Genomic DNA, 230,686 nt, shown 5'->3' on the forward strand with positions numbered 1-230,686 from the left:
CATATCGCGTGTTGAGGCATGTCAACCACGACACGGCACGCGGGTTGCCATAGCCTTGGCCAACTACACCGATACCTCGAGCGGCCAGAAAACGGAAACCAGAACCATCAGCAAAACCAACGACATCACGGTCAACGGCAAGCCGGCGCGCGGGAAATCCCTGAAACTGTACTGACCGGGACCATAGACCCATTCGGGATTTAATCTTTCTTTGACCGGTTAGCATATTTTGCGGGCGTTCGGCCAGCGAGGCTTGTGTGTGGGGGGGGGCGGTGGTGGTTGAGGGCTTGCGCCACGCTGTGACCAGAATGCGGGCATGACGCAGGCGGTAGGACAGGTTCTCATTCAGATACACATCCCGCATACTCCCGTTGAAGCTTTACACAAAACCGTTCTGCATCGATCTGCCGGATGCAATATAATGCGAGTCGATCTTGCGTATTGTTGCCACTTCAAGATCGCATTTGAGGTCAATTCGGCCCCGTTGTCCAAAAACACCAGGCAAGGGTGCCCTTGCATTTCGGCGATGCGATCCAGTTCGCGGGCCACGCGTTCGCCTGACAGGGATGTGTCGACCACGGAGGCCAAGCATTCCCGGATGAAGTCGTCGATGACGTTCAGGATCCGGAACCGGCGACTGCAGGATAAGCTGTCAGACACAAAGTCCAAGATTCAGCCTTGGTTCGGCTCCAGTGGGATCGCTATTGGTACTCTTTATCTAATGCGCGCTTGCGTTCGCCCCGTTTACGAACGGTTAAACACCGGACATTTCAGCGGAGTAGGTCATGCTGCACCTCGCTCAGAGGTTGAAGTGCCTCTGACAGGGATCACGCCGTGATTCGATGAAGAAATTCGTGTCACCGAACCAACAAAAATGATGGCGCTACAAATGCAGATCTTAGCTGACGTTAGTCATAACGCCAAATGCTACACTGGGGATTCTCAAAAGCGGACGTTTGTGAACAGATTGCACTGGAAACCTGCTAGCTTTTGCAACGCAAGCCGGTGTCAATATCAAACAAATGTGATTTGGCGGGTTGGATCGAAAACCGCATGGCAGAGTCCGCGCCATTCAAGACATGAACACCCGGTAGGCTGGCTGTGAAACCTTCGTTTGTATCGATAAGTTCACAGTGAAGCAGCGTATTTGCGCCAAGTGGTTCGGCCAATTTGGCATTAACGCGAATGGCTCCGGCTTCTTCGGCTATTAAATGTTCGGGGCGGATCCCAAATTTGACAGGGCCATCAGACCCACCGACCTCGACGATGCGTTGCTCACCCAACATCACCCAGCCATCCTTTATCTGCGCATCCAGAATGTTCATCGCAGGACTGCCGATGAACTGCGCGGCAAAAAGCGTGCGTGGTGTCTCATACACTTCAAGTGGGGTGCCAATCTGTTCGGCAACGCCACCGTTCATCACGATCATTCGGTCGGCCATTGTCATCGCCTCAACCTGGTCATGTGTCACGTAAAGCGCCGTGATGCCCAGCTTTGACTGAAGCTCTTTGATCTCAAGCCGCATCTGGACGCGCAGTTTTGCGTCAAGGTTCGATAGCGGCTCATCGAACAGAAACACAGCCGGTTCACGGACAATGGCACGTCCCATGGCAACGCGCTGGCGCTGCCCGCCTGACAGTTCTCTTGGCTTTCGATCAAGCAGCGGTTCGAGTTGCAACAACTTGGCCGCGTCCAGAACTTTGGAGTTGATTTGGTCTTTGGGTAGCCCAGCGATCTTCAGTCCATATCCCATGTTCTGACGAACTGACATGTGCGGATAAAGCGCGTAGTTCTGGAACACCATGGCGATATCCCGGTCCATGGGTTCCTTGTCGTTTGCGCGATCTCCGCCAATCAGAACGTCACCGGCCGTCACCGTTTCCAACCCTGCGACCATACGCAGCAATGTTGACTTTCCACAGCCGGACGGCCCGACAATCACGATGAATTCGCCATCGGCTATATCGGTCGTGATGCCATGGATCACATCAGTGGTGCCAAAGCTTTTCTTTATGTCTTGCAGGGAAACCGTTGCCATTTCTATTTCTCGCTATCCACAAGGCCGCGTATGAACAACCGTTGCATTCCGACGACGACAATCACAGGCGGGATCATCGCAAGGATTGAGGTCGCCATGATTGTGGGCCAGTGGGCAAAGTCATCGCCACTTGGGAACATCTGTTTGATACCCATCACGATGGTGTTCATTTCAGGGTCAGTGGTGATCAAAAGCGGCCAGAGGTATTGGTTCCAGCCGTAAATGAACAGGATCACAAAAAGGGCCGCTATGTTGGTGCGGCTCATGGGAACGACAATGTCCCAAAAGAAGCGCATAGGACGCGCGCCATCCACACGGGCGGCCTCGGCCAGTTCGTCGGGGATCGTCAGAAAGAACTGGCGGAACAGGAAGGTTGCTGTGGCCGAGGCAATCAGCGGAAAGATCAGGCCCGAGTAGGAATTCAACATCCCAAAGCCTGCCACGACTTCATAGGTTGGCACGATGCGCACCTCGACCGGCAGCATGAGCGTCAGGAATATCAGCCAGAAGAACAGGCTTCGACCGGGGAACTTGAAATAGACGATTGCGAAGGCTGACAGCAATGAGATGATGATCTTGCCCACTGCAATCCCGATAGCCATGACAAGGCTATTAAAGAGCATTGTCCCGACAGGCACGTTAATGCCTGAAAACAGCGCGTTCTTGTAATTGGTCCAAAGCTGGTCACCGGGCCACACCGGCATGGGCGGGCGGATGATTTCTGCTTGGGTCACGGTCGAGGCGACAAAGGCCAACCAGATCGGAAAGAAGATAACCAGCACGCCCAGGATCATAAATACATGTGACAGCCACAGGCCTGATCCGCGCTTTTCAACCATGCCGTGAACTTGACGCGCCATCAGTAATGCACCCGCTTTTCGATGAACTTGAACTGCAGTACGGTCAACAGCCCGACCACGATCAGCAAGATCACCGATTGCGCTGAGGATGAGCCAAGGTCTTGGCTGACAAAACCATCGGAATAGACCTTATAGACAAGGATCGTAGTCGTTTGTTGCGGACCACCGGCGGTGATCGTGTGGATCACACCGAAGGTTTCAAAGAAGGAATAGACGATATTGACGACCAGCAAGAAGAAGGTCGTCGGCGACAAGAGCGGCAGCACAATTGTCCAAAAACGCCGCCAGAAATGCGCGCCGTCAATTGCGGCTGCTTCGATCACGGATTTCGGGACGGCTTGAAGAGCCGCGAAGAAGAACAAGAAATTATAGCTGATCCGCCCCCACGCGGATGCAACGACGACCAAACCCATCGCCTCGCCCCCGTTCAGCACGTGGTTCCAATCGTATCCCAACTGCCCCAGATACCACGATACGACGCCAACGCGGGTATTGAACATAAAAAGCCAGAGCACGCCTGCGACCGCGGGCGCCACAGCATAGGGCCAGATCAGCAAGGTGCGATAAACGCCAGAACCTTTGATCAACCGGTCGGCGATGACCGCCAGAAAGAGTGCTGGGATCATTGAGCACAGTGTGACGAGTATCGAAAAGATTGCTGTTGTCACAAATGATGCGCGATAGAAACTGTCCGAAAGCAGGAACTCGAAATTTCCTAAACCCACGTATTGCATCGAAAGGCCGAAAGGATCGGGGATGAACAGCGATTGCCAGATCGCTTGTCCGGCCGGATAGAAAAAGAAGACAGCCGAGATTACGACTTGCGGCGCAATCAGCAAAGCCGGCAATAGCCACCCGCGAAATTTGACCCGTTTTTCCATCTGAACCCTAGGCAATAAAGGCGGGCCAGTTGGCCCGCCTCCACTTTGCTTTAGCCGTTCGCGGCTTCGAACCGACGCAAGAGCGCATCACCGCGTTCTTTTGCGCTGTCCATCGCTTCCTGCGCGGTCTTGTCGCCTGCCCAGATCGATTCCAGTTCTTCGTCGATGATTCCGCGGATCTGATCAAATGACCCAAGACGCAGGCCTTTGGAATTCGCCGTTGGCTCATTCGCGGTCATCTGAATGACGGCCACATCGGTGCCTGGATTTTCTTCATAGAAACCGGCGGCACGTGTTGCCTCACCCGCCTCTGAAGTGATGGGCAGATAGCCTGTGTCCTGATGCCATTGAGCCTGCACATCACTGGACGACAGGAAGGCCAGGAATTCGCCAACACCGGCGTATTCTGCTTCTTCATGGCCTTCCATGACCCAAAGCGATGCGCCACCGATGATGGTATTCTGCGGGCCGTTTCCCACGCCTTCCCAATAGGGTAATGGGCGCACGTCAAAGTCGAATTCGGCTTCGGCCTTGATCCCTGCATATCCAGCAGAGCTTTCGGTGAACAATGCACATTCACCAGACCGGAAGTTTGCACCACCTTCGTTGCGACGACCGGTATAGATGAATTTCCCGTCTCGCGCCCATTCGCCCATGGCCGTGAGGTGTGCCACCTGCGCCTCGCCATTCAGCATAAGCTCTGTGTCAAGACCGGCAAAGCCGTTGTCCTGACTGGCAAATGGCACGTCATGATAGGCAGAAAAGTTTTCAAGGTGAATCCAGCTTTGCCAGGCGGTCACCAGCGGGCATTCGGATCCTCCTGCCTTCAACGCTTCAAGGGTTTCGCCAACGTTCTGCCATGTTGACAGGTCTGTGTCTGGATCAACGCCAGCCGCTTCAAATGCGTCCCGGTTCACCCACAAAACAGGCGTCGAGGAATTAAACGGCAATGACAGCATTTCGCCGTCGGTCGTGGTGTAGTAGCCTTTGACCGAACCAATATAGGCATCGGGATCAAACGTCGCACCGCTTTGGGCCATCACCTCATACACGGGGCGGGTCGCACCTTGTGCCGACATCATCGTGGCTGTTCCGACCTCAAACACCATCAGGATGTGGGGGTGTTCGCCTGCCCGAAAGGCTGCGATGCCGGAGTTCAACGTTTCGGAGTAGTTGCCCTTGTGGCTCTGCACGACAACATAATCGCTTTGGCTGGCGTTGAATTCCTCGACCTGTGCTGCGACCAGTTCGCCCAGTCGACCGGTAAAGGCATGCCAGAATTGCACTTCGGTTTGTGCTATTGCTGAAACTGGCGACAGCAATGTGGATACGGCAAGAGCGCCGAGAATCGATCTGTTCATAAGTCCTCCCTTTGCACCGCAGCGGTGCTTCGTCCCTACACGCAGTGATCTAAGTCCTGCGTGAATTGTCTGACCAAAGGACGATACACTTGATCAGGGATTTATCAAGAAGGCAGCATCACGCTTTATGAGCTATGACTTCTTTGCGGCTAAATGATGCCTATAAATCGGTATATGGATATTGACTCGAACGGCACCGTGGGCGTCGAAATCCATCGTTACACTCTCAAACATTGACGAGCACTCATTTTGGCAATGCACATGGTGCGGTCGTTCTGCTTTGGCCATAGCTAATTCTCTATGCGCGACCAAACCCTCAAAAAAGTGCTGGCTTTGCAAAGATACCGATGGCAAGTCTGTCCCTCTTAAGCGATCCAGATGTTCTAATGATACGGAGAAGCGCGTCGCCGCCACACCGACAACCATCTGCGGCGCCTCGAGGACGGAGGGCTGGGCCACCATTAATCTCTTGCAAACCGAGAGCGAGCACTGTCGAGGGGGAACGAACAGGCCGAGACCGATGGTGACTGAGAATAAACTCTCAATCGCGGCCCAAACAACGCCAATCCCATGGCAACGACGAGGAGCATAAGGACAAAGGACAAAGTCTTCTCCTCCCCTGTCCAGTCGGTTAGAGCCTCACCACTTACCGCAACGACAAAAAAACTCAGTGCAATTCCGGCAAAGGTGTGCGTGAATTCCGTCGGCGAAAGGACATTAGTTTTGGTGAATACCAAGGGTCCGGGAAGCTAAAGGTCAGTCTCGAGCGGCCCAAGCGCGATCAGGAACCGAAGGAGAGTTGCTATTTTCCAAACACTGGCTTTCGGTTTACTCATTTCGAGATATCCCGACCCCAGACAAGAAAGTGCATCGCATCTTGTGAAAGCTTTTCCACGCGATCGGTCACATCATCGGAAGTAAAGGCGACTTTAGGCAAGTCCGCCTACAACAGCAGAGATTTTGGCTTAATTGCATCGGCATGCCTGTCAGTGTCATGCGCCTCGACACCACGTGGAATGGAAACTAGTCTGTTATTGTCGCCGAAACTGCGGTCCACCTTCGACAGGGCCTTGTAGGCGGCATCAAATGCTTCTGGTTCATCGACAATGGCTTTGCGGAACAGCTTCAAGGCCTTTGGCGCGAGGTTGTGCCAGCCGGTTCCGGCCAAGCCCTCCCTTCGCGTCCATATGAAAGTTGAGAACGCCACCGCTTTTGTGCTTCTTCCTAGAAGACGTCAGGACAGCCGCAATCGTGGTCTTGTTGGGCAACTTGTCTCAGCTGAACCGCACATCGGCCCGCAAAACTCATGGGAAGTCTTTGAGCCAGCAAATCAGAAGTGGGTGCCTATTACAGGCCTGCTAATCACACACATGAGTTGCTCGAGAACAACTCAAAACATTGATTTAATGGGTTAATTGGCTCCGACGGTAGGGATCGAACCTACGACCAATTGATTAACAGTCAACTGCTCTACCGCTGAGCTACGTCGGAACACTCGGGGCCATATAGCAATGCGTTTTGGCCGCGTCCAGTGGGTTTCGACAGGTTTTTGGATTAAGTCTGGTCATTAGCTGCGGCGTCCGAGATCGTGAATTCGGCGGCCACGCCAAGCGCGGGCCGCGCCACGACAATACCGCGCCCTGCGAAGTCGATGAGATGTGCAAAAACATTACGTTCGGCTGCGGGCAGCAACCCCTGCGCCACATCGGTATAAACTACTTTTGTCAAAGCGCTGACGGTCGCAGATCCGTCAGCAAGCGCCTTGATAATCTGGGCCTCGCGGTTGCGCCGATGTGCAATCAGCCACGCCAGCCGCGCCTTTGGATCGGTCACCGGCGCCCCGTGACCCGGGTAATAGATTCTCGCGGGCATGTTTTGCAGGCGATCACAGGAGCGCATGAAATCCGTCAGATCACCGTCTGGTGGGGACACGAGCGATGTGGACCAGCCCATGATATGATCGCCGGTAAAGATCACATCCCCCCAGCAAAAACACAGATGATTGCCGATATGGCCCGGTGTATGCAGTGCCGTGATCGGCTTTTGCGGAAAATCAATCATGTCACCGTTCCGCAGGATGGCATCTGGTTCAAAGGTGGGGTCGATGCCTTCGCCCCCGCCGGTCAGGCCTTCGGCGGCAAGCTGGCTCATGATCTCGCTGCGCCCTGCCCGGCTGTTGCCGAACGCATAAACCGGTGCGCCGACAGCGTCGCTCAACGGGCGGGCCAGCGGTGAATGATCAAGATGGGTGTGGGTGACCAATATGTGGCTCACCGGGCGACCCGCGATGGCAGCCAGCAGCGCCGCCAGATGATCCGAATTATCAGGCCCCGGATCAATGATGGCCAGCTTGTCCTTGCCCAGAATATAGCTGTTCGTGCCCAGATAGGTCATCGGTGACGGGTTCGGGGCCAGAACGAGCGCCAGATCCGGTGCAAGCCGGAAAGACACACCCGCCCTAGGCGCAAAGGATGCCGCTGCGTCTTTCATCCGTGCTTTCCGTTCGCGCATTCTGCCGATAGGTTCCGGCCATGTTGTTTCGCTGGATCAAGAATTACATGCCTCGCGGCCTTTATGGCCGGGCCGCGCTGATTCTGGTCTTGCCGGTTCTGCTGCTGCAATTGCTTGTCTCTGTGGTTTTCATTCAGCGCCACTTTGACGGGGTAACTCGCCTGATGACAAGTGCCGTCAATATTGAACTGCGCTTCCTGATTGACAGCGTCAATGACGCCCCTGATCTGCAAAGCGCGCGCGAAGCCATTTCCAGGCTGGACGCACCCCTTGAAATCCTGACGCTACTGCCTGCCACACCGGGTGATGCCGATATCAAGCCGCGGATCGATCTGACCGGGCAGATGGTAATTGAATCGATCCGTCAGGGCGTGGCCAATGTGATCGCTATTTCGCTGGAGGATCGGCGCCGCGTGCGGATGTGGGTCGAGACCCGCCATGGCATTCTGCAAATGGAGTTTAGCCGCAGGCGGGTGTCCGCATCCAATCCGCATCAGCTTTTGGTGATCATGGCGGTGATGGGCGCGGTGATGACGGCAATTGCCTATGTGTTCCTGCGCAATCAACTGCGCCCGATCAAACGGATGGCCGCAGCGGCGGCGGATTACGGCAAGGGCCGGGTCGTCCCGTTCAACCCCACCGGTGCCGTTGAGGTGCGTGAAGCTGGCATGGCGTTTCTGGACATGCGCAACAGGCTGGAACGCCAGACCCAAAGCCGCACGCTCATGTTGTCAGGGGTGAGCCATGATCTGCGCACCCCGCTGACCCGGTTGCGACTGGGATTATCGATGCTCGATGACAAGGATGTCGAGCCGCTCTTGCGTGATGTGGACGACATGCAAGGGCTGGTCAGCGCCTTTCTGGATTTTGCCCGTAGCGATGCAGGTGACAGTATGGAGCCTACCGTTCCGCAGGTGTTGGTCGAAGACGTGCTGGAGAACGCCAAGCGGATGGGGCAAAACGCAAGCGCCGGCGTGATCGAAGGGCCACGAGAAGAGGTTGGCCTGCGACCGCTGGCCATTCGCCGTGCTTTGGAAAACCTTGTCAGCAACGCCCTGCGTTATGGCTCACATGCTGAGGTCGGGGTCAGCGTCACGGAAAGGGCTGTTCGCTTTTACGTCGAAGACGACGGGCCCGGCATCCCGGCGGACAAGCGCGATGAGGCGATCAACCCCTTTGTGCGGCTGGACCCGGCCCGCAATCAGGACAAGGGCAGCGGCGTAGGCCTTGGCCTTTCTATCGTCTCGGACATCGCGCGCACCCACGGGGGCGTGCTGCGGCTCAGCGATAGTGAAAAACTGGGAGGGCTGAAGGCTGAACTGGTGCTGGGCCGTTAGTGGCTCATCAGGACCGGGATCCGGGTCTTGATGGCGATGTCTTGCGTCACACCGCCGATCAGCCCTTCACGGAGTGGCGAGTGATCATAGGCCCCCATGACCAGCAGGTTTGCGGCAACGGCCTCACAATGGTTGATCAATATCTCGGCCACTGAATCGCGGCCGCGTGGTAGTTCTGTCAGGGTCACAGAAAACCCGTGACGCTCCAACACTTTACACACGTCAAACCCCGGCAGTGACCGGGCCAGTGGCGCCCGTCCTACAGAAACGATTTCAATCATATCATCCGCCGCCAGAATACCCATTGCATCGGCCAATGCGCGGGCCGCCGCGCGCCCGCCATCCCATGCCACCACAACGCGGCGACCAGACACCTTGCTGTCATTGCCCGATGGGAAGATGATCACCGGCCGGCCGCTATCAAGCGCGATCCGGTCAGGATAGATTTCGATGTGAGATTGCCGGTATTCCGGGGTCGTTTCGTGTATGCCCAAGGCAATGATATCGTAAAGCCTCGCATAGGCTGCGATGGTGCGCTGAACCGGCCCCTCGCTTTCGATCCAGTGTCTCTTGTCTGCGGGCACCGGGGCGCTGGCCTCGTCGAACTTTTCCTTGATGTTCTGGTTTGACTGCTCCTCGACCTCCATGATCGCGTCTTTGACCTTTTGCGGCATCCAGGGCTGGATCTGTTGCGACAGTTTTGACCCGCCATGGGCAAACAGCCCGGTCAGATGGGCATCGTAATGGGCCTGCATCTGGACAGCCCCCGACAGCGCGGCTTCGGAGCCGGGAAAGCCGTTATATGCAACAAGAATGTTTTTGATGGCCACAACTTTGCCCCTTCCGTTCACTCAACGTCCGTAAAGACCTGCCGATTTGCCGCGCAACTGGATCAGCGCAAGAACAGTGTCGATTGTCGGTGTTGGTGTATTGGTCACGCGCCCCAGTTCCTGAACCGATCCGACAAGCGCGTCGATTTCCATGGGTCGCCCGGCATCCAGATCCTGCAGCATCGATGTCCGGTGCGCCCCCACAGCGGCCCCGCCATCAATCCGGCGGTCCACATCAATGGGGAATTTCACGCCCAGTTTCTCGGCAATCTCTTGCGCCTCGACCATCATGCCGCGCGCAACGGCGCGTGTGCCAGGGTCCGTACAAAGCACATCAAGGGTTGCATGCGTCAGCGCCGAGATCGGGTTAAACGACAGGTTCCCCCAAAGCTTGACCCAAATCTCGTCACGTAAACGCGGACGCACCGGCGCTTTCAGACCTGCGGCGGACAGCACTTTTGACAAGGCCATCGCCCTGTCTGATTTACTGCCATCGGGTTCGCCAAGCGAAAACCGGTTGCCTTCGATATGTTTGATGGTGCCGGGTTCTGAAACCTCGGCGGCCGGGTATACCACACAGCCAAGCACGCGATCCGGCCCAAAACCGTCCCATTGGGCGTTACCGGGATCAACCGTTTCCAGTCGCGTGCCTTCCAGATCTGTGCCGATCTTGTGGAAATACCACCACGGTACGCCATTCACACCGCTGACGATTGCTGTGTTATCGCCGATCAGCGGCTGCATCTTGTCCACAACGGGCGGAACCGAATGCGCCTTGAGCGTGACGATCACGTAATCCTGCGGGCCAAGATCGGCGGGGTTTTCGCTGGCCGTGACCGGGACGGTCACCGGATCCTTGTCTTCCTCGATCAGGGTCAGGCCCTTTTCTTTCATTGCCGCCAGATGCGGGCCTCGTGCCACAAGGCTGACATCAGCCCCAGCCTGCGCGAGCTTGACACCCATATAGCCGCCAATGGCCCCTGCCCCGAAAATGCAGATTTTCATAACTTACGCTTTCTCGATCAGGCCCAGCTTTTCAGCCAGGCCGATCCGTTGCATCTTGCCGGTGGCACCTTTGGGGATTTCATCCATGATGATCACCTTGCGTGGCACTTTGAAATCCGCCATGCGGTCCGCCGCAAAGGCACGAATGTCCTTATCGGTCGTCTCCGACCCTTCTTTCAGAACCACCGCCGCCGCGACCTCTTCCCCCAGCTTCGGATGCGGCAACGCAAAGGTGACGACCTGAGCAATATCGGGATGGTCAAGCAATACGCCATCCACCTCCAACGGGCTGATCTTTTCGCCGCCACGGTTGATGATCTCTTTCAACCGGCCGGTCAGATGCAGATATCCTTCGTCATCAAACGCCCCCTGATCACCAGTGCGGAACCAGCGTGCGCCATCCGCGTCAAAGAAATTCTTGGCATTGGCCTCTGGGTTACCTTCGTATCCGGGCGTGACATTGGGGCCGGAAATCACAACCTCGCCCGTCCCCTCGATCAGCTTGTTTTCGGTTTCATGGGCGATCCGCATCGCCGGACCCGCCGGGATGCCAACCGCGCCAGGTTTCTGGGTGCCGGATGCCAGCGGGTTGCAGGCCATCTGATGCGCTGCCTCCGTCATGCCGTAAGCCTCAACCACGGGCGCATTGAAGGTTTCGTTCAGGGCCACCATCACCTGCGCGGGCAACGAGGCGGAGGATGAGCGAAGGAAGCGGAGCGGCGTTTCCGCAATCACATCGGCATTGCGCCCTGCCCGGCTCAGGATAGCCTGATGCATGGTCGGCACAGCTGTATACCAGGTCGGCTGCGCCTCTTTCATCCAGGTGAAAAACTGCAGGGCGTTGAACCCCGGCGCGCACCAGATCGACGCACCAGCAGCCAGCGATGCGGTGACCGCCGCAATCAGTCCATGAATATGGAACAGCGGCATGACATTCATGCAGCGATCAGCAGCCGTCAGTTCAAGGGAGGTGCGGATATGTTCGGCAGAAGCCGCGATGTTTGATTGCAAAAGCGGCACGATCTTCGGGCGCGATGTTGTGCCGGATGTGTGCAGGATCAGGGCAACGTCATCAGAGGCCGGTTCCCCGCCATCCGCAGCACCCGTCACATCAGAGGAAAGCGTGAAGTACCCTGCCGTTGCACCCTCCGGCACAGACAGCCGCACAATCGCCATGCCTGCCTTTTGCGCGGCGGCCACCGCCGGGCCATCATCATCCGCCATGACGACAAGCGCTTTGGCTTTCAGATCAGAGAGGTAGAAATCATATTCCTCCTCGCGATAGGCCGGATTCAGGGGCGCTGTCGTGGCGACCTGCGCGATGGTCACAAAGGCCGTGGCCATTTCGGGTCCGTTGGGCAGAACGATTGCCACCCTATCCCCCTTGCCCACGCCCATCCCATTAAGCGACGCAGCCACCTCATCGGTCAGCCCCCGTAAGGCGTCGTAGCTCAACCATGTTTTGCCCGGTGCGCCGATCGCCGGTGCATCGCCCGGGTGACCCGACAAGAGTTCTTTCATCGTTGTGTACATGGGTTCGTCCTTGGTTATTCGATATTCAACTTGTGGTCAGACTTCGGCCCGCTTGCCCCGAAACAAGCGGCGCACATGTTTCAGAAGCGGTAACAGGAAGAAAACGACGCTCAGCGCGATGAAGCTAGCAGAGAGCGGGCGTTCGATAAATGCCAGCACATTGCCCTGCTCGGAAATCAGCGTCTGGCGAAAGCTTTTCTCCATCAGCGGTCCCAGCACAACGGCGAGCACCAATGGGGCCATCGGATAATCGGCCTTGCGCAGGAGGTATCCGGCAGCGCCAAAGCCAACGATCAGCCAGACATCATGCATTTTCTGGCTGGGGGCATAGCCGCCCACGATGCACAGGATCAGCACCATCGAACAGAGCACCGTAAATGGCATCCGCAGCGCCCAAACAAAGACCGGGATCAGCGCCAGATTCACCAGCACGGCGGCAAGGTTGGCCGTATAAAGCGATGAGATCAGGCCCCAGACAAAAACGGGTTGTTCGATAAACAGCATCGGCCCTGGCACCAGCCCCCACATCACCATGCCGCCCAACAAAAGCGCTGTTGTAGGCGACCCTGGAATGCCCAAGGTCAGCATCGGCAAAAGCGACCCGGTCGAGGCGGCGTTGTTGGCCGTTTCCGGGGCGGCCACCCCTTCGATATTGCCTTTGCCGAAGGTCTCGGGCTTTTTCGACATCAGCTTGGACAAGCCATAGGCCATCAGCGCGGCCGGTGTGGCGCCCGCTGCTGGCAACATGCCAACAAAGAACCCCATGATCGACCCAAAGCTCATCGTGCGCCACAGCTTGTTCATTTGCTGGATGCCCAGCTTGAGCTCTTTGAAGGTCAGTTTGGCCGGTGTGACACTTGGGGCCGATTTAGACGTCTCAATGGTGTAAAGGATCTCACCCACCCCGTAGATCCCGATAGCAAGCACCAGAAAACTCACGCCTGAATAAAATCCAGGCTGGTCGAAAAAGATCAGGCGCGGCTGACCGGAAATCAGGTCAAGACCCACGGTCGACAGGATCAGCCCAAGGCAGATCATGATGATAGTTTTCAGAACGTCATCGCCGCCCAGACCAACGAAGGTCGTAAAGGCCAGCAGCACAAGCGCGAATTCCTCCGGCGGTCCAAAGGCGAGCGCCACATCGGCCAGTGGCGCGGCAAACAGCGTAAACAGGACCACCGATACGGTCCCACCGACAAAAGACGCAACTGCGGCGGCAATCAGGGCCAGCCCGGCTTTGCCCTGTTGCGCCATCGGTCGCCCGTCAAACGTGGTCGCGACCGATGTTGACGCACCCGGTATGCCCAAAAGAATCGAACTGATCGCGCCCCCGTACATCGCCCCATAATAAATCGCGGCAAGCAGGATAATCGCCGAGGACGGCGGCACAATGAATGTCAGCGGTAGCACAATGGCCACGCCATTGACCGATCCAAGGCCCGGCATTGCCCCGATGAATAGCCCGGCGGTGACGCCAAGGATCACGATCATCAGGTTCAGCGGCGACAGCGATGTGGCAAAGCCGTCCGCAAGATGTCCTAACAGTTCCATGATCGGCGGCCCCTAAAAGAACATCGCATAAAGCGGCACAAATAGCGGCTCGGTCAGCCCCTTTGGCAGCAATATCTTGAGGGTCACCTCAAAGAAGAAAAACAGGAAAATCGGGGTGGACAATGTCAATGAAAGCGTCAGCACCCAACCATGCTTGCCAAAGATTTTCAGATACCAGATCAAAAAAAGCGGCAATGCAATATAGGCCCCGCCCCACGGGATCAGCGCAACGGTGGCGGTTAGCGCGATAATCACGCCGATGACAGAGCGCAGTGTTTCGGGGTCAAAAAAGTCGCCGGAATAGGCCGAGTTGCCGCGAAGCGATCTGATCAGAATGCCGCCCGCGGCCAGAAACATGATCGCTGACAGCCAGAACGGAAACGCGCCGCCTCCGGGACCGCCTGTCATGCCGTTCCAACCAATCGGCAATTCAATGGCATGCCACATAAAGTACAGGGACAACAGCATCAGGGCCGCTGCGATCATTCGATCAGCCGTCAACATGATCTCGTCTCGTTTTTATTGGATAGTGGTGAGTGTTGGGGCGCAGCGAAATCACCGCGCCCCACTGGATAAGTTCAGGAAAAGGCTTAGGAGCCTTCGCCCATCGTATTCAGCAACTCAGCATGTTTTTCACGCTCTTCCAGGAAGTAGGCCTGCAGTTCATCACCTGTCAGGAATTCCGCCATCAGTGCCTTTTCCTGGGTGTATGTCTGCCACTCTTCCGACTGGCTGAGTTGTTCAAACATGTTGGTGTAGTAGGCCACAGCCTCTGGCGCCATGTCCTTTGGCGCAACAAACGACCGCTGCATCCAGTAAACCAGATCGTGGCCGAGTTCACCCATCGTCGGGGTGTCCGGGAAGGCCCCAATGCGTTCAGGCGTGAACGCTGCAATCGGGCGCAGGTTACCGGCCTGATAGAAACCCAGCGCTTCAGACGGGTTGTTCACGGATGAATCGATATGGCCACCCACCAGGTTACGTGCCACATCACCACCGCCCGAGAACGGAACATATGTGACTGAAATGCCAAACTCGTTTTCAAGCATGGCTGTCACGAGGCTGTCTTCCTGGCCCGTACCAGTACCGCCCATCTTCCAGCTTCCACCAGCAGCGCGGACAGCTTCGACATAGTCATCAAGCGTTTCGATATCGCTGTCGGCATTGACCCACAGCACAAACGTATCAAGCGCCATACGTGCAATTGGTGTGAACTCTTCAATGTCGACACCAATGTCATTGCGCAGTGGCGTTGTGTAGTAGCTGTTCAGGGTCGCCATGATCAAATGGTTTTCACCCTCGTTGTCAGCCAGATAGCGCAATGCTTCCGCACCAGAGCCGCCACCCTTGTTCACGGGCAGGATCGGCATCGTGGACAGGTTTTCTTTCTGGATGATCGACTGGAACAGGCGCGCCAGACGGTCAGCACCGCCCCCTTGCCCGGCCATGATGACCATTTCGACAGGGCGATCGGGTGCCCAGTCTTGTGCTGAACTTGTCGTCGCGGTGAAAAACGCAGCGGATGCTGCAACTGCAAAACCAAGACCACGGATAAAACTATAAGTCATGTATTGTTCTCCCTATGACATAGAGGCGAGCATTTCTTCACTAGTCAATTTGTCACGGGGCTAACTCCGCGCCTCTTGCAACCAAGCTTAGGCCAGTTCAACGAAACTACAACTACAAAAATGAAATGTGTGGTTGTGACTCTGCTTGTAAGGAAGGCATGCCGCCGCATACCGCATTTTCATGGGACGAAAGATTATTTTATGAGCAGTTTGTCTTTAAGTTACTGAATTAAATTGACTTTTAGACATGACGCTAACCGTCACCTGACGCGAGGGAACGTGCCTTAAAAGAGCGTAACAAGACCTGTTTATGCGCTAACACCGTACTACCTAGGGCCGTCTCGATATGTCAATAATTTCTGCAGACAATCCCCGGGTGAAACCACCCCAGGGAGACGGGGGTTTGCATCATATATTCCTTAGGTTGATATCGAATGACGCTTGAGATGACTGTCGTCAGTAAATCAATGACCAAACGGATCACCTTACAGTTGCACCATCAGAACGAAAAATCGGGCGGCCGGATTAAACCGACCGCCCGCATTTTGGTACTCCGATCTGCACACGCGCTTAGTGGATGGCGCGTGCGTGACGGTTCGTCGTTTACATCAGGCTTTGGATATTGATGCCAAAGGTGATGGCCCCGATCGGCTCGTTCGTAGCAGGGTCGACGATTGGAAGCGATGCCTGGGTCTGATAGAACCCTGTGCTGTCGTCAAACTCCACATCGCTGATGTGCAACCCGCCATCTTCACGACCATAGGTCTCCTGCCACTTGGCTTCGTCACCCTGCCAATAATCCGATGTCTCGACACTTTGCGCGACATTCAGGCCTTTGTTGTCCATGACGAATACCTCCGTCACCAGGCCTGCCGTGGCGTTTTGCTGATCGAGCAACCAGGCAGAAACCGGCCCTGACAACAGCTCGGTGATCAGTGGACCCCCGCCCGCATCAGCCTCGGCCCGCCATGTCTGGTCAAGCGCAATGATATCGGCCTCGGACAGGTCTGCATGTTCGACGTTTTGCGCCTTGATCGCGTCAATCAGGTCAGGATCAATGATCCACTGCGACAGAACGTTTTCAGCATAGGCCTGTAGCGGAACCCGATACACCCCTTCCTGACCCGGAACGGCAATCAGATAGAGCGTGATCGCGTTATTGACGTCAACTTCCAGCTTCTGGGTCAGCTCGTTGGACGCAGCGACCATATCCGGGGTGATGGTGTCACCCGCAAGGGCGGCATCAAAAACACCCTTCTCGGCGCTCCACAGATCATAGGTCGCGCTCAGGCTGTTCTTGACCGCGTCGTTGGGCGGCGGGTTGATCCCGGCATCCGGGAAACCGTCACGCAGGGCGACCAGCGATCGGTCAAACAGGTCGACCGTTTCGCGCAGTTCTTCAACCGTCCCAAGCTCCGGGGCGCTGACCGCAAGGCCGCACATCGCACGGGTCATACGGTTGACGAACGTTTTCTGGCGGCTGGCAAAGTTCAGCACAGTCGCGTCGCTTTGCAGCAATTCCTGCGGGTCAGAGTAAACGCCGGAAATGTCAGAAGCCAGAACGACGGTCAGTTCAAACAAATCCCGATAGTTCTGGCGCACAGTCCGCGCGTCGTTTTCCGTGGCTGATCCCGCCAACATGTTTTCGGTGGCTGCGCGGATAGGCAACCACGCATCCGTCACCCGCTGAAGCACCTGCAGGTTCCGGTTGTCGCTTTCCGCTGTAGGGATACCAAGTGCGGTATCACCGTCACGCAGCCCCATCAGAATCGCGTTGAAGTCCGAGCGGATACTTTCCAGATCGGATTTTGCGGCATCCTCCTGAATGCCTGCATTCAGCCGGCAGCTAGTCGCGGTGACAGCCTCGCTGAGGGATCGCAGATTGGAAGACAGATAGACACGTGCCTTACCACCTTCGTAAAGATCCGGGTCGAAAACTTGCGCTGTTGCCTGACCGGGCAGCGCAGTGAAGGCTCCAAGCAATGCCGCCATCGCGAGCGCGCTTGCATGTTGAGTTACCTTTAACATCTTTTGGTTCCTGTTTGTCGTCTGCCTGACACAAGTATTGCATCACGGCAGAGATTCATTCCGAGGCCAATTTTCACAGCCCGCATAGGGCTCACCAATTTGCGATTCATTTCACCTTATGCGTGCAATGCACGCGTCAGGTCAAATGATGACTGTGAGAGGTTTCCTTGGGACACACGTTGCCCCAAGACACCTCCAAGGCCAGATAAGACGGCCGTCAGTTTCCTGACAGCCAAATCAGCCATTGGCCGTCTGGATCCAGACTTCCACGCGACGATTGATCTGTCGACCACTGTCAGAGACGTTGCACGCAGCAGGCGCAACTTCGCCAAAGCCGGCAACACCCATGGTGATGTTGGACAACCGATTACCGGCGAATTCTTCCAGATTGGCCCTTACCCGTTCGGCACGCGACACAGACAGCTGCTGGTTGTTTTCGAACGCGCCGACATCATCGGTAAATCCAACAAACAGAACATTTGTCCCGGCAGGCTGCTTCTCCAGATAATCGGCCAGTCGCGCCAGATTCAGCATTCCGCGCTGTCCAAGGTTCTGCGAACCGGTCTGGAACCGGAATGTGGTCGACAGCCGGTCATAATCGACCATTTGCGACAGCATTTCGCGCATCAGCAGGCCTTCAAAGGGATCGACATTTGGATCCAGCAACTGTCGGGCACGATCGCCGTCCAGTGGCTGCGCCCGCCGATCAACGCCGAGGCTGATAAAGCCAGCCTTTGAAACGACCTCTTCAGCGGGTTCGGAAAGCGCGTATTCGATAAAGTCGGTGACCGACTCATCGCTCGTATCGCTGCGATTATAGAGATACAGGAAACGCTGCAGCGCGTATTCTTCGGTCCGGGCCGAAAAGCTGTCGGGTGTCATGCTCAACCCACATTCGTTGATCAGCGTAACCGGCTGTGCGCCGCGTTGGAACGCAAACCCTGAATAACCGATCGCATTCACGTCCGAATTGACGATCAAAGCCATTTCGTTGCTGTCGCGCGCAATGACAACAGAGCCGGGGTCGCGGGGGACGTCGTCGCCGAAAACCACGTTTTTGAACACATCGCGCGTATCGGAGTCCTCAGCACGGGAAACAAGCGTAATCGGCGCGTTAGCACCGCCCACTTCGGACCAATTGGTGATGCGGCCGCTATAGATGTCGCGCAACTGATCCATCGTCAGTTCGCTCACCGAATTGTTCGGGTTAACGATCACGACCAGTGTATCAAGTGCCAGGATATGTTCCTGGCTGGGGTCGATCATGTTGCCGGCCCCATCGCCGCGCAGCGCGCGTGCTTCCTGCGGCAAGATGCGGCGCGTCGCCATACCGACGGAGGCCGTCTGTTCCAGCAACGCTTCAAACGCATCGTTCGAACTTGTGGATGAAACGAGATATTCGCCCAAAACGTCGCCAAATCCCTGATCCCCGACGATTTCGGCAACCGCTCCGTTGCCGTCACCGGTCGACGTGATCGTCGCTTGCGCGCCCTTGGACGCGGCATAGCCAGACAACAGCAAAGGCATCACGCCAACACCGATAGTGTCAGAGCCAACAATCGTAACGTCAGCCTCGACCGTCCCGAAGGTGGGGCAGGATTCGCCGATACAACTGACCCGTGATGCGGAAACACGCAGGTCCCCCAGCGCCGTTTTGACAACATAGCTGTTGTCGTCGAAATCGACGAACTCACCAACGATGTTCACCGTTCCATCGGCGGATCGGAGGGTGACTTCACCGGCCAAACTGGCCGTTGGAAGCAGCATCGCGCAGGATAGCGCGAGCGCGGACTTCAGACTAAGCTTTCTTGAGACGTCACTACTCGACATATCTCTCTCCTGAAAATTGATCCTTTCCAAAATACTGGCTAACTAAATTTACTCGGTGGAATGGTCGGACTTAGATTACTGTTTTTCGCGGAGGTCAACTCCGCAACACAACGTCAACCTCCATCCGCATTAAGTAAAAACTTAGGCGGAATTTGGCCAATTTGGTGCTAGCTGCCTTGCTTATGTCCGCCGGGCACCATCCAGCACCAGTCGTTCGGTGGACGAAACGGATGCCTAGCACGTGTCTAGTCGAACGCACGCACGACCGATGCAGATCAGGACGGTGTCGATCCTTGATACTGATAACATTGTGAAAAACTCTCCTTTGGGTTCAAAGTTGGAGTAAGCACAAGCGGTTAATATTTACTAAAGACGTACATTCACCAAACTTGCCACGCAGTATTGCATGAGCCTCAGCCAAAAAAGAAAAGTCGCGTGCAAGGCGCGGCGAAACCAGATCAGCGTCGCACATTGTCCACCCTAGAATATTATTCTATCACGGCCTCCAGAACCCGACAAGGAGACGACGGATGCCCAACTTCTGCCCGATTGGTATCTCAGGGTTGCGTCGGAGCCGAACAATACCCCTGATTGTAACTGACTGCTGAGAGATTCTATGCGCCGCCTTCCCGTCTACATTTTGCTTGATACCAGCGGCTCCATGCGGGGCGAACCGATTCACGCAGTCAACAACTCCATGCAGGTCTTGCTTTCGACTTTGCGACAGGATCCACATGCGTTGGACACCGTCCATATCGGCCTGATCACCTTCGATCTTGAGGCGCGCGTGATGCAGGAACTCACGCCGCTCGACGCCTTTCCGCAAGTGACGCTCGAAACACCGAACAGTGGCCCCACATTCCTGGGCGAAGCGCTGAAACTGGTGCAGCAGAAAGTCAAATCAGAGGTCCGCGTCGGCTCTGACGAAGGCAAGGGTGATTGGGCCCCCCTTCTTTTCGTCATGACCGATGGCAAGCCCTCTGACACGATGGTCTTTAACGAACAGGTCGAGGCGATCAAATCCGCAGGATTCGCTGCCATGGTAGGATGCGGCGCAGGCCCGTCAGCGGACGTTACCGCGCTCAAACGTTTCTGCACCTCAGTCGCCATGTTGGATACGCTCGACGGTCCAGGGTTTGAGCAGTTTTTCAAATGGGTCAGTGATGTCATTGCCGATGGCAGCCGGTCCCAGAACGCGGGTGCGGCCGATGTCACCGAACTGCCCCCGCCACCGCGCGAAATCAATATCGTTATCTAAGGAGGCTGTCCCATGCGGATGCTCCCCGTCTATTTCCTAATCGATGTCTCCGAATCGATGATTGGCGACACGATGCGCCAGCTTGATGAAGGTCTGGCCAAGCTGTCGGACACGCTGAAGACTATCCCGGAAGCGTTGGAGACGGCGCAGGTGTCCGTCATCGCTTTTGCCGGAAAGGCCAAGGTTATCACGCCCATGGTCGAGGTGGCCAACCTTTACCCCCCGCGTCTACCCATCGGCGGCGGGACCAGCCTGGGTGCCGCGCTTGAGCTGCTGATGGAACGGATTGATCACGACGTGACCCCCACAACGCCCGATCGCAAAGGCGACTGGAAACCCATCGTGTTCCTGCTGACGGATGGCGTGCCCACTGATAATCCGGGGTCTGCCATGACAAGGTGGAAATCAGACTACGCGCGCAAGGCCAGCCTGGTGTCGATCTCTGTCGGGGGGCGCGCGGACCTCAAGGGCCTGCGAGAGATTTCGGACAAGACGATGATCCTGAACGATATCAGCGACAATGCATTCGCCAACCTGATTACATGGGTCACCCAATCCATCACCATTCAAAGCCAAAGCGTTGGCATCGGCGCTGCGGGGGACGGCGTGAATCTGTCCAAGAATATGCCCGACGAGTTGGCCGAAGATGACGGGATCAGTGCCGGGCTGCCCGATGATCGATATGCCGTCGTGATCGGCAAATGCGAAACCAACGAACTGCCCTTTCTGCTGAAATATGAGAAGTCGCGTCATCAGGATGGCGTCTATGAGTTCCGGGCCGCGCAGGGGGTCAGCAATCAGTATTTCGAGCTTTGCGCAGATGGCGGTGCCATGCAGGAGATGAATGTGCAGAACCTGATGGGCGGGTCATCCTGCCCGCACTGCCCGAACGAAATCACAATGGCCCATTGCGGCAAATGCGGCGGCATCCATTGCCTTGATGTGCGCACCAAACAGGCGGTCTGCCCTTGGTGCGGCGGGGCTGGCACATATGGCGCCTCCGCCCCCGGCGAAGGCTTCAACGTCAATCGCGGTCTTGGATAGATGCCGCCGCGATATCTTGAAGGGCGGCTCAGCCGGGCCGCGACGGTGGGCGAATACTTTGCCGCCGAGTTGCTGGAACCCGCAGGGCTGACACGCATCGAAGTGGATTGGCCGGACGATGCCGATCTGACCTTTGAACAGGACAAGAAATCCGGCAAATGGATCATCAGCGGCACGGTTCATAGCGCCAAGATGTATGAATTTATCTTTCGAGGCACGATCAATAACAAGGATGTAGCGGTCAACCTGCGCCTGCCCGCCAGCCCCGACCCGTGGACGATATGGAAAGACCTGCCCGTCGATTGGAACACCCTGCCCTATCCCAAACCCGATACCGCCAGTTTCCGGGTCGAGGGCGATGGGCTGATGATTGCGGCCAGCCGCCGGGGTCGGTCTCACGCGCACAAGGCGCTGCCACGCGACGATGATACGCGCATCTATTTCGATAAAGATACTGGCTGGCATATCATGGCAGTGGCCGACGGTGCAGGCAGTGCCGAGTACTCCCGCCTTGGCTCTCAAACGGCGGTTGAATTTGCTGCCACATCATTGCCCGGCTTACTTTCCGCCCACTTGCCCGATCCAGACACTGCTGACCTGACAGCCGCACTCGATGCCACTCTAGGCGCGGCAATTCGCCAGACCGCCGATATGCTGGATGCGTTGGCACGAGAAACAGGCCAGCGCCTGCAGTCATTCAGCACGACACTGCTAATCGGAATCGCTCGCGAAACAGATGATGGTTGGTTCTTCGCGAGCATATCGGTTGGCGACGGCCTTGTCGGTCTCATCGCTGACAACAACCCTTTGATGATGTCCGCCGATAATGGCGAATTCGCAGGCCAGACGACGTTCCTGCGCAGCGACCTTTTTGCTGACAAAGCCAACATCGCTACCCGCATCCACCATCGCACCGTGCCGGATTTCACCGCCTTCATGCTGATGACAGATGGCGTATCCGACCCGATGTTTGCGTCAGAAGCGGCGACACAAGACCCCGCCGCATGGACCTCCCTTTACGATCAAATCGCAGACCTTGATGAAACCGCCCTGCTTGAGTGGTTGAACTTCAAAGTCAAAGGCGAACATGACGACCGCACCATCGCTATCCTGACCCCGCCCGAGACCCAGAAATGATCCGCACCAAGACGACAGACCGCACCGATATCGCCTTTGAACCCAAGCATTTCGCCCAAGGGGGGATGAAAAACGTCCATTGGATAGAAGGCCGGCGTGCGGTGATCGGCTTTTATCGCAAGAAGCCCGACCAGCAGGGGATGGAGCGGCTGCAGGCCATCGTCGGCGCTCATCGCAAATCCATCCTCGAAGGGGCCGGTGGCGATACGCTGGGTAAACTGTTCCGCTGGCCCGAGGCATTGGTGGAATGGAACGGGACCGTGGGCGTTGTTGTCCCTGTTTTTGAAAGTCAGTTCTTTTTCCAGAACGGATCGTTCGACAATGACCGGCTGCGGATCAAGGGCAAGGAGAAAGAGGGCAAATGGTTCGCCTCTGCCCATAACCGCAACACGTTCCTTGATCCGCGCGAGGCGGGCGATTGGCTGGGCTACCTCAAAATATGTATCCGGCTGGCGCGTGCCGTGCGGCGCCTGCACGCCTCCGGCCTCGCCCATTCGGACCTCAGCTACAAAAACGTCCTCGTCGACCCACTGACGGGTGATGCTTGCATCATCGATATCGACGGGCTTGTCGTGCCTGACAAATTCCCGCCAGAGGTGGTGGGCACACCCGATTTCGTGGCCCCCGAGGTGGTCGCGACCCAGCATCTGGAGATCACAGACCCGCGCCGCAAACTGCCCAGCATGCAGACCGATCTGCACGCGCTGGCAGTCCTGACCTACATGTATCTGACGCTGCGCCACCCGCTGAAGGGCCGCAAGATCCATGATGTGAACGACAGCGCCCGCGACGATATGCTGTCGATGGGCAAACACGCGCTCTTTGTCGAACATCCCGATGATCCATCCAACCGGATCAATATCGAGCATGTCCGCGAAAGCGAAATGCCATGGGCGGATACCGACAAGATGCCGATGTCACTCTGCGGACCACTGATCACGGACCTGTTCAAGCGGGCCTTTATCGACGGGTTGCATGACCCCGCCCAACGCCCCCGCGCGGATGATTGGGAACGCGCGCTGGTCTATACTGCCGACATGCTGTTGCCCTGCGCCAATACCGGCTGCACCGGCAAATGGTTTGTGTTCGACAACACGACCACGCCGACCTGCCCGTTCTGTGCGACGCCATACGGGAAGGACGTGCCGATCCTGAATCTTTATTCCGCCCGGTCCGGCGAAAGCTTCCGGCCCGACAATTACCGGGTGACGGTTTATGACGGGATCGGGCTTTATGCCTGGCACGCCAACCGGTTCAAGTCACCCAATGAACGGCTTGCCCCCGCCGACCGGGCGCGGCTGGCCTATTTCCAGAAACACAACGGTCAGTGGCACATGGTCAACGAAGGATTGCCGCATATGAAAGATATCGGCACCGATACCGCGATCCCCATTGGCGGCAGCACCATTTTGGGTGACGATGCCCGCATTCTGCTGGATACGCAAAACGGCGGGCGGCTGATCCAGGTGCAACTGGCAGGCACAGCCACAGAACCGTCGTGATTATGTCGCGATTACCCGCTTAAACGCTTGTCAAGTCATCCAGACAGCACTTTAAACCAGAACGTCACGTCCTAAATATCCTCCAAGCAATCATAAAAGGGAGACATCAATGGCCATTTCTCTGTCAAAGGGACAATCCATCAGCCTGAAAAAAGAATCTGCAGGCCTCAAGCGCGTGCATATGGGGCTGGGCTGGGACCCGGTTGCGCCCAAAGGGTTCTTTGCCAAGCTGACCGGTCCAAAAGATATTGACCTTGATGCCTCTGTGATCACTTTTGACGCTTCCAAACAGCCGACCGGCATAGTGTTTTTTGGTCAGTTGCAGTCAGCCGACGGATCGATCCTGCATACCGGCGACAACCTGACCGGTGAAGGTGACGGCGATGATGAGGTGATCAAGATCGACCTCGACCGCTTGGACAGCAACGTTGAAACGCTTGTTTTCTTTGTGAATTCCTATCGTGGGCAGACCTTCAACGAAGTCGACAACGCCTTCTGCCGCATCATGGACGATGACACCCAGAAGGAACTGTGCCGCTTCACCCTGACCGATCAGGGCGCACATACCGGCGTGGTGATGGCCGTGCTGTCACGCAGCGGTGGTGACTGGCAGCTTAAGGCCGTCGGCGCACCCGGCGTGGGCCGCAAAGCCGATGAGCTTGTCCCTGACGCCCTGCAGCATATCTGAACCCCAACAATCACAGCACTTGCACGCACAAGTCTGATAGGGAATTGATATGGTGAATTTGACAAAGGGCGGTAATGCCCCGCTTTCTTCGACCACGCTGCAGGTGACTGTGGCGTGGAAAGACCGCAACCCCAATGCCGAAGAACTGGACGTCTCCTGTTTTCTGCTGACCGACGCCAAGAAGGTCCGCAGTGACGACGACATGATCTTTTACGGACAGCGCCAATCAAAAGACGGATCTGTCCAGTTAAAAGATCTTGCTGTTGGTGACGGTGCCGGACGCAAAACCAGCTTTGCCGTTGATCTGTCAAAGCTGGCCAGCGATGTCACATCTGTCGCTATTGTCGGCACAACGGCCGCTGGACCGGTCAGCGCGCTTGAAACGCTCAGCGTGACAGCGGCCCCCAATGGCAGAGAGGCTGTCGTCTTTGATATCGCAACGGACGACGCATCAGAGGCCGCACTGATCCTGGGTGAGCTTTATCTGCGTAATGGGCAGTGGAAATTCCGCGCCGTGGCGCAAGGGTTCAATGGCGGTCTGGCCCCGCTGGCCACCAATTACGGCGTGGTGATCGATGCCGCACCCGCCGCCGCACCAACGCCGCCCCCTGCCCCGACACCGCCGCCGGCACCGCGCCCTGCAGCGTCGGTGAACCTGTCAAAGGTCACACTGACCAAGGACAAGCCATCAGTCAGCCTCGCCAAGAAAAGCGAGGGGTTTGGCCAGATCGAGATCAACCTCAACTGGACCCAGACCGGGGCCAAGAAGAAAGGCATCTTTGGATCGCGCGGCAAGGCGATTGATCTGGACCTTGGTTGTTTCTTTGAGATGTCGGATGGCGCTGTCGGGGCCGTACAGGCGCTGGGCAACACGTTCGGGCGGTATGAACAGGCACCCTTCATCGAACTGGCGGGCGATGACCGCACCGGAGAGGTCGCGGGTGGCGAATGGATGCGGATCAACGGCAGCCAGTGGCCGCATCTGCGCCGGGTGCTGGTCTATGCGTTCATCTATGAAGGTGTGCCGAACTGGGCCTCTGCCGACGGGGTGATCACGATCTATATTCCGGGCAGTGGCCCGGTCGAGGTTAAGCTGGACGAGGCCAGCAATCTTGGTATGTGCGCCATAGCCGAGATCACGAACGACAATGGTGGGATCAAATTTTCAAGGGAAGTCAGATACTTCCAGGCCCATCCACAAATGAGTGAACACTACCGGTATCCGCTGCAATGGCGCGCCGGACGTAAATAAGAAGGGGATTAAGACAATGCTGAACTGGCTGAAAACAAATGCTGCCGCCGCTCGGGACAAGATGAAGACCGAAGTGGCGAAATACAAGAACAACGATTTCATGGAAGCGGTTGTTGCAGGTTGCGCCCTTGTGGCCGCAGCGGATGGCAACATCAGCTCCGAAGAAAAGCAGAAGATGGCGGCGTTCATCAACCGCTCTGAAGAGCTGAGCGTGTTTGACATGTCCAAGGTCATCGCCAGCTTCAACAAGATCGTCGAAGGGTTCGAATTCGACGCGGCCATCGGCAAGATCGAGGCGATGAAAAAGATCACCCGCCTGCGCGGCAATGACGAAGCGGCCCGTACAATGGTACGGGTCTGCTGTGTGATCGGGGCCGCCGATGGCGATTTCGACGCGGACGAACGCAAGGTAGTATCTGAAATCTGCACCGAACTGGGCCTGTCCCCGTCCGAATTTGACCTCTGATCAGGATTAAATCTGTTGGATCTCTCAAACTACGAACTCTTCGTATTGTCGGCGGGTGCCGTCCTGTTTGGCTTGTATTTGCTGATCAAGGGTGGCGATTGGACGATTGACGCGGCCGTTTTTGTGGCCGAACGTACTGGGCTGTCCCCTTTGTTCATCGGGGCCACCATCATTTCTTTCGGCACGTCGGTGCCGGAACTCTTCACATCCGTAAACGCCAACCTGCAGGGCTTTCCCGGCATATCACTTGGCAACGTGCTGGGCTCGAATATCGCCAATATCCTGCTGGTGCTGGGGGCGACCGCGATTGTCCTGCAGATCGAAGGCAAGGCCAAGGATCTAATGAAGGACTTGGTCATGATGCTGCTGGCGACCGGCATTCTGATCTACGGTATGATGGCGGGCGTCTTTTCGCTGGTGCTCGGGCTGATCATGTTCGGTATTCTGGTTGCTTTCGTCGGCTACCAATATGCCACGAACAGCCTCGAGCTTGAGGAAGATGACGACGATGATGAAGGTGGCAGCATCCAGACCATGGGTGTCGCGGTTGCCTTTCTGATCGGCGGGCTCGTCTCACTGGCTGTTGGATCGGAAATGCTGGTCAAGGGCGCGGTTGTCACCGGTACGATCATCGGGGTTCCCGAAGCAATCATTGGTCTGACGGTCGTCGCCTTCGGTACATCACTGCCCGAATTGTCGACCTGTATCGCTGCAGCCCGCAAGCGGTCGCTGGGGTTGATCCTGGGCAATATCATCGGATCCAACACGTTCAATATCCTGTCCATCATCGGTCTGACCGCGATCATCAAACCGCTTGACGTTGTGCCGGTCCTGACCGGAATACAGATGTGGGCGACGGTCGGGGTGTCAGTTGGCTTTGCCATCTGGATGCTGACCATTGGCAAGATCACCAAGACGATGGGCTACATCATGGTCGCGGCCTATGCCGCATTCGTCGCGGCGCAATATCTTGTGCCGCAAATGACAGCATAAAAAAGGAGGATTACATGGGACTTTCACTTCAAAAAGGCGGCAACCTCAGCCTGACCAAAACAGACCCGAGCATGCAGCGGATGGTCGTCGGCCTGGGCTGGGACGAACGGGGCACGGACGGGGCAGACTTTGACCTCGATGCTTCTGCATTTCTGCTCAATGCCACAGGCAAGGTGCGCGGCGATCACGATTTCATCTTCTACAATCAGATGGAAAGCGCCGAAAAGTCGGTGACCCATACCGGCGACAACCGAACCGGCGAAGGTGACGGCGACGACGAGCAGATCAAGGTAGATCTGTCCAAGATGGCCGCTGATGTGGAAAAAATCGCCATCACAGTCACGATCCACGACGCCGACAGTCGCGGCCAGAACTTTGGTCAGGTGGTCAATGCCTTCATTCGGATCGTCAACGAAGATACCGGTGCGGAGGTGGTGCGTTTCGACCTGTCCGAGGATTATTCGACCGAGACCGCGATGGTCTTTGGTGAGCTTTACCGCAACGCCGGCGAATGGAAATTCAAGGCGGTCGGGCAAGGCTATGCCGGGGGCCTTGGGGCCATGTGTAACCAGTTTGGTGTGAATATCGGATAGTCATATCTGACGACAATCCGAAATTCTTCCCCCTAAAAACCGCAGGATATGACCATACATCATATCCTGTAACTTCAACGGCTTAATGCCAATCATTCAAAAAAGAAGGAATTGAACATGGGTGTATCCCTCTCCAAAGGCGGCAACGTTTCTCTCTCAAAGGAGGCTCCGGGTCTGACCTCTGCCATGGTCGGTCTGGGCTGGGACACGCGCGCCACGGATGGTGCGGATTTTGATCTCGACGCGGTGATGTTCATCACCGGTGAAGACGGCAAGGTGCGGTCCGACGCGGACTTTATCTTCTACAACAACAAGACCGGCGCCGGCGTTGAACATCTCGGCGACAACCGTACGGGAGAAGGCGAAGGCGACGACGAACAGATCAAGGTCGAACTGCCCAGCATTCCTGCAGATGTGAAAAAGCTAGTGATTGGTGTCACGATCCACGATGCCGACAGCCGTGGCCAGAACTTTGGTCAGGTATCCAACGCGTTCGTGCGCGTGGTCAACAATTCCGGCAACGCCGAAATCGTGCGTTTCGACCTGTCCGAGGATTATTCGACCGAGACCGCCATGATTTTTGGTGAGCTTTATCGCCATGGTGACGAGTGGAAATTCAAGGCCGTGGGCCAGGGCTTCTCCGGCGGTCTGGGCGCGCTTGCCTCTCAGCATGGTGTGAATATCGGCTAAACGCCTTACGGGGCGGGATGTCCTGCCCTGACAATCGCGCGATCCGTTTCAAATCGGGTCGCGCAAATATTTTAACACAACACTTTCAGGAGGATGCAGATGAAACTGACGGCCGACATGACAACTGGAAGTGCGGCGGTTGAGGTGTTTAATAGCCTCCTGCCCCCAGAAGATCTGTTCGGATTTGCCGAACGGCGCAACCCCAAACGCGCCTTCATCTTTGTCAGCAAGGTGCTAGGTCGCTATGTCACTGTTTGCCCGCTGGTGATGCGCCAGACATATGTTGATCTGGCCGCACAGATGCCCGCCGACCTGCCCGGCCCGATCCTTGTCGTGGGCATGGCCGAAACCGCCATCGGCATGGGCGCGGGTGTGCATGATGCGCTGGGGCGCGATGATGCGCTGTACCTGCCGACAACGCGTCACCCGCTCAGCGACAACATGCTTGCCCATTTCAAGGAAGAACACAGCCACGCCACCCATCAACTGATGCACATGCCGTCCGATCCGACCCATCGTGACATGCTGATGAATGCCAAAACGCTTATTCTGGTCGATGATGAGGCGACAACTGGCAAGACGCTGCACAACCTCGCCCGCGCGCTGAATGAACGCGGTATCGTGCCCAGCCACATCATCTGTACCTTCCTGACAGACTGGTCTGCAGGCAAGGCCGCCGCCGCCGTGGCATCGGTGTTCCCCGGTGCCCGCGTCACCAGCACCGCGCTGGCCAATGGCCGCTATAGCTGGACGCCCAGCAACAACGTTGCCTTGTCGCGACTCCCTGACGATGTGGCCGAACAGGGTGCCTATGATCTGACCCGCAATCCCGACTGGGGGCGGCAGGGCATTGTTGAAAACCACCGGATGCTGGACAGTGACGCACGGCCCGGGCGCCGGACGCTGGTCCTTGGCACGTCTGAATTTGTTTGGCAGCCCTTCCTGTTGGCCGAACATCTGGCCCATGCGGGCGAGGATGTGAAATTTGCCGCCGTCGGACGATCACCCATTTTCAAGGGGCTGATGATCACCGACCTGATCCGGTGCCGGGACAATTACGGGCTGGGCCTGCCCAATTACCTTTATAACGTCGATCCTGACGCCTATGACCGCATCATTCTGTGTATCGAAACCCCGCCCGGCAGCGTTGATCCGGTGTTGCTGGATGCGTTGAACCCTGAGGTTCTGAGCCTTTATGCCTGACCTCAAACCACTCGTCTTTGCCGATCTTGACGACACGCTGTTCCAGACCCGGCGCAAGATGAACGGGGCTGATCCGCACCGGCATGCTGCGGTGGCTGCCAATGGCGATCCGCGCAAGTCATCGTTCATGACCGCCCGGCAGTCGGCCTTGTTCGAATGGCTGAACGCCACCACGGAGCTGATCCCGGTCACCGCCCGATCCGGCGATGCGTTCGCCCGCGTTGATCTGCCATTCCGGTCCTGGGCGATTATTTCCAACGGGGCGGTGATCCTTGAACCCGATGGCACACCGCACGCCCCGTGGAAGGCGCAGATGGAACGCCATCTTGCGCCGCTCGCCGACACGATGGACCAGATCCTGACCGAAGGCCGCGCTGCAGCACAGGCTGCAGGTATCGACGTGCGATCATGGATCGTGGAAGAGGATGGACTTGCCACCTATGTGGTTTTCAAACTGAACGACGTCACGCCAGACAGCCTGCAAGCCCTGAAGGCCCTTCCCGTGCCTATCACCAACTGGACCCGCCATTTCAATTCCGAAACGCTCGCGCTGATCCCGCCGGGGTCAGGCAAGGCGGTGGCGACGACGTATCTGCACGCGCATCTGAACGCCGATGAACGCCGCCCGACGATGGGGTTTGGCGACAGCGTCAGCGACCTGCACTACATGCAGCTTGCCGATATCCTGATGACCCCGACCGGCAGCCAGATCGCGGCGGCGCTATGAGTTTTTCCGGCTCTTATGCTTCCGATGACGTCACGCTGTTGCTGCAGGTGGTCGATATGGCCCCCACGCCCGTGGCACAGAAAGAGGCGCTGATCCAAAGCGGCACATTGCATTACTCGGAATTGCTGGCACCAGAGGCGCCGCCAACGGCACAATACATGGATATCTACCATGCCGCCCTGGCCGAGAACGGGCCGTTGATGGCGCAATCTGTCGTCTCGCTCGCCAAGGGGATTGCCGGGCAGATTGACGGTGAAATCACGCTGGTCAGCCTTGCACGGGCGGGGTTGCCTGTGGGTGTCCTGCTCAAACGTGCGCTGAAAACACTGGGCCGCCAATGTCATCACTACGGTATATCCATCATCCGTGATCGCGGCCTCGATCATGTGGCAATGCGACATATCCTGTCCAATCACGCGGCTGAATCTGTGGTATTTGTCGATGGCTGGACCGGAAAGGGTGCCATTGCAGGTGAGTTGGCCAAAGCCGCTCCTGATTGCGGTATCCCAAAACCACGTATGGCCACCCTTGGCGATATCGGCGGTTTTGCATGGATGGCCCCGACAGATACCGATTGGCTGATCCCCTCAGGTATTCTGGGCGGAGTCGTTTCCGGCCTTGTCAGTCGGACCGTTCTGAATGACACGATCCGGACCAACGGCGGGTTTCACGGCTGCACCACCCTGCCCCATCTGGCCACACACGATGTCAGTCGTGATTTCGTCGATGCCATCGCCAGGCAATTTCCGTGGGAGGCAGCACCCTGCAACCCCCTGCGCAAGGCCGACCGGATCATCCGCCAATCCCGCGTCAGCCACACCATCGACACGCTGGCGAAGTGGCACAACATCAGCAACCTCAACCGGATCAAGCCAAGTCTGGCGGAAGCCACACGCGCCGTCCTGCGCCGCTGCCCGCATATGGTCTATGTGGCCAGCGACACCGCGCAGGACACCGCCCCGCTTATGCATCTGATCCGGGAAAACGATATCCCTTACCAGGTCGCACCCGACATGATCGCAGGCTACCGCGCGGTCACGATCATTGAAAAGACGTCATGACAGGCGGCGTTGCCAACCAGCCGGATCTGGTCGGCAAACTGACCAAGATCTTCAGCCGCGTGCCGTCCTCTGACCTGATCACCAACCTGACCGCGCAGATTGATAGCTACAGCATCGACGATCTGACCGTGCCGATCAGTCGCAGCGATGGTCCGACCTGCTACATCTGCAGCCCGACCGTCGCCTATGTCAACTATGCCATTGAGGAGACACGAAATCTTGCCACCCACCCGATACTGCAAAAGACGCTGATCGCCCTGATCCGTGCCTGCCGCCCGTTGATCCGGGCAACGGGTCTTGATCGGCAGGTGCAACCGAACAACTGGCTGTTTTCGACCAACCCGGTGCCTGCCCTGACGGCAATGGATGCCACAGCGCTGCGCGATGACCTGACGCAAAGCGATCCTGACCGCGCCATTGTCATACGCTCGCTGAACCCTGTTGCGGATGCCGGCACGATTACGGCGCTCAGATCAGCCGGGTTTCTGATGCTGCCATCGCGGCAGATCTATATCTTTGATCCGCAGGACGGCGGGACGCTGACGGCGGACGCCAAACGTGACCGCAAGCTGCTTGAAAACACCATTTATCAGATCGCACCTGCGGCCACCTTCAGTGCCGAGGATTTCAGCCGTGCCGCGTCCCTTTACGAGATGCTTTATCTTGACAAATACACCGCCCTGAACCCGCAATACACTGCCAGTTATCTGGCACAGGCCCATCAGATCGGGCTGTTGCAGATCATCGGGTTGCGCGGTGATGACGACCAGCTTGACGGCATGGTTGGCCTGTTCGATGTCGGAAACACCTTGACCATGCCGGTTGTCGGGTATGATACCAGCAAACCGCAAAAAACCGGACTTTACCGCATGCTGAACGCGATTGGACACCGCTATGCCATCGAGCACCAGAAGTTCTACAACATGAGCGCAGGGGCTGCCGCATTCAAACGCTTTCGGGGCGCCAGACCTACCATCGAATACACCGCGGTTTACGTCGCCCATCTTGGCCTGCGCACGCGCATCGCGACGCGGATCACCAAGACATTGCTGGATGTCATCGGTGTTCCCATTCTGCGAAAGTTCGAACTATGAAATCAACATGGGTCGCTGTGGCGCTTGCCCGGAAAATCCGCCGCAAACCGGTCAAGATCTGGTTCAACGACCAGCCTGTGGTCCTGTTCCGCACCAGCCAGGGCGTGCAGGCCCTGCTGGACCGCTGTCCGCACCGGTTTGCGCCCTTGTCAGAGGGTTGGGTGAAGGGCGATGCCATCGCCTGCCCTTACCATGGCTGGGAATTCGGGCAGCAGGGGATTTGCCGGAAAATCCCGGGGCATATCGGTGATCTGCCCACGATCCGCGTAAAATCCTTTGCGGCCACTGAAGCGGACGGTGTTGTCTTTATCGCCGATGGCCAGCCCGACGGGCCGCCGCATACACACCCGGTTGCTGAGGGTGATATCATCATCCACCACGCCACCAACCACAGCAATTCGACCTTGCTGGACACGGCTGAAAACATCCTTGACGCGACCCACACGCATTACATTCACAAGGGGTTTCTGCGCGGTCTGAACGACAAACGCTTTACGGTGCAGGTCGCAGTCACAGGCGGCCCCGGCTGGGTCGAGGCGTGCTATACAGGCGAGGATCAGCAGCAGGGTATCGTGACCAAACTGCTGGAAGGGAGGCGGACGAAAACAATCGGCCGCTTCCGCTATCCCGGCATCGTGGAGCTGGAATACTGGAGCCACAAAGGCATCACGCTGGGTGCGGCGTTTCATCTGCGCCAAAGCAGGCCGGGGCTGGTTGAGGGGATCGGGTTCAGCGTCGGGCCGCGCAATGGCGGGTTGGGGCATATCAAGGGCTGGCTCTTTAAACCATTCCTGCATATCGGGATGCATCAGGACCGGCAGATCCTGAAATCGGCGTTGGATAACAAGCCTGATGATCCAAAGGTCAAACCGGTCATCGGGCCATTGGATTTTCTGCGCGAGGATATTGCGCGTATCATCAATGGTGAACTGCCCCGTGCCGCCGATACCCCGCGCCAGATCGAGATGGAGCTTTAGTCCGGCCCGTTCCATTCAATGTCGTCGGTCGCCGCCGTTTGCAGGCTGACCCGTCGCCGCAGGGCGATCCGCGCGATTTCTGCGACAGCGCGCCATTGCTGGCGGCGTGGTGCCACATCAACGGGCCAGACCATCACATCATTGACCGACCGCAGGTCCTGTAGATAACGCCCGAAGGTTCCGCTGCGCAGTGCGGGCCACCAGCCATAGATCGTCATCGCCAGTTTCACGGCATGCAGGCCGCTGGCGTCCGGTTTCACAGCGCCACCGCCGAAAAACGCCCCGGCAAAGCTGTGGGGTTCGTTAAACAGATGCACACCGCTGGTAGCACGCGGATTACATTCGATCGCCATCAACGCCGCACCATCCTTGATGAAATCGAACGAGATTTGGCCGGTCCATTCGGTGCCAGCGACAAAGCGGGCGATGAAATCAGCGATGGCCGGATCGCTGACCGGGGCAAAGGCGGTGCCGGCACCCTGCCCGGCCCGGTAGAGCGGATGGTAGGCCGCCAGCGCCGTCACCCGGCCACGGTGGGCCACCGCATAGGCGCTGACCAAGGTGCCCGGCACGTGGTCTTGTGCGATCCAGGGGAACCGCGCGCTGGGTGTCAGTTTCGGGGTTTTCGGGCAGATCTGCACATCGGTTCCGAACCGTGACCAGACCGGCTTGAACACGAGCGATGTGGACCGGTCCCGCAATGCGGCCAGATCATCGGCGCTCTGCAACAGCCGCGTTTCGGGCACCGGCAGGCCAAGTCCGCGGGCGATTTCGATGAACTGCCATTTGTTGTGAACCTGTGCCAGTCGATCAAGACCGGGCGCAAACAGCCGGGCGCGCATGTCCCGCGTGCCCCAGACCCCGGCCAGGTGAAACACCTCTTCACAGGTGGGCACGATATGGGTGATCCGGTGTTGCGTGATCGCCTGCGCCAGCGCATCGCCATAGGCTGCACCACCGCCGGTAGCAGAGGGCAGCACAACGGCGGCATCGCAGGCGGTAGAGGCAAAGCTGACAGCCGCGCGCAGGCTGTCGCCAAGGGCCACAAAACAGCCAGCCCCGTGCAGCAACCGCGCCAGATGCAGGGCGGCGGGCGCGCGCGCACCGGTGATCAGAACCCGTTCATCGCGCATGGCGGTTTTCGACACGGCGCAGTTTGCGGTCGGTCCGCAGGGTGATCGGTGTCTGATCGTGCTGAATTGTGATATTCAAGCCTTTGTTCTGAAACAGCTTCTGCAATGCAGCCGATGCCGCCTCCATCCCGACCGGCACTTGCAGACTGATCGTGCTGTCCCCTGTTTGCACCACCCGAAAATCGGTGATCCGCCGGTCACTGTCCACGACGGCGTTGCGGATCACATCGGGGGTCAGCATCAGCTTGTCCGGCCCAAGGACAAAGCAATCATCCATGCGCCCCACCACCTCCGCCACCGGCTGTAGCGGCGATCCACAGGGGCAATCGGGGGCGAGCCGGATCAGATCGTTCATCCGGTAGCGGGCCATGATCTGCACCTCTCGGCTGAAATCGCTGATGATCACCTCGTGCAGGTCGCCATCGCCCACCGGGGGCAGCTCGAAATGCATCGTGTCCTGACACAGATGCAGGGTGCCACGGGCGCAGGAGACAGCAAACAGTCCTTCGGTCGCCATATAAATTTGGCCGAGGGTCAGGCCGAAATGCGCTTCGATCACCGCCCTGTCCAATGGGTCAAGCTGCTCGGCCCCGGCATAGATCTTGCGCGGGGTCAGTGGCATCTTTTGCTCTGCCAGACTGCGCAGTATCTTGGGGGGCGCGATGATGACCGTCGGGTCGAACACCTGCAATCCCGTCGCCCAATCCCCTGACAGATCGAAGAATTTCAAGGACAGCCGCCGCAGCCGGTTCGCGCTGTCATAAAGCGGCGTGTTCAGCGGCAGAAGGATCGCCACACGATGGCTTTCGCGCCAGAAACCCGGCAGTGCCTTGGCCAGAATTGTGCCCAGCCAGCAAAACCGCTCTGCCTGCGAGATCACGAAAAGCCCCCGATTGCCGCTGGTGCCGGTGCTGGCGCCAACGACATGTTCGCCCACCATCCTGTCCCCGGCAAAGGCGGCCCAGCCCATTTCCGCGGTTATACCGGCGGTGTTGAACGCCGCGAAATCGGCCATCAGGGTGGCCTTGTCGACAATTGGCAGATCGGAGAGCGTGCCTGCAAATCCCGCATAGCGCCGCACGTGCGGGACATCGTGTTGCAGCCAGTGCTGCAACCGCCGGTCATGGACCGTCTCCAACTGCTGCGCTGTCGTGATCCGCCGCGCCCGCCAATAGGCGAGTGCCGCGTGCCGCAGGTCAAACATCGGTCGGGGTCCAGTCATAAGGCGTTGTTGCCGGGTCGTGACACAGCACAAGATCGCCCCCTTCGCGCACGAAGCGGCGGGCGAAGGCGATGCTTTCCGTGGCTGCTTTCGCGTCGTCAGCGACCAGTGACGCCGGAAACCCCGGCACCCGGTCCTGCACCACGGCATCGCGCAGCCATTGCACATCGGCGGCATAAAGCAGCGGCGTGTCGCCGGGAAAACAGATACCGTAATGACCCTTCAGGTGACCCGGCAACGGCACGGCAAGGGCGGACCCATCGCCCAGTACATCAAACCCCTGCCCCATGCCGTATGGCAGATCGGCGCTGACATGATCGGTAATATTTACGCACCGCGCCGCAAAATCATCCGGCAGCAATTCGGCGAAAACTCCGTGCCGCAATGGTCCGGTGACCTGCGTGTCCACAACAAAGCGCGCCTCTGGCAGGTCGCGCAAATAGGACACATGATCGGCATGCAGATGGGTCAGCAGGACCAGCTTCACATCCTCGGGCAGAAACCCGTGATCGGCCAGCATCGCCAGCGGGCTTTCCAGCGGGTTGAGTTTCATGCCGACCATGCGCGCATAGGCCCGCAGCGGCCATGACCGCCCCCGCCCTTGCGATGCGCGAGGCCCATAGCCTGCATCGATCAGGACCGGACCCCATTTGGGGTGATTGATCAGCCCGCAGCGGACCCGCAAACGCACACCGCCCCAGCCGCCGCCGCGTAGCACGAAACCGCGCCGTGTCCGGACGGTGGCGGTGTTGCCGAAAACGGGCCGGATCATATCACGCCGGGGCGCATCGCCCCGTCCTTGAATGTGCGCCGCAAGCCATCCTCGAACGACACTTGCGGGGTCCAGCCCAGCAATGTCGCGGCCTTGGCAATATCAAGTGTCTGGCGATAGCGCAGGATGCCAAGGCTATAGGCCGTCACCGGTGGTTCGGGGCGGCCCGGCAACAGCTTCGCCCCCGCTTCCATGGCGCGCGCGGCGGACAGCACAGGGCCAAAGGGCAACCTGAGCCAGCGCAGCGGCACCCCAGTAGCGGCACATGCGGCCTCTATGATGTCTGGCAAGGCAATCCCCCCTCCGCCCGTGATGTTGATTATCTGACCCGACAGGTCCGGCCCGGCCTCCAGCGCCTTGATAATCGCCGCGACAACATCATCGACATGAGTGATATCAGTGGCGCCATCCTGCGCAAACCGGGGAAGCGGGCGCTTGGCGGCAACCCGCATCAATCGCGGCAACAGGGCGGTATCCCCGGCCCCATAGATGCCCCTCGGGCGGATCACCACCGGCGAAAGCGGCGCACGGCGCAGCACGTCCTGCTCGGCCAGTTGCTTGGTCAGCGCATAATGATTGACCGGCGGCGGCAGCACTTGCGTTTCTGCCAGCCGGTCCTGATCGGCAAAGCGAAAATAGACGCTGCCGGTCGAGATCATCACGAAACGCGCAGACCCTGCCCGCTCAGCCAGATCGGCAATATGCCGGGTCGCATCGACATTGCCCGCCATGAACTGCGCGCGGCTGCCCCAGGGCGATGACAGTCCGGCGCAATGCACAACCGCGTCCAGCGGGCCGATCCGGTCGGCATCGCATTGCGGTACCGGATGGGCCAGATCAAGCGGCACGGTTCTGATCCCGCGCGCTGCCAACCGGTCAAGCGCCGACTGATTTCGCCCTGTCGCAATCACGTCCGCACCTTGGTCATGCAGCGCTGCGGCCAGAACTGACCCCAGAAACCCCGTCGCACCCGTCACCAGAACCGTCATCAGTAAACCAGCGCCGCGCCGCCAAAGGACACGCCCGCCGACGTTCCCAGCAACAAAATCTTGTCACCGCGCTGCAGGCGATCCTTGGCGCTGCACAGCCCATAAGGGATCGAGGCTGCAATCTGGTTGCCAACCGTCCCGCAGATATCAACAACCTTGCCTTCGGCAAAGCCGCATTGGCGGATCATCCGGGCAAGCGCCATGGGGCTGGCCTGATGCGGCACCACCAGATCAACCGCATCACGGGTCCAACCGGCCTGCGCTAGCAGATCATCGACGAAAGGCACGAAATGCCGCGCCGTGATCCGGAACAAATCCTTGCCATTCATGTCGAACAGACTGTGCGCGGCAAACGCCTCTGCCTCATTGCGAAAGTCGAACCTGGTGCCACCGGCCCCAATGCCACAGCATTCGTAAACGCTGGGGTAGGTGCGCAATCGTGTCTGCAACGGGTCATCCCCGGCCTCAACCACAACCGCGGCCGCCCCGTCACCAAAAAGCCCGGCCACCTCGGGCCTTTCATCCCAAGGCAAGGCGCGCGATGCGACCTCGGACGAGATGATCAGCGCCTGCCTGTAACGCCCGCTGCGCAGCAGGCCATCGCAGACATCCAGCGCGGTCACGAAGCTGAGGCAGGTACTGTTGACGTCAAACGCATAGGCCGCCCCATCGGCGATGCCCAGACCACGCTGATACAAGGGGGCGGTGGCCGGAATGGGCTGGTATGGGACAGCGGACGCCCCGATAATCAGGTCAATATCGTCCGGGCGCACACCTGCGTCTTCCACGGCGCTGGCCGCTGCGGCCACACCCATCGTGATCTGACTTTCATCATCACTGCAGTAGTGGCGGCTGCGTACACCGGTCAGTTTCTCTACCTGTCCGGGTAGCAAACCCAAGCGGTCATCGAACCACGTCGATGGCCTCGCCTCGCGTGGCAGATAGGACCCGATACCCAACACCTTCATGACTTTTGTCTTCCTTTCCGGACATTCATGAACATTGCTCACGTTTTGAAAAATTGCAAGGGGCGAAAGGTCAGGAATTCCCGCCTTGGGCCGTTTCCAACCTCTAGCATTTTGCATATACCGGGCCACAAATGAAAAAGCAGGCCGGGAACCCCACCACATGAGCAAAGCAGAAATTGGCCTGATCGGCCTTGGTACAATGGGTGCTGCACTGGCGCTGAATATCGCGGATAACGGATTTGATATTGCCGTCTGGAACCGGACAACCGCCAGAACGCAGGACTTCCACAAAAATGCTGGCGATCTGGCGGACCATATCACGGCAACGGAAACACTGCAGGACCTCGTCGATGCCATCGCAAAACCGCGCGCCATCATCCTGATGGTACCCGCCGGACAACCCGTCGATGACCAGATCGACGCACTGCGCCCGCTTCTTGATGACGACGACATGATCATCGACGCGGGCAACGCCAACTTCCACGACACCAACCGGCGCGCGCGGGACGCGGGCGACAAACCGTTCCTTGGCATCGGCGTGTCCGGCGGCGAGGAAGGGGCACGGTTCGGCCCCTCGATCATGGGCGGCGGCAAGCGCGCGCATTGGGATCGGGTCGCACATATCCTCAACGCCATCGCCGCGAAACACCAGGGTGAGGCCTGTGCCACATGGATGGGCGAAGAAGGCGCCGGGCATTTCGTCAAGGCCGTCCATAACGGCATCGAATATGCCGATATGCAAATGATTGCAGAGGTTTACGGCATCATGCGCGATGGTCTGGCCATGGATGATGCCAGCATCGCTGACACGTTTTCAGGCTGGGACAACGGCCCGCTCAAATCCTACCTGATCGAAATCTCCGGCAAGGTGGCGAGCGCCACCGACCCCAAGACAGGCAAACCAATGCTCGAAGTGATCGTGGATGCGGCAGGCCAGAAAGGCACCGGACGCTGGACGGTGATCGAGGCGCAGCACCTTGCCGCCCCCATCCCCGCGATCGAGGCTGCGGTCGTTGCCCGCAACCTGTCATCACAGCGTGATGCGCGCGCGGCGGGCGAGGATCTGTTTGGCACCGCCCCCCATCGCCTGCCCCATGACATCCTGTCCACCGATACATTGGAACGCGCGCTGATCGCCGGTAAGATCCTGTGCTACACCCAAGGGTTCGATATGATTGCCAAGGCGTCAAACGCATTTGGCTGGGCTCTGCCCTTGCCCGAGATTGCCAAGGTCTGGCGTGCTGGCTGCATCATCCGGTCGGCGATGCTGGATGACATGGCCACTGCACTGGCAGAGGACGCGGACCGGACGCTGATGTTCGCGCCCAAATTCGCCGATATGCTGAAAGCCAATCATGATGCGCTGCGGCGCGTAGTGGCACAGGCGGCGCTGCATGGGCTGGCCCTGCCTGCCCTGTCATCGGGCCTCGCCTATTTCGACGCGATGCGCACGGCGCGGGGCACGGCCAACATGATCCAGGGTCAGCGTGATTTCTTCGGCGCGCATGGGTTTGAACGGGTGGATGGTGGCACCGGTCAACACGGGCCGTGGGGGCAGAACGGTTAAGCTCATTTCTTAACGACGCATTCACAATTGGACCGCGCGATGCGTTAATCCGGCGCATTGCGCCGTTGGGGTCCGACAAAAGTCCGACGTTTGGCCGACGCGATGCCGACCGACGAAATCAGTGAAAAGCCCTGTTTTTACGATTGATTCGTTGCGTCGGCAGATGGGCAGCGTACGCACCCCACCGAACGTTGCTACCCCAGGGCGTATCCTGTGCCCCGCACGGTGCGCACCGGGTCGCTGCCGCCATGTTGTGTCAGCACCTTGCGCAACCGCCCCACATGCACATCGACCGTCCGTGTATCGACATATATGTCACGTCCCCAGACCCGATCAAGCAGCATGTCGCGCGACCAGACGCGGCCCGGTTTTTCCATGAAAGTGGTCAGCAGCCGAAACTCAGTTGGGCCAAGTTTTAGCTGGTTGTCACCCCGTGTGACCCGATGGGTTTCGGCATCCAGAACAATGTCGTCATAGGTTAAAACCTGGCCCACCGTGGCGGGGCGCACGCGGCGCAGCTGCGCGCGAACGCGGGCCATCAGTTCATAGACAGAATATGGCTTGACCACATAATCATCCGCACCAGTTTCCAAACCGCGCACCTTATCAACCTCTTCTGAACGGGCCGACAGCATAATGATCGGAATCGCACGGGTCTCTGGCTTGATCTTCAAGCGCCGGCACACTTCGATGCCTGACAGATGCGGCATCATCCAATCCAGTACGATCACATCAGGCGCATCTTCATCGACGCAAATCAGACCATCTTCGCCATTTTCGGCGCGTGTGACGCGAAATCCTTCGGCCTCCAGATTATAGGCCAGAACCTCCCTTTGGGCGGGTTCGTCTTCCACGACAAGAACATGTGGTTGTTGTGCCATCGGTTTTAGCCGGGGTCAGTTACATACGCTGTTTTGTCACCCTTGGGCCGCGCCTCATCCGGCATTTCACCAGTCACCAGATAGATCACCTGCTCGGCCATATTGGTGGTCAGATCACCCATACGCTCAATGTTCTTGGCCATGAAGTGCAGATGCATACACGCAGTGATGTTGCGCGGGTCTTCCATCATGAAGGTCAGGAACTCGCGGAAAAGCGCATTATACATCTGGTCCACTTCGTGGTCGCGCTGGCGCACATCCTCAGCCAGTTCCGCGTCACCACGCACATAGGCATCCAGCGTATCCTTGAGCATCTGTTCGACCTCGCGCGCCATCCGGCGCAGCGCGGCATCAGATCCGTTCACCGGGCTCATCTCGACCAACACGCTGGTGCGTTTGGCGATATTCTTGGCATAATCACCAATCCGTTCCAATGACGCGGCCAGCCTGAGAACTGTAAGAATGGATCGCAAGTCCTTGGAAACAGGCGCTCTTAGCGCGATTGTCCGCGCGGCTTCTTCGTTGATTTGCATCTCAAGCGCGTCAATCGCCTTGTCGGCTGCTTTGACCTTTTCTGCCAGTTCAACGTCGCGATCAGCCAGCGACTTGGCGGCCTTCAGGATCGCATCCTCGACAAGCCCGCCCATGGTCATGATCAGTGTGGTGATGCCCTCAAGATCGCGATCATAGGCCGATGAAATATGTTCGTGCATCATATGCGCTCCTTACCCGATCCGGCCGGAAATATAGCTTTCCGTGCGGCTGTCTTCGGGATTGGTGAAAATCTTGTCCGTGTCGTCATACTCCACCAGATTCCCGAGGTGGAAAAACGCGGTTTTCTGACTGACCCGTGCCGCCTGCTGCATGGAATGCGTGACGATCACCACCGAAAAGCTTTGGCGCAGTTCGTCGATCAATTCCTCGACCTGTGCCGTTGCAATCGGGTCGAGCGCCGAACAGGGTTCATCCATCAGCAGAACCTCGGGCGCTGTGGCAATTGCCCGGGCAATGCAAAGCCGCTGCTGCTGACCACCTGACAGGCCCGTGCCGGGGGCATTCAGACGGTCCTTGGCTTCGTTCCAAAGTGCGGCCTTGCGCAGGGATTTTTCAACGATTTCGTCCAGTTCCGCCTTGTTACGGGCAAGACCATGGATCTTCGGCCCATAGGCAACATTGTCATAGATCGACTTCGGAAACGGGTTGGGCTTCTGAAACACCATACCGACCTTTGCGCGCAACTGCACCGGATCAACCTTGGGGTCATAGATGTCTTCGCCGTCCAGCAGAATATCCCCTTCGACCCGGCAGATATCGATGGTGTCATTCATCCGGTTCAGGCAGCGTAGAAAGGTGGATTTGCCACAGCCCGAAGGCCCGATAAAGGCGGTCACGGTCTTGTCCGCGATCTCGACATTCACATCCTTGATGGCGTGGTTATCGGCGTAGTATACCTGAACGCCTTTGGCTGAGATCTTGGTGTCTTGCTCTGTACTCATGGCCCGGTCCGCGTGATACATATCTTCCATTTGAGCTCTCCTACCAGCGCCGTTCAAAGCGGCGGCGCAAGTAAATCGCAACCGCGTTCATAATCAGAAGGAACACAAGCAACGTGATGATCGCGCCAGAGGCCCGTTCAACAAAGGCCGGATCAGACCGCTGTGTCCAGTTAAAAACCTGCACCGGCAGGGCGGTTGACGCCTCACCAAACAGTCCGGCCTCAGGTGTGTAGGCGGCGGGATATTCGCGGACAAACGCCACCATGCCGATCAGCAAGAGCGGGGCCGTCTCGCCCAGTGCTTGCGCCAGTCCGATGATCGTGCCGGTCAGAATGCCGGGTGCCGCAAGTGGCAGCACATGATGGAATACCGACTGCATCTTTGACGCCCCGACCCCCAGTGCCGCATCGCGGATTGATGGCGGCACGGATTTCAATGCGGCCCTGGTCGATATGATGATCGTGGGCAAGGTCATCAGCGTCAGCACCAGACCGCCCACAAGTGGCGAGGATTGGTTGAATTCCATGAAGTTGATGAAGATCGCCAGTCCCAGGATCCCGTAAACAATCGACGGCACCGCAGCGAGGTTTGAGATATTCACCTCGATCAGGTCGGTCCAGCGGTTTTTCGGTGCGAACTCTTCAAGATAAATCGACGATGCCACGCCAATGGGCAGCGCCAGGACCAGCACCACAATCATCATGTAAAGTGATCCCAGAATGGCAACGCCCAGACCCGCGGCCTCGGGTCGCTGAACCGATGCGTCCGGCCAGACAAAGAAATTCCAGTTGAACTTGGTCTCGATCACGCCGGCATCGGCAAGCTGTTGGGCGATGGTGAGCGCCTCGGGTGAGGTGTTGCTGTCGAGCACTGCGCTTTCCATTGTGACATCGCCTTTGAAGAAGGCGTCGATGCGGCCAGAGGCGAGAACGTCAAATGTGATCGTCTGCCTCACCAGATCAGGGTTGGCCAACACGCGGTTGCGCACGGTCGCCGCCGCCTCTTTGGAAATCATGTCGCCCAGATCTCGGTTCGACAGCGGGTTTTCGATACCCCGTTCATCCAACTCCGCAATCAGTGCATCGCGCAATAGCGGCGCGTAGCTGATCGTCGTCACCTTGGACATGACCTCCAGATCACGCACGCCTGATTTGTCCAGCTTGTCTTCGACCAGCTCAACATTCAGCGTGATAAAGGTTTGCCGGAATGAGCTGAGACCATTGCCCAGTACAGAGGTCAGCAGGATCAGCAGCGCCAGCATGGCAATGATGATCGCCGTAAGCCCATAGGCCTTGAACCGCGCCTCTGCCGCGTTGCGCTTCTTGGTTCGCGTGTCCAGTTTCAGAAGCGAGGTTTTCATTCGTACTGCTCCCGATATTTGCGCACGATGTAGAGGGCAAAGACATTCAGCCCCAGGGTGATGACGAACAGCGTCAGACCCAGGGCGAAGGCGACCAGTGTTTCAGGGCTGGCGAAATCGGTATCGCCGGTCAACTGGCTGACAATCTTGACGGTGACGGTGGTCATCGCCTCGAACGGATTCAATGACAGGCGCGCGGCGGCCCCTGCCCCGAGGACCACGATCATCGTCTCGCCAATCGCGCGGGATGCGGCCAGCAGGATGGCACCCACGATCCCGGGCAGCGCGGCAGGTACGACAACCTGCCGGATGGTTTCGGATTTGGTGGCCCCCAAACCCAGCGATCCGTCACGCATCGCCTGTGGTACGGCGTTAATGATGTCATCTGACAAAGAGCTGACAAAGGGGATCAGCATGACGCCCATCACCAACCCGGCGGTCATCACCGATGACGCGCTTTCACCAAAACCCATGGGTGATGCGAAGTAATCGCGCAGAAAGGGCCCGACCGTGATCAGCGCAAACAGCCCATAGACGATTGTCGGAATACCGGCCAACACTTCGATGGCGGGTTTCGCGATGGATCGCATGTGTGGCCCCGCATATTCCGAAAGATAGATCGCGGCGAACAGTCCGATTGGCACCGCGAAGGCCAAGGCGATGAAGCTGATGTAAAGCGTACCCCAAAGCAGCGGGATGATCCCCAGATCCGAATTGCCACGGAAATTCGGGGACCAATTGGTCGACAAGAAGAAGTCGCGCCAGTCATACTGTCCGAAGAAATTGAACGTTTCGAACAGCATAGAAAACACAATGCCAACAGTCGTCATGATCGCAATTGTCGAGGCGAAGATCAGCAGGCCCAAAATCCACCGTTCCGCATAGGTCCGGGCACGGCTTTCCTGTTTGATACTAATCAGTGATAGCGCAAGCCCGGTCACTGCAAGGCCGATCACAACAAGGGTAAAGAACCATGAGCCGGTGCCATCGGTGATGCGGACATACAGGGATATCAGAAAGATCGCAGCCAGCGGGGGGACAATCGTCGCCATCACAGTGTTCAGCGCATGTTGGCTGGGAAGCGATACCAGACCGCGAATGTCACCGCCTGCCACCTGCAATGCACGGGACTTGGCCAGGAAAAAGCCAATGACGGCCAGCGCAAGAATGATGAGAAGCGGGGTCGTCAGCGACAGCATGATAGCATCCAGATATTCATTGGATTGAAGGGTGCGGCGCACCGCACCCCTCTGTTTTCATCTTGGATCAGGTTCCGGAACCCATAACAACTTCGTCTGCCACGGTTTCCTGAACGTCCGCCAGTTCCGGATCCGACACCAGACCATATTCGGCCAGCGGACCGTCAGGACCGGCGATCTCATCAGAGACAAAGAACTCTGCGAATTCTTTCAGACCAGGGATCACGCCGATATGGGCGGCCTTGATGTAGAAATAGAGCGGGCGAGACACAGGGTAGTCGCCTGCAGCAATGCTTTCTGTCGTCGGCACCACACCATTCATCGTGGCAACCTGCAGCTTGTTGGTGTTGTTTTCGTAAAACGACAGACCAAACACGCCGATACCGTTATTGTCAGCGTCAATGCGGGCCAGTGTTTCGGTGTAGTCACCGTCAATGTCCACGGACCGGCCATCGGTACGGATCGCCATGCAAGTGCCTTCGGCTGTGTCTTCGTCAACGCCTGCATCCAGCATCGCCTGCAGGAAACCACCCTCTTCACAACCGGCCAGGATCACCTTTTCTTCGAACACTTCACGTGTGCCGTGCTTGGTGCCGGGGATGAAGGCCTGAATTGGCTGGTCGGGGAAATCGGGGTTCACCTCGTTCCAGTTGGTCAAGGTGTTCGAGACCAGTTCACCGTCAATGAAATGCTCGGCGGCCAGCGCCTTGTACCAGTCTTCGGGGGTGAATTCGAACGCGTTGCCATTGATGTCAGAGGCAAAGACGATGCCGTCATACCCGATACGCACTTCGATGATGTCGGTTACACCGGCTGCGGCGCAGGCTTCAACCTCGGCGGGACGGATCGCGCGGGATGCGTTGGCGATATCGATGGTGTTTTCACCCACGCCTTCGCAGAAACGCTTCAGGCCGGCAGAGGAGCCGCCGGATTCAATAACGGGTGTCGGAAAGTCAAAGTTTTCACCAAATACCTCGGCGACGATGGACGCATAGGGCAGCACCGTGGAAGACCCGGCAACCTGAACGTTGTCACGGGCGAATGCAGCGGTTGTGGTAAGGGCGATGGCCGCGGTTGTTGCGGTCAGTTTCATGATCGACATCAAATCACTCCTGTCAGTCAAACATTGGCCGCGCGCGAGCCGCGCAACCATTGCGGCCCGTTTAGCGTCGCCGCCTGAACGTTCTGTGACAGTTAAGTAAAAGTTTTATGACAGTCATTGGGTGGGCAAAAACACAGATACTTCTGTCCCTTGCCCCTCTTCACTTTCGATGACCAGGCGCCCCCTGTGCCTATTCACGATATGTTTGACAATCGCCAGGCCAAGGCCGGTGCCGCCGACCTCGCGGGACCGGTGATTGTCCACACGGTAAAATCGCTCCGTCAGCCGGGCGATATGGTGGGATGGAATGCCATCGCCACGGTCAGCCACGCTGACCTGCACCCCTTCGCCCCGCAAACGCGCGTGAGCTTCGCGGTTGAACAGGGTGACATTGACCACACCGCCTGATGCGCCGTATTTGATGCCGTTTTCGATAAGGTTACTGAACACCTGTATCAGCTGTCCCGTATCACCTGGCACGACTTCGGACTCTTCCGGCGCGCGCAGACATACTTTCACCCCCGCCTTCTCTGCCTGTGGTTCCAACCCCTTGATGACTGACAACAGTATTCCGGCCAGATCGACCTCTTCTCGCGGTCGCACCCGCTCATCTTCCTCAACGCGGCTGAGCGACAAAAGATCATCGACCAGCCGCGTCATCCGGCTGGCCTCCTGCTGCATGATAGCGAGAAACCGGTCCCGCGCTGCGGCATCATCGCGGGCCGCTCCTCCCAACGTTTCGATAAAGCCGAGAAGGGCCGTCAGTGGCGTGCGCAATTCGTGGCTGACATTCGCCACGAAATCGCGGCGCATCTGGCCCGCTTCTTCGGCGGCGGTCTGATCTTCGAAAGACAGAACAATGTCGGTACCAGCACGGGCAATGACCACGCGGTAGATGGTATCCTTGGTTCCGTCGCGTCCAGCAAACCGTGTTGCCTGAGAATCCACACCGTCGCGCACTTTCGCAATCGCTTCGAGTAATGCGGGTTGCCGAAGGATGGTAATATAAAGCCGACCGACAATTCCGGCACCCAATACAGCCTCAACCGGTGGGTTTGCCGCGCGGATACGATCATCAGGCCCAATGACCAGAACCGGGATCGGCAATGCGTCGGTGACAGCAGAAAGTGTATCGGATGTCACGCGGCCAACCTCATTTCGTGTTTGAGGCTCTTTATTCCCCAAGACTTGTGCCTGCCAAGCAAATAAATCTTTAACGATTTGGAACATTCGCGGGTAACCGGGCGTTTTATAGGCGACACCATCTTACTCAACCACTCACAATTCCGGAATTGGAACACATATGTCAGGTCAAGCAGAACGCGGTCGTACCGCGCCGTTTCCAGACGCGCTCGAGGGTCTTGCCAGCAACACGCTGGTGATTGGTGATCTGGCTCGTTGGCGGGCGCAGGGTCGCGTTGTCCCACCCCTCGACGGTTTTCAGTTTGTCGAAATCGAGGCACTGAACGCCGATGTCGTGAACGAGAAAGAGCCCGATATCATCCTGTCGCCACTGGTGGCTGATGATTTCGATGCGGTGGATGTTGCAGTCAAATTGATCGAATTGCGGTTTCAGGGGCGCTATCGCGCCATTGCCGACGACCTGCCTGATGCGGACCTGATACGGCAGGAGGTGCGAAATTTTGCACCGCAATTGGATTTTGACCTGCTCTTGATGCCGCGCATGGCCGGGGAGTGATCAAAGCGCCGTGAGCCCGTTCCGAAAACGTGCCGCATTTTCCTGATAATGCAATGCCGACGCCTTGAGCGCGTTTATTGCGTTTGCGTCAAGCTCTCGCACCACCTTGCCCGGGCTGCCCATGACGAGTGAGCCGGCAGGGATCTTTTTGCCTTCTGTGATCAACGCACCCGCACCGATCAGGCAGTTCGCGCCAATGACGGCACCGTTCAGGACCGTCGCACCCATACCGATCAGGCTGTTGTCACCAATGGTGCAGCCATGCAGCATGGCCTTATGCCCCACCGTACAACCTGCACCGACCATCAGCGGAAAGCCCATATCGGTATGCATGACACAGTTTTCCTGCACATTGGTCCCCTCACCAATCGTAATCGGCTCATTGTCCCCCCGCAGGGTAGAACCGAACCACACCGATGATTTGGCTGCCAATATGACGTTGCCGATCAAATGGCAGCCCGGCGCCACCCACGCATCATCAGCAACGGTGGGTGAAACATCATTCAAGGCATAAAGGCTCATCTTCGGTCTCCGAATTCGGTTTGCAGACGGCGGACATGATCAACCAGTTGCGGCTGTTGCGATCTGCGCAGCCGCTCCGCACTGATGATAGTCTTCAGCCGTTCCTCTGTCGCGTCCAGATCGTCGTTGATCAGGACGTAATCATAGCCATCCCAATGGCTGATTTCATCCCAGCTTTTCTGCATCCGGCCTTCAATCACATCAGGTGCATCCTGTCCGCGGTTGACCAGACGGCGATGCAGCTCGGTGATAGAAGGGGGCAGAATGAAGATCGACAGCACATGTTCCTGCAAGGCCGAGTTGCTGATTTGTTGCGCGCCTTGCCAATCGATGTCGAACAACACGTCGCGCCCACTGTCGATGGCCTCGCGGACCGGGGCCTGCGGCGATCCGTAATAGTTGCCAAAGACCTGCGCGTGTTCCAGCATTTGGCCTTCGGCTACCTGCTTCTGAAACTCTGGCACCGAAACGAAAAAGTAATCCTGCCCGTCAACCTCGCCCTCGCGCGGCGCGCGCGTCGTTGCGGAAACAGAAAAGCGGAGCGTATCGTCCCAGACCCGTAACCGCCCCGCCAATGTTGATTTCCCGGCGCCTGAGGGGGATGACAGGATAATCAAAAGACCGCGTCGGGACATCACGCTACTCCACATTCTGAATTTGCTCGCGCATCTGGTCAATCACCGCTTTCAGATCAAGGCCGATCGCGGTGAGCGGGGCGGACTGCGCCTTGGCGCACAAGGTATTCGCCTCCCGGTTAAATTCCTGTGCAAGAAAATCCAGTTTCCGTCCCGCAGGTTTTTGATCGGCCAGCAAATCACGGGCTGCCGCTACATGGGTCTGCAGACGATCAATCTCTTCGGTCACATCCGATTTGACCGCCAGAAGCGCCAGTTCCTGCGCCACGCGCCCCTCTTCGATCTCAGTGACATCATCCATCACACGCCGTAGCGCTGTGGTCAGGTTGGCCTTGACCTGCGGCGCGCGGGCGGCTGCGGCCTCTGCTGCCGCGCCAGTCAAAGTTTCGATCTGGGCCAGTTGATCTGTGATCACCTGATGTAACGCATGCCCTTCGGTTTGGCGCATCTTCACAAAATCACCGACCAAAGGCGCGATATCCGCAATCAGCGCCTTGGCCAGATCATCATCCAGACTATTCGGTTTGGCCGGCACCAGAACACCCCGCTGCGACAAAACATCGGCTGCGGTCGGCTGCGCCAGCGTGACACCCATTGTAAAGGCACGGTCCTGCACCGCATCCAGCGCCTTCAGCACAGTATCCAGTTGCGTTTCATCCAAGGCAAGGGCAGTCCCCGCTTCTTCGCGCATCAGGCGCAGGTTCACTGTCACGTTGCCCCGCGCCAGCGCCTTGCCCAATGCGGCGCGCAACGCCACCTCAAGCCCCTCGATCCCGTCCGGCATACGCAGCCGCAAATCAAGGCCACGCGCATTGACCCCGCGCATCTCCCAACTCCAGGAGGCCGGGCCAAGGGTGCCGGTCCGGCTTGCAAATGCGGTCATGGATTGGATCATGTCGTACTGCCCCGTCAGTTTTTTGTTCCCTGCACCTAAGGCAAAACCAAACCCCGAGGCAACCATCGCGATTTATTTCAAATTAACCCATTAACACTTTGTTAAATGAATCTATGGGTAATCTTTGTTAAAACCTTTCTAACGAAATGAAATGGTTTTGCACCAGCTGGGGCAACCATAGCGAAAGTAGAAAGAGCCATGAAAATCGTAGAGGACAATCCACAACGTCGCCGCGCAGACCTACCCGGTGCCGGAAACGAGACGCTTGAAAGCCTCGAGCGGTACTGGCAGGCCTTGCGCCATGCCCAGCGGATCCCCTCGCGGAATGATATCGAGCCGAGCCAGATCGACAGCGCCCTGCCCCATGCGTTTATTCTGCAGCGGGTCGCGCCGGGGATCGCCCGGATGCGCGTCGCAGGCCAAAAACTGCATGACCTTCTGAAGATGGATGCGCGCGGCATGCCGCTGAGCACGTTCTTCGCACCAGAGGCCCGTGACGATATCGCCAGACTGGTCGAGGCCGCGTTTACCGAACCAGCGATCATCGGTGTGCCTCTGAATTCGCCCGGCAGCCTGATCCGGCCGCATCTGACCGGTACAATGCTCCTGCTGCCCTTGCGCGACAACAAGGGCGAAACGACCCGCATTCTGGGCGCCATGGTGACAGAGGGCGAAACAGGCACACGCCCCCGCCGGTTTGAGATTGCAAAGGGTGCCCGTATCCGTCACGAAACGCTCGGCCTGCAACTGGCCAGCGTGCAAAGCATGATCCACCCCACAAACGCAACAGGGCCAGACGATGCGCGCCCGGCCCTGCGTTTGGTGGTCAATAACGGGTAATCAGCCCGCTTTGGCCTGCTGCATCTTGTTGCGGCGGGCCGACAACTCCTCGGCAACCAAGAAGGCCAGTTCCAGCGACTGAGACGCATTCAGGCGCGGGTCACAAGCCGTGTGATAACGATCTGACAGGTCCTCATCCGTCACAGCACGGACACCACCGGTGCATTCGGTCACGTCCTTGCCCGTCATTTCGAAATGCACACCTCCGGGGATTGTGCCTTCGGCGTTGTGGACGGCAAAGAACTCCTTGACCTCGCGCAACACGCTTTCGAACGGTCGGGTCTTGTAGCCGGTGGTCGACTTGATCGTGTTGCCGTGCATCGCGTCACAGGTCCAAACGACGTTGGCCCCTTCTTCCTCGACCGCCTTGATCAGGCGCGGCAGATGTTCACCAACGGCCCCGGCCCCAAAGCGCGCGATCAGGGTCAGGCGACCCGCTTCGTTCTTGGGGTTCAGCGACGCCATCAATGCTTTCAGATGCCCTGATGTCATACTTGGTCCGCATTTCAGGCCGATCGGGTTCTGCACACCTTTGCAGAATTCCACATGTGCGCCGTCAGGCTGGCGGGTGCGATCCCCAATCCAGATCATGTGGCCGGACCCGGCCAGCCAATTACCGGAAGTTGAATCGAGGCGGCATAGCGCCTCTTCATACTCTAGTAACAAAGCTTCATGAGAGGTGTAGAAATCGACTGTCTGCAGCTCGTGATTTGTCTCGGTGGTCAGACCAGCGGCTTCCATGAAGTCCAGGGTGTCACTGATCCGGCTGGCCATATCGCTGTATTTCGCCACCTCGTTTGCGTCGGTGAAACCTAGCGTCCACTTATGGACCTCATGGACATTGGCAAAGCCACCGGTCGAAAATGCGCGTAGCAGGTTCAGCGTGGCAGCCGCCTGCAGATAGGCCTGCAGCATACGTTCCGGATCGGGGATGCGGCTGCCTTCAGTGAACTCGAACCCGTTGATGATATCACCACGGTAGCTGGGCAGTTCGACCCCATCCACAGTCTCGGTCGGTGCGGAGCGTGGCTTGGCCATCTGGCCCGCCATCCGACCCACCTTTACCACCGGCACCTTGGCCCCATAGGTCAGCACCATGGCCATCTGCAGCATCACCTTGAAGGTGTCGCGAATGCTGTCCGCACTGAATTCCGCAAAGCTTTCGGCGCAGTCCCCGCCCTGCAACAAAAACGCCTCGCCCCGACTGACAGCAGCCAGTTCCGATTTCAGCTTGCGTGCCTCACCTGCAAAGACCAGCGGTGGATAACCGGCAAGACGACCTTCAACAGCTTTCAGGGCGGCTGCATCGGTATAGTCAGGCATCTGAACCCGGGGCTTGTTGCGCCAGTCAGATTTTTGCCAGTTGGTCATTGTCTTGCTCCATATCAGGTTGTGGATATCGCAGTTAACGCTATCAAATGCAGCCTATAACGCGCCCTGCGTGAGGCGCCAATGGCAAATTGCCGCGATTAGGGCGACATTCGGCCATGTCTCGGGGCGATGCACCACATATTTGACGGAGCAGAGATTATGCAAAGAAGCTTTATCAACATCCTCAGCAGTAACGTGGAACGGTCGGCCCGGTTCTACGAAGAACTACTGGGCATGCACCGCCACTTTGCTGCGGATTGGTTCGTGATCATGTCGCATCACGATATTCCGGGCCTTGAATACGGCATCCTGCAGCGGGACCACGAAATTGTTCCAGCTCCGCTGCAAGCGGCACCTTCCGGCGTCATCGTGACATTCGTCGTTGCCGATTGTGACCAGGCGGCGAGAAAAGCCGAAGAAATCGGGGCCAAGGTCATCTCTCCCCCCACGGACATGCCCTATGGCCAACGCCGCATGCTGGTTGAGGACCCCGACGGCACGGCCATTGATATCAGCGCGCCGACGGCCCCGATGCAGGCCTAACGGCGGTTTCCCCCTTGAACGCAAGCAACAAACCTGCTGAGGTCTCGCGACGAACTGCTTTTCAGGCCCAGCATCATGTCTATCGAACCTCAAATCGTTGAAGTCGACCATCGTGGCAAACCGCGCCGCTTTGTGTTTGTGCTGATGCAGGACTTTACGATGCTGTGTTTCGCCAGCGCGCTGGAAAGCCTGCGGATTGCGAACCGGACCGCAGGCAAGAAACTTTATGATTGGAAGATCATCGGCGAAGGCGGCGAAGACGCTGTGTGTTCGAACGGTTGCACCTTCCGGCTCGAAGGCGATCTGATTGAGCTGGATCGCGATGACACGATCATGCTGTGTGGTGGGGTCGATGTGCAACGCGCCACGACCAAGCGCACCCTGAACTGGCTGCGTCGCGAGGCGCGGCGCGGTGCAACGGTGGCCGGGCTTTGTACCGCGGGTTACACCATGGCCAAGGCGGGTCTGCTGGACGGCAAGAAAGCAACCATCCATTGGGAAAATCAGGACAGTTTCGCTGAAGAATTCGACGAGGTCGAGCTGACCAAATCAATCTTTGTCGTCGATGGAAACCGGATCACAACTGCGGGCGGCACAGCCTCAATTGATTTGATGCTCAAGATCATTGCCGATGATCATGGCGAGGATCTCGCCAATGCAGTCGCCGATATCCTGATTTATTCGTCGATTCGCACGGATCAGGACACGCAGCGCCTGTCGATCCCGACCCGGATTGGCGTGCGTCACCCCAAGCTGTCTCGCGTCATTCAAATGATGGAACAGAATATCGAGGAACCGATCAGTCCCGCCATCCTCGCCAAAGAGGTGGGTATGTCGACGCGCCAGCTGGAACGCCTCTTCCGGCGGTATCTGTCGCGCAGCCCCAAGCGATACTACATGGAACTGCGGCTACAAAAGGCGCGCAACCTGCTCATGCAGACCGACATGACGGTAATCAACGTGGCGCTCGCCTGCGGGTTTGCATCCCCCTCACATTTCTCGAAATGCTATCGGTCACATTACGACACGACACCCTATCGGGAACGGGGCAGCCACGCCGCGCGACTTTCGGTGTAGACAAATAACGGGGTACAGCTGCCATTGTCTCGACCCCCACGACAGACGGGGTTTCATCCCGCAAAAACCCCAATTTTAAGGTCATTTGCCCGTGGCTTCCGCCTTTCCTTTTGGAAACTGCCTGCTAATCTGCGCCGCAGGATAAAGACATCCACTAGGGAGACGACAATGAAAAAACTAATGATGGCGACAACCGCCATGACCATGCTTGCGGGTGCCGCATTTGCTGACGCCCATTCCGAAGAAGTAAAGATCGGCGTGATCCTCGGCTTCACCGGCCCGCTTGAATCGATCACCCCCGCCATGGGCGACGGCGCGGAACTGGCGATGACCGAAGTCACTGAATCAGGCGCATTGCTGGGCGGGGCCAAGGTTACATCCGTACGCGGCGACAGCACATGTATCGATGCCGGTGCAGCAACAACAGCCGCCGAACGTCTGGTCACATCCGACAACGTGAACGCAATCATGGGCGCTGACTGTTCCGGCGTCACGGGTGCAATCCTGCAGAACGTGGCGCGTCCAAACGGCGTTGTGATGATCTCACCCTCGGCCACGTCACCGGGTCTTTCGACCGCCGAGGATGACGGCCTGTTCTTCCGGACCGCCCCATCTGATGCACGCCAGGGCGTGATCATGACGGAAATCCTGCAAGATCGTGGCATCAGCGAAGTGGCCCTGACCTATACCAACAACGACTACGGCAAGGGTCTGGCAGATTCGTTCCAGGCGGCATTCGAAGAGGCTGGCGGCACCGTCACCATCTCTGCTGCCCATGAAGACGGCAAGGCCGACTACTCTGCCGAAGTCGGCGCGCTGGCATCAGCCGGTGGTGAGGTGTTGGTTGTTGCAGGTTACGTTGACCAAGGTGGGTCCGGCGTTATTCGTTCCGCCTTGGACTCCGGTGCGTTCGACACGTTCTACGTGCCTGACGGCATGGTCGGCGTGAAGCTGAATGAAAACTTCGGTGACGAACTGAACGGATCCTTCGGTGCATATCCCGGCACGGACAGCCCGGGTGCCGCCAAGTTTGTTGAAATGGCATCCGAGGCCGGTTTTGACGGAACAGGCGCATTCAGCCCCGAATCCTATGATGCAGCCGCCCTGATCATGCTCGCCATGCAGGCGGCCGGGTCATCGGCTTCTGCCGACTTCAAGGATCACGTAATGGATGTGGCTAACGCCCCCGGCACCGAGATCTTCCCTGGAGAACTTCAGAAGGGTCTTGAGCTGCTGGCTGCAGGCGAAGAAATCGACTATGTCGGCGCGTCGGCCGTGGAACTGATCGGACCCGGCGAATCTGCCGGTAATTATCAGGAAGTCGAATTCGCCGATGGCGTCTATTCGACAATCGGCTACCGCTGATCAGCCCATCAAAAAGGTCGACGGCGCGGGATTTTCCCGCGCCGTTTGCCAACAGGAATACACGTCGGGACAGCGTGTAAGGGGACGATATGATTGTTGTTGAAAATCTGGTGAAAACCTTTGGTGGTTTTCACGCGGTCGATGATGCAAGCCTGCGCATCGACGAAGGGACGATCACCGGATTAATCGGACCTAATGGGGCCGGAAAAACAACGCTTTTCAATGTAATTGCCGGCGTTCTTAAACCAACATCGGGTCGTGTGACCATGATGGGCGAAGACATCACCGGCCTCCCCCCGCATACATTGTTCCACAAGGGGTTGCTGCGCACCTTTCAGATCGCGCATGAGTTTTCATCCATGACGGTCCGGGAAAACCTTATGATGGTGCCCGCCGACCAGTCTGGCGAGCGGCTTTGGAACACCTGGTTCGGGCGCAGGCGGATCGCTGACGAAGAACGCGCGCTCAAGGCCAAAGCGGACGAAGTGATTGAATTCCTAACAATTGACCACCTGAAGGAAGAAAAGGCAGGCAACCTGTCCGGCGGCCAGAAAAAGCTGCTGGAACTGGGGCGTACCATGATGGTCGACGCCCGGATCGTTTTCCTCGACGAAGTTGGCGCAGGCGTGAACCGTACCCTTTTGAACACAATCGGGGACGCGATTATCCGCCTGAACCAAGAACGGAACTATACATTTGTGGTGATTGAGCATGACATGGACTTCATCGGCCGCCTGTGTGACCCGGTTATCTGTATGGCAGAGGGTCATGTGCTGGCCGAAGGGACCTTGGAAGAGATCAAGGCCAATGAACAGGTGATCGAGGCCTATCTCGGCACCGGATTGAAGAACAAAGACAAGGTAAGTGCGACATGAAATTCCTATTCACCATCCTTCTGGGGGCCATTCTTGGTGCCGCAGCCACGCTTTATTGGATCTATGGCAACTATGCGGATGCATCAGAACAGGCGCTGATGCGCGACACGCTGACCACCTATCTGCCCTTCCTGTCGGAGTATGTTAATCCGTGAGCGACAGCCCCTACCACGATGACAGAGGCAATAAGGACCGGTCGATCACGAGGGAGCCAGGAAGCACCCTCGAAAAGGTTGACCGGCGATCAGGCAACAGCACTGCAAAGCATGGTGATCCGTTCCTGATCGGTGATGCGATGACCGGGGGGTATGGCAAAGGCCCGGATATTCTGCATTCCTGTACGATTGCTGCCGAAAAGGGCGAGATTGCGGTGATTGTCGGCCCGAACGGCGCTGGCAAATCCACGGCAATGAAGGCCGTTTTCGGCATGTTGAACGTCAATGACGGGGCCGTGCGGCTCGATGGTGAGGATATCACCCATCTGTCGCCGCAACAGCGCGTGGTCAAGGGCATGGGGTTCGTGCCTCAGACTTCCAACATTTTTACGTCGATGACGGTGGAAGAAAACCTTGAAATGGGGGCTTTCATCCGCCGTGACGATTTCCGGGATACCATGGCTCAGGTCTATGACCTGTTCCCGATCCTCAAGGAAAAACGCAATCAGGCCGCTGGAGAGCTATCCGGCGGTCAACGCCAGCAGGTCGCGGTCGGTCGCGCGCTGATGACCAAACCCAAGGTGCTGATGCTGGACGAACCCACCGCAGGCGTCAGCCCCATCGTGATGGACGAACTTTTCGACCGCATCATCGAGGTCGCCCGCACCGGCATCCCGATCCTGATGGTCGAACAGAACGCGCGCCAAGCGCTTGAGATCGCAGACAAAGCCTATGTTCTGGTGCAGGGGCGAAACGCGCATACCGGGACCGGGAAAGAGCTGCTCGCGGACGCGGAAGTGAGACGGAGTTTCTTGGGGGGATGAAAAAGATCTGCCAACGCATACTACTGCCGTCATTCATCGTGATCTGCACTCTGACATCCACCGGTGCATCGGCTGCACAATACCTATGCAGTTTTCAAACGGCATGTTTGTTGAGCAAGCCTGACCAGTGTGAGGACGTGGACGAATTACTGATGACCCGGACCCCCCCAGATTCTTGGTACTGGCAGGTGAAAGACGACGTATTCGCCTATCCAATGGCCGGTGATAGTGACTTGTTCGGAACGCCCGGCATTCTTTCAGGTCAAATTGTTCCTGCGGTTTTTCGGCGTGAGTTGCCTACTAAATTCCTCGCAGCGAGTCCGAGACTCAACATGGCTGAACGCGTGAATAGTGTTACCGATCAAACCAATCTTAGGCTTTCAGTTTCGGGACCGGACCTGTTTACCTCACCTGCAGAAATGCTGACGACACCAAAAGTGAGCCTCGAAATCTTGGAAAATCTGAAAGCTAGCTTTACGGTTCGTGGCCCGTTGCGTGCGAGTTTATCTTATGCCGGCACCTGCGAGGAGTTGAACTAATGGACTTCCTCAACGCCCTCGTCGCCTTTGCGAACTTTGTCTTCGTCCCAGGCCTTGCCTATGGCGCGCAGCTGGCCATCGGTGCCCTCGGCGTCACGATGATCTACGGTATCCTGCGCTTTTCCAACTTTGCCCATGGCGACACCATGGCCTTTGGCACGGCCATGACAATCATCGCGACCAACCTGCTATTGGCCGTCGGCATCACCTTCGGGCCGCTGCCCACTGCCCTGCTCGCCCTGCCAGTCGGGATCGGGATGACGATCCTTCTGGTTCTCGCCATCGACTGGCTGATTTACAAGTTCTACCGTGACCAAAAGGCGAAACCTGTGATCCTCGTCATCGTCTCCATGGGTGTGATGTTCGTGATGAACGGCGTGGTGCGGTTTATCATCGGGGTCGACGACATCCGCTTTGCCGATGGTGAACGGTTCATTATCACCGCCCGCGAATTCCGCGACATGACCGGCCTGCGCGAAGGATTGGCAATCAAAACCACCCAAGCCATCACGGTCGTGGTCGCCGTCATCGCGGTCGCTTTGCTGTTCTGGTTTCTCAACAAGACCCGCACCGGTAAATCCATGCGAGCATTTTCGGATAACGAAGATCTTGCCCTGCTGTCCGGCATCAACCCCGATTGGGTGGTCAAAGTGACCTGGATGATCGTCGCGGCGCTCGCTACCACCGCAGGCGTGCTTTACGGCCTCGATAAATCCTTCAAGGCCTTCACCTACTTCCAGCTGCTGCTCCCGATCTTTGCCGCAGCCATTGTGGGCGGGCTTGGCAATCCGCTTGGGGCCATTGCTGGCGGGTTTGTCATTGCCTTTAGCGAAGTGACGATCACCTACGCCTGGAAAAAGGTGCTGGTCTATCTGATGCCGGAAAGCCTGGAGCCGGACGGCCTCGTCCAACTGCTCTCCACTGATTACAAATTTGCGGTCAGCTTCGCAATCCTGATCATCGTGCTGCTCTTCAAACCGACCGGCCTGTTCAAGGGGCAATCCGTATGAACCCTGCCATCAAGAACCCGCTACTCTTCGCGTTAGTCGGTTGTCTGATCCTTGGAACGGGTCTTATCCAAGGTTGGAACACTGCCCTGCTGATCCTGAATATGGGCCTGATTTCGGCCATCATGGCGCTGGGTGTAAACCTGCAATGGGGATTTGCGGGGTTGTTCAATATCGGTGTCATGGGCTTTGTCGCGTTGGGTGGCCTCGCCACCGTCCTGATCTCCATGCCGCCCGTGGGCGAGGCTTGGGCGGCAGGTGGCCTCCAGATTATCCTTGGGCTGATCGCCGGGGCCGCGACAATCGCCGCCGCCATCTTTGCGCAAAGGCGGTTTCTGGGGCGCAGCCGCACCTTTATCACTCTCGGGGTGCTGATTGTCGGCTTCTTCACCTTCCGTGCTGTCTTTGACCCCGGCGTTGCTGCGGTCGAGGCCGTAAACCCCGCCGCGACGGGTTATCTTGGTGGTCTTGGATTGCCTGTGCTCCTCGCTTGGCCTGTGGGCGGGCTACTGGCCGCCGGTGCGGCATGGATCATTGGAAAAACAGCACTTGGCCTGCGATCAGATTATCTTGCCATTGCCACGCTGGGCATTGCCGAAATTATCATTGCCATCATGAAGAACGAAGACTGGCTGGGGCGCGGTGTCAAGAATGTGATCGGCCTGCCCCGCCCTGTCCCTTTCGAGGTTGATCTGCAGAGCGACCCTGTCTTTGTCGAACGCGCCATCAGCCTTGGCTTGGACCCTGTCACTGCATCGACGCTTTACACCAAACTGGCTTACGGTGTGCTTTTTGCCATCGTGCTGATCATCCTGCTGTGGCTGGCACAACGGGCCCTGAATAGCCCATGGGGCCGGATGATGCGCGCAATCCGTGACAACGAAGTCGCTGCCGAAGCCATGGGCAAAGACGTGACCGCCCGCCACCTGCAAATCTTCATCCTCGGTTCCGCCATTTGTGGGATCGCCGGGGCCATGATGACAACGCTTGATGGGCAATTGACGCCCGGCACCTACCAGCCCCTGCGCTTCACCTTCCTGGTCTGGGTCATGGTGATCGTGGGAGGGTCAGGCAACAACTTTGGCGCTGTGCTGGGTGGCATGCTCATCTGGTGGCTCTGGGTCATGGTCGAACCGCTTGGTCTGGGTCTGATGGACTTTATCGCCAGTGGTCTGCCGGATGGCAGCAATCTGAAAGATACGTTGATCGACGGGGCGGCACATATGCGCCTGCTGACCATGGGTCTGATCCTGCTTCTGGTGCTGCGCTTCAGCCCACGCGGGCTGATCCCGGAACGCTAGCTTGCCCTTCCATATGGCCCTGCTAAAACAGAGCCGTGCACTAATCCAGAGGGGCGCATGGCTCTGATTTTTCGCTGGCTGGTCCGGCTCGCCTCAGCATTGATTTTCGCCGCTGTCGCGGCCCTTGTGCTGGCGTATTATTTCGCCTCGCGTTCCCTGCCCGACTACAACGCCAGCAGCGTGGTCGATGGCATCAGTGCGCCCGTCGAAATCGTGCGCGACAATGCCAATGTGCCGCACATCTTTGGTCAGCGGGACGAGGACGTGTATTTCGCTCTTGGCTATGCCCACGCACAGGACCGGCTGTGGCAAATGACCATGCTGCGGCGCACCGCACAGGGCCGCCTGTCGGAACTGTTCGGCGAACGCACGGTTGGCATTGATGAAGTGCTGCGCCGGTTTGATATCTATAGTTTGGCGGTTTCGTCGGTCGATGCGCAGGATGACCAGACCAAATCCGCCCTTACCGCCTACTCTGCCGGGGTGAATGCCTGGCTCAACGAAGTCAACGCCGGGGCCCGTGGGCGCGGCGCGCCTGAAATGTGGCTGTTCAGCCATCCCGTGGCCCCGTGGCAGCCCGCAGACAGTCTGGCAATCATGAAGCTGATGGCGCTGCAACTGTCATCGCATCTGGAAAACGAGGTGCTGCGCGCCCGCACGTCCCTACTGATCAGCAACGAACGGCTGGCCGATATCATGCCTGACGATCCGACAGGCGGGGTCGCGGCCCTCCCGGAATATGCCGAACTGATCCCCGGCGTCCCCGCCTTTACCCCCAACACGCGCATGGCTTACGACCCGCTGTCGCCGATCAAGCCGCGCGAACTGGCCGGTGCATCCAATGCCTGGGCCGCCAACGCCGCCCGTTCCGCAACCGGGGCCACGTTGCTAGCCAATGATCCGCATCTGGGGCTGACCGCACCGACGATCTGGTATCTGGCGCGGCTGGAACTGTCCTCTGGCGGGGTGATCGGCGGCACGATCCCCGGCATGCCGGTTGTCCTCAGCGGGCGCAGCGCCGATCTGGGCTGGGGCATCACATCCGCCTATGTCGATGATCAGGATATCCTGATCGAAGAGGTCAACCCGAACAATCCCAACGAATATCGGGATGTCAGCGGTTGGGTTCCTTTCCGCAGCCGCGACAGCATCATCACGGTCAAAGACGCCCCCGCCGTCACACTAAGGCTGCGCTGGACAGCGAATGGTCCAGTCATGCCGGCCAATCAGTTTGACCTTGGCACCATCACCCCACCAGGGCATGTCACTTCCATAGCATGGAGCGCGTTGTCAAACCGCGACACCTCCATGTCGGCCGCCATGAAGATCATGCGCGCGCAAACGATCACGGCAGCTATTGCCGCGGGCGAGGACTACATCGCCCCCGCGCAGAACCTGACCATCGCCGACCGGAACCGGATCGCGATGAAAACCATTGGCGCCTTGCCCGCCCGTGATGCCGCACATCAAAGCCAGGGGCGTTTGCCCAGCTTTGGCTATCTGCCCGAAAACCGCTGGAAAGGCCGGTTTCCCTACAGCGACAACCCCGAATTTGTGAACCCCGAAGGCGGGATTCTGGGCAATACCAACAACAAGACCATCGACCGGGAATTCCCGCAGCATGTCTCGCATCTGTGGGGCGATACGCAGCGCATCTATCGGTGGCGGCGGCTGATGCAGGCGCGTGGTGTCCATACCCGCGACAGCTTTATCGAGGCGCAACTGGACACCGTCAGCTTTACCGCGCGCACGCTGACATCCCTGATGACCGCCAATCTGGCCTATACCGGCGATGCGGCACCTGCGGGCACGCCCGAACGGCGGCGGCAGGACGCGCTGCTGCTGCTGACCGCGTGGAACGGCGAAATGAACGAACACCTGCCAGAGCCGCTGATCTACGCGGCATGGCTCCGCGAGTTGAACAAGCGTCTGATCCGCGATGAACTGGGCCCACTTGCCCCGGAGTTCACCCACGCAGACCCGATTTTCATCGAACGGGTGTTTCGCGACATTGACGGGGCCAGCGTTTGGTGTGACGTGATCCAATCCGCCCCGATTGAAACCTGTACCGACATCGCCAGACAGGCGCTGGATGAGGCGCTGCTCTGGATCACCGAAAACCATGGCGAGGCGATTGAGGCTGTCCGTTGGGGCGACGCGCATCAGGCAACCCACGATCATCCTGTATTAGGCTCTACTCCGATCCTGAACTGGATCGTAAATATTCGCCAGTCGACCAGCGGCGGCGATCACACGCTGCAGCGAGGCAAGACATCTGGCACAGGCCCCGCCCCGTTTCAGAATGTACATGCTGCGGGCTATCGCGGGGTCTACGACTTTGCCGATCCCGACAGCTCGGTCTTTATCAGCGCGACCGGACAGTCAGGACATCCGCTGTCGCGCTACTATGATAATCTGGGTGAGCTTTGGCGGCGTGGTGAATACATCCCCATGTCACTGGATCCCGACCTGGCGCGCGCAGCGGCTGTAGGGATTTCAGTGCTGCGGCCGGCCAATTAAAGGCGCGCGAAACGTTCCCGCTGCAGGGCGGTCCAGAATACCGTCATGGCATAACCATCGTCATCCTGCTGTTCATCGGTGACAATGCCTTGCTCAAACAGCCATGCCCGTTTGCGCCCTTCTGAAAACGACAGATGCAACCGCGCCTCGCTGCGCGGGTCTTTCAGCTTATCAGGGATCGCCGCCAACAACGCATCCAGCCCCTCGCCCGTCACGGCGGAGATCGCAAACAGATCATTGGTGCGTGCGGCTTGCGTCAGCATCGCCTCGCGCTCATCGCCTTCCATCAGGTCGATTTTGTTCCAGACCTCGATCATCGGCGCCTCATCCGCAACGCCCAGATTATGCAGGATCGCGTTGACATCCTGCGCCTGCTCTTCGGTTTGCGGATGGCTGATATCGCGGACATGCATGATCAGATCTGCGTCCAGAACCTCTTCCAATGTCGCGCGAAAGGCGGCGACCAATTCGGTCGGCAAATCACTGATGAAACCCACCGTGTCCGACATGATGACCTCGTCACCGGTCGGCAGGACGATCTTGCGCATGGTGGGATCAAGCGTCGCGAACAACATATCCTTGGCCAACACCTCGGCCCCGGTCAGCCTGTTGAACAATGTCGATTTGCCGGCATTGGTGTAGCCGACCAGCGCAACAATCGGGAACGGGACCTTGGCGCGCGATGCGCGGTGCAACTCACGGGTTTTGACCACCTTGGCCAATTGACGGCGCAGACGGCCAAGTTGTTCATCAATGGCGCGGCGGTCCGCCTCAATCTGCGTCTCACCCGGACCGCCGACAAAACCCAACCCGCCCCGCTGCCGTTCCAGATGGGTCCAGGCGCGGACAAGGCGGGTTCGTTGATAAGACAGTGCGGCCATCTCGACCTGCAGCACACCTTCTGACGTGCGTGCCCGGTCGCTGAAAATCTCCAGGATCAGCCCAGTGCGATCCAGCAGTTTCACGCCCCATGCTTTTTCCAGATTGCGCTGCTGAACCGGCGTAACCGGTCCATCAATCAGAACCAATTCGATCTCTGCCGCCTTGAATATGGCCTTCAGCTCTTCGATCTTGCCCTTGCCGAACAACATCCCCGGATGGATCTTGGGCAGCCGCACGATTGACCCATCCACGACCTCCAGATTAGGCAAGGCTGCGGCCAGTGCCTCAGCCTCTTCCAATGCAGGCTCTGCATCGCGGCGTGTCGTGTCGGATTTCAGATCAGGATGCAGTACCCAAGCCCGTGTGATGGGCTGATCGTGTTCCAGCAATCTTATTCTTCGCCTTCGTAAAGACTGATCGGCTGCGCTGGCATGATGGTGGAAATGGCGCTCTTGTAGACCAATTGGGACTGGCCGTCGCGGCGCAGCAATACACAAAAGCTGTCAAACCACGTGATCACGCCTTGCAGCTTAACGCCGTTCACCAAGAAAATAGTCACAGGGACCTTTGTTTTCCGGACATGGTTGAGAAATGCGTCTTGCAGGTTCGCTTTATCGGCGGCCATTACGTCACCCTTTTTATTCTTGCGGCCGCGCAACGGCCCCCCATCGTTCATTTTGCAGTATGTCGTGGCCGTACCAGAGTTTCCAGCCCAAAAAAGCACTTGTTTTTCTGGTGTTTAGCGCTGCCAGATTTCAGGGTTGAAAAGTGCGATAATCGCCAGTGTTTCAAGCCGTCCAAGAACCATGGCCGCCGCCAGGATCGCTTTTGCGCCGTCGGGAATGCCTGCATATGAAATCGGGGTTTCTGCAGCGACCGACGCCAACGGTCCGGTTGTCGACAATGCAGACACCGCCAGCACCATCGCCGTTTCAAATTGTACCCCGGTCAGTGACAGCAGCAGCATGATAGTCGCAATGCTGAGTGCGAAAAGCATGAAAAACACCCACGAGATAAAGGCGCCTTGTTTGCGAATGCGTCGCGCTTCCCTTCCGCCGCCACCAACGGATGAGGGATGCAGCAGACGTTCCTGCTCACGCTCACCATGACGATAAAGCGCGTAGATGCGCAGCAATTTGACACCGCCCGCAGTAGTGGCCACCCCGCCCCCGATCAGGGCCATGCCAATCAGGAACAAACCGGGCGTATCCAACCCAGACCAGTCCGCCGCACCGTCCCAATAATGAGACTCGAAACCTGTTGTCGTCAGGAAAGACGTAACCGTAAAGAGCGCGCCCCAAAGAGCCGAAGCAACCTCAACCAGATTCGCGCGTTCCTCAGTTTCAGACGCACCGATAAAATGGCGCAGAAACAGCAATGCGGTAACTGACCCGATCAACACCAGCGCGGTCAGAAACTCCGGATCCCGGCGCAATCCTTGCTCTCCCTCCCCCGTCAGCCCCCGGCTGAATGTCAAACGCGACAGCGCAAAGGCAAAGAAAAAGAAGATCAGCAACTCACCCCAAAACCGGGAGGCGGCAAAGTACAATCCGCCAATCGGTGAAATGCCGGATGTCGATAGAACCGACATTGCGTGGCAAAGCGCGATGTAAGGAAATTCTCCCAAGATCACGAGGCCGATCCACAGCGCCAGCGTCAGCCCCGCATAGATCGGCGTCAGTGTCAGGGTATACCGCACAAGCCGCTCGGATGGGTCGGCGATCTTTGCGATCTGCGTGAACGACCTGACCGCACCGCCGCTGCCACCGGCTGCCGCCCGTACCTCGAACCCGCCCAGGTTCATGGGGGCGAAAATGGAAACGGCGGTGATCCAGACCAGCAGTCCACCTAACCAACCCACCAACGCCCGCCAAAGATGCAATGACGGGGTCAAACGACCAGCATTTTCGTAAACAGTGGCCCCGGTGGTGGTGAAACTCGACACCATTTCGAACCATGCATTGATATAACTCGTATTTCCGACCGCCTCGTAAAACGGGACGGCAAACATCAACGGCAACACGGTAAAGGCCGCCAACAGGCCTACCAATTGACTGCGGGCAACGCTGGGGGGCGTATAGCCTGCTGTTGCAAGCGCGATCATCAGTGTGAGGATGGAAAACAGGATAAAGCCGTAAAAGAACACGCGCATGGTCATGAAATCTTCCATGATGGCACCATGCGCAGCAGGTACCAGCATCGCCAACGCGCCAAAGCCCATCAGGACCACAAAGAATGGCAGGCGCGTGATCCAGCTCATCAGAAAAAGTCGATCGTTACCTGCAGCAGGCGCTCAACTTCGGGTACGTCTTCTGCCATGGCAAAGATGGTGATGACGTCACCCTCGTCGATGCGCGTTTCACCGGTTGGTTTGACGATCTTGCCGCCCTTGACGACACCACCGACAATTGCGCCTTCGGGAAATGAGACGTCCTTGATCCGCTGACCTGATATAGGAGACGTGCCCAACACCTGCGCCTCGATCACCTCTGCCTCGGCATCACCGATAGAATAGACGCCGCGCACCCGGCCATGGCGGATATGGCGCAAGATTGAACTCACTGTTGTCGCCCGCGGATTGATATAGGCGTCAATGTCCAACGGCCCCATCAGTGGAACAAGCGTTGGATCATTGATTAGACATATCGACATCGGGCAGCCCATTTCCTTGGCCCGGACCGACGCCAACAGGTTGGTTTTGTCATCATCCGTCACCGCCAGAACGGCATCGGCCGTCGCAATGTTCGCCTCTTCCAAAAGACCGCTATCCAGCCCATCGCCATTCAGCACAATCGTGCGGTCCAAGGCATCGGCAGCGCGTTCGGCGCAAACGCGGTTTTTCTCAATCACCTTGACGCGCACGCGTTCTGTCCGGGCCTCAAGCGCCTGCGCAACACCCAAACCAACATTCCCACCGCCAATAATGACGATACGCTCTTGTTTCGACTGGGTTTTTCCGAAGATCTCCAGTGTACGGGTCATATCCTCCGTCACGGTGAAGATATAGCAATCATCGCCCGCAAAGATCTGGTCGCCGGGGGCTGGCACGAACAGTGCACCATCGCGGCGAATGCCAACCACAATCGCACGCAGGGTCGAAAATAGGTCTGTGAGCTGGCGCAGTGGCGTATTTATGACCGGGCAATCATCGTCAATCGTAATCCCCAATAGCTGCGCACGCCCCTCCAGAAAGCTTTCCGTATCAAACGCGGCAGGGGCGGCCAGCCGTTGCAAAGCGGCCTCCGCCACCTCCTTCTCGGGTGAGATAACGACATCAATAGGCAGGTGGTCACGGCGATAAAGATCGGAATAAATCGCGTCCAAATAGCTCTGCGCGCGTAGGCGCGCGATCTTGCGCTGGATCGCAAACACCGAATGGGCCACCTGACAGGTGACCATATTCACCTCGTCCGAATGGGTGGCGGCGATGATCATATCGGCGTCACTGGCCCCGGCGCGGTCCAGGATATCAGGGTAGCTCGCAAACCCGGCGATCCCCTGCACATCCAGCGTATCCGTCGCGCGGCGTACCAGTTCCGGATTGTTATCAACAACGGTTACGTCATTGTTTTCGCCGGACAAATGGCGGGCAATCTGCCAGCCAACCTGGCCTGCGCCGCAAATGATGACTTTCATTATGCGTCGCCTTCAACATAGGCAACGCGGCCGCCCGCCTTATTTGTGGTCACAACCCCCAGCGATTTCAATTTGCGGTGCAAAGCCGACCGTTCCATCCCCACAAAAGAGGCCGTGCGGCTGATATTCCCACCAAACCGGTTGATCTGGGTCAGCAGGTATTCGCGCTCGAACAACTCACGCGCCTCGCGCAGCGGCAGTGTAGCAAGGCCCCCCGCCAGAACGATCCGCCCTTCCTCGCTGCCAGCATCCTCTGCCGATGGCAACTCCTTGGCGGTAATATCATCGCCATTTTCACCAAGAATAAGAACGCGTTCCACGACATTCTTCAACTGGCGGACATTACCCGGCCACAACATGGTTTGCAGCAAGGCCCGCGCATCATCTGCCAGTTTGCGCAGCGGCAGGCCCTGTGCTTTGTTAAAAACCTCGATGAAATGTTCGGCCAGAACCGGAATATCTTCGCGCCTCTCTTCAAGGGACGGCACAGCGATCGGAACCACATTCAAACGGTGATACAGTTCCTCGCGAAAGTTTCCTGTCTCAATCTCTGCTGGCAGATCGCGGTTCGTGCTGGAGATCACGCGCAGGTCCACCTGAATCTTGTCGGTGCCCCCCACCCGCTGAAATCTTTGATCGACCAGAACTCGCAGGATTTTCGACTGCGTGCCCAACGGCATATCAGCCACTTCGTCAAAATAAATGACCCCGCCATTGGCTTCTTCCAGCAGTCCCGGTTCAATACCCCGCCCGCTGTCCTCGCGACCGAACAGCACTTCTTCCATACGGTCAGGCTCGATCGAGGCGGAATTGACCGTCACAAACGGTGCGGACGACCGGTTGGAGTTGGCGTGGATATAGCGTGCCGCAATCTCCTTGCCGACACCGGCGGGGCCGGTCAGCATCACCCGTCCGTTTGACTTCGTCACCTTGTCCAATTGCGATTTCAGATTACGGAAGGCCGCACTGTCGCCCAACATCTCGGCGCCGGCGACCTCGCCACGCTTGAGTTGCAGATTCTCGCGACGCAACCGTGATGTCTCCATTGCGCGACGTATGACAACCATCAACTGATCGATATTAAAGGGTTTTTCGATAAAATCATAAGCGCCCTGTTTGATGGCTGCGACCGCAATTTCGATATTGCCGTGACCGGAAATGATCACAATCGGGATGTCTGGGTGATCGCGCTTGACGGATTTCAGAATGTCGATGCCATCCATGCTGCTGTCTTTCAGCCAGATATCCAAAATCATTAGTGCAGGCGGTTCGGCCGCGATCTGCGCCATGCATTCGTCGGATGTTCCGGCAAGCCGGGTGGTGTATCCTTCGTCTTGTAGGATTTCGGAAATCAGCTCTCGGATATCGCGTTCGTCATCAGTGATCAGAATATCGCCCATCTTTGCCCTCATGCTGGTATTTTTGTTGCCTGCGTGCCCGCTCGCATCACAGGAAGTTGGATTGTGGCGCAGGCACCCGCGTGGTTTTGCCGGTCGAACTTGTCTGCGCCTGTCAGCGACAGGGTGCCGCCATGCTCTTCGATGATTTTCTTGACGATCGGCAAGCCAAGCCCGGTACCGCTATCACGTGTTGTCACATAGGGTTCAAACAGGCGGCTGCGGTCTTCCGGCAAACCAATGCCATTATCGGTGATCGTGATCGTCACCGTATTTTCCGTGTGCGACATCGCGACACGCACCTCTGGTTGGTATCCGTCGCGCCCATGCTTTTCAATGTATGTTTCGGTCGCTTCGCCAGCGTTCTTGATCAGATTTGTCAGCGCCTGCGAAATCATCGTACCGTCCAGTTCCGCCAGAATGGCCTCTTTCGGCAGATCCGCCTTGATTTTCACACCCGGCTGACCGGCCCGCTGCAGTGCCACCGCATCATTTGTCAGTTTGGTCAGGTCGCTTACCGTCAGTTTGGGTTCCGGCATGCGCGCAAACTTCGAAAATTCATCAACAATACGCCGTAAATCATTGGTTTGCCTGACAATAACATCTGTCATTTGTTCCAGCGTCGCCGCATCCTCACCAACATGTTTGCCGAACTTTCGCTGAATACGCTCCGCCGACAAACGGATCGGCGTTAGCGGGTTCTTGATTTCATGCGCGATGCGGCGGGCCACATCGCCCCACGCTGCCATCCGTTGGGCGCTGACCAGATCGGTTACATCGTCAAACGCCACCACATACCCTTCCAGCGCACCGTCAGCGTTCTGGCGCGGTGACATGCGAACCAGCAGGCTTTCCTGCTGGCCTTTGCGCAAGAGGTTCACCTGATCCTGTACACCGTCGCTGTTGGCGCTGCGAACACGCTCGAAAAGATCTGCAAATTCAGGCACGGCGACGGACAAGGCACTGTCGGCCAGATCCGGTCCGACCGAAAGCAGACGCTTTGCCGACGGATTGACAAAGGCGACCCGGCCATCCGGATCCAGACCAACCACCCCGGATGTGACAGAACTCAGCACGGAATCGAACAGACGCCGGCGCCGCTCGGTCAAACGGTTCGTTTCAAGCAATTCGTCCCTCTGCCCTTTCAACCGGCTGGTCATCTGGTTGAAGTAATGGCCCAGCTGCGAAATCTCGTCATCGCCATCATCCTCGATAACACGCACATCCAGATCGCCCGATCCAACGCGCTGCGATGCTGACACCAGCCGCCCCACGGGCCGCGACAGACGCTCTGCAAACCACAGCCCGCCCCAAATCGCGCCAAGGATCAGGATTACCGCAAAGCCCAGATAAAGCAGGCCAAACTGGAACAGAAGCTGGCCACGTTCATTGGCCAATTCTTCGTATTGCTCCACCGTTTCAGTCGTATCATCGAGCAGGGACAACACACTCCCGTCGACCTCGCGAGTCACGTAAAGGTATCGGTCGGGAAAGGCGGGCAGCGGAACCAAAGCGCGAAATTCGTTATTCTCAAAATCTTCGATAATCGCCAGACCGTCCTTGTCCGCCTGCTCAAATGCGTCTGGGTCGGGCAATTCATACCCAAACTCATAAGAGTTCAGGCCGCGGGCGGTGATATTGCCAAGGGCATCCAGAACAAAGGCCTCACTCAGACCAAGTTTGATCTGTGTTTGGACCTCACCCAGAACACGGCGCACTTCTCCGTCATCCATAAACAGGTTGGCCTGACGTTCGCGGTTCAGATTACCGGCCAAGACCCGCGCATCGCGGCTCAGTTCCTGCCGGTGTTCATCTTCATAGGCTCTTGCCGTCGTCAAAGAGGTGCGAAGAACATTGCCCACCGGCTCTGAAAACAGCCCTTCCAACGCGATGGAAATCAGCAAGACTGAAAAGACGGCCACAAGAACGGTGGGGATCAGGGCCGACAGGGCAAAAACCCCGGTCAGCCGCAGATGCAGGCGCGACCCAGCCGATTTCGCCCGGCGCGCCGCGACCATGCGGGCCACTTGCCCCATCACAAGCGCCATGACCACCAGCACGTAAACAAGGTCGACCAGCAGCACCATACGCAACTGCGCGGATGCAGCACCCTGATCCAAAGGTCCAACAACAAAATAGGTGATCGCCGCAAGAATCGGCGCCAACAGCACCAGACCGACGGTCACCGCATTGCGTACATGACGCTGGCGCTGCCACCGGCTGAAGCGCTGGAAATTCAGTCCCAAAAGGGTACGCCGCACGCGCCAAGCCCTGCTACTGAGGTGAGGTCACCCTCACGATACCGCCAAATTCTGTGGTCTTTATGCTACGTTGACGCAGCACCGCCACGGTTCTGTTGCGGTTTTACATCAACTTACGGCGTCGTGTCACGCGGATATCGAGGTCAGTGATCTTCTTACGCAAGGTATTCCGGTTGATCCCCAGCAAATCAGCGCATTTTGCCTGGTTGCCACCGGTTGCATCCAGAGCAATTTCGATCAGCGGCGCCTCAACTTCTTTCAGGATCCGGTTGTAAAGCCCCGGCGGCGGCAACACCCCCCCATGCAGATCAAAATAGCGCCGCAGGTGCTTGGCCACGCTCGCCGACAGCTTCTCACCCTCGCCGCCGGAGCGTAGCGGTTCGATCGCGGGCTGGTTGCCCAAGACCATTTCCACTTCAGATCGCGTGATCTCGTCCTCGGCGGCTGTAAAGACCAGCCGTCGTACCGCGTTTTCCAACTGGCGCACGTTACCGGGCCAGCTATAGGCGCGCACCAGATCGAGCGCCGCATCACCAAACCGTCGTGCCGGTGCCCCGTCACGTTCCGCCCGTGCCAGAAAGTGCTCGGCAAGCAGCGGAATATCATCGACCCGTTCGCGTAGTGATGGCACGTCAACCGTAACCCCGCCCAGACGATAGAATAGATCTTCGCGAAACTTGCCTTCTTCCATGCGGGCCATCAGATCAGATTGCGATGTCGCCATGATCCGCGGGGCATTGTCGCCAAGCGCATCCAGCATCCGCACGATCCGGCCTTGCGCTTCATCGGTCAGGTCGCTGACCTCATCAAACAGAATCGACCCACCTTTCGCCCGGCTCAATACAGTCGATGGGCCATCCATCCCCTCCAGGTCGGCGGCGGCGACAGTGACAAAAGGCAAGCTCCGGCGATCAGAGAAATCATGCACGGCGCGGGCAATCAATGACTTGCCTGTGCCGCTTTCGCCGGTAATCAATACGGGCAACTGCGTGTTCATCACCCTGGCCACAAGACGATACAGTGCCTGCATCACCGCTGTACGCCCCACCAATGGCAGATCATCCCCCTGCTCAGCCGCGCCGGCAGTCCCGGCACGTGTCACAGGTGCCCGGCGCTTGACCTCAAGCGCGCGCGCGGCCCGTTTCATCAGGTCAGGCAAATCAAACGGTTTTGGCAGATAATCATAGGCGTCCGCCTCCGCTGCCTGAATCGCCGTCATGATCGTGTTCTGCGCGGAGATCACAATCACCGGCAAACCGGGCCGCGCCTCAGAGATTTGGGGCAATTGCTCCAACCCGTTCCCATCAGGCATCACCACGTCCGAGATCACCAGATCGCCCTTCCCTTCATCCACCCAGCGCATCAGCGTCACAAGGGATGACGTGGCATGCACCTTGCAGCCCGCCCGGGTCAGGGCTTGGGTCAGGACAGTCCGGATTGTCCGGTCGTCATCGGCAACTAAAACGGTTCCGTCCATCAATTCTCTCCTGTTTGGATGTCTTTGGGGGCAAGCGGCAGTGAGATGCGAAACACTGTCCGACCCGGCACACTATCGACCGAAATCCAACCACCCGCATCACCGATCAGTTTGGAAACGAGGGCAAGCCCCAGCCCAGTCCCATTCTCTTTGCCGGATATGAACGGCTCAAAAATGTCGTCGGCAATCTCTGGGGGCAGTCCGGGCCCATCATCAATGATCTCGATCTGCAATGGCAGCCGGGACTGCGTCCCATCTGACCGATGCACGCGCAACGACGCGTCGTAGAAGGTATGCAGCCGGATCGCGCCCCCTGCTTTGTTCGCCTCAGCCGCATTCTTGAGCAGGTTCAAAAACACCTGTAACAGCTGGTCCGCATCAGCAATCGTCTGCGGCAATGACGGATCATACTCTTCGATAAACAGCATATGGGCGCCAAAGCCAACGGCGGCGGACTGTCGCGCGCGATCCAGCACATCGTGGATATTGACCGGTTTCAGCACCGGCGGGCGCAGATTGCCGAACTGCTCCACCTGCTCCAGCAGTTTCACGATCCGGCGGCTCTCCTCTACAATCAGATCTGTCATCTCCTGATCTTCCGGGCTTAACCCCATCGACAAAAGCTGTGCGGCACCTGTGATACCGGCCAGAGGATTCTTGATCTCATGCGCCAGCATCTCGGCCATGCCGATCGCCGATTTCGCGGCCTTTTCGGACGAATGGTTCTGGTTGATGCGGCTGGCAATCTCGCGCGGGCTGATCATGACGATCATCGCGTCTTCGGTGCCCTGCAGCGGCGCGAATTGCAGGTTGCACAGCATAGGGGGCCGTTCCCCTCCGCCCACATCCACATCATTCACGAACAATGACGTGCGGTTCTTGCGCGCGCGCGCGAACGGCGCCTCAAGCGGAGCGTCGATCATCACCTTTTCCCACAGCCGCTGACCGCTCAGCGACTTGGCCGACATATTCAGAAAGCTCTCAGCGGCAGGATTGCTAAGAATGATGGTATCGTCCGCGTCCAGCAAAAGCGCCGGAACGGGCAAGGACGACCACAGTGCTGTATCGACAATCACGCGGCTTGCCTCATGCTGAGGGCATTAGGCAGATCGCGCAGTACATCGCGGGGGCTGATATGGGTCAGGATGGCCTTGCGCAGCGCAGGTTCGGTACGGGCATCATCCATATACCAGCCCAGATGCTTGCGCGCGACCTTGCGGCCAAGCTCTTCGCCGTAAAACGCCAGCATCGCCTCATAGTGACGGCACACCAGGTCAATCAGATCGTCGCCCTGTGGCACCTTCGGCGCTGAACGCCCATACAGATCAGCCGCGACTTGCGCCAGCAGCCAGGGCCGCCCCTGCGCGCCCCGCCCGATCATCACGCCATCTGCCCCGGATAAACGCAATGCGTCGCGCGCAGTCGCGGCATCAACGATGTCGCCATTGGCGATCACCGGAATGCTTACCGCATCCTTCACCGCCCGGATCGCTGCCCAATCGGCATTGCCCTTGTAAAACTGGCACCGGGTGCGTCCATGAATAGTCACCAGACGGATCCCCGCATCCTCGGCGCGGCGCGCGACATCTGCCGCATTCAGGCAATCATCGTCCCATCCCAACCGGGTCTTCAGCGTCACCGGCACATCAACCGCATTCACGACCGCCTCAATCAATGTCAGCGCGTGATCAGGCGTGCGCAGCAAGGCCGATCCCGAATATCCATTGGTCACCTTCTTGGCCGGGCAGCCCATGTTGATATCAATCATCGCCGCGCCGTTCGCCTCAATCATGCGGGCGGCTTCGGCCATCCAACAGGCCTCGCGCCCGGCGATCTGCACGGCAGTGCCCGCCTGATCAAACCCCAGTTCGGCGCGTTCACGCACCCCCGGCTTGGCCTGCACCATTTCCTGACTGGCTACCATTTCGCTGACAACCCACCCTGCCCCGAATGACGCGACCAATTGGCGAAACGGCAAATCAGTGATCCCCGCAAGCGGAGCAAGCGCGACCGGTGGTTGCAAAACCACATTGTCGAGTTGGATCATATCGCCGTGTGCCAATGGAACAGTCATTCGCCTAAAGGGTATGCGTTGCCTTTGAAGTAAGAGGAAACACGGGGCGCCACAACGAAACCAGCGTCAAGAAATACGAAAAAACCAGCATGTGCCTAAATATTGTGCATTCTGGTCGAAAAACTGACGAATTGCGTGTTTGCATCACACCCCCTAAACCTGTGCCAAGGAATGACGGGATGACCATGACAACAGCAGCCATTATCGTTGCCGCCGGGCGCGGCACACGGGCCGGTGGGGAAATCCCCAAGCAATGGCAACAGCTTGGGGATCGTACGGTCGCCGCCCACGCGATGAAAGCCTTCGCGGATCACCCCCTCATCGATAAACTGATCCTCGTGCTTCACCCCGATGATGTGGAAACCAATCTCTGGCCATCAGACCCCGCCGCCGACATTGTTAGGGGCGGAGAAACGCGCCGCGCCTCGGTTCTGGCGGGACTGGAAGCCGCAGAAGGCCATGCTGACATCGTGCTGATTCACGATGCCGCCCGACCGCTGATCAGCCCCACGATCATTGACGATGTGCTCGCCGCCCTCGACACACATGACGGTGCGGCACCGGCCATTGCTGTCACCGACACCCTCTGGCACGGCGCAAACGGACAGGTCACCGGCATGCAGAACCGCGATGGGCTTTACCGCGCACAAACCCCCCAGGGTTTTCACCTCGCCCCTCTTCTCGCCTCACATCGCGCCAATACCGCTGACGCGACAGACGATGTAGCGGTTGCCCGCGCCGCTGGGCTGGACGTGGCCATCGTGACAGGCGATGAAGAGAACATCAAAATCACCATGCCGGGCGACCTTGCCAGAGCTGAAAAAATGATGGGATATCAAATGGATGTCAGATGCGGCAATGGCTATGACGTACACCGGTTCGGGCCGGGCGATCATGTCTGGCTGTGTGGCGTGCAGGTGCCGCATGACCGCGCCTTGCAGGGACATTCCGACGCCGATGTCGGGATACACGCAGTGACCGATGCGATTTACGGGGCACTTGGCTTGGGCGATATCGGCCAGCATTTCCCCCCGTCCGATCCGCAATGGAAGGGTGCGGCCAGCCATATCTTTCTGGAACATGCAGTCAGCCTTGCCGCCGAAAACGGCTACCGGATCAGCAATGCGGATTGCACGCTGGTCTGCGAATACCCCAAGATCGGGCCGCATCAGCCCGCGATGAAATCCGCCATGGCCCGGATCATGGGGCTTGAGGCAACCCGGATCAGCGTCAAGGCCACAACCTCCGAACGGCTCGGCTTTACCGGCCGGGGCGAAGGGATCGCCGCCCTCGCCACCGTCACGTTGGTAAAACCATGACCCACCTTATCGCCACGTTCTTCTATGTCGGCCATCTGCGCCCCGCACCGGGCACATGGGGGTCGCTGGCAGCCCTTCCTGCGGCCTGGGCGATCTATGTTCTGACCGGTCCATGGGGATTGGTGGTGGGGGCCATCGCGTCATATTTCATTGGGGTATGGGCCACCGCCGTCGAAACCAAAGGCAAGGACAATCACGACCCGTCAGAGATTGTCATAGACGAGGTTTGCGGCCAGTGGATCGCCCTGCTGCCCGTAGCCTTCGGCGCTTATTACGCCGCCAGCGATATCACCGGGCTCTGGCCCGGCTGGATCGCAGCATTCGTGCTGTTCCGGCTGTTCGACATCACCAAATGGGGGCCGGTCGGCTGGGCCGACCGTATGCACGGGCCGACCGGGGTCATGCTGGATGACGTGATCGCGGGCGTTTTTGCCGCACTGGGCGTCATTGGATTGGCAGCACTCTACCATATCTTCTGATCATGGACGCCAGCGCATTGCTCAATTCTGCCCGGGCAAAGGGCCTGATGATCGCCACTGCGGAAAGCTGCACAGGCGGCATGGTCAGCGCGGCCATCACCGACATTCCGGGCAGTTCCGATGTTTTCGACCGGGGCTTTGTCACCTATACCAACGCCGCCAAAAGGCAGATGCTGGGGGTGGCCGATGCGACGCTTGCCGCCCATGGCGCGGTGTCCGAACAGGTCGCCGCCGAAATGGCCGCAGGCGCGCTGGCGCAATCGGACGCCCGGATCGCGGTGTCGATCACCGGCATCGCAGGGCCCGGCGGGTCCGACCACAAACCCGAAGGGCGGGTCTGCTTTGGCGTGGCCAGCCCCAGCATGACCAGGACCGAAACCTGCGATTTCGGGGCATTGGGGCGCGACAAGGTGCGGCGGGTGGCGACAGAACATGCACTTGCGTTGCTCCAGCAGGCGGTCGATTCATATGCGCCCGATAATTAGGCAAGAGCCGCCAAACGCGCACTAAAATGGTGCGTTGTCATAATTGCCGCAAAGATAAGCACACCGGGCCACACCCGCCACTTTTCCAAGCATTCCGAATCCGCCCTAACCCCCGCACGGGATACCCCAATGACGGAAGGAAGGGACAATGAACGGAGCGGACACTGCGTGGATCATCGTGGCCACGGCGCTTGTTTTATTCATGACACTGCCGGGCCTGGCACTGTTTTACGGCGGGCTGGTGCGCGCCCGTAACGTGCTCAGCGTTTTCATGCATTGCTATGCCATCGCCTGTCTGATGAGCATTCTGTGGTTCGCATTCGGCTATTCCATTGCTTTCGGATCCGGTGACAGCGGATACTGGGGCGGGCTGGACAAGATGTTCCTTGCAGGCATCGATGCCGACACGCTGTCAGGCACGCTGCCGGAAATCCTGTTCTTTGCCTTCCAGATGACATTCGCCATCATCACCCCTGCCTTGATCGTAGGCGCCTATGTCGAACGGATCGGGTTCGGTTTTGTGCTGCTCTTCTCATCGCTCTGGATGCTGCTCTGCTACGCGCCCGTCGTGCATTGGGTCTGGGGTGGCGGCATGCTGGCCGATGGTGGAATTTTCGGCGAAACCGGTGTGCGCGATTTCGCCGGTGGCGTGGTGGTGCACGAAACGGCGGGCCTCGCCGCCCTCATTCTCGCGATCTTCCTTGGCGCGCGGCGCGATCCGTCCAAACCACCGCATAATCCCGGCATGGTCATGATCGGGGCTGCCATGCTGTGGGTCGGCTGGTTCGGCTTCAACGGCGGCAGTCAACTCGCCGCGGATGGCGGTGCGGCCATGGCGATCACCGTCACGCATATCTCTGCCGCTGCCGCATCGCTGACATGGGCGCTGTGGGAACGGGTCAAGTTCGGCAAATCCTCCCTTGTTGGCATGGTCACCGGCACCATCGCGGGCCTTGCGTCCATCACACCGGCCTCCGGGTTTGTCGGCCCGGTCGAGGCGCTGATCATCGGCTCCATCGCCGGTATCCTCTGTCAGGAGGCCGTCGTGCTGATCCGCAACGTGTTCAAGATCGACGACACGCTTGATGTTTTCGCCGTCCACGGTGTTGGCGGTATCTTCGGCACGATCATGATCGCGGCCTTCGGTGCCGGCGCATGGGCGGCCCAGCTTGGCGCGCTTGTCATCGTCGGTGTCTACACAATCGTCATCACCACCGTGCTGATCTTTGTCTGCCGTCTGGTTACATCCCTGCGGGTCGATCACGAAACAGAGGTGAACGGCCTCGACCTCAGCGTCCATGGCGAACGCGCTTACGAGTTCAACTCGTAAATCCGTCCAGCGTTTTTCGCATGATATCAACGCTCTCGGACCCGTCCATCAGGTCCGGGGCACCCAGTAGATCAACGTAAGCCGACAGGCTGTCACCGTTGATCGCCCCCCATAGCCGCTCAGCATGATCCGCACCAACCAACGCGCGCCCCTTGTGGCGCAGCTTGTGTTCCAGCTCTTGCACAGGCACCGGCGCGGCCAGATCGTGAAACGCGTGCCACTCACCCCCATCCACCATCGTGACCACCACCCGCGCCTGCATCTCGGTCAGTGTGTCGTCGTCCACGACCTGCACACGCTGCCGCAGAACCGTCAGCGCAGGATGGGTCGCAATGTCGTCGCTGAATGACTGAATTGCACCCGTATCCACGCCGGCCAGCGTCATCGCGGCGGTCTGTGCATAGCTGAACTTTGCCTCCAACCCGGTCTGCGGGGCCGGTTTGTTGCAGACCGACATCCACCGCGGATGGGTCGAAATCTGCACCTGCGCCACCTGTGCGGGATCAAGCTGCAACGATCCCAACGCCTCCAGCATGGCATGCAGCCCATGACAACAGGCATGGAATTTGTAGCTGACCGATTTCATGCGCCACTCATCGCCCAACCCGTCAAGGGCCGCCGCATTGGCATGCCCGTGATGCGTCGCGCCAAACCCCAACGGTCCGCCCAACCCACGATCCGCCGATGTCATGCCCGCCACCGCCCATTGTGCGGCCTCAACCCCCGCTTCTGCTGCCAGCCCGGCATTCAGCGGCTTGCCCATGGTCCCGAATTGCGACTTCAGACCCGCAGCACGGGTCGCAGCAAGGCCCAGACCCGCCACGATCACGGGCCGTTCAGCCGCCATCAGACGCAAACTGGCCAGCGCCGCCCCAAACGCCCCCGATGTCGCTGTCTGATGAAATCCGACCTGATAATGATCGCGGCCGAGCCATGTGCCCACCCGCACCGCCGCCTCGGACCCGATCAGCGCCGCATCGACGAACTCCGCCATGCTGCGGCCCTGCGCCTGCGCCGTGGCCAGTGCGGCAGGCACAACCGCAACGCTGGTATGGCCGATATGGTCAAAATGGGTGTCATCATAATCTAGCGCATGACTGGTCGCGCCGTTAATCAGTGCTGCCCGTGCTGCTGGCAGCTTGTCACCGCCAATAACCGTCGCCTGCGGCGTGCCGCCTTCGTCACGCCCCTTGCGCAGCAGAATCCGGGCCACTGGCTCATTCTGCCCTGCCAGCGCGCAGACCACCCAGTCAAAGATCGAAAGCCGCATGATCCGGCGGGCATGATCATCCAGAATATTGGTCGTCGCAAAGCGGGCAAGCTGATCCTCGATCTGCATCCCCGGCGCGCCCATCAGCCATAAAGCTCCGCGGCCCGCCGTTCAAACGACCGGACAACGCGCTGCATCGCCTCATTGAAAAACATCGTCGCGGCACCCTGCAGCAGCCTGTTGCGGAATTCAAAGTCGACATAGAACGACACTTCACATCCGCCCTCTACATCCTTGAAATTCCACTCACTTTCCATATGGCGAAACGGCCCGTCCAGATACTCCGTCCCGATCTTTTTGTGCGCGGGCCACAGCGTGACGCGGCTGCCGAATGTCTCGCGAAACACCTTGAAGGAAATGACCAGATCAGCCAGCATCACCTGTTTTTCGCCCTCCTCAGTCACACTGCGAATGCGGGCGGCGGCGGTCCATGGCAGGAATTTCGGATAATTGGCCACATCGGCGACCAGATCGTACATTTGCTGCGCTGAATAAGGCAGCGTCTTGGTCTCGGAATGGGTCGGCATCAACAGGCTTTCACGGGTGACTTCACCACTGGATGTCGTAAACTCCGCCCGAAAAATCAACCCACTAACGCGCGAGATGTCCACATGCCGCACAGACCTTATGTCATCGACGAAATGATCAGCGCCAAATCCATCGCGGCCCGGATCGAGGATCTTGCCAAAGAGATTCAGACCGAATTTGCCCAAACGGACAAGCTGGTGGTCGTCGGTCTGTTACGCGGATCATTCGTGTTTATCGCCGATCTGGTGCGCGAACTTGACCTCCCGGTCGAGGTCGACTTTCTTGAGGCCTCGTCATATGGCGACGCCATGGAAAGCAGTCGAGAAGTGCGCATTTTCAAGGACTTGCGCGGACAGATTGAAGGGCGCGACGTCCTTGTCGTCGAAGATATCATCGATACCGGGCACACGTTGAGCCATGTCAGCCATTATCTTCAGACCAAACATCCCGCGCGGCTGCGCTCCATTGCCTTGCTCGACAAACCTGCACGACGCGAGGTTGATTTTCGGGCGGACTGGACTGGTTTTGAAATCCCCGATGAGTTTGTTGTGGGCTACGGCATCGATTTTGCCCAACGCAACCGCAACCTGCCCTATATCGGAAAGGTGCGGTTCACCGACGAAACCGCCTGAGATCCGCGGGCCACCCTTCCCGCCCTCTTCACAGACCACGCGAAGAAGCATCCGTGCGCTGACGCACCATTTTTGTGCATATTTTTTGAGCACGCATCTTCGGCCAATCAGGTTTACCCTAGGTCACGCACCAACAAGGGAGAACCCCAATGATAATCGGTCGCAACGCAATTCTCACGATCACAACACTTGCTGTGCTTGGCAGCGCCGCCCTTGCCGGCGGTCACCTGAGTGGGGATCAGGAAAAAGCCATGAAAGTCCGCAACGGACACATGCAGCTTTATTCCTTCAACCTCGGCATCCTGGGGGCAATGGCGCAGGACAAGGCACCATATGATGCCGCCGCCGCGGCAACCGCTGCGACCAACCTCGCCGCTGTCGCCAGCATCAGCCAGGATGGCTATTGGGTCGAAGGTACCGATACCAGCGTCGAGGGCAGCCGTGCCAAGCCTGAAATCTGGACCGATTTCGCGGGGTTCGAGCAGGACAATGCCGACCTTGGGACAGCAACGGTGGCACTTGCCGCTGTCGCCGGGGATGGCCTTGATGCACTAAAGGGCGCATTTGGACCGGTCGGCAAGGCTTGTGGCGCATGTCACGAAGACTATCGCGCCCCACGCGAATGACTTCGTGAAAGCGTTACGCTGGATCATTCTGGCCATGATTGCAGGACTGGGCATGGGGTGGTTCATCACACGGCCGGTGCCACTGCCCGCTGCTTCTATTGACGGGCTTGCGGGCGACCTGGTCAATGGCGAAACCATCTTTGCCGCCGCGGGCTGTGGCTCCTGCCACAGCGCACCGGAAGGCGACCCGTTGATCCTTGCCGGGGGCCGCACATTCCCGTCCGATTTTGGAAGCTTCATCGCGCCCAATATCTCGCCCGATCCGGTGCATGGTATTGGCGCATGGTCCGATCTGGACCTTGCCAGCGCGATCACACGGGGCGTGTCACCGGGCGGGGCGCATTATTATCCCGCCTTCCCCTACAGCGCCTATAACAAGGCGGAACTGGCCGATATCGTCGACCTGATAGCCTATCTGCGCACCCTGCCCCCGTCCACCGAACCGTCGCAGACGCACGATGTGGGCTTTCCGTTCAACATCCGCGCCGCGCTCGGCGGCTGGAAGCTGCTGTTTCTCAGCGACGACTGGGCGCTATCCGATACAACAACACCCGAAATCTCGCGCGGGCGCTATCTGGTCGAGGCATTGGGCCATTGCACCGAATGCCACACCGAACGCAACGCGCTGGGTGGCCTCCAACTCAGCCATTGGCTTGCTGGCGCGCCCAACCCGTCCGGGGAGGGGCGCATTCCAAACATCACACCGGCCGGATTGGACTGGTCAGAAGGTGAAATCGCTGAATACCTCAAAAGCGGCTTTACGCCAGATTTTGACACCGCTGGCGGGGAAATGGCCGCCGTGATCAGGAATACAAGCCAATTGACCGATGCCGACAGGGCCGCCATCGCGGCCTATCTGAAGGCGATCCCCGGTATTGGCGAATAAGGATCAGACGGCGCCCAGCTTTTTCAGACGAGCTTCGCGCAACCGCGCAAAATCCTCGCCCGCGTGGTAAGATGACCGTGTCAGAGGCGTGGCCGATACCATCAGGAAACCCTTGCCATAGGCCGCCTTTTCATAAGACGCAAACTCGTCGGGCGAAACGAAGCGATCTACTTTGTGGTGCTTTGGCGTTGGCTGCAGATACTGACCAATCGTCAAAAAATCGATGTCAGCGGCACGCATGTCCTCCATCACCTGGATAACGGCCTGACGATCCTCTCCGAGTCCCACCATGATGCCCGACTTGGTGAACATGGATGGATCAAGCTCTTTCACCCGCTGCAGCAGACGCAAGGAATGGAAATAGCGGGCACCGGGGCGCACTTCGGGGTAAAGGCCCGGAACCGTCTCAAGGTTATGATTGAACACATCCGGTTTGGCCTTCACCACGACCTCAAGAACCGCTGGGTCGCAGCGAATGAAGTCAGGAGTCAGGATCTCGATGGTGGTGCCGGGCGACTGGCGGCGGACAGCGCGGATAGTTTGCGCAAAATGCTCCGCTCCGCCATCTTCGACATCATCACGATCCACCGAGGTGATGACAACGTGGTTCAAACCCAGTTTCTTGACCGCATCCGCCACGCGACCGGGTTCGAAAACGTCCAGCGCTTCAGGCGGTTTGCCTGTGGCAATGTTGCAAAATGTGCAGGCGCGAGTGCAAACCTCGCCCATAATCATCATCGTGGCGTGGCCCTGCGACCAGCATTCACCCACATTGGGGCAACCAGCCTCTTCGCAGACGGTCACCAGCTTGTGCTCGCGCATGATATCGCGCGTCGTTTTATATCCTTCAGAGGTCGGGGCCTTGACCCTAATCCAATCCGGTTTCTTCGGCTGCGGCGCATCAGGGCGGCGCTGCTTTTCCGGATGACGCTGGGCTGGAATCTTCAGGTCGCGCGGTGGCATCGGATACTCCAATTATCTTGCCCCTACGTAGTCTCAGCCGCGCAAATTGTCCAATCATCTTGGGTCCATGCATGGCGGCACTGCGCCGGATGCATAAGAAAACATATCACTCGTTAACGCACGCGATACAATTACCGCGTGTACATTCCTTGGCCTATCCGATCATCGGACCAAACTGGCCATGTGTTTCTTCATAATGACGCTTGAGCCGCTGCAGTGCGATGCGCAGGACAATCTTGCCGGACCGGGCCGACCATCCCATCTTCTTCTCCGTCTGCTCCAGACCCTCCAAAAAACAGCAGCACCGCAGGACGACATCACCCAGGCCCGGCCCCAGATCGGACAAGGCACCCTTGACCCGGGCGCGCGCTGCGACCGACCCTGGCGGGCCATCAACCTTGATCTCGACAACATCGCCAGACATAAAACAATCCCAGCTTTCAACCGGCTCCATCCCGACCTGCGCCAGTTCGTAATCTTCGCGCAGGCGCTCACCGGCAGCCACCAGATCACGCTTCAGGAATGGCTGACCGTCGCGGTCCTTTCTGCGGGCCAGCCCGACCAGCGGGCTTTCGGTTGCATAATATCGTGCAGGCTGGCGGACGACGCCTTCGATCTCGGCCAGGTCCCAACTCGCATCACTTTCAAAACGGCTCCGCTTCTCTGCAAAACCGCTCGCGCGGTTCTCCTCTTCGGCGGTCAGGCGACGCAACGCCATACGGCCGGTATTGGTAATAAAATAACGCGAAAGCCGCTGCCCCGGATCAGGGCAGCTGATCCAATCCTTCAACGCCATCGCCTGAGCAATCTCACGATCAACAACCGCTGTGCGCAATTGTTCACCCTCTCCGGTCTCGCGGACGACAACGGATGTTTCCATCTCGCGGGCGACGGCCAACACCGCGCCCTGCTCACACAGACGGCGCAAAACCCGTTTTGCCTCCTGATCAATCCGGGCTTGCGTTAAACCGGCGGCCTGCGTTGGCTCGCCTTTCCAGCACTCAATATTCATTTGTCCCTTTTCCCTTTTGTGGTCAACATCACGTACAGAGACCGTGGTCGAAAGGGATTTGAGAGCAGCATCAATCAACGGATCATCACGTCTGCCTTCAAACCGGCGGACCTGACGTAAGACCGTGGATGGATGGCAGTCGCTTGCGCGGGCCAGTGCCCGGATCGAAAGGCCAGCTTCAGTATGTACCAGATAATGGCGGGCAGCATCAGGTACCCATTGCGGAAGCCTTTCGGACCGAACCGGTCCTGGTCGTGCAGTCATGTCACTCGTCCCCTCACCGAAAGTCCCAATACGCAAGAGCAAAACGCCGACTAAGTCAGCGCGTCAACGATTCAACCTAAGCGTGTTTGGTTACTCAAATGTTAACGGCTTGTTTCGTCCGTCAACTATTCTTTCGAAAAGATAAACATTTCTGACCGGTGCGCGCTTAACTAATAGCGTTTCCGCAACACCCGCTAAACATGTGTCAATCTTCACCGACTCACCCGAGTAAAGGAAGATTTACAAAATGTTCGATATTCATACAAGACTGGCCACGCTGAAACGTCCGCAACTTCTGGCACGCGCTGCGCGCTTCGGGGTCGACGATTACCGCAGAAACGTCCACCTGCGCCGCCTTCTGGATTGCGATGATCTGCCGCGTCACGCTCAGGCGCTCATGCAACTCTTTGATATAGAGAACGAAATGAACGATGCCCGCCTGGCAAAGTCCGGCAATTATTCACCCGCCCGCCATGTAGAGGTGCTGATCGCCATTGCTGGTGAAGGTCGCCTTTTGCAGATGACAGCCCTTAGGCTTACGTGAAGGCATCCGGCATGCTGGCCTTCTTTTCGGCGACATAGGCCCGCAGCTGCGCCTCGATTTCCGGATCTAGCGCAGGCTGCTGATAGGTGTCCAACATGCGTTTGACCCGGACCGTGGCAAGGGCCTGGGTGTCACGCTCACCCTCTTCAGCCCATGTCTCGAACGGCTTGTAGTCAAACAGGTCAGACCGCCAGAACGCCGATTTGAAATTGGCCTGCGTATGGGCGCAGCCCAGATAATGACCACCGGGGCCAACTTCTTCAATGGCATCCATCGCCTGCGCGTTTTCCGAGATATCTACACCCTTGGCAAAATGATGCAGCGTGCCAAGCTGATCGGCATCCATCACGAACTTCTCGAACGATGCCACAAGCCCGCCTTCCAGCCAGCCGCAGGAATGCAGCATAAAGTTGACACCGGCCAGCAACCCCATCTGCAGGCTGTTGGCGGTCTCATAGGCCGCCTGCGCATCTGGCAGTTTTGAGCCACAAAATGACCCGGCCGACCGGTATGGCAATCCCATCCGGCGTGCCAGTTGACCAGCGCCATAGGTGATATGGCTGGCCTCTGGTGTGCCGAATGTCGGCGCACCCGAGTTCATATCAATCGACGTCACAAATGCGCCAAAGATCACCGGGGCGCCCGGACGGATCAACTGGCTATAGGCTACACCGGCCATCACCTCGGCCAGCACTTGCGTCAGGGTTCCGGCAACCGAAACAGGGGCCATCGCCCCGCCCACGATAAACGGGCTGATGATCGACGCCTGATTATTCTTCGCAAACACCTCCAACGCGCCCATCATGACATTATCGAACGTCAGGGGGGAGTTGATGTTGATCAGCGAGGTCATCACAGTGTTGTCCTGTACGAACTCCTTACCAAACAGGATCTCGCACATGTCCACCGAATCCTGTGCGCGGCTGGGCTCGGTCACCGCCCCCATGAAAGGCTTATCGGAATAGATCATATGGGCCAGCAGCATATCCAGATGCCGCTTGTTCACCGGCACATCCGTCGGCTCGCAAACCGTGCCGCCCGAATGGTGCAACCATTTCGACATATAGGCCAGCTTCACGAACTTCTCGAAATCAGCCATTGTCGCATAGCGGCGGCCACCTTCGGCATCGCGCACAAATGGTGGGCCATAAACGGGGGCGAGCACCAGATTCTTGCCACCAATCACCACGTTACGCTCCGGATTGCGGGCATGTTGGGTGAATTCTGACGGGGCCGTCGCACAAAGCTTGCGTGCCAACCCCCGCGGAATACGCACACGCTCGCCATCAATATCAGCACCCGCCTCTTTCCAGCGGGCCAGCGCTTCGGGGTTTTCGACGAAGTTTACACCAATCTCGGCCAGCACCGTCTCAGCATTCGCCTCGATGACCTCCAGCGCTTCTTCGGTCAGCACCTCGTAATTGGGCACATTCCGTTCGATGTATTTTGCCGTCTCAACGCTGACCGCCGTCCGCTCTGCCCGGCGCGCCGCACCGCCGCCGCCGCGTGCTCTGCGTCCTGATTTCACCGGTGCGTCCGACATCTCACTACCCCGCTCGTAAATGGTGAGGCATCAATACCCCGGCACATCGCAACACCTCACCAAGTTTGCGCCACTTGGCGCGCAAAAGCGACATTGGCCTCTCTTGCGCCGCCAAGCAGAGCGGATATAGAGGCGAACATGGAACAAAGCACCCACGAACGCCTTCTGATCATCGATTTCGGCAGCCAGGTCACTCAGTTGATCGCCCGACGCCTGCGCGAACTGAATGTCTATTGCGAAATCCACCCCTATCAGAATGTCACCGACGATTTTCTGACCGATTTTGCCCCCAAGGCCGTAATCCTCTCAGGTGGCCCTGACAGCGTGACCCGCGAAGGATCACCCCGCGCGCCCGACAGCCTGTTCGACATGGAAATACCTGTCCTTGGCATTTGTTACGGCCAGCAAACCATGATGCAGCAACTGGGCGGCAAGGTGGTGCGTGGCCACGGTACCGCCGAATTCGGGCGGGCCTATGTCAAACCCGAAGGCAAGCTCTCCCTTCTCGACGGATGGTTTCAGACCGACAAGGAACAAGTCTGGATGAGCCATGGCGATCATGTCTCTGAAATCGCACCGGGATTCGAGGTTTACGGCACATCCCCCAACGCCCCCTTCGCCATCACCGCCGACATCGCCCGCAACTTCTACGCCGTCCAATTCCACCCCGAGGTGCACCACACCCCGAACGGCGCCAAGCTCTATGAAAACTTCGTGCGGCTCGCTGGCTTCACCGGCGACTGGACCATGGGCGCCTACCGCGAAGAAGCGATCCGCCTGATCAAGGAACAAGTGGGCGACAAACAGGTGATCTGCGCGCTGTCCGGCGGCGTCGACTCATCTGTGGCCGCCGCCCTGATCCATGAAGCCGTGGGCGACCAACTGACCTGCGTTTTCGTCGATCACGGCCTTTTGCGCCAGAATGAAGCCGAAGAAGTTGTCGGCATGTTCCGCGACCACATGAACTTGCACGTCATTCACGCCGAAGAACAGGAGCTGTTTCTGGGCGAGCTTGAAGGCGTCAGCGACCCCGAAACCAAACGCAAGATCATCGGCAAGCTCTTCATCGACGTCTTCCAGAAATATGCCAACGGGATCGAAGGGGCGGAATTTCTGGCCCAAGGCACGCTATACCCTGATGTGATCGAAAGCGTCAGCTTTTCCGGCGGGCCATCGGTTACGATCAAGTCGCACCACAATGTAGGCGGCCTGCCTGAAAAGATGGGGCTCAAACTGGTCGAACCCCTGCGCGAGCTTTTCAAGGACGAAGTGCGCGCGCTTGGCCGCGAACTCGGCCTGCCCGCCAGCTTTATCGGGCGCCACCCCTTCCCCGGCCCCGGCCTCGCCATCCGCTGCCCAGGTGAAATCACCCGCGAGAAGCTGGACATCCTGCGCAAGGCCGACGCGGTCTATATTGACCAGATTCGCAAGCATGGGCTGTATGATGAAATCTGGCAGGCCTTCGTCGCCATCCTGCCCGTACGCACCGTCGGTGTCATGGGGGACGGACGTACCTACGACTATGCATGCGCCTTGCGCGCGGTCACGTCGGTGGATGGGATGACAGCAGACTACTACCCGTTCAGCCACGAATTCCTGGGCGAAACCGCCACGCGGATCATCAACGAGGTGCAAGGGATCAACCGGGTGACCTACGACATCACCAGCAAACCACCAGGCACGATTGAGTGGGAGTAATGCAGCAGTAGCGCTGGCGCTGGCAGCCTTTCAGACCAAATCGCTCAGACCGAACACAAAACGTTCCGGATCAAAATGTATGCCCAAACTGCGGGCCACTTTGGTCATGCGGTAGCGCAACTGGTGCTTTCTCGACTTTTGGAAATAGGTGCGCACCGGGACGACATGGATGTCCCCAAACCCGTCGACAGCAAGAAACTTTTCCTGACCGCCGCGCATACCAAGAACGATATTCGCAGCACTGATATCATTGGTCGGCATCTCCCAGTCCAACAAAAGCTGCACAAATTCATTCAGCAATTTCAACCGGCCTTCGGTCAATCGACCATCCCGGTAAATACTGGCAAGCGTGGGGCCAAGGCTTTTACCATCCAGCGAAACCTTTTCGGCCACTTGGACAATCCCGATGCTTGATTGTGCAAAACCATATAATCTGCTGACAGGGATATCCTCCAGATTTCGGTTGGTTGACAGACAGCAATCAACATAAGCCTTGTATTCTTTCCGCACGATGCGATCCGCCAAAGACGGAAACATCTTCATGGAGTTTCCCTTGAAATTGTTTTTCAAATCACGGCTCTGCGGCGGTTTTTGTTTCTTGAAAACAAAGGACGGATAAAGCTCCGAGCAATAGATCCATCGCTCGCCACCTTCGGCAACAATGTCGGCGTCAGTCAGGGTGAGGTCTGAAAAATCAAAGGCCATGCGTCATATTCATCCTGTTAGATTAACGGCCGCCACCGCATGTAAATTGTCCAAAAAACTTCGCATTTATTGGAAAGATTGCGGCAAGATCACTCAACCCGACGCCCCAACAAAATCACCGCGCCTACGGTTTCAGCGCTGCCAACAAAAGATCTGCCGAAAACTCTCCTGGCGCGCAAGCCGCCAGATCACCGCCCTGCCCCAACTGAAACCACTCATCGCGCGCGGCCAACCCTATGCTGACCTCTGGACCGATGCGTAACGGATCCCGGCCCCAATGGGTTCCTGCAAAAGGTTCCTCTGTCATCCAATCGGTCAACCGTGCATCCGGCAACCCAGCGCGGGCCAACAAAAACCCGGCGATACAATCCACCTGACGCGCCACCAATCCGCGCAACATCTGCTCTTCGCCAGCCCGCGACCGGATCTGAGCCAGCGCAAAATCCGCGACACCATGCCTTACTTGCACCGCATGACCGTAGGCATGGGCCACAAGATAACCGGCTTCGGGCAACGCAGCCGCCGCATCGGTCACGAAGATCACATTAAGCGTGGTGCAATAGGCCACCTGATCATTCACATGCGCATCAGCGCCGCACTGACCCTCAATCGTATCAACGCGCGCCACACGCGGCATCCCGTCAAAGGCCGCACGCGCAGCGGCAGCCACATCCGCAGCCGGATCGGCACAAACCGGTCCAACCAGACACATCAATGCCAGAACAAAGCGCATTGCCTTCTCCCAAAGTTTTCAGGACCATAGCGGCCAAAGATCGAAAGGGAAACCAATCCGCACACTGATCCGTATCCTGACGACGGGGGCTGCCCTTCTGGGTCTGACTGCCCTTTCTATCATCGGCTTCACACTCACCCATCAGGACACCGAAACGCCCTCCGATGTCATCGTCGTCATCGGCGCCGGCATGTCGGCAAATGGCACACTGCACCGCGAAAGTCTGGCCCGTGTCGACAAAGGTGTCGCACTCTTCGCGGCAAACCTCGCCCCACGGATCCACTTCAGTGGCGGTCGAGCCGCACCGGACGGCCCAAGTGCCGGTGCCCAGATGGTCCGGCACGCCATGGCTCAGGGCATTCCGGCGGCTGCAATCAGCATCGAAGAACGCTCCCTCTCGACCCTGCAAAACGCGCTGTTTTCAAAGCCGATGCTGGCCGACGCACAATCCATCCTGCTCGTCACCGAAGCTTTCCATCTGCCACGCGCCAAGGCCAGTTTCTGGTGGATGGGATACGACAATATCCTGACAGCCCATGCCGGGCGCTTCCGCAGGGCACCGGACAACACAATCAGCCTGACGATGATCGGGCGCGAAACACTGGCGATCTGGTTCAATCTGGGCCGTGCGATCCTCTGGTCCGCTACCGATCGTCGACATGACGACGTCCTGCAATAAGGGTTGCAAATCGGGCCTGCCAAGGCACTACTCCGGCCATGATCAGACACATCGCCTTTGCCGTGGCCATGCCGCTCTGCGCCCAGGCAGACACGCTGCCTCCGCTTGGTTGCAGCGGCAACGCACCCGACTGGACGCTCAGCCTGGCCGACGACACGGCCAGCTTTGATTTCCAGCGGCAAAGCGACATGACCATCCCGCATCGCACCACGGCAGAAGGGCAAGACTGGCCGCAGGCCCTCACCCTGATCAGCCGCCATGACACCGCCATTGTGATCATCGACCAACGGCAATGCGGCACCGCCCCCTACACGGTCGAAGTACTGACACAGCGTGGCGAAACCCCGATCCTGCTCACCGGCTGCTGCGCGGTCGCCCCATGAACGACACCCTGCGCGCGGCCCTGTGGATGATCGGGGCCATTACATCTTTCACCGCGATGGCCGTCGCTGGCCGGGCCATCAGCCTGGAGCTTGATACATTCGAGATCATGCTCTTTCGCAGCCTGACCGGCATCGTGATCGTGCTGGGCGTGGCCTTGGCGGCCGGAACGCTCGGTCAGGTCCGACGACAGAAACTAGGCCTGCATTTCACCCGCAACATTTGCCATTTCGCTGGGCAGAACCTGTGGTTCTACGCCATCACCCTCATCCCCTTGGCTCAGGTCTTCGCACTCGAATTCACCACACCGATCTGGGTGATTCTGCTCTCGCCCTTGATCCTGCAGGAACGGCTGACCGCCATGGGGCTCTTCTGCGCGGGCCTTGGTTTTCTGGGCATCCTCATCGTCGCCCGACCGGATGCCACCGCCATCAGCCCCGGCCTGATTGCAGCCGCATCCTGCGCAGTCTTCTTTGCGCTGACTGCCATCTTCACGCGCAAACTCACCCGGACCGAGACGATCACGACAATCCTTTTTTATCTGACCGTTATGCAAGCTGTCTTCGGGCTGATCTGCGCGGGCTATGACGGTGATATCGCGGTTCCATCGCTGGCGGGACTGCCCTGGGTGGTGCTGATCGGATGTGCCGGGCTGCTGGCCCATTTCTGCTTGACCACCGCGCTCAGCATCGCCCCCGCCAGCGTGGTCATGCCTATTGATTTCGTACGGTTGCCGGTCATCGCTGTGGTCGGGATGGCATTCTACAACGAACCACTTGATACACTTGTCTTTGTCGGCGCCGCCCTGATCTTTGCGGCCAACTACCTCAACATCACCCGCAGATAACACAACTGAGGCCATTTACAAAAGTTGCGCGACTCGCCCGAGTAGTGCATTTTTGTGACGTTGCGACCCGCGACACTCTATGACGTGGCGTCAAGAATTGACGCTTTAGTCAACCGCTCTTTAGGGTCGCCCATACACCAGAGTATTCATGACAGGGATGAGGACATGAAAAACGTATTGACGGCAGGCGCAGCACTGCTGCTGAGCACGAGCATTGTAACCGCAGGGGGGGTCGAGCGCGCAGCACCATCGGTTGCGCTGCTGTACGAAGACGGCAATTATCTTGAGTTTAGTTTAGGTTATGTGTCGCCTGAAGTTAGCGGAACGCAAGCTATTCCTGCCGGACCAGGTTCTCCTGCAGGCTCTGACTCCGGTGATATCGCTGATGAATACTGGCAGCTTGGCCTGGGATACAAGAATGATTTGACCGACAGGTTGTCGCTGGCAGTCATTCTTGACGAACCGATCGGCGCAGGCGTTGAGTATGCAGATGACACAACATATCTGTATGGTGGTGGAAACGGGGCTAGTGGCTCAACCGCGACAATTGATAGTTTGGGACTGACTACAATCCTTAACTATAAACTGCCGAACAACATCAACGTCTATGGTGGTTTGCGCGCTATCCAAACTTCAGGCGAAGTGGTACTGTTCAACGGCTATGAGATGTCCACCTCCACAGAGACAGACTACGGATATCTGGTCGGCGCCGGATGGGAACGGCCGGAAATTGCAGCGCGGGTATCACTGACCTACCACAGTGAAGTCACTCACGATTTCGACGCCGATGAAAACGGTGCGTCAACTGAGTTCTCAACGACAATTCCGCAGTCAGTTACGCTGGAAGGTCAGACGGGTATCGCCGCTGATACGCTGCTTTTTGGCTCAATTCGCTGGGTTGACTGGACTGAATTTGACATTTCACCAACAAACTTCGGGTTAGGAGGCGGCGGGTCACTTGTTGACTACTCAGACGACACGGTGACTTACAACATTGGTGTCGGTCGTCGTTTCAATGAAACTTGGTCAGGCGCAGTCACGGCAGGCTTCGAAGCCGAAAACGGTGGTTTCTCAGGTAACTTGGGTCCGACAGACGGCAACCGGTCATTGGGCGTTGCCCTGACGCACACGAAGGATGCTGTCCGCATCACTGGTGGCGTCAGATACATTTGGATCGGAGACGCTGAAACAGAGGCACCCGGCGCATTGGGGGCACCTGACGGCACAACGTTCGGTGAATTTGAAGACAACAGCGGCTGGGCTGCGGGCCTTCGCGTTGCCTACAACTTCTAAGTTAACCACATCACAAGACCAAAGCCCCGCCTATCCGGCGGGGCTTTTTCGTTCCAACAGCATGATCCGGGTTGCGCCTCACTCGCCAACCCGATCAAGTCCTGCAAATGACACCCGTTCAAATGACCATATCGCCCCGTGCTTGGGCCGAACTACTTCTCCTCGGGCTGATCTGGGGGGCGTCGTTCCTGTCGATCCGCATCGCGTTGAACGAAATAGGGCCGCTCACGGCTGTCGCCCATCGTACCGGTTGGGCCATGCTGATCCTTTGGGCGTATATCGCCCTGCGCCGCCTGCCCGTCCCCCAAAGCCCAAAAATCTGGGGCGCATTTCTGATCATGGGCCTTCTGAACAACGTCATCCCATTCAGCCTCATGGCATGGGGGCAGTTGCATATCGAAACCGGCCTCACCTCCATCCTGAACGCGGCCACCGCCATCTTTGGGGTAATTGCCGCAGCACTCTTCTTCGCCGATGAACGGCTTACACCGCGCAAAGCCATCGGCGTCACGTTGGGATTTTTCGGGGTGGCCACAGCAATTGGTCTCTCCGCGCTGACCCAATTCGATATCCGATCGCTTGGACAACTGGCCGTCATTGGCGGCACGATCAGCTATGCGCTGGCCGGGGTCGGGGCGCGCAAGACCCTCGGCGGTTTGCCACCACAGGTCGCTGCCGCGGGCATGCTCACCGGATCCAGCCTGATCACTCTGCCTGTCGCCTGGATGATCGAAGGACCGATCAGCCTGACGCTTGCGCCGCTGACATGGGCCGCCATCGCCTATTATGCCATCATCGCCACGGCCATCGCTTACCTGCTCTATTATCGGGTGCTGGCAATGGCGGGCAGCGGCAACTTGATGCTGTGCACCTTGCTGGTCGCACCGGTCGCCATCGTCCTCGGCGCCATCGTGCTGGAAGAGGCATTGCCCCTGCGGGCCTATGCGGGCTTCGGGTTACTCGCCCTCGGCCTGATCATTCTTGACGGTCGCGTGCTCAAGGCGATCCAGAACCGCACGGGCCGCCCGTAATCCGGGTGGCTCTCCGCCCTGCCCCAACCGCTCCATTGTCAGCGCCATTGCATCGCGCTGCGCGCCGGGATCTTTCAACACCTGCAGAACCGCCTCGGCAATCGGGCCGGATTCACAATTCTTGCCAATGAACTCCGGCACAACCCGCGTCTCGCTGACCAGATTGACCAGCGTCACGGTGTCAACCAGCAACATCCGACGAATAATAATCCGGCTCAACCAGGCCATATCATAGGCAATCACCATCGGCGTGCCATTGGCCGCCAGTTCCAGCGACACCGTGCCAGAGGCGGCCAGCGCCACCTCCGCCCGCTTGAACCACGCCGGACGGCTGGGAACACCCGGCTCCAAAACCGTCACCGGAACCGGCCAGTCTTTTACCTTGTCGCAGACCAGATCGAAAACGCCCTGCGTGGTGGGAATGACAAATGTCGCATCCGGGACAGCCGCCACAATTCGCCCCACGGCCTCACCAAACCGGTCGGCAAGGCGCGATACCTCGCCCTTGCGGCTGCCGGGCAGCACCATGACCACGGTGCCATCCACTCCCAAAGCGGCGGCATCGTCGTCTGATGCCACAGGTTCCGCCACCACGGGATGACCGACAAAGTCGCAATCCATCCCAGCGGCCTGCATATAGGGCGGCTCAAACGGAAACAGCGCCAGCACGTGATCAATATGCTGCGCCATCTTCGCCGCCCGCCCCGGGCGCCAGGCCCAGACCGTCGGGGCCACGTAATGCACCGTGCGAATATCGCTGGCCGCCTTGACCAAGCGGGCGACCCGTAGACAAAAATCCGGACTGTCGATGGTGATCAGAATATCAGGTCGGGTTTCAATAATCGCCTCAGCCGTCTGCCGGATACGGGCTTTGAGCGCCCTGTACTTCGGCAGGATCTCTGCCAAACCCATCACGCTCAACTCGTCCATGGGAAAGCGGCTGACCAGCCCCTCGGCCTGCATCAACGGGCCGCCGACCCCATCAAATGCCACCTCCGGGCATAACTGCCTCAGCCCCGCCATCAAGGCGGAACCCAGCTTGTCGCCCGACGCCTCGCCCGCAATCACAAATACTCTCATGCGTTACCTCTGGGGCGGACCCACAGAAACATGCCCTGTGCATCAAGGATCTGGCAAACGGCTTCCATATCCAGAACCATAACGCCCCCGGCCTCAATCACGATCCCGGACAGCCCGGCCTCTGCGGCCTTCATCGCGGTCGCCGGACCAATCAATGGGAGATCAGCACGGCGGTCCTGTTGCGGCTTCGGGGCCTTGAAAAGAATACCGTCATCAGCTGTTGCCGGGGTGTCCTCCAGACCGGACAGCCAATCCTTGACCGTTTCCACGGCGCTGACACCCAAATCCATGATATAATCCAAGGGATCGCCTGCCATTGGCGCATCATATGCCTCAAAAAACTTCGCCAGCATGGCATCCGTGCCTTCCGCATCCTCTTTAGCCAGAACGCGGCCCACCCTGACAATGCAGGCCTGACCGCTGTCAGCCTGCCCCATGGCTACGACGCAAGCCTCACCCTCTGCCGCATCCGCCTTGTGCCAATCCTCGGGCTTGGCACGGGTCAAAACCCCGATGGGCGGCAGCAGATCAGGCGCAATCTCATGGGCCGCAACCACAGCGAATCCCGCCTCTTCCAACACCGCTATGATCGCCCGCAACGCGCCATCATCGCCTTGGGCCATGGCCACCTGCACCTTGGGGATCAGTGGCAGCGTGGCGGCATCAATCTGCGCGGCATCAATCTGCGGACGGCGGACAGCGCCAGCCATGCAAATCCGCGTCACCTCACGCGCGTTCAGCTCGCCAAGGAAACTGCCCAACCGCTCCAGCCGAAACCGGATATCGACGTCCAGAGCAGGCTCAAACCCATCCAGCGCGCAGATCAGCGGACGTTCCGGCAGGCGTGACACCAGCGCGGGCGGCAAATCCCCCATCCCTGCGATCAGCGCCAGCATCAACCGGGGGTCAGGAAATTGCGGTCCGTATCGCCAAGGATAAAGGCCACCATCTGCTGTACATAGGCGCTGTCGCTTTCGTCCGCCAACCGATGCGCGCGATCCTGAAACGTACCTTCACCATCCTTGAGCATCTGTAACGCTGCACGCAGTGCGGTGATATCAGCACGGGCCACGCCCTTGCGCTTCAAGCCAACCAGGTTCAGCCCATCCAACACGCCGCGCGGCCCCTGCACCAAACCATGCGGAACCACATCCTTGGTCACCATGGTGACAGCGCCAATGATTGCCCCACGCCCGATGCGGACAAACTGATGCACGCCGCACAACCCGCCAACGATAACATCATCCTCGATAATGCAATGGCCTGCGATAGCCGATGAATTTACGATAATCACCCGATCACCAATCTGGGCGTCGTGGGCGATGTGGCAGCCCGCCATGAACAACCCATCATCACCAATCCGCGTCTCACGCCCGCCATTGGCAGTGCCCGTGTTCATCGTCACATGTTCACGGATCCGGTTCCGGGCGCCAATGCGCAAGCGGCTCTTTTCGCCACCAAACTTCAAATCCTGGGGAATCTCACCGATCACGGCAAATGAGAACACCACTGTCTCATCCCCGATATGGGTGTCGCCATCGATCACCACATGGCTTTTGAGCGTGACGCGTTCCCCCAAAACAACCTCGGGACCAATCACGCAAAAAGGACCAATACGACATCCGGCACCAATCACGGCACCATCCGCTATGACGGCAGATGGGTGGACGTCAGCCATCAGCTCTGCAAATCCATCATCGCGGTAAATTCCGCCTCCGCAGCCATTTCACCACCAACCGACGCGACCCCCTTGAAGCGCCAGACCTTGCCGCCGGGCTTGCCCCGGGTCGTCTCGACATGCATTTCCAGCACGTCACCGGGCACCACCTTGCGGCGGAATTTGCAGCCATCGATTGCCATGAAATAAACCAGCAGATTGCCGTCCGTCAGGCCAAGCGAAGCCCCCACCATGACCGCCGTGGTCTGGGCCATCGCCTCGACAATCGTGACGCCGGGCATGATCGGGTTGCCCGGGAAATGGCCCTGAAAATGCGGCTCGTTCATTGTCACGTTTTTGATGCCCACAGCGGATGTGGTGCCATTAATACTATGCACCTTGTCGACCAGCAGAAACGGATAGCGATGCGGCAAAATCTTCTGGATCAGCTGGATATCAGCTTCGGTCACCGGCTCGGACATGAAGGGCAGCTCCTTGTTATTCCCGCGGTTCTCAGGCCCGCTTGATATCTGACTAGCAAGCCCACCGGCAGCGGGCAAGCAGAAGGCTACCGCGTCCCGTCGCCCAACTGGGCATCAATCCGGACAATCACATCATCAGTGATATTGACGGCGCGGATCGACATCACGACATTGTCCTGCTCCATCACCAGGGCGGCGCCACGCTCGATCATGACATCGGCAACGATGTTCTGAACCCGGCTTTCGAATGTGGTGCGGGCCGACCGGTTCACGGCCTGCAATTCCAGATTCTTGGCGTCCCGGGCACGGCGCACCTCTTGAACCTTGGCGTCAAACGCAGCGGCCTCGGCCTGAAATGCCTCACGGGTCATGCCCGGGCGACGCTCGGTCAGGCTCAATTCCTCTTCACGCAATGTGGCGGCGATACGATCGTTTTCGGCCTGAAACTCCATCATCAATGATGCGAGTTCGGCGTCCAGACGACGACCATAAAGCGTATCCTCATACAGCCTTTCACTGTCGATGATCAGCACCTGTGGGGACGCGCCCTGTGCCTGAGCTGCACCCGACAAGGCCAGCACAAACCAGACAGCGATCGCCCCTAGAAAACGCATCAGAAACTGGTCGAGATGGTCACGTCAAAATTCTTCGGCTCATCACGATCCTGCGAATCCAGCGCCTCTGTAAAGTTAAAGCGCAGCGGACCCACAGGGGTGGTCCAGAAAATCGACAACCCGGCCACAGTTCGTGGCGTGAAATCATCATAAAGAACGGTCGATGTTCCTGTTTCGCCAACGCTCCAGACCGATCCATAATCAATGAACGCGCCACCGGTGATACCGTACTCACTGGGCAGACCCAGCGGGAACTCGGCCTCCAGACGGGCAACCGCAAATGCGTTACCGCCGAGCGCGTCGTCGGTCACATCATCGCGTGGACCAATGCCGCCCGGCTCAAAACCACGCATCACACGACCGCCCAGGAAAAAGCGATCCGTGACCCGGCTGCTCCCCTCCTGATACTCCAGATACCCGCCTTCGACAGTGGCGCGCAGTGTCAATTCTTCGTTTAACACCTTGGTTTCGGCGCCGGCTAGGGCGGTTGTCTTGATATACTGCGTGTCGCCAAATCCAAATTCTTGGCCAAACCGCAAGATGATACCGGCATTGGGGTTCAACCCGGTGCGCCGTGTATCAAAGCTATAGCGATATCCGACCGAGGTATTGGCAACTTTACCCCGGTTCGCCTCATCCTGAATAATCTGGCTGGCTGTGGTCGACACATCGGTCAGATCAGTAAACTCATAAGCGGTAAACACCGACAACCGCCCGTTTTCGCTGACCGGAAAGCTTAGCGACGGGCTGAAACGCAATGCTTCGGTGTCATATAGGGCGTTTTCGTTGTCCGTGGTGCGATACGACAGATCAATGCCGAAGCGCAGATCGCGGCCCAGAAACTGTGGCTCAGAGAAGCCGAATGCAAAACGGCGGTTGCTTCGAGCCGTCGACACTTCAAAGCTCAAACGCTGTCCACGCCCCTGAAAGTTGCTTTGACGGTAGGATGCAACCAGACCGGCGCCCGTATCACTGTTGTAATTGGCGCCGAATGACAGGGTGCCCGTGGGTCCCTCCTCCACATCGACATCAATGACCACCTGTTCAGGCGATGATCCTTCACGCGCATCGACAGAGGCATTCTGGAAAAAACCCAGCGCACGGATGCGGCGGGCGCTTTCACGGATCTCGCGTGGGTTAAACGGATCCCCCTCAACTACCCGGAACTGGTTGCGGATCACACGGTCCAGCGTCGTACCATTGCCTTCGATATCAATCCGCTCGACAAACACACGACGGCCCGGCACCAGCACATATTCAACGTTCAATTCCAACGCACGGTCATTGCGTGTGATGCGTGGTTCGACTTGCAAAAACCGGACCCCGCGCCGCTGCGCCAGTATCTCGATACGGGAAATGTCGGTCTCAATCGGTTCTGGCGAATAGGTCGCACCTCGTCGAATCCGCAGCGCCTGTTCGTAATCAGCGCCAATGACCCCAGGGATTTCGCTGCGGATGGACACATTCCCAAAGGTGAATTGCTGACCTTCGCGCAGGTTGAACGTCACCAGATAGGCGTCGCGTTCGCGGGTCAGGGCCACATCAACGTTCTGAACGACAAAATCAGGATAGCCGCGCGACCGGTAAAAATCGGTCAGCAATTGGCGATCCCGTGCAATGCGCTCCGGCGAATAGGTGTCGCGGGCAATCACGCTGCGCAACAGGCCTGCCTGCTTGGTGTCCAGAACCAGACGCAGACGGCGTTCCGAATAGGTGCGGTTACCGATAAAGCTGATCCGCTCAATCTCGGTCACGCCCGCCTCGACCACCTCGAACACCAGATCAACGCGGTTTTCCGGCAGACGAATGATGCGCGGGGTCACCACAGCATTGATGCGGCCCTGCTGGGCATAGGCCTGCGTAATGGCCGCCGTGTCCTGTTCAGCCTGTGATGGGTTGTAGACGCGGCGCGGCTGCGACTGAACCAGGGTCAGCAACTGCTCATCGCGAATGCGGGCGTTGCCTTCAATATTGATGCGGTTGATGGTCGGAAACTCGACCACATTGATCAGCAGCGTGCGCCCAACCGGTGTGACCTCGACGCTTTCGAACAAACCTGAGTCGCGGATACGCTGGGCGGCATCGTTCAATTCACCCGCCGACAGGGTTTCGCCGCGTTCGATACCCGCAAATGTCAGAATCGTGCCGTCAGCAACACGCAGGTTGCCTTCGATATTAACCGCATTGAAGGCAAAGCTTTGCGCCAGCGCGGCACCGCCCATCCCCGCCAAAATCAACACAAAACTGGCGCGCCGCACCAGTGTTACGCCCTGCGCCAATGCGCGCCCCCAAATTTTTTTCATTATTATCGCCTGTGCTACCAACCCATTTTCTACCGGAGTAGCCCGTCTGCGACACATTGTCAAAAACAAGAAACGCGCCCGAAGGCGCGTTTCCTACTGTATTTGGTGATGTAAGCTGGGACTAGCTCAACATCACGTATGACGCACTATAAAGTGCAATCGTCAGAATAAGGGCAAAACGCAACCAGTCAATATTCAGCCGGATCAATATCCGCAAGCCGCGATATCCCGCTGTCAACGTCTCCATTGCACCACTCCGTCTTAGATAAACTCAAGATTAACGTAAGGGCAAAATGCGGCAAAACCGTGGCGCCAATTGCGGAGTTTACGGACAAAGCAATGTATCATTCAGGATCGTGAAGGACATCAGCGACAGGATCAGCGCAAGGCCGACAAACATGAAAACCTGCACCACACGATCATTCGGTTTCCGACGGGTCACTGCCTCATAAGCATAAAACACAAGATGGCCGCCATCCAGCACCGGGATCGGGAACAGGTTAATCAAACCGACCGCAGCGGATAACGCCCCGATAAACCAGATAAAGCTTTGCGCGCCCTGCGATGCCATTGACCCGCTGGTCTCGGCGATGGCCACCGGGCCACCCAGATTACAGGTCGAAATCTCGCCCACAATGATATGTTTCAGGGCCGACAGCGATGTGGTCGTCAGGAACCAGAACCGCTCTGCCCCGATCTTGACCGCGTCCCATGGACCAACAAACTCAGTCTGTTCGTGAAAGAACGTCTCTCCGCTGATGCCCATCAGCCAGCGGGTCTCAAACCCTCCATCCATTGGCACATCAACCCGGCGCGGGGCAAGCGTCACGTCGACCGTTTCGCCGTCGCGCCACAGTTGCAGCGCAAGATCGCCGCCCTCAGCAGCTCTGACAATCTCCTGCACTTGCGAAAAGGCAAAAACCGGCACGCCATCGATGGTCGTCATGACATCGCCAACCTTGATGCCTGCATCATCGGCGGCCGACCGCGGGGTCACTCCGGCCACAATCGGCGGCATGATATAGGGGCCCTGCACAACCATCTCACTGCCATCGCGCAAAATGGTGTAATCCAACTGCTCCTTCACTGGAACCAGATCAATTACGCTGTCTTCGCGACCTTCCTCGGTGACCGGCACACCCTCAATTGCCAACAGCACATCACCGACCTGTAGCGCGGATGCCTCAGCCGCAGGCAGTGGGCGCAACTCGCCAATCGCCAACGGTTCAGCCACCCGGCCCTGATACATGATCGTACCGCCAAAGATCGCAATGGCGAGGATGAAGTTGAAAATCGGGCCAGCAGCAACAGTGGCCGTGCGCGCCCATAGCGGGGCGCCCAACATCGTCCTGCGGGCATCAGCAGGGTCCACTGAACCGTCCGACCCCACGCTCGCAGCATTTGCATCGCCCATGAACTTCACGTAGCCGCCAATCGGCAAGGCGGCGATCTGCCATTTCGTGCCGCGCTTATCCACCCGGCTATAGATGACGGGGCCAAACCCCAGCGAAAACACATCCGCATGGATGCCGCACCAGCGCCCAACAATGTAGTGGCCATATTCATGGATGGCCACGATCACCGACAGGGCGACGATGAACGCCACAATCGTAAAGGCCAGATTGCCGAACATCGGCACGATTTGCATCAATTCCACGTTTTATCCCATATGGCTGATGGCTTCGGCCGCACGTATGCGGGCCAGCCGATCTGTTTCTAGCACATTATCTAACGTGATTTCGGCATTTTGCAGCCCGTCAGATGATGACATTTTGTCGAGCGTCGTCTCAACAACCCTTGCCATATCCAGAAACCCAATGTCACCCGCAATGAACCCGTCCAACGCACGTTCCTTTGCGGCATTAAACACGGCACCCGACAGACCGCCCTCCTGCATAACCCGCTTGGCCAGCGCCAAGGCCGGATAACGGGCATCGTCCGGCGCCTCGAATGTCAGCGACCCGATCTTTGCAAGATCCAGCCGCTCCACCGGCAGATGCTTGCGGTCCGGCCAATGCAGCGCATAGCCAATGGCGTGGCGCATATCGGGCGGCCCCACATGCGCCATCAGCGCGCCGTCACGAAAGCCCACCATGGCATGGATCAGGCTCTCGCGATGCACCAGCACCTCGATCATCTCTGGCGTGACGGCGAAAAACTCTTTGGTTTCAATCAGTTCCATCGCCTTGTTGAACATCGACGCGCTGTCGATGGTGATCCGCTGGCCCATATCCCAATTGGGATGGCTGGATGCTTCGGCCAATGTCGCCGTCGCCAGCTTTTCCACCGGCCAATCCCGAAACGCCCCGCCACTGGCGGTGATAACAACACGCTCCACGGCGGCCATATCCTCGCCCACCAACGCCTGAAACACGGCCGAATGCTCGCTATCCACTGGCAGAACGGTAGCCCCATGCGCCTTGGCGGTGCCCAGCAACAGCGGCCCAGCTGTCACCAGCGATTCCTTGTTGGCCAGCGCCAGCTTGGTGCCATGTTCCAGCGCGACCAGACCGGGCACCAGCCCGGCAGAGCCGACAATCGCCGACAGCGCCCAGTCCATCGGCCGGGCCGCCGCGGCCGCAATGGCGTCCGGTCCTGCCGCCACCTCAACATCCGTTCCGGCCAGCAAATCCTTCAATTCATTGTAACATTCTGGATAGCAGGTCACCGCCAGATCAGCACCCAACCGGCGCGCATCAGCCGCCAACTGCGTGACGTTGCGCCCCCCGGTGAGCGCGACGACATCATAACCATCAGCATCACGCGCGATCAGATCAATCGCGCTCTGGCCGACCGATCCTGTTGCCCCAAACAGCGTGATCCGCCTCAAAAGGCCACTCCCGGTACGTTAAAGACAACAGCCACCAGCAGCATGAACAGCGCCGCACCCAGCAAGGCATCAAATCGGTCAAACAGGCCACCATGGCCCGGGATCAGGGTGGAGCTATCCTTAACACCCATCCGACGCTTCAGCGCGCTTTCGGCGATGTCACCCATCTGCCCGGCAAAGCTCAGCACCATGGAAATCAGCACAATGACAAGACCGGCATTGGTAAAAAGGGTAAAGATGAACCCGACAATCCCGGCCCCGATCCAACCGGCAACAGTCCCGCTCCATGTTTTCTTGGGGCTGACCTTGGGCCAGAATTTCGGACCGCCAATCGACTTGCCTGCAAAATAGCCAAAGATATCCGTGATAATCACTACCGACATCAGCCACAACAGCCAGATAAACCCGAAATCCATCCGAAAATGGACCAGACCCCACCCGGCAATCTGGATCCCCAGGGCAAAGATAAAGAACGTCTTTTGTTCCGTCCGCAACTGGGTCACACCGATGATCGGCACCACAAGAAACAACAGCAGCGTCCAGCCGGTATCATTGGCCAACTGACCTGACATGATCGACGCCACAAGGGCGGCCATCAGCATGCCCTTGGTAGGCTCTGCCGGGCGGATCATCATCCAGATTTCCCAGACCGTAACGGCTGAGACAAAGACAACCAGCATCTGAAACCAGACACCACCCAGGATCACACCCGCCGCACCAATCACCGTCATCGCCGCACTTGATGCAATACGAACGGTCAGATCATCCCACTTTGTCGGGTTTTGCGGGGGTGTTTCCATTGTCAGGCCGGAACTGCCCCGAACCTGCGGTCACGGTGACCAAAACTCGCCAGGACACGGGCAAACTCGGCCTTGGTGAAATCTGGCCACAGGGTATCGACAAATTCATACTCCGAATAGGCCGACTGCCACAGCAAGAAGTTCGAAATCCGCGCTTCGCCGCTGGTGCGGATCACCAGATCAGGATCGGGCAGTACATGGGTATCCAGGAATTTCGATAGGGTCTCGGCATCGACCTCATCATGGGTCAGACGACCCTGCTCAATTTCATAGGCCAGCCGCTTGGCCGCACGGGTCACCTCATCGCGGCCACCATAATTCAGAGCGACAGTCAGATGCACCGTATCATTGTCAGCCGTCAGCAGCTCCAGATCATCCATCAAAGAAACGAGCTTGTCATCCAGGCGAATACGGTCCCCGATAAAGCGGACGCGAACACCTTTCTCTAACAAGGCCTTCGCCTCACGTTCCAGATAGGTGCGAAACAGGCTCATCAGACCGGCCACTTCGGTCTGGGTCCGCTTCCAGTTTTCCGTCGAAAAGGCAAAGATCGTCAGATATTTGACACCCAGCCCCGGACAGGCGGCCACAATTTCGCGGACGCGGCGGGCACCGGCATGATGGCCAAACAGGCGCGGGCGGCCCCGTTGCTGGGCCCATCGGCCATTGCCATCCATGATAATCGCCACGTGATGCGGATTGGTCTTGGGGTCGATATCCTTGGGCATTCCGGCCGCCTTTCTGCGCGTCAGGTGCAGAGTTTTAAACCTGCATGATTTCCGCTTGTTTCGTTTCAAGCGTTTCATCAACGATCTTGATGTGGGCGTCTGTGATCTCCTGCACAGTGCTCTCCCAGAACTTCTGATCGTCTTCCGACATACCGTCGGACTTGGCTTTCTTGATCTGATCCATCCCGTCGCGGCGCAGGTTGCGAATGGACACGCGCGCGCTCTCGGCATAGTGGCCTGCGACCTTGGTCAGCTCGCGGCGGCGTTCCTCGTTCAACTCAGGGATCGGCAGCATGATGATCGTACCGTTTAGTTGAGGATTGATACCCAACCCACTCTCACGAATGGCTTTTTCCACCTTGCCGACCAAACCCTTGTCCCACACATTGATGGTGACCATACGCGGCTCCGGCACATTGACCGTGCCCACCTGGTTGATCGGTGTCATCGACCCGTAGGCATCGACCATCACAGGCTCCAGCATGGACCCGGACGCGCGGCCCGTGCGCAGTGACGCCAGTTCAATGCGCAGATTGGCAATGGCCCCATCCATCCGGCGGGCCAGATCATCGGTATCAAGTTCAAAATCGTCAGACATCTTCTGCTCTTCCACTACGGGCGTTTACCCGGCTTTTCATCGTATTACGGGAATAGCCCACACTTGTATAGGTCGGGATATGCGTACCGTTTCGGCATTTTTCGATCAGGTTTATCTTGACGCCCGCCGATCACGACGCAAGCGCTTTGAACGTAATGCCAGCAGACCCGGCACATATGCAGAAGCCAGAAGAAACGCAGCAAGCCCACCCGTATACGGTACTACAAAAAGGTATCGCCCCATCGGCCCTCCGTGACAGGCCCAGCGGAACGGATTACAAGGCCAAAGCGCCCAGATCGTGGGGCCAATGATTACTAATGCAAGAACGATGCCAATCGACCACCCAATGACATAGGTCTTGCTGCGCGGCGGAAAGAATGGATCGAAGAACTGACCGGACGACACATACCGCCCCTCAGCAAAAGACTGCGCAATGCTGCGTAAGGTTTCTTTTTCTGATCGCACGTCACAACGATCTAGGTATTTCGCTGCATCATCACTGAACGCCGCCAAATTCTGAAGGCTTCTCATTGTCCACTCACCTTCATCCATCGAATAGATAGGCATCGAGTTGACGATCTTGTGCAAGTGAACGCCCGTTTCTTCCGCCATGCGCTCGTAAAGACGATGATACTCCTCTTGATCCAATTCCAAGGCAATCAATTCCAGATCCGGCGTCAACTGTTTGGGATCGGCACCAAATTCATCCGCCAGAACACGGCACAAAGTGTCAAAGACATCGGGATCAAAAGCAGTCATGGCCCAAATCAGTCCTTCACAATCGTATAAGTCCCCTCGCCCGCCAGAATGCCACGGAACCCGCCGGGTTCATCCAGTGAAAAGACAATGATCGGCAGCGCGTTGTCGCGGGCCAGTGCAATCGCGCTCGCATCCATCACACCCAGATGTTTCTGCAACACCTCGTCATAGCTGACGCTCTCATAGCGGACCGCATCATCGTGTTTGGCCGGGTCTTTGTCATAGACACCGTCCACCTTGGTGCCCTTGAAAATCGCCTCGCAGGCCATTTCATTTGCACGCAGCGTTGCGGCGGTATCGGTCGTAAAATACGGATTGCCAGTCCCGGCTGCAAAGATACAAACACGTTTCTTTTCCAAATGGCGCACCGCGCGGCGTCGAATATAGGGCTCGGCCACTTCGTTCATGGTAATCGCCGAAATCACCCGAGTATGAATACCCAATTCCTCCAGCGCGGACTGCATCGCAAGGGCGTTCATCACCGTCGCCAGCATCCCCATGTAATCGGCCGTCGTCCGCTCCATCCCCTGGGCAGAGCCTTGCAAGCCCCGGAAAATATTGCCCCCGCCGATCACCATGCAGATCTCGACCCCCAGATCATGAACCGATTTCACCTCGCGGGCGACGCGCTGCACCGTGGGCGGATGCAACCCAAAGGACGTGTCGCCCATCAGCGCCTCGCCCGAAATCTTGAGCATCACGCGTTTATACGTGGTCTCAGCCGCCGGCGCGGGCTGAATTGCGGTGTCGGTCATGGCGTCCCCCTGAAGCGCAGAATGTTAGCGCGCAAAATGTCGGAAAAGCGGGCGGTGTTCAATGGCCGCTTGCCCATATTCGACAGGTTCGGCAGTAATAGCGCGATGATCACGATTTACCCAGACATGCCGGTGCTGATTGCCGGACCAACAGCGTCCGGCAAGTCCGCGCTGGCCCTGCGGATCGCTCAGGAACAAGGCGGCGTGATCGTAAACGCCGACGCGCTGCAAGTCTTCGATGGCTGGCGCATCCTGACTGCGCGACCGGACGATGCCGATCTTGCACTGGCCGAACACGCGCTTTACGGGCATGTGCCCTTCGATGCCGACTATTCGGTGGGTCACTGGCTGCGGGATGTGGCACCCTTCCTGCAAGGGCGCAAACGCCCGATCATCGTCGGCGGCACCGGCCTGAATTTCAACGCGCTCACCAACGGGCTGGTCGATATCCCGGCCACCCCGGCTACCTTGCGCCAACAGGCGAACGCCCTACCCCTGCCCGCCTTACTGACCGATCTGGATGCCGAAACAAAGGCGCGGATCGACACGCAAAACCGGATGCGGGTGCAACGGGCATGGGAAGTGCTGCAGAACACCGGGCGCAGCCTTGCCGCCTGGCAGGATACGACACCCCCACCGCTGCTGCCGCTGGACCAAACCACCGCCATCACGTTGGACGCACCCAAAGACTGGCTCACTGCACGGATCGAAAAACGCTTCGATCTGATGCTGCAACACGGCGCCCTGGACGAGGCCCGCGGCATGCTGCCCCGCTGGGACCCCAGCCACCAGTCGGCCAAGGCCATCGGGGCGCCGGAACTGATCGCTCATCTAAAGGGCGAAATCAGCCTTCAGGACGCCCGCGAGGCTGCTATCATCGCCTCGCGACAATATGCGAAACGACAACGCACATGGTTCCGGTCCCTGCACAAAGCGTGGGCACATATCGACCCCAGCCAGCCTGACATTTCCGCAACACTGCGATTCGCCGATCAACCAATGGATTGATCTGACAAGGCTTTCTGCCAAGACTTGTCAAAAATCAACATTGAGGCAAAGTTGATGACCATGATGACGGAAATCCAGCCGTCGGCGCTTGCGCTGACGCCCTTGACCTATGGCGGCCCGGCCCTGCGCTGGCGGACCGAGGCGATGCGCAGCCACGACACGCCGCGTCTGATCCATATCACCAAGGGACAGGGGCGGATCATTGTTGCGGGTCTGACCAACGGTTATGGGCCCAACAACCTGATCTTCATTCCGCCACACACCATGTACGGGATCGAGGTCGGGCCAACCGTTTTTGGACAAACCCTGTCCTTGCCCAATACCGGCGACTGGCCCGATACGCCGTTCCATCTGCGATTGCTGGACGCGGTGCCGCAAAAGGACCTGAGCAATCTGATCGAAGCCATCGAACGCGAATTGAAACCGACAGGCGACAGCCGGGCGGCCCATTGTCATCTTGGATTGCTCAGCATCTTTGTCGAACGACAGCTGCAGGCCCGCGACCCACAGACCATCGACAAACGGCGTGATACGGCGGCAGCCAAACTGGTCGCGCGCTATACGCAAATGATAGCCCGCGATTTTCACTCCGACCGCAGCGTGACCGACTACGCGGCGGCACTCGGCGTCACCCCGACCCATCTGACCCGCTGCTGCAAGCAGACCTGCGACCGATCAGCGCTGGACCTTCTCAACGACCGGATCCATTTTGAGGCCTGCACCCTGTTGCGGGATACGGCAACACCCATTCAGGATGTGGCCAAGGCGCTTGGGTTCCAGTCACCGGCCTATTTCACACGCAGTTTCCAGTGCAAGTCAGGCCTGACACCCTCCGAATTCCGGCGCAGCAGAGGCGGCTCCAACCGCAGCTGACGCTGCATTGCAGCGCCAAAGCGCTTTGATTTTCACAGGGCCAACATGTCGTTTTTTGATGGGTGACCTGTCGTAAATGACATATGTTTGACAAAAGCGTCGGTTGACCTGCCCCCCCAACTTATGCGGTGATAGCGCGGGACGGGATGAAGCGTAAACGCAGCCAAGGCGATCTATTCTCCATCCTCAAAACAAAGATGTGTCACAGGGAGAACAGAATGACGCAATCCACGAAAATTCATCCAGCCGCGCTAATGTACGCCGCAGAGGAAAAGGCGGGCAAACTCAGCCGCCGGGAATTCCTGACGCGGGCAACCAGCCTCGGCCTGACGGCAACGGCAGCCTATGGCCTTTTGGGTCTGACCGCACCAGCCAAGGCAGATGGCCACGCCCAGCAAGGCGGCACGCTGCGCATGCAGATGGAAGTCCGCGCGCTCAAGGACCCGCGCACCTATGACTGGACCCAGATCGCCTATTACTCCAACGGCTGGCTGGAATACCTCGTCGAATACAACAATGACGGGTCGTTCGCGCCGATGCTGCTGGAAAGCTGGGAAGTCAACGAAGACGCCACCGAATACACGCTCAACGTCCGCCAGGGCGTCAAGTGGAACAACGGCGATGACTTCACCGCCGAAGACGTGGCGCGCAACATCGCCGGTTGGTGCGACAAGAACGTCGAAGGCAACTCCATGGCCGGGCGTTTCGCCACGCTGATCGACGAAACCACCGGTCAGGCCGTCGAAGGCGGCATCGAAGTAGTCGACGCCAGCACCGTCAAACTGAACCTGCCCGCCTCCGACATCTCGCTGATCGCAGGCATGGCAGACTACCCCGCCGCCATCACACCGGCTGATTTCGATCCTGAAAATATGACGGGCAATCCTGTGGGCACCGGGCCATACCTACCCGAAAGCCTCGAGGTCGGGGTCAAAGGCGTGCTGGTCCGCAACGAAGGCTTTGAATGGTGGGGTTACGAGGCTGGCAAAGGCGCCTTCCTCGACCGGGTCGAATTCATCGACTACGGCACGGACCCATCGGCTTGGGTCGCAGCCGCCTCGGCTGACGAGGTTGACATGCTCTATGAAACAGTTGGCGACTTCGTTGACATCATGGAAAGCATCGGCTGGGAACGGTCCGAGGTTGCATCAGGTGCCACCATCGCCATCCGGCCCAACCAACTGGCCGAGGTCGACGGCAAACAGCCCTATGCTGACGTGCGGGTGCGGCAGGCGATCGCCATGGCCGTCAATAACGAGGTTTGCCTCGAACTCGGCTACGCCAATCGCGGCCAGACCGCCAAAAACTTCCATGTCGGGCCAATGCACCCCGAATATGCTGACATCGAAGGGATGCCATACGATCCCGAAGGTGCGCTTGCACTGCTGACCGAGGCAGGCATGGCCGATTTCGAGATGGAAATCATCTCGATCGACGATGACTGGCGCAAGAACACCACCGATGCGGTGGCAGCCCAGCTGCGCGACGCCGGTTTCAACGTCAAGCGGACAATCATCCCTGGCTCCACTTTCTGGAACGACTGGACAAAATACCCGTTCAGCTCGACCAACTGGAACCACCGGCCACTTGGCACCCAGATCCTCGCACTGGCCTACCGGTCCGGCGAAGCCTGGAACGAAAGCGGCTTTGCCAATGCCGAATTCGACGCACTGCTGGCCGAAGCCAACTCCATCGCTGATGCCGATGCACGGCGCGAAGTGATGGCCAAGCTGCAGGCGATCATGCGTGACGAAGGCGTGACGATCCAGCCGTACTGGCGCTCGCTCTACCGGCACGCCAAGCCGGGCATCGTGGGCTGGGATATGCACATCGCGTATCTGCCGCAGGTCTACAAGATGGCATTTGCCGCCTAAATCCTTCGGGCCGCCCCAGCGATGGGGCGGCCCTTTTCACGACAGGTGGATCACCGGTGAACCGGGGCCGCCCAAAACAAGAAGTCGGGCAATGACCTGACGCTGCTGACCAACAGGGGCCTTTATGGGACTGTTTATTTTACGCCGCCTTGGGGTGATGCTCCTCACGGCTTTATGTCTGACGTTTATCGTCTTTTGGCTGACCAATCTGGGGCCAAATCTCGAAAAACTGGCCAAGACCCAGGGCAATGCCCGGATGACAGACGACGCGGTTGTCAGCTGGCTGGAAAACCGCGGCTATTCCCAACCCCTGCCCGTCAAATACGGCCAATGGCTCGGCGTGCTACCCGGCTACGTCATCGAAGGCTCCGATGGGGAAACGCGCGCGCGCTGTCAGGAGCCGGGCCAACCATTGGACGAGGTATCGACTTTCTGCGGTATCCTGCAAGGTGACTGGGGCTTTTCCACGGTGTTCAAGGATGAGGTGGGCAGCATTGTCGCCACCCGGCTGGGCCTGACCGGAAAACTGATGTTCTGGGTGATGATGGTCATGGTGCCCGGCGCATTGATTATTGGTGTGCTTGCTGGCATGCGCGAAGGATCGCGGACAGACCGCACCCTCTCCACAGTGTCCATCGTCTCTACCGCGACGCCCGAATACGTCTCTGGTGTTGTCTTTATCTCCGTCTTCGCCACCGCAACCTTCGGCATGCAATGGTTCAAGGGTACGGCGACCGCGGCCATGGACGACGCGACCTTCGAAAACTTCTTCCTGCCGGTAATCACCATCGCACTCTACGGGATGGGCTACATCGCCCGTATGACGCGGGCCAGCATGACCGAGGTCATGACAGCACAATACATCCGCACGGCCCGGCTCAAGGGTGTCAGCTTCCCCAAGATCGTGCTGAAACACGCCTTGCGGAACGCCCTGATCGCCCCCTTTACGGTGATCATGCTGCAATTCCCGTGGCTGTTGAATGGGGTCGTGATCGTCGAAACGCTCTTCAACTACAAAGGCTTCGGTTGGGTGCTGGTGCAGGCCGCCGGCAATAACGACATCGAATTGCTGCTCGGCGTCTCGGTCGTCTCTGTCTTCGTGGTGCTGATCACACAGCTGATTTCCGATATCGGCTACGTCTTCCTCAACCCACGCATTCGTATTTCTTAAGGGGAAATGGACATGGAACCTCTCACATGGACAGGCGCGCTCGGCGCATTCCTCAACCCGGCACTCGGGCTGGGCGTTGTGATCCTCGCTATCGGGATCTTTGCACAGATCGTGCTTGGCTTCTTCACCGCGCCCATGACGCTGCAGGCCAATGCGGATGGTACCTTGCAAGGGCGCGAAGGGCTTCTGGGCACCGTCGAAACGGTGAACAAGTATCTTTTCCTCTTCGTTCTGGTACTGGTACTTGCCTACCTGATCGGCGGAATCGTCACGCCCTATGGCACCGGCGGCATCATTGGCGAAATGTCACGCCAGTTCCTGCCCGTCTGGGTCGCGCTTCTGGTCACCTTCGGCCTCTCGATCCTCTACAAACGCAAGCTTGGCCTTTATGGCAAACTCTTTGACAGCACGGTTGGCATGATCGGCTTCGGGATCGTCATGTTCTGGGTGTTCACCGCACTCTTTGTCGGCCTGTTCGATCTGATCGCGACACATGACTATCTGAGCCAGGTCTCCGGGCTCAAGAACAAGGGCCCCGGCATCCCCGTGCCGGAAGGCACGGACGGGGCTATTCCCCACTATCTTCTTGGGGGTGACAACCTCGCCCGCGATATCTTCAGCCGGGTCGTTGTCGGGTCCACCTTCGTGATTGCCATCGCGCCATTGGCCACGGTCTTTGCCTTCATGGTTGGCATTACGCTGGGCCTGCCCGCAGGCTATTATGGCGGTAAGCTCGACACGTTCCTCTCCTTTGTTGCCAACCTGATCCTGGCTTTCCCTGTGATCCTGCTCTTTTACCTGCTGGTCACACCGGAAATCGTGCTGACGGGCATCCCCTCATATATGGCCGCGTTCCTGTTCATCTTCCCGCTGATCTTTTTCGGCGTGCTGCTGAACTCGCGCTACTACACCCAACCGGCCAAACGTAACGCCATTCTGATCCCGGTGCTGGGCATCCTCGGCTGGCTTTATCTGTCAGTGATCAACCAGAAAGGCACGGTCATCGATTTCCTGCCTGAATGGTTCGACCTCTTTGATATCTCCATCCTCGTCGTCTTCGTCTCGGTGGTCTTCGTGAACGCGCCCACGGTCTTCCGGATCGTGCGGGGGCTGACCCTCGATCTGCGTACGCGTGACTATGTGGCCGCCGCCCAGACGCGGGGTGAAGGCGCGTGGTACATCATGCTGTGGGAAATCCTGCCCAACGCACGCGGACCACTGATCGTCGATTTCTGCCTGCGGATCGGCTATACGACCATCCTGCTCGGGACCCTCGGCTTCTTCGGTCTGGGCCTGTCGTCCGAAAGCCCCGATTGGGGGACCACGATCAATGAAGGGCGCAAGCTGCTCCTGATCTTCGCCCACCCGGCCTTGCCACCTGCCGTCGCGCTCCTCAGCCTCGTTCTGGGGCTGAACCTTCTGGCCGACGGCCTGCGCGAGGAAAGCCTGAAAGATTAATAGTTAACGGACCCCGCGTGCGGTGGGGTCCGACGTTTTGCCGACGCAAGTCCGACGCGATGCCGACAGCAAAAATCGGCGCTGAAAGGAAAAAGTTAATGGCCACGCTCGATCAAGCCGAACCCATCCTCGAAATCGACAAATTGTCCATTTCCTTCTTCACCCGCCTGCGCGAAATTCCCGCCGTGATGGATTTTTCCGCCAAGGTCATGCCAGGCGAAGCCCTTGGTCTTGTTGGGGAATCCGGCTGCGGAAAATCCACCGTGGCGCTTGGCGTGATGCAGGATCTGGGCGTGAACGGGCGCATCGTCGGCGGCTCGATCAAGTTCAAGGGCGAAGAGATGAACACGATGTCGCCCGAACGGCTGCGCGATATCCGCGGCAACGAAATTGCCATGATATATCAAGAACCTATGGCATCCCTGAACCCCGCCATGAAGATCGGCAAACAGCTGATGGAAGTGCCGATGATCCACGAAGGCGTCTCGGAAAAAGAGGCCTATGCGCGGGCTCTGGAGGTCGTCACAGACGTCAAACTGCCAGACCCCGAACGCATGCTCAAAAGCTATCCCCACCAGCTCTCCGGCGGGCAGCAACAACGCATCGTCATCGCCATGGCGCTGATGTCCAAACCGGCGCTTCTGATCCTTGATGAACCGACCACAGCGCTCGACGTCACGGTCGAAGCAGCAGTCGTCGAACTGGTCAAGGATCTGGGCAAGAAATACGGCACATCGATGCTCTTTATCAGCCATAACCTAGGCCTAGTGCTGGAAACCTGTGACCGGATCTGCGTGATGTATTCCGGCGAGGCCGTCGAACGCGGCAGCATCGAAGATGTGTTTGACGAGATGCAGCACCCCTACACACAGGCCCTGTTCCGGTCGATCCCACTGCCCGGCGCGGATAAGAACGCGCGCCCGCTCATCGCGATCCCCGGCAATTTCCCCCTGCCCCACGAACGCCCCAAAGGCTGTAATTTCGGCCCGCGCTGCGACTATTTCGAAGAAGGGCGCTGCGACGCCGGTTTCGTACCCATGGTGCAGGTCAAAGGCAATGATCGCCACCAGACCCGCTGCCTCAGACACGAGGAAATCGACTGGGCCGCACCGCCGCAAATCGCTGAAAAGAAACAGAAAGGCGATATCGGTCCGGTGGTTCTGAAAATGGACAACCTCAAGAAATATTACGAGGTTGCGGCCAATGCCCTTTTCGGCGGCGGCGACAAGAAGGTGGTCAAAGCCAACGAAACCCTGTCATTCGAGGCCCGCGAAAGCGAAACACTCGCCATCGTGGGTGAATCCGGCTGCGGCAAATCCACCTTCGCCAAGGTGCTTATGGGGCTTGAGACCGCAACCGAAGGCCAGATTTTGCTGGATAATCAATCCATTGGCGACATCGCCATCGAAAACCGCGACACCAAAACCGTGGCCGATATTCAGATGGTGTTTCAAAACCCGTTCGATACGCTCAACCCCTCAATGACTGTCGGACGCCAGATCATGCGCGCGCTGGAAATCTTCGGGATCGGCAATAACGATGCCGAACGGCGCGACCGCATGCTGGACCTGCTCGACCTTGTCAAACTCCCCCGCGCCTTCGCCGACCGGATGCCACGACAGCTGTCAGGCGGGCAAAAACAACGGGTTGGCATCGCACGCGCCTTTGCAGGCGACGCCCGGATCGTGGTCGCGGATGAACCTGTTTCGGCGCTGGATGTGTCCGTTCAGGCGGCAGTGACCGATCTGTTAATGGAAATTCAACGCGAACATAAGACAACGCTGCTGTTCATCAGCCACGACCTGTCGATCGTGCGCTACCTCAGCGACCGCGTCATGGTCATGTATCTGGGCCATGTCGTCGAACTTGGCACCACCGATCAGGTATTCTCGCCCCCCTACCACCCATATACAGAGGCTTTGCTGTCCGCCGTTCCCATCGCCGACACATCGGTAAAGAAAAAACACATCGTGCTGGAGGGCGATATCCCCTCAGCCATGAACCCGCCCAGCGGTTGCCCGTTCCAGACGCGCTGTCGCTGGAAATCACAGGTCGCCGGTGACCTTTGCGAGCGAGAGGTGCCACCTGTCCGCATGGTGGCAGAAGGTCACCAGATCAAATGCCACCTCAGCGATGCAGAACTGGCCAATATGGAACCTGTGATCCAGATCGCCGCTGAATAACGGAACCTTGTCGGCACTCAGCGATTATCCCTTTGAACAAGGGGGATATTCAATGGCAACCGACAAGATGAACTGGGCGCTTCCGGTCATGCGGCTTGGCTACGCAGGCCGCGGGCTGACATATCTGGCGATTGCAGGCCTGTCGCTTTGGGCCATCTGGCAAGGCGGTGATGCGCAAGGTACATCTGCAGCACTACGGCAGATCGAAACCTCGCCCTTCGGCATGATCATCCTGCTAATCATCGGTGCGGGATTACTGAGCTATACGCTTTGGCGGGTGATCGATGGCGTTGCCGACCTCGAGGAAGAAGGATCAGACGTCACCGGCATCATCGGCCGGGCCGGCATGATCACCACCGGCCTGATCCACGCGGCCATCGGCATCGCCGCCCTTGCTCTGGTCTTCGGGCGCGACAGCGGCGATGGCGGCAATTCCCGCATCGTACAGGCTACCGAGACGATTATGTCAGCGCCATTCGGCGTCTGGCTTGTCGGCCTCGCCGGTCTGCTGACGCTGGGATCTGGCCTCTATTATCTGCACAAGGCATGGTCGCGATCCTATCGCCAGAAACTGGCGGCGAACCATTTCACCACACATTGGGACGGCCTGCTAAGGCTGGGTGTGGCGGCCCAGGGGATTGTCGTCACCATCATCGGCGTCTTTCTGATCTATGCATTCTGGGTCAATGACGCCGATCAGGCCGGGGGGTTGGATCAGACATTCGACTGGCTGTCCGACCAGGTTTACGGGCAGATCCTCGTCACCTTCCTCTGTGTCGGGCTTCTGGGCTTTGCGCTGTTTCTTTTTGTCAACGCAGCCTACCGCACAGTGCCGCGCCTGTCAGACCCCGACATCAAATCACTGGCCGATGAACTGCGTTAACGCCCCCAAATGACCTGCACATAATTCTGGGTCTCGCGATATGGCGGAACGCCGCTGTACCGCTCCACCGCGCCTGGCCCAGCGTTATAAGCCGCCAGCGCCAACCGCCAATTGCCGAACTTGTCATATTGCTGGCGCAGATAACGCGCACCACCATCGAGGTTTTGCACCGCATCGCTAGGGTCCACACCCAAAGCCCGCGCCGTTTGTGGCATCAGCTGCGCGAGGCCAAGCGCGCCCTTATGCGATCGGGCATTCGGGTTCCACCCGCTTTCCTGCTGCACCAGCCTAAGGAAAAGATCTTCAGGCACACCGTATCGACGCGCCGCAGACCGGGCCACATCCAGATACTGCCCGCGATAGCCGCCCGTATAAGCAGGCACCGACCCCGGCGCGCCCGGCACCTCAATGCGCGGCGGCTGAAGACGGACAGAATTGTTGTATTGCTGCGCCGCACGTCCATCCAGAACCGATAGCTGGCTTTGAAACAACGACGTCCGCGACATCGTCGAAACCTGTTCCTGAGCGGAAAGACCCGTTGCGGCCATCACGCCTACAACACCCAAAACCAATCCTGAATTTCGCATGTCAAATGCCCACACCTGATAATCGCGGCAACCGTAGTGCTTTTTTGGCAGATGACCAAGCCCCAGTTGTGGCAACCCTTCATTAACCAATGTACGTTTACCAAAACGCAATCAAAAGATTCGAAAGGGCGTCATGGCCGGATCAGTGAACAAAGTTATTCTCATCGGCAATCTGGGTGCGGACCCGGAGGTGCGCACATTCCAGAATGGCGGCAAGGTCTGCAACCTGCGAATCGCCACATCCGAAACCTGGAAAGACCGTAACACCGGTGAACGGCGCGAAAAGACCGAGTGGCACAGCGTTGCCATCTTTCAGGAAGGGCTTGTGCGAGTTGCCGAACAGTACCTCAAGAAAGGCTCCAAGGTTTACATCGAAGGCAAACTGCAGACACGCAAATGGCAGGATCAATCCGGCCAGGACCGGTATTCGACCGAGGTTGTTTTGCAAGGCATCGGCGGCAATCTGACCATGCTGGATGGCCGTGGCGAAGGCGGTGGCGGCGGCGGTGGCAGCTACGGTGGCGGTGGCAGCAGCTATGGTGGAAATGATGGCGGCTATAGCGGCGGATCATCGCAACAAGGCGGTGGCGGCAGCGACATGGACGACGAGATCCCGTTCTAAGTCATATGCAATTTGCGCCAGAAGCCCAGATTCTGATCCTGAACGGTGTGATACTGGCGGTTGCGTATCTGGGCATCTACCCCAGCCTTGAAGAAAAGACGCTGAACCGCATCATGACCATTGATGTGGTTCTGTCCGCCCTCGCACTGACCGTGGCGGGTGCCTTGTTCTGGGGCACCGGCACCCGGTTCAACATGTTGTTCTTTCACAGCAATTGGGCGATCTTCACGATCATCACCCTCTTCGTGATGGAGGTGCCGATTTTCCTGAACTTTGCCCGGAAACACGGGATCAATCTGTTCGACGATCCAGATTAGCGGCCCGCCAACGCATCGGTAAGAACACCCAGCACCTTGTCGCGCGGCACGTCCGAGGTGATAAACGCATCCCCAATCCCGCGCACCAGAATAAACCGCAGCTTGCCGTCCTTCACCTTCTTGTCCTGACCCATCAGGTCCAGCAGCCCGGCCGCATCAGGCAGATCGCCGGGGATATCGGCGATATCCACCTTCATCCCCATATCGCGCAGATGCGCACGCACCCGGCTTGGGTCCTCCTGACTGCACAGACCCATCCGAGCCGACAGTTCAAACGCCAGCGCACAGCCAATCGCAACGCCTTCCCCATGCAGCAGGCGGTCGGAATATCCGGTCGCGGCCTCCAGCGCGTGACAGAACGTATGCCCCAGGTTCAAAAGCGCCCGGTCCCCCTGCTCTGTCTCGTCACGCTGCACGATATCAGCCTTCATCTGGCAGGACCGTTTCACCGCCCGCACCCGCGCCGCCATGTCGCCAGCCGCCAGTGCCGGACCTTCGGTTTCTAGCCAGTCAAAGAACGTGGCATCACCCAGCAACCCGTATTTGACGACTTCGCCATACCCCGCCAGAAAATCCCGCGGGGTCAACGTGCCCAGCAGCGCAGTATCCGCCAGAACAAGGCTGGGCTGGTGAAACGCACCGATCAGGTTCTTGCCGCTCGGCGAATTGATCCCCGTCTTGCCCCCAACCGAACTGTCAACCTGTGCCAGCAGGCTGGTCGGGATCTGCACAAACCTGACACCCCGGCGCAGGATCGCGGCAGCAAACCCGGCCAGATCACCGATCACCCCACCGCCAAAGGCGACAACAACGTCACCGCGTTCAACCCGCTGCGCCAACAGCCACTCCACCGTGCGTTCCAGTTCAGCCCAGCATTTTGTGGCTTCGCCCGGCGGCAGCGCCAAAGCCTCAGACGTCAGACCAGCCTCTGCCAGTCCGGTCTGCAATTGCGCCAGATGCAGGTCCGCGACATTTTGATCCGTCACAATACAGACATGCCGCCGTCCGCTCAATCCGGTCAGAAATGCCCCCGCCTTATCCAGCAGACCCGGACCGATATGGATATCATAGGCGCGACCCGGCAGGTCAACATGCACGGTTTCGGCAATCATCAAACGGTCTCCAGAATATCAGGGCGGGTCAGCAAAAGGTCGATAACCCCCTGTGTTGTCTCTTCAATCGAGGCCCCCGCGACAATCTCCGCATGCAGTGATGCCTTGGCATAGATCGGGGTCCGCTCCTTGAAAATGCGTTGCAGCGTGCCTTTGGGATCAGCGGTCCGCAGCAGCGGTCGCGTGTCCTTGTGCCTGACCCGCTCCCACAAAATGGACAAGTCCGCATTCAGCCACAGGGCAATGCCCATTTCGGCGATCGCGGTGCGGTTTCCCTCCGCAAGAAACGCACCACCACCAGTGGACACGACCTGTGGCGGGCCGGATAACAGGCGGCGTAATACTTCGGCTTCGCGCTCGCGGAAGAAATCCTCACCGTCACGCTCGAAAATCTCGGCAATTGTCAGGGCGGCGGCCTCTTCAATGGCGCTGTCGCTGTCGACAAAATCAACGCCCAGACGTGCGGCCAGTGCACGGCCAATCGCCGTCTTGCCCGATCCCATCATCCCCACCAACACAACTGTCCGATGCAGATGGAATTGCGGCGCATCCGCCATATGCCCAGACCTCCTGTTCGGCCAACCGCCGCCACATGAAAAATTAATGAATGAATGCCGTGATCTTGCGCAAAAGACCATATATAAACACCGTAACAAGTGGCATTCAGACCACTAATCGAGGCAGAAAAGTAAGCAAGGGGCGGGCAATGTGGCGACTGATCAAGGCACTGCTGTTTTTGATAGTACTGGCGGGCGTGGCACTTGTCGCTTACGCCTATATTGGCCCGATATTCTTCCCCGCTGATTTTGCCGCCCCAACCCAAGAGGTAACACGCCCTGTCACGCTGGAAACAAACTAGGCCGCTGACCGCGCTGGCGATGGTCCTTGCCACGGCGGCTGCCGGGCAAGAGGATGGTGCCCCTTTATCCGCCATCGACTGGCTGTCACAAAGCATCGAGCCGGCCGCCATTGCCGAACCAGCCGTGGCAAGCGAGATTACGACGCCGCAAATCACCGTCAGCCCGCTGGACCGCCCATCAAAGGACCGCATCGGCCTGCTGCCCGCCAGTGTGACCGGCCTGCCCCCGTCCATCTGGTCAGGCAGTGATGAGGCGACGCTGGTCACACTGGTTCAGGCAGAGCGGGTCGAAACGCTGCCTGCCATTCAGGAATTCCTGAAGGTGCTGATACTGGCCGAGGCTGATCCGCCGCTCGGCGCGGGTCCCGATGGTGCGCTTTTTCTGGCGCGCGTCGACAAACTTCTGGACCTCGGCGCGTTGGAACAGGCCAAATCGCTTATCGAAGCCGCCGAACCGGACACCGTTCCCTTGTTTCGCCGCTGGTTCGACGTGGCCCTTCTGACCGGGACGGAGGATCAGGCCTGCGATGTTGTCCGCGACACGCCGTCAGTTGCGCCCACCTACCCTGCCCGCATCTTTTGCCTGGCGCGCAATGGCGATTGGGCTGCCGCAGCACTGACGCTGAACACCCATCGCGTGCTGGGCGACATCACCGAACAGGAAGAGGCGCTGCTGTCCCGCTTTCTTGACCCCGAACTTTACGAGGGTGAGCCGTCGCTGGAACCGCCAGCGCGCGTCAGCCCATTGATGTTCCGCATGCATGAGGCGATTGGCGAACCACTGATCACCCGCAACCTGCCCTTGGCTTTTGCCCATGCCGATCTGCGCAGCACCACCGCCTGGAAATCGCAGATCGAGGCGGCTGAACGGCTTGCCCGTCACGGGGCTGTTTCCGAAAACGTCCTGCAACAGGTCTACACCGCCCGCACACCCGCCGCGTCCGGCGGAATCTGGGAACGGGCCGCAGCGATCCAGCGGTTCGATGCGGCCATGCAATCACGCGACACTGATGCCATTGCACAGACCCTGCCCACCGCATGGAACGCCATGAAACAGGCACAGGCCGAGATCCAGTTCGCCAAGCTTTATGGCATGGACCTGATCGACCTGCGGCTAGATGGGGAGTCAGACAAACTCGCTTTCGAAATCAGCCTGCTATCAGGCGATTATGAAACCGCAGCGCTTGATGCTGCTGGGTCCGATCACGACCCGTTCCTGATGGCCATCGCCCGTGGTGTGCCGCAAGAGGTACGGGTGACAACGCCCAAGGAGCTGGCCATTCAGGCCGCTTTCAACGGCGCGCCACCACCTGACGTTCTGCAAAACCTCGTGGCCGAGGGCAAACTGGGTGAGGCCCTTTTACGCGCCGTCGCCCTCTTTAACGAGGGCTACTCTGGCGATATGCGCTCCGTCACCGACGCGCTGGCATTGTTCCGCTCGGTCGGGCTGGAGGACACAGCGCGCCGGGCAGCATTGCAATTGATGATCCTGGACCGGGAAACGTGACCAACGCCGCACAGCCGATGGCGCGCTGGGTGCAAACCTTTCTTGAGGCGCAAGCTGCGGAACTGGACGCCGCTACCAACACACAACTGGCCTATGCCCGCGATCTGCAGGCATTTGCGGAATGGCTGGCAGACAAATCGCTGCATTATGGCATCGCTGCACAGGACGATATCGAAAGCTATCTGATTGATTGCGAAGCCGAAGGTCTGGCCAAGTCCACCCGTGCCCGGCGGCTATCGGCGATCAAGCAACTCTACCGTTTCGCATTTGACGAAGGCTGGCGCGACGACAACCCAGCGATCCAGATCAAGGGGCCCGGCCGGGCACAACGGCTGCCAAAAACGCTGGAGATTGCAGAAGTGGACCGACTGCTTGATGCGGCCCGCAACTCGCCACGCGACCGGTTGCGTAACACCTGCCTGATGGAACTGCTTTATGCGACCGGGATGCGCGTGACCGAATTGGTCAGCCTGCCTGTCTCTGCCGCACGCGGTGATCCACGTATGCTGCTGGTACGCGGCAAAGGCGGCAAGGAACGGCTGGTGCCGATTTCGCCACCCGCACGCATTGCACTTGCCGCCTATCTGGTCGAACGCGACGCCGCAGAAGAGGCGGCGCGCCAAAACGGCAAACCGCCGTCAAAGTTTCTGTTTCCCTCGCGCGGGGCTGCGGGGCATATGACGCGGCAACGGTTCTTTGGACTGATCAAGGAATTTGCCGTCGCTGGCGGCGTGTCGCCCGAAAGGGTCACCCCACACACTCTGCGGCATGCCTTTGCCACGCATCTGCTGGCGGGCGGGGCCGATCTGCGCTCTATCCAGACCATGCTGGGTCATGCAGATGTCGCCACGACCGAGATTTACACCCACGTTCTGGATGCCCGGCTCAAGGAACTGGTGCTGGATCATCACCCGCTGGCAAAGCCTTCCAAGGCTTGAAGCTGGCACGTCTAACCCCCATAAATGCAATGTCTTTATGTGAAAGCCTCTGATGGAATCCTCGATCTCTGACGCCGCCTTCTGGATCACGGCTGCTGCTATTCTTGTTCTCCTGGTGATGTCCGGGTTCTTCTCGGGGTCCGAGACGGCGCTGACCGCCGCGTCGCGGGGCAAACTGCGGACGGCTGCCGACAAGGGATCGAAAGGTGCCGAACGCGCGCTGAAGATCACCGAAGATAATGAACGGCTGATCGGCTCGGTCCTGTTGGGCAATAACGTGGTGAATATCCTCGCTACCTCATTGGCGACAGCCGTTTTGACCCAGCTCTTCGGCCAGAATGGGGTCGCCGCCGCAACCCTGATCATGACCTTGCTGGTCCTGATATTTGCCGAGGTCCTGCCAAAAACCTTTGCCATCACATACCCTGAAACCGTCGCGTCCCGCGTGGCCGCGCCTATTGGGCTGATCGTTCTGATATTCTCGCCCATCGTGACGGCCGTCCGCTATCTGGTGCGCGGTGTCCTGTTCCTGTTCGGCGTCCGCACGGACCCCGACAGCCACATCCTGGCCGTCCGTGAAGAAATCGCCGGGGCGCTGTCACTGGGTCATTCCGAAGGGATTGTGGAAAAGGAAGACCGCGACCGCATCCTTGGCGCGCTCGATCTGAACGATCGTACCGTGGAAGAGGTCATGCTGCATCGTTCAGGGATCGAGATGATTGATGCGGCCATGCCGCCCGAAGATATCCTCGCCCAGATTCTGACCAGCCAGCATACCCGCCTGCCCTTATTCCAGGACAATCAGGAAAACATTGTTGGCGTGATCCACGCCAAGGATCTGCTGCGCGCCATGCACAAGCTGCTTGCTGGCGATGATGACATCAAAGGCCTGGCAAAGTTCGATGTGATGCGGGTCGCGATGGAGCCCTATTTCATCCCGGAAACCACAACGCTTGATGAACAGATGCGTAACTTTCTTAAACGAAAGACCCATTTTGCGCTGGTGGTGGATGAATATGGCGGGCTCGAAGGTCTGATCACGCTTGAGGACATTCTCGAAGAGATTGTGGGCGAAATCGCCGATGAATTTGACGATCACGAAGAAGACCAGATCGAAGAGACAGAAGATGGCGCATATCTGGTTGATGGCGGCATGACCATCCGCGACCTGAACCGGTCACATGACTGGAACCTGCCCGACGAAGAAGCAAACACAGTTGCCGGGCTGGTCATCCACGAAGCGCAGATGATCCCGCTGGAAGGTCAGGTGTTCTCCTTCCATGGCTTCCGGTTCGAAGTGGTCAGCAAGGATCAAAACCGGATCACGACCTTGAAAATCAGGAAGCTTTGACGCGGGCTGCCAGCCCGCGCAAGGCGGTATTCAGCACCAGCGCATCGCCACCAACACCCAGGAACGTGACCCCCATATCGGCATAGGTCTGGAACTGGCTTTCATCAAAGGTGACGATCCCGGCGACCTTGCCTGCAGCGACCGTTCGGGCAATCAGATGCGCAATCGCCTTGGTCACTTCTGGGTGGTCGGGCTGTCCGGGATACCCCATATCTGCGGACAAATCAGCCGGACCGACAAAAACACCATCAACCCCTTGCGTGGTTGCGATGGCATCAATGTTGTCAACGGCCGTGACACTTTCAGCCTGCACCAGCAGACACATCTGCGCATTGGCGGCCGTTGGATAGTCGGCGATAGCCCCAAATCCGGACGCCCGTGCGAGCAAGGCTCCCATACCGCGAATGCCATCCGGTGGATAGCGCATGGCCCGCGCCATCTCATCCGCCTTTGCAGCATCATCGACCATGGGCACAAGAATTGTCTGCACACCCAGATCAAGCACCTGCTTGACCATCCAGACCTCTGCACTGGCAATCCGCACCACAACCGGCGTCCCTGTGGCACGCAACGCCTGCACCTGCGGCAACATATCGGTGATCGTGTTGGGGCCATGCTCACCATCAATCAGGCACCAGTCAAAACCGGCATCACCGGCAATTTCCGCAGCCACAGGTGACCCGGTCGTCAGCCATAGCCCATGCTGCACCCGGCCCGCGACCAACGCCTTTTTCAGTGTGTTCTCAGGTACTTTCATCGCTCACCCCAAATAGAAATCGCGCCGATGCGATCACATCGACGCGACACTGGCAACCGCGAACTTGTTAACGATAGTAGAGCGATTTGCCGTTGTGGAAGATCTGAACCTTGGCGGGATCAGCCGTGAATTTCAGGGCCTTTCCCCGGATATCTGTGTGAATACCAGGCAGCTTGGCAATCACTGTATCTGTGTCCGCATCAGCGCGCGGTGGTTCAAAATAAAGCTGTGTGACCTCGCCAAGCGCCTCGACAATGCTGACCGTATCAGAGAACAGATAATCATCGCCCTCCGTCAGGATCATGTCCTCGGGACGGACGCCGATATTGACCTTCAGCCCCTTATCGGAACTTTCGGTCGGCACTGCGGAAACCGCGCTGCCGCCATCATCAAGTTTTACTTTGGTTTGCGCACCGGTTTCGACAATCTCACCGCTCAGCAAGTTCATCGCCGGTGAGCCAATGAACTGGGCCACAAACTCGTTCTCCGGGCGCTCATAGAGCTCCAGCGGTGATCCGACCTGCGCGATACCTTTGTTGGCGAGCACAACGATCCGAGTGGCCAGCGTCATCGCCTCGACCTGATCGTGGGTGACATAGATCATCGTGCTTTCGGGCATGGATTCTTTCAGCTGCGCAATCTCGATCCTAGTCGCGACACGCAGGGCTGCATCAAGGTTCGACAGCGGTTCGTCAAACAAATACACCTTCGGATCGCGCACGATAGAACGGCCAATCGCTACACGCTGGCGCTGACCACCCGACAAAGCCTTGGGCAGGCGATCCAGATATTCATCCAATTGCAGGATCTTCGCCGCCCGGTTGACGGCCTCGTCAATCTCCTGCGGGGATTTTTTGGCCAGTTTCAGCGCAAAGGACATGTTATCGCGCACCGTCATATGCGGATAAAGCGCGTATGACTGGAACACCATGGCAATGCCGCGCTGCGCTGGTGGGACATCGTTGACCAATTGGCCATCGATCTCCAACGTGCCCCCGGTGATCTTTTCCAACCCCGCAATCATGCGCAGCAGCGTGGATTTCCCGCAGCCTGATGGGCCCACAAAAACAATCAACTCACCCTGCTTGATGTCCAGATTGATGTTCTTGAGCACATCCACTGTGCCGCCATAGGTCTTGGCAACATCCACCAGTTTCAGATCGGCCATGTCTCACTCCCCTTCATGTTCTTATCGCTTGAGCGCGAGGCAGACTTGCCACGGCCCAAGATGCAGTCGTCCATCCGCAGATACATGCGCACTACCCAGTTCGGCACCAATCGGTGTCCATTCCCCCTCGGGCAGATCGAAATCGGATGGTGTTTCACTCACGTTAAATGCACAGAAAATCATCTGGTCGCCGGAAGTGCGCGTGAAATAGACCACATCGCCCTTGGCGCGCAGCCCGTCATGCGCACCGACACTGATAGCCGGGTGCGAATGGCGGAACGCGATGGCCTTGCGATAATGGTGCAGCAGCGCGCCCGGCTCGTCCTCTTGTGCGGCAACGGACATATGCAGATGCTCAGAAGCGACGGGCAACCAAGGTTTTGCGGATGAAAACCCGCCATTCTGGTTGCTCGGCTCCCACACCATCGGGGTCCGGCAGCCGTCACGCCCCTTGAATTCCGGCCAGAACTCAATGCCATAGGGGTCCTGCAACGCCTCAAACGGCACATCAGCCTCTGGCAGCCCCAGTTCCTCGCCTTGATACAAACAGACCGAGCCGCGCAGGCACATGATCAGCGTCGCAAACATACGCTGGGCCGCCGGTGGCAGGTTCCAGCGGCTGGCATGGCGCATCACATCGTGGTTCGAAAAAGCCCAGCACGCCCAGCCATCGGCAGCGACCTCATCCACGCGGTTCATGACCTCGACAATACGGGCGGCGGTTGGCTGGTCCTTGGACAGGAATTCAAAGGCATAGCACATCTGCATCAGATCATCGCCGGCCGTGTATTCGCCCATGATCTCAAGACCACGCTGGGCATCGCCCACCTCACCCACGGCGGCAGCACCATAGGGCTCCATCACTTCACGCAACCGCGCCAGAAACTTCACATTGTCCGGGTGGTTCTTATCGTACAGATGTTCCTGATGGTTATAGGGATTCACTGACGGAGCAATCGTCGCATTACGCTTTTCCGGGGGCAGCGCCGGATTGTCGCGCAACTGTTCGTCATGCATATAGAAATTGATCGTATCCAGCCGGAACCCGTCGCAACCCCGGTTCAACCAGAACCGGGCGACATCCAGCAGCGCATCCTGCACGGCAGGCTCGTGAAAGTTCAGATCAGGCTGAGACACCAGGAAATTGTGCAGATAATATTGTTCGCGCCGGGCATCCCACTGCCAACCGGATCCGCCAAAGATCGACAACCAATTGGTGGGTGGCGTTCCATCCGGTTTTGGATCAGCCCAGACATACCAGTTGGCCTTATGGTTGGTCCGGTTGGAACGGCTTTCACCGAACCAGGGGTGTTGGTCGCTCGTGTGGCTCAACACCAGATCGATCATCATACGAATGCCCAGCCGATGCGCCGTATCCACCACAGCATCGAAATCAGCCAGCGACCCAAACATCGGATCAACATCGCAATAATCGCTCACGTCGTAGCCGAAATCCTTCATCGGCGACATGAAGAAGGGCGATATCCAGATCGCATCAACCCCAAGCGAGGCGATATAGGGCAGCCGCTGGACAATCCCCAAGAGGTCGCCCACCCCATCGCCATTACTGTCCTGATAACTGCGCGGATAGATCTGATAGATCACTGCACCGCGCCACCAGTCCTTGTCGATGGCCATGTCCGGCTGTGTGGCCAGGTTCGTGTTCATCAATGTCGTTCCTATCGCGGCCCCGTCCCGGGCTTGACCCGGGACCTCTTCGGAGCGGCGTGGTTGAGGTCCCGGGCCAAGCCCGGGACGGTTGTCACTTACTTCACCGACCCGGCCAGCAGGCCGCGGACGAGGTATTTCTGCATGGCAAAGAACACGACCAGCGGCACCGCAATCGACACGAAGGCTGCCGTGGCCAGGATTTCCCAGTTGCCACCCCGTGTGCCCAAAAGCTCCACGATCTGATTGGTCATCACAGTCGTATCGCCCGTCGCATCAATCAGGAACACCTTGGCGACCAGCAAGTCATTCCATGTCCACAGGAACTGGAAGATCGCAAATGATGCGAGTGCCGGGAAGGATAGCGGCAGGATGATCTTGGTAAAGATCTGGAAATCTGTCGCGCCGTCCACCTTAGCGTTTTCGATGATGTCGCGGGGCAGGCCGACCATGTAGTTGCGTAAGAGGTATATGGCGAGCGGTAACCCGAACCCGGTATGGGCCATCCAGGTGCCTAAATACCCTTTCCCGATGCCGATATCCAAATGCAGTTTCAAGAGGGGGATTAGCGCCAGTTGCAAGGGCACAACCAGCAAGCCCACAACCATGGCGATCAGAATGGCCCGCCCCGGAAAATCCATCCAGGCCAGCGCATAGGCAGCAAAGGCTGCAATCACGATCGGAATGATGGTCGCCGGGATCGTCACAGTCAGCGTATTGAAGAACGCCTTGGCCATACTATCCGTCGCATTGTCGCTCAGCAGGACTTGTTCATAGTTGTCCAGCGTAAAGTCGGGGGGCGTTGTCGCCGTCACAAAAGCCCGTTGGCCTCGACCTGAAAGCTCCTCGGTTCCGGTCCAGACATAATCGCCATTCGCTTGCACGGTGATCGTTTCACCATCACCCAGATCGGCGGTTTCGCCGGGTGTATAAACATCAATCGCGCGGGATGACGTGCCCCAAACACTGATCTCCGCATCGCCCGGCTCGCCAAACAGATTGCCCGAAACAGTGTAAACGCCATCAACCAGCGTCTGAGCACCTTCGTTATCCGGGTCAGTGGTGCGCAGGGTCATGTTCTGCTCGGTGGGAAACAGCGATTGCCACCAGCCGGAACTGGAAATCTGATCCGATGTCCGGAAAGACGACACCAACAGACCCACCGTTGGAAACAGCCACAACGCCACCAAAAGCACGACCGAGATTTGTACCGCCCAGCCAAGGCTCGACTTGCTGCCAGCAATATTATCCATTACCGCATCTCCTTCCGGGCGTTGTAGACATTCCAGACCAGGATCGGGCTGACCAGCAGCATGATGATCATGGCACTGGCCGAACCGACCCCCCAGTCATTGGCGCGGAACAGTTTATCGAACATGTAGTTGGCCAGAACCTGTGTTTCCCACTGGCCATTGGTCATCGCAAACACGATGTCAAAGACCTTGAGCACCACCAAGGTGATCGTCGTCCAGACCACTACAATGGTACCTGCGATCTGCGGCATCTTGATTTTGAAAAACACCTGAAACGGGTTGGCCCCGTCCACAATTGCCGCCTCAACCGTTTCTTCGGGGATACCGCGGAGTGCAGCAGACAGGATCACCATGGCAAAGCCTGTCTGAATCCAAATCAGGACGATCATCAAAAAGAAAGAGTTCCATCCGGGGATAGTCAACCACGTCTGCGGTTCACCGTAAGGATGGGCATTGGTAAAGGCCCCGTAAGTCAACGATAGGCACGCCAACGCAACAAAGACCAGTACCGCGATCAGCACACCATGCATGGTCTTGGCAAAGGCCCCGCCGCGGCTTTCCATTGCCGCCCTAAACTGCCCATAGGCGACGAACAACGCAGCTGCAGCCGCGCAAATCGTCAACAGGCCTGGCAACAATCGCAGGATCAGAAACGACCCGATACCGCCTTCGAACTGCAGCCAGACAGCGTTCAGCACACCAATCTGGTTCTGATCCACAGGGCGGGTGTCATAAATCAGCTTGAAGATAACCGCCGCACCGACGAATGAAATCGCCATCGGCATAAAGATCAGGGATTTCGCAAAACTGCCCCATTTGATCCGATCCGTCAGCTGGGCTGCCAGCAATCCAAATGCGGTCGAGGCAGCAGGAACAATAATCAGCCAAAGCATGTTATTGCGCATGGCTTCCCAGAATTTCGGTTCGCCAAACATCTGGTTGTAATTGGCCAGCCCGACAAAGGCACCGCCCTGATCACGGTCGGTCAGGGAATACCACAAGGTCGCGACGACCGGATAAGCCAGATAAAGACCAAGCGCCAGGATAGCAGGAAAGAGAAAGAGCCAGGGACGGACCATGTTGGCGCGATTGATGTTCCGGCCTGCATCCGTGCCCTTCGCGGGAAAGATGAACTTGTCCAGAACGAGGTTGGAAAAGTAGAAATACGCCAAACAACCGCCGACACCGACCACAATGGTCACAAGACCAAGTAATGCTGGATGCATAGTCCCCTCCCTAGGCTATGTTTTGGTGGGGACGGCCCGGTGGCCGGACCGTCCCAATGCTTTGAAGCCCGTCAGGCTTACTTCAGCGAGTCCCAGGATGACTGGATGGCCGATGCCACCTCGCCCGCATCCTTACCGCCAGCATAGTCGACCATGCCGGTCCAGAACGACCCAGCACCAACACCACCGGGCATCAGGTCAGATGCGTCAAAGCGGAACGTTGTCGCGCCCAGCAGGATCTCGTTCATCTTACCGAGTGTCGGATCGCTGAATGCAGCCAGATCAACACCAGTATGCGGTGTCAGGAAACCACCCAGACCCATCCAGATCTCGTGCGCTTCGGGTGTCTGCAGGAACGCGATCAGCTCATGTGCTGCTTCGTTCTCGTTGGTGATGGCCCAAAGTGTGCCAGCCCCCAGAACGGGAGACCCCAGATCCTTTTCGGCATAAGCCGGAAAGTAGAAGAAATCGACATCCTCGCCCACTTCAGTTCCTTCAGGAAAGAAGGCCGGAATGAACGATGCCTGCCGGTGCATGTAGCACTGCGGGGGTGAGGCGAACATACCCTTGGGGCTGTCGCGGAAGTCGGTTGTCGCGACTGCGCCGGCACCACCGGCGACATAGTCGTCATTGCGGGCGAATGCACCGAACTCTTCGATGGCGGCTACGACTTCTGGCGCGTCAAACGGCATCTCGTTGCTGACCCATGCGTCATACACCTCGGGCGGCTGCGTGCGCAGCATCATGTCTTCGACCCAGTCGGTCGCTGGCCAACCCGTTGCACCGCCAGAGCCCAGACCGATGCACCACGGCGTCTCGCCGTCTGCTACGATCTGATCCGTCAACGCCTTCAATTCTTCCATGGTTTCAGGCACTTCGTACCCTGCATCCTCGAAATTCTCGGGGATGTACCAGACAAGTGACTTCACATCGACCTTGTAGAAGAAGCCGTACAGCCCGTCTTCGCCGTTGTCGTTGGCATAGGTGCCCAGATCAACCCAGGACTGACCAGCGGCATAGTTTTCACGCAGCCAGTCGTCCGTGCCATCGCGCAGCGGTGTCAAGAAACCGCGGCTGGCCATGTCGGACGCCAGACCGGGCTGCGGAAAGACAGACACGTTGGGGGCAGACCCCGCCTCGGCATCGATCAGGATCTGCTGCTCGAAGCTGTCTGAACCAGTGTAGCGCACGTCGTGACCAGACGCTTCGGCGAACGCCGCAAGCACCTTTTCGACATTTTCCTGGTCGGGGCCCAGCCAAGGGCCAAAAACAGTGATCTGCTCGGCCTGAACGGCACCTGCAGTCAGGGCAACCGCTGCCACACCGGCATACAGTTTCGTTTTCATTGAATGTCCTCCCAATCGCGCGTCATTGCGCGTGACTTACGTTTGCATGTTACCATGCTTTGGCTTTCCTGCAGCAATTTGGAATCATAGCCAAAGCGCTTTGGATGCCCTACCCTCATCCAAGTTGACCCTACTGTCAACCGGCCAAAGCGCTCGAAAAAAATACTTGGAATCCGGAGGCATCGCCGATACTGAAACGATTACGGAGATTTTTCTGACGGCCCCTTTCGGCCGTCATAATTGAAAGCGCTTTGGCGAAAAACCGGTATGAACCTCAAAGAACTCTCACAGAATCTGGGACTTAGCCAAACCACGGTCAGCCGCGCATTGAACGGCTACCCGGAGGTGAGTGCCGCCACACGCGCCCGGGTCGAGGAAGCAGCAAAGGCCTTCAACTACCGCCCCAGCACCCGCGCCAAGGGTTTGGCCACCGGCAAGGCGCTTGCCATCGGCCATGTCATCCCGATGTCCACCAAGCATGAGATGGTAAACCCGATCTTCGGCGATTTCATCGCTGGCGCAGGCGAAACATATGCGCGCCACGGCTATGAAATGATCCTGTCGATTGTGGCCGACGAGGACGAACACCAGATATATCGCGGCCTTAAATCGCGGCGGGCTGTCGATGGCGTGATCGTGCATGGCCCGCGCATGAACGATCCGCGCATCCCGCTGTTGCAGGAATTAGGCTTGCCCTTCGCCGTCCACGGTCGCGCCACGGGGTGCGAAACCCCCTATGCATGGCTCGACGTCAACAATCGCAGTGCCTTTGAGCGGGCCACCCGGTTTCTTTTTGATCTGGGGCACCGACGGATTGCCCTGATCAACGGTCTGGAAGTCATGGATTTTGCACATAGACGCCGCGCAGGGTACGAAGTTGCCCTGCGTGCGCACAACGTCGCAGTAGACCCTGCACTGATGCGTTCTGGCGAAATGACCGAGGTTTTTGGCTACCAATCCACCAGTGATATGCTGCAGGAAACAAACGCACCAACGGCGATCCTTGCCTCATCACTGATTAGCGCGCTGGGGGCGCGGCGCGCGGTCGAAGAACAGGGGCTGACCATCGGGCGTGATGTATCAATCATCACCCATGACGATGCCCTGTCTTATCTGCAGAATGGCGGGGACGTTCCGATTTTCACCGCAACCCGGTCATCGGTGCGCGAGGCAGGCAGGCAATTGGCGCATATATTGCTCGACATCATTGCCAACCCCGGCGGCACACCAAAGGCGACCCTGCTCGAGGCTGAACTGATGGTGGGCGGCTCGACCGGCCCGGCCCCCCGAAAGGACTGATTATGGACTTCAAACGTTCCGATTTCCCCGAAGGTTTCACTTTCGGGGCCGCGACCGCCGCATACCAGATCGAAGGCCACAAATTCGGCGGGGCCGGATCAACTCACTGGGATACGTTTGCCGCAACGCCCGGCAATGTCGTGCGCGCAGAAGATGGCGCGCTGGCTTGCGACCACTACCATCGCTACCCCGAAGACCTTGATCTGCTGAAAGATGCCGGGCTCGACGCCTACCGGTTTTCGACCTCCTGGGCCCGGGTCATGCCGGACGGGCGAACACCCAATGCCGAAGGGCTTGATTTCTACGACAGGCTGGTCGATGCGATGCTTGAACGGGGTCTGAAGCCATTTCAGACACTCTATCACTGGGAACTGCCTTCAACACTGGCGGATAAGGGCGGATGGGCGAACCGCGATACCTGCGAATTTTTTGGCGACTTTACTGATGTAATCACCGACAAGATCGGCGACCGGGTCGCGGCCATTGCCACGATCAACGAACCGTGGTGCGTGGCCTTTGTGTCGCATTTTCTTGGCCACCACGCGCCAGGTCTGCGCGACCTCCGCGCCACAGCGCGGGCCATGCATCACATCATGCTGGCCCACGGTACGGCCTTGGAACGGTTGCGCGCCAAGGGGATGCAAAACTGCGGCATCGTGCTGAACTTCGATCACACTACCCCCGCCGATGATACGCCAGAAGCGGCAGCCGCCGCCAACCTACAAGACGCCATCTTCAACCGCTGGTTCATCGAAGCCGCCACCAAGGGGACCTACCCCAAAGAGGTGCTGGCCGGTTTCGAACCCCACATGCCCACTGGCTGGCAGGACGACATGGAACTGATCAGCCAACCAATGGACTGGCTCGGCGTCAACTATTACACCCGGCATCGTGTCCTGCACGATCCAGACAGCGCCTGGCCACATCTCACATCAGTTGAGGGCGACCTGCCCACCACGCAGATGGGTTGGGAAATCTACCCGGACGGCCTGCACCATTTCCTGACGCGATTGTCGCGCGACTATGTGGGCGACCTGCCGCTTTACGTGACAGAGAACGGAATGGCCTGGGACGACACCGTTGAAAACGGTGCCGTCTACGACCCCGAGCGGACATCCTTCGTCTCGGACCACATGCTGGCAACCAAACGTGCTATCGCTGACGGCGCCAACGTGCAGGGCTTTTTCTACTGGTCACTTCTGGACAACTACGAATGGGCCTTCGGGTATGAGAAACGCTTTGGGATCGTGCATGTGGATTTCGAGACCTTGAAGCGGACACCCAAAGCGTCCTATCACGCGCTCAAAGCCGCCATCGCGCGTTAAGGATCACCATGAGCCATCCCGACAACACCTATTCGCTGGTCGCCGATATTGGCGGCACCAATACACGCGTCGCGCTGGCTGACGGGCGCCGCATTGTCGACGGCACCGTGCGCCGCTACAGCAACAGCGATTTTCCGGGGCTTGAATCCGTCCTGAAACGCTACATCGCTGACGAGGACGGCGTTGATCCTATCGCCGCTTGTGTGGCCGTGGCCGGCCCTGTGCGTGACGGACGAGCGGCGATGACCAACCTTGACTGGACCATCGACAAGGAGACGCTTGGCCGTGCGACACGTGCCGAAACGGTCGCCATCCTAAATGATCTGCAGGCGCAGGGCCATGCGCTCGACCATTTGGACCCCGCCAATATCCGCAGCATCCTGACTGGGCCAGAGCCGAAAAACAATGCCGCTAAACTGGTGGTCGGCGTCGGCACTGGGTTTAACGCGGCACCGGTGTTCGATCTTGAAAGCGGGCGCATGGTGCCCCCGTCCGAATGTGGCCACGCCAACCTGCCCATCCGCAACGAGATGGAGCTGCGGCTGTGCCAGTTCGTTTCGACAGCGCACGGGTTCCCGGCGGTCGAAGATGTGCTTTCGGGGCGCGGTCTGGAACGGGTCTATGCGTTTCTCGGCAACGAGGCGGACGATCCACGCGAACGCGCGGCCAAAGATATCATGACCGCCTGCGCCGATGGCAATGATGAACGCGCGGTCGAGGCTGCGCGCCTGTTCACCCGTATTCTCGGCACGGTTTGTGGCAACCTGTCCTTGATTCAACTGCCCTTTGGGGGTGTCTATCTGGTCGGCGGCGTCGCCCGTGCCTTTGCACCGCATCTGTCAACATTCGGCTTTGGCGAGGCCTTCCGCGACAAAGGGCGGTTTGCGGGCTTCATGAGCAACTTCGCCGTGCACGTGATCGAAGACGATTACGCCGCCCTGACCGGATCAGCGGCACATCTGGTCGCCCTTTCTAATTAAGAAAAACGGCTGGCCGAAACCAATCTGACAGCTTGGCGTCAACCGGCGGTGAGCAGCGCGGATCAACACTGCCACGTCAGAAACGACGCATGACGATCACCATTCATCAATCGCAGGGGCAAATCTGCGCCCACTATCTCGATTGTCTTACCGGAGGTGCAGACGGGTTCAGCATACGAACGCGATTGTCTATCTTACTGCTTCATCGTCCCTGGCCGCTCCAAAAAAGACCGCATCACTCTATCTTCGGTTCACCCGCAAACTAGACGACAAAGCCGCTACGCCGTCATCCGGCGGTCCTGCAATTGACCCTGCACTGTCTGAGTTAGCGCATTCAGCGAAAATGGCTTGGGCAAAAAGACTGAATTCGGTATCCGCGACTGATCATCGCCAAAAGCATCCTCGGCATAGCCCGAAACGAACACCACCTTCGTATCGGGTCGGTCAACCAATGCTTCGCGCACCCAGGTGGGCCCGTCCATGCCAGGCATGATCACATCCGTTACAAAAATGTCGACGCCCAGTTCAGTGTCGTTGAGCATCTCCAGTGCCGCCTCTGCACAATCGGCCTCCAGAACCGTGTAACCTCGCAGACGCAAGGCACGTGACGCAAAGGCCCGCACCGGCGCTTCATCTTCCACTAAAAGAACAACGCCCTCGGCTTCGGTGTTGATCGGTTGGGGTGCAGATGTGGCCACCTCAAGCGGTTCTGCAACAGGCAGATCATAGCTGGGGAAAAGCAAGGAAAACTGCGTCCCCTTGTCCACTTCGCTTTCGGCAAAGATGTAACCGCCGGTCTGTTTCACGATCCCGTACGCCGTCGAAAGCCCCAGGCCGGTCCCCTCACCGACACGCTTGGTCGTATAGAAGGGTTCAAAGATTTTTGGCAGTTTTTCCGCTGGAATCCCATGACCTTCATCAATGACCTTCACCACAACATATTCGCCCGGCGGCACGATGGCCCGATCCTTGACCATCTGAGTCTTTAGCGACAGGTTTTCAGTCACCACCCTGATTTCACCACCTTTGGGCATGGCATCGCGCGCATTGACCACCAGGTTCATCAGAACCTGTTCCAACTGGCGGCGGTCGGCTTTGATCTGGGCCAGTGCCGGGTCATGGTTCAGCAGCAACGTGACTTTTTCACCCACCAATCGGTTCAGCAGATGGGTCAGGTCAGACAGCGTATCGCGCAAATCGATGATCTCGGGCTGCAGGTTCTGCTTGCGGGAAAACGCAAGCAACTGGCCCACAAGACTGGCTGCCCGATTGGCGTTTTGATGGATCTGGATCAGATCGCCATAGTTCTGGTCGCCCTCGTCATGGCGCAGCAACAACAAATCACAGTGCCCGGAAATTGCCGTCAGCAGGTTGTTGAAATCATGTGCCACGCCCCCGGCCAGTTGACCGATGGCCTGCATCTTCTGGCTTTGCACAAATTGTGCTTCGAGCGTCTTGAGCTCAGTCACATCGTTCAGCACGGCAATGAGGTGGGTATCCGCGGTCTCACCTGAGATATTCAGCGTGACCTGCACAAACGTATCCTGGTTTTCACTGCGCCCGCGCAGAAATTGTGAGACGTTGCCGCCGCGCCCTTCAGCGGCTTCGCGCAGCCAATCATTGATCGGGCGCCCCAGCCCGTCCAACACGTCAGCCATGCGTTTACCCGCTGTGTCTTGCAGATTCAGCAATTGCCGCGCCTCGCGGTTGGAGGCCAGAATTTCACCATCCGGTGAAATCTTCATCAAAGGAACCGGCAGATCCTCGATCGCGTCCCAGCCAGCATTGAATTTTCTGGGGGCCGTCGTGCCGGTATCGGGCAGCAGATAGATATCACACTCACCGCCACGCCCCGTGACTTCTGCCACAACCGCCGTTGTCCGGTTTCCGGTCGTCTTGATTTTGTGGACCTGACCGGCACGGACCGGCAGATCTTCGATAACATCTGACAGCGTCTTGGGCCGTCCTCCCAAAAGGCGGCGCGCGGCGTCGTTGATCTGTGCAACCGTCCCCGTCGCGCTGATTTGCAGATGTGGCAGGTTGATATTTGCAGTGCCCAAGGGCGCGTATCTTGTATCTTCCAGATCATCGAGCCGCCACAACATGGCGCCGTCGCCAATGGCCGAAACGCTCAGCCGGAAATGACCGCTGCGGGTCACGATATCCTCTTTGCTGTGGCCTCCTGCGGCAACACGCTCCTTCACGCGCTGCATCAAACCATCTGGCTGGGCCATCAATGTGCCAAGAACCTGGCGCATCGACTGACCAATTGTCTGGCCAAATCGCGCGTGCGATGGGCCGTTCGCACCCTGAACGATGCATGCCGCATCGGTCACGAAGGCACTGTCAGCATCCTTTGCGATCAGCAGAGTCGCAGCGGCTGTCAGATCCTCATTCAAGCGTCCCAAAACGAGATATCGCGCGGCCAGCAGCAGGGCTAGCAACAGCGAGATGCCGCCCGCAATCAGCAGGCCATATCGCAGTGCGATCATTGGCACCAATGCGGCAGCAATAAAACACGTCACCGCGAACAGCAGTAACACTGCGGAAATCGGCAAGCGCCGCAGCCTTGCACCTGGCGGGATCTCAATCAACTGGTCAGATGGCACACACGAACCTCAATCACGCATTTGTTTTAGACTTATCGCATCAAGGATTAATCAATCCTTAAGCAGCATAGCGCAATCGGAAACGCAATCACAGGTTGTTATTGTCGCGGGTCAAACAACACAGGAAAAAACCGTCCCAATCATCACAGGGCATCAGTTGTTCACGGCATAAAACACGCCATTCGCGCCGTGCTTTCAAAAACTTGTCGATGATCGCATCGTTTTCTTGCCGCAGGACTGAACAGGTCGCATAAGCCAACAGGCCATCCGGCCGGGTCAGATCTGCCGCTGAAAGGATAACTTCGGTCTGCATATCCTGATACCGCGCCAGATCATCCTCTGAAAATCGCCATTTTGCGTCCGGCGTCCGGCGCCAAGTCCCGCTGCCACTGCAAGGCGCATCGCAAAACACCACGTCGAAGGGCGCCGCGCTAGCCAGTGCCGCTGTAGTGCGGGTTTCAATCCGCACGCCCGCACGGTCTGCACGAACCGGCAGGTCTTTCATCCGGTCCGGCGCAATGTCATGGGCCACAACCTGACAATCATACATGTCAGCCAAGGCCAGCGCCTTGCCCCCACCGCCAGCGCAGTAATCCAGCACCCGCGCATCAGCGGGCACCGGTACTCGTGCCACCGCATGCTGGGACGACGCATCCTGCAATTCGACATAGCCGTTCAGATACGCCTGCGACATCTTGATGCGACGGGGGTTTTCAATGACGCGCAAGGCGGTTTGAACCGATCCATGCGGAACGGCCAGTATCCCGTCATCAGCAAGCATCCTGATGGCGCTCTTCCGATCACCGCGTCGCGTATTGACCCGCAGGAAGACCGCTGCGCGCGCCTGCTGGGCATGTGCAGCGGCTTCAGCCTGATCACCCAAACTTTCCTGCCATAGCGGCCAAAGCCAATCAGGCAGGTCACACAACGCCGACGGGTCGGTCACGGCAGCCGCAGACCGTTCGGCATCGGTCAATGGCGCGGGTGCGTGACCTTCGCCGTTACACAGCGCGTCAATGTCCAAACCATCACGCAATACCATCGCAGCCATCAGCGCACGACCGTCCCCGTCGCCAAGCGACCGTCGCGCACGCAAAGCATCAAACACATGATCCCTGACAGCCGCGCGATCCTTGGACCCGGCATAACGACTGTTGCGTGCCCATGCGGTCAGGGCGCGTTCTGCGGGGATCCCGCCGCGCACCTGATTCAGTATCTCAATGGCCGCTGCAACGCGTGCGCCGGGGGTCATTATTCAGCCAACCCGATAATTTGGGCTTTCGCGGGTGATCTGCACGTCATGCACATGGCTTTCTTTCAGACCAGCACCTGTGATCTTCACGAAATGGCAATTCCGGCGCATTTCGTCGATCGTCGCATTGCCGGTATATCCCATTGCTGCACGCAGGCCCCCAACCAACTGGTGAACAACGGCATGCGCTGACCCCTTATAGGGCACCTGCCCCTCGATCCCCTCGGGGACCAGTTTGTCACTGGCGGCCTCTTTCTGGAAATACCGATCAGCAGAGCCGCTGGCCATTGCCCCAAGGCTGCCCATACCGCGATAGGATTTGAACGAGCGTCCCTGATACAAGATGACCTCGCCCGGGCTTTCATCGGTCCCGGCAATCATCGATCCAACCATGGCGCAGGATGCACCGGCGGCAATCGCCTTGGCAAAATCACCGGAAAACTTGATGCCGCCGTCAGCAATCACCGGCACGTCGCCGGCGCCTTCGGCACAATCCATAATCGCAGTTAGTTGCGGCACACCGACACCTGCGACCATACGGGTCGTGCAGATTGATCCGGGCCCGATCCCAACCTTCACGGCATCTGCACCCGCGCCGATCAGCGCTTTCGCGGCCGCCCCAGTGGCAATATTGCCGGCTACGATCTGCACCTCATTCGACAACATCTTGGCGCGTTCAACCGCCTTGGCCACACCTTCCGAATGACCATGGGCCGTGTCGATTACAATCATATCCACACCCGCATCCACCAGCGCTTCGGCCCTCTCAAATCCGGCATCGCCAACGCCAGAGGCCGCAGCGACGCGCAGTCGACCTAGATGATCCTTGCAGGCAATCGGGTTCAGAACGGCCTGCTCACTGTCTTTCAAGGTCAGCAAACCCGTCAACTTGCCCTGCCCGTCCGTGATCAACAGCTTTTCAATCCGGCGCGCCTGCATCAGTGACCGGGCCTCATCCAGATCAGCAGGCTCGGTCAGAACAGCCAAGTTTTCGGATGTCATCATGACACTGACAGGGGTCTCATCATCGGTGGCAAAACGCATGTCGCGGTTGGTGACAATGCCAACGACCTTGCCGCCTTCGCCGACCACAGGAAAACCAGTGATGCGATAACGCTCCATCAGTTCCTTGGCATCGGCCAGGGTCTGATCAGGGCGCAGGGTCACAGGGTTGTAGACAGTCCCCGACACAAACCGTTTCACCCGGCGAATTTCCTTGGCCTGCGCTTCGATACTCAGGTTCTTGTGGACAACACCAATACCGCCGGCCTGCGCCATGGCAATGGCCATGCGGCCTTCGGTCACCGTGTCCATGGCGCTGGACAAAAGCGGGATATTCATCGTGATGGATTTGGTGACACGGGTGCGGGTATCTGCGGTGGATGGCAGGACACTCGACGCCCCCGGCACCAGCAGAACATCATCAAAGGTAAGTGCCTCGCGAATTTCCATCAACCGTCTCCTTGGGTGGCATCGTTGGCACGTCCCTATTGCATGGAACGCACCTGTCGGAAAGAGCAAACTCACCCGAATGTGGGTTGCTGCCGCCCGGCCCCCACGACAGAGTGCGGCATGACCCTGAAAGAGCCTCAGCAGATTGCGCCACAGCGCTACGGCGCGATCCGATTGATCCTGCGCCTTGGCGTGATCTTCGGGATTGTCCTGCTCGCCAAACTCGGCATGGATGCGCTGTCGGCAAAGGTGGCACAACTGGAAAGCGACAGCGCCAAAGGGGCGATGATCGGGCTGATCATACTGGTCCTGATCGGATACACGCTGATGCTGGCCATCCCGTTCCTGCCGGGGGTCGAAATCGGGATCGCGGTCTTGCTGATCCAGGGGGCAAGTGCCGCACCTTATGTGTATCTGGCAACCCTGACAGGGCTGTCGCTGGCCTTTCTCTTTGGTCAGTTCGTCCCGCTTGACCGGCTCAGCCGGTTCTGCGCGGATCTTTATATGTTCCGGGTCTGCGCCTTGCTGCACACAATCAAGACGACACCGCTCGACCAGCGGCTGACCAAGCTGAACGACCGGTTGCCGCGCTGGCTGGCACCGATCCTGATTAACTATCGCTATGTGACGTTAGGGGCACTGATCAATCTGCCCGGCAACATCGCGCTGGGCGGCGGCGGCGGCATTATGATAGCTGCCGGGCTGAGCCGACTGTTCCGAACCCACCACACCATCATCGCCATCGCCATCTTTACCCTGCCCGTCCCGCTGGCGGTCTGGATCATGGGAACAGATATCCTGCGGTAGGGTCATGACCCTTAGTGGCCGTTTTCATATTTATTATGACGGGTTCGGGACTTCCCCCACCGGCATCACACGATATGTATGGGCCAACAACAAACAGGCGTATCCATGTCCAGTGACCCTCTTGTGATCTTCACCCCCTCTGGCAAGCGGGGCCATTTCCCGGTCGGCACCCCGGTTCTGACGGCCGCACGGCAATTGAGGGTCGATCTCGATTCGGTCTGCGGCGGGCGGGGGATCTGCTCCAAATGCCAGATCACGCCGTCCTACGGAGAATTTCCCAAACACGGGGTCAGCGTCGCCGACGACGCCCTATCGGAATGGAACGCAGTCGAGGCGCGATACGACGAAAAACGCGGCCTGAAACAAGGACGGCGGCTTGGCTGTCAGGCCACGATCCAAAGCGATGTCATCATCGACGTGCCCGCGGAAAGCCAGGTCCACAAACAGGTCGTACGCAAACGGGCCGAAGCGCGCGAGATCATCATGAACCCCTCCACCCGGCTTTATTACGTCGAGGTCGAGGAACCGGATATGCACGACCCCTCCGGCGATCTGGAACGACTTGTTGCCGCACTCCGCCGCGACTGGGACCTGCCAGAGCTTGAGGCCGATCTTGGCGTGCTGAAGACCCTGCAGCCAGCCCTGCGCAAAGGCGAATGGAAGGTCACTGTCGCCGTGCATCTGGGCGACGCGGTCTTCAGCCCGCGGATCATGGAAATCTGGTCCGGTTTCTACGACGGTACCATCTACGGGCTGGCGGTCGATCTTGGGTCAACCACCATCGCGGCGCACCTCTGTGATCTGCATTCCGGTCAGGTCGTGGCGTCATCCGGCATCATGAATCCGCAGATCCGGTTCGGCGAAGACCTGATGAGCCGGGTCAGCTATTCCATGATGAACCCCGGCGGGGCCGAGGAAATGACCCGCGCGGTGCGCGAAGGAATGAACGCACTCTTTGTGCAGATCGCGACCGAAGCCGGGATCGACCGCAAACTGATCGTCGACGCGGTCTTTGTCTGTAACCCGGTCATGCATCACCTTTTCCTGGGCATCGACGCCTACGAGCTGGGGCAGGCCCCGTTCGCCCTTGCCACGTCAGAGGCGATATCGCTCCGCGCTGTCGAACTCGAACTCAACCTGCACCCTGCCGCCCGCGTCTATATCCTGCCGTGCATTGCCGGGCATGTGGGTGCCGATGCCGCCGCTGTCGCCCTGTCAGAAGCCCCTGACAAATCCGAAGATCTTGTGCTTGTCGTCGATGTGGGCACCAATGCCGAAATCATCCTTGGCAATAAGAACAAGGTGCTTGCCTGTTCCTCCCCCACCGGCCCGGCCTTCGAAGGGGCGCAGATCAGCAGCGGACAGCGGGCGGCGCCCGGCGCCATCGAACATGTGCAAATCAACCCGGTCACAAAACTGCCACGGTTTCAGGTCATCGGCAGTGAATTGTGGTCCGACGAACCGGGGTTCGACACGGCCATCGCGCAAACCGGCGTCACCGGCATCTGCGGATCCGGCATCATCGAGGTGATCGCCGAAATGCGCCTTGCCGGCATCGTCGACGGGCCCGGGCTGATCGGCACCGCCGAACAGACCGGATCGCCCAATTGCTTCCCGGACGGACGCACCAACAGCTACCTGCTTTATGACGGCAGCGAAAATGGCGGACCAAAAATCACCGTCACCAACACCGACATCCGGCAAATCCAGATGGCCAAGGCGGCACTTTATTCCGGCGCACGGCTGTTGATGGACAAGTTCGGCGTGGACAAGGTCGACCGGATCGTCCTCGCCGGGGCGTTCGGGGCGCATATCAGCCCGAAACACGCGATGATCCTGGGCATGATCCCCGACGCACCACTGGATAAAGTCACCAGTGCAGGCAACGCGGCAGGTACCGGGGCACGCATCGCTCTGCTCAATACCGACGCCCGGCGCGAGATCGAAGATGTGGTGCACAAGATCCACAAAATCGAAACCGCGATCGAACCGCGCTTTCAGGAACACTTCGTCAACGCGTCCGCCATCCCCAACGCGGTCGAACCCTTCCCGATCCTGAAGAGTATCGTAGATATACCGACCGTGAACCACAACTCAGGCAATAGCGAACGCCAAGGGCGACGGCGGCGGGCGCGGACATCATGATGCGGGGTTGTCCCCGCCTGTCAGTTTGCCCTCCCAGTGTACACAAAACATACGTTGACGATGGCCGCGCCGGGGCGTATCCAGATCCCCGCTGCGGGTATGGTGAAAAGGTATCACGAAAGCTTCCCAAGCTTCAGTTACGGGTTCGATTCCCGTTACCCGCTCCATGACTTTCAACCAGATGAGGTCCAAAATGCCGGATATCACACGCAAACATGTCGGTCCGCGGATGAGCCAGCTGGTCATCCACAACAGCGTGGCCTATCTGGCTGGTCAGGTGGGCACGCCGAGTGCGTCGATCACCCAGCAGACGAATGACATCTTAGGGCAGATCGATACACTTCTGGCCGAGGCAGGCACAGACAAATCCAACCTGCTGACAGCGCAAATCTGGCTTTCCGACATTGCCAGCCAATTCGAAGAAATGAATGCCGCATGGGAAGCCTGGGTTCCCGAAGGCGCTGCACCAGCCCGCTGGACCGGTGAGGCCAAACTGGCAACACCCGATTTTCATGTAGAGATCATCGTGACTGCGGCGATCTAAAGTGAAGATGGGTTCAAACCCATCTTACGATAAATCACTATCAGAACACAAAAATGATGCCGAGGCCCGTCATGGCTAATGGCACACTCATTGGTGTGCTTCGTCCACGCAGGACATGCCAGTCGCTTTCGTCATTACCAATGAACCTTCGCATTTGAATCACAACAAATCCGGTCAGGAAAAACGAACCGACAAAAATTGCCATTGCGGTCAGCACCTCTGACATCGGGACAAACAGCGCTAGACCGCTCATCAATTTGACAGCACCGGCGCCAAACCCCACAAGGGCAAATAAAAGCAGACCGACAGCAAAAACGGCCACCGCCAGCAACAATTGCCAGATCAGGGCTGATCGATCCTCGACCGTCACAGCAACGACAATAAACAAGACAAACGGCACTAATGTCAGCCAATTCGGAATTTTGCCCGACCTGAACTCAAACACCATCGCAACGATCAGGACAAGTCCGATCAGGTAGAGTGCGTATTGCGCGATCATTCCGCTCATTTCCTCTTTGGACGCCCCGCGCCCTTATGGCAAAGCCACCGGTGGATTACACCCCGTTCCTCTGCAAAAACCCGACAAGTGCGGCAGTTGAGCCATCCTTACCCTCAACCCCCGACTTTCCCTCGACCACAGGCTGCAGGGCGGTGGCCAGTTCCTTGCCTAACTCGACACCCCATTGATCAAATGAGTTGATCCCCAAAACCGCCCCTTCGACGAAAACCCGATGTTCATAGAGCGCGATAATCTGACCCAACACAAACGGTGTTAGTTGGGGGTAGGCAATTGTCACCGTTGGACGATTGCCGGGAAAGACGCGGTGCTTGGCCTGGCGTTCCAGTTCAGCCCCCTCAAACCGGTCTGCCACTTTTGCGCGTGCCTCATCCAGTGTCCGCCCGCGCATCAGCGCCTCTGACTGGGCCAGACAATTGGCCACCAGCAACTGGTGCTGATGGTGCAGATCATCCTCATGACCCCGCGCAGCCACCAGAAATTCACAAGGGATCACGCGGGTGCCCTGATGGATCAGCTGATAGAACGCATGTTGCCCGTTCGTCCCCGGTTCACCCCAGACAACAGGACCGGACGGAACCTCCAAATCGGCGCCATCCATGCTGACACCCTTGCCGTTGCTTTCCATCTCCAATTGTTGAAGATAGGCTGGTAAGCGACTGAGAAGATTATCATAAGGCAACACAGCCCGGGTGGCATAACCACAAACCTGATTGTGCCAGATCCCCACCAGCGCCAACAGCGCAGGCAGGTTTTCATGCCACGCGGCCGCGCAGAAATGCGTGTCCATCGTCTGCCCGCCGCGCAGAAACGCCTTGAACGCCTGTGGTCCGATGGCAATCATCAGCGACAGACCGATCGGGCCCCAGACCGAATACCGCCCACCGACCCAATCCTCGAACCCGAACACACGGGACGGATCGATCCCGAAATCCGCGGTCTTGTCCTCTGCCGTCGACAAGGCAGCGAACTGCGCACCTGTATCGCTCACGCTTTCACCCATCCAGGCCTGCGCAGTGCGGGCATTGGTCATGGTCTCGATTGTGGTGAACGTCTTGGAGGCGACAATCACCAGCGTCGTCGCCGGATCACATTGGCGCAACACACCGGCAATATCCGCCGGGTCCACGTTGCTCACGAAATGACAGCGCGGGCCGTCGTGATAGGGCGCCAGCGCCTTGACCGCCATCGCAGGCCCAAGGTCGGAACCGCCAATCCCGATATTCACCACATCGGTAATCTTGCCGCCCTGCCCCTTGAGGCGGCCCTCACGAATATCTGTGGCGAAATCCTCCATCCGGGCCAGCGTCTCCAGAACACCCGGCATGATGTCCTTGCCATCCACCAAAACCGGATCGCCATCCAGATTGCGCAAGGCCGTATGCAGCACGGCCCGGCCTTCGGTTTCATTGATCGGCTTGCCGGTGAACATTGCCTCGCGCTTGGCAGCAACGCCTGCCCGCTCCAGCAGATCGATCAGCAGCGCACGCCCCTCTGCGTCGATGTTGGTCTTGGCATAATCCAGCAGCATATCGCCCGCCTGCGCCGAAAAACCGGCAGCGCGATCCGCGTCCACAAGGGTTTCAAACCGGCGGTCGGCAACCTTGGCATGATGGGCACGCAGCAGGTCCCACATGGCTTAGCTCTCCGCCCAATGCACGGTCGTGCCTGGCAAGATGGCGGCGACCGGCGCCTCTTCGGGGGGTAAATGGCGGGCACGTTCCAGCGCAGCACGCTTTTCGCCACCGACAATGACCATGTGACGGCTCATCGCGCTTTTCAGAACCTTGGCCGACAGGGTGATGCGCGGCTCCGGCGCACTGGGTGCACGCATCGCGACCAAATGATAATCACCATGCAACGCGCGATCCAGCTGGTCCGCCCCGGGAAAGATCGACGCGGTGTGCATATCCGCCCCCATCCCAAGCAACATCACGGAAATCGGCAATTCCGGTTCCAGCGATTTTGCCAGATCATCCAGTTTCTCTTCCGGCGTCTCGGCCTCGGCATAAAGCGGGACGTAAACCGCAGCCGCCGCCTTTTCGATCAGCAGACGCTCGCGCAGCAACCGTGTGTTTGACCGCTCTGACGTTTCTGGCACCCAGCGTTCATCGGTCAGCATCACATGCACGCGCGACCAGTCGAGATCGACAGCGCAAAGGCTGTCAAAGATCGGGCCGGGGGTCGTACCACCCGGCACGGCAAAGGACGCATGTTCATGGACCAGCAGACAATTCTTCAGCTCACTGGCCAGCGTATCGGCCAGATCCATCATCATCATCTCCGCGTCCGGATATTCGACTACCTTCATCGCCTTCGCCCCCATGGTGATGTGTCAGACGTTTTGATCAAGTGTATACACGCCCGATATACGCCATCTGTACGTGTTCTGCAGACCGGCGTCAGCCCTTGATTTCGCGCCATTTGCGGCCATCGCGATGCATCAGCATCATCGCATCCTCTGGCCCTGCCGACCCCGCGTCGTAATGCTTGGGCACGTCATTGCGCGCCTCCCAGCCTTCGATCAGTGGATCGGTCCAGGCCCATGCGGCCTCGACCTCATCGCCGCGCATGAACAGGGTCTGGTTGCCGCGGATCACGTCCATGATCAGACGCTCATAGGCGTCGGTCACCTCGTGTTCTTCATCACCCAACGCCTCGGCAAAGGTCATGTCCAGCGGCACATCGATCAGCCGCATGCCACCGGGACCCGGTTCCTTGATGGTGACCTGCAAATCCATACCTTCATTCGGCTGCAACCGTATCGACAGGATATTGCGATGGCGGGCCTCGTCACCTTCAAAAATCGAATGGCCGAGATCCTTGAAGACAACGGCAATTTCCGATGACCGCGCCTTCATCCGCTTACCCGTACGCATGTAGAACGGCACGCCGGCCCACCGCCAATTGGCAATGTGACAGCGCATCGCGATAAAGCTTTCAGTAAAGCTGCGCGGATTTTCAGCATCCGCACGATAGCTGGGTCCATCCGGCCCGGCATCATACTGGCCGCGCACAATGTGATGATAATCTATAGGCTGCAATGCCCTGATAACCTTCAACTTTTCATCGCGAACTTCATCTGCTCCGAACTGGCTGGGTGGCTCCATAGCGATCAGGCACAATAGCTGCATAAGGTGGTTCTGCACCATATCGCGCATCGCACCAGATTTATCATAATATGCCCCGCGCCCGCCAACACCGACGGTTTCGGCAACCGTGATCTGGATGTGATCGACATAGTGGTTATTCCAAAGCGGCTCGAACAACACATTGCCGAAGCGGACCGCCATCAGGTTCTGAACCGTCTCTTTGCCCAGATAATGATCGATCCGGTAAATCTGGCTTTCGTCGAAATGTGTGGCCAGCGTTGCGTTTAATGCGCGGGCACTGTCCAGATCACGGCCAAACGGTTTTTCCACCACGATCCGGCTGCTTGCATTCGCGATCTTGTTGGTATGCAGCCGTTCTGCCAGATCACCAAACAAGGAAGGTGCTACGGAAAAGTAAAAGGCCTGCACAACATCCTGACGCACGATTTCGGCCAGCTTGGCCCACCCACCTTCGCCCTTGGCGTCAATCGCGACATATTCGATACATTCAAGAAAGGCCTCTAACCCCTTCTTATTACGATATTCTTCGCCGCCAAACTCGGCCACGGCATCATCGATCATCTCGCGATAGGCAGCGTCATCCAATTCAGACCGGGCCGCCCCGATAATCCGGGATCCTGCAGGCATCTGGCCAGCCAGAAAACGACGAAACAGGCCGGGCAGAATCTTACGGCGGGCCAGATCGCCGGTCCCCCCGAATATGACCAGATCAAAGGTTTCCACCGGAATGACGCGAGAGACCATGGCTTACTCCGCTTTCTAAGCTGGTTTGCGTTAGCGCTAACGCAGTGTTCCTAGCGCGGACGTCAAGGCAAGTCTAGCGTAAGAACGCGACCTATGCTTCCAGCTCTGCATCCCAGTAAAGGAAATCGACCCAGCTATCGTGCAAATGGTTTGGCGGGAACTTGCGTCCAACATTGTGCAACTGCTCCGCCGCAGGCCGACGGGGTGGCTTGCGCAGACTCATCCCGCATTGCTTCAACGACCGCGACCCTTTGCGCAGATTGCATGGGCTACAGGCCGCCACCACGTTTTCCCAGCTTGTCACGCCGCCGCTGGCGCGCGGCACGACATGATCAAAGGTCAATTCACCTTTGGCCCCGCAATACTGACAACAAAACTCGTCGCGTAAAAACAGGTTGAACCGGGTGAACGCCACCTGCTTTTGCGGTTTGACATAGTCTTTCAACACGACAACTGACGGGATGCGCAGGGTTGTCGACGGACTGCGCACGACCTCATCATATTCGCTAACGATATCGACACGGTCCAGCCAGGCAGCCTTGACCGCCTCCTGCCAGGGCCAAAGGGACAAGGGATAGTAGGACAATGGGCGATAATCGGCGTTCAACACCAATGCCGGATAGTGTCTGAGCACGCCCGGCGCGCGCACAAAATCTGTCCTAAATTCCGTCTGCGTCATGTCTTACATCCCAAACCGTCAGGCTGCGGAACGGGAACCTGCCCGTTTATCCCGTGGCCTCGTTAAGGTGGACTATATATCGCGTCAGAAATGTGACAAGCCCCACAATGTGCGGCAAAAATTGCGGGAATTTGCCGACCTCAGATCAACCAAGACGCGGCGGGACCAACGAGCCAATTCAGCCGTCAGGCCACCAGTGGCAGTTCGTCAATCACGACACAGGCCCGCCCTTTCAGCTTGGCGCGATCCAGGGCTGTATCAGCATCACGCAGCAGCCGCTCCAGCGGGGTGCGCCCATCTGCCAGCACAGCCCCGACCGAGGTGGTTAACCGCAGCTTTCCGTTCGGCGTGACAATGATCATTCCCTCGCATAACCGCTGCGAAATCTCATGTGCTTGTTCCACAGTTGCCCCAGGCAGATAGATCGCGAATGAGGCGCCATCCAGCCGCCCAACCACATCCGACTGGCGGGTCACTTCGCGAAACCGCTGCGCCAGCGCCATCAGGCACAAATCACCCGCACGGCGTCCACGCCGATGATTGATCGCTTTGAAATCATCCACATCCACCAGCAGGAGCGCGCCCGCCTGTGGCAAAACGCGCTGGGCGCGGCGTAAAAAATCCGGTCGGTTGGACAGGGCCGTGATCGGATCAAGATCCGATAGGGTTTTGACACGCGTCTGCGCACGGCCCAGACAAGACAACGCCCAGAACAGTGCCGCGCCCAATGGCGCGCCAACGACCAGAGTATAGATCACATGAGTCTGAATTACCGCTGGCACGGCCAGTTCAGCACCCGGAAATGGCAGCACACCCAACGCCAGGACGACCAGTAGCAGCAAGATCAGCCGCAGACCCCAGCCTGCAAAATCCTTCGGGATCAGAATCTGAGATGCTCGTGGAAAATCGGTCACCGGATCACACCATTGCTAAAACTGAACTCAACTTTGATATGAAGGCGCAGCAATGACCAAAGCGTTAACGCGGCGTGCGATGCGCTGAAAACCGCACAAAATGCCGTTACGTCAAGTTACGATGCCACGGATCAGGACATGCCCAACCGGTCTCGCATAAAGGCCAGCGCGACAGACAGCCCATCCGGTGCTATGCCATGGCCTGTCCCCTTCATGATATGGGCATAGACCTCTGTCCAACCGGCACCTTGCAGCGCCTCGGCTGCCTGGGGTAGCGATTGGGGGGGTACCACATCATCCTGATCACCGTGGATCAGCAAAACCGGCGGGCGGCTGACCACCTCATCGACCAGTAATTCCGGCTCAAGCAGACGTCCGGAAAAGGCGACGATCCCGGCAACCGGGTCCTCGCGGCGCGGGACCACATGCAGCGCCATCATCGTGCCTTGGGAAAAACCCAGAACGACCACCTGCTCAGGCAGCAGGTCTTCATCCACCATGACACCGGTCAGAAACGCATCCAGATCAGCCGCCGCCCGGTCCAGCCCTTGACGCGATTCCTCTTCGCTGGATCCGTCAATCCACGGGATCGGAAACCACTGAAACCCCATTGGCGCACCCGCACAGGCCTCTGGCGCATCAGGTGCAACAAACAACGTATCGGGCATATGTTCGCCCAACGGGTCGGCCAGCCCGATCAAATCCGCCGCATTGGCCCCGTAACCATGCAGAAAGATCACGCAGGACCGGGTCTCGCCCGATACCGGTTCGCGCCGCTGCGCCTCTAACGCTCGTGTCATCTGATGCCTTCCCGCTGTTTGTTCTGCTTGTAGTAGGCCCACATGATGCGCGCCGCAACCGACCGCCAAGGTGACCACACGGCCGCCATTTCGCGAAAGGCACGGTCCTTGGGGCGTTCGGGCAGTTCAAAAATCAGCCTGGCCGCCTCCTGCAGCGCGAGATCGCCGGGCGCAAAAACATCGGCACGGCCCAGCGAAAACATCGCATATATCTCGGCGGTCCAGACACCAATGCCCGGCACAGCTGTCAGCGTCGTTATTACGTCCACCGCAGGCATCTGACGCAATGCGTCAAAGTCGATCTCGGCTGCAGCCAAAGCCTGCGCATAACGCACTTTCTGACGGCTCAATCCCAAAGCCTTCAGATCGTCCTCAGAGGCGGCACTGACGGCCTGCGGCTCTGTCATCCCAGCCTGCACCAATCGGCCCCAGATGGCATTGGCCGAGGCAACGCTGACCTGCTGGCTAACGATGGCGCTCAACAACTCGGCAAAGCCGTCCGGTTTCAGGCGCAATGGCAAAGGCGGCAGGTCCTTCATGGCATAGGCAAAGCGCGGCTCTTGTTCGCAAAGCCACGCGGCCCCCTCCGCAATGCATGCATGGCCTTTGATGACCCGTTCTTTCACAAGCGACGCACCCAATCCAACGCAGCGTCAACGGTATCAACAATCGGCCAGTCGCCCTGCGGCGGACGCGCGATCATCAGCACCGGAATACCCAATTGACGGGCTGCCGTCAGCTTGGTCCGGCTAGCAGCCCCGCCTGCGTTTTTGACAACCAGCCAATCCACCTTCAGCCGGGAAAACAATGCGATCTCATCCTCAACCGAAAATGGGGGGCGCCCGACCAGAAATTCGCCACCTTCAAACGGAAACGGCGCCTCCGGCGGATCAATCTGGCGGCAGATCACACGACGCCCAACGAGGTTGGCAAACCCTTCGAGCGTCTGACGCCCCGTTCCTAAAAACACGGTCGTCCCTTGCGGAATATGGGCCGCCGCATCCTCTTCCCGCGCGATCTCGGTCCACTTGTCCCCCGGCTCTGGCTTCCAACCCGGGCGCAAGAACTGCAGAAAGGGTAAATCAAGTTTGGCACAAACCCGGGCAGTCCGGACAGTAATCCGGTGCGCATAAGGATGGGTGGCATCCAGCACCGCTGTAATGCCATTCTCGGTTAAAAACTGACGAAACCCCGCCTCGCCACCAAACCCGCCGGACCGAGTGGGTACTGGCAAGGGCGCCGGGTCACGGGTCGCGCCAGCCAACGATGCAATGACATCGACCCCATTTAACCCTTCGGCAATCCGCCGGGCATCCCCTGAACCTGCTAACAACAAAAGCGTCACACCCCGTCCCTCGCAATAATCCCCCCGGCGCGATCAATGACCACAATATCAAACCGCATCCCACCACCGCCAAAGCGGTTCTCCACAACCCTCAAAGCTTCTCGCGCAACGGCCTCAGCCAAAGGCGCGCCCGCTATCTCATAGGCCTCCAATGCGGTATTTGCATCAGCCACTTCCGGCACACCTGCAAGCTTCGCCAGTGCGGCAAAATCCACCTGACTGCGGCCTGAATGCAGATCCATTGCCCCCTGCGCCAGTTTGGTCATCTTGCCGATCCCGCCGCCGATCGTCACGCGCAGCACCGGGTGTTTCTCCAGATACTTCAGCATTCCTCCCGCAAAATCCCCCATATCCAGCATGGCATGATCCGGCAGATTATACAGCGCCTGCACCACCTTCTCAGACGTCGCACCAGTGCATCCCGCCACATGGGTCAGCCCATCAGCGCGGGCCACGTCAATACCGCGATGGATCGAGGCAATCCAAGCCGCACAACTGAATGGCCGGACCACGCCCGTCGTCCCGAGGATTGAAATACCACCTTCGATACCCAATCGAGGGTTCCAGGTCTTCAGCGCCAACTCCTGACCGCCTGGCACAGATATCTCTATCTTCACATCTGACGTCTGGCCAAACTGCGCCGCAACCTCGTCCACCACGCCTTGCATCATCTGACGCGGCACCGGGTTGATCGCCGGCTCACCGACACCAATCGGCAGCCCGGCTTTGGTGACCGTGCCAACGCCATCACCTGCCACATAGACCACGCCGCCCTCAGAACGCGAGACCTTCACCACAATCAGGGCCCCGTGGGTCACATCCGGATCATCGCCCGCATCCTTGGTAATCCCGACTTGTGCCCAACCCTGACCGGCCTCCGCCAGCGCCAATGAAAAAACAGGTGTCTCGCCCTTTGGCAGCACGATCCCCACCTCATCCGGGAACGCGCCACTCCACAAACGTATCAACGCGGCCTTTGCCGCCGCGGTCGCACATGCGCCCGTGGTCCAGCCTCGGCGCAATTCCCCTGTTGGTTTCCTACTCATCGGCGCGACTATAGGCCGGTGCCGCCAATCCGCAATCCGACGTCGTTTGACGGCTTTCCAAGCGACCAGATCAGCGGCATAAACAAAACATGAGCGACATGATCCCCCTTCCCAGCCATAAATGGCCAACACTGGAACCCGGCTGGGTCTGGCTGTGCGGCGCAGGACCAGGTGATCCGGGGCTGCTGACGCTGCACGCGGCCAACGCATTGCGGCAGGCTGATGTGGTGATCTATGACGCGCTGGTGCAGGAACAGATCCTCGACTGGGCACCGCAGGCCGAACATATCTATGCCGGCAAACGGGGCGGCAAACCCTCGGCCAAACAGCGCGACATCTCGCTGCGACTGGTCGATCTGGCCCGCGCAGGCAAACGGGTGTTGCGGCTCAAGGGCGGTGATCCTTTCGTCTTCGGGCGCGGTGGTGAAGAGGCACAGACCCTCGTTCAGCATGGCATCCCGATCCGGATCATCCCCGGCATCAGCGCAGGCATCGGGGGGCTGGCCTATGCGGGCATTCCCGTTACTCACCGGGACGTGAACCAGTCGGTCACCTTCGTCACGGGGCATGACCAATCCGGCAATACCCCCGGCTCGCTCGACTGGGTCAGCATTTCCAAAGGATCACAGGTCATCGTGATCTATATGGGCATGAAACACATCGCCCAAATCACCGGCCACCTGATCGCCGCCGGGCGCAGCATCCACGAACCCGTCGCGGTGGTGACAACGGCAACAACTGACGATCAAAAAGTCCTCGAAACCACGCTCGGTACCATCGTCGACGACATCGCCAAAGCCGCGTTGGAACCTCCCGCGATCATCTGCGTCGGCCAATCCGTTCTCATGCGCCAGGTGCTGGATTGGCAGGGCATGGCCGCCGGACAAGCGCCGCGCAACCTCGACCCTCTTGAGCGTGGGCGCCCGGCCGAAACCGCCTGATCATGGCCCCCAAATTCTTTCTTCCGCAAATACTCCCGCCGGAGGCATCCCGACGGCGCAACCCGGGATGAGCTTCATCATCAGCGCCCCCGCCTCCGGCAGCGGCAAAACGACCATCACCCTCGGCCTTCTGCGCGCCCTCAGCCGGACAACAGCCATCCGCGCCGCAAAATCCGGCCCCGATTACATCGACCCCCGCTTTCACGAGGCCGCCTGTGGGCAGCCCTGCATCAACCTCGACGCGTGGGCCATGACGCCGGACCGAATCCGGTCGCTCGCCAGCGGACCGACGCCGCTGATCATCGAAGGGGCAATGGGCCTCTTCGACGGCGCCCCGCCCGACGGCAAAGGGGCAACAGCCGACCTCGCACGCATCCTGAACCTGCCGGTCATTCTGGTCATCGACGCGGCGAAAATGGCAGGATCCGTTGCACCGCTGGCCAACGGGTTCATCAACTACGATCCATCGGTTCGGATCGCAGGCGTGATCCTCAACAATGTTGGCTCGCCCCGGCACGAGGGTATGCTGCGCAACGCCCTGAAAGACATACCCGTCCTTGGCGCGATCCCCCGCGCACCGGAGCTAACACAACCCTCCCGACATCTCGGACTTGTGCAGGCGCAAGAACGGCCCGATCTCGACGCCTACCTGAACCAAGCCGCCGACCTCATCAGCCAATCGGTTGACCTCGACGCCCTGCAACAACTGCACACCGATCCACTCCCGGCTCACGACGCGCCAACACGCCAACCACCCGCCCAACGGATCGCCATCGCGCAGGATGCCGCTTTCGCCTTCAGCTACCCGCATATCCTGAATGACTGGCACGATGCCGGGGCAGAGCTGCAATTCTTCTCTCCCCTTCGCGACGAAGCCGCACCAAAGGCCGACCTGATCTATCTGCCCGGCGGCTACCCAGAACTGCACGCCGCAAGGCTTGCCGCGAACGCCACTTTCGTGGACAGCCTGCGCAATAGCGGCGCGCAAATCTACGGCGAATGCGGCGGCTACATGACCTTGGGCGAAACACTCACCGATGCAGACGGGATCACCCATAAGATGGCCGGACTACTGCCTCTCGATACGTCTTTCGCAACCCGCAAACTGCATCTGGGGTATCGCAGCCTGCAAGCAACCGGCGGCCCATTTGCTGGCAACTGGACCGGGCACGAATTCCACTATGCCACCACTCTCCGGGCCGAGGGCAAACCGCTTTTCACGGCAAAAGACGCGACCGGCGCAGTGCTGCCGCCGATGGGCCTGATCAAGGACCGCGTCTCAGGCTCATTCGCCCACATCATCGACGCGGCCTAAAGGCCCATTGCCACCGCCGCGATCCGGGATTACCGATGCAGCATGACCTATACCGACGATACCCGTGCCAAACGCAACGTGGCCGTTCTGGTGATGGCACAGGCCATCCTCGGCGCGCAGATGCCCATGATCTTTGTCATCGGCGGGCTGGCTGGCGGGATGCTCGCCAGCAATGTCTGTCTGGCGACATTGCCCATATCCTTCATCGTCTTCGGGTCGATGACGACGGCACCATGGCTCAGCCCGCTGATGCAACGCAACGGGCGGCGTTTCGGGTTTTTCTTAGGTGCATTTGCCGGTGCCATGGGGGCACTAATCGCAGCCTACGGCCTCTATGCCGAATCTTTCGCCGTCCTGCTGGCCGGCTCCTACCTGACCGGCATCTACATGTCCGCCCAAGGGTTCTACCGGTTCGCCGCCACGGATACAGCGTCTGAGGCATTTCGGCCAAAGGCAATCTCCTACGTCATGGCCGGTGGCCTCTTGTCAGCCATCGTCGGGCCGCAGCTAAACAAGCTGGTGCAGGACGCCTTCGTCGTGCCCTTCATGGGAACCTACCTTGCGGTCGCCGCACTCAATCTCGTCGGCATGCTCCTCTTTCTGTGGCTGGATTTGCCCAAGGGCAGCCGGTCCGAACCCAAAGTCGAGAATGCAGTGACCGGACGAACCCGTGGCGAACTCCTCCGCGACCCGCGTATCGTCGTTTCCATCATCGTTGGCATGGTGTCCTACGCGCTGATGAACCTCGTCATGACCTCCACACCGCTCGCCGTTGTGGGCTGTGGTTTCACCACAAACAACGCGAACGATATCGTTTCGGCCCATGTGCTGGCCATGTTCGCCCCGTCCTTCTTCACCGGGCACCTGATCGCCCGTTTCGGGGTAGAACGTATCATGTCCGCCGGGCTGGTCTTTCTTGCCGCCGCCGGGATTGTCGCCCTCTCCGGCGTCGAACTGACCAACTTCTTCGTCGCGCTGATCCTGCTGGGGCTGGGCTGGAATTTTGGCTTCATCGGGGCCACCACCATGCTCGCAGGGGCGCACCGGCCGGAAGAGCGCGGCGTCGTACAAGGCATGAACGACATGATCGTGTTTGGCATGGTGACCGTGGCCTCGCTGGCCTCCGGCGGGCTGATGAACTGCTCTGGCGGGTCGGCGGTCGAAGGCTGGAATGCGGTCAACCTCGCCATGATCCCCTTCCTTGTGCTGGCAGGCGGATCACTGATCTGGCTGGTGCGCCAGCCCAAACTTGCAACCTGATCGCCATGTTCTGGGGCCGAAAACCCAGCATCAGCGATGATCTGAAGGGTTGGATCATCGACAGTTTCGACTGGGCCGATGACACGTTCGGGAAAAACTGGACCGACAGCCGCAAACTGATCACGCCAAGCCGTGACTATTTCACGGCCGGGGCCGGCCAAACGCCCGAGGTCGCCCAGCAGATCGCCAATGACATCGCCGCCCTGCTGCCGGTCGCCCCGATCGAGGTGCAGCCGCTGTCAAACTTGCCCCCGGAATACCGGCATAATTATCAGGACATCGCTGGTGTCGGCGGCACCTATCTGCACGATGACCATAACCCTCTCATCAGCTACGACGCGGCCCTGATGGCGACGCCAATCGCCTTCATCAACACCATGGCGCACGAGCTGATGCATGCCCGCCTCGCCGCGCATATCGAAGCGATGCCCGGCGGAGAACCGGTCCACGAACTCTCAACCGATCTGCACTGCATCACCCATGGTCTCGGGCTCTTCGCGCTCGACGGCCCGGCCCAAATGGGCTGGTCCGGCTACATGACACAGGAATCGCGGGCCTACGCGCTGGCCGTCTTTCTGGCGCAGCATGACCTGAACCCGCAGGATGCGCTGACGCGGCTCAGCCCGCGCTCTGCCAAGGCGCTCAAACGGGCCATGACCGAACACAACAACGATACCTGAACACACAGACCGCCAACACAACGCTACCGCCACCACCCCCGCAGCGCGACATTCAGAAACCGCACACGCTCGGCCAATGGCGGCAATCCCAATGCGCCGCGCGCCACCTTGCCAGGATCCTTCAAAACCTGCCGCAACACTGGTCGGCCCAGATACCCTGCATAGAGCGCCGCACCAGCCTCTGCAGACACGCTCCGTCGTTGCCGCCGAGCCGCCTCCAACCGCGCAGTCGCCTTTTCCGCCAGCGCCGTCACCGCTGCTCCTGACCCGTCCACCAGCGGCTTGCGGCCACGTTCCTCCAGATCAGGGATCGCCCGAAACAGGTTGGCCACACCAACCCCATAGGCAAAATCGCGCACCGCACTCTCATCCGCATGGCCCAGCAGACGCGCGGCGGTCCACATCAAATGGCCAGAGGTCGCATCAATATAGTCGTCAAAATGCGCGGCATCCTCAAACGCATCCTTGTAGACATCCCAACGGCGGGCTGCGACCAGCTTGTCCAGCAATCGCGCGCCCTCGTCGTCCAACACATCAGCCAGCGCATCAACAACCTCATGCCGTCGCGGTTGGCCGCCACCTGCAATCTCTTCCAATGCATCGCGCCACCATTGCATACGCATCTCGGCAATCATCGGCTCTTCGGTCACCCAAGGGGCGCGGGCAACCTCAACATTAAACGCATAAAGCGGAAACAGAACACGGCGCGCCGCCACCGGGGCGGCCATCGCAGCACGAAACCGCTCCGGATCAGCGCGTTCCACAAGGGCGGCATAAGCGTCAAAGCTCATGTCATCAACATCTTGCGAAGAATACCCAAGAAATCAGACCTCAGCCCCGTCTCGGATCAATTTCCAGTTGATCGCATCAACCAGCGCATCGAACGAAGCGTCCACGATATTGGCGCTGACCCCCACGGTGGACCAACGACGGCCCTGCCCGTCCTCGCTGTCAATGATGACACGGGTCACGGCCTCCGTCCCGCCATTGGTGATCCGCACCTTGAAATCGACCAACCTCATATCCTCGATCATGCCTTGATAAGGGCCAAGGTCCTTGACCAGCGCCCGCGCCAAAGCATTCACCGGTCCCTGATCGGACCCGTCAGGGCCCATGCTCTCAGACACATTCAGGAATTTCTCGCCACGCACCTTGGTCACGACAACAGCCTCTGACAGTGACACCATCTGATTGCGCTTGTTCTTGCGGCGCTCGACGGTAACCTTGTAGCGCTTCACCTCAAAGAAGGCAGGCAGCAGGCCCAATTCCTCGCGGGCCAAAATCTCGAAACTGGCCTGCGCTCCGTCATAGGTGAAACCCTGCGCTTCACGCTCCTTGATCCGCTCGACAATGCGCGGCAGCGCCGGGTTTCCGGTCTCCACTGCAATCCCCATATCCGCCAGCCGGGCCTTCAGGTTCGACTGGCCCGCCTGATTGGACATGGGCACGATCCGGCTGTTGCCAACCGCAGCAGGGTCGACATGCTCATAGGTACTGGGATCCTTGGCGATAGCGCTGGCGTGAAGCCCCGATTTATGAGCAAAGGCCGACGCCCCCACATAAGGGGCCTGCTTGGCGGGGACCCGGTTCAGAATATCATCCAACAGACGCGAGGCGCGACGCAGCCCTTTCAACGCATCCCGCGACACACCGGTTGCAAATTGGCTGGCATAAGGCTCCTTCAACAGCAGTGTCGGGATCAGCGTCGTCAGGTTGGCATTGCCGCACCGCTCGCCCAAGCCATTCAAGGTCCCTTGGATCTGCCGGGCCCCGGCCATCACTGCCGCCAGCGATCCGGCCACGGCATTCTCGGTATCATTATGGGTATGGATCGCCACATGGTCGCCCGGAATACCGCTGGCGATCACCGCCGTCACGATCGTCGCAATCTCGTCCGGCAGCGTCCCACCATTGGTATCACAAAGGACAATCCAACGGGCACCGGCGTCATAAGCGGCATGCACGGCTTCCAGCGCATAATTCGGGTTGGCCTTGTAGCCGTCAAAGAAATGCTCCGCGTCGAACAAACTCTCACGCCCCGCCCCCTTGATATGTGCAAAGCTGCTGCGGATGTTCTCGGTATTCTCTTCCAACGTCACACCAAGGGCGGTCGTCACATGAAAATCATGTGCCTTGCCCACCAGACAGACGGCAGAGGTTCCGGCATTCATCACTGCAGCCAGAACATCGTCATTCTCAGCAGATCGGCCTGTGCGTTTGGTCATCCCAAAGGCGGTGAAAGTCGCGCGAGTTTGCGGCGGCGAGGCAAAAAACGCCGTATCGGTCGGGTTCGCGCCCGGCCAGCCACCTTCGATGTAATCCAGCCCAAGCCCATCCAGCACGCCCGCAATCTGATGCTTTTCCTCAGCCGAAAACTGCACACCTTGGGTCTGGGCCCCATCCCGCAAAGTGGTGTCGAAAAGATAAAGCCTCTCTTTCACGACACCCCCCACAAAATCTTTGTCACGAAGATTTTGACGCCGCGAGAATTTTCGTGACGAAATTTCTCCATCACATATCCCCCAGTTTGGCGGCATCGAAATCCGGGCCAGGCACCCAGGTTGCCTGCCCGCCCACATCAGTCACCTGGACGCCAGCAGCATTGAGCACATCGCGCACTGCATCGGCGCGCGACCAATCCTTGGCCGCCCGCGCCTCTGCACGCTCCGCCAGCAGGGCATCAACCCGCGCAGTCACTGCCTGGGTCACTTCCGGCCCTGCCTCTCCGCCATCAAACATCGGGATCGCGGCCCAGTCATTCACGAGTCCCAACATCTCCATCCCATGGGCGAAACCCGCCAGCGCGGCCGGTGTCTTGCCTTTCGCCAGCACATGCAGACGCGCCAGTGCCCCCGGCGTATTCAGATCATTGGCCAGCACGCCGATGAACTCCGCGTCCGGCTCCCACTTGCCATCCGCCTTTAACGCAGCCACCAGATCACGACCAAACCCGTGACCATGCAGAATGCCATACCAGCGGCGCAAGGTCGCGTCGGCCTCAGCCCGGCGGGTCTCCGTCCAGTCCATGGTCTTGCCGTAGTGGGTGCCCAGCATCACCAGCCGTATCACCTCACCCGGAATGCCGCTATCCAGCAGATCCCGCACCGTAAAGAAATTGCCCAGCGACTTGGACATCTTCTTGCCCTCGACCTGCAGCATCTCGTTATGGATCCAGTAGCGCGCGAACTCACCGGTCGGATGGGCGCAGGCGGATTGGGCAATCTCGTTCTCATGATGAGGGAACATCAGGTCATTCCCGCCGCCATGAATATCGAAACTCTCGCCCAGCAACTCATGCGCCATGGCCGAGCATTCGATGTGCCAGCCCGGGCGGCCATACCCCCAGGGGCTGTCCCATCCCGGCTGTCCGTCACCCGACGGCTTCCACAGCACAAAATCCATAGGATTCCGCTTGTACGGCGCGACCTCGACACGGGCGCCCGCGATCATGTCGTCAATCGACCGGCCCGACAGCTTGCCATAATCGGCATAGCTTTCAACCGCGAACAGGACATGACCATCGGCAGCATAGGCATGATCCTTAGCCACCAGATCGGCGATCATCGCCACCATCTTAGCGATGTAGTTGGTCGCGCGCGGCTCATGCGTGGGGCGCAACGCCCCCAACGCATCCATATCATCATGATACCAGCCAATCGTCTCCGCGGTGATGTCACCAATCGCCCTGCCCGTCTCGGCGGCACGTTCGTTGATCTTGTCCTCCACATCGGTGAAGTTGCGGACATAAGTCACATGATCCGGGCCATAAACATGGTGCAGCAGGCGAAAGAGCACATCAAAAACCAGCACATTGCGCGAATTGCCCAAATGCGCCCGATCATACACCGTCGGCCCGCAGAGGTAGAGCCGCACATTTTGCGGATCAATCGGCACGAACTCCTCGCGCCGGCGGGTCTTGGTGTTGTGTAGCCTGATGGTGGTCATAACGCCTCGCAAACGGGTTTCGCCGCGGGCTTAACAAGTTCAGTATTCAATGAAAACGTGAAAGAGCGACCCGCGACAGATGTCAGCAGATAATAATGCAGCAGGTAATGATGCAGATGCTCTTCATGCGCGTTTCATAGCAGACCGGCACCGACCCGTCCAGCCTGCACCGGCCCATCACCGCTCACGCCGTCAACTAACTTTTGACGCACGACCGCAACAAACCAAGATATAATGATTTCGCAAGTGATCATGGTCTAAAGAGGAGATGAAGATGGAAAAGGTCGACGCAATCGGCGGTTTCTTTTTCCGCGCAAAAGACCCCAAAGCGCTGGCGGCGTGGTACGAACAACAACTTGGCATCAATCCTGTGACGCAAACCGCGGATGAACAGCCATGGATGCAAAAGAGCGGACCAACCGTCTTTGCCCCTTTTGCCATGGACACTGAATATTTCGGCGCGATGGACCAGCAATGGATGCTGAATTTCCGGGTATCCAATCTGGATGCGCTGATTGAACAGCTTCAAAGCGCCGGGATCGAGATTGGCCGACGGGACGAGATAGCCGATATCGGCAGCTTCGCCCGCATCCATGACCCCGAAGGCAACCCCATCGAACTGTGGCAACCTACGAAGACAGACAACGCTTAGCCATCAAGTATGACCGCGTCCTCGACATCCGTCGCACGCGGTTTCTGGCCCGTGCGGCGTTCAAAAACCCAGGCGCGCTGGGCGGCCTGATGGGCCAGTTCCGCCTCGCGCATAAACGCCTCATGACGCAATTCTTCTTCCGTCTTCTTCGGTTTGGCTTGGGCATAAAGCTGACTGACATCCTCCGCTTTGGGAGAGGCCGCTCCAGCCGAAAACCCGGCCATGACAACTGATTGGGCGGCGGCATGGGTCTGCAAAACAGGATGACGCCGCTCTCGGCCTGCAGCCCACAACCCTCCGCGCACAGCACGGTCTTCCTGACGGCGGCCAATTGACCGCTTCGACGAATGATTTGATCCTACCAGCTCAGCAAACGACATACCTGCATCTCTCACCCGAAAACCCACACCTCATGGCGGCAGATTAGCTGATCGGCTGGCGAAAATCCCGCATTTTGCAAAGAACAGGTTAACGGCCAAATGGGCGCGCCCCAACCATTGTCCCCCGACGACCGATCAGGCATTCTGCCAGCATGACACGGCAGCTGATCAACAAAATCTGCGCTGAAATGCCCGGCGCCCGTGCGTCCGATCCAACAACGGAACTGGACAGCTGGAAGGTGGGCGAAAAGATGTTCGTCTGTTTCGGCGAGAGGATTGACGGTTTCGCCGCCAAGACAGACAGCGTCGAAACCGCCCAGATGCTGATCGACGCCGGTGCCGCGACCAAGGCCCCCTATTTCCACAAAAGCTGGGTACTGGTGCCCTTTGACGCCGCAGAGGACGAGATGCGCCATCGCATCCAGACCTCTTACGACATCATATTCAAGTCCCTCCCGAAAAAGGTTCAGGCCGAAATTTCAGCGGCGTAGGCCTGCATCGCGGCGGGCAACCATGTTGAAAACCGTTCGGCCAGACGTTCATAACGCGCCACAAAATCGGGATGCGACAGATAAAGCTTACCCAGGCCCGCATAAGCCTCAGGTGCACATTCCTTGCCCCACAACCTCCCCATCAACGCGCGATGCGCCTCCAAATCGGCTCGCAGGTCAGCATCACCAGGCGCTATCCCTGCCTTGAAATGGGTCACCAACCGCGCTTCGATATCCGCAAGCGTACTCATCGCCCCCGCGATCCCCTCCGGCATTGCATCGACAGCCACTTTCGAAGTGGCAATATCAGCTGCCATCTGCGGTCCATATGTGGTGATCAGCCAATCTTCATACGCGGTCTGTTTGGCTGCATCAAACGGGGTGTATAGGTCGGTATCGGGCATCTTTGCCTCCTTTGAGAGTGTTGCGATGGTCCGATCAAGGGTGCTTAGCAACGCCTGCGTATCCGCGACCTGCGATACAAGCCGTTCGCGATGTGCGCGCAGGCGCGTCAGGGCATCGGCCTCGTCTTGCAGCACAACTGCGATGTCCTGCAAAGGCAGGCCAAACGCGCGGTAGAACAGGATTTCCTGCAACCGCAGCAGTTCAGCCTGCCCATAAACGCGATAACCGCTGTGGGTGACATGGTGCGGGGTCAGCAGGCCGATCGCATCGTAATGATGCAGCGTGCGCACCGTGACGCCCGACAATTTGGCCAACTGACCGACGGTATATTCCCTGATTCGGTGGTCCATGTACCCGTTCTGCCGCCTCACGCCGCGTGAGGGTCAAGCATAGCTGACAACCTCAAACTCCACACCATCGGCATCGTAGAAATAGAACCGGCGACCGGGCTCATAATCTGCGTGACTACGCGGCTCATATCCGGCGGCCTTCACTTTTTCCTCCGTCGCATCAATGTCATCGACCACAACACCGATGTGGTTCAGCCCCCCACGCGTGGAATAGCTGGCGTCTGACTTCGGCACTGTCTGCTCGGGGGCGGTACCGGAATAGACCGCGACATAACTGTCGTCGGTCCCCACATGCACCGTGTACCCGGCGCCATCCATGGCCGATCCTTCCCACCGCGTGTGCCAGCCGAACAGATCCGACAGCATCGCGGCGGTTTTCTTGGGGTTGGCCACGGTGATATTGACGTGTTCCAGATGTGCCATTGTTATGATCTCCTTCTCAATTGGCTGACGAAGCGTGTGAACAGATTGGGTCGTGGAACAGGTGCGAAGTCTTCAAAATAGCCGCATTCCAGATCATGACCCCAGCCAAGCCCATCTCGCTTCATTGCAGCCAAGGCCTCCGGATCAGCACAATAGCGCGTCGTTCTCGATTTCGGCATCTGCCCTCTCCTCTGTTCAATCATCGACAAACATGTTTTAATTTCTCAAGTTAACTTGAGATCAAGGACTTTCTTCATGCCTCAGGGATTATCGATTGGGGACCTAGCGGACCGGACCGGCCTCGCCGTGTCCGCCATCCGGTTCTACGAAACACACGAGATCATCAAACCCGTTAGAAACAAGGGCGGCCACCGGCGTTACGGGCGGCATGACATAAGGCGCCTGTCATTTGTCATGGCCGCGCAAAAGCTCGGTTTTCCGCTGGCTGAAATCGCCGGCCATCTGCGCGCCCTGCCCGATCACAAGGCCCCGACCAAGGCCGACTGGACCCGGATCAGCAGAACCTTTCGCAAAAAAATCGACGCGCGAATCGCCGCCCTTGAAGAATTGCGGGACAAGCTCGACGGTTGCATCGGCTGCGGTTGCCTCAGCCTGAAATCCTGCGCGCTCTACAACCCCAAAGACATCAAGGCACAAGAAGGGCCCGGTCCCCGGAACCTGACCCAGCTATCTGGTTGACTTCGCCCACGCTTCGGCTTTCCCCTGCGCCCTATGGAACTCTCATCACGCATCACAAACATCACCGGCGGCGGCTCTGACGGCTGGGGTGTGTTTTACAAGGCCCGGCGTATGATCGATGCCGGGATAAATGTCACCGAACTCACAATCGGTGAACACGATATCCGCACAGCCCCGGACATTCTGCGCGCGATGTATGATGCGGCAAGCGGCGGGCATACCGGCTATGCCGAGGTGCCTGGCACGGCCAGTCTGCGCCGAGCCGTGGCGGCACGGATCGCGGAACGCACCGGCGTGCCCACGACAGCAGATAACGTCCTGATCACCCCCGGCGGTCAGGCCGCGCTTTTTGCCGCCCACATGGCCGCATGTAATCCGGGCGACACCGCTCTCTTTGTCGACCCCTATTACGCAACCTACCCCGGCACGATCCGTGGGGTTGGGGCCATGCCCAAACCTATCGTGACGGCCCCCGATACAAATTTCGAACCAACAGCCGATGCGATCAACGCCGCGGCACCCGGCGCCAAGTCTCTGCTGATCAACACACCCAACAATCCCACAGGCGTCGTGTACTCCGACACGACGCTGGGCGCGATAGCCAAGACCTGCCAGGATCACGACCTCTGGCTGATCTCGGACGAGGTTTACGACACGCAGGTCTGGCAAGGGACCCACACCAGCCCGCGCGCCCTGCCTGACATGGCCGACCGAACACTGGTCGTCGGATCCATGTCCAAAAGCCACGCCATGACCGGCAGCAGGGTCGGTTGGATCTGCGGGCCAGAGGCAGCAATCAACCATCTGATCACGCTCGCCACCCACACGACCTATGGCGTGCCCGGCTATATTCAGGACGCCGCTGAATTTGCGCTGGGCCAAGGGATTGAGGTCGAAGAAGCTGTCGCTGCCCCCTTCCGCCGCCGCCGCGACCTAACAATCGACGCGCTAGCAGGGCAAAACGCGGTCCGCGCCGTACCCGCCCAAGGGGCCATGTATGTGATGCTGGACATACGCGCGACAGGCCTATCAGGTGATACATTCGCCAACGCGCTGCTCGACGCTGAACACATCGCCGTCATGCCGGGCGAAAGCTTTGGTCAGGCGGCAGCCGGTCATGTGCGGGTCGCGATGACCATTGATGATGACGCCTACATCGCCGCGCTCAACCGCCTGATCCAATTCGCCCAAACCCAAATCAAATAGACGCCCGAATTCAGGCGGCACGGCCACCGGGAATCAGCTATAGATAGGTCATGTTATTTGACCTACCTTCAGACGACGCGCTTTACGCAGCCCTTCTCGCCCGTGATCCGGCGTTTGACGGGCGCGCCTATGTCGGCGTCGCATCAACCGGCATCTTTTGCCGATTGACCTGCCCGGCCCGCAAACCGAAACGGGAAAACTGCAGCTTTTACAATGATGTGGCGGCCTGCATCAATGCGGGCTTCCGCCCTTGCAAACGCTGCCACCCCATCGCGCCAGAGGCAGAGGGCGATCCGACAATCCAACATCTGCTTGATGCGCTCAATCAGGACCCTACACATCGCTGGTCCGAGGCCGATCTGACAGCGCGCGGGCTCGACCCTTCGACCGTCCGACGCAGCTTCAAGCGCCATTTCGGGGTGACATTCCTTGATATGGCGCGGCAAAGACGGCTCGCCCATGGTTTCAGCGCGTTGGGCCAGGGCAAGGTGATCGACGCACAGCTCGACGCCGGGTTCGACAGCCCATCGGCCTTCCGCGCCGGCTTCGCCAAGCTCATCGGGACAGCCCCCAACCAGTTCAAATCCGATGCTATGTTACGAGCGGACCACATTGACACTCCGCTCGGGTCCATGATTGCAGTCTGCGACGAACGGGCGCTGCATCTTCTTGAATTCGCCGATCGCAAGGCGCTGCCCCGCGAATTACAGCGCTTACGCAAACTGACCAAAGGCAGTATCGGCGTCGGCCGCTTCGACACCACAGATCAGGTCAGCGACCAGCTCAGCGCCTATTTCTCGGGCAAAAGTGACCAATTCAGCGTCCCGCTCGTCCTGCACGGCACCGCCTTCACCCGCCAGGTCTGGACCGCACTGCGCGACATCCCTGCAGGCGAAACACACAGCTACCGCGACCTCGCCCGCCTGATCGGTGCACCAAACGCGACACGTGCGGTGGCACGTGCCAACTGGGCCAACCAAATCGCCCTCATCATCCCGTGCCATCGGGTGATCGGCGCCGACGGATCGCTCACCGGCTATGGCGGCGGGCTTTGGCGCAAGCAACGCCTGATAGATATCGAAAAACACTACGCAAGCAGGAGAACCCAATGACCCACCCCGCCGAGAACTTCCGCGCCCTACATATCAAGGGCGATCCGTTCATCATGGTCAATATCTGGGACCGAGGATCGGCCAAAATGATGCAATCCATGGGGGCCAAGGCGCTCGCGACGTCCTCGGCAGCGCACGCCTTTACCATGGGCCGACCGGACGGCGGGACCATCAGCCGCGACGAAGCCCTTGCCCATGCAGCAGAAATCCTGTCAGTGGTCAGCGTGCCAGTGCAAGGCGACTTCGAAAACGGGTTTGGTGACGATCCCGACACCTGCGCCGAAACGGTTCGTCTGGCAGCCGAAGTCGGGCTGGCAGGTATCTGCATCGAGGATATCAGCACGGATGGTTTTGACGCCTATGACTTTGATCTGGCTGTCGAACGGATCAGGGCATCCGCCGAGGCAGCACGCAACTTGCCGCATGATTTCGTTCTTACAGCCCGGGCCGACGGCATCCTGCGCCAACGTTACGATTTGGATGAAACGATCCGTCGCTTACAGGCATTCGAGGCCGCAGGCGCAGACTGCCTCTATGCGCCACTTCCCGCAACGATGGACGATCTGGCGCAAATCTGTTCAGCAACCAACGCTCCAGTTAACGCACTGGTCGCTGGACCTTATACCGATCAGTCGCTAAAGGCCTTCGCCGACATTGGAGTGGCGCGCATTTCGCTCGGTTCTTCGCTTGCACGTATCACACATCGGGCGATGTACGATGCTGCGGTCGAGATGCTCCAGGAGGGATCGTTCGGCGATCTGGGCACAGGAATAGGAGGGGGGAAAATCGGCCATCTTCTTACACAGGAATAGAAAAAAGGGCCCGTGACTGAGGTCACCGGCCCTCCCGTAGCTATTCCGGCCGATTAGTTTGGGACACGGGACAGTCGCTGGCCGGAAGGAAATTATTGTTTAGAACTGGAACGACACACGCGCCGTCGCTGTTGTCGCATCAATATCGTCACCACCACCAAAATCTTCGAACTGATGTCTCAACACTTCTCCACCAACGCGCAAGGAGTCGCTGAGTTGATAAGCCAATCCAAGGCCCACAAAACGACCGTCGTCATCATCATCATCGCCGTCGACCGACACTGTTGCCCTTGCAACACCTGCGGTTAGATATGGCATAAACTGCCCGGCATCGTAACCAGCAAGGAATTTCAGGCGAGCAACGCTATCAAGCTCGACATCCACAGGGGCTGCCGCGGCTTCGCCTTCGATATTACTTGCGTCATAATCGACCTCTGCACCCAAAACAACAGAACCGAGATCATATAGATAACCAGCGTGGACACCATAAACAGCACCACTCTCATCATCGGCCAAAGCGTCGGATTCAATTTGCCCAAAGCCTAGCTGGCCACCAGCATAAAAACCCGTCCAATCCGCACTTGGCGCAACAACGACGGGTGGTGGTGCAACAGGTGCAGGTGGTGCAACAGGTTCGGCCAGACCGCCCGCTGCAGCCATACCGCCAGCAAGAATGAGTGGCAGTGCGAACATGCTCGAACGAGCGGTTGTAAATGTCGGTTTCATTTTATTCTCCGTTAATCGGGTTACCGTGTGAGTTAACTGGCAGTTAATAGAAAAAGTTCCATAGCCCTCACGCGTCTGTGATGGGCTTCGGCAAATATGGGCATGAAAACCAGACGCCAGTCGGCTAACTTTAGCCCATAATTGAAACAATTGAATTGATTTCGCTCAACTGTTCGAAAAATTTCGGATCACCGCCTATAAATGAGGCATTTTTTTGACAGCTATGCAGGGGTCGCCAATTGGCCACCCACGCAAGGATGCGCTACAGCGGTCGTGCCTGCAGCCGATATCGGCAGCCCGCGCGCCACCCGGACGGCAAGATAAGCAAAGGCCTGAGCCTCCAACATATCACCATCCAAACCAACCGCCTCGACGGGCTGAACCGGACATCTCAGCGCAACCGCCAGGCGATCCATCATCGTCGCATTCTTGCGACCGCCCCCTGTCACCAGAACCTTCAACGGCGCGATAGGACAATGCGCCATCGCCCGAGCCACCCCTTCAACCGCAGCGGCAGTTAGCGTGGCAATGGCATCGGCATCGTCCAACACTGCAGTCTGGTCAAGCAAGGTCGCAAAATCATCCCGGTCCAGCGATTTGGGCGGGGGTTTCTCAAAATAGGGATGCTCCGCGAACGCGGCCAAGATACCCTTGTCGACCTGTCCTTGACGGGCCAATGCGCCAGCGTCATCAAATGCCAATCCGCGCCGCTGGCGCATGGCATCATTGATCGGCGCATTCGCCGGCCCCGTATCAAACGCCAAAAGCGCACCACCCTCCTCTGGCCGGGCAAGCCGCGGATCACCCCAAGTGATGTTTCCCACGCCCCCCAGGTTCAAAAACGCCATCGGCGCCTCAGCCTTCAACCACTTCGCCAAAGCAAAATGATAAAACGGAGCGAGCGGGGCACCCTGCCCGCCTCGCCTGACATCTTCGCTGCGAAAATCCCAAGCCACGGGATAGCCCAATGCGCGTGCGATCCGGTATCCATCACCACATTGATGGGTCCGACCCTGCGCAGGGTCGTGGGCCAGCGTCTGCCCGTGAAAACCGGCCAAATCAATCCCGCCAAACGGACGCATCACCGCAATATGGGCGTCTTCGACAATCCGGGTCGCCGCATCCACACCATCACCCGGCCAGCGCCCCAAATGTGCACGCAACACCATCTGTTCCGCAGTGGAATAGGGGCGATAGGATGTGGGACCAAACCCATGAATCGCAACGCCATCTGTTCGCAGCACCGCCGCATCAACCCCGTCCAGCGACGTCCCTGACATCGTGCCAAGGGCGGTGACCACATCTGCCTGCAACATACGCTTTCCCTTGTCCCGCGACGCCCTTATAGACTGCACCACGCAATTCACGGGAACAAGCCAATGACCTACCATCCCAAATCCGATTTCATCAGCATCATGATGGAGCGCGGCTTTCTTGCCGACTGCACGGATTATCAGGGCCTCGACGAGGCGCTGAGCAAAGGGGTGGTGCCCGCCTATATCGGCTTTGACGCAACCGCGAAATCGCTGCATGTGGGCTCGCTCATCCAGATCATGATGCTGCGCTGGCTGCAAAAGACCGGGCACAAACCGATCACGCTCATGGGCGGCGGCACGACCAAGGTCGGCGATCCGTCATTCCGTGCGGACGAACGGCCCCTGCTCAGCCCCGCCCAGATCGATGAAAACATCGCCGGGATCAAACAGGTGTTCTCGGCCTACCTGACCTATAGCGACGGCCCAACCGACGCGATGATGATCAACAATGCCGAATGGCTGGACGATCTGAACTACCTCGATTTCCTGCGTGATATCGGGCGGCATTTCTCGATCAACCGGATGCTGTCGTTTGAAAGCGTGAAATCGCGGTTGGACCGGGAACAATCCCTGTCCTTCCTCGAATTCAACTACATGATCCTGCAGGCCTACGATTTCCTCGAACTCAACCGGCGCTACGGCTGCCTGCTGCAGATGGGCGGGTCTGACCAATGGGGCAATATCGTCAACGGGATCGACCTGACCCGGCGCGTGTTGGATCACGAAATCTACGGGCTGACATCGCCACTGCTGACCACAAGCGACGGCAAGAAAATGGGCAAGTCAGAGGCCGGGGCCGTCTGGCTGAACCCCGACATGTGCAACCCTTACGAATTCTGGCAGTTCTGGCGCAACACCACCGACGCGGATACCGGTCGTTTCCTGAAACTCTACACCGAATTGCCGGTCGATGAATGCGACAGGCTCGGCGCGCTGGAAGGGGCCGAAATCAACACGGCCAAGATCATCCTCGCCAACGCGGTCACCACCCTGCTGCACGGCGCCGAAGCGGCCCAGGCGGCCGAGGCGACAGCCCGCGAAGTCTTTGAAAAAGGCGGCATCGGTGATGATTTGCCTACGCTCACCCTGACCGCCGATGACGTCAGCGAAGGCATCTCTATCGTGCAACTGATCGTGCGCGCCGGTTTGGCTAAAAGCGGGAAAGAGGCCAAGCGCCTGATCAACGAACATGGCGCGCGGCTGAACGACGAACCGCTGACCGATGCCGGCCTGATGGTCGATGCCGCCGCCCTGACCAGCCCGATGAAGCTCAGCGCCGGCAAGAAACGGCACGCATTGGTCCAGCTGGGCTAAAGCAACAGCAGATCCACAAACAAGATCGTCACCGCGACAGGAAATGTCATCACGGTGGCGATAACGGCGGCACCCAGCACCGTGGGCCGGGCGGCAGGGGCGACAACGCCTGCGACTGGTCTTGATCGGTCATGTTTCATGACGCAATTAACCACGGCTTAGGTTTCAAATGGCTTAACTGGGGTCATGATCCCTGCCCTGCCCTTGCAACAACATCCCACCTTCGGGGCCGCCTTGAAACGGCTGGGCGCCGACACACACCAGATCGATATCGGCGGCACATCGCCCGTGCAGGTCATCCGCCGGTTCGGGATCAGTTTTGCCACACGCATCCGGGTCCATGATCCGCAATCGCTGCGGCACAGCCCACTACGGATCATCAACGCCGAAACACCCGCCGAAACCTACCGACAGGCCGGATTCCGGCAGATCATGACACCCGCCCATGTGGCCGAAATCGATCTGACAGCCCCCCTGCAACCACACCCCAAATGGCGGCACAGCTGGCACAAATCCACCGTCAAAATCAGGCACGACATTTTTCATACGACACAGCACCAATGGCTTCTTAACGCAGACCGCGCACAGCAACGCACCAAACGCTACCGTACACTGCCGCACGCCATGATCCACGCCTATGCCGCGATCAGCCCAACCGATGTGATCGTCCTGACCGCCACGCAATCCAACACCCCCGTCGCCGCCATGTTGTTTATGGTCCACGCACCCGTCGCCACCTACCAGATCGGCTGGACCGGGGATGCGGGGCGCAAGGCCCACGCCCATCACGCGCTGCTGATGCATGCCGCCGATCATTTCGCCAGACAGGGGCTGACCCGGCTCGACCTTGGCACGGCCGACACCGAAAACATGCCCGGCCTCGCACGGTTCAAGATCGGCAGCGGTGCCACCGTGCGCCCCCTCGGCGGCACATGGCTGCGACTGCCCTTCGCCTGACGGACCCGCCCCGCATTTTTCGGTGTTGGTCGGTGCGATCATGGTGCAGGGTCTGGCTGTCCACTCAGCAGCCGAATCCATGGGGCACAAGCAATGACACAATTCCTCGTCTACGATGTCTTTACCGACGCCGCCTTCGGCGGCAACCAGCTTGCCGTGATCCCTGATGCGACCCACCTGCCAGACGACAAACTGCAAAGCATCGCGCGCGAATTCAATTTCTCCGAATCCACCTTCGTTTATCCGCCCGCCGATCCGGCGCATACTGCAAAGGTGCGGATCTTCACCCCAACCATGGAAATCCCCTTTGCCGGGCATCCCACCATCGGAACGGCCATCGCCCTGCATGATCTGGGGCACAAGGGTGCGATGACACTGGAACTCGGCATCGGGCCGATCCCCTGCACGGTCAGCGACACAGGCGCTAGCTTCCAGACCAGCGCGCCACTTGAACAACTCGCGGACCCCGATCCGGCGCTTGTCGCCGCCGCACTCGGCCTGCAACCCCGCGACATCAAGACCGACACCCACGCGCCGACACAGGCCAGCCTCGGCCTGCCCTTCATGATCGCGGAACTGCAGAACGAAACCGCGCTGAACGCCTGCACCCCATCCGTCGACCACATCAGGCAAGGCGCCACAGAATACCCGGCAGGGCTGGATTTCGCGCTTTATGCCTATGTCAGACAAGGCAACACCATCGACGCCCGCATGTTCGCCCCGCTCGATAACATCCCCGAAGACCCGGCCACCGGCAGTGCGGCGGCCACTCTTGCCGCACTGTTGACGGAACTGGTGGGTGCACCGCAAACTCTGACGATCCGCCAGGGCTTTGCCATGGGGAGGCCGTCGATCATTCAGGCCACGACGACCCATGCGCCGATCAAGGTCACCATCAGCGGCCAGGCGGTCAAAACGATGGAGGGGACGCTTGTCATCTGATCCAACCCCGGTCTGCGCCTATGACATCAACGCCGATGGCAGCGCCACCGCCGTGTCCGACAGCGGCGCACAGCCTGCCAGTGACGGGGCCGCCTATCGCTGGCTGCATTTCGATCTCTCCGCGCCGGGGCTGGACACGTGGTGCCATGAAAACCTGCCTCCGCTGGCGACCAGGACACTGCTTGCGGTCAAGACACGCCCGCGCGTCGATGATCTCGATGACGGGCTGATCGTGACCTTGCGGGGGATCAACCTGAACGAAGGGGCGGAGGTCGAAGATATGGTCTCGCTCCGGCTGTGGGTCGCACCGCGGCTGGTGGTCAGCGTGCGCAGGCAGCGTGTTTTCGCGATGGAGGATCTGCGCGGCCAGATCGATGCCGGAAATGCCCCCGTCAGCCCCGCCCACCTGATCGCCCGGATCACCGAAAGCCTTGTGGATCGGATCGAAAGGATCTCGCTCGATGTCGAAGACCGGGCCGACCAGCTCGAAGACTGCATCTACGACAATGGCGAAACCGAAGCGAACGAACTCGCCCCGCTCCAGCGCAGTGTCATCAAGCTGCGGCGCCATATCGGCCCGATGAACGACACGGTCAAGGCGCTGGCGACAATCGATACCCCGCTGATGACCAAGAAACTGCGGCACCGGCTGCGCGACACCGCCAACCGCGCGACCCGGTCCGTCGAAGAACTGCACGAGGTCGCGGACCGGCTCAGCGCGCTCAGCGAACATATCGACATGGTCAATGATTCCCGGCTCGGGCGAAACAGCTATATCCTGTCGGTCATCGCGGCCATTTTCCTGCCGCTGGGATTCCTCACCGGGCTGTTCGGGGTGAATGTCGGCGGCATGCCCGGCGTCGGCAGCCCCTATGGCTTTGCCATTCTCTGCGGTGTGATGATTCTGGTCGGGCTGGCCGGTTACCTGATCTTGCGTCTGATCCGCTGGTTTTAGGCCGGTGGCGCTGGAAACCCGCGCCAAGGCTGGTTATCAGGGACCCACAGACAGACCGGGACATTCATGACCGACACCATCATCTCCCGCTGCGAGGCGAACGGACTTCGCATGACCGACCAGCGCCGGACCATCGCCGCCGTGCTCGAGGCCGCAGATGACCACCCGGATGTTGAGGAACTGTATAACCGCGCCTCCGCCGCCGACCCCCGGATTTCGCTGGCGACGGTTTATCGGACGGTGAAACTCTTCGAAGAGGCGGGCATCCTTGAAAAACACGAATTCGGCGACGGGCGCGCGCGCTACGAATCCGCAGACCGCGACCACCACGATCACCTGATCGACATGCATTCCGGTGAAGTGATCGAATTCGTCGATCCTGAAATCGAAGAACTGCAGGAACGGATCGCGGCCAAGCTGGGCTACAAACTGATGGGGCACCGGCTTGAACTCTATGGCGTTCCGCGAAAACCCGAAACCAGCGACTGATGGAAAACCTGCGCGGTGCGCTTTTCATGGTCATCGCCATGGGCTGCTTCGCGGTCGAGGATGCCCTGATCAAATCGCTGTCCGGCACGGTCCCCGTCGGGCAGGTCCTCTCGATCACCTGCACCGGCGGCCTGCTCGCGTTCATCCTCTGGTTCACGATCCGCAACATCCCGCTCTGGCAGCCCGAATACCTGCACCCCAAGGTCCTGATGCGCAGCGGCGCCGATGTCATCGGCTCCTGCCTTTTTGCCACCGCCCTCACCCTTGTACCGCTCACCACCGCCTCTGCGGTCATTCAGGCGACCCCGCTGGTCGTGGCCACCGGGGCCGCGCTTTTTCTGGGGCAAGAGGTCGGGTGGCGGCGCTGGCTGGCCATCGGGATCGGCTTTGCCGGCGTTCTGATCATCGTGCGCCCGGGGCTGGAGGGGTTCAACAGCGCGGTCCTGCTGGCCGTTGCGGGCATGCTGGCGCTGGCCGCCCGCGACCTGCTGACGCGATCATTGCAGGTGGGTCTCTCCGGCCCACAACTCGCCGCCCACACATTCCTCCTGATCATCCCGGCGGGATACGCACTTTCCGCCATATTAGGCCAACCTTTCGTCATCCCAAACGCCTATGAGGCACTCCTACTCCTCGGCTGCATCGCCTTCGCCATCGCCGCCTATCTCGCCCTCGTCACCGCCACACGGCACGGCAACGCCGGCATCATCTCCTCCTTCCGCTATTCGCGCATGGTCTTCGCGCTGATCCTCGGTTTCGCGGTCTTCGGTGAAATCCCCGACGCCCCCACATGGATCGGCACCGCCATCATCATCGCAACCGGCCTCTTCACCCTCTGGCGCGAGGCGCGACTGCACCGTACTTCCCTTGCGTCACAACCCGCGCTATAGAGCGCGCGATACCGCTAACACCCTGCCCCTAGGAGCCTGCCATGAGCACCATCATCGACATTCACGCCCGCGAAATCCTCGACAGCCGGGGCAACCCCACGGTCGAAGTCGATGTCATCCTCGAAGACGGCACCATGGGCCGGGCCGCTGTGCCTTCAGGGGCCTCCACCGGCGCACATGAAGCGGTCGAAAAACGCGACGGCGACAAATCCCGCTACATGGGCAAAGGCGTGCTTGAGGCCGTCGCCGCCGTAAACGGCGAAATCGCCGAGGCGATCCTCGGTTTCGATGCGACCGAACAGGTCGCCATCGACATGGCGATGATCGAACTCGACGGCACCCAGAACAAAGGGCGGCTCGGCGCCAACGCCATCCTTGGCGTCTCCATGGCCGTGGCCAAGGCCGCCGCCGATTTCACCGCACAGCCGCTCTTCCGCTATATCGGCGGCACCTCCGCCCGCACCCTGCCCGTCCCGATGATGAACATCATCAATGGCGGCGAACATGCTGATAACCCTATCGATATTCAGGAATTCATGATCATGCCCGTCGCTGCGGACAACATCCGCGAGGCCGTGCGCATGGGCTCCGAAGTGTTCCACACCCTGAAAAAAGAACTGTCCGCTGCGGGCCACAACACCGGCATCGGTGACGAAGGCGGGTTCGCCCCCAATCTCGGCTCCACCCGCGAAGCACTCGATTTCATCATGAAATCCATCGAAAAGGCAGGCTACAAACCGGGCGAAGACATCTACCTCGCCCTCGATTGTGCCGCGACCGAATACTACAAGAACGGCAAATACGAGATGACAGGCGAAGGCATCACGCTCACCTCTCAGGAAAACGCCGAATACCTTGCCAAACTCGCCAGCGACTACCCCATCATCAGTATCGAAGACGGGATGAGCGAAGATGACTGGGACGGCTGGAAAACCCTGACCGACATGATCGGCGACAAGGTGCAACTGGTCGGCGACGACCTTTTCGTCACCAACCCCGCCCGTCTGGCCGACGGCATCGCCAAAGGGTCCGCCAATTCCATGCTGGTCAAGGTCAACCAGATCGGCACCCTGACAGAAACCCTGCAAGCGGTCGATATGGCCCACCGGGCGCGGTTCACGAACGTAATGTCGCACCGCTCCGGCGAAACCGAGGATGCCACCATCGCCGACCTCGCCGTCGCCACTAATTGCGGACAGATCAAGACCGGCTCACTCTCGCGCTCCGACCGGCTGGCAAAATACAACCAGCTGATCCGGATCGAGGAAATGCTGGGCGAAACGGCGGTCTATGCAGGTCGCAGCATTCTGAAGTGACGGACATCACCATCAGACCGGCGCGCGGGACGGGTGATCTGAACGCCGTGCGCCGACTCTGCTGGGATTACCGGGATATTCTCGTCCAACGGACCGCCGACTTCCCGCTACTGCTCGATTATTATTATGAAATGCCCGTCTATCAAAAATTGATGGACGAGCTGCCCGGTCGGCATGTCGCACCAGATGGTGAGATTTTTGTTGCGGAAACAGCCGGTCAAATCGTCGCCTGCGGTATGACCCATCGGATTGATGCACATACCTGCGAAATCAAACGCGTTTTCGTGACCCCCGCTGCGCGCGGCAGAGGCGTGGCACAACTCCTCTGCAAAGCAGCGATGGATCATGCCCGCACATTTGGATACCAGCGCATGGTCCTCGACACCATGCGCTCCCTGCCCGAGGCGATGGCGCTTTACGAAGGCATGGGATTCAGATCGACCGCGCCCTATTACGATGTCCCGCAAGAACTGGCGGACAATATCGTCTTTTACGAACACCCTCTCTGACCGGTCAAACCGGCATCACTTCTTGAAAAAGGGAGGGGCGAACCCCTCCCACTTCACGGATCAAATCGCGATCAGTTCCAGAATGCTTCGTCGACCGCTTCCATCGCTTCCAGTTCTTCCTCGGTCTTGTTGGTCACGTAACCATAGGTCTGGTCGTCAACGGCGGTCAGGCGGATGTTTTCAACCGGGATCATCACGTGCTTGTCGCCGATATCAAGGAAACCACCGATTTCGGCAATAATGCCGATCATCTGGCCGTCCTTGTTCAGCACGATATCCTCGATCTCACCAATCGTGTTCCACTCGGCATCCACCGATGCATAGGCATCGTTTTCCCGCCACATGGTGTCATTCACATCGACATCCATGCGGTAGATATTGCCGCCCGTGATATCACGGGTCCGGATCAGATCTTCGTCTGCCATGGCCGTCGTGTCTGCCAGCGCGGCTGAACCAACGACGGCAAGGATTGCAGTGGCAGCTGTCAGTTTAAAGGACTTCATTTTCAGTCTCCCCTAGAAGGTTGCGGTTACTTGGTGCGTAGTACCTCGTTAACACGCTGCACGTGTGTGGGTTCCGTGTGTTCCGAAAAATTGCATGCGACGGTGTACGGCCAAATTGGCGCGATGGGGTGGGCATCCGGCACCCGCCGACATTAAGATATGGTAAACGGGCGGCGCCTTGGGGTCCGACGTTTATCCGACGCAAATCCGACGCAACGCCGACAGGACAAATTGGCCCATGACCGCAGACGACATCATCACGAAACTGGGCCTGAAACCGCACCCCGAAGGCGGGCATTACCGCCAGACATGGGTCGCCGAAAACGATGGCCGGCCCAGCGGAACCTGCATTTATTTCCTGCTCAAATCTGATGAAGTCAGCCACTGGCACCGCGTCGACACCGTCGAAATCTGGCACTTCTACACCGGCGCGCCCCTGATCCTGTCAGTGGCTGCAGATGAAAAAGGACCGGCAAAGGATATCACCCTCGGCCCCGATCTGGGCGCAGGTCATACACCGCAAGTCATTGTTCCTAATGGGTATTGGCAGGCCGCGCGCACAACCGGCGACTGGACATTGGTCGGCTGCACCGTCTCGCCCGGATTTCAGTTCGCCGGGTTTACCCTTGCTGAACCGGGTATTGATATCCCCCGCTAGCGGTCGCCAAACATATCGCCCAGACCGCCCAGCACGGAACCTTCGCCCTTGCTGCCGCCCGGCCCTGCGGCACGCATGATGCGGTCAGCCAGACGCGAGAATGGCAAGCTCTGCAAATACACCGTCCCCGGCCCGCGCAACGTGGCCAAAAACAACCCTTCGCCGCCAAACACCATGGATTTCAACCCACCCGCCCGTTCAATGTCATAATCAACACCGCTGGTGAACGCACCAATACAACCGGTATCGACACGCATCACCTCACCAGGTCGCAGCTCGCGTTTGATCACCGTGCCGCCCATATGAATAAAGGCCATGCCATCGCCACGCAGGCGCTGCAAGATGAACCCTTCACCCCCGAAAAAGCCCACACCAAGACGTTTCTGAAACGCGATATCGGTCGATGTCCCCAACGCCGCGCAAAGAAACGCATCCTTCTGACAAATCAGCTCTTCACCCACGAGGGCCATGTTGATCGGAATGATCTTGCCCGGATATGGCGCGGCAAAGGCCACACGTTTCTTGCCCTGCCCGTTATTGGTGAAATGGGTCATGAAGATAGATTCGCCCGTCAGCACACGCTTGCCCACATTCAACAGCGAATTCATGATGCCGCCCGACGGCGATGACCCATCACCCATCTTCGCCTCAAAACCGATACCGTCTTCCATGTAATTCATGGCACCGGCCTCAGCGATCACGGTTTCCTTCGGATCAAGCTCAACCTCGACAATCTGCATGTCGTCGCCAAATATCTCATAATCAACCTCATGGCATCGCATCGTTGAAACTCTCCATTCTTTCAAAGCATTATAAGTAATAGTTAAGAACCGGGCGGCCTGACCACAACGTCCGGAAAACCCTACCCGGTCCGTTCATCCGCCTCGGGCATTTTTCCGGTTTCAAGGATTTCCATCATCTCATCGTGTAGCGCTGCCTCGCGCGGTCCGATGATCTCCTGCACACGGGCAACATATTCCTTGTTCTCCATGACAGGGATCGCCGGATCATAGGCATCGGCCAGCGATATCATCGACGCCCGGTCGGCGCGGTTGAACGCCTCAACCATCATCTCTGCACGATCCGGGGCGATCCCCATCGCCTCAAACACCGACCGCCCCATGCGCAAGGAGCTGTCATAAGTATCGCGAATAATATCACGACAACCTGCGGCCCAAAGCTCGTAAACATGATGCCGGTCCACTGCGCGCGCCACGATATGCACGTCAGGTGCTGCCTGTTTGGCATAGCGCACCAATTCGGTGATCTTGTCCCTGTCATCAATCGCAATCACAAATATCTTTGCCTTCTGCAGCCCGGCAGCATGCAACAGATCAGGGCGCGTCGCGTCGCCATAATAAATCTGCGCACCAAAAATTCGCATATTTTCCAGATGCTTGGCGTTGTAGTCGATTACCGTCAGGCTGTATCCCGCCGCGCTCAGAATACGGCGCACGATACCACCCACCCGACCGCCGCCAGCGATAATCACCTCACCCTGCTCTTCAATCGTGTCAGCCTCGCGAACCTCCTGCCCCACATAACGCGGCGCAATCAACCGGTCATAAAGGATAAACAGCACCGGGGTCAGCAGCATCGACAGCGCCACCACCAGCAGCAGCAGATCCGCCATATCAGACGGGATCGCCCCGTTCGCCACCGTAAAGGACAGCAACACAAAGCCGAACTCGCCAGCCTGCGCCAACCCCAAAGCCATCAGCCAACGGTCGCCGCCGCGTATGCCGAATATCATGCCCAGAACCAGCAGAACCGCCGTCTTCACAGCGATCAGCCCCAGCGTCAGACCAATGATCAGCGCCAGATTTTCACCCAGCAGAACGAAATTGATACTCGCACCAACAGTCATAAAGAAAAGACCCAGCAACAGCCCCTTGAACGGATCAATGTCCGATTCAAGCTCGTGCCGATATTCGCTATTGGCGAGGACCACCCCTGCCAAAAATGTGCCCAACGCAGGCGAAAGCCCGACCAGCGACATCAGAAGGGCAATCCCCACCACCATCATCAACGCCGTGGCTGTGAACAATTCACGCAAACCCGCCGCGGCGATGAAGCGAAAAACCGGCCGCGTCAGATAGCTGCCCGCCCCAACGACGGCGCCAATCGCCGCGAGATTGACCAGGGCGGTCTGCCAGCCATTCAATCCGGCAACCAGGCTCATGCTTTCTTCATGTCCACCTTCCGCACCATGCGCAGTCACCACCGCCAACTCTGGCAAGGCCAGTAGCGGCACCAGCGCCAGCATCGGGATCACGGCAATGTCCTGGGCAAGCAAAACGGCAAAGCTTGACTGGCCACCATCACTTTTCATCAATCCCTTTTCGTTCAATGTTTGCAATACGATAGCGGTCGAACTTAGCGACAGCACCAGACCAATCGCCAGCGCGATGGTCCAGCTGGCCCCCAGCAGCATGGCCACACCCATCACCGCCAATGCGGTCAATCCAACCTGCCCGCCGCCAAGCCCCAGCAGCCGCCCTCGCATCGACCAAAGCAGTTTCGGTTCCAACTCCAGCCCGACCAGAAACAGCATCATCACAACGCCAAACTCTGCAAAGTGCTGGATCGCGATCACATCCACATGCAGCCACCCCAGGACCGGGCTGATCAGAATACCCGCGATCAGATAGCCAAGCACCGATCCCAGCCCAAACCGCGTGGCTATCGGCACTGAAAAGACGCCTGCAATCAGAAAGATGAATGCCAGCAACAGGAAATCAGTCATATGTCAGCCCCTCGGGTTTTGGCAGATGATGCGCGGGACCAGCGGGAAATGCAAAGCCCGCCAGCAGACAAAAAAAGGGCCCCCGAAGGGACCCTATAGTTTCGTTGATCAGGCTCACTCTTTATATACCGCTCGGTTTGTTGCCTGCGGCCCGATCCACGCCGAGGGCGAGCGCACTCGCCCCGGAACTCTGCTAGAACACCACTCTAGGCCTTTGCTTCGAAATGCGTTCAAGCTCGCTCTTGAACTCTGGTATTCGCACCAGGGATTTTGCTTTCTTTACTAGAGCCACATCAGTGTAGGCCCGACGTGCCAGCTCTACTGCGCTAAGTCTCTCATCAAACAAGGCCATTCCGCATTGAAGGAAGATAGCTGCGTAGTTGGTCTCCAGTTCTTCGTCTGTTGGTGGGAGCACTGATTTACCAGTTTCGCTATCTACGACTTTGAAGTTTTTTATCACCTTTGCATTTGCGTGGTGATCAAGCATCAAGTGGCACATTTCGTGCGCAAGTATGAAATTCGCAAAACCTCGACCCAAGCGGGCCAGCCGCATCAACTCACTGTCGACAACTAGTGTCATCAGGTCGCCAAATGCGACTACTCCCGCCCTTCGCTGATAGTCAGAAAGCGGTCCGCTTTTTGTTTGCTTGATCTTCCAGCAATCATTTTCGGCGCACAGATACTCCCAAAACTCTGACATCTTGAAGAATTTGCCATCACCGCGGAACAAGCGACGACAAGCAACCGCCTCCTTAAAGACTTGCGCGGCACGCCGTGCAGATATGTTGGGACGCTTGCTCATCGAACTAAATCCTCAGCTACACCCCGACGTCCCGCCGCACGTGTTGCACTTCATGCAAGTCCCGTTCCGGACCAGCGTATAGTTTCCGCACTCCCCGCAAGGATCACCCTCGTAGCCCTGCATCTTGGCTTTGTCCCGTGCGCTCAGACTGGTGGTTGATGTCGCTGTAACAACGGTTGTCGATGTTTCAACTTCTGGCACGAGTGTCTGCAAAGCTGCCGACGGATCAGACCCGGTGGCCAATGCTGTCGCCCCCATGCCGCCCTGCAGCACCACTAGATCCTGTGGCATCCGCTTGCGCAGATATCCGGTCGAGGAAATCTGCTTGAGCACTTCGAGCGAGCGCGTCGCCGCGTTCTCAGTCGGGGCCTGGATGTTCGACACGCCTTCCTGTTCGCCGCGTCCGATATCGTCGAATGTGGCCCCCTCCGGCTTGACATGCGCCAGATCGGTACGGTCGAGATAGGACACAGCCAATTCGCGGAAGATGTAATCAAGAATAGAGGTCGCGTTCTTGATGCTGTCATTGCCCTGCACCATGCCCGCTGGCTCGAACTTGGTGAATGTGAATGCATCCACAAATTCCTCAAGCGGGACACCATATTGCAGGCCAACCGACACGGCGATGGCAAAGTTGTTCATCATCGCCCGGAAGCCAGCACCTTCTTTGTGCATGTCGATGAAAATCTCGCCCAGCGATCCGTCTTCGTATTCGCCGGTGCGCAGATAGACCTTGTGCCCGCCAACAATGGCCTTCTGGGTATAGCCCTTGCGCCGCTGCGGCATCTTTTCCCGCTCGCGGTTGCGGACTTCCTGCACGATGATCTTTTCAACAATCTTTTCAGCCAGCACCGCGGCCTTTTCGTGATGGTTGCCGCTTTCCAGCACCTCCATCGCGTCGTCATCATCCTCTACCAGCGCGGATGCCAGCGGCTGCGACAGTTTCGATCCATCCCGATACAGCGCGTTAGCCTTCACGCCCAGCGACCAGGACAATTCATAGGCTTTCTGACAATCCTCGATCGTCGCATCATTGGGCATGTTGATCGTCTTGGAAATCGCACCCGAGATAAAGGACTGGGCCGCTGCCATCATATAGATATGGCTGTCAACACTCAGATAACGCTTACCTTTTTTGCCGCACGGGTTGGCGCAGTCGAACACATTGTAATGCTCTTCCTTCAGGAATGGCGCACCTTCCAGCGTCATCGTCCCGCAAACATGGTCATTCGCGGCGTCGATATCCTGCTTGGAATAGCCAAGGTGACGGAGCAGATCGAAGGTGGGATCGTTCAGCTTCTCAGCGGGAATGCCGAGGGTCTTTGTGCAGAACTCCTCACCCAGCGTCCATTGGTTAAAGACGAACCGGATGTCAAAGGCAGACGCCAGCGCCGCCTCAACCTTGTCCAACTCCGCCTGCCCAAAGCCATGCCCGATCAGTGACGTGTGGTTGATCGCAGGCGCCTGCCCGATGGAACCATGACCAACGGCATATGCGATGATCTCTTCGATCTGCGCCGAGCCATAGCCCAGCTTTTCAAGGGCCGCTGGCACGGACTGGTTGATGATTTTGAAGTAACCACCACCGGCCAGCTTCTTGAACTTCACCAAAGCGAAGTCAGGCTCGATTCCGGTTGTATCGCAATCCATGACCAGGCCAATTGTTCCGGTGGGCGCAATCACCGACACCTGCGCGTTGCGATACCCATGCTGCTTGCCAAGCGCCAGCGCCTCGTCCCAAGCGGACACCGCCAGTTCAACCAACCGCTGATCGGGGCAGTTGGCGTGGTCCAGCGGAACCGGCTTCACGTCCAGCTTGTCATAGCCGGTTGTCTTCCCAAGTGCGGCCTGCCGGTGGTTCTTGATCACCCGCAACATATGCTTGCTGTTTTTCTGGTAGCCCGGGAAGGCACCCAACTCGCCTGCCATCTCGGCCGAGGTCGCATAGGACACGCCCGACATGATCGCGGTCAGCGCAGCACCCATCGCGCGGCCTTCGTCGCTGTCATAGCCAAGGCCCATATTCATCAGCAGACCACCGATATTGGCATAACCCAGACCCAGCGTGCGGAAATCATAGGAGCGCTGCGCGATTTCCTTCGATGGGAACTGCGCCATCATCACACTGATTTCCAGCGTCACCGTCCACAAACGGGTCGAATGCATGTAGTCTTCAACTTGGAATTCACCGTCCTTGTAAAAGGTCAGCAGGTTCATCGACGCAAGGTTACAGGCCGTGTCGTCCAGGAACATGTATTCAGAACATGGGTTTGAGCCGCGGATTGCACCGTCTTCCGGGCAAGTGTGCCAGGCGTTGACCGTATCATGGTACTGAATGCCCGGATCGGCACAGGCCCATGCGGCGTGGCCCACCTGTTCCCACAGATCGCGCGCCTTGATAATCTTGGCAACTTCACCGTTCTTGCGGTTGATCAGCTTCCAGTTCTCGTCGTTCTCGACAGCCTCCAGGAAGGCATCGGTGACACGGATGGAGTTGTTGGAGTTCTGGCCAGACACGCTCGAATAGGCTTCCGAATCCCAGTCGGTGTCATAGGTCGGAAACTCAATGCTGGTATGACCCTGCTTGGCATAGTCCAGCACCCGCTTGATGTAAGTCTCTGGGATCGCGGACTTTTTCGCATCCTTGACGGCAGCTGCCAGCGTGTCGTTCTTCTTGGGGTCGTAGGCATCATCGGCCGCGCCGTCCCACGCTTTAATCGCCGCAAAGATCGCGTTCAGATAACGCTCGTGCATCTTGGAACCGGCAACAATGCTCGCCACTTTCTGTTCTTCGATGACCTTCCAGTTGATGAATTCCTCGATATCGGGGTGGTCGGCATCCACGATCACCATCTTGGCCGCGCGGCGTGTTGTGCCGCCCGATTTGATTGCGCCGGCGGCGCGGTCACCGATTTTCAGGAACCCCATCAGACCGGATGACTTGCCACCACCAGACAGCGGCTCACCTTCGCCACGCAGGCTTGAGAAGTTCGTGCCCGTACCAGACCCGTATTTAAACAGACGCGCCTCGCGCACCCACAGGTCCATGATGCCACCATCATTGACCAGATCATCGTCAACCGACTGGATGAAACAGGCATGCGGCTGCGGATGCTCATAAGATGATGCCGATTTGGTCAGCTCACCCGTCTTGTAATCCACGTAATAGTGGCCCTGCGCAGGCCCATCGATCCGATAAGCCCAATGCAGGCCGGTATTGAACCATTGCGGGCTGTTCGGTGCCGCGCGCTGGGTCGCCAACATATAGCGCATTTCGTCGAAGTAGGCGCGGGCGTCGTCCTCGGACGAGAAATAGCCGCCCTTCCAGCCCCAATAGGTCCACGCGCCTGCAAGGCGATCAAACACCTGTTTCGCTGACGTTTCGCCGCCGAATGTTGCACCCTTGGCAGGCTCGGACCGCCACAGGAACTCCGGCACGCCCTTTTCCTTCACCTTTTTCAGTGCAGAGGGCACGCCCGCCTTGCGGAAGTATTTCTGCGCGATGACATCGGATGCAACTTGGCTCCATCCGGCGGGGATCTCGCAATCATCCAGCTTGAACACAATCGTCCCGTCGGGGTTTCGGATTTCTGACGTGGTGGATTTGAACTCCAACGCGGCATAGGCATCCTGCCCGGCGGTGGTAAAATTGCGTTCGATCTTCATTGCTTCTGCCCCTTGCTATCTTGCCGTCGTTGCGGCCAAATCCTGAATCGCACCGCTTTGTGCAGCGCAAAAATAATGCGTATCGATAACCCCAGGCCGACCACAACCGGTCCGGTCAATGACCAGACAACTATCGTGACGTCGCTATTGGCTTTACGCCCGCCTGCTGAAACCGTCCCCGTGCCGCTACCACATATTGTGTCGTGATTGTCGGCCTGCACAACCTGACGCATCTACCCATAGTGGGTCAACGAATTTTTAACACAAAATCTCGATTAAATCTGTTGACGTGGCCAATCGGAAAACCGCCGGCGACGGCCACGTGATTCACCCACTGACTTGTCCACAGATCACGGGTCTTCACGAAATCGAGAAACCCTTTAGGTTCGGCCCACTTACGCCAAATGGCTCAATCAATACCTGAGCCGAAATCGATTAGCTTCCGGGCGATTAACACAGATTAACGTAAAGTTAACACACACTTAAGCCAGGCGATCCGACCGACCAAATCACCCGCGATGCGCGAAATTGGCCACCGAATCGGTGGCTATACTGCTTGTCATATCCTGAAGATGAAGTGGTCGGGGCGGAGAGATTCGAACTCCCGACCCTCTGTTCCCAAAACAGATGCGCTACCAGGCTGCGCTACGCCCCGGACCGAGAGTGTCTTTAGCCCCACCGGCATGATTTGAAAAGCCCTAACTGTCAGTCTTTTCGATACAGGGCAAAATTGCCTCCGCCCCAAAACTGGGATGCTGCATCACATCGCCAACATCCATGCCCAACCGGTTTGCCAGGCCGCCATTGATTTCGAGCACCATCTGCACGCCATCACCGCCGGGGATCGGGGTCAGATCACCGGGCACAGCATTTTCATGTATGGCCAGAATTTCGCCAACCGGACTGGCAAACAACATATCAAGGGGAATCAATGTGTTTTTCATCCAGAAACTTACAGCCTGCGGTTCTTCATAGACAAACAGCATGCCGGATAAAGTCGGCATCTCTTCAACAAACATCAGACCGCGGGACCGTTCCTGCGGATCATCGGCAACTTCAACGGTGAAAGTTGCCTGACCCCAGTCACCGGAAACAGTGACCTTATCGTCGGCGCAAACGGCCCAGACAGGCTGCGCAACGCACAGGCAAAACGCAACCAGCGCGCCTACCTTCACTTGACCGCTGCCTCCCAACCGACAACTTCGATGGCCATACGCCCACGCTCGCCATCGACCAGACGCAAACCAACAGCCTCACCCGATTGCAGGTCGGACAGGCCCGAACGGCGCAACACCTCAACATGGATAAAGACATCTTCGTCATTGCCGAAAATATTAGCGAATCCAAAACCCTTGGCCTTGTCGAACCACTTGACGCGGGCAGGCTCAATTGGCCGTTGGGCGATATCCTCCGCCGTGAACTCCACCATGTCGCGCAACGGGACAGAGGTTTCACTTTGGGGCGGCGTGATCGACAACACCTGCGTGGCTTGCAACCCGCGTTGCGTATCCTGCACGATGATCTCGATCGCCGAGCCGTCAACAACAGATCCCTGACCAAAGTTTCGCAGCACATTCGCATGCAGCAGAATGTCAGGTCCTCCAAGGTCGGCCACGACAAAGCCGAATCCTTTTGAGGGATCGAACCACTTCACCTGTCCAGTCACCTGCCGTTGGCCGCTGGCCTCTTGCGTATTCATCAAGTCTTCCCCTACGTCACCTTCCACATATTCGGGATGTGACCGTCTTTGTCTTTCATATACGATCTCGACCAGAAAAGAACCCGGACTTCAAGGCCTTGCATTTCACGAAGCGTGAAATTCAGGGGTTTAGTCGGGCAATTTCCCAGTTTTGATCAATCGTTGCGCGTGACCACCGAAACCGATCATGCAATCTGAACTGACCGTCGGACCAAAACTCGATCTCCAACGGCCGGATACGAAAACCACCCCAAAAGGGTGGCCGTTCCGGATCCGGTCCCTTTTGCAGCGTTACCTTTGCCACATCCGCCATCAAGGCGGAACGCGACGTCAATGGGCGGGATTGCCGCGATGCCCATGCGCCCAGCCTACTCTTGAGTGAACGTGAGGCATAGTAGGAATCGGCCAAAGCCCCGTCTTCCTTGCTGACCTCGCCACGAACCCTGATCTGACGACGCAATGACTTCCAATGAAGGACAAATGCAGCCTTGCCGCAACCGGCAATTTCGACGCCCTTCTGACTTTCGTAGTTGGTATAAAACACAAACGCCTCGGGCTCGATCTCTTTCAGCAGCACAATGCGCACATTGGGCATACCGGTATTGTCTACGGTCGATAAGGCCATCGCGTTGGGGTCGTTTAACTCAGCCTTCTCCGCCTCCGCCAACCAGGCGCGCGCGATCAGAAACGGATCACTACCAGAAAATATGCCCTCGCGGTCGGACATAACCGATCCTCAAATAGGCCCCGCGTTAACGATTAGGATTAATCGCGCCGAGAGGCAACCACTTTGGTTCCATCGGGCAATAGCTTGCTGACCGGTTTGCAATCGCCTAAACCGATTTGAAGCAACGCCAAAAGAAACAAAGGACTGGTGGGATGAGCGCGAAATTGATGCAGGGCAAACGGGGCCTGATCATGGGGCTGGCCAACGACAAATCCATCGCATGGGGAATCGCCAAAGCCTGCGCAGACGCAGGTGCCGAACTTGCCTTTTCCTATCAGGGCGAGGCCTTGAAAAAGCGTGTTGAACCACTCGCAACCTCTGTCGGCTCCGATATTGTGCTGCCCTGCGATGTGGGCGACGAAGCATCGATCGACGCACTTTTCGCATCGCTTGAACAGCGTTGGGGCAAGCTGGACTTCATCGTCCACGCCATTGGTTTTTCAGACAAAAATGAACTCCGCGGTAGGTATGTCGACACCAGTCGCAACAATTTCATAATGTCGATGGACATCTCGGTTTACTCCTTCACCGCCGTCGTGCAGCGCGCTGAAAAGATGATGACCGATGGCGGTTCCTGCCTGACGCTGACCTATTATGGCGCAGAGAAAGTGATGCCACATTACAATGTCATGGGCGTCGCCAAGGCCGCACTCGAGGCGTCCGTGCGGTATCTGGCCGAGGATCTGGGCAAAGACAATATCCGGGTCAACGCAATCAGTGCCGGAACAATCAAAACACTTGCAGCCTCCGGCATTGGCGACTTCCGACTGATCATGAAATGGAACGAATATAACTCGCCCCTGCGGCGCACCGTCACGCAAGAGGAAGTGGGCAAATCAGCGCTCTATCTGCTCTCGGACCTTGGCAGCGCCGTCACGGGTGAGGTGTTGCATGTCGACGCCGGTTACCATGTCGTGGGCATGAAGGCCGTGGATGCACCTGACATTACGAAGGAATAGTCACTTTGACGCTGACCGCACTTCTGACTTTGATGGGGCTTCAGGCGCTGATCGCGATCAGCCCCGGCCCTGCAGCCGTCGTCACAATCAAAACATCGGCGGCGCGGGGTGCAAAAGCGGGACTTCTTTTGAGCTTCGGTCTCGCGTCTGCAATCGTGCTATGGGCCGCCGCCGCACTTGCAGGTCTTTCCATTATCTTTGAGGTCGCACCTTACCTGCAGACAACTTTGCGCATTATCGGTGGACTGTTCCTTATCTGGATCGGGATTTCGATGATCCGCCATGCCAGCGCGCCGATGGCCGATGCCAATGAAGCTGACGTCATCGGGGGTCGACGGCTCTTCCGGCTTGGCCTCATCACCAACCTCGCCAACCCCAAGGCGCTAGCCTATTTTGCCGCCGTATTCGTTGGTATCATGCCGCATGATCCAACACCCGCCGCCGCAGCCACAGTCCTCGTTGTCATCTTCATGATCGAGTTCGGGTGGTACGCCCTGCTCAGCCTGCTTTTTTCCCGCCCATCGCCACGCAGGGCCTATCAGCGGGGCAAGACCCATCTTGATCGCATCTTCGGCGGTCTGATCGCGGCACTTGGTGCCCGGATCGCCTATAACTAGGAACAGAGTGATGACCGACACCCGCCTGCCCCATGAAAAAGGTTTCCATATCAGTTGGGACCAGATCCATCGCGACAGCCGGGCATTGGCCTGGCGATTGGACGGGCAAGGTCCTGATAACGGAGCCTGGAAAGCCGTGGTTGCCATCACGCGTGGCGGCATGGCCCCCGCCATGATCGCCGCACGCGAACTGGATATCCGCACCGTCGATACAATCAGCGTAAAAAGCTACGATCACCAGGACCAGTCCGAGGCCAAGGTGCTCAAAGCCCCCGATGCTGAACTGATGGGCGATGGCACCGGCGTGCTGATCATCGACGATCTGGTCGACAGCGGCAAAACGCTCGAACTGGTGCGGCAACTCTACCCCAACGCCCATTTCGCGACGGTTTACGCCAAACCCAAGGGACGCCCGCAGGTCGATACCTTTATTACCGAGGTCAGCCAGGATACCTGGATTTTCTTTCCGTGGGACATGGCACTGCAATATGTCGAGCCATATCGCGGCAAGGATTAAGCACGTCACGCCCAAGGGGATCGCCATGCCGCTACCGCGCACCGCCACGACATTTGCGCCACCCGTGATGGAAGCGCGGCGTTGGCTTGAAGGCGTTACCCACCCATCTGGCAGGCCGTTGCTCAATGTCAGCCAGGCCGCGCCAGTCGATCCTCCACCCGCCCCATTACGCGAAGCGATGGCGCAAATCGTGCTGAACGATCCTGATGCACATCTCTACGGCCCTGTACTTGGCTTGCCAGAGCTTCGGGATGAGGTGGCAAAGCAATGGACCGCAAGCTACGGTGGATCGATCAGCGCCGATCAGGTCGCCATCACCTCCGGATGCAATCAGGCTTTTGCGGCGGCCATCGCCACTCTTTGCGCCGAAGGTGATGAGGTGATCATCCCCGTCCCATATTACTTCAACCATCGCATGTGGCTGGACATGTCCGGGGTCAAAACCGTGCCGCTGCCTGTTGGCGATGGCATGATACCTCTGGCCGCGGCAGCCGCGCCGTTGATCACCAGCAGGACACGCGCCATCGCGCTGGTCAGCCCCAATAACCCTTGTGGTGTGGAATACCCGGCGGAGACCTTGCGCGCCTTCCTTGACCTCGCCCGCACCCACGGCATCGCCTTGATCGTCGACGAAACCTATCGCGATTTCGACAGCCGCACCGGCGCTCCTCATGATCTGTTTGCCGATCCCGACTGGGACGACACTCTGATACACCTTTATTCCTTTTCAAAGGCTTACAGGCTGACCGGACATCGGGTGGGCGCAATCGTCACCTCACAGGCCAGACTGGCCGAGGTCGAAAAATTCCTCGACACAATCACCATCTGCCCAAACCAATTGGGGCAACGGGCAGCACTTTGGGGGATGCAAAACCTTGGCGACTGGCTCGCCGGGGAACGGCTGGAAATCCTCGACCGGAGAGCAGCCATTGCGAACCACTTTCCGGGACTTGCCGCCCAAGGCTGGGACCTGCTCGGGTGTGGTGCATATTTTGCCTATGTCCGCCATCCATTCACCGTCTCATCAGCAGAACTCGCCCCCCGTTTTGTGCGTGACGCCGGTGTTCTGCTCTTGCCCGGCACGATGTTCATGCCGGACGAATTGCAAGGCGGCGAAACCCAGTTCCGGATCGCCTTTGCCAACATTGATCGGGCCGGGGTCAAGACGCTTTTCGAAAGGCTGGCAAAGGTCACCTACTGACCCTTGCACGCCTGCCCCCTGCCCCTTATTCATGCGCCACCCGATGGCGGGAATATGAATAACAGGCGGGTGCAACGCATGGCGGAAAAAAAGAAAAATCGGTACGGGGTCTGGATTGTCGTGATCCTGATTCTGCTGGGTCTGGCAGGCTTCGGCACCGGTGGGCTGTCCGGCAGTATCCGCAACATCGGCACCGTCGGTGAAAAGGATGTCAGCGTGGCGGATTACCAGCGTACGCTCAACACCCAGATCCGCGCCTTGTCGGCCCAGTTCGGTGCACCGATTTCGTTTCAACAGGCTCAGGCCTTCGGTATTGACCGGGCGGCGCTGCAGCAGATCATTCTGACCCGCACACTCGATAACGAGGCAGCACAGTTGGGTATTTCGGCTGGTGATGAAAACGTCTTTGCCCGGCTACGCCAGATCCCGCAGTTTCAAGGGGCTGGCGGCAGCTTCAATCGCGAAAGCTATCGTTTTGTGCTCGAACAGGAGGGGCAAAGCGAGGTTGAGTTCGAAAACACGCTACGTGAAGAAATGGCACGCACCCTGTTGCAAGGTGCCGTCGTTGGCGGCGTTCCGGCGGCCGAGGCTTATGCAGAGGCGCTTGTGCAATATATCGGCGAACAACGCAGCGTGACATGGGCCACCGTCGATGCCGAGGCACTGACATCGCCCGTCCCCGGCGCGACCGAGGCTGATCAACAGGCCTACTACGATGCCAACCCAGAGGCATTTACCCTGCCAGAGGCCCGCAACATCACATATGTCTGGCTGACCCCCAACATGATCCAGGATCAGATGACAGTCAGCGACGTAGAGATTGAACAACTCTACAATGACCGCATCGCCGAATTCGTCCAGCCAGAGCGTCGGCTGGTTGAGCGTCTGGTCTATTTCGATGCTGCACAGGCGGAAGCAGCGCGCGAAAAGCTGGAAGCAGGTGAAGTCACCTTTGAGGATCTCGTCGAAGAACGCGGGCTGGGTCTGTCTGACATCGATCTCGGCGATGTCGATCAGGCCTCGCTTGGCGATGCAGGGGATGCCGTTTTTGCCGCAAACCCCGAAGATGTCGTCGGTCCCTTCAACTCCGGTCTTGGGCCCGCGCTCTTCCGTATGAACGCGATCCTGGCGTCACAGGAAACCACATTAGAAGAAGCAACGCCCGCCTTGCGGGAAGAACTGGCCGCAGATGCGGCACGCGAAGTGATCAATGACAGCACTGACCAGATTATCGACCTGCTGGCGGGCGGCGCCACGATGGAGGATCTGGCCGAACGCACGGACATGGAACTGGGCACGATCAGCTGGACCGCCGACATGGCCGAAGGGATCGCCGCCTATGAAGGTTTCCGGCAGGCAGCAGCGACTGTGGAAGAAGGAGCTTTTGCCGAACTCAATGATTTGGCCGACGGCGGCGTCTTCGCACTGCGGCTCGACAGCATCACGCCACCCACCCTACAACCGCTCGACGACGTCCGCGAGGCGGTGAAAGACGCATGGCAGATCCAGGCCCGGCAAGACGCCGTGATGGCAAAAGCCGCAGAGATCGCAGAAGGCATTGAACTCCTGACCGGTTTTGAAACCGTGGGGCTGGAGCCTGTGATTGAACCAAACCTGACGCGGCGCAGCTTTGTCGAAGGCACGCCACCGGATTTCAACGACCAGATCTTTGAGATGTCGGTAGGCGAGGTTCGCGTGCTCGACGCCGAAAATCGGGCAATCATCGTGCGGCTTGATGATATCGCCCCGCCCGACCCGACCTCCGAAACAACGATTGCGCAACGCGAACAGCTTGCGCAAAACGCGGCCGCCGGCATCGCGCAGGACATATTCGATGCCTATGCCACATCGCTGCAGGAACGGACGGACGTCAACATCAATCAGACCACCGTGAACGCGGTCAACGCCCAGTTTCAATAGGTCAGCCATGGCGCTTCTGCCCGCATATGATGATTTCGCCAGCGGTTATGAGGCTGGCGAAAACCAGATCGTCTACACCCGCATCGCGGCCGATCTGGACACGCCCGTATCGCTGATGCTCAAGCTCTCCGGCGCTGGCAAGAACGCCTTCATGCTGGAAAGCGTCACAGGGGGCGAGGTACGGGGGCGTTACTCCATTATCGGCATGAACCCTGACCTGGTCTGGGAATGCCGTGGCACCACATCACGGGTGAACCGAAACGCGCGCTTTGATGATGCGGGCTGGGCCGATATGGCTGACGATCCGCTTACAGCGCTGCGGGCGCTTCTATCCGAATCGCAAATCGATTTACCCACCGATCTGCCAGCCGCCTCTGCCGGGCTCTTTGGGTATCTCGGCTATGATATGATCCGGCTGGTCGAACACCTTCCCGATGTAAACCCCGACCCGCTGGACCTGCCCGACGCGGTCATGTTGCGCCCATCTGTCGTGGCCGTGCTGGACGGGGTCAAGGGCGACGTGATCCTTGTTGCACCGGCCTATGTAAACAGCGGGCTGTCAGCACGCGCCGCCTACGCACAAGCCGCCGAACGGGTGATGGATGCGCAACGGGCGCTGGAACGGCCCGTACCCGGCAGCAGCCGGGCGCTGGCCGAACCGGCGCCGGTCGCACCGCCAGTCTCGAATTTCAGCCATGACGGATACCTGCAAGCCGTTGAAACGGCCAAGGAATACATCCGCGCAGGCGACATCTTCCAGGTGGTGCCATCACAGCGCTGGACCCAAGAATTTCGGGAACCGCCCTTCGCGCTCTATCGCTCGCTGCGGCGTACCAACCCCTCGCCCTTCATGTTCTTTTTCAATTTTGGCGGCTTCCAGGTCATCGGGGCCAGCCCGGAAATCCTCGTCCGCGTCTTCGGGAAAGAGGTTACGATCCGTCCCATCGCAGGCACACGGCCGCGCGGGGCTACAGCAGAAGAAGATAAGGCCAACGAGGTCGATCTGATGGCCGATGAAAAGGAACTGGCCGAACATCTGATGCTGCTTGATCTGGGGCGCAATGACACTGGCAAGGTCAGCAAGATCGGCACGGTGCGGCCAACAGAACAATTCATCGTCGAACGTTACAGCCATGTGATGCATATCGTGTCGAACGTGGTCGGCGAACTGGCCGATGATCAGGACGCGCTCAGCGCATTTTTCGCAGGTATGCCTGCTGGGACAGTGTCAGGGGCACCCAAGGTCCGGGCGATGCAGATCATCGACGAACTGGAACCCGAAAAGCGCGGCGTCTATGGCGGCGGCTGCGGATATTTCAGCGCCAATGGCGACATGGACATGTGTATTGCCTTGCGCACCGCCGTGCTGAAAGAGGAAAAACTCTATATCCAGGCGGGCGGCGGCGTCGTCTATGACAGCGACCCCGAAGCGGAATACCAGGAAACGGTGCACAAATCCAACGCGATCCGCAAGGCTGCGGCGGACGCGACCATGTTCGAAAACGGCAACGGCTAGAACGCGACAGACACCACACCGTAAGATGGGTTTTAACCCATCTTCCCATGGACCATCTCTACTCCGTCGTAATCTGATCTTTCAAAATGGCCGTCACAGGTGCCATCAGAAACTGATCACTATCAATTTCCCCGCCCCAGGCAGCCAGCGCGCCAAGTGTTGCGTCGCTGACTTTCGCCAACAGCACAGCATCACCCGATTGGCGTGCGCGAAACGCCGCCTGATCCAGCGCCCGCCCAATCGCTGACGGGCTTTGCCCATCGCCATCCAGATCGCGCAACACTGCGGCGGCAGGCACATTGGCTTGCTCCGCGATCCGCAAGGCATTGCCAAGACCACGTTGAATGGTCACCAGACCACGCCCATCAGCGGCTAGAACCTCGACAACCTGCTCTGTCACCGACCGGTTGCCTTGGACACCATCCTCACCATCCGAAAACAAAACAACGGCGTCAGGTACAGCCGCCAATGCAGCCTCAAAGGCAATCTCGACATCGGATGGGGTTGCACCACCTGGCAGTGACGCACTGATCCCGACCTCGATGCCAGCGGCGCGATAGGCCGCCATCCGGCCATCGGCGTCAGCGGCCAACGGATCCAGAATCACTGTCACCGGAAACCCAAGCGCTGCCACACTGTCCGGAGCTGCCGCAATGGATGGATCATCAACCATCACCAATGACAGCATCGGCAAAGCCTGTGGGTTCTCGAAAGCTGTCGCATATCGCAGCAAGGCGGGTGCATCTTCCGATATCTCCGTCTCCGGCACGATCTCGGCCTCTTGTCCCGCCTGCGCGGTCGGTTCCGCACCGGGCCGGTTTACCCTTACCGCAGTCTCGCCGCCGGGCAGGCTTGGTTCAGCCGCGGGTTCCTCGACCGTCGCGGTGCCATCCGCAGTCGGCGCTGCGTCCGGCTCAGACTCGGGAACGATTTCTGGCGCGGGCTGCGGGTCAGGATCCACGCTGGCAATGTCCGGCGCCACATCTTCCTCGGTCGACACCGCTTCGGCCTGCTCCTCGGCGACCGGTCTGTCCGAGATATCCGGCTCCACAACTTCGGCAATGATCGGGGGCGTGTCATTCGTAGCATCTGGAACCGCCTCCACCACAGGTGGGGCCTCCACCGGTGCGGGAGCAACAACTACCTCTTCGGTTGGAGCCACCAAAGTGGGGAGTGTTTCGTCAACAGCTATAGGCGCATCAGGTTCAACAGGGCCGCCGTCCACGGTCGGTGCAACGACAGTCTCGGTATCGACATCGATCGATGCGATCTCATCCGGGGCTGCTGCCGGTTGCTGATCAATCTCGGGGACTGCCTCAACAACAAGTTCGGGTTGTCTCTCGGCCGAGCTGGCAGGTGCCACCGGATCGTCCGCAGCAGGTGCAATCGCTGGTGGTGCCGGTTCAGCAGGGGCTGAAACCTCGGGTGCGGCAGCAACAGTCTCAGGAACAGAAGGAGGCTCAGTCTCGGCCAAGGGCAGGTCCACGGCACTGTCATCCTGCTGCAGCGGTGCGACCTCCGGGACCTCTGACATTTCTGTTTCAGGCTGCGAAACATCAGCTGAGGCAGTATCGATAACATCCGGTTCCGCCGCTGATTCAGGCACAGCTTCAGCGATCAAGGTAGCCTCACGCTCGGGCAATTCACCCACTTGCGACGCAACACCAAGGCACACACCGCCGATCACCAAACCCCAAAGGCTACCTGACACCGTACCACGCATGCTGCTCACCCTTTAATTCCTGCGCATTCACGCATCGTTCGACCTTGACGCTCCGGTACATCCCGGCCCATGTATGGACAGCCTTATATCGTCAGCCGCGTGGTGGACGGTAGCCCCTATTTCCACCTGCGCGGGATTTGTCCATGCTGCTCCTGATCGATAACTATGATAGCTTCACATATAACCTTGTGCATTACCTCGGTGAACTCGGGGCAGAGGTCGTGGTGCGCCGCAACGATGCGCTGAACGTGCAAGAGGCGATGGCAATGAAACCGTCGGCCATTATGCTATCACCCGGCCCGTGCGACCCATCACAGGCCGGCATCTGTCTGGCCCTCGTTCACGCTGCTGCAGAAACGCGAATGCCGCTGATGGGCGTCTGTCTGGGGCATCAAGCCATTGGTGAGGCGTTCGGCGGCAAAGTCGTGAGATGCCACGAGATTGTTCATGGCAAGATGGGCGCAATGAGACACACCGGGCAAGGACTGTTCGCCAACCTGCCCAGCCCGTTCGACGCGACACGCTACCATTCGCTGATCGTGGACCGCGCCACCCTGCCCGACAGCCTTGAAATCACCGCCGAACTGGACGACGGCGTCATCATGGGGCTGCAGCACAAGGCATTGCCCATCCACGGGGTGCAGTTCCACCCCGAAAGCATTGCATCCGAACATGGACACAAGCTCTTGGACAACTTCCTCAGACTGGCGAAGGTGCCTGCATGAGCGACGCACTGAAGCCACTGATCAACGCCGCGGCTGAGGGTCCGTTGACGCGTCAGCAGGCAGAGCAGGCCTTTCAGATCCTGTTCGAAGGCGACGCCACGCCGTCCCAGATCGGTGGCTTTCTGATGGCCCTGCGCACGCGTGGCGAAACGGTTGATGAATATGCCGCCGCTGCCGCCGTCATGCGCGCCAAATGCCTGCCTGTGCGGGCACCGGACGGGGCAATGGATATCGTCGGCACAGGCGGTGACGGCAAGCACACGCTCAATATCTCGACCGCAACGGCATTTGTCGTGGCTGGCGCAGGTGTGCCGGTTGCCAAACACGGCAATAGAAACCTGTCATCCAAATCCGGTACGGCTGACGTGCAAGGCCAGTTGGGGATCAACGTCATGGTCGGGCCTGATGTGGTGGAACGTGGTCTGGCTGAGGCCGGGATCGGTTTCATGATGGCGCCTATGCATCATCCGGCGATCAAACATGTCATGCCGACGCGGGCCGAACTTGGGACAAGAACGATCTTCAACATCTTGGGACCGTTGACAAATCCCGCTGGTGTAAAACGCCAACTCACCGGGGCATTCACCCGCGATCTGATCCGACCCATGGCCGATACTTTGCTGACGCTGGGCTCAGATTCAGCCTGGCTGGTCCACGGTTCCGACGGCACCGATGAGTTGACAATCACCGGGGTCAGCTGGGTGGCCGCAGTTGCCGATGGCGGCGTGACAGAGTTTGAGGTAAACCCAGAGGATGCAGGCCTTCCCGTTCATCCTTTCAGCGACATCATCGGTGGCACGCCCGAAGAAAACGCAAATGCCTTGCGGGAGTTGCTCGCTGGGACACAAAACGCCTATCGCGATGCAGTCCTGCTCAATGCGGCCGCAGCGCTTGTTGTCGCGGGCAAGGCCGACAACCTGCCGCAAGGCACAGAAATGGCACGGGAAAGCATCGACAGCGGCATGGCGAAAACTGCCGTCGAAACCTTGGCGAGAGTTACCCAGGAAAGTTGAACGAGTATGAACATTCGGCCCCTTCGTGCGTTAGTCGTTGCAGGTGTTATTCTGGCAACCGGTATCTGGCTTTCTGTCACCGCCATATCCCAGCTTAATGATGCGTCCATCCTGCAGCGCACGGGCGTTGAGACAACGGGAACAGTGTCGCAAAAATGGATCGTCGCGGGTGAAAGCAAGGACACAAGCCACCGTATTCGCTATACTTTTCAACTGGACGACGAAAATCACACGTTCGAACGCTCGGTACCAGTCGCCTTGCACCGCGTTGTCCACAGCGGCTCGACGTTTCAGGTGACTGTCAGTCCGGACAATCCTGATCTGCATGAAATCTTCCCCGGACAACTGGCAGGCACAGCGCGATCGCAATTTATTGCTGGCCTGGTCGTTTGCGCTGTGAGCCTCATTGTTTTCCTTCTCGGTGGCGGCATGGGATTCTTCCGGCGCAAAGAACCGGATGTTTGATCTCTCACACCTGGAATCATGGGCAGGCTTGCCGTTCTTCTCTGACGATCTTGATCGGATCGCCGATCAGTTGGGTCAGGACTTTCTGCCACCCTCGAATCTGACTTTCGCAGCCCTCGAAAGAACATTACCCGACCGGACCCGTGTCGTGATTATCGGCCAGGATCCATACCACACACCGGGCAAGGCTGACGGGCTCGCCTTCTCGATTCCGGACGATTTTGGCGGGCGGCTCGACAGCCTCGGCAACATATTCAAGGAAATCGAAACCGACCTCGGCCAGACCCGCAGCAAAACCAGCCTCGATGACTGGGCTGACCAAGGCGTCTTGCTGCTGAACACAGCCCTCACCGTTCCGCCCGGCCAACCCAAAGCCCACGCCAAACTCGGCTGGTCCAAACTGGTCACGCAAGTCATCACCCACCTGAATGACCGCCCCCGCGCCTACATCCTCTGGGGCGGGCCTGCACAATCCTATGCCAAGCACATTGCAGGCGACCATCTGATCCTCAAATCCGCACACCCCTCGCCACTCTCCTGCCATCGCGGCTTTTTCGGCTCCCGCCCATTTTCAACCGTGAACCAGTGGCTTATTGATCGGGGTCAGGAACCAATCCACTGGGCGGACCCATGAGCGACATCCTCGAAAAGATCAAAACCTACAAGCTTGAAGAGGTCGCTACCCGCAAGGCCGCCATGCCTCTGTCAGAGGTCGAGGCACGGGCCAATGACGCGCCACCCACCCGCGGTTTCGCCGAAAAACTGGCCGAGGCCGCACGCGAAGGCTACGGTCTGATCGCCGAAATCAAGAAGGCCAGCCCGTCCAAAGGGCTGATCCGCGCTGATTTCGATCCGCCCGCGCTGGCCCGCGCCTATGCCGAAGGTGGGGCCGCCTGCCTGTCCGTCCTGACCGACACCCCCAGCTTTCAAGGCGACGACAGCTATCTGACCGCCGCACGCGCCGCCTGCGACCTGCCCGCCCTGCGCAAGGATTTCATGTACGACACCTATCAGGTCGCCGAGGCCCGCGCGCTGCACGCCGACTGCATACTGATCATCATGGCCTCTGTCAGCGACACCCAGGCGCAGGAACTCGAAGACGCCGCAATCGCCTGGAACATGGACGTGCTGATCGAGGTGCACGACGCCGAAGAACTCGAACGCGCCACCCATCTGAAATCCCCGCTCATGGGCATCAATAACCGCAATCTCAAGACATTCGAAACCTCGCTCGACACCACACGAACGCTGTCCAAACTGGTCCCCGCCGACCGGATGATCGTCTGCGAAAGCGGCCTGAACACACCAGAAGAACTGGCCGACATGGCCCGCTACGGCGCGCGCTGCTTTTTGATCGGCGAAAGCCTGATGCGACAAGACGATGTTGAGGCGGCCACGCGGACCCTCCTTGCCAATCCACCATCGGGGGGCATGTGATGTCCAGCCTCAGCCATTTCGACAGCGACGGCAAGGCGCACATGGTCGATGTGTCCGATAAACCCGTCACCGCCCGCATCGCGGTGGCCGAGGGACACATCACAATGACAGCCGCAACGCTCGCGTTGATCACCGAAGGCCGCGCCGACAAGGGCGACGTGCTCGGCATCGCCCGAGTTGCCGGCATCATGGGGGCCAAGAAAACCGCCGAACTGATCCCGCTCTGCCACCCGCTGCCGATCACCAAGGTCGCACTCGATCTCGTGCCAGACGAAACCCTCCCAGGCATCCGGATCACCGCCACCGTCAAAACCAGCGGCCAGACCGGCGTCGAAATGGAAGCGTTGACAGCCGTCAGCACCGCAGCCCTCACCGTCTACGACATGGTCAAAGCCGTACAAAAAGACATGGAAATCAGCGGCATCCGCCTGACACTCAAGGACGGCGGCAAATCCGGACGGTTCGAAAATCCATGATTTCGCAAGGTCGATCCCTAGAACTGTTCTTTGTAGATGGTCGACCAGACGGCATGCTGACCGCCGAAGTTTTTAATTGGACAGGCCATGTTCTGCGGACACCACGCACCCAATTGAAAGAGGCTCTCGCCCGTGAAGAGGCTGGCTTCACCGGCGTCTATCTGCTTTTTGGCGAACGCGATGGCGATGCCCGGCTTTATATAGGCGAGGCCGAAGATATGCGCCTGCGCCTTAAGGATCATGCGGTGAAGAAAGACTGGTGGGAGTTTGCCGTACTAATCACCTCAGCGGCAAACAATCTGCACAAAGCGCATGTGAAGTATCTTGAATCGCGATTGGTCGAGATTGCGACCGAGGTAGGCAATATCCAGTTAGACAATGGCAATATTCCACCCCGCAGCAGCCTAAACGAAGCGGCTCAAGCAAACATGGAAAGCTACATCGATACTTTGATGATAGTATTGCCCGCCATTCGAATTGATGCGTTTTTGAGTAAGAAACGCAGTGTTAAAAGCATTGAATTCGCAACTACAGACGATGGAGAGGCCACGCGGTTCACGTTCAAGATGCCGCGACATGACGTTGAAGCCTACGCGGTGCTTCGACAGGGTGAATTGATTGTAGAGGCGGGATCGCGAGTCCGACCGGCATGGGTCGGAGACCGCAAACACAACGCTCATTATTACAGGCTGCACGATGAACTTGTCGCGAAGAAGATCATCAGGCCTGACGGTTCAGGCGGAGTGATGGTTGAGGATTATGCATTTTCCAGTCCCTCTGCCGCCGCCGCAGTTGTGGCAGGAAGATCGGCAAATGGCCGCACATCTTGGACGGTGATCGACAACGGCATGACCTACGCAGAGTGGGAAGAAAGGAATTTGGAAGAGGATCAAGAATGATCACGGTTGAAGAGGCGCTAGCCCACCTCTTCGCGCTCGTGTCGCCCTTGGAAAACGAGACTGTGCCACTGATCGAAGCAAACGGTCGTGTCCTAGCAACGAACGTCACGGCCCGCCGCGATCAGCCGCCCTTTGCCGCCTCTGCCATGGATGGCTACGCGGTGGCCGGTGCAGACGCCAAAACCGGCGCCACATTCAAGGTCATAGGCGAAGCCGCCGCTGGCCATGGCTTCAGCGGGACCGTAGATAAAGGCGAAGCGGCCCGCATCTTCACTGGCGCACCGCTTCCCCAAGGCACCGATTGGGTCGTCATTCAGGAAGACGTGATGCGGGCTGGCGACATGATCACCATCGGCGACACCCTCGAAAGCAAATCAAATGTTCGTCCTGCCGGGGCTGACTTCAAAATCGGCGACACAATCACCGCCCCTCGCCGACTGACCCCATCAGACGTCGCCCTGCTGGCATCCATGAACATCCCGCGCGTCCCGGCGGCCCGCCGCCCGACGGTTGCAATCATCGCCACAGGCGATGAACTTGTCCAACCGGGCGAAGACCCCGGCCCAGATCAAATCATCGCCTCCAACAGCTATGGCATCGCTGCATTGCTGGAAAATCTCGGCGCACACACCCGGCTCCTCCCCATCGCACGAGACACCGTCTCATCGCTCGAACTCAGCTTTGATCTTGCCAGAGATGCCGACCTGATCGTTACAATCGGCGGGGCCTCCGTGGGCGATCATGACCTTGTCGGCGCTGTGGCGCAGGCGCAAGGAATGGAACGGGCGTTCTATAAAATCGCCATGCGCCCCGGCAAACCGCTAATGGCCGGGCGCATGGGCAAGGCAACCATGATCGGCCTGCCGGGCAACCCAGTCTCGGCCATGGTCTGCGGGCATATCTTCCTCGCCCCCGTCATCAACAAAATGCTGGGACTTGGCGAAACACCCGCACCCCGGCAAACCGCGACGCTCGCCAGGGATGTCGGCGCCAACGGCCCGCGCGAACACTACATGCGCGCCCAACTTGGACCCGATGGCGTGACGATCCACGACCGGCAGGACAGCTCTCTGCTCACGGTCCTCGCCGAGGCCAACTGTCTTGCAATCCGCCCCATAAACGATACGGCCCGCGCCAAGGGCGACCCGATCGACATCATCCTGCTCTGACCAGCTTCTTTCTTCCACAAATACTCCCGCCGGAGGCATCTGCCCTCACACCATCCCGAAACAATTGACACAAAACAGGAACATGCGTAGAACATATGCAAAACCTGTGAGGGGAAGAGCATATGTTAACCAAGAAACAACTCGACCTGCTGGAGTTTATCCACGCCCGCGTTCAGCGCGATGGTGTCCCGCCCAGCTTTGACGAGATGAAAGAAGCGCTGGATCTGCGCTCGAAATCCGGTATCCACCGGCTGATTACCGCATTGGAAGAACGCGGGTTCATCCGCCGTCTGGCCCACCGCGCCCGCGCGCTGGAAATCGTCAAGCTGCCCGATGCCATGCAGGCCAAGACGGGCTTTACCCCCCGTGTAATCGATGGTGACAAGCCCGACAGTACCCCGGCCCGCGCAATGCCCGTCGACACTGGCTCGGTCGAACTGCCTGTCATGGGCCGTATCGCCGCCGGCGTCCCGATCGAGGCGATCAGCCAAGTCTCGCACAACGTGCATGTGCCGCAATCCATGGTCGGCAAGGGCGATCACTACGCCCTTGAAGTCAAAGGCGATTCGATGATCGATGCCGGGATCAACGATGGCGATGTCGTGGTAATCCGCGAAACCACCGTGGCCGATAACGGCGATATCGTCGTGGCCCTTGTCGAAGGGCAAGAGGCGACGCTGAAACGCTTCCGCCGCAACGGCAACGCCATCGCACTCGAGGCGGCAAACCCCGCCTACGAAACCCGCGTCTTCCGCGACGATCAGGTCAAGGTGCAAGGCCGCCTTGTCGGTCTGATCCGCACCTACTGACGGCTTGTCATTTCGGTCACAAGGGTCGCTTCGGCGGCCCTTTGGTCTTTTGTCAGAACGCGCGACGGCTCTGCCGGGCCCTGCCTACGGTTCCAGGGCCGATTGCCGGCAACACCATGTGCCGTTGTCACCTGCAAATCGCCGTGCTCGGTCAGATCAAACGCCAACGCACCGGATTTGCGCAAATCGTCCAGATCATACTGCGTGCAAGGTCGCGACAGCGGATCAACCTGATTGCTGATCAGAACATCCGCACCACCGCATCCGTCCAGATCAGCCAGGGCCATTTTGCCAGAAACTTGCACAATCTCCCAATCGCCCAGCATCGCGCGCACCACCCGGCCATCACGTTGCAAACCATTGCGCGCCGCAGCCACCGCCTGTTCCACCGGCCCGCCATCGTTTTCCAGCCAGATCCCGGCAACAAACCCGCTGCCACTTTCGCTTGATAATGCGCGACCGTCGGGGCCGATCACGCCCAACAGCGCGCCCGTATCAGCCACCAGAACCGCAGGCCGCCCGGATTGCTGCCACAGCACCCCGGAAATCAGAACCGCGACCAGCCCCGCAAACCGGCCACGGCCTTGCCATAGGATCAACACCTGCAACCCTGTCGCCACCAGCGGCAGCACGAACCAATGCGGGGCCACCACATGCCCCACCGCACCGGGTTGCCCGGCCACATGATCCGCCACAAACAGGATCCAGCGCAGCCCAAGATCCATGAACCACAACCCCACCTGCCACAGACCAAAGGGGGCCAGGCAGACCGCCAGAACCGCTGCGGGCATCACCAGAACACCCATCAACGGCACGCTCAGCAAGTTCGCAATCAACCCGTAATGCGCAATCTGGTTGAAATGCGCGGCGGCAAACGGGGCCGTCGCCAGCCCCGCCACAAAGGATGAAATGACCACGGACAAGATGGGTCGCGACCATTTCGGCAGGCGTGACATATCAAACCGACGCAAATACCCGAATACCGCAACCAGTGCAGTCGTCGCAGCAAAAGACATCTGAAACCCCGGCCCGGTCAACGCCTCCGGCTGCCATATCAGCACGATAATCGCCGCCATCGCCACCGCACGCAGGGTCAGGGCGCGCCGGTCCAGCAAGACGGCCACAAACATCACTGCCACCATGATAAAGGCCCTTTCGGTGGCGACGTTGCCCCCGGACAATGCCAAATAGAATGCTCCGACGCATAACGCGCAAACCGCCGCAATCTTCTTCAACGGCAGCCGCAATGCAATCCAAGGCACCAAAGCCAATCCATAACGAATGACCGCAAAGATAAACCCGGTCAGCAAACCCATATGCAGGCCTGAAATCGCCAATAGATGGGCCAGATTGGCAGCCCGCAGATCGGCCAGAACTTCTTGATCCATCGCAGACCGGTCACCTGTCATGATCGCCGCAGCAAACGCTCCCGTCTCGCCCGGCATGGCCTCCTGCACGGCTTGCGACAAGGCCATACGTATTGCGAATATGCGCATGCGCCAACCAGCGCGCGCTGGCTCCGCCAAACGCAAGACAGGGGTCCGGGTATAGCCAACAGCACCAAGCTCCAAAAACCAGGCATGGCGTTGAAAATCAAAGCCGCCCGGTTCCGCCGGACCTGCAGGCGGCGACAGATGGCCCGTCATAATCAACGTCTCACCGGGGCGAAACGTGGTCATCACCTGCGTGCCATGCACAGATACGCGTACCCGGGCAGGCGTGCGGTCTGGCGCAAAATCCTCCAAAACCACGCGGTCCAGCGTCAGGCGTGTCGCATCGCTGGCCGAACGGTCGATATTCACCACACGCCCTTCAATCGGGCCATAGTACCGGAAACCAAGGGTCGGCGCCTCGACACTCATGGTGCGCCACTTGGCCAAGCCAGCACCCGCGATCACCAGCATCAGTCCGATCATAATTGGGGCATAAGCCACATTGACCAGTCGCGACAGCACCAGCAGAACGACCGCACAAATCCCAATCCCTGCCATGAAGACGGCGCCCGGCTCTTCACCAACCGAAAAATACCATCCGATCCCCAGCGCCAGGCAAACCGGCACCCAGCCTATCAATGCGCCCCGCTGCGCCAAAAGCGCGTCTTCGATCACGGCACGCACTTGTCCTTCGCCCCTCGGCTTAGTATCCCCCGACCTCAAGCCGGGACCCTACCGGAAATCTGGTTAGCGAAAGGTTAATCCCCCATGTCCGTCGTCACTCGTTTCGCCCCGTCCCCCACCGGTGCCCTGCATATCGGTGGCGCACGCACGGCGCTGTTCAATTGGCTTTACGCGCGTGGCCGGGGTGGCAAGTTCCTTTTGCGGATCGAAGACACTGACAAGGCGCGGTCGACCGATGAAAACAGGCAGGCGATCCTTGACGGACTGACCTGGCTTGGCCTCGACTGGGACGGTGAACCATCCAGCCAGGCGGCCAATGCCGCGCGGCACGCCGAGGTCGCAAATGACCTGCTCGCCAAAGGCAAGGCCTATAAATGCTTCAGCACGCAGGAAGAAATCGAGGCTTTCCGCGAACAAGCACGGGCTGAAAAAACTTCCACCCTGTTCCGCTCCCCTTGGCGGGACGTCCCCGAAAGCGATCACCCCGACGCACCATTCGTCATCCGGATCAAGGCACCCCGCGACGGACAGACCACCCTGCATGACGAGGTACAAGGCGATGTGACATGGGCCAATGACCAGCTTGACGACATGGTGCTGCTCCGCTCCGACGGCACGCCGGTCTACATGCTGGCGGTGGTGGTCGATGATCATGACATGGGCGTAACCCATGTGATCCGGGGCGATGATCACCTCGCCAACGCCTTCCGGCAAAACCTGATCTATGACGCCATGGGCTGGGACAAACCCGTTCTGGCCCATATCCCTCTGATCTTCGGACCGGATGGCAAGAAACTGTCGAAACGGCACGGGGCCACCGGGGCGGCGGAATATCAGGCCATGGGCTATCCTGCGGCGGGCATGCGCAACTACCTGACGCGACTGGGGTGGAGCCACGGGGACGACGAATTTTTCACCGACGCGCAGGCGCGTGACTGGTTCGATCTGGGTGGGATCGGCAAATCGCCCGCCCGGTTCGACTTCAAAAAACTGGAAAACTTGTGCGGCCAGCACATTGCAGCAGCAGACGATGCTGCACTGCTGCAGGAGTTACAGAATTACCTTGCGGCAACCGGGGCCGATCCTCTGACTGAAACACAAACCGACGGAATGCTGAAGGGGCTGTACTGCCTCAAAGAACGGGCTAAGACCTTCCCGGAACTGCTTGAAAAAGCACATTTTATACTGACATCAAGACTGATTGAGCCAGACGAGAAAGCGGCGGCGCAACTCACCGATGTATCCCGTGGTATACTGTCTGAATTGACGCCGCAGTTGCAAAATGCTAGCTGGACCCGTGACGCTCTCGAAGGGGTCGTCGCGTCTGTTGCCGAAGCTCATGACATGAAGTTGGGCAAGCTCGCCGGACCGCTGCGCGCGGCTTTGGCCGGACGCGCGGTATCCCCGAGCGTTTTCGACATGATGTTGGTCCTGGGGCAAGACGAAACCATCGCCCGGCTGCAGGACGCCAGCGCCTGAAACCAATTCGTTACGAATTGTAGGTAGCTGGCCACCGACGAGTTAAGACGCGCCGGCGACACAATTGCTGTGCGCCGCCTACGAGGGAAGAGATATGGCAGAAAACACTGACACCGCGACACTGACAATCAAGGGCAAGACCTATGAACTGCCCATGCATTCCCCAAGCGGCGGCCCCGACGTAATCGATATCCGCAAGCTTTATGGCCAGGCAGACGTTTTCACCTATGATCCCGGCTTTACCTCCACCGCCGCCTGCGACAGCACCATCACCTTCATTGATGGCGACAAGGGCGAATTGCTGCATCGCGGCTATCCCATCGACCAGCTGGCCAGCAAATCGCACTACCTCGAAGTCTGCTACCTGCTGCTATACGGTGAACTCCCTTCGGCAGAGCAGTTGGAAGAATTCGAATGCCTCGTGACCAATCACACGATGATCCACGAGCAGATGCACAATTTCTTCCGTGGTTTCCGGCGTGACGCCCACCCGATGGCGACAATGGTCGGCGTGGTCGGGGCTATGTCGGCCTTCTATCACGACTCCACAGATATCAACGACGCCCACCAACGCGAGGTCGCATCGATCCGCCTGATCGCCAAGATGCCAACAATCGCTGCGATGGCGTACAAATATTCAGTCGGCCAGCCCTTTGTATATCCACGCAATGACCTCGATTATGCGGCCAACTTCTTGCACATGTGCTTCTCGGTCCCGGCAGAACAATACAATGTGAACCCGATCCTCAGCCGCGCCATGGACCGGATTTTCACACTGCATGCCGACCATGAACAGAACGCATCCACCTCGACAGTCCGCTTGGCATCGTCGTCCGGCGCCAACCCCTTCGCCTGCATCGCCGCTGGCATCGCCTGCCTGTGGGGGCCTGCGCATGGTGGCGCAAACCAGGCCTGCCTAGAAATGCTCAAGGAAATTGGCACACCCGACCGGATCCCGGAATTCATCGCGCGAGCCAAGGACAAGAATGACAGCTACCGCCTGATGGGCTTTGGTCACCGGGTTTATAAAAACTTCGATCCGCGCGCGACCGTGATGAAAGAATCCGCGGACGAGGTGCTTGACCTGCTCGGCGTCGAAAACAACCCGATCCTGCAGGTCGCAAAGGAACTGGAAAAACAGGCCCTCGCCGATCCATATTTCGCCGAGAAAAAGCTCTTCCCGAATGTCGATTTCTATTCCGGCATCATCCTCGAGGCGATGGGTTTCCCAACCTCCATGTTCACGCCCATCTTCGCCCTCGCGCGCACCGTCGGCTGGATTTCGCAATGGAAAGAACAGCTTGCCGATCCACAGCTAAAAATCGGCCGGCCCCGTCAGCTCTATCTTGGCGAAATGGCCCGCGACTACGTGGACATCGAGAAGCGTTAGTGTGAATAGGGCTGCCATCTGGCGGCCCTTTTGCTATCCGCAAAGAACGAACCGGAGCTATGTTGATGAAAGCTATCGTTGCAGCCATCGCTATCATCATCGCGCCCACCATCTCCAAGGCGGGCGACCCCTGCCCCATTCCAGTCAATATCGTTGATCTGGGTGTGCCATCATGGCTCGACCGGAACGAACTGCTCAAACAAATCAGTTCACAACAGAGTTGGATCGGGATCCAGCACCGCGATACGCCGCAAGGCATTGTCCTGTCCCAGATCTACGACCAGAGCCCCGCGGCCGCTGCCGGACTGCAAGAGGGTGACCTTATTACCGCGATCAACAGTGTATCGACCGTCGATGTCGCGGCCCGCGAGGCGCTGTTTGATGCCGCTTCCATCGGCGACACCCTGACGTTCTCGCTGTTCAACGGGTCCGACATCACACTGACGGTTGGCCGCGCCGACCCTGTCGCCATGGGCATGATGCAAGCCCTGCGCCGGCAAGACTGCCGCGCCAGCGACATCCGCACACCCGACCCGCAACAGCAGGCCCTGTTGCTGCCGCCGCTCTTCAACCCCAACCGCAGTTTCCGCTGCGAGGAAGCCCATCAGGCACTCGAATTTCTTGGAGAACGGTTTGAAGTCGACGACGTCTATATGGTGCGCGGCAGTCGTCGTATCCTGCTGACGATGCCCTATTGGGGTACGACCTGTATCACCGCCGCCAGCGTCGATGGGGACAACCTGACTGACGCCGCGCTGCTAGCGGCGCTCGATGACGTGATCGGCGATTATGTTCAGGACCGGATCGACAACCCATGATGCTGAGAACGGACCGCCTGATCCTGCGTGCCCCGCTACCGCGGGACCTTGATGCGATGTTTTCGGTCTACAGCGACCCGCGGGCGATGCGCTACTGGTCCACGGCACCGCATGACAGCCCTTCCATCACCCGGGAACTGCTCGACTGGCGTATCGCCCATTGGGCCGTCGCTCCGATCAACTTCCAGATAACCCTGAATGACCGCTACATCGGCAATGCAGGCAATTTCAAAGACGATGAAATCGGCTTCATGCTGCACCCTGATCACTGGCGGCAAGGCATCCTGACAGAGGCGATGGGCGCGATCATCCCCTATCTTTGGGAAGCCACCGACCATACGCAACTGACCGCTGATGCAGACCCAAACAACGCCGCGTCCTGCGGCCTGTTGCGCAGCCTTGGCTTTCAGGAAACGCATCGGGCCGAAAACACCTTCTGCATCAACGGGGTCTGGTCCGACAGCGTCTACTTTGCCTTGCCACGGCCCTGATCCATCGGCTATGCAACCCGTGGTCATCAGTTCACCAAGGCGTCGCCAGCCCATCACGGGCCACGCTAAACCTGACATTGGCACGATACTCCGCTGACCTTTTTCAGCCGGACGACAAGGGCGACCATCACCTCAGAACGGGGTCCGGCACTTTCAGGAAAGGCCAGATCATGCCACGCGAAATCCAGACCATTACCATTCCCGACCTGTCAACGTTCACCAAGGCGTTGCGAACCCGCCTGCAACGCCATGACGGTCTGCCAACTCATGCCTCCATGTTATCCATGATCGCGCAGGCTGCAGGCTACGATAATTTCCAACATCTGAAGGCTTCCAAGCCCACACCGCGGAAGCCAGCAGACAGCAAAAAGCTGGAACGTGCACTCAGGGTCTTTGATCAGGGTATCATGACCCGCTGGCCCAAACAGACGGCGGTCCAGGGGCTGTGCCTCTGGGCTTTCTGGGCCGCTTTGCCCGCCCGCCGTGATATGACCGAAAAAGAGGTCAACGCGCTGCTGAAGTCCCGCCACAGCTTTGGTGACCATGCCCTGCTCCGGCGTTCACTGATCGACCACCGGCTTGTGCAACGCACCATTGACGGGAAAACCTATCGGCGGATCGAACAGGCACCACCAGAGGATGCCCGCGCCCTCATCGCAGCGATCTAGCGGCCTTCATACTTGGCAGGCCGCTTTTCAAGAAAGGCAATCACACCTTCCTGAAAATCACGGGTCTGGCCACAACGACCCTGCAACTTGGCCTCAAGGGCCAGTTGCTCATCCAGCGAATTCTCAAACGACCCGCGGATCGCCTTTTTCAACTGACGATAGGCGACTGTGGGCCCCTGCGCCAATTGCGCCGCCCGCCCCTGCACATGTTCCAGAAACGTCTGCGCCGGTGCGGTCTCATAAATCATGCCCCAGGCGGCAGCATCCTTGGCCGATATCTTGTCGCCAAACAGGGCGGCCCCCATCGCCTTGGCCGCACCCATCTGGCGCGGCAGCCAATAGGTGCCACCGGCATCCGGGATCAGGCCAATCCGGGTGAAGGCCTGCACGAAATACGCGTCCTCTGACGCGATCACGACATCAGCGGCCAGCGCAAGGTTGGCACCCGCCCCCGCTGCCGGGCCATTCACCGCCGCAATCGTCGGGATACGGCAATCAAAAATCGCCTTCAGCATCGGCACATATTCGTCGCGCAGCGTCCGTTCCAGATCCAGTGTCGCCGCCGATCCGGCATCGCCCAGATCCTGCCCTGAACAAAACGCTGTGCCCGCGCCGGTCATTATCAGCACCCGCGCATCCTTTTCAGCGGCCTTGACGGCATGGGTAATCTCGGCGCGCATCTGCGTGTTCAGCGCGTTCATCAATGCGGGGCGGTTCAGCGTGATTACGGCAACCGAATTGCGGATCACAAGTGTAATGGCCTGATAGTCCATGGGCTTTCCCTGTTCCAATGCGTTGGCGACACCCTAATGAACTGATCGGTTCAGGAAAGCCCTACACTGCGTCACGACCGCAATATTTTGTCCAATTCCGCCTTTTCGGCATCGGTCAGCGCATCAGGCACCGGCTTGCGGCTGCGAATAGTCATCCAGCCGATCCCGAGCGCGATCAACAGAAGCGCCGGGGCAGCCAGCCACAGGATCAGATTAGCCCCACGCGCATCGGGGCGCAGCAGCACATATTCGCCATAACGCGCGACCATGAATTCCACAGCCTGCGCATCGGTATCACCCGCAACCAGTCGCTCGCGCAGCACGATGCGTAACTCCTTGGCCAATGTCGCGTTGCTCTCGTCAATGCTTTCATTGCGGCAGACTGGGCAACGCAGCCCTTGCGACAGGTCTCGCGCGCGTTCCTCCAGCACCGGATCATCCAGCATTTCACCCGGCTCCACCGCCCAAACCGGGGCCGCCAACAGGGCAAGGATCAGCAAAACCCACTTCATTCCGCTGGCACAGCGTCGGGGACCTTCTTGGCAGCGGCGGCACCCACGCGCAAACGCCTATCAGACAGCGAGAAACACCCACCCAATGCCATCAGGATCGCGCCACCCCAGATCCAATTTGCAAAAGGTTTGATGTAAACTCGCACGGCCCAGCCGCCCTGCTCCTGCGGATCACCGATCACCACGTAAAGGTCACGCAGCACACCATTGGCAATCGCAGCCTCTGTCGTGGGCATATTCGCCACTGGATAAAACCGCTTTTCCGGGCGCAGCAACGTCACTTGCTGGTCCCCGCGCCAGACCGAGATATCAGCCATCGTCGTCAGGTAATTCGGCCCGCGCGTCTGCGCGACATCATCCAGTTGGAATTCAAACTGCCCCACGGCCCAGCGATCACCGACCTCGGCCACGCGGATATCTTCCTTTTCCCAGGCCAACATGGCGGCAATGCCAAAGATGGTCACACCCATCCCGATATGCGCCGTGGCCTTGCCCCAGTCCGCACGCGGCAGGCGACCCATACGACGCAACCGGGTCTGCCAACCGTCACGGCCACTGCGCATCCACAGATCGGCAATCGCACCACCAACAACCCAGACACCCAGCGCCACACCAATCGGACCAAGGGCAGAATTCCCGCTCTGGATCGCATAGGCCAGCGCCGCCATAGCCACCGCCAGGATCAACCAGCCCATCAATGGCTTGGCAGCCCGACCCAAGGTGCCCCGCTTCCAGGCAAGGATCGACCCCAATGGCAGAACAATCGCCAGCGCCACCATAAACGGCGTAAAGGCCGCATCAAAGAACGGCGGCCCCACCGACAGGGTGCGGTCAAACAGCATCTCCGCCACCAGCGGCCAGATCGTGCCAATGAAAACGACGAAACAACTCACCGCCAGTAGAATATTGTTCAAGATCAGCGCACTTTCGCGGCTGACCGTAGAAAACACCCCCTTGGCCTCCATCGTCCCAGCGCGAACCGCAAAAAGGGTCAACGCACCACCCAGAAAGATCGCCAGGATGATCAGGATAAGGATGCCCCTTTCGGGATCATTGGCAAAGGCATGAACCGATGTCAGCACACCAGATCGCACGATGAACGCGCCCAACAGCGAAAAACCGAACGCCAGGATCGCCAGCAGGATCGTCCAGCTTTTCAACGCCTCACGTTTCTCCACCACGATGGCCGAATGCAGCAATGCAGCGGCGATCAGCCACGGCATGAATGATGCATTCTCAACCGGATCCCAGAACCAGAAACCGCCCCAGCCCAGCTCGTAATAGGCCCACCAGGACCCCAACGCGATCCCCACGGTCAGGAACATCCATGCGGCCAGCGTCCATGGACGCACCCAGCGGCCCCATGCCGCATCAACGCGCCCTTCGATTAGGGCGGCCACTGCAAAAGAAAACGACATGCTCAGGCCGACATAACCCAGATACAAAAACGGCGGATGAAACGCCAAACCGGGGTCCTGCAACAGCGGGTTCAGGTCGCGACCGTTCAATGGTGGTTCCGCAAGGCGCAAAAACGGGTTCGACGTGAACAGAATAAAGGCAAAGAACGCCACCCCGATCGAGGCCTGCACTGCCAGAACACGGGCCCGCAACCGGGCCGGCAAGCCGCCGCCAAACCACGCCGCACAGGCCCCGAACAGCGCCAAGATCAGCATCCACAGCAGCATGGACCCTTCATGGTTCCCCCAAACACCCGTGATCTTGTAGATCATCGGCTTGTCGGTATGGGAATTGGCATAGACCAACTGCAAAGAGAAATCAGAGGTCACAAAGGCCCAGGTCAGCACCGCAAAAGAAAATGCGACCAGCAGAAACTGCGTTGTCGCCGCAGGCTCAGCCACCGCCATCCACCCGGCATTGCCGCGATGCGCGCCCACCATCGGCACAATCATCTGCACAATGGCAACAGCAAAGGCCAGAATCAGCGCAAAATGTCCAAGTTCAATCAACATGTGCCAGTCATAGCGCAAAGCAAAACCGGGCAACATAGCTGCCCGGTCAAATCGACGCTACATTTTGGCACGCCTCAGCCGTAGAATCGGGTTTCGGTCAGCCAAAGCGCATGGCAGCGATGATAAACAACCGCATAGGACCGGCCCAAAAGCTGCTCTGGTGTCAGTTGCACCAGCCACGGGCCAAAAGAGAACCGGCCCCCCGGACGCACCTTGGTGCCTTCTTCAAACACCAGATCAGCACGGGCATTGTCCGCTTCATCACCCAGATACCAGACCAGATGATCAAAAGAACAATGGCGCAATCGGGCTGAATCGCCCCAAATCCGCGTACTCGTCTCTCCGACCGCCTCATAGCGAATGATCACGCCGGGGGTCGCAACAGGGAAAAAATAGCCTTCAATCCGTCCACCAATCGCAGTCGCAAAGAAAATCGTGACAAGGGCGCAGGCCCCGATCAAAACCTTCGTCATCTTACGAAACCTCCCTGCACCGCATAGGTCAGGGCGGCCATCAGCAACCCGCCGATAATCAGTCGCACCAACCATTTCAGTGTGTCCTCAATCGCACCCAACCGGTCCGAGACATTGTCGCGATGCACCTCGTCAACAGCATTGCGTGTCTCCAGCGCGATGATGCGACGCTCAAGCTGATCAACCCAATCATTATCCATTTTCTGCCTGCCAATCGGTCAATGCCGCATTCGGGGCGGAGGGGGCTTGTGGCACATAGGTTGTTGGTGTAGGCGCCTTCAAATGCTGCGCCATGATCAAGCTTCGCGCGACAGAGCGTTGAAAATCCTGCCCTTTTGCCTGATGCCTTGCACCAAAATAGAAACTGACAATCGCCCCCATCAGCCACCAAAGCGGCTCCGGCACCAGCGCGATACCCTGCATTCCTTCAATGAATATCTCCGGCTCCCGCATCGCCAACACAAACAGCCAGATCGTTCCCAGCGCCAGCATCGGGCGCGGCAGCCGATTCATCGCATCGACCATGCGGTCAAACAGACCACGGCGCGGATGCATGAACTCTGCCGCGAATTGCTGCAGGCTCTCCGAACGGGCTTCGGCCTCACGGACAGCCCCTTTCTCCGCATTCTCGCGAAACACCTCTGCGGTTTCCGCCACGACATTCCGCCCGTCACCGAACAGGAACGTCATCAATCCCGTGATCAACCCCATGCCGCCACCCTCTGCCGATGTTGCGCATCCGTCAGGTGATAGCGCGGCGCGATGAACTCCTCGGCGCGCAATATCCAACCACCCTTGCCACCGTCACGGCGGCGGGCATATTTCCGGCTGTTCCCCCGGCGGTCCGCCAAATCATAGTAATAGTTGCGACGCGCAATCCCATAGGCATCAACAAAATGATTGGGGGCGGCCTCCAGCGCTTTCTTTGTCGCCGCAATCGTGCGCGGCCCGATCACACCATCCACCTTGACAGGGATACGCATGTCACCCAGCAAACGCTGCAGGATCGTCACCGCATTCGCCCCGGCATTGACATACATGTCAAACACCGTCGCATGCAGCACCTCCGGCAGCTGGTCGATCTTTGGTCTGCGGAAGTAATGTTCGACGAAAATCGACACGGCCTTGACCTTGGTCAAGACCTTCACATCGGCTTCGTCAACATCCCCATCATCATCCAGATCCAGCCCCAACCGGCGCATCGTATGAATGGTCACCCCGTATTTGGTCGCCCCGCCGGGATCATCGGGGTCATTCACATAGCCGCCCTCACGGGCGACAATCTCGGTCGCAATTTCTGTAACGCTTTGCATTCGCAGCCCTCATGTCCAACGACACAAAAGCTGCGAGGAATTGGTTAATTCGTGACAACCTCACCGTCCGGTGCCTGATAGACGCCCTGTTCCTTCAGGGCATCCACCACCTCCGCCGGCATGTAGGTTTCATCATGTTTGGCAAGGATTTCAACAGCTTCAAAGCGACCATTGACGTAATTCCCCTGCGCCACCATGCCCTGACCTTCCTCAAACAGATCAGGCAGGATACCGGTGTAAACAACAGGCACAGACGCACCACCATCTGTCACGGCAAAGCTGATCTGCTCCCCCTGACCGCGCACCAGCGACCCTTCCTCAACCAGCCCGCCAATGCGGAATCGCTCTGTCGGCAAGGGCGGCGCTTCGGCCACCTCACTCGGCGATCGGAAGAACTGAAAACTGTCATCAGGCAGAAACGCCAATAACACCAGCACCAGCGCCACGCAGACACCGGCAATCGAAAGCACCTGAATACGGCGACGCTTTTTCAGCGATTTCAGGCCACCTGTCATGGGAACACCGGGGCCAGCATCAGCCCCTCCGTCTCAGGCAGGCCCAGCATCAGGTTGGCATTCTGCAACGCCTGGCCGGATGAACCCTTGGTCAGATTATCCAAGGCGGCGATCACAATCGCCCGCCCGGCCACCCGGTCAGCCACCACGCCGATATGGCAGAAGTTGCTGCCCCGGATATGTTTGATCGACGGATGCTGTCCCATCGGAAGTACCTCAATAAACGGCTCAGCCGCATAAGCCGCGACCAGCGTATCATATATGGCCTGCGGATCACCCTGCACATAGGTGGTGGCCAAAATGCCGCGGTTCGCCGGGATCAGATGCGGCGTGAACTGGATATGCACGGGCCGACCAGCGACCAATGCAAACTCCTGATCAAACTCACCCAGATGCCTATGCGTGCCACCAACAGCATAGCCATGCGCCCCTTCGGACAATTCCGCGTGCAACAGGTTCTCCTTCAACGCGCGCCCTGCCCCGGATACTGTCGCTTTCAGGTCAATAATGATCTGATCCAGATCAATCACGCCTGCCGCAATCAACGGACGCAACGCATATTGGCCGGTCGCCGCGTTACAGCCGGTACCGGCCACCAGCCGGGCATCCCTGATCTGATCGCGATAAAACTCCGTCAGGCCATACACAGCCGTCTTCTGCAATTCAGGTGCCGCATGCGGCTTGCCATACCATTTCTGATAATCCGCCGGATCGCGCAGACGGAAATCAGCCGACATATCCACGATCCGCACATGATCGGGCAGGCCTGCAATCACCTGTTGCGAGGTCGCATGCGGCAGCCCGCAAAACACGATCTCGACCCCGTCAATCGACATCTCTTCAATCGTCGTCAGACGCGGCAGGTCCAGATGGCGCAAATGCGGAAACACTTCCGCCATGGCCATCCCGGCCTTTGAGTTTCCGGAAAGCCCAACAATCTGCAGGCTCGGATGCGTGGCAATCAACCGGACAAGTTCCGCCCCGGTGTAGCCAGAAGCGCCAAGAATGGCGACATTATGGGTCATATCGATATCCCTTTGGGATGAAGTCTTTGGAAGGGTTCAAGCAGCTTCAAACGTGATTTGTCGTCGCAAAAACTGTGTGGCGCGGCTCGACACACGCGCGGGATCGCCCGTCGTCAGAAACGCGCTCTCAGTACCCGACCCCATCATATTTGGATGCCGCTCAAGATAATCGGCCAGACTCTCGGCCACCAAATCTGCCTGTGAAAACACCTTCACATCCGGACCCAATGCCGCCTGAAACGCATCATGCATCAGCGGATAATGCGTGCAGCCCAGAACAGCCGCATCCGGGTCGGGCATCTTGCGCTTCAGCGCATCGACATGCGACTTCACCAGCGCCTCCGCCAGGATCATATCGCCGTCCTCAATGGCATCGACAACACCACCGCAGGCCTGCGCCTCCACATCCACGCCAATCGCCCGAAACGCCAGTTCTCGCTGAAACGCCCGGCTCGACACCGTGGCTGGTGTCGCAAACAAGGCAACATGCTTGGTCGCGACCTCGCGCGGGGGTGAATTATCACCCCACTGCCGTTCGGTCAGCGCCTCGATGAGCGGCACAAACACCCCCAACACGCGCTTGCCTTCCGGCACCCAGCTTTCCTGCATCCGCCGCAGCGCAGCAGCAGAAGCTGTGTTGCAGGCCAAAATCACCAGATCACAACCGGCGTCAAACAGGCGCTGCGTGGCCTGCGTGGTCAGATCATAGATGTCATCAGCATCGCGCACACCGTAAGGGGCATGGGCGCTGTCACCAAAATAGACCAGTGGCAAATCGGGCAAGCGCTTCGCCACGGCATCCAGCACCGTCAGCCCCCCAAGCCCGCTATCGAATATCCCGACGGCCATTGCGCACCTTGTATTTATCTTCAAACTCATGGCCCAGACGACTTGCATCGACGGGCTTTGGGCTCAACTCATACGTGGCTTTGCGCAGGAAATCCATGCACCCTTTTGGGTCTTTTTTGAATGCGGCCAGCCGATCAGCCGGGATCGGCTCACCCACCACAACACGCACTGGTTTATTGATCCGCGCCCTGAACTCGCGGATCAGCAAACCAAGCCGTAAATTCGCGTGAATATGGCTCGCCAACTGAAAAATCCGGCTGTTCCCGCCCTCGAAAAAAACCGGCACAACCACCGCATCCGACTTGGCAATCATCTTGGCAGTAAACGTGCGCCAGCCCGGATCCATCGGCTGCGAAAACGGCTTGGCTGCGGTGGAAACCGTCCCGCCCGGGAAAATCCCAATCGCGCCGCCTTCATTCAGATAACGGACCGCCTCTGCGCGCGTTTCCAAATTCAGCTTTGCCGCTTCCTTCGTCTCATCGAAGGAAATCGGCAAAATCACCCGTTCCAGATCGGGTGACCGGCGAAAGATCCGATGCGCCAACACCCGAAACTCGCCATCGCGACGTTGCGACAGGATACGCCCCATCATCAACCCATCCAGAATGCCATACGGATGATTGGACACCACAATCAGCGGGCCGGTCGCGGGGATATTCTCCAGCGCCCCACCAATGACCTCGAGTTTCAGACCATAACGCCCTGAAATCACTTCCCAGAAGTCCTGGCCAGCAGCGACATCCAGATCATAGCCGCGCGCCTTGCGGATCAGCCGTAACCGGCCCGTGGCATTCTCCATAACCCGTACCAAGGCGCGCGCGCGCCTGCTCTTGACCGAACTGGCATAAGAGATATCGCGCGCAACTTCGCGTTCTTTTCGGGGCATCAGCAGGCGCCTGCATAGACAACGTTGCCGGACATTATCACAGCACGGCTACAATCAAATGACAATCCTGCGAACGCTCTCGCCTACTCCGCCGCCTGTTGCATCGGTGTGGCACGCAGCACCGCCAGCAATTCCTCGCGCCGCTTGGCGGCCTTGCGGGCATTGGCCTCCTTCACCGGACCGAACCCACGGATATCCAGCGGCAGCGCCGCCAGCGCCACAGCAGCATCGCGCGTATCCGGGCGGACGATCTGCAAAACTTCGGCCATATCCTTCTCATATTCCTTGATCAGCGCCCGCTCCATCCGACGTTCCGCCGTCCGGCCGAAGGGATCAAACGGTGTACCGCGCAGGAACTTCAGCTTCGCCAGCCGGGGGAACATCCGCGCCATTGTCGCCCCATATTCCTTCTTCATCGGGCGGCCATCCGGCCCAGTCTTGGAAATCATCGGCGGGGCCAGATGATAGGTCAGCTTCAGATCGCCATCAAACTCTGCCTCCGCCTTCGCCCGCGTCTCGGTCAGCAGACGTGCCACTTCGTATTCATCCTTATACGCCAACAGCTTATGATACCCTTTTGCCACCGCTTCGCGCAGCGGGGCATCCTGAAACTGATCAACGAGCTTGCGATACCGCTTGGCCAGCCGCTTGCCCTGATAGGCCACCAGCCGCGCCTCGCGAAACGCGATCTTCTCATCCAGTGACTTCGGTAGCTGCACCACTTTCGGCGTCAGCAAGGCCTGCGCATCCTCCGGATGCAGATAGGCCCACCGCCCCAGCTCAAACGCGCGGATATTGCGCTCCACCGCCGCACCATTCAGCCGGATCGCCCCCACAATCGCGTCATAACTCAGCGGGATCGCCCCCATCTGCCAGGCCGCGCCAAAGATCATCATGTTCGAATAGATACTGTCACCCAAAAGCGCCTTCGCCAGATCAGAGGCGTCAAACATCGCCAGCCCCTCACCCAGCCGCGCCTGTAACGCCACCTGCAACTGATCGGTGGGCAGCTTGAATTCCGTATTCCGGGTGAAATCGCCGGTGATGATCTCGTGGCTGTTCACCACACCTTTCGTCCGCCCAGTCTTCATCAACCCAATCGTCTTGGCCCCGGCAGAGACCACCAGATCACCCCCGATCAGCGCATCACACTCACCCGTTGCAACGCGGATCGCATTGATATCGCTCGGCTTCTCGGCAATTCGGCAATGGATATGCACAGCACCGCCCTTCTGGGCGAGGCCTGCCATTTCCATCATGCCAGCCCCCTTGCCATCCATATGCGCAGCCATGGCCATGACTGCACCAATGGTCACCACACCCGTGCCACCCACACCGGTAATCACAACGTTATGCGTGCCTTCAATCGCTGGCAGCTCTGGCTCTGGCATATCTGGCAGATCAACATCCGCTGTCGCCTCTTTCCTGATCTTCGCGCCCTCAATCGTCACGAATGACGGGCAGAACCCTTTCACACAGGAATAATCCTTGTTGCAGGACGACTGATCAATCGCGCGCTTGCGGCCCAGTTCCGTCTCCACCGGCACAATCGAAACACAGTTCGACTGCACACCGCAATCACCGCAGCCTTCACAGACATCCGTATTGATAAACACCCGCTTGTCCGGGTCCGGGAACTGGCCACGCTTGCGGCGGCGGCGCTTCTCCGCAGCACAGGTTTGCACATACACAATGGCCGACACACCTTTGTATTTGCTGAACTTCTCCTGCACCGCAGGCATATCCACCCGCTCATGCACATCCAGGCCCTTGGGGAAAAGGGACAGATCGATATCCTCTTTCTCATCATAAACCAGCGCGATATTCCGCACCCCCATCGCCTGCAATTCGCGGCAGATCTGGTCGGCGGTCAGACCGCCATCATTGCCCTGCCCGCCGGTCATGGCGACAGCGTCGTTGTAGAGGATCTTGTAGGTGATATTCGTGCCTGCCAGCAGCGCAAAGCGAATGGCCTGCACGCCCGAATGGTTATATGTCCCATCGCCCAGGTTCTGGAACACATGGTCACGGGTCGAAAACGGCGCTTCACCCACCCAGTTGGCACCTTCGCCGCCCATCTGGGTGAACCCCACCGTCTCACGGTCCATCCACTGCACCATATAGTGACAGCCGATACCTGCATAAGCCCGCGACCCTTCCGGCACCTTGGTCGACGAATTATGCGGACAGCCTGAGCAGAAATACGGCAACCGCGCCGCGATCTCGGGAGCATTATCGGCCCGGCGCGCCTCACTCAATTGCGCAAGGCCCGCCTTCACCCCGTCAGACCCACAGCCTTCCTCAACCAGTATCCCACCCAGCTTTTCGGCAATCCAGATCGGATCAAGCGCGGCCCGCGTCGGGAAAATCTCTTCCCTCCGGCCTTCCGAATGCTCATCCCCCTTGTGCCAGCCATAGACCCGGCGTTCACGGCGATCATCAAAGATCGCCTCCTTGACCTGCACCTCGATCAGCTTGCGCTTTTCCTCGACGACCACGATCAGTTCCAGCCCCTCAGCCCATTCGTGGAACGATGCCATATCCAACGGCCAAACCTGCCCCACCTTATAGGTGGTGATCCCCAGCCGCTCCGCTTCACCCTCATCGATGTTCAACAGCGACAAGGCATGCTGCAAATCCAGCCAGTTCTTACCGGCGGCCACAAACCCGATCTTCGCCCCCGGCTTGCCCCATTTGCGCTGATCCATCTTGTTTGCACGCGAAAACGCTTCTGCCGCAAACCGCTTATGGTCAATCATCCGCGCCTCTTGCAGCTGCGGCGTATCGACCAGTCGGATATTCAGCCCGCCTTCGGGCAACTCCATCTTCGGCGTCACAAACGACAACCGATGCGGATCACCATCCACGACCGAGGTCACCTCGATCGTGTCCTTCATCGTCTTCAGACCAACCCACACCCCGGCATACCGGGACAGCTCCCAAGCGTAGAGACCATAGTCGAGGATTTCCTGCACCCCCGCTGGCGACACAATCGGCATATAGGCATCAACCATGGCCCAATCCGACTGATGCAAGGTCGTGGAACTCTCACCCGTATGATCATCCCCCATCGCCATGATGACCCCGCCATGTGGCGACGTACCGGCCATATTGGCATGGCGCATCACATCACCGGTGCGGTCCACACCCGGGCCCTTGCCGTACCACAGACCAAAAACACCATCATACTTGCCCTCGCCGCGCAGTTCCGCCTGCTGCGATCCCCAAAGGGCGGTGGCGGCCAGGTCCTCGTTCAGACCCAGTTGAAACTTCACCTGCGCAGGATCCAACACCTTCTTCGCCCGGGTCATCTGCATATCAACCGCGCCCAGCGGCGACCCGCGATACCCCGTGACATAGCCCGCCGTATTCAAACCGGACTTCTCATCACGCGCCCGCTGCATCAGCATCAACCGGACCAGCGCCTGCGTGCCGTTCAGCAAAACAGGCGATTTTGATAGGTCATACCGGTCGTTCAGGGACACATCCTGATGGGTCATCTCGCACCTCCCCGCGCGTCAAATCACTTGACGTAACTATAGGTCAAAATTACTGACCTACAAAGCGGAATTTTGTCGCGCATCACGTTTGCAACCAATTGCACACTTCGCGTAATGATCTGCTAAAGATAGCGATAACATTGATGACGGCGGGAAAAAATGGACTGGGACAAACTAAGAATATTTCACGCCGTCGCAGACGCCGGATCGCTGACACATGCAGGCGACACGCTGCATCTGTCGCAATCTGCCGTCTCGCGCCAGATCCGGGCGCTAGAGGAATCACTCAACACCACCCTCTTTCACCGGCATGCGCGCGGTCTGATCCTGACCGAACAGGGTGAACTTCTGTTCGACGCCACCAAATCCATGAACAAACGGCTCGAGGCCGCATCGGCCCGTATCCGCGACAGTGAAGAGGAAGTGTTCGGCGAACTCCGTGTGACGACGACGACCGGATTCGGCACGCTCTGGCTGGCTCCGCGCCTGCCCAAACTCTATGAACAATATCCCGACCTCAAAATCGACTTGATGCTCGAAGAACGGGTGCTGGACCTGCCCATGCGCGAGGCCGACGTGGCCATCCGCATGAAAGAACCCAGCCAGGCTGACCTGATCCGCAAACGGCTAATGTCCGTGCGCATGCGGCTCTATGCCTCGCGGGAATATCTGGAAAAGAACAATCCGATCGAAAAGATCGAAGATATCAGCAACCATCGTCTCCTCTGCCAAAGCCTGAACTCGATCCAGGTCGCTGCCGGTGCCACGCTGGTCCAGCACCTGCTCACCTACGACATCCCGAACCTGTTTACGGTGAACAACTATTTCGGGGTACTCCAAGGGGTACTCAACAACCTCGGCATCGGTGTGCTGCCCGATTACGTGACCGAAGATTTCCCCGACCTCGTCCGCGTCCTGCCCGATCTGGAATCCGGCGAAGTCCCCGTCTTCCTCGCCTACCCCGAAGAACTGCGGCAATCCAAACGGATCAGCGCCTTCCGCGACTTCGTGCAGGAAGAAATCTTCGCCCACCGCAAAAAGATGCGGGAAGCAGTCGGCGTCTGACCTCTTGAAGAAAGCTCATCGCACCGCGCGCCCATTTCATCATGGGGTCCGCAAACACGCGCCCGACGATTTGCCGACACAAGTCCGACGCAACGCCGACCGTACCAATCGCCTGAAATCAAAGCATTAACAGGCGATTCGATCCGACCGCACACAACTTGGATACGAAACGCACCCCAAACAAAACCCCGCCAAAGGTGTGAGCCATGCACGCAACACATACCGGCAATGCAGTCAAATAATCAGATTTTTTCTTGAATGGTCAAAAAACGCCCCCTATCTCATCTCTCGAAGGCGATGATGCTCAGACGCTCATCATCTTCACCTCCCTGTTGGACTTCGCCGGGCCTTGTGCCCGGCTTTTTTCTGCCTGATCGGCAGATTGATCGGAACGATCCGGTCAGCACTGCGTTTCGTCCTAGTAACGCAACACAATAGGAGAGCGTCATGAACTGGGATCAGGTCCAAGGCAACTGGAAGCAATTCAAAGGCAACGTACAGTCCAAGTGGGGCGAGTTGACCGATGATGAGGTCGACCAGGTCGAGGGCGACCGCGAAGCTCTCGAAGGCAAAATTCAGGCCAAATACGGCAAGTCGAAAGAAGAGGCGAAAAAAGAAGTCGACGAGTTTATCGACAGCCTCTGATCAGCCTTCAAAGCAGTAAACAAGCCGGGCCCCGCGCCCGGCTTACGCGTTTTTAAACCTCTCATTTTGCGAACCCGGTCCGTGGTGTTAGTTTTTCCGCCGAAACATCCCGGATCACACCATGATCACTGACATCGCCGACTATTTCACCAAAGGCTGCGGACGCTGCACCCGTTTTGATACGCCCGATTGTTCAACAAAGGTCTGGAACAAGGGCTTGCGCGACCTGCGCGAAATCTGCCAAAACGCGGGCCTGACCGAAACCGTTAAATGGGGCCACCCCTGCTACATGCACGCAGGGCGCAACATCGCGATCATTGGCGCATTCCGCAATAATTTCCGGCTTAGTTTCTTCAATGCCGCCCTGATGAGAGACCCCGACAGCGCGCTGGAACGCCAAGGCGAAAACACGGCCCATCCCGACATGCTGCGCTTCATCGATAACGCACAAGTCAACGCGCAAGCCGACCTGATCAGGTGCTATCTGGCTGAGGCGATGGACTATGCCGAAAAGGGCATCAACCCCCCACCCACAGAAAACACCCGCGAGATGCCCGCTGAACTTGCCGACGGACTCGATGCCGACCCCCAACTGGCCGAAGCCTTCGCCGCCCTCACCCCCGGCCGCCAACGCGGCTACTTTCTGCATATCACCAGCGCCAAGCAATCCACCACACGCAACGCCCGTATCGAAAAATGCCGTGACCGCATCTTCGCCGGCAAAGGCTTCAATGAACGCTAACCCCGTTGCCCCTTCGCGCCCCTTCGCTTAAAGGACCTGCAACTGCCGAAGGGGACGTCATGCAAGAGCCAGCCATCACCGAAGATCTGATCGCCGCCCATGGGCTCAAACCCGACGAATACGACCGAATCCTCCAGATCATCGGACGCGAACCGACCTTCACAGAACTCGGCATTTTTTCGGCCATGTGGAACGAACACTGTTCCTACAAGTCTTCCAAAAAATGGCTACGCACCCTGCCAACGGAAGGCCCCCAGGTCATCTGCGGCCCCGGCGAAAATGCCGGCGTGGTCGATATCGGCGACGGTCAGGCGGTTGTTTTCAAAATGGAAAGCCACAACCACCCGAGCTACATCGAACCCTATCAGGGCGCTGCCACCGGCGTGGGCGGCATCCTCCGCGATGTCTTCACCATGGGCGCACGACCCATCGCCGCGATGAACTCACTCAGCTTCGGCGCACCGAGCCACCCCAAAACCAAACAACTCGTAAACGGCGTCGTCGCTGGCATCGGCGGCTACGGCAACTGCTTCGGCGTCCCCACCGTGGGGGGGGAGGTCCGTTTCGACCCCGCCTATAATGGCAACTGCCTTGTCAACGCCTTCGCCGCAGGGCTCGCTGACGCGGATAAGATCTTCTACTCCGCCGCCTCCGGCGTTGGCATGCCCGTCGTCTATCTGGGTGCCAAAACCGGGCGCGACGGCGTCGGCGGCGCCACAATGGCGTCGGCCGAATTCGACGACACTATTGAGGAAAAACGCCCCACCGTGCAGGTCGGCGACCCCTTCACCGAAAAGCGGCTGATGGAGGCGACGCTGGAACTCATGGCCACCGGTGCCGTGATCAGCATCCAGGACATGGGTGCGGCTGGCCTCACCTGCTCAGCCGTCGAAATGGGCGACAAGGGGGGCCTGGGCGTCAAACTCAACCTCAACGCGGTTCCCCAGCGCGAAGACAACATGACCGCCTACGAAATGATGCTCTCTGAGTCCCAGGAACGCATGCTCATGGTCCTCAAACCGGAACTTGAGGCCGAAGCCCGCGCCGTTTTCGAAAAATGGGACCTCGATTTCGCCATCGTCGGTGAAACCATCGCCGAAGACCGTTTCATCGTCGAACATCAGGGCGAAATCAAAGCCGACCTGCCGCTTGCCACCCTCTCCGGCTCCGCCCCTGAATACGACCGGCCATGGGTGCCCACCACCGCCGCCGCCCCGCTTGGCGACGTGCCCGACGTGAACCCCATCGACGGGCTGAAAGCAATGATCGGCAGCCCCAATTACGCCGCCAAGCAATGGGTTTACGAACAATATGACAGTCAGGTCATGGCAGACACAGCCCGCACGCCCGGCGCAGGCAGCGGCATCGTGCGGGTCCACGGCACCGACAAATCGCTGGCCTTCACCAGCGACGTGACCCCCCGCTACGTCAAGGCGAACCCGGTTGAAGGCGGCAAGCAAGCTGTGGCCGAAGCCTACCGCAACCTCACCGCCGTCGGGGCCACACCATTGGCCACCACCGACAACATGAATTTCGGCAACCCCGAAAAGCCTGAAATCATGGGGCAATTTGTCGGCGCGATCCAGGGGATCGGCGAAGCCGTCAAAGCACTCGACATGCCCATAGTCTCCGGCAACGTCTCGCTCTACAACGAAACCGACGGCAAAGGCATCCTGCCCACACCCACAATCGGCGCCGTCGGGATCATCCGCCACCCCGACAACATGATCACCGGCCAGATCCGCGAAGGGCATATTTTGCTACTTCTCGGCGAAACACACGGACACCTCGGGCAGTCGGCGCTTCTGGCCGAACTCTTCGGGCGGGTCGAAGGTGACGCGCCGCCAGTCGATCTGGAGGCGGAAAAAACGAACGGCGATTTCATCCGCGCCAATCACAGCCTGATCACCGCCTGCACCGATCTCAGCGATGGGGGGCTGGCACTCGCGGCCTTCGAACTGGCCGAACAGGCGGACATCGGCATCACGCTGGACATCAGCGACACGCCCACCCTCTTTGGCGAAGACCAGGCGCGCTACCTGATCGGCTGCAATTTCGACCAGGCAGAGGCGCTGATGGTCGCCGCCAATCAGGCCGGCGTCAAACTGACAACAGTCGGCAAGGCTGGCGGCGATCAGATCAGCTTCGGCGACCACAGCGCGGCCCTCTCTGACCTGCGGCATCTCTACCGCAGCGCTTTCGAAAAAAGCGTGGCCTGATCTTCGTTCTTCCAAATACACTCCCGCCGGAGGCTCCGGCTTGTCCACCGGCGCAAGCGCCCCTAGATTAAGCGCAACAGACGAGGAACCAGATGCCCATCACCGCCTATGAGATCGAAACCCTGCTGCGCGAAAGCTTCCCCAACGCCACCATCGAAATCCAGGGCGACGATGGAGTTCACTTCCAGGGCCTCGTGATCGACGAAAGCTTTCGCGGCATGAACCGCATCCAGCAACAACGCGCCGTAATGGCCGTGATCAAACCCAAGGTCGATAGCGGCGAAATTCACGCGCTTGGCCTCACCACGAAAGCCCCCGACGAGCCGCAAAATTCTTAAATAAGAATTTTGACAAAAGTCTTTTCAAGACTTTTGCGCCAACCCAAAAGGAAGAACCATGACAGCTCAAGACCAGATCAAGGAAACCGTGACGAAGAACGACGTCGTGCTCTTCATGAAAGGCACCAAATCCATGCCGCAATGCGGGTTCTCGTCCCGCGTGGCCGGGGTGCTGAACTTCATGGGTGTCGAATATCACGACATCAACGTGCTGGCCGATGACGACATACGGCAAGGGATCAAGGATTATTCCGACTGGCCCACCATCCCCCAGCTTTACATCAAGGGCGAATTCGTGGGCGGTTGCGACATCATCACCGAAATGACTCTCTCTGGCGAACTCGATGCCGAATTCGCCAAGCACGGGATCAGCTTTGACAAGGACGCCGCCGACAAGATCCGCGAAGCGAACGGCTGAACGCATTGCGCCGGGGCGCTAGGATGCGCCCCCTTCGACCTGATCGGCCAGCGCCTCTGCCCGCGCAGCAATTTCCGCGAGCGTATCGGTGACCTCGGCGGGCACCACCGGAACCTCGACGCGTTCGGGCGCAGGCGCGGGTTGCGCCTGCATCGTCTCAATTTGCGCGCGCATCTTGGCGGCTTCGGCTTCGGCCTCGCGCACCTTGTCCTCAAGACCAGCGGTCTTGTCCGCCAGCATCAGACCTGCCATCAGCAGCATCCGCGCCTCCGGCATCCGGCCGATCTGTTCAGACAAATGCGCGGCCTCAGCATCCAGCATGGCCGCGGCCGAATGCAGAAAATGCTCCTCACCATCCTGACAGGCCACTTCAAAGCTGCGGCCACCAATCGCAATCTCAACCTGCGGCATGGGATGTCTCCTCGATCAGGGGGGTCAGTTCGGCCAGAATGGCATCCACCTCAGCGGCATCGGCAGACCGTTGGGCCTGCAAGGCTTCCACTTCTGCAGCGACGGCCTGATCCAGCAGTTCCGGGGCCAACCCTTTGGTCACTGCCTCGCGCAACTGGGTATTCATGTCACGCATCTGCGCGTTTGAGGCACGCAAGCGCTGCAATTCGGCATCCAGCTTGACCATTTGCGCCTTCTGCGCCTCGACCCGCTCGGTCAATGACGCCACCTGTGTATCCTGCCGCTCTTTCAGCGCACGGACACGCTCGATCAACTCGGCATTGGCCGCACGTTCCTTTTCCAGCGCTTCGGTCAGGTCCGTCTGGGGCGCACCACCGCGTGCCTCCATACCCTGCCTGATCCGGTCCAGCGCCGCCGTAATACGGCTTTCCAATGCACTAATGTCACTCATCCGCCCGTCCTTTCGCACCCCGGCACCCCGGGGCCATGCAACGCTGCGGTCTGCCCCCGCCTGCGTCGAAAATGATCCGGCAAAGCCGAATCGTGCCTCTTTACCGATAGCCTAAGCCATCCGCCAAAGGCCCGCAAACGCAGAGGCGGCAAGAAAATGAACAGCTTAGCCCGCATGCTTGATCTCGCGGGGGGGCCTGATATGAGGCAGGGCAAGCAAAAAGATCATCTTTGTAAACAGGAACCTACCCCCTTGGATATTGCAGCCCTGCGCACCGCCCACCCCGACCACTGGAAGAAAGCCACCGCGATCCGCACCCTGACGCTGGATGCGGTCGCTGCCGCAAATTCCGGCCATTCCGGCATGCCCATGGGCATGGCCGATGTCGCCACGGTCCTTTTTGAAAAACATCTGAACTTCGACCCCAAGACACCGGACTGGCCTGACCGCGACCGGTTCATCCTGTCGGCGGGTCACGGCTCCATGCTGCTTTACTCCCTGATGTACCTGACCGGCTACGAAGACATGCCGCTGCAACAGATCAGGGATTTCCGCCAATGGGGCGCACGCACTGCAGGCCACCCCGAATACGGACACGCCCGCGGGATCGAGACCACCACCGGCCCCCTCGGCCAAGGCATCGCCAATTCGGTTGGCTTTGCCATTGCCGAGGAAATCCAGCGTGCCACCTGGGGCAAGAAAGTCGTCGACCACTACACCTATGTCATGGCCGGTGACGGCTGCCTGATGGAAGGTGTCAGCCACGAAGCCATCGGTCTGGCCGGCATGCAGAAACTCGGTCATCTGATCGTCTTCTTCGACAACAACAACATCACCATCGACGGCACCGTCGATATGGCGGATATCACCGACCAGCCGCAGCGGTTCGAGGCAGCAGGCTGGCACGTCCAATCCATCGACGGTCACGACCCCGCAGCCATCGACGCCGCCATCACAGCGGCCAAGAAAGACCCGCGGCCGTCCATGGTCGCCTGCAAAACCCATATCGCGTTGGGTCACGCCGCACAGGATACGTCCAAGGGCCACGGCGCCCTGACCGACAAGGATCAACTCAAAGCCGCCAAAGAGGCCTATGGCGCGCCCATGGGCGATTTTGAGGTCGACCCGGATACCAAAAAACAGTGGGAAGCCATCGGCGCACGTGGCGAGGCCACCCGCAAGGACTGGGAACAGCGCTTCGCCAGCCTCTCCGCCACCAAACAGGCCGAATTTAACCGGACCTATGCAGGTGAAGCGCCGAAGAAACTCAGCGCCACCATCCGCGCCTTGAAAAAGCAGGTCACCGAAGGCTTGCCAAAGGTCGCAACCCGCAAATCCTCCGAAATGGTGCTCGAAGTGATCAACCCGATCATGAAGGAAACCATCGGCGGCTCGGCTGATTTGACCGGCTCCAACAACACCAAAACCGGTGATCTTGGCGTCTTTACCCCCGCCAGCCGCAAGGGGCGCTACATCTATTACGGCGTGCGCGAACACGGGATGGCTGCGGCCATGAACGGCATGGCGCTGCATGGCGGCACAAAACCTTATGGCGGCACCTTCATGTGCTTCACCGACTACGCGCGCGGGGCAATGCGGCTGTCGGCACTGATGGGCGTGCCTGTCACCTATGTTATGACACATGACAGCATCGGGCTTGGCGAAGACGGGCCAACCCACCAGCCGGTCGAACACCTCGCCATGCTGCGCGCCACACCCAACGTGAATGTCATTCGGCCTGCCGATACGGTCGAAACAGCCGAAGCATGGGAACTGGCGCTGACCTCACAGAAAACCCCAACCGTGCTCAGCCTGACCCGTCAGGGCCTTCCCACAGTGCGCAAAGACCACAAGACGAAAAACCTGACGGCCCAGGGCGCCTATGTCCTCGCCGATGCCGAAGGCAAACGGCAGGCGATCCTGCTCGCCACCGGCTCCGAAGTCAGCGTCGCCCTCGCCGCCCGCGACCTTTTGCAAGCCGAAGGGATCGGTACGCGCGTCGTCTCCATGCCCTGCTGGGAACTCTTCGAAGAACAGGACGAAAGCTACCGCAAACGTGTCCTGCCCGCAGGGCCGGTAAGGGTCGCGATCGAGGCCGGCATTCGCTTTGGCTGGGACCGCTGGCTGTTCGGCGAACGCGGCAAGCGCGAAAAATCCGGCTTCATCGGTATGCACGGTTTCGGGGCTTCTGCCCCGGCCGAGCGCCTCTTCGAAGAATTCGGGATCACGGCACAAGACACGGCTGACAAGGTCAAGTCGCTAATCAAATAACAACAAAAGGCGACGGTTAGGCCCGTCGCCTTTTCTGCGAATGCCCGATTATTCAGGCTTTCATTGCATTGATGACTTCGCCGAAATCCAGATCGCTCACACGCTTCATGGTCCAATCTGTGAAATAGCGGCTCTCGATCTGCTTTTCATCCAATATCTTGAACCCGCCATGGCGCGGATCCTTCTCAATCGTCTTAATCAATTCACGGACAACAGGCTCTTCGCCTTCAAGGACCTGGCAGAAATTCCGGCCATTATAAGCCAGAGCACCTGTAACGCCGCGATCGGCGTTGGCCTTTTGTGACTGGGCCACTATCGCCTCGACGCCATCATCACCCAAATCCGCGTGGGCGGTGCTGAAATAAAGTATTCTGATCATCTCAATTCCTTAACTGCATGATGTGGCAGAATGTCTCAGTTAGGATCAGGTTAAGAAATTGTAAACGGCAACTTGGCGGTTCCTATGTCCTATGACATAGCAATCAGGATTGACCACACGTTACCCGCCAACGGTGCGGTTCTGTCCTTACAGGGCATATCAACAAATCCCAGCCATCGGCGCTTATCCGCCGACAGCCGGACCAGCACCGGTTTTCGCTATCCCTGCCCCGCTAACTCTACGAGAATCGCAAACATAATAAATATCTCAAAGAGATAGCGACATGAGCAGGCATTCAAACAGGCGCATTTCTGGCTTTATTCTTGTGCTTACGCTGCTGGCCAGCTGTAACACCGCGTTGGAAAGGCGAACGATCAGCGGCCCCGATATTGCGCCTGCCCCGGTCTCGGATATCGACAGCTACGCACAACGCTTCCTGAATGCCTT

Annotated in this window: 225 protein-coding genes, 3 tRNA genes and 1 pseudogene (1 of these 229 cut by a window edge); 110 read left to right on the forward strand and 119 right to left on the reverse strand. The window is 58.6% G+C overall.

Annotated elements, in window-relative coordinates:
- Positions 1–200: 200 nt before the first annotated feature.
- From ACFWW4_RS07625 to ACFWW4_RS07660, 8 genes and pseudogenes are all read right to left on the reverse strand, one after another.
- A pseudogene (locus ACFWW4_RS07625) lies at positions 201–758 on the reverse strand (integrase core domain-containing protein); the annotation flags it as partial.
- Between the two features lie 225 nt (positions 759–983).
- Positions 984–2,039, reverse strand: a complete 1,056-nt coding sequence (locus tag ACFWW4_RS07630) for an ABC transporter ATP-binding protein (RefSeq protein ID WP_411890299.1) — start codon at positions 2,037–2,039, stop codon at positions 984–986.
- A 2-nt stretch (positions 2,040–2,041) separates the two neighbouring features.
- Positions 2,042–2,878: a sn-glycerol-3-phosphate ABC transporter permease UgpE gene (ugpE, locus tag ACFWW4_RS07635; RefSeq protein ID WP_411890528.1), complete on the reverse strand. Its 837-nt coding sequence runs from the start codon at positions 2,876–2,878 to the stop codon at positions 2,042–2,044.
- 20 nt (positions 2,879–2,898) lie between these two features.
- A complete protein-coding gene (gene ugpA / locus ACFWW4_RS07640) occupies positions 2,899–3,780 on the reverse strand; it encodes a sn-glycerol-3-phosphate ABC transporter permease UgpA (protein ID WP_411890300.1) in 882 nt (293 codons plus the stop codon).
- A 50-nt stretch (positions 3,781–3,830) separates the two neighbouring features.
- On the reverse strand, positions 3,831–5,141 hold the full coding sequence (ugpB, locus tag ACFWW4_RS07645; protein ID WP_411890301.1) for a sn-glycerol-3-phosphate ABC transporter substrate-binding protein UgpB: 1,311 nt from the start codon (positions 5,139–5,141) through the stop codon (positions 3,831–3,833).
- Between the two features lie 943 nt (positions 5,142–6,084).
- Positions 6,085–6,309 carry a DUF2461 family protein gene (locus ACFWW4_RS07650; protein ID WP_411890302.1) on the reverse strand — a complete coding sequence of 75 codons (225 nt, stop codon included), beginning with the start codon at positions 6,307–6,309 and terminating at the stop codon, positions 6,085–6,087.
- A 248-nt stretch (positions 6,310–6,557) separates the two neighbouring features.
- Positions 6,558–6,632 (reverse strand) — tRNA-Asn (locus ACFWW4_RS07655).
- 63 nt (positions 6,633–6,695) lie between these two features.
- On the reverse strand, positions 6,696–7,631 hold the full coding sequence (locus ACFWW4_RS07660) for an MBL fold metallo-hydrolase (protein ID WP_411890303.1): 936 nt from the start codon (positions 7,629–7,631) through the stop codon (positions 6,696–6,698).
- A 41-nt stretch (positions 7,632–7,672) separates the two neighbouring features.
- Between ACFWW4_RS07660 and ACFWW4_RS07665 the strand changes: the two genes are divergently transcribed.
- A complete protein-coding gene (locus ACFWW4_RS07665) occupies positions 7,673–8,989 on the forward strand; it encodes an ATP-binding protein (protein ID WP_393928823.1) in 1,317 nt (438 codons plus the stop codon).
- Here the strand turns inward: ACFWW4_RS07665 and ACFWW4_RS07670 are convergent.
- From ACFWW4_RS07670 to ACFWW4_RS07705, 8 genes are all read right to left on the reverse strand, one after another.
- Positions 8,986–9,819 (reverse strand): universal stress protein, encoded by an 834-nt coding sequence (locus ACFWW4_RS07670; protein ID WP_411890304.1) that lies wholly within the window; start codon positions 9,817–9,819, stop codon positions 8,986–8,988. The two genes, ACFWW4_RS07665 and ACFWW4_RS07670, sit on opposite strands and share 4 nt — an antisense overlap.
- A 21-nt stretch (positions 9,820–9,840) precedes the next feature.
- Positions 9,841–10,824, reverse strand: a complete 984-nt coding sequence (locus ACFWW4_RS07675; protein WP_411890305.1) for a 2-dehydropantoate 2-reductase — start codon at positions 10,822–10,824, stop codon at positions 9,841–9,843.
- 3 nt (positions 10,825–10,827) lie between these two features.
- Positions 10,828–12,357 (reverse strand): acyl--CoA ligase, encoded by a 1,530-nt coding sequence (locus tag ACFWW4_RS07680; RefSeq protein ID WP_411890306.1) that lies wholly within the window; start codon positions 12,355–12,357, stop codon positions 10,828–10,830.
- 36 nt (positions 12,358–12,393) lie between these two features.
- Entirely contained in the window at positions 12,394–13,908 is a 1,515-nt protein-coding gene (locus tag ACFWW4_RS07685; protein ID WP_411890307.1) for a tripartite tricarboxylate transporter permease, read from the reverse strand.
- A gap of 12 nt (positions 13,909–13,920) precedes the next feature.
- Entirely contained in the window at positions 13,921–14,412 is a 492-nt protein-coding gene (locus ACFWW4_RS07690) for a tripartite tricarboxylate transporter TctB family protein (protein WP_393928833.1), read from the reverse strand.
- An 86-nt stretch (positions 14,413–14,498) separates the two neighbouring features.
- A complete protein-coding gene (locus ACFWW4_RS07695) occupies positions 14,499–15,476 on the reverse strand; it encodes a tripartite tricarboxylate transporter substrate binding protein (RefSeq protein ID WP_393928835.1) in 978 nt (325 codons plus the stop codon).
- 603 nt (positions 15,477–16,079) lie between these two features.
- Positions 16,080–17,504 carry a type IV pili methyl-accepting chemotaxis transducer N-terminal domain-containing protein gene (locus ACFWW4_RS07700; RefSeq protein WP_411890308.1) on the reverse strand — a complete coding sequence of 475 codons (1,425 nt, stop codon included), beginning with the start codon at positions 17,502–17,504 and terminating at the stop codon, positions 16,080–16,082.
- Between the two features lie 237 nt (positions 17,505–17,741).
- Entirely contained in the window at positions 17,742–19,334 is a 1,593-nt protein-coding gene (locus ACFWW4_RS07705) for a phosphate ABC transporter substrate-binding/OmpA family protein (RefSeq protein WP_411890309.1), read from the reverse strand.
- A 616-nt stretch (positions 19,335–19,950) separates the two neighbouring features.
- On the opposite strand from ACFWW4_RS07705, the gene ACFWW4_RS07710 reads away from it, so the two are divergent.
- The 15 genes from ACFWW4_RS07710 (at position 19,951) to ACFWW4_RS07780 (ending at position 34,019) form a co-directional block, all read left to right on the forward strand.
- Positions 19,951–20,592 carry a vWA domain-containing protein gene (locus tag ACFWW4_RS07710; RefSeq protein ID WP_411890310.1) on the forward strand — a complete coding sequence of 214 codons (642 nt, stop codon included), beginning with the start codon at positions 19,951–19,953 and terminating at the stop codon, positions 20,590–20,592.
- Positions 20,593–20,604: 12 nt separating this feature from the next.
- Complete coding sequence (locus tag ACFWW4_RS07715) at positions 20,605–21,636, forward strand: TerY-C metal binding domain-containing protein (protein WP_411890311.1); 1,032 nt, start codon at positions 20,605–20,607, stop codon at positions 21,634–21,636.
- Complete coding sequence (locus ACFWW4_RS07720; protein WP_411890312.1) at positions 21,637–22,773, forward strand: PP2C family serine/threonine-protein phosphatase; 1,137 nt, start codon at positions 21,637–21,639, stop codon at positions 22,771–22,773. It begins immediately after the preceding gene.
- Positions 22,770–24,275: a helix-hairpin-helix domain-containing protein gene (locus ACFWW4_RS07725; RefSeq protein ID WP_411890313.1), complete on the forward strand. Its 1,506-nt coding sequence runs from the start codon at positions 22,770–22,772 to the stop codon at positions 24,273–24,275. The genes ACFWW4_RS07720 and ACFWW4_RS07725 overlap by 4 nt, the downstream gene beginning before the upstream one ends.
- Positions 24,276–24,384: 109 nt before the next feature.
- Positions 24,385–24,963, forward strand: coding sequence for a TerD family protein (locus ACFWW4_RS07730; protein ID WP_411890314.1), 579 nt, complete (start codon positions 24,385–24,387; stop codon positions 24,961–24,963).
- A 49-nt stretch (positions 24,964–25,012) separates the two neighbouring features.
- Positions 25,013–26,215, forward strand: coding sequence for a TerD family protein (locus ACFWW4_RS07735; protein ID WP_411890315.1), 1,203 nt, complete (start codon positions 25,013–25,015; stop codon positions 26,213–26,215).
- 16 nt (positions 26,216–26,231) lie between these two features.
- Positions 26,232–26,681 carry a tellurite resistance TerB family protein gene (locus ACFWW4_RS07740; RefSeq protein ID WP_393928852.1) on the forward strand — a complete coding sequence of 150 codons (450 nt, stop codon included), beginning with the start codon at positions 26,232–26,234 and terminating at the stop codon, positions 26,679–26,681.
- Positions 26,682–26,696: 15 nt separating this feature from the next.
- A complete protein-coding gene (locus tag ACFWW4_RS07745; protein ID WP_411890316.1) occupies positions 26,697–27,674 on the forward strand; it encodes a calcium/sodium antiporter in 978 nt (325 codons plus the stop codon).
- Between the two features lie 14 nt (positions 27,675–27,688).
- Positions 27,689–28,267: a TerD family protein gene (locus ACFWW4_RS07750; protein WP_393928856.1), complete on the forward strand. Its 579-nt coding sequence runs from the start codon at positions 27,689–27,691 to the stop codon at positions 28,265–28,267.
- A 117-nt stretch (positions 28,268–28,384) separates the two neighbouring features.
- On the forward strand, positions 28,385–28,957 hold the full coding sequence (locus ACFWW4_RS07755) for a TerD family protein (RefSeq protein WP_393928858.1): 573 nt from the start codon (positions 28,385–28,387) through the stop codon (positions 28,955–28,957).
- A 99-nt stretch (positions 28,958–29,056) separates the two neighbouring features.
- Positions 29,057–30,160: a phosphoribosyltransferase domain-containing protein gene (locus ACFWW4_RS07760; RefSeq protein ID WP_411890317.1), complete on the forward strand. Its 1,104-nt coding sequence runs from the start codon at positions 29,057–29,059 to the stop codon at positions 30,158–30,160.
- The gene (locus ACFWW4_RS07765; protein ID WP_411890318.1) at positions 30,153–30,887 is read left to right on the forward strand and encodes a hypothetical protein; all 735 of its coding nucleotides are present in this window, start codon (positions 30,153–30,155) and stop codon (positions 30,885–30,887) included. Before ACFWW4_RS07760 ends, ACFWW4_RS07765 begins: the two co-directional genes overlap by 8 nt.
- Entirely contained in the window at positions 30,884–31,948 is a 1,065-nt protein-coding gene (locus ACFWW4_RS07770) for a cysteine protease StiP domain-containing protein (RefSeq protein WP_411890319.1), read from the forward strand. The genes ACFWW4_RS07765 and ACFWW4_RS07770 overlap by 4 nt, the downstream gene beginning before the upstream one ends.
- Positions 31,945–33,042, forward strand: a complete 1,098-nt coding sequence (locus ACFWW4_RS07775; protein WP_411890320.1) for a GNAT family N-acetyltransferase — start codon at positions 31,945–31,947, stop codon at positions 33,040–33,042. The genes ACFWW4_RS07770 and ACFWW4_RS07775 overlap by 4 nt, the downstream gene beginning before the upstream one ends.
- Positions 33,039–34,019, forward strand: coding sequence for a Rieske 2Fe-2S domain-containing protein (locus tag ACFWW4_RS07780; protein ID WP_411890321.1), 981 nt, complete (start codon positions 33,039–33,041; stop codon positions 34,017–34,019). The genes ACFWW4_RS07775 and ACFWW4_RS07780 overlap by 4 nt, the downstream gene beginning before the upstream one ends.
- Here the strand turns inward: ACFWW4_RS07780 and ACFWW4_RS07785 are convergent.
- Genes ACFWW4_RS07785 through ACFWW4_RS07805 form a run of 5 tightly spaced genes read right to left on the reverse strand, consistent with a single transcriptional unit; the run spans position 34,016 to position 39,103 of the window.
- Entirely contained in the window at positions 34,016–35,152 is a 1,137-nt protein-coding gene (locus ACFWW4_RS07785) for an ATP-grasp domain-containing protein (RefSeq protein ID WP_411890322.1), read from the reverse strand. The two genes, ACFWW4_RS07780 and ACFWW4_RS07785, sit on opposite strands and share 4 nt — an antisense overlap.
- On the reverse strand, positions 35,142–36,356 hold the full coding sequence (locus ACFWW4_RS07790; RefSeq protein ID WP_411890323.1) for a CoF synthetase: 1,215 nt from the start codon (positions 36,354–36,356) through the stop codon (positions 35,142–35,144). The genes ACFWW4_RS07785 and ACFWW4_RS07790 overlap by 11 nt, the downstream gene beginning before the upstream one ends.
- On the reverse strand, positions 36,349–37,146 hold the full coding sequence (locus ACFWW4_RS07795; RefSeq protein ID WP_411890324.1) for an MBL fold metallo-hydrolase: 798 nt from the start codon (positions 37,144–37,146) through the stop codon (positions 36,349–36,351). The genes ACFWW4_RS07790 and ACFWW4_RS07795 overlap by 8 nt, the downstream gene beginning before the upstream one ends.
- Complete coding sequence (locus ACFWW4_RS07800; protein WP_411890325.1) at positions 37,143–38,135, reverse strand: NAD-dependent epimerase/dehydratase family protein; 993 nt, start codon at positions 38,133–38,135, stop codon at positions 37,143–37,145. The genes ACFWW4_RS07795 and ACFWW4_RS07800 overlap by 4 nt, the downstream gene beginning before the upstream one ends.
- Complete coding sequence (locus ACFWW4_RS07805; RefSeq protein ID WP_411890326.1) at positions 38,135–39,103, reverse strand: 3-oxoacyl-[acyl-carrier-protein] synthase III C-terminal domain-containing protein; 969 nt, start codon at positions 39,101–39,103, stop codon at positions 38,135–38,137. The genes ACFWW4_RS07800 and ACFWW4_RS07805 overlap by 1 nt, the downstream gene beginning before the upstream one ends.
- Positions 39,104–39,263: 160 nt before the next feature.
- On the opposite strand from ACFWW4_RS07805, the gene gndA reads away from it, so the two are divergent.
- The gene (gene gndA, locus ACFWW4_RS07810; RefSeq protein ID WP_411890327.1) at positions 39,264–40,670 is read left to right on the forward strand and encodes an NADP-dependent phosphogluconate dehydrogenase; all 1,407 of its coding nucleotides are present in this window, start codon (positions 39,264–39,266) and stop codon (positions 40,668–40,670) included.
- A gap of 194 nt (positions 40,671–40,864) precedes the next feature.
- Here the strand turns inward: gndA and phoB are convergent, their stop codons facing one another.
- The 7 genes from phoB to ACFWW4_RS07845 form a co-directional block, all read right to left on the reverse strand.
- A complete protein-coding gene (gene phoB / locus ACFWW4_RS07815) occupies positions 40,865–41,551 on the reverse strand; it encodes a phosphate regulon transcriptional regulator PhoB (RefSeq protein ID WP_411890328.1) in 687 nt (228 codons plus the stop codon).
- A gap of 5 nt (positions 41,552–41,556) precedes the next feature.
- Positions 41,557–42,264, reverse strand: coding sequence for a phosphate signaling complex protein PhoU (gene phoU / locus ACFWW4_RS07820; protein ID WP_411890529.1), 708 nt, complete (start codon positions 42,262–42,264; stop codon positions 41,557–41,559).
- Between the two features lie 12 nt (positions 42,265–42,276).
- Positions 42,277–43,077: a phosphate ABC transporter ATP-binding protein PstB gene (gene pstB / locus ACFWW4_RS07825; RefSeq protein ID WP_411890329.1), complete on the reverse strand. Its 801-nt coding sequence runs from the start codon at positions 43,075–43,077 to the stop codon at positions 42,277–42,279.
- A gap of 10 nt (positions 43,078–43,087) precedes the next feature.
- Entirely contained in the window at positions 43,088–44,407 is a 1,320-nt protein-coding gene (gene pstA, locus ACFWW4_RS07830; RefSeq protein ID WP_411890330.1) for a phosphate ABC transporter permease PstA, read from the reverse strand.
- Positions 44,404–45,606, reverse strand: coding sequence for a phosphate ABC transporter permease subunit PstC (gene pstC, locus ACFWW4_RS07835; protein WP_411890530.1), 1,203 nt, complete (start codon positions 45,604–45,606; stop codon positions 44,404–44,406). The genes pstA and pstC overlap by 4 nt, the downstream gene beginning before the upstream one ends.
- Before the next feature lie 67 nt (positions 45,607–45,673).
- On the reverse strand, positions 45,674–46,708 hold the full coding sequence (locus ACFWW4_RS07840) for a PstS family phosphate ABC transporter substrate-binding protein (protein ID WP_411890331.1): 1,035 nt from the start codon (positions 46,706–46,708) through the stop codon (positions 45,674–45,676).
- 114 nt (positions 46,709–46,822) lie between these two features.
- Entirely contained in the window at positions 46,823–47,851 is a 1,029-nt protein-coding gene (locus ACFWW4_RS07845) for a sensor histidine kinase (protein ID WP_411890332.1), read from the reverse strand.
- Between the two features lie 160 nt (positions 47,852–48,011).
- Between ACFWW4_RS07845 and ACFWW4_RS07850 the strand changes: the two genes are divergently transcribed.
- Positions 48,012–48,407: a hypothetical protein gene (locus tag ACFWW4_RS07850; protein WP_411890333.1), complete on the forward strand. Its 396-nt coding sequence runs from the start codon at positions 48,012–48,014 to the stop codon at positions 48,405–48,407.
- Here ACFWW4_RS07850 and ACFWW4_RS07855 read toward each other — a convergent pair whose 3' ends face one another.
- From ACFWW4_RS07855 to ACFWW4_RS07865, 3 genes are read right to left on the reverse strand one after another with little or no spacing between them, the layout of a single operon-like run.
- Positions 48,408–48,929 carry a gamma carbonic anhydrase family protein gene (locus ACFWW4_RS07855; protein WP_411890334.1) on the reverse strand — a complete coding sequence of 174 codons (522 nt, stop codon included), beginning with the start codon at positions 48,927–48,929 and terminating at the stop codon, positions 48,408–48,410.
- Positions 48,926–49,564 carry a guanylate kinase gene (gene gmk, locus ACFWW4_RS07860; protein WP_411890335.1) on the reverse strand — a complete coding sequence of 213 codons (639 nt, stop codon included), beginning with the start codon at positions 49,562–49,564 and terminating at the stop codon, positions 48,926–48,928. The genes ACFWW4_RS07855 and gmk overlap by 4 nt, the downstream gene beginning before the upstream one ends.
- 4 nt (positions 49,565–49,568) lie before the next feature.
- Positions 49,569–50,447 carry a YicC/YloC family endoribonuclease gene (locus ACFWW4_RS07865; RefSeq protein ID WP_411890336.1) on the reverse strand — a complete coding sequence of 293 codons (879 nt, stop codon included), beginning with the start codon at positions 50,445–50,447 and terminating at the stop codon, positions 49,569–49,571.
- A gap of 210 nt (positions 50,448–50,657) precedes the next feature.
- Here ACFWW4_RS07865 and ACFWW4_RS07870 point away from each other — a divergent pair, with 210 nt between their 5' ends.
- Positions 50,658–51,299, forward strand: coding sequence for a PAS domain-containing protein (locus ACFWW4_RS07870; protein ID WP_411890337.1), 642 nt, complete (start codon positions 50,658–50,660; stop codon positions 51,297–51,299).
- Here ACFWW4_RS07870 and ACFWW4_RS07875 read toward each other — a convergent pair whose 3' ends face one another.
- The gene (locus tag ACFWW4_RS07875; protein WP_411890338.1) at positions 51,300–52,670 is read right to left on the reverse strand and encodes a class II 3-deoxy-7-phosphoheptulonate synthase; all 1,371 of its coding nucleotides are present in this window, start codon (positions 52,668–52,670) and stop codon (positions 51,300–51,302) included.
- A gap of 159 nt (positions 52,671–52,829) precedes the next feature.
- Here ACFWW4_RS07875 and ACFWW4_RS07880 point away from each other — a divergent pair, with 159 nt between their 5' ends.
- From ACFWW4_RS07880 to ACFWW4_RS07925, 10 genes are all read left to right on the forward strand, one after another.
- A complete protein-coding gene (locus tag ACFWW4_RS07880) occupies positions 52,830–53,213 on the forward strand; it encodes a VOC family protein (RefSeq protein ID WP_411890339.1) in 384 nt (127 codons plus the stop codon).
- Between the two features lie 75 nt (positions 53,214–53,288).
- Positions 53,289–54,290: a GlxA family transcriptional regulator gene (locus ACFWW4_RS07885; RefSeq protein ID WP_411890340.1), complete on the forward strand. Its 1,002-nt coding sequence runs from the start codon at positions 53,289–53,291 to the stop codon at positions 54,288–54,290.
- A 168-nt stretch (positions 54,291–54,458) separates the two neighbouring features.
- Positions 54,459–55,655, forward strand: coding sequence for an ABC transporter substrate-binding protein (locus ACFWW4_RS07890; protein WP_411890341.1), 1,197 nt, complete (start codon positions 54,459–54,461; stop codon positions 55,653–55,655).
- Positions 55,656–55,744: 89 nt separating this feature from the next.
- A complete protein-coding gene (locus ACFWW4_RS07895) occupies positions 55,745–56,530 on the forward strand; it encodes an ABC transporter ATP-binding protein (RefSeq protein ID WP_411890342.1) in 786 nt (261 codons plus the stop codon).
- Positions 56,527–56,685, forward strand: a complete 159-nt coding sequence (locus tag ACFWW4_RS07900; protein ID WP_393928913.1) for a hypothetical protein — start codon at positions 56,527–56,529, stop codon at positions 56,683–56,685. The genes ACFWW4_RS07895 and ACFWW4_RS07900 overlap by 4 nt, the downstream gene beginning before the upstream one ends.
- Complete coding sequence (locus ACFWW4_RS07905) at positions 56,682–57,509, forward strand: ABC transporter ATP-binding protein (RefSeq protein WP_411890343.1); 828 nt, start codon at positions 56,682–56,684, stop codon at positions 57,507–57,509. The genes ACFWW4_RS07900 and ACFWW4_RS07905 overlap by 4 nt, the downstream gene beginning before the upstream one ends.
- A complete protein-coding gene (locus ACFWW4_RS07910; protein WP_411890344.1) occupies positions 57,506–58,048 on the forward strand; it encodes a hypothetical protein in 543 nt (180 codons plus the stop codon). Before ACFWW4_RS07905 ends, ACFWW4_RS07910 begins: the two co-directional genes overlap by 4 nt.
- Positions 58,048–59,058, forward strand: coding sequence for a branched-chain amino acid ABC transporter permease (locus ACFWW4_RS07915; protein WP_411890345.1), 1,011 nt, complete (start codon positions 58,048–58,050; stop codon positions 59,056–59,058). The genes ACFWW4_RS07910 and ACFWW4_RS07915 overlap by 1 nt, the downstream gene beginning before the upstream one ends.
- Positions 59,055–60,356: a branched-chain amino acid ABC transporter permease gene (locus tag ACFWW4_RS07920; RefSeq protein WP_411890346.1), complete on the forward strand. Its 1,302-nt coding sequence runs from the start codon at positions 59,055–59,057 to the stop codon at positions 60,354–60,356. Before ACFWW4_RS07915 ends, ACFWW4_RS07920 begins: the two co-directional genes overlap by 4 nt.
- Positions 60,357–60,413: 57 nt before the next feature.
- Complete coding sequence (locus ACFWW4_RS07925) at positions 60,414–62,876, forward strand: penicillin acylase family protein (protein WP_411890347.1); 2,463 nt, start codon at positions 60,414–60,416, stop codon at positions 62,874–62,876.
- On the opposite strand, the gene hflX is transcribed toward ACFWW4_RS07925, so the two are convergent.
- The 9 genes from hflX to dusB form a co-directional block, all read right to left on the reverse strand.
- Positions 62,873–64,144: a GTPase HflX gene (gene hflX, locus ACFWW4_RS07930; protein ID WP_411890531.1), complete on the reverse strand. Its 1,272-nt coding sequence runs from the start codon at positions 64,142–64,144 to the stop codon at positions 62,873–62,875. The genes ACFWW4_RS07925 and hflX overlap by 4 nt on opposite strands.
- Positions 64,145–64,149: 5 nt before the next feature.
- Positions 64,150–64,383, reverse strand: coding sequence for an RNA chaperone Hfq (gene hfq, locus ACFWW4_RS07935; protein WP_007204924.1), 234 nt, complete (start codon positions 64,381–64,383; stop codon positions 64,150–64,152).
- A 114-nt stretch (positions 64,384–64,497) separates the two neighbouring features.
- Entirely contained in the window at positions 64,498–66,018 is a 1,521-nt protein-coding gene (locus tag ACFWW4_RS07940) for a TrkH family potassium uptake protein (RefSeq protein WP_411890348.1), read from the reverse strand.
- A complete protein-coding gene (gene trkA / locus ACFWW4_RS07945; RefSeq protein ID WP_411890349.1) occupies positions 66,018–67,394 on the reverse strand; it encodes a Trk system potassium transporter TrkA in 1,377 nt (458 codons plus the stop codon). The genes ACFWW4_RS07940 and trkA overlap by 1 nt, the downstream gene beginning before the upstream one ends.
- On the reverse strand, positions 67,394–68,794 hold the full coding sequence (locus tag ACFWW4_RS07950) for a sigma-54-dependent transcriptional regulator (RefSeq protein WP_393928928.1): 1,401 nt from the start codon (positions 68,792–68,794) through the stop codon (positions 67,394–67,396). Before ACFWW4_RS07950 ends, trkA begins: the two co-directional genes overlap by 1 nt.
- 8 nt (positions 68,795–68,802) lie before the next feature.
- Positions 68,803–71,052, reverse strand: a complete 2,250-nt coding sequence (locus ACFWW4_RS07955; RefSeq protein WP_411890350.1) for an ATP-binding protein — start codon at positions 71,050–71,052, stop codon at positions 68,803–68,805.
- A gap of 103 nt (positions 71,053–71,155) precedes the next feature.
- Positions 71,156–72,529 carry a response regulator gene (locus tag ACFWW4_RS07960; protein WP_411890351.1) on the reverse strand — a complete coding sequence of 458 codons (1,374 nt, stop codon included), beginning with the start codon at positions 72,527–72,529 and terminating at the stop codon, positions 71,156–71,158.
- Positions 72,529–73,605 (reverse strand): two-component system sensor histidine kinase NtrB, encoded by a 1,077-nt coding sequence (locus tag ACFWW4_RS07965; RefSeq protein WP_411890352.1) that lies wholly within the window; start codon positions 73,603–73,605, stop codon positions 72,529–72,531. Before ACFWW4_RS07965 ends, ACFWW4_RS07960 begins: the two co-directional genes overlap by 1 nt.
- Entirely contained in the window at positions 73,602–74,603 is a 1,002-nt protein-coding gene (gene dusB, locus ACFWW4_RS07970) for a tRNA dihydrouridine synthase DusB (protein ID WP_411890353.1), read from the reverse strand. Before dusB ends, ACFWW4_RS07965 begins: the two co-directional genes overlap by 4 nt.
- 185 nt (positions 74,604–74,788) lie before the next feature.
- On the opposite strand from dusB, the gene ACFWW4_RS07975 reads away from it, so the two are divergent.
- The 4 genes from ACFWW4_RS07975 to ACFWW4_RS07990 all read left to right on the forward strand — a co-directional run bounded on the left by ACFWW4_RS07975 (position 74,789) and on the right by ACFWW4_RS07990 (position 78,216).
- Complete coding sequence (locus ACFWW4_RS07975; protein ID WP_411890532.1) at positions 74,789–75,922, forward strand: bifunctional 2-C-methyl-D-erythritol 4-phosphate cytidylyltransferase/2-C-methyl-D-erythritol 2,4-cyclodiphosphate synthase; 1,134 nt, start codon at positions 74,789–74,791, stop codon at positions 75,920–75,922.
- Complete coding sequence (locus tag ACFWW4_RS07980) at positions 75,919–76,401, forward strand: phosphatidylglycerophosphatase A (protein ID WP_411890354.1); 483 nt, start codon at positions 75,919–75,921, stop codon at positions 76,399–76,401. Before ACFWW4_RS07975 ends, ACFWW4_RS07980 begins: the two co-directional genes overlap by 4 nt.
- Before the next feature lie 2 nt (positions 76,402–76,403).
- Entirely contained in the window at positions 76,404–76,886 is a 483-nt protein-coding gene (locus ACFWW4_RS07985) for a CinA family protein (protein WP_411890355.1), read from the forward strand.
- Positions 76,887–77,034: 148 nt separating this feature from the next.
- Complete coding sequence (locus ACFWW4_RS07990; protein ID WP_411890356.1) at positions 77,035–78,216, forward strand: ammonium transporter; 1,182 nt, start codon at positions 77,035–77,037, stop codon at positions 78,214–78,216.
- Here the strand turns inward: ACFWW4_RS07990 and ACFWW4_RS07995 are convergent.
- Both ACFWW4_RS07995 and ACFWW4_RS08000 read right to left on the reverse strand, forming a co-directional pair.
- Positions 78,206–79,570, reverse strand: coding sequence for an MmgE/PrpD family protein (locus ACFWW4_RS07995; RefSeq protein ID WP_411890357.1), 1,365 nt, complete (start codon positions 79,568–79,570; stop codon positions 78,206–78,208). The genes ACFWW4_RS07990 and ACFWW4_RS07995 overlap by 11 nt on opposite strands.
- The gene (locus ACFWW4_RS08000; RefSeq protein WP_411890533.1) at positions 79,570–80,013 is read right to left on the reverse strand and encodes a type II toxin-antitoxin system RatA family toxin; all 444 of its coding nucleotides are present in this window, start codon (positions 80,011–80,013) and stop codon (positions 79,570–79,572) included. The genes ACFWW4_RS07995 and ACFWW4_RS08000 overlap by 1 nt, the downstream gene beginning before the upstream one ends.
- 84 nt (positions 80,014–80,097) lie before the next feature.
- On the opposite strand from ACFWW4_RS08000, the gene hpt reads away from it, so the two are divergent.
- The 3 genes from hpt to ACFWW4_RS08015 all read left to right on the forward strand — a co-directional run bounded on the left by hpt (position 80,098) and on the right by ACFWW4_RS08015 (position 82,158).
- Positions 80,098–80,646 carry a hypoxanthine phosphoribosyltransferase gene (hpt, locus tag ACFWW4_RS08005; protein ID WP_411890358.1) on the forward strand — a complete coding sequence of 183 codons (549 nt, stop codon included), beginning with the start codon at positions 80,098–80,100 and terminating at the stop codon, positions 80,644–80,646.
- Between the two features lie 149 nt (positions 80,647–80,795).
- Complete coding sequence (locus ACFWW4_RS08010) at positions 80,796–81,272, forward strand: c-type cytochrome (RefSeq protein ID WP_411890359.1); 477 nt, start codon at positions 80,796–80,798, stop codon at positions 81,270–81,272.
- 34 nt (positions 81,273–81,306) lie between these two features.
- Positions 81,307–82,158, forward strand: a complete 852-nt coding sequence (locus ACFWW4_RS08015; protein ID WP_411890534.1) for a c-type cytochrome — start codon at positions 81,307–81,309, stop codon at positions 82,156–82,158.
- 3 nt (positions 82,159–82,161) lie between these two features.
- Here the strand turns inward: ACFWW4_RS08015 and lipA are convergent, their stop codons facing one another.
- Together lipA and ACFWW4_RS08025 are read right to left on the reverse strand one after the other, a co-directional pair.
- The gene (gene lipA, locus ACFWW4_RS08020; protein ID WP_411890360.1) at positions 82,162–83,121 is read right to left on the reverse strand and encodes a lipoyl synthase; all 960 of its coding nucleotides are present in this window, start codon (positions 83,119–83,121) and stop codon (positions 82,162–82,164) included.
- 154 nt (positions 83,122–83,275) lie between these two features.
- Positions 83,276–84,397: a DUF6456 domain-containing protein gene (locus ACFWW4_RS08025; protein ID WP_411890361.1), complete on the reverse strand. Its 1,122-nt coding sequence runs from the start codon at positions 84,395–84,397 to the stop codon at positions 83,276–83,278.
- Positions 84,398–84,644: 247 nt separating this feature from the next.
- Here ACFWW4_RS08025 and ACFWW4_RS08030 point away from each other — a divergent pair, with 247 nt between their 5' ends.
- Complete coding sequence (locus tag ACFWW4_RS08030; RefSeq protein ID WP_393928952.1) at positions 84,645–84,941, forward strand: DUF6477 family protein; 297 nt, start codon at positions 84,645–84,647, stop codon at positions 84,939–84,941.
- Here the strand turns inward: ACFWW4_RS08030 and ACFWW4_RS08035 are convergent.
- On the reverse strand, positions 84,934–86,484 hold the full coding sequence (locus ACFWW4_RS08035; protein ID WP_411890362.1) for a trimethylamine methyltransferase family protein: 1,551 nt from the start codon (positions 86,482–86,484) through the stop codon (positions 84,934–84,936). The genes ACFWW4_RS08030 and ACFWW4_RS08035 overlap by 8 nt on opposite strands.
- A 138-nt stretch (positions 86,485–86,622) precedes the next feature.
- Here ACFWW4_RS08035 and guaA point away from each other — a divergent pair, with 138 nt between their 5' ends.
- Entirely contained in the window at positions 86,623–88,182 is a 1,560-nt protein-coding gene (gene guaA / locus ACFWW4_RS08040) for a glutamine-hydrolyzing GMP synthase (RefSeq protein WP_411890363.1), read from the forward strand.
- A gap of 30 nt (positions 88,183–88,212) precedes the next feature.
- Here the strand turns inward: guaA and ACFWW4_RS08045 are convergent, their stop codons facing one another.
- Positions 88,213–88,887, reverse strand: a complete 675-nt coding sequence (locus ACFWW4_RS08045; RefSeq protein ID WP_411890364.1) for a YrbL family protein — start codon at positions 88,885–88,887, stop codon at positions 88,213–88,215.
- 124 nt (positions 88,888–89,011) lie between these two features.
- Positions 89,012–89,620 (reverse strand): hypothetical protein, encoded by a 609-nt coding sequence (locus ACFWW4_RS08050; protein WP_411890365.1) that lies wholly within the window; start codon positions 89,618–89,620, stop codon positions 89,012–89,014.
- A 169-nt stretch (positions 89,621–89,789) separates the two neighbouring features.
- Here ACFWW4_RS08050 and ACFWW4_RS08055 point away from each other — a divergent pair, with 169 nt between their 5' ends.
- The 5 genes from ACFWW4_RS08055 to ACFWW4_RS08075 all read left to right on the forward strand — a co-directional run bounded on the left by ACFWW4_RS08055 (position 89,790) and on the right by ACFWW4_RS08075 (position 93,851).
- Positions 89,790–90,299: a YdcF family protein gene (locus ACFWW4_RS08055; protein WP_411890535.1), complete on the forward strand. Its 510-nt coding sequence runs from the start codon at positions 89,790–89,792 to the stop codon at positions 90,297–90,299.
- Between the two features lie 38 nt (positions 90,300–90,337).
- Positions 90,338–90,682 (forward strand): hypothetical protein, encoded by a 345-nt coding sequence (locus tag ACFWW4_RS08060; RefSeq protein WP_411890366.1) that lies wholly within the window; start codon positions 90,338–90,340, stop codon positions 90,680–90,682.
- The gene (locus tag ACFWW4_RS08065; RefSeq protein WP_411890367.1) at positions 90,679–91,527 is read left to right on the forward strand and encodes a DMT family transporter; all 849 of its coding nucleotides are present in this window, start codon (positions 90,679–90,681) and stop codon (positions 91,525–91,527) included. The genes ACFWW4_RS08060 and ACFWW4_RS08065 overlap by 4 nt, the downstream gene beginning before the upstream one ends.
- A gap of 165 nt (positions 91,528–91,692) precedes the next feature.
- Entirely contained in the window at positions 91,693–92,820 is a 1,128-nt protein-coding gene (locus ACFWW4_RS08070; protein ID WP_411890368.1) for an outer membrane protein transport protein, read from the forward strand.
- Positions 92,821–92,927: 107 nt separating this feature from the next.
- Complete coding sequence (locus ACFWW4_RS08075; protein WP_411890369.1) at positions 92,928–93,851, forward strand: DMT family transporter; 924 nt, start codon at positions 92,928–92,930, stop codon at positions 93,849–93,851.
- Here ACFWW4_RS08075 and lpxB read toward each other — a convergent pair.
- The 14 genes from lpxB to pyrH form a co-directional block, all read right to left on the reverse strand.
- Entirely contained in the window at positions 93,777–94,931 is a 1,155-nt protein-coding gene (gene lpxB / locus ACFWW4_RS08080; RefSeq protein WP_411890370.1) for a lipid-A-disaccharide synthase, read from the reverse strand. The two genes, ACFWW4_RS08075 and lpxB, sit on opposite strands and share 75 nt — an antisense overlap.
- On the reverse strand, positions 94,928–95,827 hold the full coding sequence (locus tag ACFWW4_RS08085) for an LpxI family protein (protein WP_411890371.1): 900 nt from the start codon (positions 95,825–95,827) through the stop codon (positions 94,928–94,930). The genes lpxB and ACFWW4_RS08085 overlap by 4 nt, the downstream gene beginning before the upstream one ends.
- Positions 95,827–96,609: an acyl-ACP--UDP-N-acetylglucosamine O-acyltransferase gene (gene lpxA / locus ACFWW4_RS08090; protein WP_411890372.1), complete on the reverse strand. Its 783-nt coding sequence runs from the start codon at positions 96,607–96,609 to the stop codon at positions 95,827–95,829. Before lpxA ends, ACFWW4_RS08085 begins: the two co-directional genes overlap by 1 nt.
- Positions 96,609–97,070, reverse strand: coding sequence for a 3-hydroxyacyl-ACP dehydratase FabZ (gene fabZ, locus ACFWW4_RS08095; RefSeq protein ID WP_411890373.1), 462 nt, complete (start codon positions 97,068–97,070; stop codon positions 96,609–96,611). The genes lpxA and fabZ overlap by 1 nt, the downstream gene beginning before the upstream one ends.
- 86 nt (positions 97,071–97,156) lie before the next feature.
- On the reverse strand, positions 97,157–97,684 hold the full coding sequence (locus tag ACFWW4_RS08100) for an OmpH family outer membrane protein (RefSeq protein ID WP_411890374.1): 528 nt from the start codon (positions 97,682–97,684) through the stop codon (positions 97,157–97,159).
- The gene (bamA, locus tag ACFWW4_RS08105) at positions 97,684–99,987 is read right to left on the reverse strand and encodes an outer membrane protein assembly factor BamA (protein ID WP_411890375.1); all 2,304 of its coding nucleotides are present in this window, start codon (positions 99,985–99,987) and stop codon (positions 97,684–97,686) included. The genes ACFWW4_RS08100 and bamA overlap by 1 nt, the downstream gene beginning before the upstream one ends.
- Positions 99,988–100,108: 121 nt before the next feature.
- Entirely contained in the window at positions 100,109–100,234 is a 126-nt protein-coding gene (locus tag ACFWW4_RS08110) for a hypothetical protein (protein WP_393928982.1), read from the reverse strand.
- A gap of 78 nt (positions 100,235–100,312) precedes the next feature.
- On the reverse strand, positions 100,313–101,644 hold the full coding sequence (gene rseP, locus ACFWW4_RS08115; protein ID WP_411890376.1) for an RIP metalloprotease RseP: 1,332 nt from the start codon (positions 101,642–101,644) through the stop codon (positions 100,313–100,315).
- A gap of 3 nt (positions 101,645–101,647) precedes the next feature.
- Positions 101,648–102,817 carry a 1-deoxy-D-xylulose-5-phosphate reductoisomerase gene (gene dxr, locus ACFWW4_RS08120; protein ID WP_411890377.1) on the reverse strand — a complete coding sequence of 390 codons (1,170 nt, stop codon included), beginning with the start codon at positions 102,815–102,817 and terminating at the stop codon, positions 101,648–101,650.
- Positions 102,814–103,617, reverse strand: coding sequence for a phosphatidate cytidylyltransferase (locus tag ACFWW4_RS08125; RefSeq protein WP_411890378.1), 804 nt, complete (start codon positions 103,615–103,617; stop codon positions 102,814–102,816). The genes dxr and ACFWW4_RS08125 overlap by 4 nt, the downstream gene beginning before the upstream one ends.
- 2 nt (positions 103,618–103,619) lie before the next feature.
- Entirely contained in the window at positions 103,620–104,345 is a 726-nt protein-coding gene (locus ACFWW4_RS08130; RefSeq protein ID WP_393928990.1) for an isoprenyl transferase, read from the reverse strand.
- Between the two features lie 34 nt (positions 104,346–104,379).
- Entirely contained in the window at positions 104,380–104,943 is a 564-nt protein-coding gene (gene frr / locus ACFWW4_RS08135) for a ribosome recycling factor (RefSeq protein ID WP_411890379.1), read from the reverse strand.
- A gap of 111 nt (positions 104,944–105,054) precedes the next feature.
- Complete coding sequence (locus ACFWW4_RS08140) at positions 105,055–105,702, reverse strand: hypothetical protein (protein ID WP_411890380.1); 648 nt, start codon at positions 105,700–105,702, stop codon at positions 105,055–105,057.
- An 8-nt stretch (positions 105,703–105,710) separates the two neighbouring features.
- A complete protein-coding gene (pyrH, locus tag ACFWW4_RS08145) occupies positions 105,711–106,457 on the reverse strand; it encodes a UMP kinase (protein WP_393928996.1) in 747 nt (248 codons plus the stop codon).
- A gap of 105 nt (positions 106,458–106,562) precedes the next feature.
- Between pyrH and miaA the strand changes: the two genes are divergently transcribed.
- The 7 genes from miaA to ACFWW4_RS08180 all read left to right on the forward strand — a co-directional run bounded on the left by miaA (position 106,563) and on the right by ACFWW4_RS08180 (position 115,907).
- Positions 106,563–107,465, forward strand: coding sequence for a tRNA (adenosine(37)-N6)-dimethylallyltransferase MiaA (gene miaA / locus ACFWW4_RS08150; RefSeq protein WP_411890536.1), 903 nt, complete (start codon positions 106,563–106,565; stop codon positions 107,463–107,465).
- A 54-nt stretch (positions 107,466–107,519) separates the two neighbouring features.
- A complete protein-coding gene (locus ACFWW4_RS08155) occupies positions 107,520–108,338 on the forward strand; it encodes a helix-turn-helix domain-containing protein (protein ID WP_411890381.1) in 819 nt (272 codons plus the stop codon).
- 218 nt (positions 108,339–108,556) lie between these two features.
- Positions 108,557–110,212: an ABC transporter substrate-binding protein gene (locus ACFWW4_RS08160; protein WP_411890382.1), complete on the forward strand. Its 1,656-nt coding sequence runs from the start codon at positions 108,557–108,559 to the stop codon at positions 110,210–110,212.
- Positions 110,213–110,336: 124 nt separating this feature from the next.
- Positions 110,337–111,383, forward strand: coding sequence for an ABC transporter permease (locus tag ACFWW4_RS08165; protein ID WP_411890383.1), 1,047 nt, complete (start codon positions 110,337–110,339; stop codon positions 111,381–111,383).
- Between the two features lie 12 nt (positions 111,384–111,395).
- Positions 111,396–112,841 (forward strand): ABC transporter permease, encoded by a 1,446-nt coding sequence (locus ACFWW4_RS08170; RefSeq protein WP_393929004.1) that lies wholly within the window; start codon positions 111,396–111,398, stop codon positions 112,839–112,841.
- A 98-nt stretch (positions 112,842–112,939) separates the two neighbouring features.
- The gene (locus tag ACFWW4_RS08175; RefSeq protein ID WP_411890384.1) at positions 112,940–115,024 is read left to right on the forward strand and encodes a dipeptide ABC transporter ATP-binding protein; all 2,085 of its coding nucleotides are present in this window, start codon (positions 112,940–112,942) and stop codon (positions 115,022–115,024) included.
- Positions 115,025–115,076: 52 nt separating this feature from the next.
- The gene (locus ACFWW4_RS08180; RefSeq protein WP_411890385.1) at positions 115,077–115,907 is read left to right on the forward strand and encodes a DUF1206 domain-containing protein; all 831 of its coding nucleotides are present in this window, start codon (positions 115,077–115,079) and stop codon (positions 115,905–115,907) included.
- Here ACFWW4_RS08180 and ACFWW4_RS08185 read toward each other — a convergent pair.
- Positions 115,904–116,494, reverse strand: coding sequence for a lytic transglycosylase domain-containing protein (locus ACFWW4_RS08185; protein ID WP_411890386.1), 591 nt, complete (start codon positions 116,492–116,494; stop codon positions 115,904–115,906). The two genes, ACFWW4_RS08180 and ACFWW4_RS08185, sit on opposite strands and share 4 nt — an antisense overlap.
- Before the next feature lie 133 nt (positions 116,495–116,627).
- On the opposite strand from ACFWW4_RS08185, the gene ssb reads away from it, so the two are divergent.
- A complete protein-coding gene (gene ssb, locus ACFWW4_RS08190; protein ID WP_393929012.1) occupies positions 116,628–117,116 on the forward strand; it encodes a single-stranded DNA-binding protein in 489 nt (162 codons plus the stop codon).
- A 5-nt stretch (positions 117,117–117,121) separates the two neighbouring features.
- Entirely contained in the window at positions 117,122–117,433 is a 312-nt protein-coding gene (locus tag ACFWW4_RS08195; RefSeq protein WP_411890387.1) for a hypothetical protein, read from the forward strand.
- Here ACFWW4_RS08195 and aroB read toward each other — a convergent pair.
- Together aroB and ACFWW4_RS08205 are read right to left on the reverse strand one after the other, a co-directional pair.
- Complete coding sequence (gene aroB, locus ACFWW4_RS08200) at positions 117,430–118,542, reverse strand: 3-dehydroquinate synthase (protein WP_411890537.1); 1,113 nt, start codon at positions 118,540–118,542, stop codon at positions 117,430–117,432. The genes ACFWW4_RS08195 and aroB overlap by 4 nt on opposite strands.
- Before the next feature lie 2 nt (positions 118,543–118,544).
- Positions 118,545–119,102: a shikimate kinase gene (locus tag ACFWW4_RS08205; protein WP_411890388.1), complete on the reverse strand. Its 558-nt coding sequence runs from the start codon at positions 119,100–119,102 to the stop codon at positions 118,545–118,547.
- A 149-nt stretch (positions 119,103–119,251) separates the two neighbouring features.
- On the opposite strand from ACFWW4_RS08205, the gene ACFWW4_RS08210 reads away from it, so the two are divergent.
- Genes ACFWW4_RS08210 through ACFWW4_RS08225 form a run of 4 tightly spaced genes read left to right on the forward strand, consistent with a single transcriptional unit; the run spans position 119,252 to position 123,200 of the window.
- Positions 119,252–119,404, forward strand: coding sequence for a hypothetical protein (locus ACFWW4_RS08210; protein ID WP_393929018.1), 153 nt, complete (start codon positions 119,252–119,254; stop codon positions 119,402–119,404).
- Between the two features lie 19 nt (positions 119,405–119,423).
- Complete coding sequence (locus tag ACFWW4_RS08215) at positions 119,424–120,911, forward strand: hypothetical protein (protein ID WP_411890389.1); 1,488 nt, start codon at positions 119,424–119,426, stop codon at positions 120,909–120,911.
- A gap of 17 nt (positions 120,912–120,928) precedes the next feature.
- Positions 120,929–121,849 (forward strand): site-specific tyrosine recombinase XerD, encoded by a 921-nt coding sequence (locus tag ACFWW4_RS08220; protein ID WP_411890538.1) that lies wholly within the window; start codon positions 120,929–120,931, stop codon positions 121,847–121,849.
- 52 nt (positions 121,850–121,901) lie between these two features.
- Positions 121,902–123,200: an HlyC/CorC family transporter gene (locus tag ACFWW4_RS08225; protein ID WP_393929022.1), complete on the forward strand. Its 1,299-nt coding sequence runs from the start codon at positions 121,902–121,904 to the stop codon at positions 123,198–123,200.
- On the opposite strand, the gene ACFWW4_RS08230 is transcribed toward ACFWW4_RS08225, so the two are convergent.
- The 6 genes from ACFWW4_RS08230 to ACFWW4_RS08255 all read right to left on the reverse strand — a co-directional run bounded on the left by ACFWW4_RS08230 (position 123,187) and on the right by ACFWW4_RS08255 (position 130,618).
- Positions 123,187–123,957, reverse strand: coding sequence for an HpcH/HpaI aldolase family protein (locus ACFWW4_RS08230; protein ID WP_411890390.1), 771 nt, complete (start codon positions 123,955–123,957; stop codon positions 123,187–123,189). The genes ACFWW4_RS08225 and ACFWW4_RS08230 overlap by 14 nt on opposite strands.
- Before the next feature lie 67 nt (positions 123,958–124,024).
- A complete protein-coding gene (locus ACFWW4_RS08235; RefSeq protein WP_411890391.1) occupies positions 124,025–125,125 on the reverse strand; it encodes an ABC transporter ATP-binding protein in 1,101 nt (366 codons plus the stop codon).
- A 21-nt stretch (positions 125,126–125,146) separates the two neighbouring features.
- Positions 125,147–126,763 (reverse strand): alpha-glucosidase, encoded by a 1,617-nt coding sequence (locus ACFWW4_RS08240; RefSeq protein ID WP_411890539.1) that lies wholly within the window; start codon positions 126,761–126,763, stop codon positions 125,147–125,149.
- Between the two features lie 128 nt (positions 126,764–126,891).
- Positions 126,892–128,046 carry a carbohydrate ABC transporter permease gene (locus ACFWW4_RS08245; RefSeq protein ID WP_411890392.1) on the reverse strand — a complete coding sequence of 385 codons (1,155 nt, stop codon included), beginning with the start codon at positions 128,044–128,046 and terminating at the stop codon, positions 126,892–126,894.
- Positions 128,046–129,272 (reverse strand): carbohydrate ABC transporter permease, encoded by a 1,227-nt coding sequence (locus ACFWW4_RS08250; protein ID WP_393929032.1) that lies wholly within the window; start codon positions 129,270–129,272, stop codon positions 128,046–128,048. The genes ACFWW4_RS08245 and ACFWW4_RS08250 overlap by 1 nt, the downstream gene beginning before the upstream one ends.
- A 77-nt stretch (positions 129,273–129,349) precedes the next feature.
- The gene (locus ACFWW4_RS08255; protein ID WP_411890393.1) at positions 129,350–130,618 is read right to left on the reverse strand and encodes an ABC transporter substrate-binding protein; all 1,269 of its coding nucleotides are present in this window, start codon (positions 130,616–130,618) and stop codon (positions 129,350–129,352) included.
- A 267-nt stretch (positions 130,619–130,885) separates the two neighbouring features.
- Here ACFWW4_RS08255 and ACFWW4_RS08260 point away from each other — a divergent pair, with 267 nt between their 5' ends.
- The 3 genes from ACFWW4_RS08260 to ACFWW4_RS08270 are packed head-to-tail and all read left to right on the forward strand — an operon-like array spanning position 130,886 to position 134,222.
- Positions 130,886–131,917 carry a substrate-binding domain-containing protein gene (locus tag ACFWW4_RS08260; protein ID WP_411890394.1) on the forward strand — a complete coding sequence of 344 codons (1,032 nt, stop codon included), beginning with the start codon at positions 130,886–130,888 and terminating at the stop codon, positions 131,915–131,917.
- 2 nt (positions 131,918–131,919) lie between these two features.
- The gene (locus tag ACFWW4_RS08265) at positions 131,920–133,242 is read left to right on the forward strand and encodes a GH1 family beta-glucosidase (protein ID WP_411890395.1); all 1,323 of its coding nucleotides are present in this window, start codon (positions 131,920–131,922) and stop codon (positions 133,240–133,242) included.
- Between the two features lie 8 nt (positions 133,243–133,250).
- On the forward strand, positions 133,251–134,222 hold the full coding sequence (locus ACFWW4_RS08270; protein WP_411890396.1) for a glucokinase: 972 nt from the start codon (positions 133,251–133,253) through the stop codon (positions 134,220–134,222).
- A gap of 278 nt (positions 134,223–134,500) precedes the next feature.
- Here the strand turns inward: ACFWW4_RS08270 and ACFWW4_RS08275 are convergent, their stop codons facing one another.
- The 3 genes from ACFWW4_RS08275 to guaB all read right to left on the reverse strand — a co-directional run bounded on the left by ACFWW4_RS08275 (position 134,501) and on the right by guaB (position 139,535).
- Positions 134,501–136,714: an ATP-binding protein gene (locus ACFWW4_RS08275; RefSeq protein WP_411890540.1), complete on the reverse strand. Its 2,214-nt coding sequence runs from the start codon at positions 136,712–136,714 to the stop codon at positions 134,501–134,503.
- A 205-nt stretch (positions 136,715–136,919) separates the two neighbouring features.
- Positions 136,920–138,083 carry an RsmB/NOP family class I SAM-dependent RNA methyltransferase gene (locus ACFWW4_RS08280; protein ID WP_411890397.1) on the reverse strand — a complete coding sequence of 388 codons (1,164 nt, stop codon included), beginning with the start codon at positions 138,081–138,083 and terminating at the stop codon, positions 136,920–136,922.
- A 3-nt stretch (positions 138,084–138,086) separates the two neighbouring features.
- Positions 138,087–139,535, reverse strand: coding sequence for an IMP dehydrogenase (gene guaB / locus ACFWW4_RS08285; RefSeq protein ID WP_411890398.1), 1,449 nt, complete (start codon positions 139,533–139,535; stop codon positions 138,087–138,089).
- A 120-nt stretch (positions 139,536–139,655) separates the two neighbouring features.
- Here guaB and ACFWW4_RS08290 point away from each other — a divergent pair, with 120 nt between their 5' ends.
- The 4 genes from ACFWW4_RS08290 (at position 139,656) to ACFWW4_RS08305 (ending at position 143,031) form a co-directional block, all read left to right on the forward strand.
- Complete coding sequence (locus tag ACFWW4_RS08290; RefSeq protein ID WP_411890399.1) at positions 139,656–140,342, forward strand: hypothetical protein; 687 nt, start codon at positions 139,656–139,658, stop codon at positions 140,340–140,342.
- Positions 140,343–140,447: 105 nt separating this feature from the next.
- A complete protein-coding gene (locus ACFWW4_RS08295; protein ID WP_411890400.1) occupies positions 140,448–142,487 on the forward strand; it encodes an ASKHA domain-containing protein in 2,040 nt (679 codons plus the stop codon).
- Positions 142,488–142,580: 93 nt separating this feature from the next.
- Positions 142,581–142,654, forward strand: a tRNA-Gly gene (locus ACFWW4_RS08300).
- Positions 142,655–142,680: 26 nt separating this feature from the next.
- Positions 142,681–143,031, forward strand: coding sequence for a RidA family protein (locus ACFWW4_RS08305; protein ID WP_411890401.1), 351 nt, complete (start codon positions 142,681–142,683; stop codon positions 143,029–143,031).
- Between the two features lie 40 nt (positions 143,032–143,071).
- Here ACFWW4_RS08305 and ACFWW4_RS08310 read toward each other — a convergent pair whose 3' ends face one another.
- The 10 genes from ACFWW4_RS08310 to ACFWW4_RS08355 form a co-directional block, all read right to left on the reverse strand.
- Positions 143,072–143,530 (reverse strand): prepilin peptidase, encoded by a 459-nt coding sequence (locus ACFWW4_RS08310; RefSeq protein WP_411890402.1) that lies wholly within the window; start codon positions 143,528–143,530, stop codon positions 143,072–143,074.
- Between the two features lie 55 nt (positions 143,531–143,585).
- Positions 143,586–145,184, reverse strand: a complete 1,599-nt coding sequence (gene pgi / locus ACFWW4_RS08315) for a glucose-6-phosphate isomerase (RefSeq protein WP_411890403.1) — start codon at positions 145,182–145,184, stop codon at positions 143,586–143,588.
- Positions 145,185–145,187: 3 nt separating this feature from the next.
- Positions 145,188–145,859 (reverse strand): 6-phosphogluconolactonase, encoded by a 672-nt coding sequence (gene pgl / locus ACFWW4_RS08320; RefSeq protein WP_411890404.1) that lies wholly within the window; start codon positions 145,857–145,859, stop codon positions 145,188–145,190.
- A 91-nt stretch (positions 145,860–145,950) separates the two neighbouring features.
- Positions 145,951–147,405 (reverse strand): glucose-6-phosphate dehydrogenase, encoded by a 1,455-nt coding sequence (gene zwf / locus ACFWW4_RS08325; RefSeq protein ID WP_411890405.1) that lies wholly within the window; start codon positions 147,403–147,405, stop codon positions 145,951–145,953.
- 91 nt (positions 147,406–147,496) lie between these two features.
- The gene (locus ACFWW4_RS08330) at positions 147,497–148,084 is read right to left on the reverse strand and encodes an HNH endonuclease (RefSeq protein WP_411890406.1); all 588 of its coding nucleotides are present in this window, start codon (positions 148,082–148,084) and stop codon (positions 147,497–147,499) included.
- Between the two features lie 185 nt (positions 148,085–148,269).
- Positions 148,270–148,998, reverse strand: coding sequence for a GGDEF domain-containing protein (locus tag ACFWW4_RS08335; RefSeq protein ID WP_411890407.1), 729 nt, complete (start codon positions 148,996–148,998; stop codon positions 148,270–148,272).
- Between the two features lie 131 nt (positions 148,999–149,129).
- Positions 149,130–149,798 (reverse strand): alpha/beta hydrolase, encoded by a 669-nt coding sequence (locus ACFWW4_RS08340; RefSeq protein ID WP_411890408.1) that lies wholly within the window; start codon positions 149,796–149,798, stop codon positions 149,130–149,132.
- Positions 149,795–150,424 carry a DNA-3-methyladenine glycosylase family protein gene (locus ACFWW4_RS08345; RefSeq protein WP_411890409.1) on the reverse strand — a complete coding sequence of 210 codons (630 nt, stop codon included), beginning with the start codon at positions 150,422–150,424 and terminating at the stop codon, positions 149,795–149,797. Before ACFWW4_RS08345 ends, ACFWW4_RS08340 begins: the two co-directional genes overlap by 4 nt.
- Positions 150,421–151,143: a cobalt-precorrin-6A reductase gene (locus ACFWW4_RS08350; RefSeq protein WP_411890410.1), complete on the reverse strand. Its 723-nt coding sequence runs from the start codon at positions 151,141–151,143 to the stop codon at positions 150,421–150,423. Before ACFWW4_RS08350 ends, ACFWW4_RS08345 begins: the two co-directional genes overlap by 4 nt.
- On the reverse strand, positions 151,140–152,189 hold the full coding sequence (locus ACFWW4_RS08355; RefSeq protein ID WP_411890411.1) for a cobalt-precorrin-5B (C(1))-methyltransferase: 1,050 nt from the start codon (positions 152,187–152,189) through the stop codon (positions 151,140–151,142). The genes ACFWW4_RS08350 and ACFWW4_RS08355 overlap by 4 nt, the downstream gene beginning before the upstream one ends.
- 89 nt (positions 152,190–152,278) lie before the next feature.
- On the opposite strand from ACFWW4_RS08355, the gene cobA reads away from it, so the two are divergent.
- The 4 genes from cobA to ACFWW4_RS08375 all read left to right on the forward strand — a co-directional run bounded on the left by cobA (position 152,279) and on the right by ACFWW4_RS08375 (position 156,385).
- Positions 152,279–153,130 carry a uroporphyrinogen-III C-methyltransferase gene (gene cobA / locus ACFWW4_RS08360; protein WP_411890412.1) on the forward strand — a complete coding sequence of 284 codons (852 nt, stop codon included), beginning with the start codon at positions 152,279–152,281 and terminating at the stop codon, positions 153,128–153,130.
- A gap of 67 nt (positions 153,131–153,197) precedes the next feature.
- Positions 153,198–154,445, forward strand: a complete 1,248-nt coding sequence (locus tag ACFWW4_RS08365) for a cobyrinate a,c-diamide synthase (RefSeq protein ID WP_411890413.1) — start codon at positions 153,198–153,200, stop codon at positions 154,443–154,445.
- Positions 154,446–154,487: 42 nt separating this feature from the next.
- Positions 154,488–155,705, forward strand: coding sequence for an MFS transporter (locus ACFWW4_RS08370; RefSeq protein WP_411890414.1), 1,218 nt, complete (start codon positions 154,488–154,490; stop codon positions 155,703–155,705).
- 5 nt (positions 155,706–155,710) lie between these two features.
- The gene (locus ACFWW4_RS08375; protein WP_411890415.1) at positions 155,711–156,385 is read left to right on the forward strand and encodes a hypothetical protein; all 675 of its coding nucleotides are present in this window, start codon (positions 155,711–155,713) and stop codon (positions 156,383–156,385) included.
- 23 nt (positions 156,386–156,408) lie between these two features.
- Here the strand turns inward: ACFWW4_RS08375 and ACFWW4_RS08380 are convergent, their stop codons facing one another.
- From ACFWW4_RS08380 to cysS, 3 genes are all read right to left on the reverse strand, one after another.
- Positions 156,409–157,176, reverse strand: a complete 768-nt coding sequence (locus tag ACFWW4_RS08380) for a squalene/phytoene synthase family protein (RefSeq protein ID WP_411890416.1) — start codon at positions 157,174–157,176, stop codon at positions 156,409–156,411.
- Positions 157,177–157,209: 33 nt separating this feature from the next.
- On the reverse strand, positions 157,210–158,826 hold the full coding sequence (gene cimA / locus ACFWW4_RS08385) for a citramalate synthase (RefSeq protein ID WP_411890417.1): 1,617 nt from the start codon (positions 158,824–158,826) through the stop codon (positions 157,210–157,212).
- Positions 158,827–158,896: 70 nt separating this feature from the next.
- Positions 158,897–160,330 (reverse strand): cysteine--tRNA ligase, encoded by a 1,434-nt coding sequence (gene cysS, locus ACFWW4_RS08390; protein ID WP_411890418.1) that lies wholly within the window; start codon positions 160,328–160,330, stop codon positions 158,897–158,899.
- Between the two features lie 274 nt (positions 160,331–160,604).
- On the opposite strand from cysS, the gene ACFWW4_RS08395 reads away from it, so the two are divergent.
- The gene (locus ACFWW4_RS08395; protein WP_411890419.1) at positions 160,605–160,982 is read left to right on the forward strand and encodes a VOC family protein; all 378 of its coding nucleotides are present in this window, start codon (positions 160,605–160,607) and stop codon (positions 160,980–160,982) included.
- Here ACFWW4_RS08395 and ACFWW4_RS08400 read toward each other — a convergent pair.
- The gene (locus ACFWW4_RS08400; RefSeq protein WP_411890420.1) at positions 160,979–161,362 is read right to left on the reverse strand and encodes a hypothetical protein; all 384 of its coding nucleotides are present in this window, start codon (positions 161,360–161,362) and stop codon (positions 160,979–160,981) included. The two genes, ACFWW4_RS08395 and ACFWW4_RS08400, sit on opposite strands and share 4 nt — an antisense overlap.
- Positions 161,363–161,514: 152 nt before the next feature.
- Between ACFWW4_RS08400 and ACFWW4_RS08405 the strand changes: the two genes are divergently transcribed.
- On the forward strand, positions 161,515–161,853 hold the full coding sequence (locus ACFWW4_RS08405) for an MmcQ/YjbR family DNA-binding protein (RefSeq protein WP_411890421.1): 339 nt from the start codon (positions 161,515–161,517) through the stop codon (positions 161,851–161,853).
- Here ACFWW4_RS08405 and ACFWW4_RS08410 read toward each other — a convergent pair.
- Together ACFWW4_RS08410 and ACFWW4_RS08415 are read right to left on the reverse strand one after the other, a co-directional pair.
- Positions 161,829–162,608 (reverse strand): MerR family transcriptional regulator, encoded by a 780-nt coding sequence (locus tag ACFWW4_RS08410; RefSeq protein WP_411890422.1) that lies wholly within the window; start codon positions 162,606–162,608, stop codon positions 161,829–161,831. The genes ACFWW4_RS08405 and ACFWW4_RS08410 overlap by 25 nt on opposite strands.
- 33 nt (positions 162,609–162,641) lie before the next feature.
- Complete coding sequence (locus ACFWW4_RS08415) at positions 162,642–163,031, reverse strand: VOC family protein (RefSeq protein WP_393928578.1); 390 nt, start codon at positions 163,029–163,031, stop codon at positions 162,642–162,644.
- A gap of 255 nt (positions 163,032–163,286) precedes the next feature.
- Here ACFWW4_RS08415 and soxR point away from each other — a divergent pair, with 255 nt between their 5' ends.
- The 4 genes from soxR to ACFWW4_RS08435 are packed head-to-tail and all read left to right on the forward strand — an operon-like array spanning position 163,287 to position 166,860.
- Positions 163,287–163,730 (forward strand): redox-sensitive transcriptional activator SoxR, encoded by a 444-nt coding sequence (gene soxR / locus ACFWW4_RS08420; RefSeq protein WP_393928579.1) that lies wholly within the window; start codon positions 163,287–163,289, stop codon positions 163,728–163,730.
- 33 nt (positions 163,731–163,763) lie between these two features.
- Positions 163,764–164,936: a pyridoxal phosphate-dependent aminotransferase gene (locus tag ACFWW4_RS08425; protein ID WP_411890423.1), complete on the forward strand. Its 1,173-nt coding sequence runs from the start codon at positions 163,764–163,766 to the stop codon at positions 164,934–164,936.
- 50 nt (positions 164,937–164,986) lie between these two features.
- Entirely contained in the window at positions 164,987–166,048 is a 1,062-nt protein-coding gene (locus ACFWW4_RS08430) for a bifunctional transcriptional activator/DNA repair enzyme AdaA (protein WP_411890424.1), read from the forward strand.
- Positions 166,045–166,860, forward strand: coding sequence for an oxaloacetate decarboxylase (locus tag ACFWW4_RS08435; protein WP_411890425.1), 816 nt, complete (start codon positions 166,045–166,047; stop codon positions 166,858–166,860). The genes ACFWW4_RS08430 and ACFWW4_RS08435 overlap by 4 nt, the downstream gene beginning before the upstream one ends.
- Before the next feature lie 99 nt (positions 166,861–166,959).
- On the opposite strand, the gene ACFWW4_RS08440 is transcribed toward ACFWW4_RS08435, so the two are convergent.
- Positions 166,960–167,586, reverse strand: coding sequence for an outer membrane protein (locus ACFWW4_RS08440; protein WP_411890426.1), 627 nt, complete (start codon positions 167,584–167,586; stop codon positions 166,960–166,962).
- 221 nt (positions 167,587–167,807) lie between these two features.
- Positions 167,808–168,902: an anhydro-N-acetylmuramic acid kinase gene (locus ACFWW4_RS08445; RefSeq protein WP_411890427.1), complete on the reverse strand. Its 1,095-nt coding sequence runs from the start codon at positions 168,900–168,902 to the stop codon at positions 167,808–167,810.
- A 63-nt stretch (positions 168,903–168,965) separates the two neighbouring features.
- Here ACFWW4_RS08445 and tyrS point away from each other — a divergent pair, with 63 nt between their 5' ends.
- Positions 168,966–170,216 carry a tyrosine--tRNA ligase gene (gene tyrS, locus ACFWW4_RS08450; protein ID WP_411890428.1) on the forward strand — a complete coding sequence of 417 codons (1,251 nt, stop codon included), beginning with the start codon at positions 168,966–168,968 and terminating at the stop codon, positions 170,214–170,216.
- On the opposite strand, the gene ACFWW4_RS08455 is transcribed toward tyrS, so the two are convergent.
- Positions 170,213–170,356, reverse strand: coding sequence for a hypothetical protein (locus ACFWW4_RS08455; protein ID WP_411890429.1), 144 nt, complete (start codon positions 170,354–170,356; stop codon positions 170,213–170,215). The two genes, tyrS and ACFWW4_RS08455, sit on opposite strands and share 4 nt — an antisense overlap.
- Before the next feature lie 46 nt (positions 170,357–170,402).
- On the opposite strand from ACFWW4_RS08455, the gene ACFWW4_RS08460 reads away from it, so the two are divergent.
- From ACFWW4_RS08460 to ACFWW4_RS08490, 7 genes are all read left to right on the forward strand, one after another.
- Positions 170,403–171,173 (forward strand): GNAT family N-acetyltransferase, encoded by a 771-nt coding sequence (locus tag ACFWW4_RS08460; protein WP_411890430.1) that lies wholly within the window; start codon positions 170,403–170,405, stop codon positions 171,171–171,173.
- Between the two features lie 93 nt (positions 171,174–171,266).
- On the forward strand, positions 171,267–172,115 hold the full coding sequence (locus tag ACFWW4_RS08465; RefSeq protein WP_411890431.1) for a PhzF family phenazine biosynthesis protein: 849 nt from the start codon (positions 171,267–171,269) through the stop codon (positions 172,113–172,115).
- The gene (locus tag ACFWW4_RS08470; RefSeq protein WP_411890432.1) at positions 172,105–173,070 is read left to right on the forward strand and encodes a zinc transporter ZntB; all 966 of its coding nucleotides are present in this window, start codon (positions 172,105–172,107) and stop codon (positions 173,068–173,070) included. Before ACFWW4_RS08465 ends, ACFWW4_RS08470 begins: the two co-directional genes overlap by 11 nt.
- A 66-nt stretch (positions 173,071–173,136) precedes the next feature.
- Entirely contained in the window at positions 173,137–173,559 is a 423-nt protein-coding gene (locus ACFWW4_RS08475; RefSeq protein WP_411890433.1) for a Fur family transcriptional regulator, read from the forward strand.
- Positions 173,559–174,449, forward strand: a complete 891-nt coding sequence (locus tag ACFWW4_RS08480; protein WP_411890434.1) for a DMT family transporter — start codon at positions 173,559–173,561, stop codon at positions 174,447–174,449. Before ACFWW4_RS08475 ends, ACFWW4_RS08480 begins: the two co-directional genes overlap by 1 nt.
- A gap of 41 nt (positions 174,450–174,490) precedes the next feature.
- The gene (gene eno / locus ACFWW4_RS08485) at positions 174,491–175,765 is read left to right on the forward strand and encodes a phosphopyruvate hydratase (protein WP_411890435.1); all 1,275 of its coding nucleotides are present in this window, start codon (positions 174,491–174,493) and stop codon (positions 175,763–175,765) included.
- On the forward strand, positions 175,762–176,274 hold the full coding sequence (locus ACFWW4_RS08490) for a GNAT family N-acetyltransferase (protein WP_411890436.1): 513 nt from the start codon (positions 175,762–175,764) through the stop codon (positions 176,272–176,274). Before eno ends, ACFWW4_RS08490 begins: the two co-directional genes overlap by 4 nt.
- A 71-nt stretch (positions 176,275–176,345) precedes the next feature.
- Here the strand turns inward: ACFWW4_RS08490 and ACFWW4_RS08495 are convergent, their stop codons facing one another.
- Positions 176,346–176,777 (reverse strand): PRC-barrel domain-containing protein, encoded by a 432-nt coding sequence (locus ACFWW4_RS08495; RefSeq protein WP_411890437.1) that lies wholly within the window; start codon positions 176,775–176,777, stop codon positions 176,346–176,348.
- A gap of 238 nt (positions 176,778–177,015) precedes the next feature.
- Here ACFWW4_RS08495 and ACFWW4_RS08500 point away from each other — a divergent pair, with 238 nt between their 5' ends.
- Positions 177,016–177,435: a cupin domain-containing protein gene (locus ACFWW4_RS08500; RefSeq protein ID WP_411890438.1), complete on the forward strand. Its 420-nt coding sequence runs from the start codon at positions 177,016–177,018 to the stop codon at positions 177,433–177,435.
- Here ACFWW4_RS08500 and ACFWW4_RS08505 read toward each other — a convergent pair.
- From ACFWW4_RS08505 to pdxH, 8 genes are all read right to left on the reverse strand, one after another.
- Positions 177,432–178,217, reverse strand: a complete 786-nt coding sequence (locus ACFWW4_RS08505; RefSeq protein ID WP_393928596.1) for a TIGR00266 family protein — start codon at positions 178,215–178,217, stop codon at positions 177,432–177,434. The two genes, ACFWW4_RS08500 and ACFWW4_RS08505, sit on opposite strands and share 4 nt — an antisense overlap.
- A gap of 80 nt (positions 178,218–178,297) precedes the next feature.
- A complete protein-coding gene (locus ACFWW4_RS08510; protein WP_411890439.1) occupies positions 178,298–180,181 on the reverse strand; it encodes a cation:proton antiporter in 1,884 nt (627 codons plus the stop codon).
- A gap of 193 nt (positions 180,182–180,374) precedes the next feature.
- On the reverse strand, positions 180,375–180,983 hold the full coding sequence (locus ACFWW4_RS08515; protein ID WP_411890440.1) for a hypothetical protein: 609 nt from the start codon (positions 180,981–180,983) through the stop codon (positions 180,375–180,377).
- Between the two features lie 12 nt (positions 180,984–180,995).
- A complete protein-coding gene (locus tag ACFWW4_RS08520) occupies positions 180,996–184,649 on the reverse strand; it encodes a vitamin B12-dependent ribonucleotide reductase (protein WP_411890441.1) in 3,654 nt (1,217 codons plus the stop codon).
- Between the two features lie 578 nt (positions 184,650–185,227).
- Positions 185,228–185,304, reverse strand: a tRNA-Pro gene (locus tag ACFWW4_RS08525).
- A gap of 43 nt (positions 185,305–185,347) precedes the next feature.
- Complete coding sequence (locus tag ACFWW4_RS08530; RefSeq protein WP_411890442.1) at positions 185,348–185,824, reverse strand: DUF192 domain-containing protein; 477 nt, start codon at positions 185,822–185,824, stop codon at positions 185,348–185,350.
- The gene (locus ACFWW4_RS08535) at positions 185,821–186,348 is read right to left on the reverse strand and encodes a cold-shock protein (RefSeq protein WP_393928600.1); all 528 of its coding nucleotides are present in this window, start codon (positions 186,346–186,348) and stop codon (positions 185,821–185,823) included. The genes ACFWW4_RS08530 and ACFWW4_RS08535 overlap by 4 nt, the downstream gene beginning before the upstream one ends.
- Positions 186,349–186,469: 121 nt before the next feature.
- Positions 186,470–187,075, reverse strand: coding sequence for a pyridoxamine 5'-phosphate oxidase (gene pdxH / locus ACFWW4_RS08540; protein WP_411890443.1), 606 nt, complete (start codon positions 187,073–187,075; stop codon positions 186,470–186,472).
- A gap of 152 nt (positions 187,076–187,227) precedes the next feature.
- Between pdxH and fabI the strand changes: the two genes are divergently transcribed.
- The 6 genes from fabI (at position 187,228) to trpE (ending at position 193,805) form a co-directional block, all read left to right on the forward strand.
- Positions 187,228–188,034 carry an enoyl-ACP reductase FabI gene (gene fabI / locus ACFWW4_RS08545; RefSeq protein ID WP_411890444.1) on the forward strand — a complete coding sequence of 269 codons (807 nt, stop codon included), beginning with the start codon at positions 187,228–187,230 and terminating at the stop codon, positions 188,032–188,034.
- 5 nt (positions 188,035–188,039) lie between these two features.
- Positions 188,040–188,651 carry a LysE family translocator gene (locus tag ACFWW4_RS08550; RefSeq protein ID WP_411890445.1) on the forward strand — a complete coding sequence of 204 codons (612 nt, stop codon included), beginning with the start codon at positions 188,040–188,042 and terminating at the stop codon, positions 188,649–188,651.
- A 10-nt stretch (positions 188,652–188,661) separates the two neighbouring features.
- Entirely contained in the window at positions 188,662–189,168 is a 507-nt protein-coding gene (gpt, locus tag ACFWW4_RS08555; protein ID WP_393928604.1) for a xanthine phosphoribosyltransferase, read from the forward strand.
- 25 nt (positions 189,169–189,193) lie between these two features.
- Positions 189,194–190,369 (forward strand): aminotransferase, encoded by a 1,176-nt coding sequence (locus ACFWW4_RS08560; RefSeq protein WP_411890446.1) that lies wholly within the window; start codon positions 189,194–189,196, stop codon positions 190,367–190,369.
- Between the two features lie 78 nt (positions 190,370–190,447).
- Positions 190,448–192,289 (forward strand): peptidyl-prolyl cis-trans isomerase, encoded by a 1,842-nt coding sequence (locus ACFWW4_RS08565; RefSeq protein ID WP_411890447.1) that lies wholly within the window; start codon positions 190,448–190,450, stop codon positions 192,287–192,289.
- 7 nt (positions 192,290–192,296) lie between these two features.
- On the forward strand, positions 192,297–193,805 hold the full coding sequence (gene trpE / locus ACFWW4_RS08570; protein ID WP_411890448.1) for an anthranilate synthase component I: 1,509 nt from the start codon (positions 192,297–192,299) through the stop codon (positions 193,803–193,805).
- A gap of 58 nt (positions 193,806–193,863) precedes the next feature.
- On the opposite strand, the gene ACFWW4_RS08575 is transcribed toward trpE, so the two are convergent.
- On the reverse strand, positions 193,864–195,528 hold the full coding sequence (locus ACFWW4_RS08575; RefSeq protein WP_411890449.1) for a divergent polysaccharide deacetylase family protein: 1,665 nt from the start codon (positions 195,526–195,528) through the stop codon (positions 193,864–193,866).
- A gap of 143 nt (positions 195,529–195,671) precedes the next feature.
- Here ACFWW4_RS08575 and ACFWW4_RS08580 point away from each other — a divergent pair, with 143 nt between their 5' ends.
- From ACFWW4_RS08580 to lexA, 9 genes are all read left to right on the forward strand, one after another.
- Complete coding sequence (locus ACFWW4_RS08580; RefSeq protein ID WP_411890450.1) at positions 195,672–196,253, forward strand: anthranilate synthase component II; 582 nt, start codon at positions 195,672–195,674, stop codon at positions 196,251–196,253.
- Entirely contained in the window at positions 196,250–197,266 is a 1,017-nt protein-coding gene (gene trpD, locus ACFWW4_RS08585; RefSeq protein WP_411890451.1) for an anthranilate phosphoribosyltransferase, read from the forward strand. The genes ACFWW4_RS08580 and trpD overlap by 4 nt, the downstream gene beginning before the upstream one ends.
- A gap of 6 nt (positions 197,267–197,272) precedes the next feature.
- Positions 197,273–197,731: a DUF3592 domain-containing protein gene (locus ACFWW4_RS08590; RefSeq protein WP_411890452.1), complete on the forward strand. Its 459-nt coding sequence runs from the start codon at positions 197,273–197,275 to the stop codon at positions 197,729–197,731.
- The gene (locus ACFWW4_RS08595; protein ID WP_411890453.1) at positions 197,724–198,365 is read left to right on the forward strand and encodes a uracil-DNA glycosylase; all 642 of its coding nucleotides are present in this window, start codon (positions 197,724–197,726) and stop codon (positions 198,363–198,365) included. Before ACFWW4_RS08590 ends, ACFWW4_RS08595 begins: the two co-directional genes overlap by 8 nt.
- Positions 198,362–199,168 (forward strand): indole-3-glycerol phosphate synthase TrpC, encoded by an 807-nt coding sequence (trpC, locus tag ACFWW4_RS08600; RefSeq protein ID WP_411890454.1) that lies wholly within the window; start codon positions 198,362–198,364, stop codon positions 199,166–199,168. The genes ACFWW4_RS08595 and trpC overlap by 4 nt, the downstream gene beginning before the upstream one ends.
- The gene (gene moaC / locus ACFWW4_RS08605) at positions 199,168–199,644 is read left to right on the forward strand and encodes a cyclic pyranopterin monophosphate synthase MoaC (protein WP_411890455.1); all 477 of its coding nucleotides are present in this window, start codon (positions 199,168–199,170) and stop codon (positions 199,642–199,644) included. The genes trpC and moaC overlap by 1 nt, the downstream gene beginning before the upstream one ends.
- Positions 199,641–200,543: a GIY-YIG nuclease family protein gene (locus ACFWW4_RS08610; protein WP_411890456.1), complete on the forward strand. Its 903-nt coding sequence runs from the start codon at positions 199,641–199,643 to the stop codon at positions 200,541–200,543. The genes moaC and ACFWW4_RS08610 overlap by 4 nt, the downstream gene beginning before the upstream one ends.
- Entirely contained in the window at positions 200,540–201,712 is a 1,173-nt protein-coding gene (glp, locus tag ACFWW4_RS08615; RefSeq protein ID WP_411890457.1) for a gephyrin-like molybdotransferase Glp, read from the forward strand. The genes ACFWW4_RS08610 and glp overlap by 4 nt, the downstream gene beginning before the upstream one ends.
- 122 nt (positions 201,713–201,834) lie before the next feature.
- Positions 201,835–202,521 carry a transcriptional repressor LexA gene (gene lexA / locus ACFWW4_RS08620; RefSeq protein WP_393928616.1) on the forward strand — a complete coding sequence of 229 codons (687 nt, stop codon included), beginning with the start codon at positions 201,835–201,837 and terminating at the stop codon, positions 202,519–202,521.
- On the opposite strand, the gene ACFWW4_RS08625 is transcribed toward lexA, so the two are convergent.
- Complete coding sequence (locus ACFWW4_RS08625; RefSeq protein ID WP_411890541.1) at positions 202,515–204,629, reverse strand: ComEC/Rec2 family competence protein; 2,115 nt, start codon at positions 204,627–204,629, stop codon at positions 202,515–202,517. The two genes, lexA and ACFWW4_RS08625, sit on opposite strands and share 7 nt — an antisense overlap.
- Before the next feature lie 93 nt (positions 204,630–204,722).
- Between ACFWW4_RS08625 and gltX the strand changes: the two genes are divergently transcribed.
- The 5 genes from gltX (at position 204,723) to ACFWW4_RS08650 (ending at position 209,484) form a co-directional block, all read left to right on the forward strand.
- Positions 204,723–206,117, forward strand: a complete 1,395-nt coding sequence (gene gltX / locus ACFWW4_RS08630; protein WP_411890458.1) for a glutamate--tRNA ligase — start codon at positions 204,723–204,725, stop codon at positions 206,115–206,117.
- A 94-nt stretch (positions 206,118–206,211) separates the two neighbouring features.
- Positions 206,212–207,507 carry a citrate synthase gene (locus ACFWW4_RS08635; RefSeq protein WP_411890459.1) on the forward strand — a complete coding sequence of 432 codons (1,296 nt, stop codon included), beginning with the start codon at positions 206,212–206,214 and terminating at the stop codon, positions 207,505–207,507.
- Positions 207,508–207,572: 65 nt separating this feature from the next.
- Complete coding sequence (locus ACFWW4_RS08640; protein WP_411890460.1) at positions 207,573–208,325, forward strand: PDZ domain-containing protein; 753 nt, start codon at positions 207,573–207,575, stop codon at positions 208,323–208,325.
- The gene (locus tag ACFWW4_RS08645; protein WP_411890461.1) at positions 208,322–208,816 is read left to right on the forward strand and encodes a GNAT family N-acetyltransferase; all 495 of its coding nucleotides are present in this window, start codon (positions 208,322–208,324) and stop codon (positions 208,814–208,816) included. The genes ACFWW4_RS08640 and ACFWW4_RS08645 overlap by 4 nt, the downstream gene beginning before the upstream one ends.
- 170 nt (positions 208,817–208,986) lie before the next feature.
- Entirely contained in the window at positions 208,987–209,484 is a 498-nt protein-coding gene (locus ACFWW4_RS08650) for a DUF2087 domain-containing protein (RefSeq protein ID WP_411890462.1), read from the forward strand.
- On the opposite strand, the gene ACFWW4_RS08655 is transcribed toward ACFWW4_RS08650, so the two are convergent.
- The 12 genes from ACFWW4_RS08655 to ACFWW4_RS08710 all read right to left on the reverse strand — a co-directional run bounded on the left by ACFWW4_RS08655 (position 209,481) and on the right by ACFWW4_RS08710 (position 221,300).
- Complete coding sequence (locus ACFWW4_RS08655) at positions 209,481–210,257, reverse strand: enoyl-CoA hydratase-related protein (RefSeq protein ID WP_411890463.1); 777 nt, start codon at positions 210,255–210,257, stop codon at positions 209,481–209,483. The genes ACFWW4_RS08650 and ACFWW4_RS08655 overlap by 4 nt on opposite strands.
- A 71-nt stretch (positions 210,258–210,328) precedes the next feature.
- Positions 210,329–210,769: a cytochrome c-type biogenesis protein CcmH gene (locus tag ACFWW4_RS08660; RefSeq protein WP_411890464.1), complete on the reverse strand. Its 441-nt coding sequence runs from the start codon at positions 210,767–210,769 to the stop codon at positions 210,329–210,331.
- The gene (locus ACFWW4_RS08665; protein WP_411890465.1) at positions 210,766–212,739 is read right to left on the reverse strand and encodes a heme lyase CcmF/NrfE family subunit; all 1,974 of its coding nucleotides are present in this window, start codon (positions 212,737–212,739) and stop codon (positions 210,766–210,768) included. The genes ACFWW4_RS08660 and ACFWW4_RS08665 overlap by 4 nt, the downstream gene beginning before the upstream one ends.
- A 74-nt stretch (positions 212,740–212,813) precedes the next feature.
- Positions 212,814–213,212, reverse strand: coding sequence for a hypothetical protein (locus tag ACFWW4_RS08670; protein ID WP_393928625.1), 399 nt, complete (start codon positions 213,210–213,212; stop codon positions 212,814–212,816).
- On the reverse strand, positions 213,209–213,412 hold the full coding sequence (locus ACFWW4_RS08675) for a hemolysin XhlA family protein (protein WP_393928626.1): 204 nt from the start codon (positions 213,410–213,412) through the stop codon (positions 213,209–213,211). The genes ACFWW4_RS08670 and ACFWW4_RS08675 overlap by 4 nt, the downstream gene beginning before the upstream one ends.
- Positions 213,405–213,923, reverse strand: a complete 519-nt coding sequence (locus ACFWW4_RS08680) for a holin family protein (RefSeq protein ID WP_411890466.1) — start codon at positions 213,921–213,923, stop codon at positions 213,405–213,407. Before ACFWW4_RS08680 ends, ACFWW4_RS08675 begins: the two co-directional genes overlap by 8 nt.
- Entirely contained in the window at positions 213,914–214,525 is a 612-nt protein-coding gene (locus ACFWW4_RS08685; RefSeq protein WP_411890467.1) for a holin-associated N-acetylmuramidase, read from the reverse strand. Before ACFWW4_RS08685 ends, ACFWW4_RS08680 begins: the two co-directional genes overlap by 10 nt.
- A gap of 44 nt (positions 214,526–214,569) precedes the next feature.
- The gene (ccmE, locus tag ACFWW4_RS08690) at positions 214,570–215,040 is read right to left on the reverse strand and encodes a cytochrome c maturation protein CcmE (protein ID WP_411890468.1); all 471 of its coding nucleotides are present in this window, start codon (positions 215,038–215,040) and stop codon (positions 214,570–214,572) included.
- Positions 215,037–216,065 (reverse strand): N-acetyl-gamma-glutamyl-phosphate reductase, encoded by a 1,029-nt coding sequence (argC, locus tag ACFWW4_RS08695; protein WP_411890469.1) that lies wholly within the window; start codon positions 216,063–216,065, stop codon positions 215,037–215,039. The genes ccmE and argC overlap by 4 nt, the downstream gene beginning before the upstream one ends.
- Positions 216,066–216,101: 36 nt before the next feature.
- Positions 216,102–216,914, reverse strand: a complete 813-nt coding sequence (murI, locus tag ACFWW4_RS08700) for a glutamate racemase (protein WP_411890470.1) — start codon at positions 216,912–216,914, stop codon at positions 216,102–216,104.
- Positions 216,892–217,800, reverse strand: a complete 909-nt coding sequence (locus ACFWW4_RS08705; RefSeq protein ID WP_411890471.1) for a lysophospholipid acyltransferase family protein — start codon at positions 217,798–217,800, stop codon at positions 216,892–216,894. Before ACFWW4_RS08705 ends, murI begins: the two co-directional genes overlap by 23 nt.
- A gap of 83 nt (positions 217,801–217,883) precedes the next feature.
- Positions 217,884–221,300, reverse strand: coding sequence for an indolepyruvate ferredoxin oxidoreductase family protein (locus ACFWW4_RS08710; protein ID WP_411890472.1), 3,417 nt, complete (start codon positions 221,298–221,300; stop codon positions 217,884–217,886).
- 159 nt (positions 221,301–221,459) lie between these two features.
- Between ACFWW4_RS08710 and ACFWW4_RS08715 the strand changes: the two genes are divergently transcribed.
- From ACFWW4_RS08715 to grxD, 6 genes are all read left to right on the forward strand, one after another.
- Positions 221,460–222,365, forward strand: a complete 906-nt coding sequence (locus tag ACFWW4_RS08715) for a LysR family transcriptional regulator (protein ID WP_393928635.1) — start codon at positions 221,460–221,462, stop codon at positions 222,363–222,365.
- A gap of 447 nt (positions 222,366–222,812) precedes the next feature.
- A complete protein-coding gene (locus ACFWW4_RS08720) occupies positions 222,813–223,010 on the forward strand; it encodes a CsbD family protein (protein WP_411890473.1) in 198 nt (65 codons plus the stop codon).
- Positions 223,011–223,131: 121 nt separating this feature from the next.
- Entirely contained in the window at positions 223,132–223,752 is a 621-nt protein-coding gene (locus ACFWW4_RS08725; RefSeq protein WP_411890474.1) for a YdeI/OmpD-associated family protein, read from the forward strand.
- Between the two features lie 59 nt (positions 223,753–223,811).
- Positions 223,812–225,971 (forward strand): phosphoribosylformylglycinamidine synthase subunit PurL, encoded by a 2,160-nt coding sequence (gene purL, locus ACFWW4_RS08730; protein WP_411890475.1) that lies wholly within the window; start codon positions 223,812–223,814, stop codon positions 225,969–225,971.
- 92 nt (positions 225,972–226,063) lie between these two features.
- Entirely contained in the window at positions 226,064–226,309 is a 246-nt protein-coding gene (locus ACFWW4_RS08735; protein WP_411890476.1) for a BolA/IbaG family iron-sulfur metabolism protein, read from the forward strand.
- Between the two features lie 58 nt (positions 226,310–226,367).
- Complete coding sequence (gene grxD / locus ACFWW4_RS08740; protein WP_411890477.1) at positions 226,368–226,727, forward strand: Grx4 family monothiol glutaredoxin; 360 nt, start codon at positions 226,368–226,370, stop codon at positions 226,725–226,727.
- Positions 226,728–226,745: 18 nt separating this feature from the next.
- Here grxD and ACFWW4_RS08745 read toward each other — a convergent pair whose 3' ends face one another.
- Both ACFWW4_RS08745 and ACFWW4_RS08750 read right to left on the reverse strand, forming a co-directional pair.
- A complete protein-coding gene (locus ACFWW4_RS08745; RefSeq protein WP_411890478.1) occupies positions 226,746–227,138 on the reverse strand; it encodes a cell division protein ZapA in 393 nt (130 codons plus the stop codon).
- On the reverse strand, positions 227,125–227,589 hold the full coding sequence (locus ACFWW4_RS08750) for a hypothetical protein (RefSeq protein ID WP_411890479.1): 465 nt from the start codon (positions 227,587–227,589) through the stop codon (positions 227,125–227,127). The genes ACFWW4_RS08745 and ACFWW4_RS08750 overlap by 14 nt, the downstream gene beginning before the upstream one ends.
- Before the next feature lie 252 nt (positions 227,590–227,841).
- On the opposite strand from ACFWW4_RS08750, the gene tkt reads away from it, so the two are divergent.
- Positions 227,842–229,860, forward strand: coding sequence for a transketolase (gene tkt / locus ACFWW4_RS08755; protein ID WP_411890480.1), 2,019 nt, complete (start codon positions 227,842–227,844; stop codon positions 229,858–229,860).
- 52 nt (positions 229,861–229,912) lie between these two features.
- Here the strand turns inward: tkt and ACFWW4_RS08760 are convergent, their stop codons facing one another.
- On the reverse strand, positions 229,913–230,239 hold the full coding sequence (locus ACFWW4_RS08760) for a BLUF domain-containing protein (protein ID WP_393928644.1): 327 nt from the start codon (positions 230,237–230,239) through the stop codon (positions 229,913–229,915).
- Positions 230,240–230,522: 283 nt separating this feature from the next.
- On the opposite strand from ACFWW4_RS08760, the gene ACFWW4_RS08765 reads away from it, so the two are divergent.
- Positions 230,523–230,686, forward strand: partial view of a DUF4329 domain-containing protein gene (locus ACFWW4_RS08765; RefSeq protein ID WP_411890481.1) — the 5' end (the start) only. 409 nt of this gene lie beyond the right edge of the window; only the first 164 of its 573 coding nucleotides appear in the window; it begins with the start codon at positions 230,523–230,525; its stop codon lies off the right edge, out of view.

Source organism: Yoonia sp. SDW83-1, assembly GCF_046762885.1.
GTDB lineage: Bacteria > Pseudomonadota > Alphaproteobacteria > Rhodobacterales > Rhodobacteraceae > Yoonia.

Bases quoted from the DNA above. Each gene is read 5' to 3' on its own strand.
- ACFWW4_RS07630 (WP_411890299.1), bottom strand. From the start codon at position 2,039: ATGGCAACGGTTTCCCTGCAAGACATAAAGAAAAGCTTTGGCACCACT.
- ugpE (WP_411890528.1), bottom strand. From the start codon at position 2,878: ATGGTTGAAAAGCGCGGATCAGGCCTGTGGCTGTCACATGTATTTATG.
- ugpA (WP_411890300.1), bottom strand. From the start codon at position 3,780: ATGGAAAAACGGGTCAAATTTCGCGGGTGGCTATTGCCGGCTTTGCTG.
- ugpB (WP_411890301.1), bottom strand. From the start codon at position 5,141: ATGAACAGATCGATTCTCGGCGCTCTTGCCGTATCCACATTGCTGTCG.
- ACFWW4_RS07660 (WP_411890303.1), bottom strand. From the start codon at position 7,631: ATGAAAGACGCAGCGGCATCCTTTGCGCCTAGGGCGGGTGTGTCTTTC.
- ACFWW4_RS07665 (WP_393928823.1), top strand. From the start codon at position 7,673: ATGTTGTTTCGCTGGATCAAGAATTACATGCCTCGCGGCCTTTATGGC.
- ACFWW4_RS07675 (WP_411890305.1), bottom strand. From the start codon at position 10,824: ATGAAAATCTGCATTTTCGGGGCAGGGGCCATTGGCGGCTATATGGGT.
- ACFWW4_RS07680 (WP_411890306.1), bottom strand. From the start codon at position 12,357: ATGTACACAACGATGAAAGAACTCTTGTCGGGTCACCCGGGCGATGCA.
- ACFWW4_RS07685 (WP_411890307.1), bottom strand. From the start codon at position 13,908: ATGGAACTGTTAGGACATCTTGCGGACGGCTTTGCCACATCGCTGTCG.
- ACFWW4_RS07690 (WP_393928833.1), bottom strand. From the start codon at position 14,412: ATGTTGACGGCTGATCGAATGATCGCAGCGGCCCTGATGCTGTTGTCC.
- ACFWW4_RS07695 (WP_393928835.1), bottom strand. From the start codon at position 15,476: ATGACTTATAGTTTTATCCGTGGTCTTGGTTTTGCAGTTGCAGCATCC.
- ACFWW4_RS07700 (WP_411890308.1), bottom strand. From the start codon at position 17,504: ATGTTAAAGGTAACTCAACATGCAAGCGCGCTCGCGATGGCGGCATTG.
- ACFWW4_RS07705 (WP_411890309.1), bottom strand. From the start codon at position 19,334: ATGTCGAGTAGTGACGTCTCAAGAAAGCTTAGTCTGAAGTCCGCGCTC.
- ACFWW4_RS07710 (WP_411890310.1), top strand. From the start codon at position 19,951: ATGCGCCGCCTTCCCGTCTACATTTTGCTTGATACCAGCGGCTCCATG.
- ACFWW4_RS07715 (WP_411890311.1), top strand. From the start codon at position 20,605: ATGCGGATGCTCCCCGTCTATTTCCTAATCGATGTCTCCGAATCGATG.
- ACFWW4_RS07720 (WP_411890312.1), top strand. From the start codon at position 21,637: ATGCCGCCGCGATATCTTGAAGGGCGGCTCAGCCGGGCCGCGACGGTG.
- ACFWW4_RS07725 (WP_411890313.1), top strand. From the start codon at position 22,770: ATGATCCGCACCAAGACGACAGACCGCACCGATATCGCCTTTGAACCC.
- ACFWW4_RS07730 (WP_411890314.1), top strand. From the start codon at position 24,385: ATGGCCATTTCTCTGTCAAAGGGACAATCCATCAGCCTGAAAAAAGAA.
- ACFWW4_RS07735 (WP_411890315.1), top strand. From the start codon at position 25,013: ATGGTGAATTTGACAAAGGGCGGTAATGCCCCGCTTTCTTCGACCACG.
- ACFWW4_RS07740 (WP_393928852.1), top strand. From the start codon at position 26,232: ATGCTGAACTGGCTGAAAACAAATGCTGCCGCCGCTCGGGACAAGATG.
- ACFWW4_RS07750 (WP_393928856.1), top strand. From the start codon at position 27,689: ATGGGACTTTCACTTCAAAAAGGCGGCAACCTCAGCCTGACCAAAACA.
- ACFWW4_RS07755 (WP_393928858.1), top strand. From the start codon at position 28,385: ATGGGTGTATCCCTCTCCAAAGGCGGCAACGTTTCTCTCTCAAAGGAG.
- ACFWW4_RS07760 (WP_411890317.1), top strand. From the start codon at position 29,057: ATGAAACTGACGGCCGACATGACAACTGGAAGTGCGGCGGTTGAGGTG.
- ACFWW4_RS07765 (WP_411890318.1), top strand. From the start codon at position 30,153: ATGCCTGACCTCAAACCACTCGTCTTTGCCGATCTTGACGACACGCTG.
- ACFWW4_RS07770 (WP_411890319.1), top strand. From the start codon at position 30,884: ATGAGTTTTTCCGGCTCTTATGCTTCCGATGACGTCACGCTGTTGCTG.
- ACFWW4_RS07775 (WP_411890320.1), top strand. From the start codon at position 31,945: ATGACAGGCGGCGTTGCCAACCAGCCGGATCTGGTCGGCAAACTGACC.
- ACFWW4_RS07780 (WP_411890321.1), top strand. From the start codon at position 33,039: ATGAAATCAACATGGGTCGCTGTGGCGCTTGCCCGGAAAATCCGCCGC.
- ACFWW4_RS07785 (WP_411890322.1), bottom strand. From the start codon at position 35,152: ATGCGCGATGAACGGGTTCTGATCACCGGTGCGCGCGCGCCCGCCGCC.
- ACFWW4_RS07790 (WP_411890323.1), bottom strand. From the start codon at position 36,356: ATGTTTGACCTGCGGCACGCGGCACTCGCCTATTGGCGGGCGCGGCGG.
- ACFWW4_RS07795 (WP_411890324.1), bottom strand. From the start codon at position 37,146: ATGATCCGGCCCGTTTTCGGCAACACCGCCACCGTCCGGACACGGCGC.
- ACFWW4_RS07800 (WP_411890325.1), bottom strand. From the start codon at position 38,135: ATGACGGTTCTGGTGACGGGTGCGACGGGGTTTCTGGGGTCAGTTCTG.
- ACFWW4_RS07805 (WP_411890326.1), bottom strand. From the start codon at position 39,103: ATGAAGGTGTTGGGTATCGGGTCCTATCTGCCACGCGAGGCGAGGCCA.
- gndA (WP_411890327.1), top strand. From the start codon at position 39,264: ATGAGCAAAGCAGAAATTGGCCTGATCGGCCTTGGTACAATGGGTGCT.
- phoB (WP_411890328.1), bottom strand. From the start codon at position 41,551: ATGGCACAACAACCACATGTTCTTGTCGTGGAAGACGAACCCGCCCAA.
- phoU (WP_411890529.1), bottom strand. From the start codon at position 42,264: ATGCACGAACATATTTCATCGGCCTATGATCGCGATCTTGAGGGCATC.
- pstB (WP_411890329.1), bottom strand. From the start codon at position 43,077: ATGGAAGATATGTATCACGCGGACCGGGCCATGAGTACAGAGCAAGAC.
- pstA (WP_411890330.1), bottom strand. From the start codon at position 44,407: ATGAAAACCTCGCTTCTGAAACTGGACACGCGAACCAAGAAGCGCAAC.
- pstC (WP_411890530.1), bottom strand. From the start codon at position 45,606: ATGCTGTCGCTGACGACCCCGCTTCTCATCATTCTTGCGCTGGCCGTC.
- ACFWW4_RS07840 (WP_411890331.1), bottom strand. From the start codon at position 46,708: ATGTCGATCATGAAACTGACCGCAACAACCGCGGCCATCGCCCTTACC.
- ACFWW4_RS07850 (WP_411890333.1), top strand. From the start codon at position 48,012: ATGTCAGGTCAAGCAGAACGCGGTCGTACCGCGCCGTTTCCAGACGCG.
- ACFWW4_RS07855 (WP_411890334.1), bottom strand. From the start codon at position 48,929: ATGAGCCTTTATGCCTTGAATGATGTTTCACCCACCGTTGCTGATGAT.
- gmk (WP_411890335.1), bottom strand. From the start codon at position 49,564: ATGTCCCGACGCGGTCTTTTGATTATCCTGTCATCCCCCTCAGGCGCC.
- ACFWW4_RS07865 (WP_411890336.1), bottom strand. From the start codon at position 50,447: ATGACCGCATTTGCAAGCCGGACCGGCACCCTTGGCCCGGCCTCCTGG.
- ACFWW4_RS07870 (WP_411890337.1), top strand. From the start codon at position 50,658: ATGAAAATCGTAGAGGACAATCCACAACGTCGCCGCGCAGACCTACCC.
- ACFWW4_RS07875 (WP_411890338.1), bottom strand. From the start codon at position 52,670: ATGACCAACTGGCAAAAATCTGACTGGCGCAACAAGCCCCGGGTTCAG.
- ACFWW4_RS07880 (WP_411890339.1), top strand. From the start codon at position 52,830: ATGCAAAGAAGCTTTATCAACATCCTCAGCAGTAACGTGGAACGGTCG.
- ACFWW4_RS07885 (WP_411890340.1), top strand. From the start codon at position 53,289: ATGTCTATCGAACCTCAAATCGTTGAAGTCGACCATCGTGGCAAACCG.
- ACFWW4_RS07890 (WP_411890341.1), top strand. From the start codon at position 54,459: ATGAAAAAACTAATGATGGCGACAACCGCCATGACCATGCTTGCGGGT.
- ACFWW4_RS07895 (WP_411890342.1), top strand. From the start codon at position 55,745: ATGATTGTTGTTGAAAATCTGGTGAAAACCTTTGGTGGTTTTCACGCG.
- ACFWW4_RS07900 (WP_393928913.1), top strand. From the start codon at position 56,527: ATGAAATTCCTATTCACCATCCTTCTGGGGGCCATTCTTGGTGCCGCA.
- ACFWW4_RS07910 (WP_411890344.1), top strand. From the start codon at position 57,506: ATGAAAAAGATCTGCCAACGCATACTACTGCCGTCATTCATCGTGATC.
- ACFWW4_RS07915 (WP_411890345.1), top strand. From the start codon at position 58,048: ATGGACTTCCTCAACGCCCTCGTCGCCTTTGCGAACTTTGTCTTCGTC.
- ACFWW4_RS07920 (WP_411890346.1), top strand. From the start codon at position 59,055: ATGAACCCTGCCATCAAGAACCCGCTACTCTTCGCGTTAGTCGGTTGT.
- ACFWW4_RS07925 (WP_411890347.1), top strand. From the start codon at position 60,414: ATGGCTCTGATTTTTCGCTGGCTGGTCCGGCTCGCCTCAGCATTGATT.
- hfq (WP_007204924.1), bottom strand. From the start codon at position 64,383: ATGGCCGCCGATAAAGCGAACCTGCAAGACGCATTTCTCAACCATGTC.
- ACFWW4_RS07940 (WP_411890348.1), bottom strand. From the start codon at position 66,018: ATGAGCTGGATCACGCGCCTGCCATTCTTTGTGGTCCTGATGGGCTTT.
- trkA (WP_411890349.1), bottom strand. From the start codon at position 67,394: ATGAAAGTCATCATTTGCGGCGCAGGCCAGGTTGGCTGGCAGATTGCC.
- ACFWW4_RS07950 (WP_393928928.1), bottom strand. From the start codon at position 68,794: ATGGGCGATATTCTGATCACTGATGACGAACGCGATATCCGAGAGCTG.
- ACFWW4_RS07960 (WP_411890351.1), bottom strand. From the start codon at position 72,529: ATGGACGGAACCGTTTTAGTTGCCGATGACGACCGGACAATCCGGACT.
- dusB (WP_411890353.1), bottom strand. From the start codon at position 74,603: ATGACTGTTCCATTGGCACACGGCGATATGATCCAACTCGACAATGTG.
- ACFWW4_RS07975 (WP_411890532.1), top strand. From the start codon at position 74,789: ATGACAACAGCAGCCATTATCGTTGCCGCCGGGCGCGGCACACGGGCC.
- ACFWW4_RS07980 (WP_411890354.1), top strand. From the start codon at position 75,919: ATGACCCACCTTATCGCCACGTTCTTCTATGTCGGCCATCTGCGCCCC.
- ACFWW4_RS07985 (WP_411890355.1), top strand. From the start codon at position 76,404: ATGGACGCCAGCGCATTGCTCAATTCTGCCCGGGCAAAGGGCCTGATG.
- ACFWW4_RS07990 (WP_411890356.1), top strand. From the start codon at position 77,035: ATGAACGGAGCGGACACTGCGTGGATCATCGTGGCCACGGCGCTTGTT.
- ACFWW4_RS07995 (WP_411890357.1), bottom strand. From the start codon at position 79,570: ATGGGCGCGCCGGGGATGCAGATCGAGGATCAGCTTGCCCGCTTTGCG.
- ACFWW4_RS08000 (WP_411890533.1), bottom strand. From the start codon at position 80,013: ATGCCGACCCATTCCGAGACCAAGACGCTGCCTTATTCAGCGCAGCAA.
- hpt (WP_411890358.1), top strand. From the start codon at position 80,098: ATGCCGCACAGACCTTATGTCATCGACGAAATGATCAGCGCCAAATCC.
- ACFWW4_RS08010 (WP_411890359.1), top strand. From the start codon at position 80,796: ATGATAATCGGTCGCAACGCAATTCTCACGATCACAACACTTGCTGTG.
- ACFWW4_RS08015 (WP_411890534.1), top strand. From the start codon at position 81,307: ATGATTGCAGGACTGGGCATGGGGTGGTTCATCACACGGCCGGTGCCA.
- lipA (WP_411890360.1), bottom strand. From the start codon at position 83,121: ATGCCACCGCGCGACCTGAAGATTCCAGCCCAGCGTCATCCGGAAAAG.
- ACFWW4_RS08025 (WP_411890361.1), bottom strand. From the start codon at position 84,397: ATGACTGCACGACCAGGACCGGTTCGGTCCGAAAGGCTTCCGCAATGG.
- ACFWW4_RS08030 (WP_393928952.1), top strand. From the start codon at position 84,645: ATGTTCGATATTCATACAAGACTGGCCACGCTGAAACGTCCGCAACTT.
- ACFWW4_RS08035 (WP_411890362.1), bottom strand. From the start codon at position 86,484: ATGTCGGACGCACCGGTGAAATCAGGACGCAGAGCACGCGGCGGCGGC.
- guaA (WP_411890363.1), top strand. From the start codon at position 86,623: ATGGAACAAAGCACCCACGAACGCCTTCTGATCATCGATTTCGGCAGC.
- ACFWW4_RS08045 (WP_411890364.1), bottom strand. From the start codon at position 88,887: ATGGCCTTTGATTTTTCAGACCTCACCCTGACTGACGCCGACATTGTT.
- ACFWW4_RS08050 (WP_411890365.1), bottom strand. From the start codon at position 89,620: ATGCGCTTTGTTCTGGCATTGATGTGTCTGGTTGGACCGGTTTGTGCC.
- ACFWW4_RS08060 (WP_411890366.1), top strand. From the start codon at position 90,338: ATGATCAGACACATCGCCTTTGCCGTGGCCATGCCGCTCTGCGCCCAG.
- ACFWW4_RS08065 (WP_411890367.1), top strand. From the start codon at position 90,679: ATGAACGACACCCTGCGCGCGGCCCTGTGGATGATCGGGGCCATTACA.
- ACFWW4_RS08070 (WP_411890368.1), top strand. From the start codon at position 91,693: ATGAAAAACGTATTGACGGCAGGCGCAGCACTGCTGCTGAGCACGAGC.
- ACFWW4_RS08075 (WP_411890369.1), top strand. From the start codon at position 92,928: ATGACACCCGTTCAAATGACCATATCGCCCCGTGCTTGGGCCGAACTA.
- lpxB (WP_411890370.1), bottom strand. From the start codon at position 94,931: ATGAGAGTATTTGTGATTGCGGGCGAGGCGTCGGGCGACAAGCTGGGT.
- ACFWW4_RS08085 (WP_411890371.1), bottom strand. From the start codon at position 95,827: ATGCTGGCGCTGATCGCAGGGATGGGGGATTTGCCGCCCGCGCTGGTG.
- lpxA (WP_411890372.1), bottom strand. From the start codon at position 96,609: ATGGCTGACGTCCACCCATCTGCCGTCATAGCGGATGGTGCCGTGATT.
- fabZ (WP_411890373.1), bottom strand. From the start codon at position 97,070: ATGTCCGAGCCGGTGACCGAAGCTGATATCCAGCTGATCCAGAAGATT.
- ACFWW4_RS08100 (WP_411890374.1), bottom strand. From the start codon at position 97,684: ATGCGTTTTCTAGGGGCGATCGCTGTCTGGTTTGTGCTGGCCTTGTCG.
- bamA (WP_411890375.1), bottom strand. From the start codon at position 99,987: ATGAAAAAAATTTGGGGGCGCGCATTGGCGCAGGGCGTAACACTGGTG.
- ACFWW4_RS08110 (WP_393928982.1), bottom strand. From the start codon at position 100,234: ATGGAGACGTTGACAGCGGGATATCGCGGCTTGCGGATATTGATCCGG.
- ACFWW4_RS08125 (WP_411890378.1), bottom strand. From the start codon at position 103,617: ATGGAAACACCCCCGCAAAACCCGACAAAGTGGGATGATCTGACCGTT.
- ACFWW4_RS08130 (WP_393928990.1), bottom strand. From the start codon at position 104,345: ATGCCCAAGGATATCGACCCCAAGACCAATCCGCATCACGTGGCGATT.
- frr (WP_411890379.1), bottom strand. From the start codon at position 104,943: ATGTCTGACGATTTTGAACTTGATACCGATGATCTGGCCCGCCGGATG.
- ACFWW4_RS08140 (WP_411890380.1), bottom strand. From the start codon at position 105,702: ATGACTGCTTTTGATCCCGATGTCTTTGACACTTTGTGCCGTGTTCTG.
- pyrH (WP_393928996.1), bottom strand. From the start codon at position 106,457: ATGACCGACACCGCAATTCAGCCCGCGCCGGCGGCTGAGACCACGTAT.
- miaA (WP_411890536.1), top strand. From the start codon at position 106,563: ATGATCACGATTTACCCAGACATGCCGGTGCTGATTGCCGGACCAACA.
- ACFWW4_RS08155 (WP_411890381.1), top strand. From the start codon at position 107,520: ATGACCATGATGACGGAAATCCAGCCGTCGGCGCTTGCGCTGACGCCC.
- ACFWW4_RS08160 (WP_411890382.1), top strand. From the start codon at position 108,557: ATGACGCAATCCACGAAAATTCATCCAGCCGCGCTAATGTACGCCGCA.
- ACFWW4_RS08165 (WP_411890383.1), top strand. From the start codon at position 110,337: ATGGGACTGTTTATTTTACGCCGCCTTGGGGTGATGCTCCTCACGGCT.
- ACFWW4_RS08170 (WP_393929004.1), top strand. From the start codon at position 111,396: ATGGAACCTCTCACATGGACAGGCGCGCTCGGCGCATTCCTCAACCCG.
- ACFWW4_RS08175 (WP_411890384.1), top strand. From the start codon at position 112,940: ATGGCCACGCTCGATCAAGCCGAACCCATCCTCGAAATCGACAAATTG.
- ACFWW4_RS08180 (WP_411890385.1), top strand. From the start codon at position 115,077: ATGGCAACCGACAAGATGAACTGGGCGCTTCCGGTCATGCGGCTTGGC.
- ACFWW4_RS08185 (WP_411890386.1), bottom strand. From the start codon at position 116,494: ATGCGAAATTCAGGATTGGTTTTGGGTGTTGTAGGCGTGATGGCCGCA.
- ssb (WP_393929012.1), top strand. From the start codon at position 116,628: ATGGCCGGATCAGTGAACAAAGTTATTCTCATCGGCAATCTGGGTGCG.
- ACFWW4_RS08195 (WP_411890387.1), top strand. From the start codon at position 117,122: ATGCAATTTGCGCCAGAAGCCCAGATTCTGATCCTGAACGGTGTGATA.
- ACFWW4_RS08205 (WP_411890388.1), bottom strand. From the start codon at position 119,102: ATGGCGGATGCGCCGCAATTCCATCTGCATCGGACAGTTGTGTTGGTG.
- ACFWW4_RS08210 (WP_393929018.1), top strand. From the start codon at position 119,252: ATGTGGCGACTGATCAAGGCACTGCTGTTTTTGATAGTACTGGCGGGC.
- ACFWW4_RS08215 (WP_411890389.1), top strand. From the start codon at position 119,424: ATGGTCCTTGCCACGGCGGCTGCCGGGCAAGAGGATGGTGCCCCTTTA.
- ACFWW4_RS08220 (WP_411890538.1), top strand. From the start codon at position 120,929: ATGGCGCGCTGGGTGCAAACCTTTCTTGAGGCGCAAGCTGCGGAACTG.
- ACFWW4_RS08225 (WP_393929022.1), top strand. From the start codon at position 121,902: ATGGAATCCTCGATCTCTGACGCCGCCTTCTGGATCACGGCTGCTGCT.
- ACFWW4_RS08230 (WP_411890390.1), bottom strand. From the start codon at position 123,957: ATGAAAGTACCTGAGAACACACTGAAAAAGGCGTTGGTCGCGGGCCGG.
- ACFWW4_RS08235 (WP_411890391.1), bottom strand. From the start codon at position 125,125: ATGGCCGATCTGAAACTGGTGGATGTTGCCAAGACCTATGGCGGCACA.
- ACFWW4_RS08240 (WP_411890539.1), bottom strand. From the start codon at position 126,763: ATGGCCATCGACAAGGACTGGTGGCGCGGTGCAGTGATCTATCAGATC.
- ACFWW4_RS08245 (WP_411890392.1), bottom strand. From the start codon at position 128,046: ATGGATAATATTGCTGGCAGCAAGTCGAGCCTTGGCTGGGCGGTACAA.
- ACFWW4_RS08250 (WP_393929032.1), bottom strand. From the start codon at position 129,272: ATGCATCCAGCATTACTTGGTCTTGTGACCATTGTGGTCGGTGTCGGC.
- ACFWW4_RS08255 (WP_411890393.1), bottom strand. From the start codon at position 130,618: ATGAAAACGAAACTGTATGCCGGTGTGGCAGCGGTTGCCCTGACTGCA.
- ACFWW4_RS08260 (WP_411890394.1), top strand. From the start codon at position 130,886: ATGAACCTCAAAGAACTCTCACAGAATCTGGGACTTAGCCAAACCACG.
- ACFWW4_RS08265 (WP_411890395.1), top strand. From the start codon at position 131,920: ATGGACTTCAAACGTTCCGATTTCCCCGAAGGTTTCACTTTCGGGGCC.
- ACFWW4_RS08270 (WP_411890396.1), top strand. From the start codon at position 133,251: ATGAGCCATCCCGACAACACCTATTCGCTGGTCGCCGATATTGGCGGC.
- ACFWW4_RS08275 (WP_411890540.1), bottom strand. From the start codon at position 136,714: ATGATCGCACTGCGATATGGCCTGCTGATTGCGGGCGGCATCTCGCTG.
- ACFWW4_RS08280 (WP_411890397.1), bottom strand. From the start codon at position 138,083: ATGACCCCCGGCGCACGCGTTGCAGCGGCCATTGAGATACTGAATCAG.
- guaB (WP_411890398.1), bottom strand. From the start codon at position 139,535: ATGGAAATTCGCGAGGCACTTACCTTTGATGATGTTCTGCTGGTGCCG.
- ACFWW4_RS08290 (WP_411890399.1), top strand. From the start codon at position 139,656: ATGACCCTGAAAGAGCCTCAGCAGATTGCGCCACAGCGCTACGGCGCG.
- ACFWW4_RS08295 (WP_411890400.1), top strand. From the start codon at position 140,448: ATGTCCAGTGACCCTCTTGTGATCTTCACCCCCTCTGGCAAGCGGGGC.
- ACFWW4_RS08305 (WP_411890401.1), top strand. From the start codon at position 142,681: ATGCCGGATATCACACGCAAACATGTCGGTCCGCGGATGAGCCAGCTG.
- ACFWW4_RS08310 (WP_411890402.1), bottom strand. From the start codon at position 143,530: ATGATCGCGCAATACGCACTCTACCTGATCGGACTTGTCCTGATCGTT.
- pgi (WP_411890403.1), bottom strand. From the start codon at position 145,184: ATGTGGGACCTGCTGCGTGCCCATCATGCCAAGGTTGCCGACCGCCGG.
- pgl (WP_411890404.1), bottom strand. From the start codon at position 145,859: ATGAAGGTAGTCGAATATCCGGACGCGGAGATGATGATGATGGATCTG.
- zwf (WP_411890405.1), bottom strand. From the start codon at position 147,405: ATGGTCTCTCGCGTCATTCCGGTGGAAACCTTTGATCTGGTCATATTC.
- ACFWW4_RS08330 (WP_411890406.1), bottom strand. From the start codon at position 148,084: ATGACGCAGACGGAATTTAGGACAGATTTTGTGCGCGCGCCGGGCGTG.
- ACFWW4_RS08340 (WP_411890408.1), bottom strand. From the start codon at position 149,798: ATGACACGAGCGTTAGAGGCGCAGCGGCGCGAACCGGTATCGGGCGAG.
- ACFWW4_RS08355 (WP_411890411.1), bottom strand. From the start codon at position 152,189: ATGAGTAGGAAACCAACAGGGGAATTGCGCCGAGGCTGGACCACGGGC.
- cobA (WP_411890412.1), top strand. From the start codon at position 152,279: ATGAGCGACATGATCCCCCTTCCCAGCCATAAATGGCCAACACTGGAA.
- ACFWW4_RS08365 (WP_411890413.1), top strand. From the start codon at position 153,198: ATGAGCTTCATCATCAGCGCCCCCGCCTCCGGCAGCGGCAAAACGACC.
- ACFWW4_RS08370 (WP_411890414.1), top strand. From the start codon at position 154,488: ATGACCTATACCGACGATACCCGTGCCAAACGCAACGTGGCCGTTCTG.
- ACFWW4_RS08375 (WP_411890415.1), top strand. From the start codon at position 155,711: ATGTTCTGGGGCCGAAAACCCAGCATCAGCGATGATCTGAAGGGTTGG.
- ACFWW4_RS08380 (WP_411890416.1), bottom strand. From the start codon at position 157,176: ATGAGCTTTGACGCTTATGCCGCCCTTGTGGAACGCGCTGATCCGGAG.
- cysS (WP_411890418.1), bottom strand. From the start codon at position 160,330: ATGACCACCATCAGGCTACACAACACCAAGACCCGCCGGCGCGAGGAG.
- ACFWW4_RS08395 (WP_411890419.1), top strand. From the start codon at position 160,605: ATGGAAAAGGTCGACGCAATCGGCGGTTTCTTTTTCCGCGCAAAAGAC.
- ACFWW4_RS08400 (WP_411890420.1), bottom strand. From the start codon at position 161,362: ATGTCGTTTGCTGAGCTGGTAGGATCAAATCATTCGTCGAAGCGGTCA.
- ACFWW4_RS08405 (WP_411890421.1), top strand. From the start codon at position 161,515: ATGACACGGCAGCTGATCAACAAAATCTGCGCTGAAATGCCCGGCGCC.
- ACFWW4_RS08410 (WP_411890422.1), bottom strand. From the start codon at position 162,608: ATGGACCACCGAATCAGGGAATATACCGTCGGTCAGTTGGCCAAATTG.
- ACFWW4_RS08415 (WP_393928578.1), bottom strand. From the start codon at position 163,031: ATGGCACATCTGGAACACGTCAATATCACCGTGGCCAACCCCAAGAAA.
- soxR (WP_393928579.1), top strand. From the start codon at position 163,287: ATGCCTCAGGGATTATCGATTGGGGACCTAGCGGACCGGACCGGCCTC.
- ACFWW4_RS08425 (WP_411890423.1), top strand. From the start codon at position 163,764: ATGGAACTCTCATCACGCATCACAAACATCACCGGCGGCGGCTCTGAC.
- ACFWW4_RS08430 (WP_411890424.1), top strand. From the start codon at position 164,987: ATGTTATTTGACCTACCTTCAGACGACGCGCTTTACGCAGCCCTTCTC.
- ACFWW4_RS08435 (WP_411890425.1), top strand. From the start codon at position 166,045: ATGACCCACCCCGCCGAGAACTTCCGCGCCCTACATATCAAGGGCGAT.
- ACFWW4_RS08440 (WP_411890426.1), bottom strand. From the start codon at position 167,586: ATGAAACCGACATTTACAACCGCTCGTTCGAGCATGTTCGCACTGCCA.
- ACFWW4_RS08445 (WP_411890427.1), bottom strand. From the start codon at position 168,902: ATGTTGCAGGCAGATGTGGTCACCGCCCTTGGCACGATGTCAGGGACG.
- tyrS (WP_411890428.1), top strand. From the start codon at position 168,966: ATGACCTACCATCCCAAATCCGATTTCATCAGCATCATGATGGAGCGC.
- ACFWW4_RS08455 (WP_411890429.1), bottom strand. From the start codon at position 170,356: ATGAAACATGACCGATCAAGACCAGTCGCAGGCGTTGTCGCCCCTGCC.
- ACFWW4_RS08460 (WP_411890430.1), top strand. From the start codon at position 170,403: ATGATCCCTGCCCTGCCCTTGCAACAACATCCCACCTTCGGGGCCGCC.
- ACFWW4_RS08465 (WP_411890431.1), top strand. From the start codon at position 171,267: ATGACACAATTCCTCGTCTACGATGTCTTTACCGACGCCGCCTTCGGC.
- ACFWW4_RS08475 (WP_411890433.1), top strand. From the start codon at position 173,137: ATGACCGACACCATCATCTCCCGCTGCGAGGCGAACGGACTTCGCATG.
- ACFWW4_RS08480 (WP_411890434.1), top strand. From the start codon at position 173,559: ATGGAAAACCTGCGCGGTGCGCTTTTCATGGTCATCGCCATGGGCTGC.
- eno (WP_411890435.1), top strand. From the start codon at position 174,491: ATGAGCACCATCATCGACATTCACGCCCGCGAAATCCTCGACAGCCGG.
- ACFWW4_RS08495 (WP_411890437.1), bottom strand. From the start codon at position 176,777: ATGAAGTCCTTTAAACTGACAGCTGCCACTGCAATCCTTGCCGTCGTT.
- ACFWW4_RS08500 (WP_411890438.1), top strand. From the start codon at position 177,016: ATGACCGCAGACGACATCATCACGAAACTGGGCCTGAAACCGCACCCC.
- ACFWW4_RS08505 (WP_393928596.1), bottom strand. From the start codon at position 178,217: ATGCGATGCCATGAGGTTGATTATGAGATATTTGGCGACGACATGCAG.
- ACFWW4_RS08510 (WP_411890439.1), bottom strand. From the start codon at position 180,181: ATGACTGATTTCCTGTTGCTGGCATTCATCTTTCTGATTGCAGGCGTC.
- ACFWW4_RS08515 (WP_411890440.1), bottom strand. From the start codon at position 180,983: ATGAGCAAGCGTCCCAACATATCTGCACGGCGTGCCGCGCAAGTCTTT.
- ACFWW4_RS08520 (WP_411890441.1), bottom strand. From the start codon at position 184,649: ATGAAGATCGAACGCAATTTTACCACCGCCGGGCAGGATGCCTATGCC.
- ACFWW4_RS08535 (WP_393928600.1), bottom strand. From the start codon at position 186,348: ATGAATACGCAAGAGGCCAGCGGCCAACGGCAGGTGACTGGACAGGTG.
- pdxH (WP_411890443.1), bottom strand. From the start codon at position 187,075: ATGTCCGACCGCGAGGGCATATTTTCTGGTAGTGATCCGTTTCTGATC.
- fabI (WP_411890444.1), top strand. From the start codon at position 187,228: ATGAGCGCGAAATTGATGCAGGGCAAACGGGGCCTGATCATGGGGCTG.
- gpt (WP_393928604.1), top strand. From the start codon at position 188,662: ATGACCGACACCCGCCTGCCCCATGAAAAAGGTTTCCATATCAGTTGG.
- ACFWW4_RS08560 (WP_411890446.1), top strand. From the start codon at position 189,194: ATGCCGCTACCGCGCACCGCCACGACATTTGCGCCACCCGTGATGGAA.
- ACFWW4_RS08565 (WP_411890447.1), top strand. From the start codon at position 190,448: ATGGCGGAAAAAAAGAAAAATCGGTACGGGGTCTGGATTGTCGTGATC.
- trpE (WP_411890448.1), top strand. From the start codon at position 192,297: ATGGCGCTTCTGCCCGCATATGATGATTTCGCCAGCGGTTATGAGGCT.
- ACFWW4_RS08575 (WP_411890449.1), bottom strand. From the start codon at position 195,528: ATGCGTGGTACGGTGTCAGGTAGCCTTTGGGGTTTGGTGATCGGCGGT.
- ACFWW4_RS08580 (WP_411890450.1), top strand. From the start codon at position 195,672: ATGCTGCTCCTGATCGATAACTATGATAGCTTCACATATAACCTTGTG.
- trpD (WP_411890451.1), top strand. From the start codon at position 196,250: ATGAGCGACGCACTGAAGCCACTGATCAACGCCGCGGCTGAGGGTCCG.
- ACFWW4_RS08590 (WP_411890452.1), top strand. From the start codon at position 197,273: ATGAACATTCGGCCCCTTCGTGCGTTAGTCGTTGCAGGTGTTATTCTG.
- ACFWW4_RS08595 (WP_411890453.1), top strand. From the start codon at position 197,724: ATGTTTGATCTCTCACACCTGGAATCATGGGCAGGCTTGCCGTTCTTC.
- trpC (WP_411890454.1), top strand. From the start codon at position 198,362: ATGAGCGACATCCTCGAAAAGATCAAAACCTACAAGCTTGAAGAGGTC.
- moaC (WP_411890455.1), top strand. From the start codon at position 199,168: ATGTCCAGCCTCAGCCATTTCGACAGCGACGGCAAGGCGCACATGGTC.
- ACFWW4_RS08610 (WP_411890456.1), top strand. From the start codon at position 199,641: ATGATTTCGCAAGGTCGATCCCTAGAACTGTTCTTTGTAGATGGTCGA.
- glp (WP_411890457.1), top strand. From the start codon at position 200,540: ATGATCACGGTTGAAGAGGCGCTAGCCCACCTCTTCGCGCTCGTGTCG.
- lexA (WP_393928616.1), top strand. From the start codon at position 201,835: ATGTTAACCAAGAAACAACTCGACCTGCTGGAGTTTATCCACGCCCGC.
- gltX (WP_411890458.1), top strand. From the start codon at position 204,723: ATGTCCGTCGTCACTCGTTTCGCCCCGTCCCCCACCGGTGCCCTGCAT.
- ACFWW4_RS08635 (WP_411890459.1), top strand. From the start codon at position 206,212: ATGGCAGAAAACACTGACACCGCGACACTGACAATCAAGGGCAAGACC.
- ACFWW4_RS08640 (WP_411890460.1), top strand. From the start codon at position 207,573: ATGAAAGCTATCGTTGCAGCCATCGCTATCATCATCGCGCCCACCATC.
- ACFWW4_RS08645 (WP_411890461.1), top strand. From the start codon at position 208,322: ATGATGCTGAGAACGGACCGCCTGATCCTGCGTGCCCCGCTACCGCGG.
- ACFWW4_RS08650 (WP_411890462.1), top strand. From the start codon at position 208,987: ATGCCACGCGAAATCCAGACCATTACCATTCCCGACCTGTCAACGTTC.
- ACFWW4_RS08655 (WP_411890463.1), bottom strand. From the start codon at position 210,257: ATGGACTATCAGGCCATTACACTTGTGATCCGCAATTCGGTTGCCGTA.
- ACFWW4_RS08660 (WP_411890464.1), bottom strand. From the start codon at position 210,769: ATGAAGTGGGTTTTGCTGATCCTTGCCCTGTTGGCGGCCCCGGTTTGG.
- ACFWW4_RS08665 (WP_411890465.1), bottom strand. From the start codon at position 212,739: ATGTTGATTGAACTTGGACATTTTGCGCTGATTCTGGCCTTTGCTGTT.
- ACFWW4_RS08670 (WP_393928625.1), bottom strand. From the start codon at position 213,212: ATGACGAAGGTTTTGATCGGGGCCTGCGCCCTTGTCACGATTTTCTTT.
- ACFWW4_RS08675 (WP_393928626.1), bottom strand. From the start codon at position 213,412: ATGGATAATGATTGGGTTGATCAGCTTGAGCGTCGCATCATCGCGCTG.
- ACFWW4_RS08680 (WP_411890466.1), bottom strand. From the start codon at position 213,923: ATGGGGTTGATCACGGGATTGATGACGTTCCTGTTCGGTGACGGGCGG.
- ACFWW4_RS08685 (WP_411890467.1), bottom strand. From the start codon at position 214,525: ATGCAAAGCGTTACAGAAATTGCGACCGAGATTGTCGCCCGTGAGGGC.
- ccmE (WP_411890468.1), bottom strand. From the start codon at position 215,040: ATGACAGGTGGCCTGAAATCGCTGAAAAAGCGTCGCCGTATTCAGGTG.
- argC (WP_411890469.1), bottom strand. From the start codon at position 216,065: ATGACCCATAATGTCGCCATTCTTGGCGCTTCTGGCTACACCGGGGCG.
- murI (WP_411890470.1), bottom strand. From the start codon at position 216,914: ATGGCCGTCGGGATATTCGATAGCGGGCTTGGGGGGCTGACGGTGCTG.
- ACFWW4_RS08705 (WP_411890471.1), bottom strand. From the start codon at position 217,800: ATGCCCCGAAAAGAACGCGAAGTTGCGCGCGATATCTCTTATGCCAGT.
- ACFWW4_RS08710 (WP_411890472.1), bottom strand. From the start codon at position 221,300: ATGACCCATCAGGATGTGTCCCTGAACGACCGGTATGACCTATCAAAA.
- ACFWW4_RS08715 (WP_393928635.1), top strand. From the start codon at position 221,460: ATGGACTGGGACAAACTAAGAATATTTCACGCCGTCGCAGACGCCGGA.
- ACFWW4_RS08720 (WP_411890473.1), top strand. From the start codon at position 222,813: ATGAACTGGGATCAGGTCCAAGGCAACTGGAAGCAATTCAAAGGCAAC.
- ACFWW4_RS08725 (WP_411890474.1), top strand. From the start codon at position 223,132: ATGATCACTGACATCGCCGACTATTTCACCAAAGGCTGCGGACGCTGC.
- purL (WP_411890475.1), top strand. From the start codon at position 223,812: ATGCAAGAGCCAGCCATCACCGAAGATCTGATCGCCGCCCATGGGCTC.
- ACFWW4_RS08735 (WP_411890476.1), top strand. From the start codon at position 226,064: ATGCCCATCACCGCCTATGAGATCGAAACCCTGCTGCGCGAAAGCTTC.
- grxD (WP_411890477.1), top strand. From the start codon at position 226,368: ATGACAGCTCAAGACCAGATCAAGGAAACCGTGACGAAGAACGACGTC.
- ACFWW4_RS08745 (WP_411890478.1), bottom strand. From the start codon at position 227,138: ATGCCGCAGGTTGAGATTGCGATTGGTGGCCGCAGCTTTGAAGTGGCC.
- ACFWW4_RS08750 (WP_411890479.1), bottom strand. From the start codon at position 227,589: ATGAGTGACATTAGTGCATTGGAAAGCCGTATTACGGCGGCGCTGGAC.
- ACFWW4_RS08760 (WP_393928644.1), bottom strand. From the start codon at position 230,239: ATGATCAGAATACTTTATTTCAGCACCGCCCACGCGGATTTGGGTGAT.